The organism is Limosilactobacillus oris, from assembly GCF_025311495.1.
GTDB lineage: Bacteria > Bacillota > Bacilli > Lactobacillales > Lactobacillaceae > Limosilactobacillus > Limosilactobacillus oris_A.
In genome coordinates, this window is record NZ_CP104398.1 from 1607901 (window position 1) to 1838586 (window position 230686).

Sequence of the window (230686 nt, forward strand, 5' to 3'; positions counted from 1 at the left end):
AGTTGTGAATTCGCCATCCCCAAAATGGCGAACAGAAACAGCAGGCGGCGGTTAGCTTTGTTGGCAACTAATTGCCGGCTTTCCCCAGGAAACTTAATGGCGCTCCAAAGGGTTAGCAGGACCCCTGCCGCCAGCAAACGCAGGGCCACCAGCCAGGTGTTGGAAATATTCGTGGTTGAAAAGAGGTATTGGGCCGCGGCACCGGAAATTCCCCACAGTGAGGCTCCCCCAGCCGCGAGCAGGATACCCTTGCTTTGCTTTTTCATCTGATCCTCCCTAAAAATAACATTGCAACTAATATAACATGGATATTTAGGGGCTTGCACCCCTGCTGGTGAGGCGGTGTTTTCTTTAAGCAGGGCGGGCCTTGAAGTATAATTAAGAAAGAATTTGTTACCCCAAAGTTGATTTTATTAAGGAGAAGAAAATGCAAACGGTCAAAATTGGCAACACGAACTGGCAGACGTCGAACATTGCACTGGGGATCATGCGGATGGGAACCTTATCCGTGCCGCAATCGGTAGCGGCCCTCCAGGCGGCCCACGAGGCCGGAATTAACCTGATTGATTCCGCTGATATTTACGGCAACGACCCCGAACTCGGGCGGGGGTCGTCAGAAATTCACTTTGGGCAGGTACTCAAGCAGAGCGGCCTCTCCCGGGATGATTTCTATATTCAATCGAAGGGCGGCTTATATGCCAACGCCGCCAACCAGATTACCCGCTATGACTCGTCGAAGGAGCACCTGATTGCCGCGGTCGATGGTATCTTGCGCCGGACCGGAATCGACTACCTGGATTCGTTCTTGATTCACCGGCCGGACCCGCTAATGGAGCCGGAAGAAATTGCCGCCGCGTTTGATGAACTGCAGGCGAGTGGCAAGGTCCGTCATTTCGGAGTTTCCAACTTCAACCCCCAGCAGCTGGAATTGCTGCAATCGGCGGTCAGCCAACGCCTATTAGTAGACCAGCTGCAATTTGGCCTCGGCCACACGGGGATGGTTGATTTTGGCCTCCACACCAACATGACCGATAAGGGTTCGGTCGACCATGACGGCGGCCTGCTCGAATATTGCCGCCTCCACCAGCTGACGATTCAGACCTGGTCGCCGTTCCAATACGGCACCTTTGCAGGGACCTTCATTGGCAATCCGCAGTTCCCTGAACTAAATCGTGAGCTGGCAAAACTGGCGGAGAAGTACCAGGTCAGCAAAAATGCGATTGCGGTGGCCTGGATCCTCCGTTACCCGGCCCACATGCAGGTCCTGATCGGCACCATGACCCCGGCCCATATTCTGGACAGTGCCGCCGGCAGTGACGTCACCCTGACCAAGCAGGAGTGGTACGACCTGTACCTGGCGGCCGGAAATGAGTTGCCCTAGTGATGATGGATTCAAAGTTTAACTACTACCAGTTTTATACCGCCCTGAGTAACTGGCTGAGCCGCTATCCACGCTTGATTACCATCTTGCGCTGGACCAACCGGGCGGTAGTGGTGACGATGTACGTGGCCTACCTGTTAATCCTCGCTGGTGTTTGCTGGCGGTTGCGGGCAGTCCCGCTGGTCGGCTTGCGCACGGTAGCCCCGCTAGTGGTCATCCCAGGGCTCGGCTTTTTCCTGGTGAGCTTTTTCCGCCACCGCCTCAATGCCCCCCGGCCCTACGATGAGTGGGCGATTGACCCCTTGATTAGCCGGGAGAAGCACGGGGATTCGCTGCCGAGCCGGCACGCCTTTTCCGCGACGGTAATTAGCCTGGTGGCCTGGCGGGTGGCCTGGCCGCTTGGGGTGGTCCTCTTAGTGTTGACCGTAATTTTAGGTTTGGTGCGGATAATCGGGGGAGTCCACTATCCCCGGGATATTATCGCGGGTGTGCTTTGCGGAGTGATTTGTGGGGCGTGCCTGTGGCTATGTTAGTGAAAGGAAGACGGTATGGATAAGAAGACGGTAATGCAGGAGGCCATTCTCAATGGTTTATACAGCCAGGACTATCCGGGGCATAACCTTCTGACGCCCCAGCTGGTGACTAACCAGGCGGACGGCACGATTTGGCAGACCCTTCAAGACGAATTGCAGCACTGCCAGCGCTTTACCTGGGCGGTTGCCTTTATCACCACCGATATGCTGGTGCCGCTAAAGGCGCTCTTGGCTGACTTAGCAGACCGGGGAGTTAGTGGCACCCTGCTGACCGGTGACTACTTAGGCTTTAATTCACCGCGGGCCTTTGCTGAGCTAATGAAAATTCCCAACCTCAACGTCAAAATCGTGGACCAACAGGGTTTTCATGCCAAGGGTTACGTGTTTGACCATGGTGACTACCAGACGGCAGTAATCGGCAGTGCTAACTTTACCCGGGCGGCCCTGCTTCAGAATACGGAATGGGCACTGCGGGTCAGTTCCCGCCAGGATGCCAGTTTGACTAGGCAGCTTAGCGCCCGCTTGGCAAACTTGGCCCGGACCAGCCATTCCCTGACGGCTGACTGGCTGGCGGAGTACCAGGCTGCTTGGCGACCACTTCCCACCGTTCGGCAAAGGCTACGGACTTCGGCCGCCCCAATCACCCCTAACCAAATGCAACGTCCTGCTCTCCTGGCGTTACAGCAGCTGCGTACTTCCGGTGCGCACCGGGGCTTAGTCGTGTCGGCGACCGGGACGGGGAAGACCTACCTGGGAGCATTCGCGGTCAAGGACTTTCATCCCCGCCGCTTCCTGTATGTGGTTCACCGGGAACAGATTGCTAAGAAATCATTGGCAAGTTTTCGCCGGGTCATCGGCGGGCCTGCCAGTGACTATGGCTTATTGACCGGTAACCGGCACGACTGGGATGCCAAGTACCTCTTTGCGACCGTTCAAACCCTGGCTCAGCCCGGAACATTGGCGAAGCTGGCACCGGAGACATTTGACTATATCTTAGTTGACGAAGCACACCGCGCCGCAGCGCCAAGCTACCAGCGACTGTTTGACCACTTTCAACCACAGTTTTGGCTGGGAATGACGGCGACGCCAGAACGGATGGATAAGCAGGATGTTTACGCCCTGTTTGACTACCACCTGGCCTACGAAGTCCGTTTGAAGGCCGCCCTGGACGCGGGGATGCTGGCGCCCTTTCACTACGTCGGCGTGCAGGACTATGAGCAGGATGGTGAGCTTATCACTGAAACAACGGGCCTGCGCTACCTGGTGAGCGACCAGCGGGTAAAGTACGTTTTGGAACAGATGAACTACTACGGCTACTGTGGTGACCAGCCACGAGGGTTAATCTTTTGCTCCCGGCAGGAAGAGGCCCGGGAGCTGGCTAGCAAGTTTAGTGCGGCGGGGCACCCAGCAGTCGCGCTGACGAATGAAGACTCCCCCCGTCGCCGGCAGCAGGCGGTGGAGCAGCTGGAGGCAGGAAAGCTGGAATATATCGTGACGGTTGACCTCTTTAACGAGGGGGTCGATATTCCATCCTTAAACCAGGTCATCATGCTCCGGAACACCCAGTCGGCGGTGGTATTTACCCAGCAGCTGGGGCGGGGCCTGCGGAAATTTCCCGGGAAGGACTACGTGACCGTCCTGGACTTTATTGGCAACTACCAGAATAACTTTCTGATTCCACTGGCCTTGAACCAGGATACCAGCCGGCAGGTTGACCGGGCCTGCCAAGAGGTGCAGTTGCCGCCGACCATCGGGGTGTCGACGATTAGCTTCCGGCGGGTGGCGGCTGAACGGATCTTGCAGTCGTTGGCCGCCGTCAAACTGGACTCGCTGCGGGAACTGCGGACGGCCTACCAGGACCTCCACCAGCGTCTGGGGCGGCCACCCCTCCTGCTGGACTTTTACCGCTATGGCGAGGTATCACCGCTAGTTTTCGCCGAGAACGGCCGGCTAGCTAACTACGGGCAGTTCCTGGCGAAGATGGGAGAACCGGTTCAGCTATCCGACCACGAAAACGCGGTCCTCTCCTTCGTTACTAAGGAACTGGTTAACGGCAAGCGGCCCCATGAGCTGGTCCTCCTCAAGCTATTGTTGGCGAATGCTGGGCACCGGTGCAGTCAGGAAGAGCTAATTGCGGCTTTACGGGACCGGGGAGCCTATGTTAGCCCGGCCGTGCTCCAGTCAATTGACGACATTTTGTCCCTGAGCTTCTTTGCGGTCAAGGCGGGTAAGCAAACCCGTCGTGAACAGTATGGCGGGGCCCCGTTGGTCGTCCATGACGGTCTGGTAGATTACCGACTTGCCCCTGAACTGGCGGCAGCACTTAAAGCGGACCCGCAATTCAGCACGTTGCTGACGGACGCGGTGGACACTGGCTTGGCGTTGAGCAAGGACTATGATGCCAGCCACCAGTTTACCCTGTATCAACAGTATGATCGTAAGGACGTCTGCCGGCTTTTGAACTGGCCGTTGGACGTCAGCGCGCCCATGTATGGCTACCGGGTGGGTGACCAGGAGTGCCCAATTTTTATCACCTACCGCAAGGAGGACGACCAGCGCCGCAACGCGATTTACGATAACCAATTGGAGAACGGGCGGTCACTTCGCTGGTACACTCGAAGTCCCCGTCACCGGTCCTCGCCGGAAGTGCAGCGGCTATTGGCAACGAACGCGGATGGTCGCCCGCGGGTTCAAATCCACCTCTTTGTCAAACGCAGCGATGCGGTGGGCAAGCAGTTTTACTACCTGGGCCCAGCAACCATTCAGCCGGGGTCAGTTCAGGAGGAACGGCTGGGGGCCAAACAAAAGGCCGCCGTTGGAATGAACCTGGAACTCGTGCGACCCCTGTCGGTTCGGCTGCGGCGGCTGTTATTTGAAGAAAATTAACAAGCAGGCAAAATTATGCTTGCTTTTTTTATTAGCTACCCATATACTTAGTCACATAAGTAATTAACCGAATAACTAAGGAGGTGCGCTCTTGCAGTTTCATTTTGACGAATCGGCGCCGTTATACCAGCAGATTGCCGCTCAACTAGAAGAAATGATTTTTACCGGTGTCTTTCCGGAAGGCAGTCAGGTCCCATCAACGACGCAGCTGTCGACCGAGTTGCACATCAACCCGGCAACCGTCCTCAAGGGGATGAATATGCTGGTCGAGAAAGACTTGATTGAAAAGCGTCGTGGCCGGGGAATGTTTGTCACTGCCGGCGCCCAGGAGAATATTATGCAGACACGCAAAGAGAGCTTTTACAAAGATTACGTGAAGAGCCTGCTATTAGAAGCCCACAAACTGGGGATTACTAAGCAGCACTTACTAGAACTGATTGAACGGGGGGAGAACGATGGAACAGTTAACAATTAGTCACATCAGCCAAAAATACGGCCGGCAGAAGATTTTAGAAGACCTAAGCTGCCAGTTAGCGCCGGGGAAGATTTATGGCCTGCTCGGCCGAAATGGGGCAGGGAAGTCGACCCTGCTCAATATCATCACGGGCCGGATTTTCCCGACGGCCGGGACTGTCTCTCTTGGTAAACTGGGAACCAACGACCAGGACCAGGTGTTGGGCCAGTTTTACCTGATGAGTGAAAGCAACCTCTATCCGAAGCGGACAACGATTCAACGGATGTTTGACCTGGCGGATGGTTCCTACGGCAATTTCGATTACCAAAATGCTGACCGCCTGCTCAAGGCTTTTGGAATTAATGCCAAGACCCAACTGAGCAAGCTCTCGACCGGGTTGCAGACCGCTGTCAAGCTGGTCGTGGCCCTGAACGTCAATGCTAACTACATTTTCCTGGATGAACCGACGCTGGGGCTGGACGCTAACCACCGGGAGCTGTTTTACAAGGAACTGGTCAAGAGCTACCAGGAGAAGCCGCGGACCTTTGTCCTTTCGACCCACCTGATTGACGAAATCCAGCAACTGGTGGAACACGTGCTGATTTTGGCGGACCACCAGCTGATTGCTGATGCCGACGTCGAGGAAATGTTGGACCGGGCCTACACGGTGACGGGACCGGAAAAGCTGGTCGACCAGTATGTTGCGGGCTTGCGGGTCCTATCCACGGACCAGTTGGGGACGGTTAAGACTGCCTATGTCTATGACCGGCTCGATGACCAGCGGGTAATTCCTGACCAGGTTAAGCTCGGGCACTATGATTTACAGAAACTCTTTATTGAATTAACGAATGGGGGCAGTAAGAATGAGTAAGCAGAAAATGACTTTGGTGATGACGAACGTCTTCTACCGGCTTGGACAGGCAATTTTAATTACGGTCGGCTGGGTCGTCGGCTTTGAGGTAGTCGTTTCCCTGATGGGGCTAGGGTTCAACCACAACCTTGAATCATTCTTGGTTACGCTGCAGGCTATCCCATCTACCCTGGCATCTTTTATCAACCTGATTCTTTTTGCCTACTTTATCGTTAAGCCCTACGATGACTTTAAATGGGCCATTCAGAACGGGATTTCCCGGAAAACGATGTGGCGCGGGCGGGCCCTGGCCCTGTTCTTGGCGACGCTGGTGATCTTTATCCTCGATGAATTGCTGTCACTAGCCAACCAGCCGGTAATGAGCCCGCGGACCCTGCTGGTCAACTTCCTAATCCTGCTGACCGTGGTCGTGACCTGTCAGGCAATTGGTAACGGCTTCGGCCTGCTGAACCGGACCTGGAAGTGGATCGTTGGGATCGGCCTGCCGGTGATGTTTATCATCCTCTGCGTGATGCTGGGTCGGTCGATGCTGACCCTGAACAACCAGATTACAGCATTAGTGGAAAATAAGCAGTTTGTTACCGCAATGGCAGTTGTATTTAATAATCCGGTGATTCCTTACGTGCTCTGGTTAGTCTACTTCGCGATTGTTCTTGGCTTGACCAAATTCTTCAACGACCGCCTGCAGCTGCGGCGGGATTAAAGAAAATAACTCCTAGTCATCTCGAAAATGACTAGGGGTTATTTTTCGTTTCGCCGTTTGTAAAATTAAGTTAGAAAAATAAAAAAGCCATTTGTGATAGACTTTTGAATAACCACAAACAAAAGTAAAGGAACATCACAAATGACTTATAAACATCTTACCACACGTGAACTAACCCTCATAGCTAATTTTTGGCACCAAGGTACGAAGGCTTATCAAGCTGCTAAACTGCTTAAACGAAGCCAAGAAACTATTTACCGCGTCTATCGATTTCTTGATAGCGGTAAGACCATTGCACAGTATCTTAAGGCTTACCAACGGAATAAGCAGCGTTGTGGTCGTAAGCAGGCTCAGCTAGCCAAGGATGAGATCAGCTACATCAATGAGCAGGTTAAAGCGGGCTGGACACCTGATACGATCATTGGTCGAGCAGAACGGACAATTAGCTGTAGTATGCGGACACTTTATCGGATGTTTGCTCGTGGACAGTACAATTTTGCCGTCCAGCAATTACCGATGAAAGGCAAGCGACACCCCAATGGCTATGTCGAACGACGTGGTAAGGCGGGGCATCTCGGTCGGAGTATTTACCAGCGATACCATGATTTTCCTCACTACCAACACGAGTTTGGTCACTTTGAAGCTGATACTGTTCAAGGAAAAGCTCATCGTGGTGCGGTCATGACCTTGGTGGAACGTCAATCTAAGGTGATGATTGTGCTTAACGTTCATCGTAAAACTGATGAAGCAGTTAACTATCACTTGGATAAATGGCTTTCTAAAATGCCTCGTCATTTCGTTAAGTCGATTACCTTTGATAATGGTAAGGAATTCGCGGGCTGGCGTGAGATTGCCAATAAACATGACCTTCATACTTATTTTGCGGAGGTTGGAGCGCCCAATCAACGCGGCCTGAATGAAAACAATAATGGTATCTTACGTCGTGACGGTCTCAGTAAACGATTAGACTTCCGTAATTTACCAGATGAACTAATCACCCAGCTGATGCACAAACGAAATACTATTCCACGGAAGTCACTTCACTACCGCACACCACTTGAAGTATTCCTAAGTCATGTCACAGATGAACAGCTTTCAACATTTTTCTAATTTAAATTGACATTTCGGGTTTTTTAAAACAGGACCGACAAGTTCAGCCCCGTAATCAGGGCAACCAGGGCGTAGCAAACAACCATCTGCCAACGCCGGTTAACGTGGGGCCCCATCAGATCACGGTTGCTGGTGATAGCAACCAATGGGAAGAGGGTAAAGGGCAGGGCGATGCTCAATACTACCTGGGCGTAGATAATCAGCTGTTCGAACTGGTTTTCATTGAAACGGATGATGAAACCGATGATGAGGATCGGAATCAGGGTCACGAACCTGGTCAGCAGGCGCCGTTTCCACAGGGGGAGGCGGATATTGATGTAGCCCTCCATGACGATTTGCCCAGACAGGGTCGAAGTAATCGATGAAATCAGCCCGGTAATCAGGAGCGCAAAGGCAAAGAGCCAGCTCATCAGCGGGCTCGCCAGGTGGCCGACGATTCCCGGATTTTTCAGCGCGTAGAAGACTTCTTGCAGGCTAGTTAAATCGCCGTGGTGGAAGAAGAGCGTTCCTCCCAGGACCAGCAGGAGGGCGTTGACAATCAAGGCCGCAATTAGATGAATGACTGAATCCCAGTTGGCGAACTTCAAAGTCTCGGTCACCTGCTTGGGGTCGTGTTCGTCATAGCGTCGGCTCTGAGCCAGGGCCGAGTGGAGGTAAATGTTATGAGGCATGATGGTGGCCCCGATGATTCCCAGACTGAGAACTAACTCTGCGTGGTCGGTTAGAATCTGGGCGTGCGGGGTAAAGCCCTCCAAAATGGCAACGACGGCGGGATGGGCCCGGCAAACTTCCGCGGCGAAGATGACACCGACGGTTAAAATCGCGAAGAGTACGATAAATTCAATTCTTCGAATCCCGAAGCGGAGGAAGAGCAGGACGACCAGCACGTCGGCGATCGTCAGCAGGACCCCGACCACCAAGGGCAGGCCAAAGAGGAGCTTGAGGGCAACCGCAGTTCCCACGACCCCGGTCAGGTCCGTCGCCATCATCGCGATTTCGTTGAGGAGCCAGAGGGTGAGGCGGACGGGCTTGCTGACCCGGCTGGCAATCGCCTGGGCCAGGTCCGTCCGGGTAACGACGCCCAGCTTGATTGACAGCGACTGCATGACCATTGCAATCAGGATGGAGCAGAAGAGGACAATCAGAAGCTGGTAGCCGTACTGGCCGCCCCCTGAGAGGGAGGTCAGCCAGTTGCCGGGATCCATATAACCGACCGCGACCAGGGCCCCCGGGCCACTGTACGCGAGGAACTTTTGCCAGAAGGCTGATTCATAGACCGTCGGGACTTTTACGCTGCCGTTGATTTCATCGAGACTTTTCTTCTTCATGCTTGAACGCCCCGTTTCTGGGCCAGGTCAGCGATGAAGCGGGCAAAGGCGGGCTGGTCGTTGAGGGCGGGTACGAGATCGAGCTCCTGACCGCCGCTGGACCGGAAGACCTGGTAGTTTTGCACCCCGTCCTCTTCCAAAGTTTCCAGGCAGTCGGTCACAAACGACGGCACCGCAAGCAAAACATTGCGGTTGCCCAGCTGGGCCTCCTGCATCAGGGTATTGCGTAGGTAGGGCTTCAACCAGGGCATCGGGCCAAACTTCGACTGGTAGGCCATCTTAATTTGCTCGTCTGGGATGTCTAGCAGTTGCCGCAGGCGAGCGGTGGTTCGTTCGGTTTCTTCCTGGTAGGGGTCGCCGTGTTTGACCATGGCTGTCGGAATCCCGTGGTAGGTAATCAGGAGCCGGTCGTACTTCTTTTTTTGCCAGGCCGCTTGGATGTGGTCGGCGAGCAGTTGGAGGTATGCCGGCTCGTCAGCAAAACGGTCAATGACCGGAATTGTCGGGTCGACCGCGTGGACTTGGTCAATGATCGATTGGGTGGTGCTCTGCGTAAAGTGGGGGAAGAGGGGCAGGACGAGGACCTCTTCGCCAGCGTTGAGCATGGCCGTCAGGGTTTCCCGAATGGATGGCTGCTCGTAAGTCATTGCCATCCGGACATCCCAATCAGGCAGGAGGTCCTGCACCCGCTTTGTCAGCCGTGCTGTATAGACGATGAGTGGGGACCCCTCTGCCGTCCAAATATCCCGGTAAAAGGTTGCCGACCGCCAGGACCGCATTGGGAGGACGAAGCCCTTTAGGATGGGCTGCCAGAGTGCGGGCGGCATGGTGACCACGTTGCGGTCGCTGAGAAAGACGTTGAGGTAGTGTTTGACGTCGGCCGTAGTTGGTGTGGCGGGCGAACCCAGGTTGACTAATAGTAATCCGTTCTTCTTCATTCTGCGACTCCTCACTTTAGTTGTGTAACTGCCGGGCCTTGAGTGCCCATAAAATGGAAACAGTGTCGATGACTTCTTGCAGCATGGCACCAACAAAGGCGGGGATGACCCCGGTGCTGGCGATGAGCATTAAAACCGTGCAGATTGCGATTCCGATGAGGACCGCCTGCTTGGCGATGCGGAGGGTGTCCTGGGAGATGGTGACCGCTTTGGCAACCTTTGCCAGGTCATCCTTTAAGATGACAACGTCGGCCGTTTCACTCGCCGCGGTCGAACCGTGCGCTCCCATCGCGATTCCAACATCAGCCGTGGCTAGTGAAGGTGCGTCGTTCACCCCATCCCCGACCATGAAGACCGGGTGCTCGCTTTGGGGGATGGACTGGAGAGCCGCAATTTTATCCTGGGGTAGGAGGTCGGCCTTCACCGTGGAAATTCCTACCGCCTTAGCGACTTGCTGGGCAATGGCGCGTTGGTCCCCGGTCAGCATAATCAGGTTGGTTACCCCCGCGGCCTTTAGCTTTGCTATGGTTTGGGCAGCTTCGGGCCGGACGTGGTCGGTAAAGGCGATGGCTCCGTAATAGTTCCCGTCAACACTGACGTAGATGGCAGTGGTGTCGAGGGCGGCCTGTTGGTTTTGGGGAGCGACGAATTGCCGCTTGCCGACTTTGACCTGGTGGTCCTCAATCATTGCCGTAATTCCCTTACCTGTTTCCTCGGTCAAGCCAGAGACCGCTGCTAGAGAAATGTTATGCTGGCTAGCATAGGCGAGCAGCGACCGGGCGAGAATGTGGGAAGAGTCTTGTTCGGCGCTGGCGGCCAGGTGGAGGAGCCGTTCCTTAGTAATTGTCCCGGCAGGGAGGATTTGGGCAACGGTAAGGTGGCCGTTGGTTATGGTCCCAGTTTTATCAAAGGCCCCGGTCCGGGCACCGGCCAGTTTTTCAAGAACACTGCCGGTTTTCACAACGATTCCATTCCGGGAAGCACGGCTCATTCCAGAAACCATCGCGACTGGTGCCGCGAGGATGAGCGGGCAGGGGGAAGCCACGACGAGGACTTCGGCAAAGCGGCGGGGATCCTTAGACAGCCACCAGGCAAGGAGTGAAATCAGGATTGCGACAACCGTGAACGGCACGGCATAGCGGTCGGCCAAACGAACAAAGTGGGCCGGTGTCTGCTCTGCTTCCTGAACGAGTTTGACCAGCTGCTGGTACTGGCTGTCCTTGGCCAGCTTGGTGACCGTCAGCGTAATAGCCTCATCGCCATTGATAGAACCGGACATGACCGTATCACCCACCGTTTTGGCGATTGGCCGGGCTTCACCAGTTAACGAGGACTCGTCGAATTCGCCCGTTCCCTTAATAATCAGGCCATCAATGGGAACGAGCTCGCCGGGCTTAACGATGATTTTGGCGCTCACCGGGACGTCGTTGACCGGGACGTCCTTGCTGCTATCCGGGGTGACGACGTGGGCAAAGCGTGGTGAGTTGTCCAGCAGTGCTTTGAGCTCGGTATTGGCTTTCTTGGCTGCATAGTCTTCCAGTGCATCCCCACCGGTCAGCATAACGAGGATGACCATGGCGGCCCAGTATTCGCTGACCGCGAGGGTAGCGACGACCGCGAGAATTGCCAGGAGGTCGACTCCGTACTTGCCGGACCGCAGGGTTTTAACCATCCCAACCAGCATCGTCAAGGCAACAATTGCCCCGGCGATGGTGACAATGATTTGGGCGAGCAGCGGGTAGTGGAAGCCGTACTGTAAGATGAGGGCGATTCCCGCAATGATAATAGTTAGCCATAGTTTTTGTTTGTTTGATAAGCGTTGCATTATTTTAACTTCCCTTTGATAAACTCCATACGTACCTATTATAGTTTACTTGCATGGAGATATCAGGCGTTCAGAAGAATTCTGTCCGCGATTTTATGATAAAAACGGCCCGGGACCAAGCAAGCGCTAGGTCACGGGCCGTCAATATTTTAGTAGGTTGGTTCAATCTTGAATTCACGTTGGGGTGTCAGGTCGGCATCCGGGTACTTGTTGACCAGGGCGGTGATCAGCATCCGCTTTGCCAGGTCGCCATTACGGTCAAGCACCGTGTGCATATTGGTACAAAAGACATTTTTGTAAATCGCACCCTCGGTATCGTCATCCTGGTTATTCCCGACGCCCTCGATGACCTTGCCCAGAGGCTGTTCGTCCTTTCCCAAGTAGGTGACCAGGTCGTGGTTTTCGTGACCGTGGTAGTTGAGCCCCCACTTGGTCTTGACTACCAGGTCGTCTTGGATTGGCTCCTGGTCAGCCGGTAGTTCGCTACGGTGGGAAAGCAGGCCAGCACCAGCTACCTTGTTGCCGTGCTGGTCAATATAGGATTGGCCGAGCAGCTGGTAGCCTTCACCGACCGCCAGCAGCGGCTGGTTATTTTCGATGTACTTTGCCAGTTCATCGTGCTTGCTTGGAATGTCTTCCAGCGCGATTGACTGCTCAAACTTCTGTCCGGCGCCAATCACCATCAGGTCGTAATCAGCGGCCTTAAAATCGTCTTCCACACTGACAACACGGCTGGCGACGTCGATGTCGAGGAGACTACCGTAATACTTGAGTGCCATGATGTTGCCGAGGTCGCCATAGGTGTTCAGTAGGTTGCCGTAGAGGTGGGCAAGTTGCAGTTGGTATGTCGCCATTATTCCATCCCCCCATCGATTAATTTTTGTTCGGCCAGGGCTTTCCGCAATTGACGCATCGCGGTGTAACAGGTGACCACGTAGAGACGCTTCGTTGGCATCTCTTTAATGCGGTCGATCAGCTTGGCCGGATCGGGTTCCACGTTAACGTCGGTAAAGCCGCCAAACTTGAACCGGGTAGCGGCGTCCTTGTAATTCGACGCGCCGACCAGGTAGTAAGGAATATCGTGTTCTTTTAACGTTTCGAAGTTACAGTCCCAAATCCAGGAGGTATCTTCGCCATCGGCAGGCAAAGCCGTCAGCATAAAGGCAAAGGAGAAGGGATCCTTGTCGGTCTTAATCATATCCAGGACGGTGTCGACCCCGATCTGGTTCTTGACCATGATAATGACCATTTCCTTGTCGCCAATTTGGACCCGTTCCTGCCGACCGAAAATTTCGGGGCTCTTTTCAAAGGCCGTCTTGATTGCTTCCTGGTCAACCCCCATGAAGCGGGACAGGGAGTAAGCGGCGAGGGCATTGTAAATGTTATAGGAGCCCCCTACCGGAATCTTGAATTCGTAATCATCAAACTTGACGGTGGAGTCCGCTGAGGTCATTTCGTCAACGGCCGTAACCCGGTAGTCCAGTGCTGGCCGCTTGTGACCACAATTAGGACAGAAGTAGGCGCCGAGCCCGCCGTAGGTGATGAAGCCGTAGTGGATGATGTGGTGGCACTTCGGACAAACGACCCCGTCAGTATTAGATGGGGCTTCCAAATCACCCATTGGCTGGTCGTCAAAACCGTACCACACGCGGGGGTTTGGCAGGTCGACGGAGTTAAAGATCGGGTCGTCGGCGTTGGCAATAATCGTTGCGTTCGGCGCCATCCGGACACCTTCCAGCATCCGGTCCCAGGTGGCGTACAGTTCGCTGTACCGGTCGAGCTGATCCCGGAAAAGGTTGGTAAAGACGAAGGCTTTCGGCTTAAAGTATTTAACGATCCGGACGATGTTGGCTTCGTCGACTTCCAGGACGGCCAGGCCCTTCTTCTTCGGCTTAGGAGCGGACACGAAGATCGTGGCGATTCCCCGCTTCATGTTTGAACCGGTCGGGTTGTAGAGGACGTCCGAGTACTTTTGCTTGAGGGCCTGGACGGCGAGGGCGGTGGCGGTCGTTTTACCGTTCGTTCCACCAACGATTACAAAGTCGTAACGGTCCTTGTAGTGGTATAAAATATCCGGATCGATTTTCAGAGCGATGAGGCCGGGGAGGGAGCTCCCACGGTTAAAAACGTCGTGGAGGACAGAGTAGGAGAGGTGTCCAACTCCTGCCGCGACAGAGCTTTTGAAAGACATATGGATGTTTCCTTTCTGGTCTAAAATTGCTTCTGAGCTAAGTCAGAAATTCTCTTGAATATTATATGAAGATTTTGTGAATTTGAAAAGGATTAATTTCCCGGAGGTATGGGCAGCTACCTGGGTGGCCGAATGGGGCGGTATGTATTTCTAATCCCACTGATTTCAGTTTGAAATGGGTGGCTTTAGGGCGAAACCGTCAACGGGATTTCCTAAGATTAGCTTTGTGACAAAAAAGTGGTTGGGAGAGTGAAAAAAACACCGAAAATCGGCTGGCAAGCTGATTTCGGTGTCTGTCTTTCAGTGCGCGACAAGGCTCTTTTGGATGGTCAAACGCTGGCTTATCAGTGTTTGAACCTATTGCGCTGCTTTTTGCTTGTTATGGCGGTAACAACAACAGCGGCAGTAATTTGCGCGGTTGCGGTCCCGACTACTGATTTATAACTAGCATCAACTGCCGCTAACGCAGCCGGGGTCGCCATATTTGCACCGGCACAGCTAGAAATTGCGGCACCAGCGACCCCAGAACCACCGGTTAATTTGTCGGCAAGAATCGCGCAGATACCACCGACAAAGGTAACGACAAAGCCTAGGAGGATGCCGGATAAACCACCAGTGAATATTTGCTGGAAGTTCATCGTACACCCTAACGCAGAGCCAACGACAACGATTGAGGCATTCATGCCATCATTCAGGATTTTCTTAATCGCCGGGAAGAGGTTAGCCAGCACCATCCCCACTAGCAGGGGGAGGATGGTGGCGACCAGTGTAATAAGTGAGAACGAAGCCAAGCCCGAGGAGGCTAAAGCAATCATTGTAATATACAGGCCAACGGCTAGAATGGTAATTCCAACGGCAGCCTCATCGATATTATCGCCAAAGTCGTGGACGATTCCGGCATACATGGCGTTATTAGCACAAGACATTGTGCCAATAATTGCTAATGCACTCAGGCCAAGAAAATTATTATTAAGAACTTTGCCGACGAATAAGCCGAGGGCGACCGCAACAATCACCTTGGTTAAAATAATCGTTCCACCGCGTTTGATTGCAGCACCGGTAGACCGGAACGAGATGGAACCACCAATAACGAAAAGGAATGCCCCGACAAGCGCGCCAGACCCTTGCGCTAACGGGGTGGTAAAACCACCTATTTTCAGCCATGAAGGGAAGAGGGAGTTAATACACGCTCCGATAAACATGGGAATAATAATGTTCCCACCGGGGATAGAAAATTTTTTCTTTGCTTTTTAGTAGAACTCATGAAAACCTGTCCCTTCTTTAACCATCCATCACGATGCCCGCCATCGCAGTCACCAATTTCTCCAGTGATAAAGCTGGCCGCGTCACAACCAAAGAAGAGAATCATTTGTGCGATTTCTACTGGCTCCGCTGCACGACCGAGCGGGATCATGCCAATGACTTTAGCATTCTTATCCGGGTCTTCTACTAGTGAGGTCGTCATTGAGGTGTGAGTGAATGAAGGGGCAACTGCGTTTGCAGCAATACCGTCCTTCCCGCCTTCCTTAGCAATAACTTTGGTAAAGCCGTTTAAGCCGGCCTTAGAGGAAGCGTAGGCGACAGTGCCCAACAGGCCGCCACCAATCTTGCCGGCAACAGAGGAGACATTGACGATTCGGCCCCCGCCATTGGCTTTAAAATGCTGCCAGATTGCGTGAACGGTGTTATATGGACCGGTTAAGTTAATTTTGATTGTTCGACCCATTCTTCTGGTGGAAGGCTGTCAAAGGACTTGGCGCTGATGACCCCGGCAACGTTGATCAAGACGTCTATCTTGCCAAAATCATCAATAATTGTGCTGAATTGCTCGTTAACTTCGTGCCGGTTTCCCTGGTCGACATGGTAAGTTTTAACTTTACCGGCAAACTTTGCTGCCACTGCTTGAGCGGCTGCATCATCAATGTCTAATAGGGCAACTTTCCCGCCACCGTTAATAATTCCTTGAACGACTTCTTTCCCAATCCCTTTAGCGCCACCAGTTACGATTGCGGTCTTACCTTGGTAGTCATAAATCATCATAATCACCTCTAATTGAAAATGGTATTGTTTGTTGATTACGTAAGCGCTTACTGAAAAATGATTGTATCGTATATAATATTGACAATCTATTCAATTTTGCAGCAATGTGTTTTAAAAGGTGACTTTTCAGGCCTAAACAGCTACCATTGTATTTTTGCGATGGAAAAACAATCAAATCGCTTCTGGAAGCTAAGATTATTATTTGCTCTGTTTTTTTATTAATCTCATATAAATCTCATATAAAATCTACTTCATTAAAAATTTTGCAAAGTATGAATTAAAAGTTCGGCTATACCGGCTTGCAAGTTAAGAACGACTTATTTTAGTGCAGAAAATCATCACTTCCCGTATTTATTAACTAGGGATACCAAGGATGGATGATATGCAAGTAACTGATTGGCGCCACCGGCTCGGCGATGGTGAAGTGAGTTTATGCTTTGACGTAACCAGCCTATCGCACACCGTTAGTCAGCCACTGCAAAATTTTCTGGACTTGCTAGCCGGCCGTAATGTTGATGAGAGTGATGATTTCATCGTACAATTAAGAAAACGAGTTGCCTTTGTTAAGCAGAACCGGAAATGGAGGAGAGAATATATGTTACGAACGGTTTACGAGATGGAGATTGAGCATGATCGCCGTCAGGCTGTTAAAAAGGGTCATGAACAGGGTGCCAACGATGAACGCCTCAACCTTGTTTGTGACCTTATCAGAAGTGGTCAGTCTGCGGATGAAGTAATTAAGTTCTTGACCACTATTCGCCGGATGCCGACTGCTGAGGCGGAAAAGTATTACCAGCAAGCAGTAGAAAGGCTTAAAAAGCACGGGGAGGGTAAATGACTAAATTCAAGCGAGTCATTTTAGTAGTTGTGGAGGGCCTGGGGTTGGGCGCGGCTCCCGACGCCGCCGCTTTCTCGGACAGCGGTGCGGATACCCTTGGTCACTTAGCGGGACATTTCCGTGCCCGTCTCCAGTTGCCAGTTTTACAGAGCCTGGGCTTGATGGCTCTCCACCCAGGGGCTTTCACTCAGCCGGCCGTTCAGGGTCACAGCTATTACGGCCGGTTAAGGCAGATGGCTTCTGGGAAATCAGCGCTTGAGGACTACTGGGAATTGCTGGGGGCTGTTAGCACGCAGGAACCCACCGCCTATCCCAGCGGTTTTTCAGCCACCTTCGTTCACCAGCTGGAACGGCAATTTCACCGGCCGGTATTAGTCAATGCTCCTTACCAGCTTCAGCACCTGCTCGAAGACTATGGTGACATCCAAGTAGCCACTGACGGCCTGCTGGTCAGCACTAGCGGAGGTTCAGACATGGTAGTCAGCGCGCACGCGGCCACGATTACGGGCGATGAGTTTGCCCGGCTTGGCCGGTTCATTCGTCACTGGTTCGATGAAGAGAGCAGTGGCCTCCTCCAGCAGGTAACCATGCTCCCCTTTGCTGGGGGACCGGGTCGGTATTACTACCGCCCAACAGAGCAACAGATTTTTTATATGCGGCCGCCCCAACCGACAGTGGTTGAACGGATCTGGGCTGCCCACCAGCCAGTAAAAGTTATTGCTGGTATGACGGCGTTTTCTGATTTGCAAACGTCATTGCGGGAAGAGACAGCCACCGGCTTGTACATGGTCCCCGTTCATGAAATTGACCGGGCTGGCTACCAGCGGGATCCGGAGAAAAGTGGTCAGCGTTTGATGGAAGTCGACCGCCACTTGGCAGAAGTACTACCGTTGGTCCGCACTGACGACTTATTATTAATCACGGCTAACCACGGTAATGATCCGGCCTTTGCTGGTGAGGGGAGTACTCGGGAATGGCTGCCATTGCTGGCATACTCGCCATCCCTGCGGGGCGGGCGCTTGGCGGACAGGTCAACGCTGGCCGACATCGCAGCAACGATTCAGGACGTTCTTGGCTTAGCTGACGACCAAGCGCGCGGTTACGGTCACAGCTTCCGCTCCTTGCTGCTTTAGAAAATACAATGGAGAGTGAGAAAGAACGCCCCAAATCGGCTAGCGAGCTGATTTGGGGCGTTTGTCTTTCGACGCGCAGCTAGCCTCTTCGAACCTCCGCAAGGATGGCTACGACGCGCAGCAAGCCTATTTGGGGTTGGTCAAACGCTGATTTATCAGCGCTTGAACTGCCAGCCAGCTACTGCGCTGAGGCATTATTAATCTATAAAATATTTAAGAGGTTGAGTTAATTCCCAGCCTCATTTAGCTTATGGGACAGCTCTTTAGCGACGGGAATTAAAGTAAAAGGCCAGGGCGATGATTAGGATTAAGACGAGAATCGCTACCCGCGGATCCGTTTTAAACAACTCGTTCATCGCGTGGACCTGACCGATTCCAGCTGGTAATTCAAACATTAGCTCCTCCTTAACGCTTTCCTTCTATTATCCTTGAACGGGTCGCTTTGACAACTAATTTGCACTGAGCAGGATAGTGGGGTAGGGGATGGATTTATGGTAAGCTAGGCAGAAGGAGGGATTGCGATGGAGAAAAAGAACCTGCGTGAAAAGTTAACCCCCATCCAGTATGCCGTTACCCAGGAAGCCGCTACGGAACGGCCCTTTACTGGCAAGTACGACCAGTTTGACCAGCCGGGGATCTACGTCGACGTGGTGAGCGGTGAGCCGCTGTTTTCGTCACTGGACAAGTATGATTCTGGCTGCGGTTGGCCGGCCTTTACGAAGCCGCTGGCCCGGCGTGCCGTTAAGGAAAAACGCGACCAGTCGTTTGGGATGGAACGAACGGAGGTGCGCAGTCGGGAGGCGGATTCGCACCTCGGCCATGTCTTTACCGATGGGCCCCAGGAACGTGGGGGCCTGCGTTACTGCATCAATTCCGCGGCACTGCGCTTTATTCCAGCTGACCAGCTCGAAGCTGCCGGTTATGGTGAGTACGTGCGTTTATTTAAACAATGATTTATAAAATGGTCTCCAGAAGTGTGGACATTACCAACTTCTGGAGACCATTCTGGTTTAAAAGGTGTCCAGCCCGGTCAGGGGTTAAACGTGCTTATCTTTTGCCGTCACGGTGCCGACATTCGCATCGGCCATCCGGCGAAGGTAGCGCCAGATTTGGGGTCGGTAGCGGCGGAGGGCTACTAGGAGGACTAGGTAAACCACGATGCAGCTGCCAATCAGGTACGGGTTTTGGGAGATGAACGCGGCGAAAACCAGGGCGTTCAGCGGCCGGGCCATCAGGTTGATGCTGGTAACGAGGACGATCCCCGCGGGAATTACGGCGCCGTAGTGTCTGAGGGCTCCGGTATACATCGCAGCCGACCAGCTGGAACAGTACAAGCCGATGCTGAACCAGACGATTCCGTTAGCGATGACCTTGAGAATATTACCGTTGGTGAGGGCGACAATCGATTCCACCATGAACGGCAGGGAGATAAGGTCGACGACTGGCAGAGTTCGGTTGCCAGGAAGGATAAAGGCCAGGGCAACCATGATTGGAATCAGGATCATCCCCGAAATGATGGTTGCTGACTCACCATAACCTACCCCGTCGTCAACGGCCAAAAACCAGCGCTTGCGATCGTTGACTGAATCAGCGGAAGCAGAACTTCCAGCGTTTCGCTGCCGGTGCTGGTCAATGCTATCTGCCAATGGGGTGAAGGCTTTAGCAAAGACGTTGGTGACCAGGGGGAAAATCGTCATTACGGCGGATAGTTGGACGGCGAACTGTAAAATTTGGGCCCAGGCCTGGTAGCTGCCCAGCCGGTTAAGGTTGCCGAGGATCCCGATAATCAGCCCGAGGATTGCCCCCAGCGCGGTTGGCTCACCTAAAATGCCCAACCGTTGCTGGAGACTCTGCGGGGTGAACTTCACCTTGTTAAAGCCGAGCAGGTTCCAGAGCGGGTCCAGAAGGATGGCTGGGACCGTCTGGACGATGTTGTGGGGCGCACAGACAGTCGCGTTATTGACTTTGTAGTAACGGGACCAGCTATCAGCCTGAATTTCTGCCAGCAGCAGGGAGTAGAGGAGCATGAAAAACGACAGGCCCAGGGCTAGCCAGTAGTTTTTGGTAACGTAGTACGCAACCGTTCCCCAGATCATAAAGCCAAAATTGTTCCAGAGGTTAGAAGGCATAAACACCTTGGTGATGCCCACCGCGAAGAGGATAAACTCAGCAACCAAACCAAAAACGAAAAAGGTCAGCCCAACCGAGGAACCGAAGCTGGCGAGTGAGCCAGCCTGCCAGCCGATATCAACGACGGGTAGATGAATACCGGAATTATCGACCATCTGCCGGATAATCTTGGTGACTACCGGGGTGAATTCGCCGATAATCCAGGAAAAGCCGGTGAGCCCGACCCCAGCGTAAAGGCCGGAACGGACGGCTGTTTTAACCGGCACCCGCAGGCAGAGGGCGATAATGAAGATCATAATTGGGACCACCACGGCGGCACCAAAGGCATTAAAAAAGTGATTAATAAATTCGAGCAAGAAAAGCACGCTCCCTTCTTTAGACTATCCCCATTATAACGTCATTAGCAAAAACACCGGTCAGAAAAGCTAAGAACTTTCCTGGCCGGTGCCGGTATAAAATGAATAATTGCTCTGTAAGTTAATTAATTTTGTGGTTTACCCATAAACATCCCAGCAGCAGAGGCAATCAGAATCCCAAGGAAACTTACAACGGCAATTGCATTACTTAAAGCTGACATCATGGTAAACACCCTTTCTAGTTAATTAATCTTTTGTTTACACTCATATTATAACAATGATAGCGCTTCGCGAAGATAATAATTAGCTAATTTTTTTCTGAGCAATTAGGGTGAAATGCTTATCATTTGCTTAGGGAAAGTTAAGGATTGTGCCAGCAGTACTTTAGAATCGAAAGTAAATCTGCTTAGCTGCTTAATAAACAAAAGCAGGGCGTGGGAAAACGACTAGCCTGGCTAGTGCTGTCCCACGTCCTGATAAAATTTAGAAAAAGTCCCTGATAATCTGCTTGTAGGTCTTCACCGTCGCGAGGTAAGTAGGAATCGTCGTGTACTCGTCAGTCGCGTGCGCTACGTCCCAGGCGTCACTGCCGAGGACGATGACGGGCAGGTCTGGCCGTTGGCGACGGAAAACGCTGGCGTCCGTTGCCCCATTGATGATTCCGGTCGTGACCGGGTGGGGGAAGAAACGCTGAGCAGCCCGGAGCGCTGACTGGACAAAGTCACTATTGGGGTCCGTGCTGATGGGGTGATAGTCCCAGAAAATATTTAGCTTCAAGTGAAAGGGAGTTTGGTGGTTGATCTGGTCAATCACCCGGTTAAGCCGGGCCGCAACTTCCTGGTTATCACAGGCCGGGGTGGGGCGGATGTTCCCCTCCAACTTCGCGGTATCGGGGATGCTGTTGACCTGGTGCCCACCTTCAATCACGGTGACGCTGTGCTGGACCTTGCCGAGGTAGGGGTCAACGGGAGCGTCAGCGAACAGGCTGCTTTCGGCTTCGATGAACTTTACCAGTCCGGTGATGGCGTTGATTCCCTGGGCCGGCATCGAGCTGTGGGCCGTCTTGCCAGTGCTGGTAACCTCGTAGTTGAGGCTGCCGGAGTGGGCGAAGATAACGTTCCCGCCGGTGGGCTCGCCGACAACCAGGGCACTGAGCTCGTTCGCTGCGCCCTGGCTGGCTAAGCGGTTCGCTCCCGGGGTGCCGAGTTCTTCACCAGCAGTGGCAATCAGCTTGACGGTCCCGTTCGGCAGTTCGCCGGCCTCTTGGAGTTCAATCAGTGCTAACACTTCGGCGGCCAGGCCACTCTTCATGTCCGCCGCGCCCCGACCGTAAAGCCGCTCGCCGACAATTTCCCCACCGAAGGGGTCGTGCTGCCAGCTCTTGGGGCTGTTGACGGCAACGGTATCCATGTGGCCGGTCAGGCCGAGGACCCGGTCATCACTGCCCCGGCCGATTTGGGCCGTCAGGTTTGCCCGGCGGTCGCCAAATTCGTCAATTTGAGCGGCAATTCCGTGTTCTGCCAGTAGCTGTTTCAGGTAGGTTGCTACCTCAATTTCGTTGCCATTGGCGGAATGAATCCGAATCAAATCTTGCAGAACCTGCACCTGTTCGCTTGCTTTCATTTTCCTTTCCCCCTCACAATTTTAGCGGTCCTGGTGGTTGAGCTTCTTGGCTAGCAGGTCGCCAATGACTTGGATAATCAGAACGAACAAGAGGACCAGCAGGGTCGCAACCAGGGTAACGTCGTTGTTGAACCGGTCGTAACCGTAGGAGATGGCGGTGTTACCTAAGCCGCCGGCACCGATTGCTCCGGCCATGGCGGTTAGGCTGACCAGACTAATCAGGGAAACGGTGGAGACCCGGACTAGCTCAGAACGTGATTCGCGGAGGTAGACGTCAAAGATAATGTCCTTATTTGTCGACCCAATCGCTTGGGCCGCTTCAATCTTCCCCTGGTCAACGCTCTTGAGCGCCACCTGGACCTGCCGGGCGTAAAAGGCGAAAAAGCCGATCGACAGGGGAACCAGGGCGGCCGTGGTCCCAATCTGGGTCCCCACGATTGCCTGGGTCACTGGGGCAATAAAGGCCAGTAAGATGATGAACGGAATGGCCCGGAAAACTGAAACCACTTTGTCACAGATGTTAAAGAGTAGGCGATTTTCCAGAATGCCCCCGGGTTCGGTGACGACCAGGGCCACCCCAAAGGCAAGCCCGATCAGGCCGCCGATAATTGCTGGCCAGACGGTCATGTAAATGGTTTGGCCGATGGAGGTTCCCCAGCCGTTATCGCCTCCCCAGCCGAGCTGTACGACGTTTGGTAAAAAACTACTCATGCCAAATCCTCCTATCATCAATCTTCGTTACGGTAACCTTACTGTCTTGCAGGAACTTAACCGCGACTTGGCGCTGCTGCTCATCGCCCTTAACGACGACAAACAGGGTACCGACCGGCTCACCACCAAGGATTTCGATGTTCCCGTAAAGCATACTTGCTTCCACGCCGAGCTGCTTGTAGAGCTCGATAATGATTGACTTGGTGACGTTGTTGCCGTTGTAGACCAGCTGGAAGAGGTCCTCGTCAGGGCCGAGCTGGTCGAGGTTGAAGGCCTTGAGGGTGTCGATGGCGGCCAAGGACCCGCCGACGAACTGCCGGGTCAATTCCCGTTGCGGCTGCAAGAAGACCTTTTGCAGGGGACCCCGTTCGATGATTTGCCCGTGTTCCATGACTGAGATCTTGTTTGCAACCCGCTTGACGGCGTCCATCTCGTGGGTGATCAGGACCACCGTTAAGTCTAGTTCGGTGTTGAGCTTCTTGAGCAGGTCCAAAATCTGGTTAGTATTTTGCGGGTCGAGGGCTGACGTCGCTTCGTCCGAAATTAAGATGGCCGGATCGTTGGCCAGTGCCCGGGCGATGGAAACCCGCTGCTGTTCGCCACCGGACAGCTGGACAGGGTAGAATTCTGCCTTGTCTTTTAGGCCGACCAGTTCGAGTAGCTCGTAAGCCTTCTTTTCCTGGGCATCGTCGTCCAGGTCGCTGTGTTTGAGCGCGAAGAGGACGTTTTCAATCACTGAGGTTTCGTTCAAGAGGTTGAAGTGCTGGAAAATCATCCCGATGGACCGCCGTTTTTTCTGCAGTTCCTTGTTGGACAACTGTTGCTGGTGGTCCTTGAAAAAGACGTCGCCGTCGATGGTCACGGTGCCATCAGTCGGCTTTTGCAAGAGGTTGATAGTCCGCACGAGGGTCGATTTCCCGGCCCCGGAGTAGCCGACGATACCGTAAATATCGCCCTTTTCGATTGATAACGACACATCTTTGACCGCGTGGACAACTTCTTTGCCCTGCTTGAAGGTGACGTCAATGTCTTGTAAGTCAATAATTGGGTTCGCCATACGCTGCCTCCTACTTGTTAAAGTTGAGATCCCAGGCTGGAATTTCGGATGAGCCGTAGTACTTCTTGATCAGCTGCTTCGTCTTTTCAGTCTGGTAAGCCTTCACAACGTCCTTGTAAGCCTTGTTGTTCTTGTTCTTCTTCTGAACCGCGATAATGTTGACCCACTGCTTGGAATCCTGGTTGATTGGTTCCACGAAGATCGCCTTCTTGTAGTTCAGGCCGGCTGCCTGAGCGTAGTTGGTGTTCACCACAGCGGCGTCGACATCGTCCAGGGAGCGGGCAGTTTGGTCGGCAGCCAGTTCCTTGATCTTGATGTTCTTCTTGTTATCAGTGATGGAGGAGGCGGTTGCCAGCTTAGTTCCCTTCTTTAAGTTGAAGAGGCCAGCGTTCTTCAGTGCGAAGAGGGCCCGGGATTCGTTGGAAGCATCGTTTGGTACTGCCACGGTTGCGCCGTCTGGCAGGTCCTTAATGTTCTTGTACTTGTTGGAGTAGACCCGGATTGGGGTGATGAACGTGTCACCGAGAGCGACGATGTCGGTGTGGTGAGCCTTGTTCCAGGTTTGCAGGAACAATTTATGCTGGAAAGCGTTCAGGTCAACATCGCCATTTTCCAGAGCCTTGTTTGGCTGGTTGTAATCGGTGAAGCGCCGGAACTTAACCGTTACCCCATACTTGTCCTTGGCGGTTTCGGCAACCGAATTCCAGATGTGATCATCGGCCTTGGAGCTAGCCATGATTCCGACCGTCACGGTCTTAGCGGCCTGTTGCTGTGGCCGGACAAAACTAAAGTAACCCGCGATCAGAACGACCACGACGACCACTGCCCAAATAATTGCATTGCGTTTCTTTCTTCTCTTCATAATCAAAACTCCCTTTCGTTTTTCAAAAAATATAATGTTAATTAACCAACCGTTGCCACAAAAAAAGCACCCGTCCTCTAGTAAAAGGACGAATGCTTCGCGGTACCACCTTTGTTTGTTAGGCCGTCACCAGCCTAACCTTAGTGGGTGACTCTAAGTTAATTCTTAGAATTACCCAGCACTTGTAACGTGTGCTAACCCGTTACCGGCTAACAATCACCGGTACCATTCCAGGCCCATCTTCAACGCTTAGACTCATTGCTTTCCACCAACCAGCAACTCTCTGAACAGCTTGGGCGTTTACTCTGCCTTTCGATATGTTTTAACGTTTGATTAATTTATTGTCACCAATTATAATGTTATTCTCATTTTTGTCAACGGCTTTTTTAATCTTTTTTCAAAAAAAGGTGGGGTTAATCATTTTACCAGTGCGGTATAATAGGCACAAATACTAAAGCGGGTTGGGGTAATATGAAAAAACAAGCAGTAAAGTTAGAAGACGTGGCCGCGGTCGCTGGGGTTTCCAAAACCACGGTTTCCCGGGTGCTTAATCACCGGGGCTACCTGAGCCAGGGGACAATCGATAGGGTCCACCAGGCGATGCAGGAGCTCCACTACCGGCCTAACGTCATCGCCCGGCAGCTCTTCCAGCAGAAGACTAACCTGGTCGGGCTAGTCTTTCCGACGGTCGATAACCCCTTCTTTGCCCAGCTGGAGGCTCAGCTGGACCAGGAACTCTACCGGCAGGGCTACCGGGTCCTGATGGGCAACAGTCAAAATAATCCTGAGCGGGAAGAGGCCTACTTGCGCCAGCTGCTCAATGGACAGGTCGATGGTCTGATCGTTGGGGCCCACAACGAAGGCATTAAGCAGTACCGGGATACCCAGTTGCCGATTGTTTCGATTGAACGCTGGGTGAGCAAGGATATTCCGGTGGTGGCGGCGGATAACTATGCCGGTGGCAGGATGGCTACGCAACGGCTGCTAGATGATGGCTGCCAGCATATTATCCATACTAATTATCCCCACGGCTTGCCGTCACCAAACCTGGAGCGCCGGCGGGCTTATGAAGAATTAATGCAGGCCCGGCACCGCCCGGCGATTACTTATGAGGTCAACTTTGACAGTACCGATGAGGAGAAACAGGCGATTTTTAACCGGCTCTTTACCGAGCATCCGGAAGTTGACGGCGTGTTTGCCGATAACGATACTAACGCGAGCCTGATTATCCAGGTTGCACGGAAACGGGGCCGTCATATTCCCCATGATTTAAAGGTAGTCGGCTTCGATGGGGCCAACATGACCCGGACCCTGCTGCCAGAGTTAACCACAATTCAGCAGCCAATCGACGAGATGGCGAAGCGGGCGGTAGAACTTTTACAGAAACGAATTGCCGGTGAACAGGCCACTGGTTCTGTGCAGCTCCCAGTTAAGCTAATTGACGGGGGAACAGCTTGATAAATAGTGGGGCAAGACAAGAGAGTGGAACAGGATAGTTCGTCATCCCCCCTCCGTCGCCGCGCAGCAAGCCTATTTTGGGTTGGGCAAATGCTGATTGATCAGCGTTTGAACTAACTGCGCTGTTGCATTTTTATCTTTATAATAGTTAAGAACTAGCAAGAGGCTGGTGAGAAAACCATCGTTTTCTCACCAGCCTCGTTTTTTTGCTGCCAAGATCTCCGGGCGGTCGATAAAATTTTTTTATTGAAAAAGCAGCCCCTTCCTAATCACACGTGGAATCTGCATTCCATAGATGGTAACCGGTTAATATATAAAAATGATAAACGTTTTCGCTAGTGTTAACCGGTTGACATATTAAAATGTAAGCCCTATCATAATAACTGTTGAAAGAAATAAACACATTTCAAGGAGGCGTCGTGCAATGGCATTCAATAAGAGCCTTGCCGGGTATTTTGATGATTTAGCACACGTGGGGATTCCGACCGATGACCTGCCAAAGACAATTGCCTTTTGGGAAAAACTGGGTTTTAAGAAGCAGGGGCAGTTTGACACCGATGACCAGGGCCACCAGGTAGTCTTTATGAAGTATGGTCATTTAATGTTAGAAATCTGGGATAGCGATGGCGCCGTTCACCAAACCGGGGCGATTAACCATATTTCCCTGAACGTCGAGGATGCGGATGGCGCGTTCAAGGCGGCTAAGGAAGAGGGCTTCAACGTCAAGGAAGATGAAGTGCAACACCTCGATTTCTGGAAGCACGGCATCAAGTTCTTTAACATCGTTGGGCCAAACGACGAAACGGTTGAATTTTGTGAAGTAGTCAAGGGCTAGTCAGAATTTGGGCCGGCCGTTTAAACTGTGCTGGCGCACCATTTGTTAACAGCAGTGAGGAAGCTGAGCTAATACCCAGCCTCGTAGGAATGATTTGAGGAGGTATATCTCATGAAAGCATTAGTAATGACGGGTAAGAAACAATTAGAAGTCGATGACAACTACCAGAAGCCAACGGTGAAGCCGAATGAGGTGCTGGTTCACACCGCGTGGGCCGGAATCTGTGGGACCGACAAGGCCCTCTACAATGGACTGCCAGGGTCAGCCGATGCCGTTCCACCGATTGTCTTGGGGCACGAAAACTCGGGGGTAGTTGCCGAAGTCGGCAGTAAAGTAGAGGACTTCAAGGTAGGCGACCGGGTCAGCGTTGATCCGAACATCTACTGTCACAAGTGTTTCTACTGCCGGACTTCCCGCCCCGAATTATGTGAACACCTCGACGCTGTTGGTGTTACCCGGGATGGGGGCTTTGCGGAATACTTCACTGCTCCGGAAGAAGTAGTTTACCATGTTCCAGACAACGTTTCGCTTGAAGCAGCGGCCGTAATCGAACCAATTTCCTGTGCTGCCCACGGGGTTGACCTGCTGGAAACGCACCCGTACCAGACAGCGCTGATTATCGGTGATGGTTTTGAAGGTCAATTGATTGCCCAAATCCTGAAGTCCCGGGGTGTCAAGGAAGTCACCCTGGCCGGGACCGTTGATGAAAAACTGGAGAACAACCGGAAGCACTTTGGCTTTAAGACGATCAATAATATTAAGGAACCAGATGCTATCAAGCCGGATTCCTATGACATCGTTGTCGAAGCGGTCGGCCTGCCAAAGACCCAGGAACAAGCCGTTGAAGCAGCGCGGCGTGGCGGCCAGGTTCTGATGTTTGGGGTTGGAAACCCAGACTCAGAGTTCAAGGTCAACACCTACAAGGTTTACCAAAAGCAGCTCCACATCCAGGGCTCCTTCATCAACCCGTACACCTTTGAAGACTCCATTGCCCTGTTGCAATCCGGTGACGTGGACCCGCTGCCGCTGATTTCCAACGTGCTGGACTTTGCCCACGTCGAAGACTTTGTCAGTGGCAAGCTCGGCAACATTTCTAAGGCAATCGTCAAGGTTGCCGGCGAAGACGCTTAATAAATAGAAAAAATAAGATAATTAACCGCTTTTAGCAGGGAAGTCGAGCGTGGTGCTGGGCTTCCCTATTTTTTTGCACCTAGCCAAGCCCTAGCTCATATGTTATATTAGATTTCGATGAGAAATAATCGCATTATCGATTAATGAAAGGGGTCTTCTTAATGACACGGAAAGTAGCAGTTATCGGGATGGGCCATGTCGGTTCCACAGTTGCCCACTACATCGTTGCGAATGGCTTCGCGGATGACCTGGTGTTGATTGACAGCAACGCAGATAAGGTTAACGCCGACGCGTTGGACTTCAAGGATGCGATGGCAAACCTACTTCACCACACCAATATTTACGTTAATGATTACCAACAGCTCCAGGACACCGACGTCATCGTTTCTGCCCTCGGTAACATTAAGCTCCAGGACAACCCAAATGCCGACCGGTTCGCTGAACTGCCATTCACTCGCCAACAGGTTCCGGCGGTTGCCCAAAAGATTAAGGAGAGTGGCTTTCACGGTAAAATCGTGGTCATTACCAACCCCGTCGACGTGATTACCTCGATTTACCAATCCGTGACCGGTCTGCCGAAGGAACACATCATCGGCACCGGGACCCTGCTCGACTCCGCCCGGATGAAGCGGGCCGTGGCTGACCGCCTCCACGTCGATCCCCGCTCCGTCGCTGGGTACAACCTTGGGGAGCACGGGAATTCCCAGTTTACAGCCTGGTCAACCGTCCGCGTCCTTGACCAGCCAATTACGGAGCTGGCAAAGCAAAAGGGCCTCGACCTGGATAAGCTGGATCAGGAGGCCAAGATGGGCGGCTGGACCGTCTTCAAGGGCAAAAAGTACACTAGCTACGGGGTCGCGACCGCCGCGGTGCGCTTAGTCAATACCATCTTGTCCGATGCCTTGACTGAAATGCCGGTATCAAACTACCGCAAGGAATACGACTGCTACCTGTCCTACCCAGCCGTCGTTGGCCGTGACGGGATTGTTGAACAAGCCCAGCTCGACTTGACGGACGAGGAACTAAAGAAACTCCAGACCTCCGCGGACTTCATCAAGGAAAAGTACCAGGAAAGTTTGGCCGCTAACAAGCAAGCATAATGCTGGCCAGAAGGGCTGGTTGGTGATAAACTAAGCCATTAGAACATTAAATAAAAGGGACTGTGACGTAAGTACTTTTACTAAGTTCAAATACGAACAGCGCGGTACGCAAATGGGTTCCAGTGTCCGGTATAACCGAACTCTGGAACCCTATTTACGCTCGCGGGGGCGTGAAAACGAAGTCATAAATGACTTCTGTCACGCTCCCTTTCTTTTGCGATCAAGATAACGGAAAGGAGTATTAATCGTGAGCAAAGAAGTCAAGCGCATTATCGCCGTGGTAATCTTCTGCGAATTCCTGATTTGTCTGGGGATGAGCCTGATTTTCCCAGTGATGCCATTTATCAAAAACGAGTACCACTTTTCCGCCTTTGACATGGGGGTAATGTCGTCCCTCTTTGCCTTTGTCCAGTTTATTGCTTCGCCGATTGTCGGCCGGATCTCGGATAAGACGGGGCGGAAGCCGATGCTGGTCTGGGGATTGCTGGTCTTTTCCATCGCGGAATTTGTCTTTGCCCTGTCCCAGCGGCTCTGGCTCTTCGACCTGTCGCGAGCGGTTGACGGGCTATCCGCCGCCATGTTTGTGCCGACCTCGATGGCCCTGGCCGCGGACCTGACCAGCGTTAAGGACCGCGCCAAGGTTATCGGCTGGCTATCGGCGGCCTTTAGTGGCGGGCTGATTTTGGGCCCTGGCCTGGGCGGAATCTTAGCTAACATCAGCTACAAGTTCCCGTTTTGGGTGGCCGGGATCCTCGGAATTATCAGTACGGTGGTAGCGGTAATCCTTTTGCCGAAGGACAGCGACGAGCGGTTTAAGAGCAGCACGAAGAATCCGGAGGACGCCCTGCTTGAGGGGGGCTGGGCCCAGGTGAAATCACTGCTGACCCCGGTGATGACGATGCTCTTCCTGATGATTTTCATCATGGCGTTTGGACTGGCCGGCTTCGAGAGCATTTACAGCCTGTATGTTAACGAGGTCCACCATTTTGACCTGCAATCCATTGCCTTGGTCTTAACACTGAACGGAATTATCTCCCTAATCCTGCAGGTCTTCCTCTTTGACCGGATGGTGCAATGGTGGGGAGAAGTGCGGGTGATCCGCTACTGCTTCTTTGCCAGCGCCATCGGGACGGCCTTTGTCATCTACGACCACTCCCACTGGCAGCTGATTGTAGCCACCCTGGTCGTTTTTGAGGCCTTTGATATGCTGCGGCCGGCGATTACGACCCTCCTGACCAAGATGAGTAAAAACAACCAGGGCCTGCTCAACGGGGTCAACATGTCGCTGACCAGCGTTGGGAACATTATCGGGCCACTGATTTCCGGGGCTTTACTGGATATTAATTACCAGTACCCCTACTGGATCGTAATTGTATTTTTGGCGATTTCGTTTATCATTACCGTTGGGTTGGAACACTTGAACCGAGTAAACGCATAAGAGGGTAATACTAATGGGAAATCTATTGTTAATGGTTATCGTCGGTTTGGCGGTTGGAATTTTCGTAATCTCCCTGGGTGGTGGCGGTGGTGCCATCTACCTGGGGGTTCTAACCGCCATTTTTCAACTGTCGCCAGGTGCCGCGGCGGCCACGTCGATTGTTACGTCGCTGCCAGCATTGATAATGGGCTCCTGGTCCTACTACCGGCGTGGGCTGATAAATTTTAGGCTTGGCAACCGGATGCTGATTGCGGCGATCCCAAGTATCTTTGTCGGGTTTTTCATCTCGCCCTGGCTGCCAGAGCGGGTCTACAAGCTGGTGATTGGCTTGATCTTGATCTTTCTCGGTGTCCAGTTAATTGTCAAACTCTACCGGCAACCGAAAGCGGGGCACCAGAGCCGTCTTTCACCGGAAGCGGCCAGTGTCCTGTACGGCATCATGGGCGGCCTGATGGTGGGAATCGCCGGCCTGAGTGGTGGCGGCCCGATTACGACAGGCCTGCTGCTCCTTGGCGCGTCAATGGCCGCCGCGTCTGCCACCTCTGCCTACGTCCTGGTCGGGATGTCGGTTGTCGGCGCCCTCTTGCACATCAGTGGCGGCAGTATTGACTGGCACGCGGCAGGCGGCCTGATTGCCGGCTCGCTGGTCGGTGCTTTTCTGGCCCCGCCGATTGTCCTCTGGATGACTGCTAAGCCGGCCCGGGCACGGATTATCAAACTCTTTATGGGGGCCTTCATCATCGTGATGGGTCTCCGGACCGCGTTGTGACATTAGAATATAGCAAAAGCCACCTAGCTTGAGGATGAGCTAGGTGGCTTTTAAGGTTGTTGGTTGAAATCCCCTGAAAAATGGAGTGAAGATTTTTCAGGGGATGAATCTTTGAATTGCAATAATTAGGAGTTAATTACTTAATCCCTTTAACAAAAATAATTAAGATACCACCAATGGCGGCTGTGATTGCAGCTATCGGGAAAATTCCGGCATAGCCGACAATCCCAATAATTGACGCAGAAAAGATTGGACCGAGCACTTGACCACCATTGTTAGCCATGTTTAGGAGCCCAAGATCTTTGGCAGCAGTTTTAGGGTCAGGCAGAACTTCAATGTTTAATGCCTGATCAACGGAGTCATACATTCCTTTACCGAGGGCTGCAACTACTGCGTAAGCAAGCATAATGTATGCCGAATTGGTAAACATAGGCAGGAGAGAACCCACAGCGATAACCATTGAAGCAAAAATAACAGGGGCTTTCCGTTTGCCAATCTTATCTGAAAGAGGACCGGCAAAAAGAACACAAATAATTGAGCATACCATCATAACCATTGAAATTAGGCTAACATATCTTTGAACGTTGCTTCCCGTAAGTTTAATATAGTCAGTAAGAATATAGAGCTGGTAACTAGAAATACAGAAAGTAGCAGTGACGATAAATAGTTTGCCAATAAGGGCAAGATAGAAGTTAAGGGCGTTTTTGGTTGGAAAAGCAAAGTTTTGTGAGAAGTTTTTCCAAGTAACTTTTGTAACAGGCATATCAATAGTTGACTTTTCCTTTAGGAACAAAGCAGCTAGTGGCCCAGAGAAGAGGGTTAGAACAGCCATAACGATGAAACCAGTTTTTGGCACCGGGAGGAAAAATGAAGCAACAACTTGGCCGCCAAATTGACCAATATCATTACCGAGGGCGTAGGCGCTTGAAATGGTTCCGCGATATTTAGGCGAGGTGCGATCGGCGATTACAGCAACTAGTGGTGCGACAATCATGTTTAGAAAGATCATATATACACAGTCCGCAAGAACTTCTTGCCAGACAGTCGTGCACATTCCCCAAAATACAATGGTGATAGCAGTCCCAATAGACCCCCAGACGATCCACGGAGTCCGCCGTCCATGTTTAGAACGGGTTCGATCTGATAGTGCACCCTCAATAATGTTAGCAATTGTTGAAACCACCATTGCGCAACCAGACATTAGAGCAATTGCGGCAGCTTTGTGGTCTGGGGTAATTCTAGCCATTGCTTGTGGAACTAAAACGCCGACCAAACCTAGATAAGGGCCAAGCCAGAGTAAGACGCCAACGACTAATCCAATTGCTGTTCTTACAGGTAATTTATGCTGTTGCTCATCTGTGGGGGTTTCCCAAGGTTTTAATTCATTATCCATTTTACTTCATCTCTCAATATCTAATTTTCTTTTAGAATCACAGTATCCCAGGGTTGAAGGGTAATTGAGTTAACAATTTGATCTTCTCCTAACAACGTACAGCTGGCTGGAAGTTCAAGAGTAGTTTCTTCCCAACTCCAGTTGAAGATAAAGTGAAGGTGTTCGCCATCGGTATTAGTAGCAGATGATTCAGTGACATGATTACTCTTAAAATTCCATTTTGACTTAGGAAGCAAGTTTTCAAAAATTGATTGAGCTAATTGACTATTAGGAACAGCACCAATAACAGTAAGACTGCCCTTACCAATATTTTGATAGGTGGCAACTGGGTAATCTTTGAAAAATGGATCATTATAACAAGCGAGTTTTTGAACATTGGGGTCTGTTTTGAGCATGTCAATCCATTCAATAGCTTGTGAACCTTCAAGTACCTTAAAGTTTTGAGAACCAGTAATGTCAACTTTTTTACGCAAGTTGGAGTATTCTTGATAGTTTGTAGCGGCAATGTCTGAAAGACCAGCAGGTTTTACACTACGACGGACACGTGCGAGGTCGTCAGCAAAGGCAGTCCGGGGACCGATTATTAAATTACCGCCAGATTGTACATAGTTATTCATCCATTCAAGAAATTGATCTGAGGTAATATACGCGCCAACCACAAGCAGGTAGGGGTGCTCTCTAGCAAATTTTTCAGCGCTGATTAGTACCTTGTCGTTATCATCGTCGTAAATTGTTGAATCTTGGATGATTCGAACCTGCTTATTAGCAAGAAAAGCTCCGGCATAGAATCTATCAAACAGGTTGTCGTAAGCCTCAGGGTTCCGTGTCTTATGCGGATCCATCTCGGCATTAGCAGCATGATAGGGTTCGAATTCTAACCCCCAACGTGATTTAACGGAGTACAACATTGCAATATCTTCGTCAGGAACAAGGCTAACAATCTTTTTGCCGTATTGCTCGAAGCTCTTTCCAAGCTCGGCAACCTCATTAAATACCCGGCCTGGTTTTTCGTCTTGCGGAATAATTCCGCCCCAGTACGTTTCCGTTCCGTAATGAAGTTGTTGCCAGTGCCAATATTCAATCATGTTGGCACCTCGTGAAATCATTTGGTAAGCAGCCTGCTTCCATTGGCCAGGAAAGGCAGGATAATTATCACCCGCGCCACCGATTGGCCCGCCGTCTGTTTCGGCGACGTTAAAGGGCTTTTGTTTGATGGAGTAGGTACGGTCAGCATCGCGGGCGATTTGCCATGGGCCGTGTAAGAACCAGGAATGAGGCTCGTCAGGTGTCGGCAGCTTCATTCCATCTTGCATATGGTAATAAATATCAGATGAAGCGATGTCCAAACTTTTACCAGCTTTAGCTTCATCAAGTGCTGACCGTCCCATTGCTAAATTAACGGTGACAAATTGTTTGCTAGGAATTTTGCTTTTAATAAGGTTACTTTGCCATTTTAAAAGGTCGTCGGTTAAGTTAGCCTGATAGCGGCGCCATTCGATATCATATTGTGGTTGTGCGTTTCCCTCAGGTTCCCAAAGGTCATCCCAAGTTGATAATTCGTGTGACCAGTAGACCAGTCCCCATTCCTTATTTAGCTTTTCTACAGTTTTGTACTTGTTACGCAAGTAGTCTTTAAAACCTTCAAAGGCATCGTGGGAATAATTAATGAATAGGCCAGGCTCATTGTGGAGCTGCCAGCCGATAATTGCCGGATGGTCCTGGTAGCGGTCAACAATCTTATTAATTAATCGTGCTGAATAGTATTTAAAAACAGGGTGGCTTAGGCTGTGCTCTTCACGTGAGCCAAAGAAGTGCCTGTTATCGTGTTTGTCGTGTAATGCTACTTCTGGGTACTTTCTAACTAGCCATTGTGGGATTGCAAAGGTAGGAACACCTAAGACTACGTAAATATCATTTGCAAGTGCTTTATCAAGAACAGGTTGAAGCCAGTCTAAATTAAACTTGCCATCCTCGGGTTCCCAATGTGACCAACTACCTTCGCCGACTCGAATGGTGTTCATATGTGCTTGCTTCATTAACTTAATGTCATCAGCAAGTTTTGATACTGGTTCGTATTCGTTATAATAAGCAGCACCAAACAGGATTCTATCTTTAAGCAATGTCATGATTCCCCTTTCTATCTGACGATGTATCAAATATCGTATTGTAAGCGCTTAACTATGATACACTTTTAGTATAGTGAGGATAGCAAAAAGTTGGTATAACCGAATTTAGCTGGTTTAAATCAAATTTTGACATTTATACCAGTTTTAAACCGCGACTAATCATTTTTTGACATTACTATTCGTGATAAGTGAAGTTACTAGAAGGTGGTAAGGGTGAATTTTAACGTATCTACGCAAAATAAGGATCTTCAACATGCAATCTTTTTGCCAATACTCAATTGGAATTTTATTTTGTTAGGAGGACATATTCAGCGGGTAGCCGATTCATGGATATATCCAAAAGAGGAGCATATGGTATATGAATTGATATATGTCATTCACGGTTTAGAAAAGATTGTCTTAAATGATGAAACGATTATTTTACATCAAGGTGAATTTGTTATTATCACGCCTGGTATGCGCCATACGGTCTCTGCAATTAAAGATTTAACTTATTTTTGTTTTCATTTTGACTTAGATGAACCGGATTTGGAAGAACGGCTGCTTGTAACATCACGGTTACTTTTTCAAAACAAAAATGCACGGACTAAAGAATTAACTGCTTATTTTGACAAGATGATTAACACTCTTAAACCCAAGGGCGATTATGATTTTGCAGACAAGATGGGGATGCAGATTACTCTTTCCCATATTCTCCTAGGTTTGTATCGGGAATCAGCCAAGGTAACCTTATCTAATAACCCTTCTGCGTTAGATTATGCAAGGTCTATTAAGGTTAAAATTAAACGAATGTTGAAATACAATATTGGTTGCAACCTTAGAGACAGAGAGCAAGTTGAACCAGTAAAGCTCAACGTCATCTCTGAAGTATGTAGTGACCTAAATCTAAGCGTTGGTTACTGTAATCGGATTTATAAAAAATACTATGGGTCAAGTCCTGGTTACTATATCAATCAGTTGAAATTAACCTATGCTAAGCGCTTATTGACGAAGCCACAATTGAATATTGAACGTGTCTCGTTTATTTTGGGGTATAAGAATCCGCAGAATTTTAGTCGCTTTTTTAGAAAATATGTAGGGACGAGTCCTAAAAAATACCGTTCCTTAAATGTTAATCAAACCTGGGATAAAAAATTATATGAGGCAAACTTTACTAACCTGATTTAGTCCGCCGTTCTGATAATTTTAATAGCAAAAGCCACCTAGCTTGAGGATGAGCTAGGTGGCTTTTAAGGTTGTTGGTTGAAATACCAAGAAGAGAGTATCTGAAAATAGGTGATTAAGAGGAGTACAGTTCGTAAATGGAGCGATACGCAATCAACAGATACTCTCTGGCAGTTTTAAGACGTGCTTGGGTCACTACTATTTAACAAGCGGCCGCAACTGTAAGTTGCTTCTAGGTTTAACTCACGGTCTAAGATGTTAATGTCAGCATCTTTTCCGGCCTTTAGTTCCCCCTTAGATTCAAGGTTGAATTCCTGTGCCTGGTTATACGAGGTCATCTTGACCGCATCGCTAATGCTACAACTAGTAAAGTTGATAATGTTCTTAAACGCTAAATCATACTCGAGGACGGAACCGGCTAAGTGGCCGTTTTCAAGGCGGGCCTGGTGATCCTTGACAATCACCTTTTGACCGCCTAGTTCAGAGACACCCTCTGGCATCCCCTTGGCCCGCAGCGAATCGGTAATTAACTCGATCTTGTCGGCCCCCTTGAGCCGGTAAGCCAAGTCAATCATGTCCGGAGCTACGTGGTAACCATCGGCAATGATTTCGGTGTAGAACTTCTTTTCTAGCAGTGTCTCCCCCGTAACACCCGGTTCGCGGTGGTGCATACCACGTTGCGCGTTGTAAAGGTGAGTGATGTGGGGTGCCTTGGACTGCTCCAGCTGCGCTTGCTTAGCACTGGAGTGACCAACCGAAAGGACAATCTGGTGAGCTTGGCAATAGCTTTCTACGTCAGCGGCCCCGCTTTGTTCTGGAGCATACGTAATGACCTTGATCAGTCCCCCGGAGAGCTCATTCCATTCCTTTAACAGCCCGGCGTCGGGATTGGTAATGTATTGTTCTGGCTGTGCGCCCTTGTACTCGGCTGAAATGAAGGGGCCTTCCAGATGAATTCCCTGCATGACCGGGTTTTCCTGGGCCACCACCTTTAGCACTTTCATTGCCTGACTAATGTTGCTTGCAGACTGGGTAACCGTGTTGGGAAAGATAGACGTGATTCCTTCGTTCTTAGCTTCCTGACAGATCATTTCATTGACCTTCACGGAATCATCGTCCATTGAGTCAATCCCGTAGCCGCCGTGAGTATGAACGTCGATAAAGCCAGGAACGACTATCTTGTCACTACCATCGACAACGTTTTCGTCTGCTTCTTGGGGCGTGTACTCGTCCATTGGCCCGACGCCAAGAACCTTCTTGTCGAAGCGGATGTAACCATTCTGGACTACGCCATCGCCAACATAAATATCAGCATTTTTAATTACTGTTTGCATTCTGGTCACCTTACAGTCTTTAAGCCGCTAGCAGCTTCTTCGTCAACAATCACAGTTACGTTGGAGTGGTTCCGTAGAATACTTGCGGGTAACTCTTCGTTGACCGGACCGTTGATCATCTTGTCAATCGCGTCCGCCTTGTTTTGACCGTACGCAATCAGCAAGATGTGCTTGGCCTTGCAAATTGATTTGAGACCCATGGTCAATGCTTCCTTCGGCACGTCGTTAATGTCGCTGAAGAACCGGGAGTTGGCATTGATTGTCGACTCGGTTAAGGCGACCTTGTGAGTAAGGCTGTCGAAGGAGGTACCTGGTTCGTTAAAACCAATGTGGCCGTTTTGACCAATCCCTAAAATTTGTAAGTCAACGGTATTTTCGTCAATCAGGTGGTTGTACCGACTAATCTCTTCTTCAATGTCTTTAGCCATACCATTAGGAATGAAAGAGTGTGCAAAAGGCTTTGCAGCAAACAAATTTTGGTGCATGAAGTAGGCATAACTCTGCGGATTAGAAGCTGAAATTCCAACGTATTCATCCAGGTTGATTGAAGTACAATCACTAAAATCCATGTCACTATTGCATAATTCTTGGTATGTCGAAAGCGGGGTGCTTCCCGTAGCCAGACCAAAGACCTTTGCACCATTCTGCAATTCTTGGCTGAAAATTTGGGAGGCCGTTTTACCGCCTTCACTTGCATTTGCAACAACAATAATACGCATTATTATAGTTTCCTTTCAAAACGGTAATTTCATTACAGCTGTTTTTTACTAGCTTCTTTAATTCGTAAAACTTCTTCAACTGTTTTATTCATGTTTTTAAGATAAGTAGGGTGTTCCAAGAGGATTTCCGTAAGAAGGTCAATAATGTAATTAATCGTAAATTGAGAATTCATAAAATTATAATTAGGAGACGTTTCGGTATTCTTGATCAAGAGAATGTTATTGCTTCGCTTGGCTAAAACACTATTGCTAAAGGCCGTGATGGAAGTGATAACGATGCCTCTTTCGCGACACTTTTGGACGGCTTCACAAATTTCAATTGTGTTGCCATAAACGGAAAGGGCCAGGATAGTATCCTTCGGCGAAATAATTGTATCAATGATACTCATCATGCTGCTATCACAAATAGCACACGAATTGATTCCCATCCGCATGAGTCGCTGGTTTAATTCCTGGGCATTATAACCAGAACTACCAACGCCCCAAATATAGACCTTGTTAGCCTTCCTAATAATTCTTGTTACTTTTTTCAATTGATTAAGCGAAATTAAGGACTTGGTTTCTTCTAAACTTTGTTTGTAGTAGGTGATAACCTCATCCAAAATTGAACTTTCGGATATCCTTTTGGCCTGGATAAGGTTTGAAGTCGTCAGGTAGGATTTAAAGTCGGCAAAATCTACACAACCAACGTGTTTGGCAAAGCGTGAAATGGTGGCTGTGCCAACCTTAGCTTTCTTTGCCAATTCCAAAATGGTCATTGTTTGCACCTTTTCGGGATCACTCAAAACGACCCGCGCGATTTTCTTTTCTTGCCGCGTGAGGTCTACAGAAATGAGTTTAATGGACTTTAAAAATTCCTCTGACATTCCAATCCATCCTTTGGCTAATCGAGCACGTCAATAAAGGTCCGTGCAATTTGCAACGGTCGGGTGATTGCTCCGCCGACAACGACCGTATGGCAGCCTAATTCAAGACACTAACTTTGCCGGTGTATCGATCTTACCTTCAGCAACCACTGGAGCCTTTACTAGGTCAATAACTTCCTTTAGGTATTCAAAGTCGTTGTCAGCAACATTTAGGCCCTCGGTAGCTGGAGTGTAGCCATGCATTGTTGTTCCAATCATATCAAAACCGAGCTCATTAGCAATCTCTACGCTCTCAAGACGGTCAGTATCTGCCATTAATAACGTATCCGGGAATTCAGCCCGCATCTGTTTAACAATGTCCGCTAATTCTTCATGGTGTGGGCGTGGCCGACCGGTAACATCACAGGCAACAACCTGACAACCGGTACTAGCAACAGCCCGCATTTCCTTCATGGTTGGTGTGATGAAGACTTCGGAATCATCATAGTCAACCTTCGCAATCCCAATAATTGGAAGCGCGGTTTCGCCTTGAATAGCCTGAATGTCCACTACCGAATTAGCGCGAAGACCTGCTGCTCCCGCCATGGAAGCCGCACGGGCCATCCGTGACATGATAAAAGAACTGTGTAAGTGTTCTCCCGGGAGTGCCTGGCAAGAAATAATCAGTTTCTTTTTAGTCTGCGGCGAATTGTCAAACTAAGTGCAACGGTTTATCAAAAAATACTTCATATGGGGTTTCATAATTTAACACTTTGCGCGGACGTTAATTTAACTGCTTTTGGCAGTGTTCAACGTCCTGTTCTGTATAATTATCAATATCTGTTCGCTTGGGAAAATATTCCCGGATTAATCCATTTGTATTCTCATTTGTTCCACGCTGTTCAGGGGAATATGGATCGGGCCAATAGACAGTAACACCTAATCTTTCGCTGATTTCATCAAGATGAAGAAATTCGGTCCCATGATCTGGTGTAATAGAATGAACAAATTCTTTAGGAATGGCCCCTAACAGTTCAACTAAGCCTTTATTTATCTCCTGCGAGTCCTTTCGCGCAACCTTTTTGATAAGAGTAAGCCGACTAAGCCGATCGACAACCGTTAAAAGGATGGAATGACCCGTTCGCCCAATCACAGTATCGATTTCCCAGTCACCAATACGTTGACGCTGGTTGATAAAACCAGGGCGCTCATGAATTGAGATGTAGTCCGTCTGTACTTCTCGATGTCGTCTAGTATTCTTTGAATGCCGCGGCCGATGTTTATGTCTGAGATGGCGCTGAATACCGGTATCGCCATGTGAGGAGTACTTCTCACCTAAATTGTGTTGATAGATATGACGGTAGATTGTGTTGTAGCTAACACACCATTGATGTTCCTTATTAAAGCGAGCGGTAATCTGCTCTGGTGACCAGTGCAGATCTAAGATGTAATGAACAATTTGACGGCGTAGTTGTGGATGGCTGTCTAATAGCCGCTTCTTGTGACAATTCTTTCGCTTTTGATGATAGTCATTTTCTGCTTTACTTGGGGAATAATGACCTGCACAACGTTTTAATTCTCGTGAAATAGTGCTTGGATTTCGCCCTAGCCGTAACGCAACAGCCCGGATAGATAACCCCTTAGCTTGTAAAAACATAAACATTTCACGTTCTTTTATAGTAAGATGTTTATAGCTCATACCGGATACCTCGAATTGTTTGATTTGGTCGTTAAACATATTCTACCCGGTATGGGTTTATTTTTTTACTTTGTGTTGCATTTCAATTGTAAATTCGCCGCATTAAAAAAATAAGAGGCTGAGTTAATTTCCAGCCTCTTTATAGTGTCGTTAGTTTTCCTTATTCGTGTTCGCCTGCCGCTCCCTTCTCGTCAGCAGGAAGAGGATGGCCGGCAGAATGATGAAGCCGAAAGCCATGCCGAAGATGGCGTACCAGTTGGCAACCATGTGACCGCCCTGGTGAATACTGAATTCGCTGACCCAGTCGTAGCGGGACAGGAGGACGATGGTGACAAGCACTGCCAGCACCGGCATTACCACGTCGGTGAAGGGGTTCTTCTTCGCCGGCAGGATGGCTTCCCGGTTCTTGCCCCGGTAGAAGCGGATCACACCCAGCGGGATCACGATAAATTCAAAGAATCGCACTGTGGCGCTGATGACGATAATGGTCGGCAGACTGTACTGGAAGGCCATCGGGATTCCCACCGCCAACAGGAGGGTAATCGCAAAGGAAACCAGCGGGAAGTTGAGCTTGGTCCGCCGGGCAATGAACTGGGGAACCTGGTTTTCGTTCGCCATGGCCTCCAGCACCCGGGGAGTGTGGAACGATGCCGCCACGTTGATGCCAAACATCGAAATGATAGCACCGACCAGGATGACGTCTTGGAGGAACTGGTTGTGGAAAATAGCGACGAGGGCAACGACCTGCTTGGTTTTAACCAGGGCGACCGGGTTGACCATCATGGCAATCGCAATCGTCCCGATGTAGATAATGGCAATGATGAGGATGGCTAGTGGGATCGCCCGCGGTAAGTTCTTTTCCGGTTCCTGCATGTCTTCGGACCCAGTGGCAACCGCCTCAAAGCCGGTAAAGGCGTAGAAGGCCGAAATCACCGCCATAACGAAGCCGGAGGTGGTGAAGGCCGGAATGAGGGGCTTCCCGCCGGTGGTCAGCTGGTCTAATTCGGCGAAGTGGTTGTCTCCCGTCTCGAGGAGGACCACGGTCCCCGCGATGATCAGCAGGATGAGCGCGCCGAGCTTGCCGATTGTTGACAGGTCATTAATGATCGTGAAGACCCGGCGGCCGAGCAAGTTGACTACCATAATAATCAGCATGAGGACGACGAAGCCGAGGGTGATGTTACCAAAGGACTGATTCCAGCCGAAGATGGAGTAGGTTGACCGGATTACCCCAACGGCCATCACGCCCCAGGCGACGGAGGCGGAGAAAAACCGGACGACCCCCATGTAGAAGCCCATGTTTTCCCCATAGGCTGCCTTGGCGTAGGAGTAAGCCGCTCCACTCTTGTTGACGTACTTGGCCGCGGCCGCGAAGGTAATTGCCAGGGTGGCAGCAAAGAGCGCCGCCAGGAAGTAGGCCAGGGGAGCCTTGCTGCCGACCATCGAGACGACGGAGCCGGGGGTCAGAAAAATCCCGGAGCCGATGATAGAGTTGATAGCTAAGAGGACGATTGACCAGAAGCCCAGTTTAGTTTTTGTCATTTAGAATCCTTCTTTCTTTGCCCGACGGATGAGGTCGGTAAATAAGTTATTCATCGCTTGAACACTGCGGTGGAGCATTTCGGGATGCCACTGGACGCCGATGACGGAAGCGTCCGCGTTTTCAAAGGCCTCAATGACACCATCGAGCGCCTTGGCGTCCGCCGTTAAGCCCTGACCGAGGTCCTTAATCAACTGGTGGTGGAAACTGTTAACGTGAATTGTCTGACTGTCAAAGAGCGCTGCTAGGTGACTGCCCTGGCGCAGGTTAATAGTTTGTGTCGGCAGGTTGGGGGTGTGGCCCTGGTTGTGTTTGAGGGTCGGTGCTTCCCGGTAACTAATGTCCTGGTAGAGGGAGCCACCGTGGGCGACGTTGATCAGCTGAGCACCGCGGCAGATTCCAAGGACCGGGATATGATTCTGTTCAGCTTGCCGAAGCAGGCGCATGTCAAAGCGGTCCCGGGCCGGCCAAATCATGCCGATTTTTTGCTGGGACTCTTCACCGTAGTTCCAAGGAGTGACGTCATGACCACCCGAAAGAATCAGGGCGTCGAGCTGGGCTACCTGAGCCACCGTCACGTCTTCGTTATCATTAAAGGGAATAATGTAAGGAATCCCGCCGTTTTGGATGACTGAGTCAACGTAATCCTCGTTGACGTAGCTCCGGTAGTAGCCCGGTAGCGCCCCGCCGTTATTAATAATCCGCGAGCCGGATATGCCAATGATTGGTTTGTGCATGAACATTCTCCTCCGTTAAATAGTCGGCCCTTATTATAACAACTAACTATTTACAAGCAAAATTTTTATTTTGACTATCAAATCAGAGGACATTTTGCTGGCCGGTAATGCACATTGGGAGGAGGGGACAGTCACTGCAGCGGGGGGTGCGGGCCATACAACGGTAGCGGCCCCAGAAAATCATCGAGTGGTGAGCGTCGAGCCACTTGTCTTCCGGCACGGCTGCCATCAATTTCTTTTCAATTGCCAGGAGTGAAGCCTTAGGCGGGACCATTGCTAACCGGCGCGCGACCCGGCTGACGTGGGTGTCGACTGGAAAGGCGGGGATGGTGAAGCATTCCGCGAGGACGACGTCGGCCACCTTCCGCCCAACACCGGGCAGGGAGGTCAGCTCTTTGAGGGTCTTGGGGACCACCCCATTAAAGTCGGTGACCAGTTTGCGGGCACAGTTGACCAGGTACTTGGCCTTGTTGTGGTAAAGGCCGAGCCGCTTGATGTAGGGTTCAACGTCTTCCGGCTCCGCGGCCGCCAGGTCCTTGGGCAGGGGGAAACGTTCAAAGAGGGCGGGAGTCAGCTGGTTGACGGACTGGTCGGTTGACTGGGCGCTGAGAATGACTGCTAGCAGGAAATGGAAGTGGGTGTCGGCAGTGAGGGTCGTGCCCGCGTCAGGATATTCCCGGCGCATGACCTGAATCGCTTGGTAAATTTCGGCATTGCTTAACATATTGATCACCTCAGAATGAAAAATCCTAGTCCTAGTGTACTCCTCTTATCTAATGATTAGAATAAGCGGGGGACTTAATAAAATTAAGTTGGAGGAGAAAATGATAAGAAAGGGCTTCCATTGCAAATTAACATTTGACCAATTGATAAACGGTTGGTAGAATAAATTAAAGTTTTCTTACGATTCTAATGGTTATCTAATTAAAGGGAGGAAAAAGTATGAGTTTTTGGAAAACAATCACCCGAAAAGAAGACCCACGCGTGTATGAAAATAAGGACGGCCACCTGGTGCGGTCTTTAAAGGTGCGGGACTTCTTAGCACTCGGGGTCGGAACGATTGTGTCCGCGTCCATCTTTACCCTTCCTGGTGAAGTGGCGGCGATGCATACCGGACCGGCGGTTGCCATCTCCTTCGTCGTGGCGGCGGTCGTGGCTGGCCTGGTGGCCTTTGCCTACGCTGAAATGGCGGCAGCGATGCCGTTTGCCGGGTCTGCCTATTCTTGGATCAACGTGGTTTTCGGTGAATTCTTTGGCTGGATTGCCGGTTGGGCCCTGCTGGCGGAGTACTTTATCGCCCTGGCCTTTGTCGGTGCCGGGCTGTCGGCCAACCTGCGGGCGCTCTTAGCTCCGGCGGGAATCAAGCTGCCGGCTGCCTTGTCCAACGCCTTTGGTACTGAGGGCGGGGTCGTCGATATTATCTCCGTGGTCGTGATTGCCATCGTGGCGATTTTGATTGCCAATGGGGCGTCGAAAGCGGCCCGGGTGGAAAACCTGCTGGTGGTCTTGAAGGTCTTCGCAATCCTGCTGTTTGTCGTTGTCGGCCTGACCGCTATCAAGTCCAGCAACTACGTCCCGTTTATTCCGAAATACCACGAAACTGCTAATGGTGCGTTCGGGGGCTGGCAGGGAATCTACGCCGGGGTCTCAATGATCTTCCTGTCCTACATCGGTTTTGACTCGATTGCGGCCAACTCGGCGGAGGCCATTAATCCGCAAAAGACGATGCCGCGGGGGATTCTTGGTTCCCTGTTGGTTGCTGTGGTCCTCTTCGTTTCGGTGGCGATGGTCCTGATGGGGGTCCTTCCTTATACTAAGTACGCTAATAGTGCGGAACCGGTTGGGTTGGCACTGCGGGCGGCTGGTCACGGTGGCGTGGCTGTTGTTGTTCAGTCGATCGCGGTTGTCGGGATGTTCACCGCCCTGATTGGGATGAGTTTAGCCGGGTCCCGGTTGATTTACTCATTCGGTCGTGACGGAATGTTGCCGAAGTGGCTGGGGAAGGTTGACAAGGATGGTCGACCGAACCGGGCACTGTGGACGCTGACGATTGTGGCGATTGTAATTGCGGCCTTCTTCCCATTTGCCTTCCTGTCCCAGTTAGTTTCTGCGGGGACGCTGATTGCCTTCATGTTCGTTTCGCTGGGAATCTATGCTCTGCGTAAGCGTGAAGGAAAGGACATTGCGGACCCATCATTCAAGATGCCGTTCTATCCGGTCATGCCGGCACTGGCCTTCTTGGCTTCCCTGCTGGTGTTCATGGGGTTAGACTACCAAGCAAAGCTCTACGCGGGAATTTGGTTCGTCCTTGGCCTGGTCATCTACTTTACTTACGGGATCCGCCACTCCTTCCTAGCCAAAAAGAAAGATAAATAATTGCTTAAAAGCCAGCTCGGATGGAGCTGGCTTTTATAGTGTTGCCGGTTGTTGTGCAGATCAATCTCAGTTATAATTTAAGTGCCGTCTTAGCTCAGATAGGTAGAGCACATCCATGGTAAGGGTGGTACGGCAGTTCAACTCTGCCAGACGGCTCTTAATTATTCGGTCAAACGTTGGTATATCGGCGTTTGGCTTTTTCTTTTGCATGATTTTCGCTGGGTAATAAACGCAACTTGCCACAGGGATGCGACATGGCAATTTTCACGTGTTGCAGATTTGAATCGCTGGAAGTCTAAATAAAATCCCACAGTAAGTTTTTCAGGTTTGCTGTGGGATTTCTTTTTAAGGAAAGCTATTTACCGGCCGCAGAATATTATCTCTGTTACAATGAAAGTTAACCGGGCGTGGCGCTAGTCTGTCTAAGCTCGCTAATGCTAATTTAACGGGCTTTTATACGGCAGCCACCCACCTAACATAAAATGCTGTTGAAAGGAGCGAGCTTGATGAAAGAAATTTTTACTGACCAGGAAAAGGTTCAAATTTTAGCCGACCTGGTTGCCATTAAATCGGTCAATGACCATGAACTGCAGGTTGCCAAATACTTGCAGCGCTTATTTGCTAAGTATGGGATAACGGCCAAGTTGCTACCGCTTGCTGCTAACCGGGCAGACCTGGTTGCGGAAATTGGAAGCGGGGCCCCAGTCCTGGGCGTGTCCGGTCACATGGACGTGGTGACCGCTGGCGAGTTGACCCAGTGGCATAGTGACCCGTTTACGCTCAAGGAACGGGATGGTCACCTTTACGGCCGCGGGGCAACAGATATGAAGTCGGGGCTAACGGCATTAGTGATTGCGATGATTACCATCCAGCAAAATCACCTGCTGAAGCGGGGGACCATCCGCTTGATGGCGACCGCGGGTGAAGAAGTTGGCGAGCAGGGTTCCCGCTATCTAAAGGACCAGGGCTACATGGATGATGTTGCGGCCCTGCTGATTGCCGAACCGACAGGCTACCGGATTGCAACGGCGCACAAGGGCTCGATGGACATCGAACTAACTTCGCATGGCATCGCGGCCCATAGCTCAATGCCGGAGCAGGGGTATAATGCCATCGACCCGTTGATGAAGCTGCTCGTCCAGGCTAACCAAACTTTCCGGAACACCGATAAGGTTAACACCGAGCTGGGCCGCCTGACCTTTAATACCACCGTCTTTAACGGTGGCGACCAGGTTAATTCCATTCCGGCTCAAGCAAGCGCTAAGGTCAACGTGCGTACGATCCCGGAATTCAATAATGACCTCGTAGCGGGCCGCTTGGAGAAAATGGTGGCTGTTGCTAACCGGGCGGGAGCAAAACTCAAGCTGGATATTTACATGTCCCAGCCGTCAATTCAGACAACCGGTGATTCGCGTTTTGTCCACCTGGCCCAACAAATTGGTAGTCAGTATGCCGGTCAAGCTGTGCCGACCTTTGCCCTCAACCCGGTAACGGACGCTTCTAACCTGGTAGTTGACAAGGGTCCCCAGTTTCCACTAGCGGTATTTGGGCCGGGCAATGACACGCCCCACCAAGTCAACGAGTACGCTGACCGCCAAATGTACCTGAACTTTATCAACTTGTACACTAAACTGTTTACTACTTACTTGGATTTCTCGGCTCAAGGCTAGGCTGGCTGTTTTTTCAGGCAAGGCAAATCAGTTGGGGAATCAGCTTGCTCGCCGTATTATAGTAATAGCTTATAAGGAGGCGGGCTTCTATGAAAAATTACGATTATATCATCCTGGGGACGGGCCCCGCGGGGTACAAACTGACCCAATTACTTGCTAAGACCGGGAAGTCGCTCTTAGCAGTCGAGGGTGGCCTATTTGGTGGTACCTGTCCCAACGTCGGCTGTGAACCAAAGATTTTCTTATCTGGCGCCGTTCATACAGCGTTGGCAAGCCAGCAACTTGTGGGTCGTGGAATTGCTCAGCCAGCACAGGTGGATTGGGACCAACTAATGACAGTTAAGAAGGCGCGCTTTGACTCCTGGCCAGCTGAGACGAAGGCGATTTACGAAAAAATGTGTGACGTGGCGGTCGGCTACGGGGAATTCGTGGACGCCCACACCATCCAGGTCAACGGCCACCAGTATCATGGTACCCACATTATTATTGCAACGGGCCACCGTCCGCATAGGTTGGACATTCCCGGTAAGGAATACCTTCATGATAGTACGGACGTCCTTTCATTGTCCCACCGGCCAGACCATGCCGTCTTCATCGGTGGTGGTTATGTTGCCATCGAGCTGGCTACTTTCCTAGCCGCGGCGGGGACCAAAGTTGACCTCCTCATTCGGTCCGACCGGATTCTGCGGGGCTTTTACGGCAAGTATGTCCAGGAGATGGTTGACCAGCTGACGGCCCGGGGGCTTACATTTCACTTCCAAACGACGGCTAGCGCGGTTGCCAAGACTGGCGAGCGGGTTACCGTCACCACTAACCACGGCGAACAGTTAACCACTGATTACGTGGTCGACGCCAGCGGCCGGGTACCAAATGTCGAAAAGCTACAGCTGGCGGCTGCCGGAATCAAGTATTCCCGGCGCGGGATTGATGTCGACGACCACCTGCAGACGAGCGTGGCGGGAGTTTATGCAATTGGTGATATTACCAGCCAACCCGTGCCAAAACTGACTACGGTCGCGGAGCTGGAAGCCGATTACCTGTACCGCCAGCTAGTAAAGGGCGACCAGGAGCCGCTCCGTTACCCGACAATTGGAACCGCGGCCTTTGCCTTTCCAGAAATTGCCCAGGCTGGTGTGAATCCGGAAGAAGCAGCGGATGATTCCCGTTATCAGGTGGTGGAACATGACTTGTCGTTCGGCAGTTTTTATGCCGGTTTGAATGAACAAGGTGCCAAGTTAACGGTGGTGTATGACCGGGACCAGCAACTGGTCGGCGCCAGCGAGATTGGCGCTACGGCAGCAGATGATATCAACAATTTAGTGCCAGTCATTGGCCTCCAACCAAGCAGCCGTGAGTGGCAACGGAAGGTACTGCCGGCTTATCCGGCCTTGGCGGATAAGGTTTTCGGATTATTGAAGCAATAGGGAATGGGACAGGTCATTCCAGCTCCGTCTTATCATTTTAAAAGTAGCTAAGAGGCTGGCGAGAAAACTTTGTTTTTTCACCAGCCTCTTGCTAGTTCTTATCTATTACAAAGATAAGGTGGTGGCGTAACCACAAGGCTATTTGCCCATGAACGCCAGCCAGCCTGGACCATGTCAACGAGCGTTTTAGGTTATATCCCTCATCGTTATGGCCGTTGCCCCAACCCACCTTCGAGGGTGAGGGTTTCACCCGTCATGTACTTAAAATCAGGGGACGCCAGCTGGACGCAGACCCGTCCGATTTCTTTTTCAGCATCACCGAAGTGACCGATTGGTGGAACGTGGACGTTGGCTTTGAAGGCGTCCGGGAAGGCTTCTTTGAATTGCTCCAACTTCGCGGTCCAAGCGAGCGGACAAACGACGTTCACGTTGACGTTATCCTTAGCCCATTCGGTGGCAGCGACCCGGCTCAAGCCCCGAATCCCTTCCTTTGCTGCCGCGTAAGCACTTTGCCCGTAGTTGCCGAAAAGCCCGGCACCAGAGGCAAAGTTGATTACGGAACCCTGGCTTTCCTTGAGCAGCGGATAACAGGCCTGCATGTAGTAGAAGGCAGCGTAGAGGCCGGAATAAATGGCGAGGTCGAATTGGTCGCTGGTGTGGTCAGCCAGGGTGACGCCGGAAGCCGAAGCCTGAGCATTGTTAATCAAGACATCCAGCTGACCAAATTCCTGTTTAATTTGGTCGACAACGTTTTGGACGACGGCCCGGTTATCGGCCTGGCGGTTAATGTCCGCTTGGATGGTGAGGACCTGAATGCCATATTGCTCTTCGAGTTCCTCCTTTGCCGCGGCTAGTTTGCTGGTATTACGCCCGGTAATTACCAGGTTCGCCCCTTCTTTGGCATAGGCAGTTGCAATCCCGTAACCGATTGAACCGCTTTTCCCGTTAGCGAGAACGGCGCGGCCCGCCCCGGTAATTAAAGCGACTTTTCCTTTTAAGAAGCTCATGTAAATCCCTCCTGCTAATTATTAATTCTTCAATAATGTTATTTTAGCATTTACGGAGACAAAGGTGGTAATTAACACTGCTGGTTTAATATTAAATTAATATGGGAGGAGATGGGAAATAGCGACAGTATTAAAATTACGTTGACTTTAAATTAAAATAAGATTAGAATCCTCTTAACATTAACAAGGAGGTCCTCTTCAATGGCATTAAAGTATACGGTTCTAGGTGCTGGCGCGATGGGCCTGCGTTTTGGGGTCTTATTACAGGAACTGGCTCACGCGCAGGTCGACTTTGTGGATAACTGGCAGCCGCAGGTGGATACGATCAAGCAGCAGGGCGGTGTTTACGTTTCCCGGGATCACGAGGGACGGCACCTGGTTCCCGTCAATATCTATTCCCCCGAAGAATACGCGGGTGATCCGGACGTTTTTATCGTTTTTGCTAAGCAGATGACGTTGCAGGACCTGCTGGAGCGGAGTGCCCACTTCTTCCATCCCGACCACCAGTACGTCTTCTCGGGGATGAACGGGATGGGACACATTGAAAAAATCAACCAGTACTTCCCTCAGGAACGCGTAGTAGCGGGGACCTGCTTGATCGGGACCGTTTTGAATAAGGCGGGGGACGTGGACTTTATCGGTAAGTCCGGCGCCGGTTCAATTAACATGGCGGCCCAGACAGGGGTTGCCGATGACCGGGTCAAGGAAATCGTGGCCGACTTTACCGCGGCAAACATCAATCCTCACTTAACCGATAACTTCTACGGGACGTTACTGACGAAAGTCGTCTTTAACTCCGTCATCAACACCATCTGTACTCTGTTTGAAATTCAAATGGGCCAGTTCATCGACTACGATGGCGCGGAAAAACTAGGAAAGCAGCTAATCAATGAAGCCTTTGACGTGGTTGAACGGGCCGGGATTCAGCTGCTCAGCACCCGGGAAGAGGAGTGGCAGACCATCAAGTACGTCAGCGAGGTCACGAACCCCCTCCACTATCCATCGATGTACCAGGATATGAGCAAGAATCGGCCGACCGAGGTCGACTATATTAACGGTTACATTTATGATTTGGGGAAGAAGTATAACTATGAGGCGACGACCCATGACTTCTTGCGTAACCTGGTTCACCTAGCAGAAAACACCCGTAAATTTAGAAACTGACAAAACAAGGCTCCAGTGCCCGGTCAAGCCGAACTCTGGAGCCTTGTTTACGTTGCAATTTAATTAGTTTTCAAACACCATTTCTTCACGCAGTCCATCATAAATTGACGTCCGCGCCCCGAGCAGCATACTGGTGTAGTAGGCAACGAAGGTTAGCAGGACCATCGGAAAAATCTGACTGATACTGCCAACCATTTCGGTGACGAGCAGGATGGCGGAAAATGGCGCCCCTTCCGCCGCGCCAAAGCAGGCTGCCATTCCAATAGCGACCATGTTCAAGCAGCAGGAGGCGGGCAGGACCCCGGCGTGAATCATTAACACGCCGGCCAGGGCGCCAAGAATGCTGCCCAAGACAAAGATCGGCATGAAAATCCCGCTGGGGACGATGGAGCCGTAAGCAATCATGGTTCCCGCAAAGCGCAGCACCAGGAAGATTCCCAGCAGCCCGGCGATGGAAAGCCAGTTTCCCCGACTGAACATTTGCGTGACGTACATGATCAAGTCATGACTACCGCCGAGGAGGTGAGGGTTCCACAAGCCAACCGGAATTACCAGCATAAGTGGTGCTTATCCAAGAGGATGGCCTTGATCTGGGGAACACCGGAGCCGACAAGATCTAGCGGGTCGACTTTGATGATTTGCCCGATCAGAAAGACAATCATGAGACTGCCGAGGACGTAGGGGATTAACCACACGGTGTGGCAACCCGGCTGCTTGGAGGCAGGGGGCTGCGAGTTTAATCTTCCCGGTAGGGGTGGTGAGTCTTTGAAAATGGGGCTGCTTGGGCTTGGATAAAAAAGCAAGCGCTTGCCGTGTGCCTGGACGGAGAATGATCAGCTTTAATGTTAAAGAGTTTGCACTGGTCACAAGGCCTCCATTTCCCCATTATTTATTATAACGTTAATTATCAAGAGTGTCGCCGTTAATTCGGAATCCAAGGTATGATATGATAGGACATGGTAATTTCAATACACAAGTGGAGGATTAGATATGGAGTTTATTGCCACCCTAGCAGGGTTGCTGTTGCTAACCCAAATTGTGGCGCACTACTGCCGGCGGATCGAGATTCCCGAGGTAATTGGGCAGATTATCGTAGGGATTCTCGTTGGCCCGGCGGTACTCAATTGGGTGCACCTGAATGCCATGATGAATGAGTTTCAGGAAATTGGGGTAATTATTTTAATGTTTATTGCGGGGCTCGAAAGTGACCTGTCCCAGCTGCGGAAGTATCTCAAACCGGCCTTCTTCGTGGCGGCGGCCGGAGCGTTGATCCCGGTCTTGGTTATGGCCCCGGCCAGCTATTTCTTTGGTTTTACCAAAACGGAGTCGGTCTTTATCGGGGTCATCTTCGCGGCCACGTCCGTCAGCATTTCCGTGGCGGTCCTGCGGGAGTTTAACCAGTTGAGCAGCCGGGAGGGGGCGACCATCCTTGGTGCTGCGGTAGCGGATGACATTATCGGCGTGATGATGCTGTCGATCATGATCAGTGTTATTAACAGCGAGGGTGGCAATGCCCACAGTAGTCTGCCCCTCTGGCTGGCACTGTGCCTGCAAGTCCTGTTCTTTGGGGGCACCTACCTCCTGGTTCGCTGGTTGGCACCATACCTGATGCGGGTTAGTGAACATATGCTGACCGAGGCGGCCCCGTCTGTCATGGCGATGATTATTTGTCTGGGGATGGCCGCAATTGCCCATTACGTCGGCCTGAGTGGGGCGGTCGGCTCCTTCTTTGCCGGAATTGCGGTCGCTAATACCCACCGGAAAGAAACAATTGACCGGAGCTTTGAACCGATCGGTTACGCCCTGTTCATTCCTCTGTTCTTCGTCAGCGTTGGTTTGAACATGCGCTTTGACAATATTGAGCGGTCACTGCTATTCGTGATTGTGATGACTGTTTTGGCCTGTCTGACGAAGCTCGTCGGTTGTGGGGCCGGCGCCCGGCTGGCCGGCTTTAATATGACCAGTTCCTACGTTGTCGGCAGTGGGATGGTCGCCCGGGGAGAAATGGCCCTGATTACGGCCCAGATTGGTTATGAGGCCCACTTGCTGTCGTCGATGTACTATTCTGATGTCATCACCGTGATTATTCTGGCGACGGTCTTAGCACCATTTATTTTGAAGCATTCATTAAAAAAGCTACCCACGGCGCCAGCTGCGGATTAGTTTAGGGGTGAGGCGAAAACGCCGCCTCTTTTTTATTTATGCGAAACGTTATGGTTAGGGACAATAAAATGCTAAAATGGATAGTCATAAAAAATTAAGAAAAGAGGGGCTTGAATGGAAGCAGGAGAACAACGGGCGGAGCAAGCGCGGGTGGACCAGGTCGAGCGGGAGATCAAGCGCCAGGTCGCCACGGCTGAACAGGCGGTTGACGAAGCCCACCAGGAAACCCGGGCGGTAGAAAAGAATTATAGCGAAAACGCCTCGATTAACCGCTACGAAGTCGATGATATTGCCGAATCGCGGTCGGAGCTGGAACAGCAACGGCGGCTGGTCTCTCAAGCGGCGGAAAATGAAAACATCATCAAACACCAGTTGCGGACCCTGCAAAATCTTCAGGGGTCCCCATACTTTGGGCGGATCGACATCCTTGATCCAGGTGAAGACGAACCGGAACGCTTGTATATCGGGACTGCCTCCCTCATGAACAGCGACCGGACGGACTTTTTGATCTATGATTGGCGGGCGCCCATCTCCGGAGTTTACTATAACGGTACCCTGGGCAAGGTGCAGTACGAAACACCAGCTGGTACCCAGTCGACCGAGCTGGTTAAAAAGCGGCAGTTCACCATCAAAGACGGGCGGATCACTAACATGTTCGATACCAATGAAACGGTAGGGGACGAGCTCCTTCAGGCAGCGCTGGGAGCCCAAAATGACCAGTACATGCGCAACATCGTGGCAACGATTCAGCAGGAGCAGAATGACATTATCCGCAACACGAGCAGTGACCTCTTGCTGGTGCAAGGGGTGGCCGGTTCTGGGAAAACCTCGGCGATTTTACAGCGGATTGCCTACCTGCTTTACCACAGCCGGGCTGACCTGAACGCCGACCAAATCGTTTTATTCAGTCCCAACAACCTCTTTAGCCACTATATCTCAGAGGTCCTGCCGAGTCTGGGAGAGCGGAACATGCGGCAGGTAACGTTGGCGGGCTTTTTGCGGCGCCGCTTTGAGGGGCTGCAAGTAGAAACCCTCTTTGACCGCTATGAAGAGCGGCAAAGCGAAGCAACGGCTGCGCACGCGGCAGCTAACTTTCTCGAAAGTGCCACGGTGATGACGGCGGTGCGCCAGTACGTTCACCAGTTGCCGGTTGACCAGGTACAGTTTGCCAACCTGACTTTTAACAGCCAGGTCTTCTTCAGTGCGGACCACATTCGGGAGTTGTACCAGCGTTTGCCGGCCTCTTTGTCGGCAGCTGACCGGCTGGTCCAGCTGAAAAACAAGCTGATTCGTGAACTTCAGCACCGGGTTCGGGAGGAGGCCAAGAAGGATTGGGTTGCCAAAGCTCTTGACGAATTAGATGTTCAGCAGTTGCATAGCCTCTACGGTCAACGGTCTGTCGACGATTTCAAGGACGAAGAGGCCCAATATGCCTACCTGGCCCGTAAACTGGCGAAGCGCCGCCTGCGGGTAGTTGCGGATGCCATCTACAATAACTATTTCATCGACTTTTACAACCAGTATGAACGGTTCCTGCGGCAGGTGGACCTACCACAAACGATTAGCAACCGGGACTGGATTGGGGTGCTTACTGACTACCAAAATGAAATCGAGTACCACCGGATTAAGTTGATGCACACCGCGCCCTTATTGTACTTGCGGGATTTAATGACTGGCAGCGGTCAGAACCGCTCCTTCCAATACGTATTTATTGATGAAATGCAAGACTACCCCCTGGCAACCCTGGTCTACCTCCGCCACGCCTTTCCCCGGGCCAAGTTTACCGTGCTCGGCGACAGTGAGCAGGCCCTGTTTAAGCCTCTCCAGCTCCCTGGGGCCATGTTGAAGGAACTGCGGACGGTGCTGGATGCCAAGCACCCGCAGTTGATTTCTCTTAACCGCAGCTACCGGTCAACCGCGGAAATTACCGATTTTGCCAAGGCACTGCTGCCGGACGGCGAACAAATCGTTTCCTTTACTCGGCATGGTGAAAAGCCCCGTTTGCTGGTGCGGTATGACGAGGCCAGCTTTAATCAGGCCCTAGTGGAAACCATCATCCAACAGCGAGCGGACTACGAAACGGTCGCGGTCCTGACTAAGAACCGGGAGCAGGCCCAGGCAATCTACCGTTTCCTGCACCAGCGCCAACTGGGCGATTTGCACCTGCTAACCGCCCGGGATAGTGACCTGCCAGCGGGAATCCTGGTTTTACCGGTGTACCTCGCTAAGGGGCTGGAGTTCGACGCGGTCATCGCTGCAGATGTTTCCACCGCCAACCTGCAGAACGTGGATGCTGTCGGGATGGTTTACACGATGGCGACCCGGGCAATGCACCATTTGACTTTGTTGAGCAAAGGAGCGGTAACGCGAGCGATTAATTCTGCCGCAAGTCAGCAACTGGTGATCGAACATGAATTTACAGATAAATAATAAAACGCTTTCATGATAATGGGCGATATGTTACGCTATCATTAGTGACTTATAAGGAGATGTTCCCGATGGTAAAAGATGAATATACGTTAGTGTTAGTCAAACCAGATGGTGTTAAGACCCGCCATATTGGTGATATTATTACCCGAATCGAGCGGAAAGGCTACACGATTGAGGCACTTAAGATGATTATTCCAACCGAAGAAAAGCTGCGCCAGCACTATGCTGACAAGGTTGATAAGCCTTTCTTCCCAGAGCTGTTGGAATATATGACGGAAGGCCCAATCGTTGGGATTGTTGTTTCCGGGACTAATGTTATTCAAGCCATTCACAACATGGCGGGGGCAACTAACCCTGGTGAGGCTGAATGGGGAACGATCCGTGGTGACTACGGCCGGGAATGGCCGGATGGCAACCTGCGGAACATCATTCACACGTCAGATACGGTGGAGAGTGCTAACCATGAAATCGGCATCTGGTTCCCAGAATTTGACATTGAACAGGCGCGTAAGGCCCATTTGAGCGACTAACATCTAATAGTGAGATGGTAATAAAATAAAAGCGAATAACAAGGCCTCCAAAGCTCGGTAAAAGCGAGCTCTGAAGGCCTGTTTTCGCTTGCAGGAGCAGGAAAAGTCATAAAGGAGTGAGTGAATTGAATAAGAATACGCAGCGGTGGGCAGCTGCCTTGGTGATTGCGGCGCTGGTCGTGATCGGTGCCTTCGCCTGGTATAGCCAGCGGCGAACCAGTCGCTTTATTCAGTCGACGACGCCAACCCTCTTCTTTCATGGTGGCGGCTCCTCTTACCATGCCGAGGAACACATGGTTAACGCCGCTAAGAAGGCGGGGGTTACCAAAACGGTTCTCCGGGCCGACGTTAGCAAGAGCGGCCAGGTAACCCTGCACGGGACAATGCAGCGGCATGCCATTAACCCGATTGTTGAGGTTAACTACCAAAACAACCGCCAACTTGACTTTCAAAAACATGGAGAGTGGGCTGGAAACGTGGTCCGTGTCCTGCAGCAACGGTACGGGATTAAGAAGGTTAACATGGTAGGTCATTCCCTGGGAAATATTTCGATTATCTATTATGAGTTGCAAAACGGGCGAAATCCCCGGGTGCCCCAGTTGCAAAAGCAGGTTGATATTGCGGGGCACTTTGCGGGCTTAAACTTTGCTGGGCTTCCTGCCGCGATTCGCCAACCCCAAAGACTAAAGTTAGCCAAGGATGGCAAGCCCAATAAGATGAACGCAACTTACCGGGGAATGACTAAGGTCCGGCAGGTTTATCCGCAGGGCCAGGTTGCCGTACTGGATATTGTTGGTGATACTGGGCATGGCACTGATGGGACGGTTCCCAATGTGTCATCGCTTAGCCTCAAGTACCTGGTGGCTAGCCGGGCTAAATCATACCAAGTTAAGGTGTTCCACGGTAAGAACGCCCAGCACTCCAAGCTCCACAGCAATCCAGCCGTTGACCGGGCACTGATTAAGTTTCTTTAGGAAAAATAATAAAACCCGAATCGCCAGCGAGCAATCCGGGTTTTATTATTTAATATCTTGTCTGCCGGTAGGCGCTGGGACTAAAGCCGGTGTACCGTTTGAAGGCCTTGGAAAAGGTGAATTCATCATGGTAGCCAACCTCACCGGCAATTTGGCGGACCGGTTCGGTCGAACCCCGCAATCGCTGCCGGGCTTCTTCCATCCGTAACCGGATAAGGTAGTCTTGCGGGGAAATGGTCAGCCCCTTTTTAAAAATGGTGTAGAGGTAGCTGCGGGAGAGTCCCAGGTGGTCACAGAGACTGGCGACTGTGCACGTGCTATGCCGGTAGTTTTGCTCTAAATAACTTTGGGCCAGCTGGAGGTGCTTCTGGGCCTTGCTACCCGTCTGAGAAGATTTCCCGGGAAATTCCGTGACTAGCTGGTAAAACATTTGGTAGGTCAGCGCCTCGGTGAGAATGTCGTTTGCCAGGGAATTATCATGCTTGAGGGTCGTGTAGAGGAGTTTTAAGTAGTGGCTGAACTGACTATCCTGTACTTGGCGTAAGTAGCGTTGACTGCTGAGTTTCGACCCGTCGAGCATTGCTTTGATTTTGGCCCCGGCAAAGCCAATCCAGAGGTAGGTCCAGGGGTGTTCGCCGTCCGCCTGGTAAAAGCAGGGAACGTCTTTAGGCAGGAGGAAAACGTCCCCTTGCTTGAGACTAACGGCGGGGCGGTTAGCGGATGAAAAGGTACCTTGGCCGTCGAGAATGTAGTGCAGGACGTAATTGCTGCGGACGTTATTACCCCGGAAAAAGTAATTCGGCGGACAACTATCCTGGCCGATAAAGAGGATGTTGCTTTCCAGACGGTTGTTATCCAGATTCTTAAAATCATTATCCATAATAATTGCGGCCTCCTGTTAATATGATTTATAAAAATAACGAGGAAAATTGAATACACCAATAATGATGATTGGTACATGGCAAAATGTTCTTACAATCATTTTGCCATGAATGAGGCCAAATTGCTATGGATTGACCGTGGCTGTTTTAATATAATATTCACTGTAAGCGGATTCAAAAAACTGAATAAAAAGGGGTTATTCAAAATGAGTATCCACGTCAATGAGGAACAAAAACTATTTCACTTGCAAACGGCCAAGACCAGTTATATTTTCAAAATTCTGGAAAATGGGGACGCAGGTCAACTATACTATGGTCCCCGTATTCCGGTGAAGCGGGCTTATGAAAACCTGGCGAGCCGCGAAGAACATGATTGTACCAACACCCTGACTGTTGACCAGCCCGATTTCCAACTCGAACTGATCAAGCAGGAGTATGCGGGCCTCGGCAAGGGCGACTACCGCTACCCGGCCTACCAGATTACCTACCATGACGGTTCCCGGACGTCAGAATTCAAGTACGCTGGCTTCAAGATTACGAATGGCAAACAGCGACTAGCCGACCTGCCATCCAGCTTTGATGACCAGGGGGACGACGCCCAGACCCTAGACATCGAATTCCGGGATAGCTACGCCGACGTTATGCTGACCCTGCACTACACGGCTTTTGACAAGGAAGACGTGATTGTCCGGAGCGCTACCTTTACCAACCACGGCGACGCAATCGTCCTTAACCGGGCCCTGAGTGCTCAGCTAGACCTGCCGGACAGCAATTATGACATGGTGCAATTCGATGGGAGCTGGGCGCGGGAACGGCACCTAAGCCGGACACCATTACGCTCCGGCGTGCAGAGCATCAGCAGCTTGCGGACTGCTTCCAGCCACCAGCACAACCCGTTCTTTATGCTGGCTCGGCCGCACACCGACAACAACCAGGGTGGTGTCTTCGGCTTCAACTTTATTTACTCCGGCAACTTCATCGACTCCGTGGAAGTGGACCAGTTTGACACGACCCGGGTGCTGGTTGGAATCAACCCGGATGAATTCGGCTGGCACTTAGCGGACGGCGAAAGTTTCCAGACACCGGAAGCGGTCATGACATACACCAGCGCTGGTTTTAACCAACTGAGTCACCAACTGGCGGACTTCTACCAGGACCACCTGATCAACCCGCACTTTGCTCGCCAGGAGCGGCCAATCCTGATTAACAACTGGGAAGCCACTTTCATGGACTTCACTGAGGAGAAGCTGATGCCAATTGTCGACGAGGCACACAAGCTCGGCATTGAAATGTTCGTGTTGGATGACGGGTGGTTTGGTCACCGGGACGATGACAAGTCTAGTCTGGGTGACTGGTTCGTTGATGAGAAGAAGTTCGCCCACGGAATCGACGGCTTTGCCCAGAAGGTGCACGACCGGGGGATGAAGTTCGGCCTCTGGTTTGAACCGGAAATGATTTCAATTGATAGCAAGCTCTATGAGGACCATCCAGACTGGATGATTGCCACGCCGGGCCGGCAGAGTACGCCAGCACGGAACCAGTATGTCCTTGACATGACGCGGACCGAGGTAGTTGATTACCTGGTTGACCACATCAGCGCGATTATCAAGAAGACCCAGCTGGACTATATCAAGTGGGACATGAACCGGAACATTACCGAAATGTACGGGGCTCAGCTGCCAGCCGACCGGCAATTGGAGTTTGCCCACCGCTACATCCTTGGTGTTTACCAGCTCTACTCCCGGTTGACGCGGGCTTTCCCAAAGGTTCTCTTTGAATCCTGTGCCTCCGGTGGTGGCCGTTTTGACCTTGGTATGATGTACTACGCACCGCAAGCCTGGTGCAGTGACGATACTGATGCGGTGGAACGGATCAAAATCCAGGGCGGGACTTCTTATGGTTATCAGCAGTCGATGTGGGGCGCCCACGTTTCGGCCGTGCCGAATGACCAGGTGGGCCGCTTGACTTCCTTGGCCACCCGGGCCGCAGTAGCTTACTTCGGGGACTTTGGTTACGAACTGGATATCACGAAACTGCCGGCCGACCAGTTGGCGGAAATCAAAGACCAGGTGGCCTTTTACAAGCAATACCGGCGCCTCTTCCAGTTTGGGCGGTTTTACCGGCTGGAAAATCCGGACACGGTTAGCGATAACGTTTACGGTTGGGAAGTGGTCAATGACGACCGTACTATGGCGATCGCGGCCCGTTTCCAGATCCTCAATGGAGCCAACCCAGCCTATATCCGGGTTTACTTTGCCGGCTTGGATCCAGAAAAGCAGTACATGGTCAATGACAGCCAGGAGAAGTTCTCCGGTGCTGAGTTAATGACCGCCGGCTACTTTGTCCCGCGGATTATGGACCGGACGAAGCCAGAGAAGGACCCGTCCGACTTTAGCAGCCGCCTCTTCGTGGTCAAGGAAGCATAAGAAGCTGGTTTCACAAAGAAATTGAGAAAAATCAACGATGGGGCCCGCAAAGAAGACATTGCTGCTAGTATTTTCCAAGCTGTGGTCAACCAAACCATTTCCGGTCTGGCGGCAGGGCATAAGATCAGCGGGAATGTTGCCTTTCTGGGTGGCCCCCTCTACTTCATGGACCAGCTTCGCCAGCGCTTCATTAAAACCCTCCACCTGACGGACGAAGAAGTGATCTTCCCGGCAAGCCCGCAACTCTTCGTGGCCCAGGGGGCGGCCCTGTATGCGGCCGATCAGCCGGAGTTGACCCTGATCATCCTGCTGGACCGGCTGGAGAATGGCGACGCGTCCGCCTTGGCCCCGTCCCACTCGTTGGCGCCGCTCTTTGAAAATGAAGACCAACTGGCCGCCTTTCGCCAGCGGCACGCCCAAGACCGGGTCGAAGCCGGCAACCTGGCTGACTACCACGGGACGGCCTTTCTGGGGATTGACGCGGGGTCCACGACTACCAAAATCGTCCTGATGTCAGCCGACCACAAGCTGTTGTTTACCGAATATGATAACAACGACGGCGACCCCCTGGCGAAGGTCAAGCAGATGCTCAGCGATTTGCAGGAGAAGATGCCAGCAGACGTCCGGATTGGCAAAGCCTGCGTAACCGGCTACGGGGAGCACCTGATCAAAAACGCCCTCAATGTTGACCTAGGCGAAGTGGAGACGGTGGCCCACTACCAGGCGGCGCACTACTTCCAGCCGGACGTTGACTCTATCCTGGATATTGGTGGTCAGGATATGAAGGCGATGACGGTCAAGAACGGCGCCCTGGCGGACATCAAGCTGAATGAGGCCTGTTCATCCGGCTGTGGGTCCTTCCTGGAAACCTTCGCGACGGGCCTGAAGTACGACATCCGCGAATTCGCCCAGGCGGCTCTCCTGGCAAGGCACCCGGCTGACCTTGGCTCCCGTTGCACGGTCTTTATGAACTCGAAGGTCAAGCAGGTGTAAAAGGAGGGGGCCACGATTGGCGACATTTCCGCCGGCCTGTCCTTCTCCATTATCAAGAACGCCCTCTTTAAGGTCATTAAGATGCGGAGTGCCGACGAATTGGGTGACCACATTGTGTGCCAGGGTGGAACCTTCTACAACGATGCCGTCTTGCGGGCCTTCGAAAAGATTGCGGGCGTCAACGTGGTCCGGCCGAACATCGCTGGCCTGATGGGGGCGTACGGCGCGGCCCTGATTGCGGAAAAGAACTACCAGGCCGGTGACCGGACCAGCTTGCTGTCGGTAAAGGAAATGGCCAACCTGTCCTTTGACAAGGAGTACATGCATTGCGGCGGCTGTGCCAATAACTGTGAACTGACCCTGACGATCTTTAACGACGGGCGCAAGTTCGTGACGGGGAACCGGTGCGAACGGGGAGAAGCCCGGGCCCTACACCTGCACGGGCAGCACCCGCGGAATAACGGCAAGGTCAACCTGGTCGAGCGCAAGTACAAGGAGCTCTTTAAGTACCGCCCGCTCCGCGGCAAACCGGCCAAACACGGGACGATTGGCCTGCCCCGGGTCCTCAATATGTATGAAGACTACCCGCTGTGGGCGACCTTCTTTAAGGAGTTGGGCTTCCGGACCATCCTGTCGCCGAAGGGCAGCAAGGAGCAGTATGACAAGGGGATGGAAACGATTCCGTCCGACACGGTCTGCTACCCGGCCAAAAACGTTCACGGTCACATTGCGGCCTTAATTGCCAACCGCCACGTCGACTGGATTTTCTACCCGGCGGTGGTTTACGAGCTGCAGGAGAAGAAGGCGGCCAATAACCACTTCAACTGCCCGATTGTTCAGTCCTACCCCGAAGTCATCCGCAATAACGTCGACGAAATCCGGAACGGCCAGGTTGATTTCCGCGACCCCTTCCTCAACCTGGCGGACCACCAGTCGACGGCGGCGAACCTTTACGAGTGTTTCAAGGACCTGGGCGTCACCAAGCAGGAAGTCTGGACGGCGCTGGAAGCTGGCTACCAGGAACTAGCGGCTTTCCACCAGAAAGTCCGCAACTGGGGTGAGGATACCCTAGTGATGCTCAAGCAGAAGGGGGAACACGGGATTGTCCTTGCGGGGCGGCCTTACCACCTCGACCCGATGATTAATCACGGGATTTCCCAGATGATCGCCGCGGCTGGTTTCCACGTCCTGACGGAAGATTCGATTGCCCACTTGGGGGACGTTCGCGGCCTGCGGGTGGTCAACCAGTGGTCTTACCACTCCCGCCTGTACGCTGCGGCCCGGATTGCGGCCAAGACGCCGGAACTGGAATTCGTCCAGCTGAACTCCTTTGGCTGTGGGCTTGACGCAATCGATACCGACCAGGTCGAAGAAATTATGAACCAATACAACCGCCTCTACACCTGTCTTAAAATTGACGAGGGTGACAACCTGGGGGCAATCCGAATTCGGATTCGGTTCCTCAAAGCGGCCATCAAAGAACGAACTGAGAAGCAAGTCCGGCCGGAAAAGCTCTACGATAATCCGGCACCGGTCAAATTTACGAAAGAAATGAAGAGGCAAAAGTACACCCTGCTTCTGCCGATGCTGTCGCCAATCCACCAGCACAAGCTAGTGGACGTAGCACTGCGGGCTTCCGGCTACAACGTGGTCAACTTGCCAATCCAGGACCGGCGCTCGGTCGACGTGGGCACCCGCTTCGTCAACAACGATGCCTGTTACCCGGCAATTATTTCGATTGGGCAAATGGTTGAGGCCCTGCAAAGCGGGAAGTACGACCTCGACCATACCGCGGTGATGATGAGCCAAACCGGGGGCGGCTGCCGGGCAACCAACTATGTGCCGCTGATTCGAAAGGCCTTGAAGGACGCCGGCTTTGGTCAGGTTCCGGTAGTTTCAATCTCGCTCGGCAACCAGGGGGTCGAGACAACACCGGGCTTTACCTTTACCCTGCCACTGGTTAAGCGGGTCTCAATTGCCTTCCTGTACGAAGACCTCTTTGAAAGACTGGTTTACCATACCCGGCCCTACGAGGTGGAGAAGGGCCAGGTCAACGCCCTGTATGAGGACTGGCTTAAACGGGTCCGGCCCAACGTTGAGAATGGCAGTTTCAAGGAGTTTAAACGCAACGTGGCGGCAATTGTCCATGACTTTGACACGGTTCCGCAACGTGCCGTGGTCAAGCCAAAGGTCGGCGTTGTCGGTGAAATTCTCGTTAAATATTCGCCGATTACCAATAACGACATTGTCGGGACCATCGAAGCCGAGGGGGCCGAAACGGTGGTTCCCGACATCGTGGGCTTCATGAACTACTCCCTCTATAACCAGGTCTACCGTCACCGCCACCTGGGCGCCAAAAAGAGCTCGGAAATCTTTGCGGAGGTCCTGCTGAAGCTGATTCGGCAGGCCGAGAAGCCAATGGATGAGGCGCTGCGGGCTTCAGACCGGTTCGAAGGGATTACGCCGTGGGAAGATGTCGTCGCCGGGGCCGAGCCGGTACTGTCGCTCGGTAACATGACCGGGGAGGGCTGGTTCCTGCCGGCAGAAATGGTGGAACTCCTCCGCTCCGGTGTTAACAACATCGTCTGCATGCAGCCGTTTGGTTGTCTGCCGAACCACATCGTCGGCAAGGGGATGCTCAAGGAGCTGCGCCGTGAGTATAAGGGCGCCAACCTGATGCCGATTGACTACGATCCCGGTGCGTCGGTGGTTAACCAGCTGAACCGGATTCGCTTGATGATGGCAACTGCCAAGAAAGGGCTGGCTCAGGAGAGTGTCAAGCAAAGCTGAATGGTTGTAGGGTAGCGAAAACGCCGAAAAACGGTCTTAGTCATCGTTTTTTCGGCGTTTTGCTTTTCCTAATTTCCTTCAAATTGCGGATGACCACGGACTTGCCATCGCGAAAACGAAGCCGCTGCCGGCGCCAGTCAACGGCAACCAGCTGGCCGGTGTAGCTTTCATAGTAGCCGCTGGCACCGTTAAAGTAGGTCAGCTTTACTTGCGGCCAGGGACGTTGGGCTGCCAGGGCTTGGATTTTCTTGGTGAGGGCCGCTAGTTGGGAACGACTCAGGTAATCCTTGTTAGCGTAGCGTTTTGCCGTCTTATCAAGGAGCTCCTTATAGCCGGTCAGGGCGGCGAAGGGGGCGAACTGACCGGCCCGGTCGACCTGGGGCATTGGCAGGTGGGCCCGGGAGACGTGGCGGGGAACGTCCATAATATCCTGGTAGCGGCTCGTATCGTTAAATTGCTTTTGTTCTGCTTCCCATTGCTGCTGGTCCATTATGCCTGGTGGCCTCCAATCTCCTTGTTGCGTTTCCTGGCGACAGCACCGTCCTTCAAGTCGGCCGCCCGAATGATTGAGTTCTTCCCGAACTGGTCTTGCAAGCGCAGGATCATCTTCTGCACCTGCTGATCCCGCTGCCGCTGTTCCTGTTTGGCGACTGCCTCGGCAACGTGCTGATGGGGATTAGTGAAGAGGTCGAGCTGTTCGCTGTGGGTCATTTGCGCTGCCACCGCCTGTTTAACGAGGTTGTTGGCCGTCACGGTCACGCGGCGGATGAGGAGGTCCGGGTTGACCTTGCCTTGGAAGGAAGTTAGAAAGTGGCTGGTTAGTTCACGAGGGGAAGCAGTCGGTAAGGGAAGACTAAAGGCGTCGTGTGCCGGGTGCGGAACCTCCCGACCATAAAAGTCGGTGACGGTGGCCCCGTGGAAACTGCGGCCCTGGTGGAGGCTCTGGACGTCGTAGTTGATGGTGAGCGAAAAACGGTCCGCGACCAGGTCCCGCTTGACCATCTGGAGGCTGAGCATGTCAACCATTTCCCGGACAACCAGCCGTCCTTCCTGGTACTGGTAAGGCTTGGGGAGGACGATGCTGGAGTAGATGCCATGGTGGTCGGAACGGTAGTTTTTGATGTCAGCCATTGTGGCGGACTCATAACCCCAGGCGTGGTCGATGATTAGTTCGGCATTCTTGCCGAACTCCCGGTAGAGGACCTCCTCGTTTAAGGGGTCTGAGAGTTTGCCAAGCGAGCACCGGGCAACATCACCCATCGTGTGCAGGCCGAGCTTATTCAACCGCTTGGCGTAACCCCGGCCGATCCGCCAGAAGTCGGTCAGCGGTTCGTGGGCCCAGAGGTAACGGCGGTATGATGATTCGTCCATTTGCGCAATCCGGACGCCGTCTTCATCAGCCGGGATCCGCTTGGCGACGATGTCCATCGCTACTTTAGCCAGGTAGAGGTTAGTACCGATCCCGGCCGTGGCGGTGATTTTGGTCTCGAGCTGGATTGTCTGGATGATTTCCTTAGCGAGGGCGTGGGCGGAAACATGGTGCTCCTGCAAGTAGTCCGTGACGTCCATCAAGACCTCATCGATCGAGTAGGGATGAATCATCTCCGGCGGCAGGTAGCGCAGGTAAATTTCGTAAATCTCAGCGCTCTTTTGCAGGTAGAAGGTCATCCGGGGTGGAACAATCTTAAAGCCGATCTGCAAGCGGGGGTTGCGAAGCAGCTGGGGCCGGTAGACCGACTTAAACTTGGTCAGACGGTGGTCGGGCGCCTGCTTAGCCCGCTCCCGGTTCAACCGTTCGACGATTTGCTCGACCTCAAAAAGCCGGGGCCGGCCGGGGACCCCGAAGCGTTTGAGGGCTGGGGAAACGGCCAGGCAGATGGTTTTGCTCGTGCGGGATTCATCTGCTACTACTAGGTTGGTAGTCAGGGGGTTCAGATGGTGCGCCGCGCACTCGGCGGAGGCGTAAAATGATTTGAGATCAATCGCTAAGTATGTCCGGGCCACGATAGGACTCCTCCTTTCATGATTTCACCTATACATTATACGAAAAACCACCGACGGGAACAAGTGTTTGTGCCGCTGACTTGCCTTTTTGCCGAGAAGCGGCTAAAATATAAGCATTAAGTAGCACGAGTTTTAGCGAGGGACGGCAGGTGAAAAGGTCCCCGGGGTGCGAACTGGGTTTTATCTTTTGAATAGTAATTAAAGCGGCAAGCAATTGCAATTTAGGTGGCACCGCGCGTAAGCGTCCTATTAGTTTCACGGCTAATGGGGCGCTTTTAGTTAAGGAGGAAATGACGATGACGGAAAAGAAACACGTAATTTTAACAGGCGATCGGCCAACGGGGAAGCTGCATATCGGTCACTATGTTGGTTCCTTAAAGAACCGGGTGGCTTTGCAGAACACCGGTAAGTATGATACCTATATCATGATTGCCGACCAGCAGGCCCTAACTGATAACGCTCGTGATCCGGAGAAAATCCGCCGCTCCCTGCATGAAGTGGCTTTGGATTACCTGGCGGTGGGAATTGACCCACAGCAGTCGACCATTTTCGTCCAATCCCAGATTCCAGCCCTCAGTGAGCTGACGATGCACTACCTGAACCTGGTGACCGTTTCCCGGCTGAAGCGGAACCCGACTGTCAAGACGGAAATCCAGCAGAAAAAGTTTGGCGAAAGTGTCCCGGCGGGTTTCTTAATCTACCCGGTCAGCCAAGCGGCCGATATCACGGCCTTTAAAGCTGACACGGTCCCGGTCGGCGATGACCAGGAGCCGATGCTGGAACAGACCCGGGAAATCGTTCGGACCTTTAACCGGATTTACCAGCAGGATATCCTGGTAGAGCCCGAGGGTGTCTTCCCGCCAAAGGGTGAAGGGCGGATTCCGGGCCTCGATGGCAACGCCAAGATGAGCAAGTCGTTGGGGAACGCCATCTACTTGTCGGACGATGAAGACATCATCCAGAAGAAGGTCATGTCAATGTACACCGACCCGACCCACATTAAGGTTTCCGACCCGGGTCACGTGGAAGGCAACACGGTCTTCACCTACCTGGACATCTTCGACCCGGATAAGGAACAGGTGGCTAAGCTCAAGGAACAGTACCAGGCAGGTGGCCTTGGCGACGTGAAGATCAAGCGCTACTTAAATGATGTCCTCCAGGCGGAATTAAAGCCAATCCGGGAACGGCGGGAACAGTACGCCGCTAACATTGACTACGTGGATCAAATCCTTCAGGAAGGCTCTGCCCGGGCCAATGAGGTCGCTAACCAGACACTGAAAGAAGTCCGCGACGCCATCGGCATCAACTACTTCGGTTAATTTCAAATTAAAGTTGCCGGCTCCCGTTGTCCACGGGAGTCGGTTTTTAGGTCAAATAAAATTTCGTGATGCCGGGAACAATTAGTGTTTCACGGAACGGAACATGGTAACATAAAGGGGATAGTTTTTTAGAATTAAATTGAAGTAGCGGAGGTGAAAATAGTGGAAAACCTCGCAATTGTTGACCTCGGCTCTAACTCGGCGCGCATGGCAATCACAGAAGTGGCTCCGGATGGCCGGTTTCGGGAAATTAAGCGGGTAAAGGAAAATACCCGGTTATCAGAGGGCATGGGCCGTGAGAAAATGCTCCAGGAGCCCGCAATGCAGCGGACAATCGAAGCCCTCAAACGCTTTAAGCAGCTCTACCAAAGTGTTCCCGGTGTCAAGGTCCGGGCAATTACTACGGCGGCGGTTCGCCAGGCCCGTAACCGTCAGGAGTTCCTTGAGCGGGTTGAACGGGAAGTTGGCATCCAGCTCCAGGTCCTGTCGGGTAAAAAAGAGGCCTATTACGATTACTTAGGGGTAGTGCGGACCCTGAAGCTAAACCACTGTTTGATTTTAGATGTTGGTGGCGCGAGTTGCGAACTGGTCCTGGTGCAACAGCGCCGGGCTCGGAACATGATTTCAATCCCGGTAGGGGCAGTCAACCTATCCGAACAGTTTCACTTAAATGGCTACGTACGGTCAGCGGACCTTTTCCGGGCCCAGGTAGCAATGAGTGACCGGTTAAAGAAGATTCCCTGGCTGCGGTACGCGACTCGGTGCCCGATTGTTCTCTTGGGCGGGGCTAACCGGACCCTGGCCCGGATGGCCTGGTCCTACCACCACCGTCACCATCGACGGTCGATTCACGGTTACCAGTTGAGTTCGCGCGCGGTTTACGCGACCTACCGGGAATTGCTGAACCGTAACCTGGCCCAGCGCAAGAAGATGCCCGGCTTAGAACCGGAGCGGGCCGACATTATCGTTGGGGGGATGCTCCCGTTGATCAGCCTCCTCGAACGGAACAGTGATGGCCGGGTGATCTTCTCTGAGAGTGGTGTTCGGGAAGGGATCATTACCGAATATGTCAACCAAAGGAAGCAGCATCATGAATGATTGGCAGCACGGCTTTTATAAATTGACCGCGGCCGAGCGGCGGGAGCGGTTAGCCCAAGCGCTCCGCCTGCCTTCGTCGGTCACGGCGCTTTTGACTACTAACGCCTCAGCGCTCGGCAACCAGCTGGTGGAAAACTACCTGACAGATTATCCGGTCCCAGAGGGATTAGCACTTAACCTCCTGGTGAATGGTCGCCATTACCAGGTACCAATGGCAATCGAGGAGCCCTCGGTAATCGCGGCGGCCAGCAATGGTGCCCAGCGTGTGGCCCGGAGTGGGGGCTTTACCGCTCCCCGACAACGGCGGCTGTTGGTCGGGCAGGTGGTCCTCCAGGCGCCGGTAAATGAACGGGCAACGCTCTTGGACTGGCTACACGCCCACCAGGACGAGCTGTTGGCGGTGGCTAACGCAGCCCACCCGTCGATGCAGCGGCGTGGTGGCGGAGCAAAGGAGCTTCGTTTGCGGACGCCGGGCGGTTTCATCAGCGTGGATTTACTGGTTGATGTCTGCCAAGCAATGGGGGCTAACAGTGTTAATACGATGGCAGAAGCGGTCGGCCACTATTTGCGTCAGCAGGGCTTTAACGTGTTGACGGCCATCTTGAGCAACTACGCCACGGAGAGCTTGCAAGCGGTCGACTGCCGGATTGATTTTGCCAACCTAGCGACCAAGACGATGGCGGGTCAGAAGGTGGCGGAACGAATCGCGGCCCTTAGTGACCTGGCCCAGGCCGACCCCTACCGTGCGGCAACCCATAATAAGGGCATTATGAACGGAATTGACGCGGTAATGCTTGCCAGCGGCAACGACTGGCGGGCTATCGAAGCGGGCGCCCATGCCTATGCTAGCCGTGACGGCCAGTACCATGGACTGAGTACCTGGCAGCTGGCTGAAGGTCAACTGGTGGGCCACCTGACGCTCCCGTTGCCGGTCGGCGTGGTAGGGGGCTCAATTGGCCTGAACCCGCTGACCAAGGCCAACTACCAGATCAGCGGTATTCAAACGGCCGAAGAACTAGCGGCGGTAACTGCCAGTGTTGGTTTGGCCCAGAACCTGGCTGCGCTCCGGGCGCTGGCAAGTTCTGGCATTCAGGCCGGGCACATGAAGTTACAGTACCGGTCCCTAGCCATCAGTGTCGGTGCTAGTTCCGCTGAAGTTCCCGTGCTAGTAAAAATGCTGACCCAGCGAAAGCACGTGGATCAGTCACTTGCTAAACAATTATTAGACGAGATTAGAAAGGATTAATGGCATGAGCGAAGAAATCAAGTTAAACGCGGCCAACCAGGAGCTACTAAAGCAGGTTAACGACCTTTATCCTGAAGGCAGCGTGTTTGTTCAGTTTCATGGTGAAAAGTCCGGCTACGTTCGGCACGACCAGGCAACCCAAAAGACTTTGCCCGGCGGCTTGTTTATTATCGTCACCGATCTGACAGAACCAAACTACACGGCTTCCCATGAGCTGCTCCACCTCCTGATGCTGCTGCGGGGCTTCCCACAGATTTTCTTCCAGCTTTCGTTGGGGGATCAGCAGTTGGATGAGCAGATGATGATTATGTCGACTGACCTCTATAACGTTGCTATTCACCGGGTGGTAGTGGCTGAGCAGCGGAAGCACGGCCTGATCAATGACCAGGTGGAGGCAGAATACCTCAGGGGGATTGAGCACACGCTGACGCCCGAGGGCGGTGCGGACGACGAGGAAAAGACTCTTCGCTTACTGACCCTCCTGGATGCGTTAGTCTTTTATGGCGACCACTTCTCTCAATACGAGGCGGCACTGCAAGAGAAGTACCCCACGGCCCTGGCGGCGGCCCAGAAAATTTATCGGGAAATTGCGGCCAAGCCGATTCAATCGCCGTTTGACATGCGCCGGTCAATCGTGAAAATCTATTCCCTCTTTGACCAGCAGATGCAGGACTGGGGACTGCCGGCCCTCCATAACAACGAGTACACGACCCTGTCACCAGTTCTGAGCGACCGGCAGTTGCGGTTGAGCCTGCGCCAGGTCTTTGAAATCTACCACTCCGACATGAAGGAACGGGGAACCAGCAAGCGGGCTTACGTTGGCATTCGGCGGAGTGATGGGCAGAACTCCTTCACGATGCCGGCGCCCAACCCGGAATCACCGGAAGAATTCAAACGCATTTATGCCCAGCCAGTCAAGAAGTTTTTGGAAGAGCACAGTATTCCGTACATCGTAAGGAAGTGATTTGATGGAAACGACGATTCAAACGGCCTTTGATGATGCCAAACACATTGTCTTCCTAACCGGAGCTGGGGTGTCGACTGCCTCAGGAATTCCGGACTTTCGTTCAGCGAACGGCCTATACACCCAAAACCGGAACGCGGAGTATTACCTCAGCCACCGCTACTTTGCCAGTGATCCGGACGGCTTCTATGAATTTTGCAAAAAGAATTTGTACTTTCCGGATGCCAAACCCAACGTTATTCACGAAAAGCAGGCGGCACTGACCCAGCAGGATCGGGCAACAGTAATTACCCAGAATATTGACAACCTCTACGAAGAGACGGGGACCAAGCACTTGATTGACTTTCATGGTAATCTTTACCACGTTTACTGTGAGAAGTGCGGGGAGACCGTTCCGGTAGCAGACTACCTCAAGAGCCGGATTCACGCTAAGGATGGCGGTCCCTTGCGTCCTGACATTGTCCTCTACGACGAGGGGATCAAGCAGCAAAACATCATTAACGCGGTCAAGGCCATGCAAGCGGCAGACCTGGTGGTAATTGTCGGCACCTCGATGAAGGTTTACCCTTTTGCCGGCCTGCTCGAATACCGGAATCCAAACGCAAAGGTGGTCGCAATTAACCGTCAAGAGCTACACTTCTCTTTTGACTTTGAGATGGTGCAGGAGGACGCGACGAAGTTCTTTGCGGAATTAAAAGTTAAATAGAAGCGATTACTTTCGCTAAAAATAAAGGGGCTGTGACATAAGCCCAATTACTTTAATAAAAAGCGAACAGCGCAGTACACAAAGGGGCTTCAGTGCTCGGCAAAGCCGAACTCTGAAGCCCTCTTTGTGCTTGCGGGGGCGTGAAGACGAAGTCATAAATGACTTCTGTCACGCTCCCTTTATTTTTTATTAAATTAATCCTTGCTGCTTCTCAGCGTGGTCAGTTCACGCTATAATTACACCATGAAATGAAAACGTTTTCTAGTTAAGGAGGTACTAATATGGTAAAGGCAGTACAATTCGGCAAGTCGGCCGTGGTGGCGAACCCGCTTGGCTTAGGAACGAATGCGGTCGGGGGCTACAACCTTTTCCCTGGCCTGGATGATGGGGCGGGGCGCAAGCTCGTTGACGCCGCTATCGCTAACGGAATCAACCTCTTGGACACGGCCTATGTCTACGGCCTGGGGCACTCGGAACAGCTCGTGGGACAGGTAGTCAAGGACCACCGGCGGGAAGAGCTGGTGATTGCAACGAAGGGGGCCCATGACTTTTCGACCGGACGGGAAGTTATCCGCAACGACCCTGACTTCATAACCCAGCAGGTCGACCAGAGCTTGAAACGCCTTGGGGTGGACTATATTGACATTTACTATCTCCATTTCCCTGACCATGATACGCCGAAGGCTGAAGCGGTTGGTGCCTTGCAACGTCTGCGTGAAGCCGGCAAGATTCGTGCGATCGGGATCTCGAACTTTAACCTGGACCAAATCAAGGAGGCCAATGCGGATGGCTACGTGGACGTAGTAGAAGATGAATTCAGTCTGCTCCACCAGGATCATTTGACGGAGGGAATGCTGGACTACCTTCGGGACCACCAGATTAGCTTTGTTCCTTACTTCCCGTTAGCTTCAGGACTATTAACCGGGAAGTATGTTCAGGACGTCAGTTTCCCGGCGGACGATATCCGGAGTCAGATTGCCGACTTCAAGCAGCCCCGCTATGGTAAAATTCTTGCGGCAGTTGACCAGGTCCGGCCGATTGCTGACCGGCACGGAGCAACGGTTGCCCAGACGATTTTGGCTTGGTACCTGCAGAATCAGCTGATTACTGCCGTTATCCCGGGCGCCAAGCGGGCTGACCAGGTAATCAGCAATGCCCAGGCAATGAACATTCAGCTAACAGCCGAAGAGTATCAGACGATTGAGACGGCCTTTGCGGATTTTAAGGCCAACAAGAGTGGTAAGTCGTTAAAGGACCCTGATTAGGATAACGTAAAAAGACACCGGATAAATCTGCGGATTTATCCGGTGTCTTTGCTAATGCTGCAATAAATGGCGGTCATGTTGGTCTTTGAGCTTCTTGACCGCGCAGTCGTAGTCACAGGCAGCGCACTTGCCGCCGACCTTCACTTTGCGAAAAGTCCGGATGATGATAACGACGGCCCAGCTGATAATTGCGAGGATGATTAATAGGTTTAATAATAATTGCATTGAGGCAAGCCTCCTAAAAGATGAGTAAGCCAATTTGGAAAATTAGAAACGATGTGCAGTAGGCGATTGCTAACCCTGAAACAACGGCGAAAAGGACCCACTTGAACGAACCCGTTTCTTCTTTAATCGTTGCCAATGTCGCAAAACATGGGATATAGAGAAGGATAAAGGCCAGGAGGGAGTACGCCGCGACCGGGGTCATGAACTGTCCCAGCACCGCGATGAGGACGGCCTTGCTGCTGGTGTGGAACATAACCATCATGCTGGACGTAATGACCTCCTTTGCAAGGACCCCGGTAAAGAGGGCGCTAATTGCCTGCCACTGGACGATTCCCAGTGGACGGAAGAATGGAACAAGGCCGTGACCGAGCGCCGCCGCAAAGCTCCGGGTAGAATCCGTGACGAAACCGGTCGGGCCGAAGCTGGACAGCAGCCAGATGAGAACCGTGCCGGCGAAGATAATGGTCCCGGCTTTCTTGATAAAGCCCTTGCCCTTGTCCCAGGTTCCGTGCCAGATCACGTCGAAGCGGGGCAGGTGGTATTCGGGCAGCTCGATGATAAACACCGACCGCTCCTTAACGCGGAACAGCAGCTGGTACAATTTCGCGACCAGGAGGGCCACCACGATCCCCAAGAAGTAAATGGACAGGGCAACCAGGGCCTGGTGGTGCGGGAAGAAGGCCGCCACCACCAGGCCGTAAATCGGCAACCGGGCCGAGCAGCTCATGAATGGCATGATTAGCGTTGTCACCAGCCGCTCCTTTGGCTGTTCAATCGTCCGGGCCGCCATAATGCCGGTCACGTTACAACCGAAGCCGATAATCAGCGGGATGAAGGACTTGCCGTTTAGCCCGATCATCTGCATCAAGCGGTCGGTTACCAAGGCTGCCCGGGCCATATACCCTGAGTCTTCCAGCAGCGAGATACAGGCGAAGAGGGTGAAAATTTGGGGAATAAAGGCGAGGACCCCGCCGACTCCGGCGATCAGCCCGTTCACAATCAGCGAACGCAGGGGCGCCATGGCGCCCAATTGGAGCAGCCAGTGGTCGACGGTGTTGGAAACCGGGACGGACAGGAACCAGTCGAGGGCGTCTGATAAGGGGGTCCCCACCCACTCGAACGAGAGTTTAAACATTAGGTAGAAAATTCCTGCAAAGATTGGGAGCCCCAGAACCGGGTTGGTAACAACCTGATCGATTTTCGCGGTTAACTGACCACTGTCCGTTTTGGCGGCCTGCTGCTGGGCGTCGTGGAGCAGACTTTCGATAAAGGCTAACCGGGTGTTGTAGATCTGGTCGGCAAACTTTTGGGCATCATAGTACTTTGCCTGACTGGTCAGCGGGGTCAACTGGTGGTTGCTTGCATACTCCTGAATGGCCTTGTTCTGGTCGATAAATTGGATTGCTAGCCAGCGGGCCACGGTGGCGGGGTAGTCGAAGTCGGCTTCAAGGGCTTCTGCCGCTTGCCGAATGGCCTACTGAAGCATCGGCGGGTAATCCAGTCGGAGCTTGGGTGCAGGCACTTCCTGGTAGTCAGTGATTTGCTGGTGCAGCTCCTTGATCCCCTGGTGGCCGCGGGCGTTAGTCGTGAGAACTTTGCAGCCGAGCCGCTGACTAATTAGAGCAAGGTCGTAGGACTGGCCGCTGCGGCGGAGATCATCGATCATGTTAAGAATTAAAACGAGCGGCAGTCCCCGTTCTAGGACCTCGATGGTGAGGAGGAGGTTGCGTTTGAGCTGGCTCGCGTTGGTGATGTTTAAAATCAAGTCTGGGCGGTTGGTTAGCAGGTACTTGGCAACGACCGCCTCATCCTTGGTTAAGGGGTTGAGGGAATAGGCCCCGGGAAGGTCAACCACCTCGATGTTCGAGTGCTTGAGTGTTCCCACCTTTTTATCGACGGTTACCCCGGTCCAGTTACCCACAACGGCGTACTTATCGGTAAGGGAATTAAAGAGGGTCGTTTTACCAGTATTCGGGTTGCCAATCAGGGCAATGCTTGTCATTACGCCTCAACCTCCGTTAGGGCGGCAAAATCACGATAACGAATCCCGATTCGCTGGTGGTTATTCTCAATGATGACCGGACCATGGAAGGGGTACCGCTGGATAACTTTGATAGAGCAGCCCTCACACAGGCCCATATTATGAAGGCGACTCGCAGTTGGCCGGCTCAAACAACTAAATGATTGCAATACATATTGGTGATTGATCATATTACTTCCTCACAATCCATTATTCCAATACTATATAAAAAAGCCAATTATTACATCTCCATTATACTACCGTGTAAGCGGTTGAAAAATAATCGAATGTTAAGTTTTAATCTAAAAATATTCGGTTTATAATAGAATTGTATTATTTTTAAACTGATATTTTTGGAATATTGAATTAAGGGGATGCTTTACAGATGGCCACACTCGAAGTGCGTGATTTGCATGTTTCAGTAAAAGATGAGGAAAGTAAGAAGGAAAAGGAAATCCTCAAGGGAGTCAACCTCAAGATGCAGACCGGCGAGATCCACGCCATTATGGGACCAAACGGGACGGGGAAGTCGACCCTTTCCCAGACCATCATGGGCCAGCCCGGCTACCACGTGACCCAGGGTGACATTCTCTTAAACGGTGAAAGCATTGTCAACATGCCAGTCGATGAACGGGCACGCAAGGGGCTCTTCTTGGCTATGCAGTACCCGGCAGAAATCCAGGGGGTCACTAACGCCGAATTCCTCCGGGCTGCCATCAATGCCCGCCGGCCAGAAGACGACCAGATTTCCGTCATGGACTTCATTAAGAAGCTCGACAAGAACCTTGATCTGCTGGACATGAGCCAGAAGATGACGGAACGGTACCTCAACGAAGGCTTCTCGGGTGGGGAAAAGAAGCGGAACGAAATTTTGCAGCTGCTGATGATTGAACCAACTTTTGCCATTCTCGACGAAATTGACTCTGGCTTGGACATTGACGCCTTAAAGGTCGTTGCCAAGGGGGTCAACTCCATGCGGGGCGACAACTTCGGTTCCCTGATCATCACCCACTACCAGCGCCTGCTGAATTACATTGTTCCGGACACCGTCCACGTCATGATGGATGGTCAAATCGTTAAGACCGGGGGCCCAGAACTGGCTAAAAAGTTGGAAGACGAAGGTTACGCTGGCCTGCGTGACGAATTGGGCCTGGACATCAAACTGGTCGATGATGAGGACTAGGGGGTGCTGGCATGACTGATTTAGCAGAAGCAAAGCAGCAGCTGACCGTGGCGAGCCAGCAAAATGAGGAGCCGGCCAGCCTCTTAGACCGGCGGCTTGCAGCGCGGGACCTGATGGCGCAACTCCGCCTGCCCCGGATGCAGCGGTTTAACTTCCGTGACTGGCCGCTAATTGCTGACCAGCCCCTGGAATGGGTATCATCGGATACGGATTTAGAGAAAATAGCTCCGGACGATGAAGTAATCCGGGTGACCCAGGTCGGGCAGACGACGGTCAAGGTTCACATTCCGGAACGTCTGCGGGCGGCTGGCGTGGTGCTGACCGATATTTTCACCGCAGCCCGGCAGTACCCCGAGATGTTTGAAAAGTACTTTATGTCGGCAATCAAAACCGACGAAAACCTGCTGACTGCTTACCACGTGGCCTACTTAAACGCCGGCTTATTCCTCTACGTCCCTAAGAACGTCGAGATTGAAAAGCCGATTGAAGCAGAACTGGTCCAGGACAATACCCAAGGCCAGCCCTTGATTTCTCATATCCTGGTCGTGGCGGACCGGGGCAGCAAGGTCAAGTTCATCCAGCACCTAACCACGGTCGGTGACCAAGCTAATCCGGCAAACATGATGATTGAACTGATTGCCCGGGATAACAGTGAAATTGACTTCTCGTCCCTGGATGAGCTTGGGGCCCAGACCCACACTTACTTCAAACGGCGGGCCGATATTGGTCGGGATGCCCACGTTGAATGGGCGGTTGGCCTGATGAACGATGGCAACACGGTCGGTGACATGGATTCTGAGCTGCTGGGTGAAGGCGGCTATGCTAACTCCAAAATGATCGCGGTCACGACCCGGAAGCAAGAGGTCGGGGTCAACAACCGGGTGACTAACCATGGTAAACACACGACTGGCCTGATTAACCAACGGGGGGTAATCCTGGAAAATTCCGAACTGATTTTTAACGGAATCGGTCAGATTATCCACGGCGCTCACGGTTCCAAGGCTGACCAGCAGAACCGGGTCCTGATTATGTCTGACCAGGCCCGCGGTGATGCTAACCCAATCCTGCTGATTGATGAAAACGACGTGGAGGCCGGGCACGCAGCCAGTGTGGGCCCCGTTGACCCCCACCAGATGTACTACTTGATGAGCCGGGGAATTCCCCGTAAGCAGGCGGAACGGATGGTTATCCGGGGCTTCTTAGGCGCCGTTCTTAGTGCCATTCCGGCCGCAGATGTACGGAACAAACTGGTGGAAATTCTAGAAAGGAAGCTTGCCGATGGTCAACAATATCAATGATTTGTCCGCTGATTTTCCCATCCTGGACCAGCAGGTAAACGGTGAACGGCTGGCCTACCTGGATAACGCGGCGACGGCTCAGAAGCCCAAGCAGGTCGTTGACTCCCTGGTTCACTTTTACGAACACGACAACGCGAACGTTCACCGAGGCGTCCATACCCTGGCGGAACGGGCGACGACCCAGTACGAAGAGGCCCGCAAGAAGGTTCAGCACTTCATCAATGCTGCCGACAACCGGGAAATTATTTTTACCAAGGGCTGCACTGATGGCTTGAACCTGGTAGCGTCGACATATGGCGAACAGAATATCCATGACGGTGACGAAATTGTGATTTCAATCATGGAACACCACAGCAACCTGATTCCCTGGCAGCAGTTGGCAATTAAGAAGCACGCCAAGCTCAAGTACATTGAATTGACCACGGATGGGACGCTGGACATGGCCGATGCCCGGCAAAAAATTACTGACAAGACGAAGATCGTTGCCGTGGCCCATGTCAGCAACGTGCTCGGAACCGTTAACCCGCTCAAAGAGCTGGCCCGGCTGGCCCACCAGCACGGCGCAATTATCGTTGGTGATGGTGCCCAGTCGGTTCCCCATATGCCGGTCGATGTCCAGGACCTGGACGTTGATTTCTACGCCTTTTCCGGCCACAAGATGATGGGGCCGACTGGGATTGGGGTCCTCTATGGCAAGGCGGACTTGCTGCGGGAGATGCCCCCGTACCAGTACGGCGGGGAAATGATTAGTGCCGTTTACCGCGACCGGACCGAGTTTGCCGACATCCCGTTTAAATTTGAAGCGGGGACGCAAAACATTGCTGGAGCAATTGCCCTGGGGACCGCGGTTGACTACCTCGAAAAGGTCGGGATGGACCAGGTGGCTGCGAAGGAACAGGAACTGGTTGATTACGTCCTGCCGCAGCTGGAGGCGATCCCGTACGTAACGGTTTACGGGCCCCAGGACCCTCAGCAGCACACTGGCGTGATTGCCTTTAACATGGCGGGACTCCACCCGCATGACGTCGCAACCGCCCTGGATGCGGAAGGAGTCGCGGTTCGAGCCGGCCATCACTGTGCACAGCCGCTGATGGCCGCACTGGGGGTAGCGGCAACGACCCGGGCCAGCTTCTACTTTTACAATACAAAAAAAGACGCAGATCAACTGATTAATGCCATCAAGGCAACAAAGGAGTTCTTTAACGGTGGGACTATCTAAGTTAAACGGCTTATACCGTGAGGTGATTTTGGACCACGCCAATCACCCGCATAACAAGCACGACATTCCGCAGGCTACGAGCAAGATGACGGTCCACAACCCGACTTGTGGCGATACCATTAACGTGGCCGTCGATGTGGAAGACGGCCGGATTAAGGATATCGGCTATTCTGGTTCTGGCTGCACCATCAGTCAGGCCTCAGCCAGCATGATGACTGAAGCAGTAAAGGGGAAAACAACTGATGAGGCCCTGGCGATGGCGAAGACCTTTTCTGACATGGCAATCGGCAAGCAGCACTCCCAGGCGGATCTTGACCAGCTGGGGGATGCGCAGATTTTGACCAGTATTATGGAATTCCCTGCCCGGATCAAATGCGCCACGATTTCCTGGTGGGCACTGCAACGGGCCTTACTGAAGAAAGATGATGAGGAGGAAGAGCAATGAGCGAGGATGCAGCAAGCATCGTAAACGGCGATGAAAAGTACGAATATGGCTTTCACGATGACGTGAAGCCAGTTTACTCGACGGGACGGGGCCTGACGGAAGAGGTTGTTCGCCAGATCTCGGCGGCAAAGCATGAACCACAATGGATGCTGGATTACCGGCTCAAGGCCTACCACATCTATAAGAAGCTGCCAATGCCAAAGTTCGGGCCGGACCTATCCGAGCTGGACCTCAAGAACATGCTTTACTACCAGAAGATGACGGACAAGAAGTTCCGGGACTGGAAGGACGTGCCGGAAGATCTCAAGAAGACCTTCGACCGCTTAGGAGTTCCTGAGGCCGAGCGGAAGTACCTGGCCGGGTCCTCAGCCCAGTACGAATCGGAAGTGGTTTACCACAACATGAAGAATGAATTTGCCAAACTTGGCATCATTTTCACCGATACTGATACCGCCCTCCGGGAATACCCGGACCTCTTCAAGAAGTGGTTTGGCAAGCTGGTTCAGCCAACCGATAACAAGTTTGCGGCCCTAAATGCGGCGGTCTGGTCTGGTGGTTCCTTTATCTACGTGCCAAAGGGCGTCAAGACCAAGACGCCAATCCAGTCCTACTTCCGGCTGAACGCGGAAAATACCGGTCAGTTTGAACGGACCCTGATTATTGTCGACGAGGGGGCCAGCGTGGACTACGTTGAAGGATGTACCGCTCCGAACTACTCTTCTGACAGCCTCCACGCGGCGGTCGTTGAAGTTAACGTCTGCAAGGATGCTTACTGTCGTTACACGACCATTCAAAACTGGTCTGATAATGTTTACAGTCTGGAAACCAAGCGGGCAGCCGCGGCCGAAAACGCCACGATGGAATGGGTCGATGGTAACCTAGGCTCGAAGGTAACGATGAAGTACCCGAGTGTTTACCTGAACGGTGAGGGAGCCCGGGGAACGATGCTCTCAATCGCGGTTGCCAGCAACGGGATTCACCAGGACTCCGGTGCCCGGATGATCCACAATGCCAAGAACACGTCCAGCTCGATTGTCTCCAAGTCGATCGCCAAGACTGGTGGTTCAACGGATTACCGGGGGACGGTCCGCTTTGGCAAGCACTCTGACGGCTCGAAGGCCCACGTTGAGTGTGACACGATCATCATGGATGACCAGTCCTCGTCAGATACGATTCCGTACAATGAAATTGACAACGCCCACGTGGCGATGGAACACGAGGCCAAGGTTTCTAAGATTTCGGAAGAACAACTCTACTACTTGATGAGCCGGGGAATTTCCGAAGCCAAAGCCACCGAAATGATTATCATGGGCTTCGTGGAGCCATTCACCAAGCAGCTGCCGATGGAATACGCGGTTGAGCTCAACCGGCTGATTAGCTTCGAGATGGAAGGCTCAATCGGTTAAAAGGAGGAAGTAACATGGCAGATGAACAAGAGCGCCAGTATTCACCGACGGAAGACGCAGTCATGGGAGCCCTGGAACAGGTCATTGACCCGGAACTGGGGATTGACCTGGTTAACCTCGGACTGATTTACGATGTCCAGGTAGATGAAGAGGGGCACTGTATTATCACGATGACCCTAACCACCATGGGCTGTCCGCTGGGTGATTTCCTGAACGAAGCGATTACCAAGGCTGCCACTTCGGTTGATGGTGTCAACGACTGTAAAATCAACCTGGTCTGGGAACCAGCCTGGGGGATTGACCGGATGAGCCGGTTTGCCAAGATTGCACTGGGACTGCATGGTTAAAGGGGTTGAATAGTGATGGATATCCGCAAATTTGTCCAGCAACGCAAACGAATGGGCTTCTCCCAGGCCGAGCTGTGCGCTGGTATCTGTACGCAGTCGACCCTTAGCAAGTTTGAAAATAAGGGCCGGGTCCCCTCGGTCAAAATTCTGGAGCAGCTTTGCCAACGGCTGGAAATGTCCCTGGGAGAACTCAGTGAACAAAACGTGGCCCCGCAGCCGCACCGCCGGACAGTCCTAGACCAGGCCGAACATTATTTGCTAGGGGAACAGTTTCCCTTGGCAATCAAGACCCTGAACCAGGTTCGGGAACGCCAGCTGACGACTGCCAAGGCCCGGATGCAGTATTACTATCTCAAAGGGATGATTGATACACTGACGAGCAACCAGACGGCGACAACGATGTTTAACTTTACCCAGATTCTTGATAAGCTGGATGAGGAACACCAGACAGTCTTTTCACGGCTAGCCTACCTGGGTTGTGGAATTTTGTACGCGCGGAAGAACCGGCTGGGCAACGCCGAATTCTTTTTCACCAAGGTGGTCAACTACCTGGAGCGGACAATTACTGCCCCGCTAAACCTGGCCGACCTAACAAATACCCAGTATGCCCGGCTCGTAATGATGTGCTACTATGTGGCGGAGTACCAAGCGCTTCGCAAGCGGCTGCCGGATAGCAACCGGACCCTCGCCCGGGTCAGCCGCCTGTGTGCGGCCCGCTACCTGACCGTTTTCATGCCCCGAGTCAAGCTGCTAGCGGCGAATAACGCAATGCGCGCGGGGGCAACGTCGGAGACCGTGGGAAACTTACTATCAGCAGCGCTGGTCTTTGCCCGTTTCAACAGGAATAGCGTTGTCGAACTGCAGGCCGCGGCCCTTAAAAAGCAGCTAACGGATTTGTGATAAATAAAACGCGGAGTTGAGGTTTGCTCAATTCCGCGTTTTACTGGTAAATAATCGTTTAATTGTTACGCAAAGAGGACGACCTTGCCATCAACCTTGATGGGTAATGAACCAGATTTACGGCTCTTTTTTGCCCGGTTGCCTTTTTTGCTGAAAGTAAAGAACTTTGAATTTAGTAACATTATGATCGCTCCCTTCATTTCTTTTCACCATTAAGATACCATGTTGGAAGAGCGAAGCAAAGGCGGTGCATCCGGGTCCTAATTTACACGCTGCATAATTTATCACGGCTCTTTCTACCCATGTGCATATTGCGCGACAATGGTGCATAAACTTTGCTGGAATCGTAAAAGCAGCGCTGAATAATGAATATAAATTCTTTTTCTAATTATAAGAAATTGCTGAGCATTTTTCTCAGATATGGGGACTTGCTGGGGCATAATGGTGGGAAAGGCAGTTTGATAGGAGGGTACAATGACAGCAAAGATTACGATGGGGATGACGACCTGGACGGAACACCCTGTACTCATTCACGGTGAGCAACGGCCGGTCACCCTGAACGAGTACGCGCAACACTTTCCAACGGTGGAGGTGGATACGTTCTTTTATGCGCTTCCTCAGATGAAGACCATTCAAAACTGGCTGACAATGGTTCCAGAAGACTTCCAATTTATTGTTAAGGCCAACCAGGGGATGACCCTGCACAAGCGCAACCAGGAAAAGGGGGAGGTCGAGCAGTTATTTGCTCAGTACCGGCGAACTGTGGCACCACTGGTTGCGAGTGGTCAGTTGAAAACAATCCTATTTCAGTTTCCACCTTACTTTGATGCCAGTGTTGCCGATATTGACTACCTAAAAATGGTGCGCACCTGGCTCGGTGACCTCCCCGTCGCGGTAGAATTGCGCAATAGCAGCTGGTATCAGCCGGGGGTGGTTGACGCGCTGGTCAGCTATTGCCAAGACCTCAAGTTTACCCTGGTAGCGGCAGATGAGCCGCATGACCAGGTCACAGCGGTTCCCTTCAAGCTGGTGACGACCAATCCTGACCTGGTCATGCTGCGTTTGCACGGCCGCAATAAAAAGGGATGGGCTAACCAAGGGCAGAGCTGGCGCAAGACCCGCACGCTGTACAAGTATTCGGACCAGGAATTGGCGACGTTTGCCCAGCAGGTTCAGCAGCTGACGCCCCAGCCGCGGGAAGTCTGCATTATCTTTAACAACAACTCCGGCAAGGATGCCGCACCAAACGCCCTGGCTCTGCAAAAGATGATGGGCGTTCACTTCGCCGGCTTGGCACCCCGGTCACCGGAACAGCTCGACCTGTTTTAAGGCCGCACCGACCGGTTAACTATGCTATACTAAACGTCAATACTATTCTTTAATTTTAATGAGAAAGAGGGGCCTCATATGGCTACACAAAAACCAACTTATTACATTACGACACCCATTTACTATCCATCTGGTAAGCTGCACATTGGGAACTCCTACACGACGGTTGCCTGTGACGCAGAAGCACGTTTCAAACGACTGAGTGGGTATGACGTGTTCTTCCTGACGGGAACCGATGAACACGGTTTGAAAATTGAACAGAAGGCTGACAAGCTCGGAATGCAGCCTCAAGAATATGTAGATCAAATGGCCGACGGGATCAAGAAACTCTGGAAGACCTTAAAGATTACCAACGACAAGTTTATCCGGACGACTGACGACTACCACGAGCAAGCCGTCCAGAAGATTTTCCAAAAGTTCCTCGACCAGGGTGATATTTACAAGGGCGAGTACACGGGCTGGTATTCGGTCGATGATGAAGAATACTTCACTGAAAGCCAACTGGCAGAAGTGTACCGCGATGACAATGGCAAGGTCATCGGTGGGAAGGCCCCGTCTGGTCACGAAGTTCAGCTGGTTAAGGAAGAATCCTACTTCTTCAAGATGAGCAAGTACGCTGACTGGCTGATGAAGTACTACGAAGAGCATCCGGACTTTATTGAACCCCACACCCGGATGAACGAGATGGTCAACAACTTCTTGAAACCGGGACTGGAAGATTTGGCCGTCACCCGGACTTCCTTTAACTGGGGAGTCAAGGTGCCGAACGACCCGAAGCACGTGGTTTATGTGTGGATTGACGCCCTGTCCAACTATATCACTGCACTGGGTTACGGTTCCGCCGATGACAGTCTCTTCAAGAAGTACTGGCCCGCTGACGTCCACATGGTGGGGAAAGAAATCGTCCGTTTCCACACAATTTACTGGCCAATCATGCTCCATGCCCTTGGTTTGCCGCTGCCCAAGCACGTTATCGGCCACGGCTGGCTGACGATGAAGGATGGCAAGATGTCCAAGTCCAAGGGGAACGTGATCTACCCAGAAACCTTAGTGGATCGCTACGGCCTCGACGCTACCCGCTACTACCTCTTGCGGGCAATGCCATTCGGCAACGACGGGGTCTTCAGTCCCGAAGACTTTGTCGACAAGGTTAACTTCGACTTGGCAAACGACCTGGGGAACCTCTTAAACCGGACCGTTGCCATGATTAACAAGTACCAGGGCGGCCAGGTTCAAGGAACCAACGATGCCCAGACGGCTTTTGATGCTGACCTGGAGGAAACGGCTGCCCAGGCAATTGCTGAATACAAGGAAGAGATGGATAAGACCCACTTTGCGGACGCTCTGGCGGCAGTCTGGAAGCTGGTCTCCCGTGCCAACAAGTACATTGACGAGACTGAACCCTGGGTACTTGCCAAGGATGACAGCAAGAAAGCTGAACTCTCCGACGTGATGACTCACCTGGCGAAGAGCCTGCGGGTAATCGCGGCGCTGCTCCAACCGGTAATGCCGGACGCACCAAAGGAGATTTGCCGGCAGCTGGGCTTGCCTGAAGAGACCATCAGCTTGACCGACTTGGCCTTTAACGATTTCCCAGCAAGCAGCCAAGTTGTTGCTAAGGGAACGCCAATCTTCCCCCGGCTGGACGTCAAGGAAGAAGTTGAGTTCATCAAGAGCAAGATGAGCGTAAACCAAAAGAAGAAGGGACGCAAAGCAATGGAAGAAGCCAAGAAGGCCGCGGAAAAGCAACCAGAAGTAGCTACCGACGGCAAGAAGCTGATCCGGATCGAAGCCTTTGACAAGGTTGATTTGAAGGTTGCCAAGATTACCGCTGCTGACCATGTCGAAGGGGCTGACAAGCTCTTGAAGTTCCACATGGATGATGGAACGGCAGAAGGGCGGCAGATCCTGTCTGGGATTGCCAAGTGGTACCCAGAGCCAGCTGTATTGGTAGGCAAGAAGGTCGTCATCGTCGCCAACTTGAAGCCGCGGAAGATGCGGGGTGAACTGAGCCAGGGGATGCTCCTTTCGGTTGAAAAGGATGGTCAGGTTCAAGTAGTCACGGTTGACGACAGCCTGGAACCAGGATTGGAGCTCGGCTAAGCGATGGGAAAGCGGCAACAAGAATGGCGCCAGGTTTATGATTCCCACACCCACCTCAACGACGACCCCTTTTACGACGATGTGCCGGCGTTTGAAAACCGGGCGGCTCACTACGGGGTCACTCAGATGAACATTGTGGGCTCTAATGCCACCCTTAACCAGCGGGCCCTGGCCCTTGGTCAACAGTACCCGAACTTGCACCCGATCATCGGCTGGCATCCCGAGGACATTCGGGCATTCGATGAAGACGCGAAGGCAACACTTTGGGAGCAGGTCCACGATCCACGGGTCGTGGCAATTGGCGAAATCGGGCTGGACTACTATAATGACCAGCAGTCTCCCCATGACCGCCAGCAGGAAGTTTTTGCCGAGCAGTTGGACTGGGCACGGCAGCTGAACCTGCCGGTGTCGATTCACTGCCGGGAAGCACTGGCTGACACCTATGAACTGCTAAAGGACGCCCACGTCGATGAATTCGGCGGGGTCATGCACAGCTTTAACGGGTCGCCGGAATGGGCCGAGAAGTTTCTGGACCTGGGGATGGCGATTTCCTTCAGCGGGGTCGCCAGCTTTGGCAGTGCCGAAGAGGTTCATGCGGCAGTGCGGGCTGTACCGCTGTCACGGATGATGGTGGAAACCGACGCCCCGTATTTGACACCCGCGCCGTATCGGGGAAAGCAAAACGAACCGGCCTTTACCAAGTTTGTCGTCGAAGCAATTGCAGAATTGAAGCAGGTGGCCCCATCCCGGGTTGCCCGGCAAACCTACCAGAATGCTAGCCGGTTATTCCTAAAGGATCAAAAAGATGACGAAGATTAAAGAAGTAATTGTAGTGGAAGGCAAAGACGATACCAAGCAGATTAAAAAGGCCGTCGACGCTGATACTTATGAAACCAACGGGTCTGCGCTCAATGCTGCCGACCTGGCCCGGCTGCGCAAATTGCAGGCGAGCCGGGGCTTAATTGTGTTTACGGATCCCGACTTTAACGGGGAACGGTTACGCAAGATAATCAGCGCCGCGGTTCCCGGAGTTAAACACGCCTTCATTGAGCGGCGGCAAGGGGTCCCTCACTTGGCCCACGGCAGCTTGGGGGTAGAGCACGCGGCCCCAGCGGTAATCAAAGCCGCTCTGGCCCACCTGTACACCCAGGCAGTGACGGAACCAGACGTCTACACCCAGCGGGACTTGCAGGCGGCGGGACTGGTTGGCAGTTCTCAGGCCCGGAAGCGGCGGGAACGGTTGGGGCAGCTGCTTGGCATTGGTTATGGCAACGGCAAACAGCTAGTCCACCGCCTGAACATGTTTCAAATCAGTCCCAACCAATTTGCGGCCGCTGTTGAGCAGATAAAGCGGGAGGAAAATGATGAGTAATACACCGGAAATCGGTAGTCGGACCCGGACGCGGGCGATTATGGAAAAGTATGGCATTCACACCAAGAAGGGCTTCGGCCAGAATTTTCTGACCGACCTCAACGTCTTAAAAAACATCGTGAGTGCCGCCGAAATTACCAGGGACGATAACGTGATTGAAATCGGCCCGGGGATTGGGGCATTAACGGAACAACTAGCCCAGGCCGCGGGGGAGGTCCTCGCCCTCGAAATCGACCAGGATCTGATTCCCGTATTGGCTGAGGTCCTTGCCCCGTACGATAACGTGACGGTCCTAAACCAGGACGTTTTACAAGCCAACCTGCCAGAGCTCATCAAGCAGCAGTTTACGGACCCCAGCAGGCCCATCAAGGTAGTTGCCAACCTGCCCTACTACATCACTAGTCCGATTTTGATGAACCTGCTTGCCGCACCGGTAGACTGGGCGGCTATTTGCGTTATGATGCAAAAGGAAGTTGCCCAGCGGTTGACTGCCCAGCCAGGGACGAAGCAGTATGGGGCATTGACCCTGGCAATCGAGTACCAGATGACCGCGGAGATTGCCTTCAATGTTTCCCGGCGGGTCTTTGTGCCAGCGCCGAATGTCGATTCCGCCATCGTGGTATTGAAACCACGGACAACCCCGCTACCGGTACAGCCCTTCAACAAGCAAAAGCTGTTTGGCTTCATTCGGGGGTGCTTTGCTCACCGCCGCAAAAGCCTGTGGAATAACTTACAGGCCACGATTGGCAAGCAGCCGGCGGTCAAGGAGAAGATGCAGGCAATTTTGACGGCCCTGGCAATTTCTCCCCAAACCCGGCCTGAACGGCTCACACTGGAACAGTTCATTGAACTTGCTAACGCCCTGCACGCTGCCCAGCTTCTCTAATGGTGAATATTATTGACTTTGTTATAATAAAATGATAATATTAATTGTTTCATGTTGAGCACAGGTACTGTTGTAACGCAGTGAGGTGAAGTTTTAGTGCCAGAATCAATTGTTGAGATCAAGAAAGAATTAGATGATCGTATTGGGGAACCAGTCCTCATTAAAGCACAGGCTGGTCGTAAGCGGGTGGCAACCCACCACGGTGTTTTGAGCAAGACCTATCCAGCCATCTTTGTTGTCCACCTAAACGATGGTAACGGAGCACCCGACCGGATTTCTTACAGTTACACTGACTTATTGACTCATAATATTTCGCTAGCCTTTGGCGAAGAAGAAGACTAGCGGGAGAGAGGGGCAGGACTAGTTTGGCTAGTTCGTCGTCCCACCGCCGTCGCCGCGCAGCAAGCCTGTTTGGGGTTGTTCAAGTACTGATTTGTCAGCGGTTGAACTGCCAGCCGGCTACTGCGCTGTTATCCTTAAAACAGCAAAGAGACTGAGTTAACTTCCGGTCCGATTAACATCAGCTGGTTTTTAAAACGAAATGGGCTCCAGCGTTCGGCCTTGCCGAGCACTGGGCCCATTTTGCGTCCTGCGTCAATGTGGGGCCATTCTCCCGGCTCAGGGGGGAACGCCGCCCACTTCCATTCAACTTGCCGATTAATTGGCTCATTAGTATAATCAAAATAAGAATAACTTGAGATAGGGAGGGATGGCAATGCGTGTAAATGAAAAAGCACCGGCAAAACTCAACCTGAGCTTAGACACGCCGATGCGGTACTTCGATGGTTCACCCCGGTGGGACATGGTAATGACTTCGGCAGACTTGGCAGATTATGTGACCGTAGAAACCCACCGGCGACCGACGACGATTAAAGTTTATACTGACAGCGGCTTTTTGCCCAACGACCAGCGAAACCTTGCTTACCAGGCAGCCCATATTCTCAAGAGCCGGTTTCACTGTCGCGAGGGTGTGACGATTCACATTCGCAAGAATATTCCCGTGGCGGCCGGGCTGGGGGGCGGTTCTTCGGATGCCGCTGCCGTTTTACGGGCACTGAACAGGATCTGGCGCCTGGGCCTCTCACTGGATGAGCTGGCCAAGATTGCACTGACGATTGACTCCGATGTGCCTTACTGTGTATATAGTCGGCTGGCCCACGTGACGGGGCACGGGGAAAAAATAGAGCTGCTGCCCGCCCAGCCGCACTATTGGGCAGTAATTGCCAAGCAGCAGATTAGTGTGTCAACGCCGCAGATTTTACGTCAGATTAACTACGAGCAGCTAGAGCACCTTGATAATGAACGCTTGATTGCTAGTCTGAAGGCTCAAAATTGGCAGGAAGCAGTTAAGTACATGGGCAACGTCTTGGAACCCGTGACGATGAGCTTTTATCCGGAAATCAAGCAGCTCAAGGATAAGATGGTTAGCCTGGGAGCCGATGTGGCACAGATGAGCGGGACGGGGCCAACCGTGTTTGCTGTTTGTCACACCGAATCCCGGGCAAAGCGGATTCAAAACAGCATTAGCGGCTTCTGCCGGGATGTTCACGTGGTTACTCTGTTGTGAAAAGTTAATATGCGTGCAAACGAGGGTGTGGAAAACGTCTAAAATTGGCTGATTGCTGATTTTAGACGTTTTTGCTTTCTAAAGGAAGTGTGTCAACGGGAATATAACAAGCCGTGGGAGCCATAGCTGGATTTTGAACCGCCCTAAATTTTCACGGCAGCTTGCATTTCGGTGTGCTTTCCGGTAAGATAGTTTTTGTTGCAAATAGTAATCATTACGATTAAATAAAGGGAGTTCGAGTTGATGTGTAAATACTGGATCGGAGTCAGTGGCTTAATCGGCCTGTTAGCAATTGTTTTCCTGCTGGCATTAATTCCCCGGCAAAATTTTGGCCGGCAGCAAAAACCAATCCGGGTGGTCGCTAGCCTAGATTTCTATGGCGAAGTGGCACAAGAGGTCGCTGGAAAGTATGGTCAGGTGACGACAATTATCAACAGCGCCGCGGTAGACCCGCACGATTACCAGCCGGGAACCCAGCAGGCGCGCGAGATGGGCACCGCTAACCTGGTAATCCAAAATGGGCTGGGCTATGACCACTGGCTGACGAAACTGGTCCAGGGGAGCAGCAACAACCGGGTTACTACTATCGATGTTGCCCGCCAGGTCGCTGGCATGAAGGCTGGCGACAACGAGCATGTCTGGTATCAGCCGACGACGATTAAGCGGCTTACCCAGCAGCTAGCTGACCAATACAGCAAGCTGGACCCCGCACACGCGACCTACTACCACCGCCGGGCACGGGCCTACCTGCAGAGCTTGCAGCCGCTTGACCAAACAATTGCGCAGGCCAAACGTGGTGTCGGGACAAAGCGGGCAGTAGCGGTGAGTGAACCGGTCTTTGACTACGCCTTGACAAACCTTGGCTACCAGGTGGTTGACAGCCACTTTGCTAAGGCCGTGGAGGACGGTAGCGATCCTTCGCCGCAGGACATTGCTGCCCTCCAGGCGGCAATTAAAAACCACCAGATCGCTTTCTTTGTAGAGAATGCCCAGGCTGACGATCGCGTTGTTAATAACCTGGTTCAACTAGCGCGCCAGCATGGTGTGCCGGTTTTGAAGGTAACGGAATCCAAACCTAATGGGTTGAGCTACGAGCAGTGGATGACCAAGCAGTACCAGCAGCTAATCAGGATTCAGGAAAAGGAGGACTAAGGCAATGGCAGTGCTCTCAGTAGAGGACTTAACGGTCGCGTATGGCGATCATACCGTTTTTAAGGATTTAAGTTTTACCGTCAACGATGGTGACTTTCTCGTGGTCGTTGGTGAAAATGGGGTGGGGAAGACTACCCTGGTGCGGGCCCTGCTCGGCCTCATCAAGCCCAAGGCAGGAACCGTTAATATTCCCACGGGAACCCGGATTGGTTACGTTCCCCAGTTTCGGAATATTGATGAGGAATACCCATTGTCAATCCGTGATTTTGTCGCGTTGAACAGCCGTCAATCCTGGTTGCCCTGGTTGACCGGCAAGGAGCGGCACGCGCTTGACCGGATGATTAGAATTACCGACTTAGCGCCGATTGCTGGGCGGCCGTTGGGACTGGCATCAGGTGGAGAGAAGCAACGGGCTTACCTGGCACAAGCCTTATTACCGGCCCCGCGCCTGTTGATTTTAGATGAGTCAACGGCCAGTCTGGATAATGAAATGAAGTATAACCTGCTCGACCTAGTCGCCCGGTTTCAAGAGGACGGTTTGAGCGTGATGTTTATCACCCACGATTGGGACCTGGCGGAACACTACGGTACCAGGTATCTCCACATGACGAAGAACGGCTACTCGACCGGTTCGATTGATGAACTGGCAGAATTGAGAAAGGAGACGGTGGAATGTTAACTTTGACGTTTATGCGGCACGCGTTCATTGCGAGCACCTTTATCGCGGTTGTGAGCGGAATTATCGGGGTGTTCGTTGTGGCCCGCCAGCTCTCCTTCCTGACCCATACCCTCTCGGAAATTGGTTTTGCTGGAGCGTCATTTGCCGTTTTTGCCGGCTGGCTGCCGTTAAATGGGATGATCCTCTTTACGATGCTCAGTTCAGTCCTGGTCGGTCAGATGAGTATTAAGGAGTCGCGCCGGGAAGCGGTGATTAGTGCCGTTTCCGGACTTTTTATCGGTCTGGGGATCCTCTTCCTCTCTTTGAGCAACCAGAGTGCTAGTTCGGCGACCAGCATCCTCTTCGGGAGTGTCGTGGGGATTAGCACGGCGGAGGTTCACCAGTTGATTCTCCTTTCGGTCGTCGTCCTGGTGGTGACACTGCTGATGTACCGGCCCTTGAAGTTTTCATCCTTTGACATCGTTGGTGCCCGGGTCAGTGGGGCCAACCAAACGCTGATTTCAGTGGCCTTCCTGGTCTTGCTGGCGTTGAGTGTGAGTGTCGCCGCCCAGATCGTCGGTTCTCTGTTGATCTTTATTCTGCTGACGATTCCCGCGGCAAGTGCGAAATACTTTACCCATGGGGTAGCGAAGATGGTGGGCCTGGCAATTTTATTTGCCTTGCTAGGAACGTGGACGGGCCTGCTCTTGGGGTACCTGACCAATTGGCCGGTCAGCTTTTTTATCGCGGTCATCGAAGTGGTAATTTACGTTATCGCCTTACTGTACCAAAACTTTGTTGAAGCAAGTTAGTGAGAACGGGGCTGGATTGTTTTCCGGCCCCGTTACTAGTTTAAACTGGGGGCGCTTGTCATTCGGCTATTAGGGGCCTCTTTCTCTTTTCAGCATTCTTTGCTAACTGCACTGATTTATTCAGAAAAGACGAACATTTTATGGTAAAATCAATGTTGTATTATTCCTTTTGGAAAGGCGGAAAAGAACGAAGATGAAAGTACGAAGAAGTAATCGACTGGTTGACATGACCAGATACTTATTGGAACACCCCCGAACATTAGTCTCGCTTAAATTTTTTAGTGAGCGCTATGGTTCGGCTAAATCCTCAATCAGTGAGGACCTCAGTATTGTTAAGCATACCTTTGAAACCTGGGGTGAGGGTCAGTTAAAGACCATTCCGGGTGCCAGTGGTGGGGCCGTTCTGACTCCATTTTACTCAAGGGAGAATGCGGAACGGGCGATTGCCAACCTGGTTCGCGAGGTGAATGATGATTCCCGCTTCTTGCCGGGCGGCTACGTTTACCTTTCGGACCTGATTGGCCGGCCGGATGTCCTTCACCAGGTCGGGCAGTTAATCGCCACCCAGTACGTTGACCAGGACGTTGACGTTGTGATGACGGTTGAAACTAAGGGAATTCCGATTGCGCAGGCGGCGGCGATGTACATGAACAAGCCCTTTGTGATTGTCCGTAATAGCTCTCACATAACGGAAGGCCCAACCGTCAGCGTGAACTATGTATCGGGCTCAGTTAAGCGGATTAAGAAAATGGAACTATCCCGGCGGACGCTTTCGGCCGGCGCTAACGTGGTAATTGTCGATGACTTCCTCAAGGGGGGCGGAACGCTGAACGGTATGCACTCCCTAATCAAGGAATTTGACGCTAACCTAGTGGGGATGACCGTCCTTGCTGAGGGGACCGCAAATGGTAAGCGGCTAGTGGATAACTGCACGTCACTGGTCAAGGTCGATGCCGAGGATGGCGACCAAAAGACGATTAATGCCCGGCCAGGGAACTTTATAGAAACGGTATTTGGAAAGGAAAATTAGGATGGTAAAGAGAAACGCGATTATCTTAGCAGCCGGTAAGGGAACCCGGATGCGGTCAAAGCTCTACAAGGTTTTACACCAAGTCTGTGGGAAAACGATGGTTGACCACGTGCTGACCCAGCTGGAAAAGGCCCACATTGATACGATTATTACGGTAGTGGGCTTTGGCGCGAAAACGGTCGAACAAACCCTGGCCCACCGAACCCGGTACGCTCTGCAAAAGCAGCAGTTAGGGACTGGCCACGCGGTAATGCAAACCGAAGACCTGCTGGGCAGCGAAGACGGTGAAACGATCATTGTCAGTGGTGATACACCACTCTTTACTGCGGAAACCTTTGAAAAGCTCTTTAAGTACCACGAGCAGCGCCACGCTGCGGCGACAATCCTGACTTCCATTGCCCCAGACCCGACTGGCTATGGCCGGATTGTCCGTGACAACGTGGGAATCGTTGAACGGATTGTGGAACAAAAGGATGCCGACCTCCAGGAACAAGCAATCAAGGAAATCAACACTGGGGTCTACTGCTTTGACAACCAGAAGCTCTTTGCCGCCCTCAAGAAGATTAATAATGATAATGCCCAGGGGGAATACTACCTGACCGATGTTATTGGCATTCTGAAGCAGGAAGGTGAGATCGTGACTGCCTACAAGATGGATGACTTTAGCGAATCGATGGGAGTTAACGACCGGATTGCCCTGGCTAAGGCTAACCAGGTAATGCGGGACCGGATTAACAAGCACTGGATGCAAGAAGGCGTTTCGATGGTCGACCCGGCAACGACTTACATTGACGCGGGAGTCAAATTGGGCCGCGATACCGTCCTCGAAGGCAACGTTGTCATTAAGGGCGATACCGTGATTGGAAATGACTGCTACATTAGTGCTGGGTCACGGATCACCGATTCCACAATCCACGACGGCGTTAAGATTACTTCATCGACGCTGGAAGAGGCAGAAATGCACAACGGCAGCGATATTGGTCCAAATAGCCACTTACGGCCAGAGACTGAAATCGGTGAAAACGTTCATATCGGTAATTTCTGTGAGGTCAAGAAAGCCTACATTGGGGCGGGCACTAAGGTCGGCCACCTGACCTACATTGGCAACGCCACACTGGGGAAGAACATTAACGTTGGCTGTGGAGTAGTCTTCGTCAACTACGATGGTACCAACAAGCACCATACCAATGTCGGCGACCACGCCTTTATTGGTAGCAACAGCAACCTTGTAGCACCGGTTAATATCGCGGCAGATTCCTTTATTGCGGCTGGTTCGACGATTACTGACAGTACTGAACAGTACGACATGGCAATTGCCCGGGCTCGGCAAACCAATAAGAAAGATTACGCGAAGAAGTTGCCCTGGTAAGCCGACTTTTGCTTGCTTTTTAACAGACCGCTCTATATCATAGATAAGGATAGACAAAAGACTTACTTATACTTCCGGAGGCTCTAATGACACAGTCGAATACTGATTCCAACTTAAAACTGTTTGCGCTCAACTCGAACCGCCCCTTGGCAGAAAAAATCGCTCAACACCTGGGAATCGAGCTGGGAAAACTTTCAGTGGACCGTTTTAGTGACGGTGAAATTCAAATTAACATTGAGGAAAGCGTCCGTGGTGACAACGTCTACGTTATTCAGTCAACGTCAGCGCCCGTTAATGATAACTTAATGGAACTGCTGATCATGGTCGATGCCTTGCGGCGGGCAAGTGCAAAGACAATTAACGTTGTCTTGCCATATTATGGCTATGCACGGCAAGACCGGAAGGCCCGGAGCCGGGAACCAATTACGGCTAAGCTGGTTGCCAACATGCTGCAAAACTCTGGGGTAGACCGGGTGATTGCCCTCGACCTTCACGCGGCCCAGATTCAAGGCTTCTTCGACATTCCGGTAGACCACTTAATGGGCGCGCCATTACTAGCCGAGTACTTTATCAAGGAAGGGGTTGCCGACAACGCGGTCGTAATTTCACCCGACCACGGTGGGGTAACCCGGGCCCGGGCATTGGCGGAATTTTTGAAGTCGCCGATTGCGATTATCGATAAGCGGCGCCCCAAGGCCAACGTTGCTCAGGTGATGAACATCATCGGGGATGTTAAGGGCAAGACCTGCATCATGATTGATGACATGATTGATACCGCCGGGACGATTACCTTAGGCTCGCAGGCGCTGATTGACGCGGGGGCCAAGGAAGTCTACGCTTCATGTACCCATGCGGTCTTGTCTGGCCCGGCAATTGAGCGGCTGGCGAAGTCACCGTTGAAGGAAGTCGTTGTGACCGACTCCATCCAACTGCCAAAAGAAAAGCAAATTGATAAGATCAAGCAGGTTTCCGTAGCGCCGTTGATTGCGGCCGCTATTAAGCGGATTAATGAAAACCGCCCAGTGAGTCCCCTGTTTAAGCAGGTCTTTCAGAGTGCTAAGAAAATCGACTAAGATCTGCTAAAGGTTATTGCGAGAGAGGCTGGGAATTAGCTCAGCCTCTTTGCTATTTTAAAGCTGGAAGTGTTGCAGCCCTACTCCCCCCTTTTCTACCAGCTGGTTCTAGCCATGTCCATTATTCGTGGTCAGCAGCCCCTGACTTTGCTGGGGGGGGAGCAGAGCTTGCGTTTTCTTTAAGATTTTGGGTTCACTTGACCTTCCATGATATAATAAAGGCGCAGTAGCTAAGGAGGTTAACATGCAAACAAAACCATTATTTAATAAGGTGCTTACCGGTTCTGCTGCCATTGCCATTGCTTTGACATTGGCAGGGTGCGGTCACCATGAGACTACGACTACGGCAGCTAGCAGTTCATCCGTTCGCTCGGCGAAGACTGCTTCGAGCAGTAAGCAGAGTGATGCTTATCGGTCAGCTAACAAGCTGATTCAAAAGGAGGACTACCAAGGCGCTTACGATCGGCTAAACAGCGCTAATAATCGTTCAACGCAGGAAGATTATCTTGCTACTGACTTACAAAACTACATGAGCGCGCGGAATGCTTACCGGAGTGGCAACTACGCCACCGCGGCCGCCACTTTGAAGGAGCAAAAGTCTGCTAGTCCAGAGATGCGGAAAGCTAACAATAAGTTGCAAAAGCAGATTAATAAGGCGCAAAACAGCAGCAGTTCCTCAAGCAGCGTTGCGGACAGCAAGGCAAGTACTAGTCAGAGCAGCACTGACCAGACGAATGATGATGTAGTAGTAGCGTTCGCTAACAAGATGGGCTTTAGCGGCGATAAGGGCTACCAAATCGTTCAGACGGGCAAGTCTGGCAATACCTATAAGTTTGAAGTGCGGCGGAGCAACAGCGACAATACTGTTGCCAACCTGGTGGGAATTTACCAGTATAATAACGAGACCGGGGCCGTTACCAAACTAAGCTAATTGGTTATACTGAGAAGATAATTTGGTCAGAGGAAATTAATTTTTCCGCTGGCCTTTTTACTAGGGAGGCGGTTAAAGTGTGCACGGTAATAACGAGCAACGACCTCATCGCGCGAACGATGGATTTCCCACCCCGTACACCGTGGCAGCTAACTTATTTACCGGCGGCTTTTCAGTGGCAGCCAGCGGTTGGCGGCCAGGTTTTGACCAACCGCTACCGGATTCTCGGCGGGATGCGGCACTTTGACGGCCACTACCTGCTCGGCGACGGGCTGAACAGTGCGGGCTTGTTTTGCGCGGAACTCTTTTTTCCGGTTGCGGCAAGCTATGAGGAGACCGTCCGCCCCGGCACTCGGGGGCTGACACCCCAGGACTTTATTCTCTGGGTGCTGGGCAAACACGCAACGGTCGCCGAGTTAGCGGCGGACCTGGAGCGGGTCTCGGTGGTGGGACGGCGCTGGTTCGACGGCAACTACTATCCTTTCCACTGGCTATTGGCAGATGATAGTGGAACGTACGTGATTGAGCCACTGGGTGGGCGGCTGAAGCTCATGCGCAACCCCTGCGGAGGATTAACAAACACGCCGGCATTAGCCGACCAGGTGGAACGCTTGAATCATAGGCTGGGAATCGCGGACCGCCAGTTTGTCCTGCGGGCAGTGGTCAATTATCAGGGAGCGTGGCCAGCTGGTGGAAATTCGGTGGCGCGGTTTCAACAGGCAGTGTTGACGAGCTGGCAGAAGAAGCCCCAGACAGTTGCGGCAATGGCGACTTTCCTACAAACCGTCACCGTCCCCCATACTAAGAAGCACGAGCATAACTATACTCACTACTGGGCGGTAGTTGACCGTCAGCGCCTTCGGTATTACTTTACGGATTGCCGAACCCAGCGAAGGGTCAGCTATGATTTGAATTCGGCGGTGGGTCAACAGCCCGTGGCCTTTAAACTATAAGGATGGTGGGCCACTGCCAGTTTGCCTAGCTTATTGCTCCACCCTCCATTTAAAGCGTGATTATTTCTTGAAGAAAGCTAATAAGTAAGGCTCCAGGGTTCGGTTTGCCGAGCACTGGAGCCTTATTGGGTTCTTATTTTGCAGGAAAAAGATTTTTCTCCTGGCCGGGATGTTAGTTGTTAAACACATACTTATCAATCGCGGCGGCGACCCCGTCGTGATTATTGTCGGCGGTAACGTCATCGGCAACCGCCAGGGTCTCTGGAATGGAATTGCCCATGGCGACCCCGTGACCGGCAAATTCCAGCATTGAGTTATCATTCTGGGCGTTCCCCAGGGCCATTACTTCACTGGCGGCAACCCCCAGTTCCTTGCACAGCATATCCAGTGCCTGCCCCTTGCTGACACCCTTGCGCATAAACTCTAGGTAGAAGTCCTCGCTGCGGACGATGGAAAAGCGGCTTGCCAGCTCCTCTGGCAGGTTGGCGAGGGCCCGGTCGATGACGTCCTTTTCGTCGACCATCATTGCCTTGGCGATGACGTACTGGTCCCGAATCCGGGCCATTTCATCAAGGGACCGGTAGCGGATCGGCATATCGACCAGGTCGGATTCATAAACGGTGTATTTGCTAATATCCTGGTTAGTGGTGTAGATGTAGTCCCGGGTTTCCAACTGTGAGTGGACGTTTTCTTTAAGACAGTAGTTCTCCCAGTCTGCGTAATCATCAAAGGCCATGCTTTCGTCGACCATTACTTGACCGCTAGTGGTTTGGGCGAGGCCACCGTTAAAGCTGACTACGTATTCGTCGTCCCGGTCGTTCAAGCCGAGCTGTTTCAGGTAGGCGGTGACACCCGTCATCGGCCGGCCAGTACACAGGACGATTTTGACGCCCTGCTGGCTGGCCTTTTTAATTGCTGCGACCGTCCGGGGGGTGATTTCCCGCTTGTCGTTGATGAGGGTACCGTCAATGTCGATTGCGACCATCTTAATTGCCATTATTATTGTTCCTCCTTGGGGTTAACGATGTGGTTGTTTTTAATGTAGTGCTGGAATTGCTCATAAATGGGTTCGAACACCTCAATGTCCTGGTGCTTTTCGAGCATTTCCTTAGGGAAAAAGAAGCGCTGGTCACCGGCTTCGCGCCCGGAAACACTGGCAACCAGGGTTGAGACCTGGGACAGTTCAACGAATTCACCGTTGGGTTGAACCAGCTCGATTTGGGTTTGGGGGTTCGAATCCTGGGGATTGTAAGTGTCATAGGGGAGCTTAAAACTATCATTGACCGCGGTGTAGGAGTCACTGTTGAAACCGGCCGTTTGAATTAACTCACGCAGCTTCGGCAGGCAGGCGGCCGAGTGCTGGTCATAAATCGCTGACTTGAAGGGCCGCCGGTAGAGAAACCGCCGTGCCAAGTCACTGAGAATGTGGTCCCGGGAATGGGTCCAGTGGTTGAAATAGGTGGTCAGGACCCCATCGTCTAAGGCGAGGTAGTCGTCCAAACTAAATTTGTGGTTAAAGAAGGGCATCAGCATGTGCGGGGTAAACTCTGGCTCGAAGTCATTGGGGTGCTCGTAGATGTACTTGGCCCGCATCAGCAGGTGGTCCAAAATTACTTCCATTGCCCGGGAAACGGGGTGAAAGTAAATCTGCAAATACATTTGCAAGCGGCTAATGATGTAGTCTTCCACCGCGTGCATTCCGGAAATCTCAAAGGCGATTCCACCCTCGACCGGTCGCATTACATGGAGGACCCGGTCAAGGTCAAACTTACCATAGTTAGTACCGGTGTAGTAGGAATCCCGCTGGAGGTAGTCCATCCGGTCGGCGTCGACCTGGCTAGAAATCATTTGAACGACTTGCTGGTTTTCGTAGGTGTGGTCGATGACACTAGCGACCTGGTGGGGGAAGTCTGGGGAAACCCGCCGGAGGATCCGGTTAATGTTGGTCCCGGGACTGGTAATCAGCTGGCGGGTGATCTGTTCGTGGTCTGTATTAAAAATATGTTCAAAGGTATGGGAATATGGTCCGTGCCCCAGGTCATGCAAGAGGGCTGCACAGAGGGAGACGGGCCGCTCACGGTCGTCCCAACGGCCGTCACCGGCTTGCTGATGGGGATAGTTTCGCTGGAAATAGTTGCACATTTCCCGGGTAATTTCGTAAACCCCAAGGCAGTGTCCAAAGCGGGAGTGTTCGGCCCCGTGAAAGGTAAAGGAAGAGGTTCCCAGCTGCTTAATCCGCCGGAGACGCTGAAATTCAGGGGTGTTAATCAAGTCTAAAATAATCTGGTTATCCACGATGATCTGACCGTGGATGGGGTCCCGGAAAACTTTCTCCCGGGATAACTGTTCGTCACTGAAACGCACTCTTAAACCTCCTTCGGTAGCCGTTCTTGCAGCTTACTGATTGCTAGTCGTTCGTCATTTAAATACTTGATAAACTGGGGCTGCCAGGTGAGCTGCTTGAAGGCCTGGTTGTCCGTCAAACTGAAAACGCCGCGCAGCCGGTCCTGGGCTTCGGCAATTGTAATGGAGTGACCAAGGAGGTCAGAGATATTCGTCATTGCCGCCGGCCACACGTCGGGAAAATGCCACTTGTTTGGCGTGGATTGGAGACCAGCCGTATAAAAATCACGAATCAATTCACCCCGGGAAAGCTGGTTGCCGTTAATGCTGAGGTAGAGCATGACGACGACACCCGCCATGTTTCGTCGTTGGGAAATCCCGCCGATTTTTTGACCATTGACCTGAACATCAAAGCTGCCGGGACAGTAAGAGTGGGTAACTTCGCCGGTTTCAATCGCCAGTTCAGGGAAGGCAGCCTGGATGACGGTGACCATCCGCTGATAGGCTTCGTCAATCGTTAACTGCTGCTTTTCCAGGTGCCAAGGGAAGAACAGCGAACAATTCAGGATGCCATTATCGCTGACCACTGCCAAGCCGCCAGAATTACGGATAAAGTAGTGGTGATGCCGGTGCCGCAAGAGGTCCAGTGCGGTTGCCAAGTGGGGCAGCCGTTGGTCTTTGAGGCCAAGAATGACGGTCTCCTCTAATGTCCAAAAGTGAAGCAGGGGAGTCGGCAAGGCTTCGCTGCTGCGCAGGATGGCGTTGGTGTAGATAAATGAGCTGATATTATTAGGGGGCAGCAACGGCTGGCGAAATTCGCTGACCGGCTGGCTTAAAAATTGTTCCATAGGTTTGACTCTTCTTTAATTTTGGTTTCTATATAGCATTATACAAGAAAGCTGGGGAAATTAATCCTAAACGGTCACCTTTTTCAGCAGTTTCAAGTATAATTGTGACGAAAGAAGCGAAAGGGGATGTGAAGAATCAAGAAAATTACACCCGTCCATGTCCAACTGACCACGGTCATTGAACAGGATGGCCAGCAGGAGCGGTTTAGTTTTAACGAAACGGGCAACTTTGTCGAACTTAACGGTAAGTACTATCTGCGTTATCTAGAACACCAGCAGGGGCACAGTACACCCGTCCAATTTCGCCTGGATGACCAGGTGCACCTGCACCGGAGTGGGGAACTGACGACCCTCCTTAACTTTGACTTGGCAGCACCAACGGCGACCCGTTACCGGACCCAGTATGGAATCATCAGTCTAGAAGTCCAAACCAGCCGGCTGGAGAAGGAGATTGACCCCACGATTCCGGCCGGCCAGCTGAAGGTGGATTACTCCCTGGTGACGGCGGGGCAGACTGTGGGAAGTTATCAGCTTCGATTGCAATTTCAACCCTAGTATTGTATGATGTAGTTTAGACTTTTTGAAGGGATGTGCACCAATTTGGAATTAAAGGTTTTTGACGGCCAAGACAAATCAGAGCTTTCAATGGTTGAGGTGGCGCACGCTATTTTAGCTCATCATGGTGAGGCGATGGCGTTCGTTGACCTGACTAACGAAATTCAACAGTACCTGGGCAAGAGTGATGAGGAAATCCGGGAACGCCTCGCTCAATTCTACACTGATTTGAATGTCGACGGCAGTTTTATTTCCCTTGGTGACAATACCTGGGGCCTGCGGGCTTGGTACCCATTCGAATCTATCGACGAAGCAACGGTTGGTGAAACCGAGGATGAGGAAGACCGGCCGAAGAAGAAGCGGCGGAAGGTTAACGCCTTCTTGGCCGATTCTGATGATGACGACGATGTGATCGATTACGACAACGATGATCCAGAAGATGAAGACTTGGATGATCGTGACGAAGACGATAGCAGCGACGATGATTACGACGAAGAAAATGACGACTTCAGTGATGATGACGATGACCTCGATGACAATATCGAAGACCAGCTGTCTGAATTACATGATGAAGACGAGGACGAAGAAGACGACGATGAATAAATCTCGTCAGGAGCCTTGACTATTTTGCGGCGAGCTTGTATTATCTTTCTTGGGCGCCTGTAAAATATGCAGGCTATGAAGTTCTTAAATAAAAGAAGCTCCCTGTTTCAGTTGAAATGGGGAGCTTTTCTTTATTTTGGTTAGCACCTGAAATTAATTAAAGGAGTAGTAAAGCAATGACGAAGTACATTTTTGTAACCGGTGGGGTTGTTTCATCACTAGGAAAGGGAATCGTTGCCGCTTCCCTCGGCCGTCTGTTGAAGAACCGGGGCTTGAAGGTTGCCATTCAAAAATTCGACCCATACATTAACGTGGATCCCGGTACGATGAGTCCATACCAGCACGGTGAAGTGTTTGTTACCGATGATGGGACCGAAACAGACCTTGACCTTGGTCACTACGAGCGGTTTATTGATAACGATCTGAATAAGTATTCTAACGTCACTACTGGTAAGATCTACTCCGAAGTTTTGCACAAGGAACGGCGGGGAGACTATCTCGGGCGGACTGTCCAGGTTATTCCTCATATTACCAATGCGATTAAGGACAAGATTAAGCGGGCTGGCGAAAGCAAGGACGCCGAAGTGGTAATTACCGAAATCGGTGGTACCGTGGGGGACATCGAATCCCAGCCATTCATGGAGGCCATCCGGCAAATGCGGGAAGAAGTAGGCCCCGAAAACGTCCTCTACATCCACACGACCTTAGTCCCGTACCTGCGGGCGGCAGGCGAAATGAAAACCAAGCCGACCCAGCACAGTGTTCGTGAACTGCGGGGCTTGGGAATCCAGCCGAACATCTTAGTGGTTCGGACTGAACGGCCAATCACCGATGAAATGCGGAAGAAGATTGCCCTCTTCTGTGACGTTGATCCCAAGGCGGTTATCGAGTCGATGGACGTTAACACCCTGTACGAGATTCCACTGAACTTGCAAAAGCAGGGGATGGACCAGCTGGTTGTCGACCACTTCGGCCTGGATGTTCCAGTGGCTGATATGCGGGAATGGACCAACATGGTCAACCACATCGAAAACGAGCTGACCAAGACGATTAAGATTGCGATGGTTGGGAAATACACCGACCTGCAGGACGCCTACATTTCCGTTAACGAAGCCCTGCGGCACGCGGGCTACCCGGTTAATGCCAAGGTTAAGATTGACCACTTTAACGCGGAAAACATTACGCCCGCAAACGTCAAGGAAACCCTGCAGGATTACGATGGTATTCTGGTTCCAGGCGGCTTTGGCAACCGGGGGGTAGAAGGAATGATCACCGCTATCAAGTATGCTCGGGAAAACGATGTTCCGTACCTGGGAATCTGCCTGGGGATGCAGACTGCCTGCATCGAGTTCGCCCGGGATGTACTGGGTTACCAGGATGCCAACTCAACTGAATTTGACCCGAATACGGAACACAACATCATTGACCTGATGGCCGACCAGGAAGACGTTGAGGACATGGGAGGAACACAACGTTTGGGTGCTTACCCGTGCAAGCTGAAGCCGGACACGGTTGCGGCAGCCGCATACGACAACCAGGCGATGATTAGTGAACGGCACCGGCACCGTTACGAATTCAACAACGCCTACCGGCAAGAAATGGAAGACCACGGCTTGGTCGTTTCGGGGGTTAATCCGGATCGGAACCTGGTTGAAGTTGTAGAACTGCCAGAGAAGAAGTTCTTTGTGGCGGCCCAGTACCACCCAGAATTCCTGTCACGGCCAAACCGCCCAGAGGGATTGTTTGCGGCCTTTGTCAAAGCGGCAGCAGCTGATAAGTAAATAGTTAAAATAGGTAGCGGCGGGCACGTTGTAGTTGCCTGGCTACATAAGTGGGGGAGTTAGATTGCGAACCAGTTTAGCTGGTTCCGGCTAATGCCCCTTTTAATTTCTTTAAGATTGCTGATAAAAGGTTGTAATTTAATAAACAATTAATTATCATTACTATTGATTGTTTATTAACAATAACTAAAAAAATAAAGCAAATAGTAACTAACTATTTTTAAGTGAGGAAACACGGAAATGAAACGAATGATCATTCAAGGAGGAAACCGGCTTTCGGGCGAAGTAACGATCGGTGGCGCGAAAAATAGTACTGTTGCGTTAATTCCGGCCGCGATTCTAGCGGATACACCTGTACAATTTGATACAGTACCGGATATCTTGGATGTTCACAATCTGATGATCATTTTGAAGTCGATGAACGTCAAGTCTGAGTTTAGTCATGGCGTCCTAGACATTGATCCAACGCAAATCATCGAAGCTGAACTTCCAAGTAAAGCGATCAAGAGCTTACGGGCTTCTTATTACTTTATGGGCTCGCTGTTAGGTCGTTTCCACCGTGCTACGTTAACTTTTCCTGGTGGTGACAATATTGGTCCCCGGCCAATTGACCAGCACCTCAAGGCGTTTAAAGCCCTTGGTGCAACGGTCAGTGAAAATGGGGGGACCGTTCATTTAGAGGCTCAAAATGGTCTTCATGGTGCCCGTATTTTTATGGATATGGTTTCCGTCGGGGCGACGATTAACGCGATTCTTGCGGCGGTTCGCGCTGAGGGAACGACGGTAATTGAAAATGCTGCCCGGGAGCCTGAAATTATTGACTTAGCGACATTTTTAAATAACATGGGTGCCAAAATTCGGGGAGTCGGAACTGACACCATCCGGATTACGGGGGTTAATACTCTCCAGTCGATGAATACCCATACGATTATTGCCGACCGGATTGAATCGGGGACTTACCTTTCACTGGCGGCAGCACTTGGTGATGGGGTCATGATCCACAATGTGATTCCGGAACACCTGGAATCATTCACCAGTAAGATGATTGAAATGGGTGTTGACCTTCAGATTGACAGTGACCGCATTTATGTGCCTAAAACCACTAAGTTCAAGCCAATTCATGTCAAGACGATGCCGTACCCCGGCTTCGCGACGGACCTCCAGCAGCCGTTGACCCCGCTAATGTCACTGGCGGAGGGGGACAGCGTAATCGTTGATACGATTTACCCGAAGCGGGTCAAGCACGTCCCTGAACTGCAAAAGATGGGGATGCAGATTGAGGCCCATGATGGGACGATTGTTGTCAAGCATACGGCTGCCCTGCACGGGGCAAACGTGAGCGCCGGTGAAATTCGTGCCGGGGCCGCGTTGACGATTGCCGGTTTAATGGCGGACGGGACGACTGTGATCAATAATGCGGGGAATATCCTGCGGGGGTATGACCGGATTGTTTGGAAACTAAACCGCCTGCACGCGAATGTTTCAATCGAAGACGATACATCAGTAAAAATTAGCTAGGCTGTTGCGTTACTAACTGATTCATGATATTCTATTAGGGTTGATTATCTATGTTTCAGGCAATGATTCATGGCAAAAGGAGCGTATAAAGTTATGAAACAAGGAATTCATCCAGATTACCACCCAGTAGTATTCGAAGATTCATCTACTGGTTACAAGTTTATCTCTGGTTCTACTGCTACTTCCAAGGAAACCATCAAGTGGGAAGACGGTAATGAATACCCATTGATCAGGGTTGAAGTTACTTCTGATTCACACCCATTCTACACTGGTAAGCAAAAGTTTACCCAGGCCGATGGTGCGGTGGACAAGTTCAACAAGAAGTACGGCCTCAAGTAGGACGGCTAGCTTGTGTCAGGGGGACGATGGACAAGGTTGCTTGTTCATCGCCCTTCTTTTTTATTTGTGGTAGACTAAACGCGGAAGTCTAGTAGAGGAGGATGAAATGTGGAGAAAAAGAAAAAACGCGGCCTGCCAAATTGGCTCCGCTGGACATTAGTAGTAATCTTGCTGGTAATTTCGCTGTGCCTGATTTTTAACCAGCAGATTAAAGAGCAGCTGGTGGGCAATTACCGCCCGACAATCACCCAGCAGACAATTAAGCGGGATGCGGCCAAGAAGGCAACCTATAATTATAGCGATGTTCAGGATCTTAACCTGCAAACGGTAGCGAAGGTTCGGGCGCAAAAACAGCCGATTAACATCATCGGGGAAATTACCGTTCCGGCGGCTGACATGACGATTCCAATTGCGAACGGTGTTAACAATACCACCCTGGCCTTGGCAGCAGGGACGATGCGGCCAGATATGAAAATGGGGCAGGGTAACTATGCGTTGGCTGGTCACAACATGGCCCACGGGAGTAAAATCCTGTTCTCCCCACTCTACTACCATGCCAAGGTTGGTCAGATGGTGTACATTACCGACCTTAAACGGGTGTATGAGTATAAACTCTACCAACGGACGTTTATTGAACCAACCCAGGTGGAAGTCGTCAATGATACACCACAGAAGATTATTACGCTGATCACTTGTAACGCTAATGGTGAGCGGCGGCTAATGCTGCGGGGGCGGTTTATCAAGTCCGAGCCATTCAAGCAGGCGCCACAAAATGTGCAGAAGAACTTTAGCAACAAGTACACGACCGGCCGGAATTCATAGTAAATAAAGCGGAGGAGTAGGGCTAGCGGGCCTAGTTCGTTGGCTACTGCACCGTGGCATTATTACCCTTAAATTAGTTAAGGGGATGGGCCAATTTCCTCCCGTTATCAGCATTTAAAGCAACAGCAGGCCTCTAGAACTCGGTTTTACCGGGTACTGGAGGCCTGCTTTGTACTACGCTGTCTAAGGAATCGGGCTACTTTCCCAGCCTTAAAGTTCCCTTTCGATTTTAGTTAACCACAGTGGCAACGCCCGGTAGAGGCTTTGATAAGTTTCCTCAAACCGGTGGGTGTACCACGGATCCGGGATTTCCTCGTTTTCTTGACCAGGAACTAGCTCGTTTGCCAGGTGAATTTTAGGCAGGTCACCGGCAGGCGCCATGCGCTGGAGAGCGGCGAGGTTCATGTTATCCATGCAGATGATGTAGTCTGCCCACGCAAAGTCACGTTGGGAAATTGGGCGGGCAACGAGGCCCGCGGTGGGGAGTCCGTGCTGTTCCATCGTTTGTCGCGCGCCGGGATAGGGCGGCTTGCCCTCTTCATAATCCGTAGTCCCGGCAGAGTCGACCTGGATTTGATGGCTAAGGTTGGCCTTGGCGACTAGTTGGCGGAACATGCTTTCGGCCATTGGTGACCGGCAGATATTGCCTAGGCAAACAAATAAGACGTTCATTTTTGACACCTCGCTGATTGTTTTCTTTTAGTTTATCATACAAGAAATTCTAAAGTTTTGCTAAGGGGAGAACTGAGCCTTTCCCCCTGAGAATTAAATCTGGTAAAATGTTAACAATAATTTAAAGGAGGAGAGCAGAATGGCTATTTTGATTGTCATCCTGGTATTAGTTGTCATCATCGGTATCTACGTTGTGATGTACAACGGCTTGGTACAGTTACGGGTTCACGCCCAGGAGTCCTGGAGTCAGATTGATGTCCAGCTCCAACGGCGGAATGATTTAATTCCAAACTTAGTTTCCACGGTGAAGGGGTACAGTAAGTTTGAAGCCTCTACCCTAGCAAAGGTGACTGAGTTACGGACCGCGTTGAATAATGTGCCTGACGATGATCATGCTAAGAAAATGGAAGTTTCTAATCAATTGACTGGAACGTTGCGGACCTTATTCGCGGTTTCGGAAAATTATCCGGACTTGAAGGCGAGCGCTGAATACCAACAGTTGATGGAGGAACTAAGCAATACTGAAAATAAGATTGCATATTCCCGGCAACTGTACAACAGTACGGTGGCAGCGTTGAACGCAAAGATTCAATCGTTCCCTAGCAATATTGTTGCGAAGCTGCACCACTTTACACAGATTGATTACTTGCAGGTACCGGAAAGTGCGAAGGCAGCACCTAAGGTTTCGTTCGACGATTAGGGTGAGCTAGATGTTATACCAGCAAATTGCACAAAATAAGCGGAAAACCGTCCTCGTGATGGCCGGCTTTTTTCTGCTGGTGGCCCTAATCGGGGCGGCAATCGGCTACTTGTTTGCGCGCTCAGCGGTTGGTGGAGTTATCATTGCTGGGGTGATTGCCCTAGTATATATGGCGGTGATTATCGGCCAGTCGACGGACGTGGTGATGAATATGAACAATGCCCGCGAAATCCACTCTGCCCAGGAGGCACCAGCATTGTGGCACGTGGTCGAAGACATGGCGATAGTAGCACAGGTGCCGATGCCGCGGGTCTTTATTATTGATGATCCGAGTCCTAATGCCTTTGCCACCGGGAATAATCCAGAACACGCTGCGGTGGCTGCGACAACTGGTTTGATGGAGATTATGAACCGTGAAGAGCTGGAGGCAGTAATGGGCCACGAGATGAGTCACGTCCGTAATTATGATATTCGTCTTCAAACGATTGCGCTGGCATTGTCAGCGGCAATCAGCATGTTGGTTAACTTTGCCGGCAACTTTTGGTGGTTTGGCGGAAGCAGAAGCGATGACGACGATGATAATAGTTGGGGTGTCTTTGCGATTTTGGGGTCGGTGCTGTTGATTATTCTGGCACCACTTGCAGCTACAATTGCTCAGATGGCCTTGTCGCGTAACCGTGAGTATTTAGCAGATGCCGGTTCAGTTGAACTGACACGGAACCCCCACGGGATGATCAGCGCATTAGAAAAGCTCAAAGAGGCCCAACCGATGAAACACGTTGCGCCTAGCAGCAGTGGCCTCTATATTAGCGATCCAGAGGAGAATGGTCGTCACCGCCGGTTTAGCGACTTGTTTGCGACTCACCCGCCATTGGATGCTCGCATCAAACGGCTAGAACAAATGTAAATTTTAGGCAGGGAACGCGGAAGGCGGGACCTGCTTTTTTCGTTCTTTTAGCAAGATAGTTTTTCCTTAAAGAATGCCTTTATTTCCCGACGGTGGTATAATTAAAAAGCTAGACCAAAGTATCAAAAGAAGAGGTAGCTTTTCAATGAAGATGAAGTTAGCGGAGATTGCGAAGGCAATTAACGCGCAAAATGAGATTGAACAATGGAAGGACATTGAGGTAACCAGTGTTTCTTTCGATAGCCGCCATTTGGAAAAAGGAGCTTTATTTGTTCCCCTCCAAGGGGCGCATGACGGTCACCAATACGTTGAAACCGCCTTTACCAATGGTGCGGCCGCCACTTTATGGGCTAGTGATCACGAATTAACTAACAGCGACCATCCCGTTTTAGTGGTAACTGATCCCCTTAAAGCCCTTCAAGAGTTGGGAAAATACTACCTGCGCAAAATCAACCCAATCGTTGTTGCTGTTACGGGGAGCAATGGGAAAACCACCACTAAGGACATGATTGCTTCCATTTTGAGCACCCAACTTAACGTTACTAAGACCTATGCCAACTTTAACAATGAAATTGGGGTGCCGGTCACTCTTCTAAACATGGAAGCCAACACCGAGGTGGTAGTCGTTGAAATGGGGATGGACCGGTTCGGTCAGCTCGACTTCCTGAGCAAGCTGGTTAGCCCGGACATCGCGGTTATTACCATGATTGGGGAGGCCCATATCGAATTCTTCGGTACTCGGGACCGGATTGCGGATGCCAAAATGGAAATCGTAAACGGCTTAAAAGAGGATGGCCTCTTTGTGTACGATGGTGATGAACCGCTGCTCAATGAGCGGGCAGCAAACATCACTCAACAGACAACCCGTTTTGGCCGCCAGTTAACTGATGTCTTATACGCAACGAGTGTTAACGCCGGCTCCCGCTCCATTGAATTTAAGGTTAACGAGTGGCCTGACGAGCAATTCACGATCCCAATGGTGGGTGAATATAACGTTAACAATGCCCTTGCCGCCATGGCAGTTGCCAAGCGCCTGCACATCAGTCCAAACCATATTAAGACGGCACTGGCAAACGTCGAACTAACGGAGAATCGGGCGGAATGGTTCAAGAGCAAGAACGGTGCTCAAATTCTCAGTGATGTTTATAATTCCAACCCGACGGCGGCAAAGCAGGTTTTAAAGACTCTCGCTGAAATGCCGGTCCAGGGACGGCGAATTGCGGTCCTTGGTGACATGCTTGAACTAGGGGAAGCCGCACCACGGCTGCACGCTAGCCTAGCAGAGCAAATTAACCCTGCTCAGATTCAAGAAGTATACCTGGTGGGAGCCGAAATGGCGCACCTACAGGCTAAGCTCCAGGAGCAGGGCTATCCTGCGGCAGATATTCACTATTACCAGGCCGACCAGCTCGACCAGTTAACCGCCGCTTTGGAAGCCGACCTGCAGCCGGCCGACATGGTCCTATTGAAAGCCAGTCATGGTCTGCATTTAGAGCAGGTTCTAGCAGCAATTAAAGAACAATAGTAACTGATTACCAGCCGATTGGTGATGTTTTCACCCGTCGACTGGTCATTTTTAGGAGGAAATTTTTTGAAGTTTAGCGAATTAGGTTTATCGCAAAGTTTATTAAAAGCAATTAAGCGGAGCGGCTACGAAGAGGCCACCCCAATTCAGGAACAGACGATTCCAATGGTCTTGAAGGGACAGGACGTCATTGGCCAGGCCCAGACAGGGACAGGGAAAACCGCCGCGTTTGGTTTACCGATTATTGAGCACGTCGATACGGACAACCCAAATATCCAAGCGCTGATTATCTCCCCGACTCGTGAACTGGCAATCCAAACTCAGGAGGAACTTTACCGCCTGGGCAAGGATAAGCATGTCCGGGTTCAAGTAGTATATGGGGGTGCGGATATTCGCCGGCAGATCAAGAGTCTCAAGCACCATCCCCAAATCCTCGTCGGAACTCCTGGCCGGCTGCGTGACCACATTAACCGTCATACCGTCAAACTGGGTCACATCCAAACCCTTGTATTAGACGAAGCCGACGAAATGCTGAACATGGGCTTCTTAGAAGACATTGAAGCGATCATCAAGGAAACGCCAGCTGAGCGGCAAACCCTCCTTTTCTCGGCGACAATGCCGCCAGAAATCAAGCGGATTGGCGAGCAGTTCATGACTAACCCGGAAACTGTCCGGATTAAGGCTAAGGAACTGACGACCGACCTGGTTGACCAGTACTACGTCCGGGCCCGGGATTACGAAAAGTTTGACATCATGACCCGGCTGATCGACGTCCAAGATCCGGACTTGACGATTGTCTTCGGACGTACCAAACGGCGGGTTGATGAGCTGTCAAAGGGACTGATTGCCCGGGGGTACAACGCCGCCGGAATTCATGGTGACCTCACCCAGGACCGACGCACGAAGATCATGAAGAAATTCAAGAACGGGGACCTGGATATCCTGGTTGCAACCGACGTGGCCGCACGGGGCCTCGATATTTCCGGTGTGACCCACGTTTATAATTACGATATCCCATCCGATCCGGATAGCTATGTCCACCGAATTGGACGGACAGGTCGGGCCGGACACCACGGAACGTCACTGACCTTTGTAACGCCAAATGAAATGGAATATTTGCATGAGATTGAAAAACTGACCCGGGTGCGGATGTTACCACTGAAGCCCCCATCTGCCGAAGAGGCCTTCAAGGGACAGGTTGCCAGCGCCTTTAACGACATTGACGAGTTAATTGCACAAGATTCCACCGATCGGTATAAAGAGGCCGCAGAGGAGCTCCTGGAGAGCCATGACGCAATGGACCTGGTTGCAGCCCTTCTCAATGATATGACGAAGGAGGCGGCTAGCGAGGTTCCGGTTAAGATTACTCCAGAGCGCCCGTTGCCACGTCGTCACCACGGTAGTAAGCGTACTGATTACCATGGTGGCAACCACCGGCACTACAATGGTAATCGACGGGGAAATGGCCGTTACCGTTCACGGGGTCACCGCGGTGATAATCACGGTCGCAGCCACTCCAGCCGCCACGCCTTTAATATCCGCCACCGTAAGGATAAGGAATAAAGCAAGTGCCAGGGCTGTGCCACTGAACAGCATAAGCAATATGGGACTGGAAATTAACTCAACCGCGTAGCTACTTAGTAGATGATGAGGCCTCAGCGCAATCGCTGGCTGCCGGGTTAAGTGCTGATCCACCAGTGTTTGACCTACTCCAAGTCGGCTAACTGCGCGGTAAAAGACACCAAAAATCAGTTTGCCAACCGATTCTTGGTGTCTTTTCTCACTCTTATAAAGTCCTGACCTAGCAAAGAAGATAGGATAATTTTGAATCCTAAACGAATAAAACCACTGATGACCAGCACGGCCATCAGTGGTTTTTTACGTTTACTTCAATTGTTCTTTGAAATGCTCTAAGTTAGCTGGGGTTGGATTAAGGTTTGCCCACCTTTGAGTCAAAAATTGGTCACTCAACCGATAATGCGGTGCCGGCTGTTTGCTGGTAATGAAGCTATTGGAAGCTCGATCAAATTTGACCCAGCCAGCCCAGCCGATGTGAATAGTGTCTTCCATAAAGGAAGTCTTGCCGCCATCATGGGAAAGGTCGAGCACGTTGTTGAAACCTTGTTCGCGGAGCTGGAACTTAATCTTGTTCACCGAACGGTAGTACATCTGCATATCCAGGCCAGTGAACTTTTCCCACTTGGCATTAACCGGTGGAATTACGAACAGCACGTTGGTGTTCGTGTTCTTAAACTGGTTTAAGACAACTTGCAGGTCACCATATTCCGGTGATTGAGTATAGTTCAGGTGCCGCTGACTACCCGCCAGCCGTTTTTCGTGCGGCTTGATCTTCTTAGTGTAGAAACTATTTTTAACCCGGAAACGGTTGTTAGTGGTATCCCGTTCACCGGTTGCCTCAGCGTCCTTATACAGCTGGTCGTAGTTATACTTTTTCGGCAGTTTGTTAACGTTTGGCAGGATGTGTTTCTGGTAGTTCTTGTTAATTTGGAACTCTGAGAAGAGGGCGTCTTCGTGCTTGAGCATCGCCACCCGTGTGTTGATTACCAACCGGTCCCAGCCGCTAAGGGCATGACCAGCCGCAATCTTACGGGCTGCAGCCCCAATCGTCCCGTCCGTTCCTAGGAGGGTCAGCAACCGGCGTGCGGTATACCGGTCGTATGGTGACCGTGGATTGGCTTTTTGCAGCCAGCTCAGGTCGGCATACGCCCCGTTATAAAACTTGAATGCTGGGGTTTTGACGCCCTGCTTGGTAAACCATTGGGGAGAAATAATGTAGACTGCCTTTTGGTCCGTTAACTGGTTTTCCATCGAATTAATGTTGAAAAACTGGGGCAGTGACTGGGTTCCCCGGGAACCAAATAGGAAGGGCGTGTAATTATGGTACCGCGCGGCCATTACGGATGGGTGATACTTATCCATCCGCCGCAGCTCGCTGGAACCAAAAAAGGGTACAAATTTGGTCTGGTGATTGCTCATGGCCTGCTGCTTAATTGATTGGTTTTTAAAGACAACTGGGCTGAGCGAAACGGCCGCTTGTTTCTCCATGGCGGTGCTGTGTTTATTTTTAATTGGTAACGAGAACAGCACCACAATCAGGACAAACGCCAGGATAACAGGGCCAAAGATGGACCACAGTTTCCGGCGGTTATGCATTTTGAAGCTCCTTTACCCGTTGTTCAATCTTTTCAATTGTGTTCCACTGGCTCCGGTCAAATTCAGAAACCGGAACTTGAACATCAAAGGCATCTTGCAAGCCTAACAGCAGGCTAACCGTTGCCATGGAGTCCAAGAGGCCACTGGTAAACAGGTCTTGGGAAGCATCGCTAAAATCAGCCGCGTCCCGGCCAGTTGCGTCAGCTAAAATGTTAATAATTTGTTCTTGCATAATCGTAAATCCTCCTAAAATCGATGTGGTTAGCTAAATAAAAAGGTATCCAAGAAACCACTAAAAATCAAAAATGTAAACATAACAAAGTTAAAGGTAACAAAAATGGCAATTCCCGTGGTCAGCTTATTGTGGGGCAGGTTTGGCAGCCGTTTTCGCTTGAACCGTAACCACCAGTCATTCGCCACTAGGGCAAAACCGTGCAGGAAACCATACAAAATATAGTACCAGGTGATGCCGTGCCAAAAGCCCATCAAAACCATGTTAAGCATATAAGCGGTCGATGACAAGGCATTCCGGTTCTTAAACCAGCGTTTTTTGGTTGCCATGAAGACAAAGCGCATGAAAATGTAGTCACGGAACCAGAACGACAGGCTGATGTGCCAACGGTTCCAGAACTCTTTGATGTTCTTGGACTTAAATGGCTGCTTGAAGTTCATCGGGGTCTGGACACCCATAAAATAGGAAATCGCGACCGCAAAGAGCGAGTAGCCGGCAAAGTCGAAGAAGAGGTAGAAACCGTACGTGTACATTACCCCCAGCATGCTCCAGGAGAACAGACTGTGGTTAATCATGGCCTGCTGTTCAAAGAACGGGTAAAAGTTTTGTCCGAAGAAGTAACCAATCACGAACTTGTACAAGAAACCGAGGAAGAGGTAGAAAATCCCCTTGCTGACCAGGTTCAGGTAGTCTTCCCGTGACGGGACTTTCCGGTAGTCCTTTTCGAAACGCCGGTAGCGATCGATTGGTCCGGAGGTAATCGTCGGCATAAACAGGATAAAGCGGACAAACTTCCAGGGAGAAATTTCCTTAATCATTCCGTCCCGGGTTTCGATAATGGTTCCAACGGCCCGGAAAGTCAGGTAAGAAATCCCCAAAAAGCCGAGTAGGGAGTTATGGCCCACCATTGCTGGCGAGAGCTTTACGATTACCAGCGGCAGGATGGATAAGCCAGACAGCAGGTAAAAGACACCGGTGCTGTTCTGCCGTTGCCGGTAGCGGGCGTAAAACATCACGAGCAGGGTTTCGTATATTACGTAGACGATCAGTGAAATCCCCTGCTGCCAGCTGCTGCCGTCAAACATTAAGAAAATGAAGACGAAGCTGATCAGTGCTTCGTACCAGCTAAACCGTTTGCCAAAGTAAAGGCCGATCCCCAGCGGTAAAAGGGCAAGAATTAAGTAGACAAAGTAGACTGGGGTTCCGTAGGCGCTAAAGTTTGGCAGACTTGAGATCCAATTAATCATTATTGATTGACCTCTTTAATCATTTGCTTAACTGCAATCTTGCCATTTGCAGACATCGGGAAGCTGTCTCGGTAAATGAATTGGGTCGGCATCATGTATGGCATGATGAGTTCCTTGAGGCTTTCCCGGATTTGAGCGGTCAGTTTGGCTGGCTCCTCGTCAGCATAGTCCTTCTTGGGGATGACCGCGGCGATCAGGTGGGTAACCTTGCCGTCCCGGTTGTATTTCGGCAGCGCCACTGTCTGCTTGATATACGGGCTCTTTTCTAGGCTGGCCCGTACTTCATCCAATTCAATCCGGAAGCCGTGGAGTTTAATTTGAAAGTCCATCCGCCCCTTGTGGTGGAGAAGACCATCTTCGTCAAGCACTCCCGCGTCCCCGGTCCGGTATGCTGGCTGGCCGTTCAGCTCGAAAAAGGCTTGAGCGGTCTTTTCAGGGTTGTTCATGTAGCCGTGGGCAACGCTGTCCCCAGCAATGATGATTTCTCCTTGTTCTCCCGGGGTAGTTACCTGCTGGTCGCCCTGCCAAATTGACAATTCTACTCCCGGCTTGGCATAGCCAACGGGGAGGCGGTCATTGTTCGCCGCAATTTCAGGAGTGATTTCAATTCCGGAAACAGCGACCGTGGCCTCCGTGGGCCCGTAAGTGTTGAAAATATGGGCGTGGGGGAAGCGCTTGTGCAGGTTTTGAGCGGTCTTGACCGTCAGCTCTTCACCGCAGAACAGGAAGTCGGTGATTCCCGGCATCTGCTGTTCACTAAAGGCCGGGCTTAACATCAGCATATCCGCAAACGAAGGGGTCCCGACAAAGACGTTGAGGTCTAGTTTAGGCAAGGCCGTAAAGAGCTGCCCGAAGTTTTCAACCACGTCATGCGGCAGGGCCTTGATCGTGCTCCCGCTCATCAGGGCCGGGTATAAGAACATATTTGAAAGGTCAAACGAATATGGCGGTTGTCCCAGGTAGTTGGCATGGGCCGGTAGGTCAAATTCGTCACTCAGCATCCAGTTGGTGAAGGTTACCAGGTTGTCGTGGCTGACTTCCACCCCTTTAGGAGAACCGGTTGTCCCTGAGGTAAACAGGATGTAGGCGAGGTCGTCCCCCGTGACGGGGTTCGGGTCATCAAACGCTTCGTGCGCATTGATGGCCTGGTTGATGGCGTCCCGGTCAATTACCGGTGCGCTCACCACGAGCTGGTCACCAGGGAAAGCGTCAATTGCCAACACCAGACTAGGCTTTCCGGTGTCAAGGATCGATTGAATCCGTGGTAGCGCTGAGTCAGCGGCTACCGGGATGTAGGAATGCCCCGTTTTTAAAGCGGCCCAGAAACTGGCTAACATCTCATACTGGTGGTCGCCAAAGACTAAAATTGGGCTGTGGTCCGGTAGTGACTGCTGGTCGAGCCAAGCAGCCAAACTGTCCGCAGCCGCCTTTAATTCACCATAAGTAGTGCTCCTGCCCATTTCGTCGTAGGCCAGCCGGTCCTGGTTGGCCATGGCGATCTGGTCAAAAGCATTAACAAGATTTGTAATCAATTTATTCTCCTCCACGTTAGAATTCATTATAAATAAACGGTTCTTGTCCTGCACCATAGTACCCGTATAGGTAAACCAGCAGGAGAATTACGATAAAGTAAAAGACCGTTTTTAAGATGAACTTTAGTGTGGGATGATTCTTAATACTTTTGGAAAAGATTATGAATCACTCCTTTCGCTTATAAGAAAATACCACGTTTTACTAAAATAGTGAATTTACTATGGTAATTTTAATGATTTTGTAAGCAATTCACCAGTAAAACGTGACAATAGAATTATATATCAATTCCGTCGCATGGTGAATTAATCTTTATGATTTATAACTTGACCTGTGCGTCTCGCTATGATTTTTGATAAAATTGAAGTCAATGTAAAATTTTTAATCGGGAAAGTGAGTAATAATGATAAGTGGACGTCTCCGCAATACGGAATATGTAATTAACCTGCGGGCACTCGGTGAAAATATCCAGGCCCAGAAAGCCGCCTTGCCAGCCGACAGCAAAATCTTAGCGGTTGTCAAAGCCAATGCTTACGGTCACGGTCTGGTACCGGTCGCTCAGGCGGCCCTCCGTGCTGGTGCCACTGGGATGTGCGTGGCAATCCTTGATGAAGCATTAGAACTGCGGGATAGCGGCTTAGACGTTATTACGCTGGTTTTAGGAATTACACCGGTCGAAGAGGCGAACGTCGCTGCTGAGGCAGGAGTTTCCCTGACCGTGGGTTCGCTAGATTGGCTGACCAAGTACCACCAGTTTGCCCGCCAGTTTAACTGGAAGAAGCCCCTCAAGATTCACCTGGCTGTCGATACCGGGATGGGGCGGATTGGCTTTACAAATGTCGCCGAGTTTAACCAGGCCGTTAAGATCCTGCGGCGGTATCCTGAATTTGAATTCGAGGGGATGTTTACCCACTTTGCAACGGCGGACAGTGCTGACCACACCTACTTTGATCGGCAATACGCGCGCTGGCAGAAATTTATTGAAAGCCTGGACGAGCTACCACAGTACACGCACATGGCGAATTCGGCGACCGGTTTGTGGCACCGCGACCAGATTACGGCCAACACGATCCGGATGGGGCTGTCGATGTACGGCTATAACCCGTCCGGAACTGACCTGCCGGAGGACTTGCACCTCCAACCGGTCGGGACGCTCCGTTCATCGATCAGCTTCGTAAAGAAACTGGCTGCCGGTGAGTCGGTTAGCTACGGGGCCACTTATACTGCGGAACACGATGAATGGTTGGCGACAGTGCCGATTGGCTACGCGGACGGCTATCCACGCTGCATGACCGGCTTCAAGGTACTGGTCGACGGGCAGTACTGTCCAATTGCCGGCCGGGTCTGCATGGACCAGATGATGGTTCGGCTACCGAAATACTACCCGGTAGATACTCCGGTCATCCTGATGGGCCGGTCCGGCGACTTGACAATCACTGCTGAGGAAATGGCCGACCAGGCTCAGACGATCAATTATGAGATCCTGACCAACTTTAATAACCGGATCCACCGAACTTATCACTATTAATAAAGGAGCGGGAAGATGACGAGTAAGCGGGTAAAACGGGGCGAAATCTTTTATGCGGACCTCTCCCCGGTAATCGGGTCAGAACAGGGGGGCGTCCGGCCCGTACTGATCTTACAAAATGACGTTGGTAACCATTACAGTCCGACGGTGATTGTGGCGGCAATTACCACTCAACTCCAAAAAAGCCGGTTGCCGACTCATGTATTCTTGCCCCACAAGGAAAGCTCCCTTGCACATAACTCGGTTATTCTCTTAGAGCAGGTGCGAACGATTGACAAGCAACGGCTGCAAGACCGGATTGCTAAGATCAGTCCGGCTAGGATGACCGCGGTGGACCACGCGCTCCAGATTAGTTTTGGACTGGTGAACAAGGAAAAGTAAAACAAAACGTCCTAAATCAGCTGAAAAGCTGATTTGGGACGTTTGTCGTTCAATGTGTGGCAGCTCATAGTGCCGCAAGACTCAGACTTTAATATTGGTGGTGGAGGTCTTCGACTTCGGCGACCTCAAAGCCCTTTTTTTGTAACCGGTGGACAATTTTTTCCATCTTATCGTGGTCCACGTCCGCTGGCAGGGTAAACAGAACCTGCTTCATCGCCGAGTGTTCTGGGTCAAATGACAGCACGTTGACGATTTGACAGTAGCGGGTGATTTCCTTACTGGCAGTCATCAGCGAGCCCCGTTCATCAGGAGTCGTGACCGTTAGTACATAGCTGCCGTTGTTGACATTCCAGCCTGCCGCTAACATTCGGAGCATGCTGTGGTGAGTCAGGATGCCATAGAATTGGTTATTTTCATTCAGAACGGCAATGTAGGGCAGGTCCCGCATGGCGAAGAAGACGGAAAAAAATGCTGAATTGATGGAAACAAACTTAGTGGCGTTTTTTAACAGGGCGGTCACGGGTTGGTGCATATCACCGCCGCGAGACTTGTGCCGGTATAGGTGCATCTTGTAAATGTTCCCCCGGAAAATCCGTCCGGACTTATCAAGGACGGGGACACAGCGGTAACCGCTAGTCTCAAGAACTGTCAGTGCTTCTTCCAGGGTGGCCGTTTCCGGCAGGGTGGTCAGCTGGTCTTTGGTTTTAATCAGTGAGCTAAAAATCATTATACGAACTTCTCCTGCTTTGTATTAAGTGCATTAATCATCATACCATATCTTGGTAAAATATGAGAGAAAAATGAGAAAGAATTAAAGCGCTATGGGGTGAATTATTTTAGTTTGGCCTGCAGCTAGGGTATAATAAAGGAACCAATGCTGGACGGGGAACGCTCCCGTGCGGCCTTTTTGTATTCTTGACTGCGAAGGGATGAATAATACGATGAAAATGATTGTGGGTTTAGGAAACATTGGTAGCCGCTACGATGAAACACGTCACAACACGGGCTTTATGGTGGTTGACCAACTAGCGCGCGACTACCAGCTCGGCGCGTTTAGCCACCTCAAACAGGAGGCGGTTGCGGCGAGTGGAATCATTAACGGCGAAAAGGTGATGCTGGTTAAGCCAACGACCTTTATGAACGATTCTGGTCGGGCAGTGGGCCCGCTGGTGGATTATTACGGTCTGGACCTTGCCGACCTGGTAGTCGTTAATGATGACCTGGACATGCCAGTTGGCCGGGTGCGGCTGAAAACCCATGGCGCTTCCGGTGGCCACAACGGCCTGAAGAGCATAATCAACGCACTGGGGACCAAGGACTTCAACCGGGTTAAACTTGGAATTGACCACCCCCAGCACGGGACGGTAGTCAGCCACGTTTTAGGCAAGTTCACGCCTGAAGAACGGCCACGGTTTGATGACGCGGTTGAACGGGCTGAACACGCTTTGGAAGATTGGATTAAGGGCGAGGACTTCGCCCAGCTGATGAACGACTACAATTAATTTAAAAGGGGGACAAGCGAGCGGTGCGGTTAACAAACTTTATTGAAAAATCACCCGAGTTTAAACGACTGCTCCAGCAACGGCAAGCGGCTAAACGGCAACTGGTGACTGGTATTTCGGGCTCGGCACGGACGATGCTTTTGGCAGGGATGATTGAGCAGAGCCAGCAACCCGTATTGGCAGTGGTTGATAGTTTGACCCAGCTGGAAGAACTAGCTGATGACCTTAGCAACCTGTTGGGGGCCAACCAGGTTTACCAGTTTCCGGTTGAAGAGGTCCTTGCGGCCGAAGTGGCTACCAGTTCACCGAATTACCGCCTGCAACGGGTGCAAGCGTTGAACGCCCTAAACAGTCAGCGACCCGTCATAGTGGTGGCCTCGGTGGCCGGCCTGCGGCGGAATGTCGTTGCTCCCGCGTTCTTTGCCCAGGCAACCCTGAAAGTAACCGTTGGTGGAGAATTAGACCCGGAACGGGCCCGGCAGCAGTTGAGCGCAATGGGCTACCAGCTGCAAAAGATGGTTTTGCGTCCCGGCGACTTTGCCATCCGGGGCTCGATTATCGATGTTTACGCCCTGAACACTGATAACCCAGTCCGGATTGACCTGTTTGATACTGAGGTGGACTCCCTCCGCTACTTCGACGCCAGCACCCAGAAGAGTGTTGGCAACGTCGAGGAGGTAGAAATCCTCCCGGCGACCGACTTGATTCTGCCCCCGGCGGAATTCCCCCGGGTACAGGCGGCGGTGGACCAGCAGTTCAGCCAGCTCAATGCCAGTCTCCAAGCAGGGGATGAAGACCTTCTCCAGCAGGTTAACAACCGCTTTGTCCCATTGCTTACGGCACTAAACGAACACCGGCTTCCTAATGAAATGTTGGAATTCAGCGACCTTGTCTACCCAACTCGGCACTCGTTGCTTGACTACTTAGGGACGGAAGGCACGCTCTACCTGGATGACTATTCTCACTTGAAAGACCGCGCAGCAAAATTAGCTGACGAAGACCAGGGATGGCTGGAAGAGAAGGTGAAGTACCGCCAGCTAGCCAGCGTTCCGGCTCTAAGCAATGATTTGGCAGACTTAATCAAGGCAGACCGCCATGCCCAGCTTTTTGGAGCCCTGTTCAAGAAAGGGATGGGGGGCTTGCGTTTCAACCAGCTGGTTGAGCTGACTAGTCGGCCGATGCAGCGGTTCTTTGGACAAATGTCGTTGCTCAAAACGGAGCTGCAGCGGTGGACTGAGCAGGGACAAACGGTAGTTATTCTGGCGGATGGTAATAAACGTCGCCAGCAGATTGCCCGCACACTGGTTGATTTCGGTATCCCAGCGGTCGAAACGGGGACTGACCGGCTCCAGGTCAACACCGTCCAGCTGGTCGCTGCGAGCCTGAATAACGGCTTTGAGATGCCCGCGGCCGGCCTGGTTGTCATTACGGAGGGGGAACTGTTCAAGCAGGTCAAGAAGCGGCGGCACCGGGCTCAAAAGCTGGCCAATGCGGAACGAATCAAGAGCTATACCGACCTCAAGCCGGGTGACTACGTGGTTCATGTCAATCACGGGATTGGTATCTTCAGCGGTATCAAGACGATGGAAGTTGATGGTGTTCACCAGGACTACATGATTATCAACTACCGGAACAACGCGCAGATTTTTGTACCGGTGACCCAGCTTAACCTGGTCCAGAAGTATGTTTCTTCTGAATCCCGGCCTCCGCGAATTAACCGTCTTGGCGGCAACGAGTGGGCGAAGACGAAGCGGCGGGTAGAGTCAAAGGTGGAGGATATTGCCGACGAGCTCGTCGACTTGTACGCCAAGCGGGAGGCCGCCAAGGGCTATGCCTTCCCCGCGGATGACTACCTGCAAGCACAGTTTGATGCTAACTTCCCCTATAACGAAACCCGCGACCAGTTGCGGAGCATCAAAGAGGTCAAGCGGGACATGGAAAAGCCGCGGCCGATGGATCGCCTCCTGGTAGGGGACGTCGGCTACGGTAAAACGGAAGTGGCGATGCGGGCGATTTTTAAGGCCGTCACGGGTGGCAAACAAGTCGCCTTTTTAGTGCCAACGACGGTGCTGGCCCAGCAGCACTTTGACACCCTGAGCAAGCGCTTTGCCGGGTTCCCGATAAAGATTGCCTTGATGTCGCGGTTTAAAACCAACCAGGAATTAAAGGAAACCGACGCGGGGTTAGCGGACGGTAGTGTTGACATTGTCGTTGGTACTCACCGGATCCTTTCCAAGGACGTTCAGTTTAAGGACCTAGGACTCGTAATCGTTGATGAAGAACAGCGCTTTGGGGTCAAGCACAAGGAACGGTTAAAGGAATTGAAGAATAACGTCGATGTCTTAACGCTGACGGCGACCCCGATTCCCCGGACGCTAAACATGTCGATGCTTGGTGTCCGGGACCTATCCGTCCTTGAGACGCCGCCAGCAGGCCGGTTCCCGATTCAAACCTACGTGATGGAGCAAAATGACGGAGCAATTCGGGACGGTATTACCCGGGAAATGAACCGGGGCGGCCAGGTCTACTACCTGCACAACCGGGTCAACGACATTGAAGAAACGGTGCTGAAGTTGCAAAGCCTGGTTCCGGAGGCCCGGATCGGTTATATCCATGGCAAAATGAGCGAAAATGAGCTGGAGACGGTCCTGTATGACTTTATTCAGGGCAATTATGACGTCCTGGTGACCACCTCGATTATCGAAACCGGGGTCGATATTCCGAACGTCAACACCCTTTTCGTTGAAAATGCCGACCACCTGGGATTAGCCCAGCTCTACCAGATTCGGGGGCGGATCGGCCGGAGCAACCGGGTCGCGTACGCCTACTTTATGTACCAGCCGAATAAGGTCCTAACGGAACAGGGAGAAAAACGGCTGGCCGCCATCCGGGACTTTACCGAGCTGGGGTCCGGTTTTAAGATTGCGATGCGGGACCTGGCAATTCGCGGGGCCGGGAACATTCTTGGTAAGCAACAGCACGGGTTCATCGACTCTGTCGGCTATGATCTCTATTCTTCGATGCTGAACGAGGCGGTTGCCCGCAAGCAGGGGAAGAAGCGGACGGCCCGGGCCAACACGGAGGTCGAACTCGGTGTGGAAGCCTACTTGCCGGATAGCTACGTTAACGACCAGCGGCAAAAGATCGAACTCTATAAGGCAATTCGCCAGGCTCAGACGGCTGACGAACTACTTGAAATCCAGGGGGACCTGCTGGACCGCTTTGGCGATTACCCGGCCGCGGTTGGCAACCTCCTGCTGATTAGCAAATTGAAGCAGCACGCCGACGAAGCGATGATCGAGCAGGTTAAGCGGCAGCGGGACAACATCCTGATTACCTTTACTCCTGCTGGTAGCCACTTAGTCAAGGCTCCCCAGATTATCAAGCTCCTGGCAAGGACAAAGTTTAAAGCGACCCTCGGGGAACAGGATGGCCAGTTGACGGTTCGGCTGGTGATTCAGCCGAAGATGACGCAAACGGACTGGCTAAACCAGTTACTGACTTTTCTCAGTGGCCTTAGTCAGGTCGTGGCGGAAGAAAACACACAGACGAGCAAGTAAATGGAGGAAATAAGATGCGGTTAGATAAGTTTTTAAAGGTGTCACGGATCATCAAGCGGCGCTCGGTCGCTAAGGAAATCGCGGATCAGGGACGGATCCTCGTCAATGACCTGCCAGCGAAGTCCTCGACCAAGGTGAAGGCTGGGGACACGCTGACGATTAAATTTGGCAACAAGACGGAGACGGTTAAAATCAACCAGATTGTTGAGACAACTAAGAAAAGTGAAGCAGAGGATATGTACGAAATTGTCGATGAAACCTATGCAGAAGACTTTTAATGGATTTTTATAAAAAAATTGATAATTTTCCGGCTTGATATAGACAGTTGACGGGTAATCTTGCTATACTTAAATTATTATCAGTAAATAAAGCGGGGGAAAGTTATGTCAAGCCAGGGCGACAATAAGGTTTCACAGTTGGAAACACCATATGTGCACAAGTTTTCGGTTGATCAGCAAAAACGTCAGGTTCATATTAGGCGTTGTCAGCGAATTATGCTGGTCTTTTTGGTGATTTTTATCATTTTGGGAATCCAGATTTTCCAAAGCAAACGGACACTGGCTAAGGTCAACGGGAACATTGCCCAGTACCAGGCTAGTTTGCAAAGCCAGCGGAAAACCAGCCGGCAGCTCAAACAGCAAATTCAGCAGCTGCATGATCCGGAATATGCGCAGCAGGTTGCCCGGGCTAAGTACAACTACTCGAAGAAGGGCGAAACTATCTATAATTTAGATAATTAGTTCCTTTTTCGGAAGTGGGTATGGTATACTCAACTACAATTAATCACAAATTCTGGATGACTTGAGGAGGAACTATTAGTTTCATGGCAATTGAAGTGGGAGCAAAGGTTTCCGGCAAGGTTTCGGGAATCACGAATTTCGGGGCGTTTGTCGATTTAGATGATAACCAAACGGGATTGGTGCATATCAGCCAAATCTCTGATAAGTATATTAAGGATGTTCATGATGTCTTGGCTGTCGGCGATACCGTTACGGCTAAGGTAACCCGGGTTGGTGATGATGGGAAGATTGCCCTATCAATGAAAGCAGCCGCGCCACACGAACAAGAGGAAGAGCATGGCAGCCACCATCCTGAAAACAAGCACCACTTCCACCATGAAAACCGCCAGCATGATTTCCGCGGTCACCAAAGCAACTACCGGGGTGGCTTCGGCAATGGCGGCCACCATGGACATGGTCACCAGCACGAAGACTTTAATGACATGCTGGCTGGCTACCTCAAGGAAAGTGAGTCCCGCCTCTCAACGCTCAAGCGGCAAACCGACGGTAAACGTGGTGGCCGTGGCGGCCGGCGGAGCTAACACGATGGTAAAACTTGAAGAACAGTTTAAGCGGCACCTGCAAAGGGGTCGCTTTTTTGATAAGAATGACCGGGTAGTGATTGCCGTTTCGACGGGGGTCGACTCAATGGCCCTCCTATCCCTGGTGACCTCCCTCCCCGCTTCGCTGCGGCCGGCAATCACCGTTGCCCACGTTAACCATGAGTTACGACGCCAAAGCCAGGAGGAGGAGGCATACCTTCGCCGCTATTGTCAGAAACACCAGCTCGCTTTGCTAGTAAAGCACTGGCCCCGGGCAACCCACCCCCAAACCGGCATTGAGGCGGCGGCCCGGCGCTTTCGTTACCAGTTTTTCGCGGAGGTGATGGCGGCGCGGCAAAGCCCCATTCTTCTAACGGCCCACCACCAGAATGACCTGGCGGAGACAATGCTGATGAAGCTGGTGCGGGGCGGCCAGCTCAACCAGCTAGTCGGTATTGAGGCGGTGCGTTCCTTTGCTGGCGGCCGCCTAGTCCGTCCCTTGCTGCCCTTTAGCAAGCAGCAACTGCGTGCCTATGCGGTGGCAAAGGGGATCCGCTGGTACGAGGATGCGACCAACCAGGATTTAACGATTAGTCGGAACCGTTATCGCTACCAGCTGCTCCCGGCACTGGAAAAGGAAAACCCGCGGCTCTTGCAACATCTGGCCAGCTACCACCAGCAGTTGGCTGCGCTGCTTGCCTGGCAGAACCAGGAAGTACAGGCACAGCTCGCTCAGGTTGCTGAGGGCAACCAGCTCCACTTGACCAGCTGGGAAGAGCTGCCGGAAGTTGCCCAGCGCTTGGTCCTTCAGCATTGGCTTGAACAGCGGCTGCCCGCTATCAAGCAGCAGTTAGTGGCCGAATTGATGGCCGGATTGAAAAATCACGTTGCCCCCCAGCAGTTCTGGGCCCTGCCAAATGGCTACCAACTGGTTAAGGATTACCAATCTTGCCAACTTGTCCCTACTCAGAAAAATCACGGAAAAGGGCAAAATGGATTATCGACTGTGGTAGAATTGGGCCAATGGTACCGCGTCAGCGATCAGCGGGCCATCCGGGTCATAGCTGCCAAGGATGATACGGTTGGACAATCGTCGGGGCAGGAGATGTGGCTGGCCCCAGATCAGCTCCCCTTACGGTTGCGTTTGTGGCGGGCAGGGGATGCCCTGCGTTTGAAACAGGGAGGCCACCAGCTGGTCCGCCGGATTTTGATTGACCAAAAGGTTTCTAATTCTGCCCGCCAGGCGCAAGTGGTTCTTGTGGATGCCCATGACGAGCCGGTCTGGCTGGTTGGCCGCAAGTGGGCTTGGTTTACCCGCCCTGCCGATTACCGGCAGCGCTGGCGCCACGTTTTAATTAGTATGAAAGAAGTGTAAAGGAGACTTACCATGAACAACGACATTGAAAAAGTGCTGTACAGTGAGGAAGATATTCAGGCCACAATTGCCCGCTTAGCAAAGCAGGTCGCGGCCGATTACCAGGATAAGGACCCGCTGATTGTTTCGGTTCTGTCTGGGGCGGTCCTGTTTACCGTCGACCTGATCAAAAAAATGGACATTATGGCCCAGCTCGACTTCATCGACGTTTCGACCTACTTTGGGGGAACCGCGACGACGGGGCACCTCAAGCTGATCCATGATTTGACGACCGACGTCAAGGGCCGGAACGTGCTGATTACCGAAGATATCGTTGACAGTGGCCGGACACTGGAATATTTGGTAAAGCTCTTCAAAGACCGTGGTGCCAAGAGCGTCAAAACGGTCTCACTGCTTAATAAGCCGGAGGGACGGGAGTTTGACGTTGCGGTTGAATACTATGGCTTTAAGGTTCCTAACGAATTCCTGGTGGGATACGGCTTGGACTACAAGGGCTATTACCGGAACCTGCCGTACGTCGGTGTCTTAAAACCATCTGTATACAGTGAAAACTAATGCTGGCAATTTAATGGTCAATGATTGTCAAGTATGCTATGATAATGGGTACAATTTAAATTAAGTTGCTGGTAGATAGGAGGTTGTTATGAACAACAATCGGCGTAACAATAATTTTACTCATAACGTTCTCTTCTACGCAGTGATGTTCTTGTGTATTATGGGCATTGCCTACTTTTTCTTCGGGGGTAACCAATCCACCGGACAGAGTAAGACGGTTACCCAGAGCGAGTTTATCTCTGAACTGAAGAGCAACAAGATTAAGAGTGTCCAGCTTCAGCCAAATGGCGGGGTTTACAAGGTGACCGGGAGCTACCGGAAACCACAGACGAACAACAGTAACTCCAACAATGGCTTTGCTTTAGCTACGCAACGCAACAATAAGGTTTCACAATTCCAGAGCTCAGTTCTCGAAAGTGACGTTACGGTTAGCCAGCTGCAAAACTATGCTAACAAGCACAACGTCAAGCTGAGTACTAAGGCCGAAGAATCCAATAGTATCTGGATGAACCTATTGTTGACGGTCTTGCCACTAGTCATCATGATTTTCTTCTTCTACATGATGATGGGCCAAGCTGGCCAAGGTGGTGGCGGCCGTGGGGTAATGAGCTTTGGGAAGACCAAGGCGAAACCAGCGGATGCCAAGAAGAATAAGGTTCGTTTCTCAGACGTTGCCGGTGAAGAAGAGGAAAAGCAAGAGCTGGTTGAAGTGGTTGAATTCTTAAAGAATCCAAAGAAATTCACCAAGCTGGGTGCCAAAATTCCATCCGGGGTCTTGCTGGAGGGGCCTCCGGGTACTGGTAAGACCCTGCTAGCCAAGGCGGTTGCCGGTGAATCTGGCGTGCCGTTCTTCTCCATCTCCGGTTCAGACTTCGTTGAAATGTTTGTTGGGGTTGGGGCGTCCCGTGTCCGGGATCTCTTTGACCAAGCGAAGAAGGCTGCACCAGCGATCATCTTCATTGACGAAATTGATGCGGTTGGTCGTCGTCGGGGCAACGGCATGGGCGGCGGTCACGATGAACGTGAACAAACCCTGAATCAGCTCCTGGTTGAGATGGACGGTTTCCAAGGTGACGAAGGGGTCATCGTAATGGCTGCTACCAACCGGTCTGACGTCCTTGACCCAGCCCTTCTGCGGCCGGGCCGGTTTGACCGGAAGATCTTGGTTGGTCGCCCAGACGTCAAGGGCCGTGAAGCTATTTTACGGGTTCATGCTAAGAACAAGCCGTTGTCACCAGACGTGGACCTCAAGGAAATTGCCAAGCAGACCCCTGGTTTTGTGGGGGCCGACCTGGCAAACTTGCTGAACGAAGCGGCCCTGCTTGCCGCACGTCGGAACAAGACTGAAATTGACGCGGCTGACCTGGACGAAGCCGAGGACCGGGTAATTGCTGGTCCGGCTAAGCACGACCGGGTTCAGTCTGCCCAAGAACGGAAAACGGTGGCCTACCACGAGGCCGGACACACGATTGTTGGTCTGGTCCTGAATGATGCCCGCGTGGTTCACAAGGTTACGATTGTGCCACGGGGCCGGGCCGGTGGTTACGCAATTATGCTGCCACGGGAAGACCAAATGCTAATGTCGAAGAAGAACGCCGAAGAGCAGATCGCTGGTTTGATGGGTGGTCGAGCTGCGGAAGAATTAATCTTCAAGTCCCAGTCTTCGGGTGCTTCAAATGACTTTGAGCAGGCGACCCAAATTGCCCGGGCCATGGTAACCCAGTATGGGATGAGCGATAAGATCGGACCAGTTGAGCTGCAGAGCTCTGGTCAGGTCTTCACTGGTCAGGGTTATGACCAGTCGCCATACTCTGAAAAGACTGCGGCACTGGTAGATGAAGAAGTTCGCCGGATCCTGAACGAAGGGCATGAACAAGCCCTCCACATTCTGGAAACGCACCGTGAACAACATAAGGTAATTGCTGAAGCGCTGCTGAAGTATGAAACGCTGGATGAAAAGGAAATTCTGAGTCTTTACAAGACCGGTAAGATTCCGAACAAGGACCACGCAGAGGCTGACGAAAAGGCCTACGCGCAGACCTTTGAAGAATCTAAGCGGGCCCTGGAACGCTTGGAAGACGAGAAGCGGACTGACAAGGCTAACGAACACAAAGAGTTGGCTAACAATCAGGACGCAGATCAAGCGGATAAGTCAGCTGATAATTCAACAACGCCAACTGATCACCAGTCAGACGATGACGATGATCACCAAGCTTAATCAATGTTAGAATAGGAGTGACACGCCTTACTGGCGGGGCTCCTATTTTTATTTTATAAGGAGGAACAATCATGACGAAAACGACAGACTACTTAGTCAAGAGCATAACTAAAGATGGCAAGTTCCGAGCATACGCGGTTAACGCGACTCAACTGGTTGAAAAGGCCCACGAGATTCACGACACCTGGTCGGCATCATCGGCGGCACTCGGCCGGACGCTGATTGGAACCGTTCTGCTGGCAACGGCCGGTCTGGAAGGCGAGGCCGGGATGACGGTCAAGATTCAGGGGAACGGCCCGATCGGCTACATCATTGCTGACGGAACTGCGAACGGAACGGTTAAGGGGTACATGGGCAACCCGCACGTTAACCTGCCGGCAAACAGCAAGGGAAAAATCGATGTGGCTGGCGCCGTGGGAACGAAGGGCACCCTCTCCGTAACCAAAATGGCGCCTGGTGATAAGACGCCTTACACGGGTGAGGTCAACCTGGTGTCCGGTGAGCTAGGGGATGACTTCACCTACTACCTCGCCCAATCCGAGCAGATCCCGTCCGCGGTCGGCCTCTCCGTGTTCGTCAACCCCGACGAGAGTATCCAGGTCGCTGGTGGCTTTATGATCCAGGTGCTGCCGGGGGCTAGCGATGAGGAAATCAGCAAGCTGGAAGAGAAACTCAAGGGCCTGCCATTAGTTTCTGAGATGCTTCGTGATGGCGATACGCCTGAGGATATTTTAGGCAAGCTCTTCGGTGACCAGCTCAAAGTCCTGGATAAAATGCCGGTCCGTTATGAGTGCAACTGTAATAAGCAACGCTTTGCCCATGCTTTGGAAAGTATCAGTGCGGACGATTTGAAGAAATTGATTGACGAAGATCACCATGCGGAAACGGTTTGTCAATTCTGCGGGAAAAAGTATGAATTTACCGAAGATGAATTACAGCTGATCTATGATAAAAAGTTAGCTGACGCGGCGGCTGATCAAGAAACGGCTGCTAAGGAAGGAACGAAGACTCCAAACACCGACCAAAAGTAGTTACTTGGCCCGCACCACCGGGTTGTGCTATGATGGTTGGGTTATCGAACCACAAATCAAATGCACAATTGAAGCCAGCTCACTTGTGCCGGATTACAGTAATGAGGTGAAAGTATGAAGTGGAAGATTGGCGATGTTGAAATTCCTAACCAGGTGGTGGTTGCGCCAATGGCCGGGGTGACTAACTCGGCTTTCCGGGTGATTTGTAAGGAATTTGGCGCGGGCTACGTGGTTTGTGAGATGATTTCCGACCGGGGAATTATGTACCACAACCAGAAGACACTGAACATGATGGATGTCGACCCAACCGAACACCCCATGGGGATCCAGATTTTCGGTGGAACCAAGGAAACACTGGTGGAAGCGGCAAAGTACGTTGACGAGCACACCGCCGCGGACGTCATCGATATCAATATGGGCTGCCCCGTTAACAAGGTGGTCAAGACTGACGCTGGGGCCCGCTGGCTCCTGGATCCGCAGAAGGTCTATGAGATGGTCTCCTATGTCACTGACGCGGTAAAAAAGCCGGTGACAGTTAAGATGCGGACCGGCTGGGATGATAAGCACATTTACGCCGTTGAAAATGCGCTAGCCGCTGAACGAGCCGGGGCAGCCGCGATTGCAATGCACGGTCGGACCCGAAAACAGATGTATACGGGCCACGCCGATTGGAATATACTAAAGGAAGTGGCTAGTCAGCTAACAATCCCGTTCATGGCGAATGGTGATATTCGGACACCGGAAGATGCCAAGAAGGTGCTTGAGATGACCGGGGCCACTGCTGTGATGATCGGTCGGGCCGCAATGGGCAATCCGTGGATGCTGACGCGGACGGAGCACTACCTGGAAACCGGGGAATTGCTCCCAGAAGCGAGTGCGGAAAAGAAGATTAAGATGGCTAAGGAACACCTAAACCGTCTAATCGACCTGAAAGGGGAATATATCGGTGTCCGGGAATTCCGGGGCCTGTCGACATACTACCTCAAGGGGATTCCACGGTCAGCACGGGCTAAAGCGGCATTAGTGGAAGCAGAGACGCGTCAAGAGATGAATGATATTTTTGACCGCTTTGCCGAAAAGACCGCCGAACGGGAACAACGAAGTGTAAACTAAACACAACAGAGGAGGAGAAATCTGTGTCTCAAGAACTAGATCAAATGCGCGTTCGTCGGGAAAAAATGGAAGAACTCAAGGAGGCCGGGATCGAACCGTTTGGCCGCCGCTTTAAGCGCGACCACCTGGCCCAGGACCTGCATGACGAATACGATCAATATGACAAGGACGAACTGAACGAAAAGGGTGAAATGGTCACGATTGCCGGCCGGATGACCCGGAAGCGGAGCAGTGGTAAGGCGGGCTTCGCAGACTTTGTAGACCGGACTGGTAAAATTCAGGTTTACGCTCGGAAAGACATGGTGGGTGACGAACCTTACCATATCTTTAAGCGGGCTGATATTGGTGACTTCCTTGGAATTGAAGGGGATGTGATCAAGACTAATACCGGTGAATTGACCGTCCGGGCCCACAAGATTACCTTCTTGTCCAAGGCGTTGCGGCCACTGCCAAATAAGTGGGAAGGGGTTACTGACCCGGAGACCATCTACCGGCAGCGGTACCTGGACTTGATTTCTAATCCGGAAAGCTTCAAGCGTTTCCACCAGCGGACTGCGATCATCAAGGCCGTACGGAAGTACATGGACGACCACGGCTTTACTGAAGTGGAAACGCCTATTCTGAACACCCAGGCCGGTGGGGCCAATGCACGGCCGTTCGTGACCCACCACAATGCCCTGGATATTGATATGTACCTGCGGATCGCGACTGAGCTATACCTGAAGCGGTTAATTGTCGGTGGCTTTGAGCGGGTATACGAACTCGGCCGGATTTTCCGGAATGAGGGGATGGACCCGCACCACAACCCTGAATTTACAACGATGGAAACCTACGCGGCCTACTTCGACTTCCAGGACGTAATGGACGAAACGGAAGGAATCGTTAAGGCGGCAGCCAAGGTCGTTTCTGATGACGGGAAGATTACTTACCAGGGGCGTGAAATCGACCTCGGTGGCGACTTTAAGCGGATTACGATGGTCGACGCGGTGAAGGAAAAGACTGGGATCGACTTTGGCGATGAATCAATGACTGATGACGATGCCAAGAAGCTGGCGGAAGACCATAAGATTGATTTTAAGCCATACTGGACGAAGGGCCACATCCTGAACGCCTTCTTTGAAGAATACGTCGAAGATACTTTGATTCAACCGACCTTCGTTTACGAATACCCAGTTGAAGTTTCTCCACTGGCTAAGCGGAACAAGGAGAACCCGGCAATGACTGACCGGTTCGAACTGTATGTTGATGGTAGTGAGTTAGGAAACGCCTTTAGTGAGCTGAACGACCCAATCGACCAGAAGGAACGGTTCGAGATGCAGGCGAAGGAAAAGGCCAACGGTAACGATGAGGCCGAACCAGTGGACCTCGATTATGTGCAGGCCCTGGAATACGGGATGCCGCCAACGGGTGGTCTTGGAATCGGAATTGACCGTTTGGTAATGCTGCTGACTGACGCCAAGTCAATTCGTGATGTTATCTTGTTCCCAACAATGCGTCCCGAAAAGGAAAATAAATAGTAACGACGACAAACGCAAGCCGGACAATTATTGCCTGACTTGCGTTTTTTTGTCCTTATTTGCAAAAAAAGTGAATAAAATCAGTAGCTTGTGATGGTTCGTTCATGTTTTAAAAATAATTCAACTTTATGAATGAAAGCTGTTGACACTAGGGACAAATATCGGTATAGTAAATAGCGTTGTTTGAGACGACGCAACGGCTTCGAAAAAGGTCATTGACATTATTTTGACAACATGATATATTATTTAAGCTGCTTGTTTGAGAGCTAACAAATAATTGCTTAAAATTAGTTGTTGACTTGATGGTGGTAGCTGTGATAAAATATAAAAGCTGTCTGATGACAGTTTGGTAGACCTTTGAAAACTGAACAAAGTTTCGACGAATCAAATGTGTAGGGTCTTCGGTCACTTCGGTGATTGAAGCAAAAACATTTGCGAAGTCAATTCGCTTAATTAATTTGAAATAGAGCTATTCAAGTTCTTATATTTTATATGAGAGTTTGATCCTGGCTCAGGATGAACGCCGGCGGTGTGCCTAATACATGCAAGTCGAGCGCACTGGCCCAACAGAAATGACGTGCTTGCACTGATTTGACGTTGGATTCCCAGTGAGCGGCGGACGGGTGAGTAACACGTGGGCAACCTGCCCTAAAGCGGGGGATAACATTTGGAAACAGGTGCTAATACCGCATAACTTGGAAAACCACATGGTTTTCCAATAAAAGATGGTTTCGGCTATCACTTTGGGATGGGCCCGCGGTGCATTAGCTAGTTGGTAAGGTAACGGCTTACCAAGGCGATGATGCATAGCCGAGTTGAGAGACTGATCGGCCACAATGGAACTGAGACACGGTCCATACTCCTACGGGAGGCAGCAGTAGGGAATCTTCCACAATGGGCGCAAGCCTGATGGAGCAACACCGCGTGAGTGAAGAAGGGTTTCGGCTCGTAAAACTCTGTTGTTGGAGAAGAACGTGCGTAAGAGTAACTGTTTACGCAGTGACGGTATCCAACCAGAAAGTCACGGCTAACTACGTGCCAGCAGCCGCGGTAATACGTAGGTGGCAAGCGTTATCCGGATTTATTGGGCGTAAAGCGAGCGCAGGCGGTTGTTTAGGTCTGATGTGAAAGCCTTCGGCTTAACCGAAGAAGTGCATCGGAAACCGGGCGACTTGAGTGCAGAAGAGGACAGTGGAACTCCATGTGTAGCGGTGGAATGCGTAGATATATGGAAGAACACCAGTGGCGAAGGCGGCTGTCTGGTCTGCAACTGACGCTGAGGCTCGAAAGCATGGGTAGCGAACAGGATTAGATACCCTGGTAGTCCATGCCGTAAACGATGAGTGCTAGGTGTTGGAGGGTTTCCGCCCTTCAGTGCCGAAGCTAACGCATTAAGCACTCCGCCTGGGGAGTACGACCGCAAGGTTGAAACTCAAAGGAATTGACGGGGGCCCGCACAAGCGGTGGAGCATGTGGTTTAATTCGAAGCTACGCGAAGAACCTTACCAGGTCTTGACATCTTGCGCCAACCTCAGAGATGAGGCGTTCCCTTCGGGGACGCAAAGACAGGTGGTGCATGGTCGTCGTCAGCTCGTGTCGTGAGATGTTGGGTTAAGTCCCGCAACGAGCGCAACCCTTGTTACTAGTTGCCAGCATTCAGTTGGGCACTCTAGTGAGACTGCCGGTGACAAACCGGAGGAAGGTGGGGACGACGTCAGATCATCATGCCCCTTATGACCTGGGCTACACACGTGCTACAATGGCCGGTACAACGAGCAGCTAACCCGCGAGGGTGTGCAAATCTCTTAAAGCCGGTCTCAGTTCGGACTGCAGTCTGCAACTCGACTGCACGAAGTCGGAATCGCTAGTAATCGCGGATCAGCATGCCGCGGTGAATACGTTCCCGGGCCTTGTACACACCGCCCGTCACACCATGGAAGTTTGTAACGCCCAAAGTCGGTGGCCTAACCATTTGGAGGGAGCCGCCTAAGGCGGGACAGATGACTGGGGTGAAGTCGTAACAAGGTAGCCGTAGGAGAACCTGCGGCTGGATCACCTCCTTTCTAAGGAATAAAACGGAACCTGCACATAGTTGAAACTTTGTTTAGTTTTGAGAGGTTTACCTTTCAAAACGAAGACGCTTATTTGGGCCTATAGCTCAGTTGGTTTAGAGCGCACGCCTGATAAGCGTGAGGTCGATGGTTCAAGTCCATTTAGGCCCATTTAATGGGGAATTAGCTCAGCTGGGAGAGCACCTGCTTTGCAAGCAGGAGGTCATCGGTTCGATCCCGATATTCTCCATCGCCAATCATAAGATTGGCCGAGCTTGTACTTTGAAAACTAAATAATATCTAATTTCTTTTTATTGAAAACAATAAACCGAGAACACCGCGTTATTTGAGTTTAATTAACGAAATAATCGCTAACTCAATTAATCAAGGTGATCACGAAGTGATCATCAAGGTTAAGTTATGAAGGGCGCATGGTGAATGCCTTGGTACTAGGAGCCGATGAAGGACGGGACAAACACCGATATGCTTCGGGGAGTGGTAAGTACACTTTGATCCGGAGATTTCCGAATGGGGAAACCCAACCAGCTTAGTCGTTGGTTACCTGACTAGTGAATCTATAGCTAGCAGGGGGAAGACGCAGTGAACTGAAACATCTCAGTAGCTGCAGGAAGAGAAAGAAACATCGATTCCCTGAGTAGCGGCGAGCGAAAGGGGAAGAGCCCAAACCAGTGAGCTTGCTTACTGGGGTTGTAGGACTGAACAATGGAGTTACCAAGATGCGACGTAGTCGCAACAGCTGGGAAGCTGTGCCAGAGAGGGTGATAGCCCCGTAGACGAAACGTCACATTCTCCGTTCAGGATCCTGAGTACGGCGGGACACGTGAAACCCCGTCGGAAGCAGCGAGGACCATCTCGCAAGGCTAAATACTACCTAGTGACCGATAGTGAACCAGTACCGTGAGGGAAAGGTGAAAAGCACCCCGGAAGGGGAGTGAAAAAGTTCCTGAAACCATGTGCCTACAAGCAGTCGGAGCCCGTTAAAGGGTGACGGCGTGCCTCTTGCAGAATGAACCGGCGAGTTATGATTGCATGCAAGGTTAAGACGGAAAAGTCGGAGCCGTAGCGAAAGCGAGTCTTAAATGGGCGAATGAAGTATGTAGTTATAGACCCGAAACCAGGTGACCTACCCATGTCCAGGTTGAAGGTGCGGTAAAGCGCACTGGAGGACCGAACCCGTGTCAGTTGAAAATGGCTGGGATGAGGTGTGGGTAGCGGTGAAATTCCAAACGAACTTGGAGATAGCTGGTTCTCTCCGAAATCTCTTTAGGGGGAGCCTTGAGGAAAAGAATCATGGAGGTAGAGCTACTGTTTGGACAAGGGGCCCGTCATGGGTTACCAACTTCAGATAAACTCCGAATGCCATCGATTTATACTCAGGAGTCAGACGATGAGTGATAAGATCCACCGTCGAAAGGGGAACAGCCCAGATCACCAGTTAAGGTCCCTAAATATATGCTAAGTGGAAAAGGATGTGGAGTTGCATAGACAACTAGGATGTTGGCTCAGAAGCAGCCACCATTTAAAGAGTGCGTAATAGCTCACTAGTCGAGTGATCCTGCGCCGAAAATGTACCGGGGCTAAGCATATTACCGAAACTGTGGATGTGCACTACGTGCACGTGATAGGAGAGCGTTCTAAGGGCGGCGAAGTCAGACCGTGAGGACTGGTGGAGCGCTTAGAAGTGAGAATGCCGGTATGAGTAGCGAAAGACAGGTGAGAATCCTGTCCACCGAATGACTAAGGTTTCCTGGGGAAGGCTCGTCCTCCCAGGGTAAGTCGGGACCTAAGCCGAGGCCGAAAGGCGTAAGCGATGGCTAACAGGTTGAGATTCCTGTACCAGTTGAATGCGTTTGAATGATGGAGGGACGCAGGAGGCTAAGCGAACCGCACGATTGGAAGAGTGCGGCCAAGCAGTAAGTCAGTAACTGAGTCAAATGCTTAGTTGCGAGTTGACAAGCTGTGATGGGGAGTGAAATTAAAGTAACGAAGTCGCCGATGTCACACTGCCGAGAAAAGCTTCTAGTGAGTATTCAACTGCCCGTACCGCAAACCGACACAGGTAGTCGAGGAGAGAATCCTAAGGTGAGCGAGAGAACTCTCGTTAAGGAACTCGGCAAAATGACCCCGTAACTTCGGAAGAAGGGGTGCTGGTCGCAAGGCCAGCCGCAGTGAAAAGGCCCAGGCGACTGTTTATCAAAAACACAGGTTTCTGCAAAATCGTAAGATGAAGTATAGGGGCTGACGCCTGCCCGGTGCTGGAAGGTTAAAAGGATGGGTTAGCTTCGGCGAAGCTCAGAATTGAAGCCCCAGTAAACGGCGGCCGTAACTATAACGGTCCTAAGGTAGCGAAATTCCTTGTCGGGTAAGTTCCGACCCGCACGAAAGGCGTAACGATCTGGGCACTGTCTCAACGAGAGACTCGGTGAAATTGAAATCCCTGTGAAGATGCAGGGTACCCGCGACAGGACGGAAAGACCCCATGGAGCTTTACTGTAGCTTGATATTGAGTGTTTGTACTGCTTGTACAGGATAGGTAGGAGCCGTAGAAAGCGGAACGCTAGTTTCGCTGGAGGCGCTGGTGGGATACTACCCTTGCATTATGACCACTCTAACCCGCAGCACTGAACGTGCTGGGAGACAGTGTCAGGTGGGCAGTTTGACTGGGGCGGTCGCCTCCCAAAAGGTAACGGAGGCGCCCAAAGGTTCGCTCAGAATGGTTGGAAATCATTCGGAGAGTGTAAAGGCACAAGCGAGCTTGACTGCGAGACAGACAGGTCGAGCAGGGACGAAAGTCGGGCTTAGTGATCCGGTGGTTCCGTATGGAAGGGCCATCGCTCAACGGATAAAAGCTACCCTGGGGATAACAGGCTTATCTCCCCCAAGAGTCCACATCGACGGGGAGGTTTGGCACCTCGATGTCGGCTCATCGCATCCTGGGGCTGTAGTCGGTCCCAAGGGTTGGGCTGTTCGCCCATTAAAGCGGTACGCGAGCTGGGTTCAGAACGTCGTGAGACAGTTCGGTCCCTATCCGTCGCGGGCGTAGGAAATTTGAGAGGACCTGTCCTTAGTACGAGAGGACCGGGATGGACATACCGCTGGTGTACCAGTTGTTCCGCCAGGAGCATCGCTGGGTAGCTATGTATGGACGAGATAAACGCTGAAAGCATCTAAGTGTGAAACTCGCCTCGAGATGAGATTTCCCATTCCCTTCGGGGAAATAAGACCCCACAAAGATGATGTGGTAGATAGGATGGAAGTGGAAGTGCAGTGATGCATGGAGCGGACCATTACTAATCGGTCGAGGACTTAACCAAGGCAAAGCGGAAAGGTTTGTTGGAAAGGGATAGATATTGTTTAGTTTTGAGAGCGCAAGCTCTCATCTCGGAAGAGATGAAGTGTGGTGATGATGGCTTGAAGGATACACCTGTTCCCATGCCGAACACAGAAGTTAAGCTTCAACACGCCGAAAGTAGTTGGGGGATCGCTCCCTGCGAGGATAGGACGTTGCCACGCGATTATTCCGGCATAGCTCAGTTGGTAGAGCACCTGACTGTTAATCAGGTTGTCGTCAGTTCGAGTCTGACTGCCGGAGTTATTACTGAAGAGTCGCCAGCTGCTTGTTGGCGGCTCTTTTCGTATACTATGAACTTTGATTTGTTTCGTAAGCAGTCAATAACAACACGTCTATGAATTATTCAATGTGCCTTCTATACTGAGACTATCCCAGTGTAGGAGGCATTTTTGATGGAAGAAAAATCTGAAATTATTACCCCAGTTTTTAAAAGTAAGGATACCTTTAATAAAAGCAAACGCATGGCCTCGCGGCCCGCAGTAAAAATGGAAGTTAATGATATAAGATTAACTGCTTTCCGCGGAGCTAATCCTAATTTGGTAAGTGAAATAGCTAAGGTGATTGTTCGTTATGCTCATTGATTGGACGGTCCCGGATTATGTCTATCTGGTATGCGGTAAAACGGATTTAAGAAAAGGCATTGATGGTTTAGCAATGGTTATCGCTGAGAACTATGGACTTGAGCTATACAATAATTCTTTATTTCTTTTCTGTGGAAGTAGAAATGATCGGTTCAAAGGATTATTTTGGGATGGTGAAGGATTTATCCTTTTGTACAAACGCTTTGAAAATGGCCGACTTAAGTGGCCCAGGTACAGTCAGGAGGCAAAACAACTATCCAGCAGACAAGTTAAGTGGTTATTAGCAGGACTTAATCCGCTTCCGGTAAAGCAAATTAAGCCTGCCAAACCCGGTAGTTTTTATTAGATCACTCCTTTTTAAAATGATGGTTCTTTGGTATAATATCAAGGACATCAAAGGAGGTGACGCACGATGACTGATTCAGCCGAGAAGAGAATTAAACAGTTAGAAGAACAGTTGGCAGAAGCAAATAAGAAAATTGCCCAATTAATGGCAATTATTAAGCTTCAACAGAATCAAATGTTTGGGAAAAAAACTGAAGTTATTGATAAAGTAGCTGAGGGCCAACAATCACTTTTTAATGACCAAATCTTAAATCAGCTACAAGACAGCGATGTATCAATCACTGAAGTGATTGAACAAATACCAAGGAAAGTAGTGCGTCACCGCAAGCCCAAGGCAAGTGGTCAACGGACTACTTTTTTGAATAATTTGCCTCAAATTAATCATGTTATTCACCTTGAAAGTAACCTTTGTCCAGATTGTCATCAAGAAATGAAACTAATTGGAAAACATCTGTATAGTCGTGAACCAAAACTAAAGCCAGCAGAACTTTTATGTGTAAACTACTATCAGGAAAGTTATCGCTGTAAAACGTGCCACCGTCGTGGTGGCGATAAAATTGTTAGTAGTAAGATGCCACAGAGTCTCTTACCGCATAGTTATTTTTCCAGCTCAATTTTAGCGAAAGTGGCGGAATATAAGTTTAACTTGGCGTTACCATTTCATCGCCAAATTAAGCTCTGGCAAGCCTTAGGTTTGCCAGTCAAAGGGCGCCAATTAGCAACTAATATTATCAAAGTAAGTCAAACTTATTTAGAGCCCCTATATCAACGGCTACTTAATCTAACTAAGCAAGAGGCGGTTATTCATATGGATGAAACACCGTTTAAAGTAATCGATGAGCGTAATGAAACCAGCTACTTCTGGGTAACTAGAACTACCGAAGAGTTTAGTAAGCATCAAATTGCGTTGTTTCATTATTTTAATACTCGTTCGGGTAAAATAATCGGTAAGCTTATGGGGCACAATTACAATGGAGTTATTATGTGCGACGGCTATGGTGGTTATAGTAATCGACTATATCCTAGGGCAAAGTTTGGTTCATGCCTGGTTCACATTCGTCGTGAGTTTTACCGAATAACACGGCTACTGAAAAAGGAGCAGTTGAAGCATTCCAAGGCTTATCAAGTGCTAAAATTGATGCGTCCGATTTTTTATTACGAAAATCGGTTAAAGTATCATAATCAAATTGAAAAGCTTCAACAACGAAAGTTGTTGGTTAAGCCTTTAGTAGACCAACTGTATGATTATCTGGAAGAAATTAACTTTCCCCAGGGTCAATTAAAAGCAGCCATTAATAATGCCTTGAAACTTAAAAAGCGAGTATATCGAATCTTTGAAAATGGACAAATTCCATTGACCAATAATCCGGTGGAACAAACAATCAGACCATCAACTCTGATTCGTAAAAATAGTTTATTCGCTAAAAGTATTGATGGTGCACAAGCCAGTGCAGTTTACTACAGCTTAACTGCCACTGCAAAATTAAATCATTTGAATATCTATAAGTATTTTAAATACTTATTTGATCACCTACCAAACCGCGAGGACGAAGGCCTCGAGGCTTATTTGCCATGGGCAAAACAAGTACAAAGAAATTGTCATGAATAAACAAGAAGGCGTCCAAGACTAGATCAAAAAGATTCGGCCTTGGACGCCTTTTTGTCAATACGTATCAATAACGACTGCTTACTTTGTTTCTAGCTGAAAGGGAGGAAAAATTAAAATGCGGGCCCTGCTGGTGATTGATATGCAAAATGGTGTTTGTCGAACAAAGGGACAGACTCTCTTTCGATTAAAGGATTTAGTTACCTTAGTCAATTGTCGAATCAGGTGGTTTCGTGAACAAGGGCTGCAGATTATCTTTATTCAACATCAGAATATGAATTTAACTAGGGGGACGATTGCTTGGCAATTACTCTCAGAACTAGATGTCCGTGAAGAGGATCTCTATGTCAATAAGACGCAGCTCAATGCTTTTTATCAGACCGACCTCCAGAGTCTCCTCATACAGCGGCAGGGGGACGAGTTAGAGATTTGCGGTGCGCAAACTGAATACTGTGTTGATACTACGATTAAGATGGCGCATGGCCTTGGCTACCGGTTGGAGATGGTGCCCGGGGCAAGCAGTACGGTCGATAACAAGTTTTTAACAGTAAGACAGACGATTCAGTATTTTGAAGAGATTTGGGGGCAGAATTTCCTAAAATTTATTTCTAAAATAAAAACAAAATAGGTATTTTCAAGGCGAAGTCATCATGATATAATAACTAACGTTGACTTGTGGTAAGTCATGCCAACTTAGCTCAGCTGGTAGAGCATCTCCCTCGTAAAGAGAAGGTCGGAGGTTCGACTCCTCTAGTTGGCACTACTTTGTGTGGACTGGATAATTCCTAATAAGGGAAATTATCCAGTCTTTTTTAATTTATTACTGCTTTCTAGGTGGAGTTTGTTATACTGAATATAATTCAATTGAGAAAGGAAGCTGATACGGATGGAAATCACAATCAATGGTGAACAGCGGCAGTTAGTCGGCAACCCGCCCGCGGTTGGCGATGATTTTCCTCATTTTAAGGTTTTTGACAAGAATGGGAATAAGGTTAAATTGAAGGAGCTGCTGGGTAAGGTAACCCTTTTGAGTGTCGTACCGGACATTAACACCCCAGTTTGCAGTCTCCAGACCAAGCAATTTAATTCGACCATGGACCAGTTTCCAGACGTCAACTTTTTGACGATTTCGACTAATACCACGGCCGACCAGCAAAAGTGGTGCGCGGCTGAAGGCGTGAAAACCATGCAACTCGTTTCTGACAGTGAAGAATCGTTTGGCTACGAATCCAAGCTGCTGATCCCGGACGAGGGTTTCCTGGCCCGGTCAGTCTGGATCCTCGATGCTACGGGGAAGGTTGTCTACCGGGAAATCGTTGCTGAACTGACTGACGAGCCGGATTACGACCAGGCACTGGCGTCCTTAAAGGAAACACTGGCGAAGTAGGAGCTCTATGGTTACAACATGAAGTTAGCCTGTAGGGTTCGCACATTATCTTTTCAATAATTAAAGAACTAGCATCTTTAAAGATTAAGGGGAGCGTGAACTACCAAGTTTTGGTGGTTCGCGCTCCCTTTTTTATTCGTCTTCACCAATAATTGGGAAGCCGTAATCGCGAATGTGGTTCTTTAGCAATTGGATGTATTCCTGCCCCAGCTGGCTGGTGATTGTGTGTTGGTGCTGGACAATTCCAAGCGTGATTGGATCATCAAGCTCCAAAGGAATCGCGACAATCTTGTCGTCGTTAAGTTTGCTGCTGATAATTCCCGAACTAATGGTGTAACCGTTCAAGCCGACCATCAGGTTAAAGATGGTTGCCCGGTCGCTAACCTTAATTTCCTTTTTATGGCTGAGGGTCGACTGGATTTCTTCAGAGAAGTAAAAGGAGTTGTTTTCGCCCTGCTCAAAGGACAGGTAGGGCAGTTCGGTTAAGTCGGCAAGACTGATTGAGTGACGCTTGGCAAGGGGGTTATAGCGGCTCAAAAAGACGTGCGGCTGGGCCGTAAAAAGCGGTGTGAATTCTAAACCGTTTTCTGTTAACAGTTTGCTGATGATCCGGCGGTTAAAGTTATTGATATAGAGCACGCCGAGCTCACTTTTAAACGTACGCAGGTCGTTAAAGATATTTTCCGTTTCAGTTTCCCGCAAGATGAACTTATAGCTTGGTGAGTTGATCTCCTTGATTAGTTCCACGAAGGCGTTGACTACAAAGGCGTAGTGCTGGGCGGAAACGGCAAATGATTGGTGGAGGGGCTGCTGTTTTTTGAACCGGTCATCGAGCAGGCGGACCTGGTCTAAAATCTGCTTGGCGTAATTCATGAATTCATGACCGTCGGCGGTTAAACGAGCGCCAGAATTGCTTCTTTGAAAGATTATAATGCCCATTTCTTTTTCTAAGTCTTTAATCGCACTCGAGAGGCTGGGCTGGGTGAGGTAGAGCCGTTTCGCCGCCTCATTAATTGAGCCGGTCTCAATCACCGCTTCGAGGTATTCCAGTTGTTTAATTCGCATCGATGGCCATCCTTTTTTTATTAGCATTATAGTCTTTCCCTATATCGGGTTCAAATATTTAACAGTTATTCAATAACAGACATTCATGGTAGATTATTAGACAAATAAAAAACGAAAGAGATGACTGAATGATGACAACCACCACAATTATTGGCTTCCCGCGAATCGGCGAGAAGCGTGAACTGAAATTTGCTACCGAGAAATACTTTAAAAACGCGATTGACCAGGAAGAGTTACGGGCGACGGCAAAACAACTGCGGCGCCACAACTGGGAGCTGCTCCGCCAGGCGGGCATTGGCGAAATCCCCAGCAATGACTTTTCATACTATGACCAAACCCTAGACGCTGCCTTTTTATTTAACCTGGTTCCCCAGAATGTCCAGGACCTGCCATTCTCCGAATTAGATAAGTATTTCGCCCTGGCACGGGGCTACCAGGGGCAAGCGGGTAATGTGTTGGCCTGGCCAATGAAGAAATGGTTCAACACCAACTACCACTACCTGGTTCCCCAGCTTAACCAGGATACCCGCTTCAAGCTGACTGGAAACAAGATTTTTACCGAGTTTGCGGAGGCCAAGGAATTAGGAATCATTACCCGGCCGGTCCTGCTTGGTCCCTTCACCCTGTTAAAACTGAGTGAGTACCAGAATACGACTGCCAGCGATTTTGTCAAGGACGCCGTGACGGCCTACCAGGCGGTTTTCACCAAGCTCATCACGCAGGGCGCCCATTGGATCCAGCTTGACGAACCAGCGCTGGTTAAGGACCTGACTGCTGAAGACCAGCAGCTATTTAACGACCTCTACCGTCCGCTATTGGCTGCCAAGGGGAAGTTAAAGGTCCTCTTACAGACCTACTTCGGCGACGTCCGGGATGTCTATGACGATCTAATCAGTCTGCCGTTCGATGGGCTCGGCCTGGACTTTGTGGAAGGAAAACAAACCCAGCAATTAGTCAGTCACGGTTTCCCGGATGATAAGATTCTTTTTGCCGGGGTAGTTAACGGGAAAAACATCTGGCGCAACCACTACGACCGGAGTTTAGCCCAGCTTAAAGCAGTCGGGGCCAAGCAGGTCGTGGTGAATACTTCTTGTTCCCTGCTCCACGTCCCAATTACGGTGGCTAACGAGGACTTTGCACCGGACGTCAAGGAGCACTTCGCTTTTGCAGAGGAAAAGCTGGCGGAGCTCCAAGACCTCGCGGCGATTTACGATGGTCAGGGAGCAGGGAAGCTGCACGCCAACCAAGCGTTATTTGCCCACCCACGGGTACAGGAAGATGCCGAACTCCACGCCCGGATTGCCAGCCTGAAAGATGCGGACTTTACCCGCCAGCCAGCTCGACCAGTTCGTGAACAGCTCCAGAAGGCGGCGTTTCAGCTGCCACTGTTGCCAACCACGACAATTGGCTCCTTCCCCCAAACTAAGGAAGTCCGGCAGGTCCGGCGCCAGTTCCGTCGGCACGAAATTAGCCAGGAACAATACGATGCCTTCATTAAGGAAAAGATTGACGAGTGGCTAAAGTGGCAAGAGGAGGTGGGCTTGGACGTCCTGGTACACGGGGAGTTTGAGCGCAACGACATGGTCGAATACTTCGGCCAGCACCTCTCCGGCTACCTCTTCTCCAAGAACGCCTGGGTTCAATCATACGGGACCCGGTGTGTGAAGCCGCCAATCATCTGGGGTGACGTTAAACGCCAGCAACCAATTACCATCAAGTGGTCCAAATACGCCCAGAGTCAAACCAAGAAGCTGGTCAAGGGGATGCTGACGGGGCCGGTGACGATCCTGAACTGGTCCTTCCCCCGGGAAGACATCAGCCTGAAAGAAGCCACCCTCCAGTTAGCCCTGGCAATCCAGGAAGAGGTCCTCGACCTGGAAGCCAACGGAATTAAGATCATCCAGATTGATGAGGCGGCCCTACGCGAGAAGCTGCCCCTGCGAAAGTCCGACTGGTACTCAGAATACCTCGACTGGGCCATCCCGGCCTTCCGCTTGGTCCACAGCAAGGTCCAGCCGGAAACACAGATTCACACCCATATGTGTTACAGTGAATTTACCGACATTATCCCGGCAATTGATGCCATGGATGCCGACGTGATCTCCTTTGAAGCATCGCGTTCCAACCTAGAAATCCTCGATGCGCTAAAGAAGCAGCACTTTGAAACCGAAGTCGGTCCGGGCGTTTACGACGTCCACTCACCGCGGATTCCGTCAGTTGATGAGGTACAGACGACGATTAACCGGATCCTGGCGAAAATTACCGCGCCGAAGGTTTGGATTAATCCCGATTGTGGGCTCAAGACCCGGGGGATGGAAGAAACCAAGGCTAGTTTAACCAACGTACTCGCGGCGACGCGAGCAGTCCGCAAGCAGCTCGGGGAGGGTGATTAGATGACCAGTTTATCGTACGAAGTCTTTCCACCCAACTCCACGGTCGGCATCAACCATCTGAACCAGGTGCTCGCCGCCCTGCAGGACCTTGCCCCGTCATTCATCAGTGTCACTTGCAGCAGTCAAACGGCCCGCCTGGCTCAGGAGACAGTCAAGGTTGCCGATTACGTCGAAAATTGCTGTCACGTGCCGGCGATGGCTCACCTCCCAGCTTGGTACCTTAGCCGATCTGATGTTGATCGAATCATGGCGCAATTACGGGAACGCCACGTTGGCCGGGTCCTGGTGCTGCGCGGGGACGAACGGCCGGGGTTAGCCAAAAAGAATGATTTTCCCCACGCCAGTGACCTAATTGACTACATTCGGCAAAATTATCCTGATTTTCAAATTACGGGCGCCTGCTACCCGGAAAAGCACCCAGAGTCGCTGGATATGGTGGCCGAACTGCAGCATTTAAAGCTGAAGGTGGAGGCGGGGTGTGACCAGATTATTACCCAGCTCTTCTTAGATAACCGCTGCTACTACCGGTTTCGTGAACTATGTGCCATTGCCGGGATTGACGTGCCGATTATTGCCGGAATTATGCCAATCATTAACGAACGGCAGGCTAACCGGATTTTGCGGACTAGCGCGGTGGCGGTCCCAGAGAAGTTTAAGGACATCCTGGCCAAGTATCATGACCATCCCGAGGCCCTGAAACAGGCAGGGATTAGCTACGCGATTGACCAAATTGTCGACCTGGCGACCAACGACGTTTCCGGGATCCACCTGTACACGATGAACCAGGCGGACACCGCCCGCCAGGTTGAGCAAAACATTGGGGCGCTCCTCCAGGTCAGCTGTTAGGGGGGGCGATGTAATGATTATTGATGGTAAAAAAATTGCCCGGGAAATAAATGCAAAAACCCGCCAGCAGGTTGCAGCATTAAAAGCGCACCAGCTTACGCCGGGGATTGCGGTAATTGTAGTCGGCGATGACCCGGCCAGTCAAATTTATACCCGCACTAAGCACCGTTTGGCACAGAAGCTGGGCATCGCTTCGACCCTGTACCATTTCCCAGCTGACGTTGACCAGGCGACTGTTTTACAGCAGGTTCGGAAATTAAATCGTGATGACAGTGTAGACGCAATCCTGGTACAGGCGCCCCTCCCGGCCCAGCTCAATGGTGAGGAGATTGTTAATACAATCGACCCGGCGAAGGACGCCGATGGCCTTCATCCGCTCAACCTGGGACGGTTATATGCCCAACAAGGTGGTCATTACCCGGTCGCCTGTACGCCCCGGGGGATTATGACGCTATTAAATCTGTATCAGGTGCCGCTAGAGGGGGCCAACGTGGTCATTGTTGGGCGGAGCCTCCTGGTAGGCAAACCGCTCCTGGCGCTGTTGAATAACCGGAACGCGACCGTGACCTTTGTTGGCCGGCATACTAAAAAGCGGGCCGCATTGACCCGACAGGCGGACATCCTAATTGTTGCCGCCGGGGCCCCTGGCCTGATTACAGCGGGGGACGTCAAGGCGGGGGCAGTGGTAATTGATGTGGGGATCAACCGTCTGCCATCTGGCAAGCTGGTGGGCGACGTTGATTTCGCCAGCGCTGCCTCCCTGGCGCGGTTGATTACTCCAGTTCCCGGGGGCGTAGGTCCGCTGACGGTCGCCATGCTGATGCGCCAAACGGTTGAGCTGGCCGAATGGCGGCGGGAGCTCAGTTCATTTTTAGTGGGATAACTCTGTTCAAATTCCTCGTAACATAAATCAACCGGCTTGACCGCGGTAAATTTTCGTAGTTAAGCCGGTTTGCAGTTATTTGATTTTCCAACAGCTTAAAGTGCTTGGGGCTGTGACGTAAGTACTATTACTTAGATAAAAGACGAACAACGAAGTACACAAAGGGGCTTCAGTGCTCGGCAAAGCCGAACTCTGAAGCCCTCTTTGTGCTTTCTAAAGACTAGCTGCGCATCGACGGGGGCGTGAAGGCGAGGTTATAAATGACTTCGCCTTCACGCTTCCATTTTATTTGGTGGGCATTTTTATCCTGGCGTAGCTTAGTTGATTTTAGTGTTAGTTACCGTGGCGAGCTGATTGAGCAGGGCCGCGGTTTTGAGCCGTGAAAGGGGACAAATGTGGGGGCAAGCCCCAGCACTACTGTATGGTTATGGGTGTTAATCTGACTCACCTTGGTAATATTAATCAGGCAGTTCCGGTGACTGCGGAAAAAGAATTGGCTGCCGCGTTCCAAACTCGTCAATGAACCGTGTACCGTGACTTGCTGGCCATTCGTCAAGTAGAGAAATGACTGGTGCGAGTTGCGGGGATTCGGGGCAAAGCAGAGGGTGTCGGCCAAAGCAATCCGGGTATAGCCAGTCCCAATTTTCAACAGGATGGTAGGCTGGTTGAGCTATTTTATCTGCTTGATTTTCTGGTTGACGAGCACAATATCTTGCCGGAGGCGTTCAGTGATATTGGCCGTGCCTTTGGAAATAAAGTCCAGGGCGGCTGCTTGGTAGCGATAAGTGTCCGGTAATAATTCGTCGTGCACCGTGATAAAGATAATGGTGGCGTACGGGTCGTATTGGCGGACCAACCGGCTAACTTTTAGCCCGGCCTTGGTGTCACCGGCGACTTCGAGGCCGAGCAGGTAGACGTTGTCCATGCTCGGCGCTGGCAAGTGGGCGGTTAATTCGCCGACCGTTGCGTAAGCCTTGATGGTGGCAACGGCAATTTGCTGCTCCTTAGCGATTGAGTTGAGTGCCTTTTCCAAATTAATTTGCTCGATCCATTGATCTTCTAGGATAAAAAAGTTCATTGCGAAAAATACCCCATGATTAACAATTGAATTTGGGATGAAAGGGAAGATTTTCCAGAGACATATTTTAACAAAAAAGCAATTAGCTTAATAATCCGTTCGTTGACAGACTAACGATTAGAAAAAGGGGGAGGAGGTTCGTGAAAGCGCTTTTTGTTTAGCAGATATTATTCCTTAATAATTTTAATCGGAACATAGTGTTTTGTGGTACGTAGACAGGAAATGGTGGTGCAGACTTGCAGTCGGGAGCTTCGTACTGTAATCATATTAATTTCTCCAATTACCCGCTAGTATCTTATACTTTAGCGTAAATAAAAACGGCCCCTCGTTGCGCACGAAAGGTCGTAAAATGGTTATTTGCCCTCCCCCTTAGGAAGGATGATTCGTTGCTCAAACCAGTAGTTATTTGAGCTCCGATCATTGATCGCCTGAGGGTACTTTGCAAGAACAATTCTGAGGTTACGGAGACCAATGTGATGACTCGCGTTAAGATTAAAGGTAGTCGAACCGGCATCTAACTCTGCTAGGTCAAGCTGCTCCTGCTTAGTCGAATTGCCAATGACGATAAACTGGGCGTGCTCATTTTCATAAAGGGCGAGATCAATCTTCTTATCTTGCGATTCCTTAGCTGCATGAATCGCGTTATCAAGTAATATTGAAAGAACTCTCAGGGCATCGACCTGGTTCAAAGTAGCAGTTAGGTCGATGGGCTGTGCAACTTCCAAGGTTACGTTTAACTTATCCGAAATTGCCTGGTTGACCTTTCCATACACTACGGATTTGATTCCAGGATTGGTAATGTTTTGAAGGTTTCCTAATGCTTTGGTTGGTGTGTTAATAATGGAAGCAGTGGAGTTGGTTAGCCGGGCCAGTTCCCGTTTCGCATAGTCTAAATTATCCGTATCAAGTGCGCTCTTGAGACTATAGAGAACGTTCTTGTAATCATGCTTAAAACGGCGCATATCATCATACATCACTTCAAGTTCTGAAGTGTAATCTTCAAGGTTTGATAGCTGGGCATTAGCAAACATCAAGCGTTCGTTCTTCATCAAGACCTTACCGACAACGTAGAATAACAAGACAATGACGATATAATAGCTAAGGGCGATGAAAATCTCCAGTCCAACTAAATTACTGGCGTGGAGAATACCACGTAGAACCGTTGGTAGATACTCAATCATGTAGAAAAAGTAGGATAATGGAATAAAAAGCAGACTGAAGAGGTACTTTAATCCAGAATAGTGGTAAGCTGTTACCTTGAAATAGTCAACGAGTAGCGGTCTGGTCACTTGAATTAGGATTAAGCCAAACGCATAACTAATCAGGGTCGCCAGGAAGTTGACAATCCCCAGCAAGCTTCCCAGCCGTTCTTGAACCACCGGCATTCGGACGCAAATAAAGGTAAAGATGTTTGCCAGGTAGTAAATCAGCATGCTAATTCCGAATTGGGAAATAATAGTCGAAAATCTTTTTCGGTTGGATTAGCGAAATAAAAAACGGCGAGTGCACCGCAGAGGGTTATAATTAAGTCATTTAGAAACAAGTTCGGCTGAAGAAAAGGACAGACGATGAAAAAGCCGACGTAAAACGAGAAAGGAATTTTGGCCCTCGTCAGATGGCGGTATATCCCCCAAAAAGAAATTCCATAAAAAATCTCCGCTTTAATAAACCAGCTCAACATATATAATGGTGAAGGAGAATTAAGAATGGAAATTGCAAAAGCAACAACGACGGCATTGGTAGGAGTAAGTCTTTTTCTACTGGCTGGCTGTGGCAATCAGCAATCGAGTGCTACTAGCAAGCGCTCGTCGGTTACGACAACGCAAACGAAGACTAAGACAACCCATCAGCAAGACCAGATTGTTGGTAGCTTCGTTGATAGTGAAGACGGAGCTGCTATCCAGTTAAAGAGTGATGGTACTGGTCAGTACGTTTATGCTGACTCAGGGGAGCCAGATACTAATGACCAGCTGACTTGGAAGAAGGATGGCGATCATTACACGGTAACTCTCCAGGATAGCAACGTTTCTAGTCCGTTGACCGCGACGCTTGATGGCAACCAATTGACCCTGTCCGGGGATAGTAACTGGAATACGGAACACTTCAAGAAAACTACTAAGAAGCTTGACCTGAACAAGTTCCTGGCTGATCAGCATAAGCAAAATGGGGATGCTAATAATGGGCAAAACCAAACAGCAGACACCCAGGGTAGTAATAATGCTGCTAACGCCGGGACGGCACAAGGTAATGATGGCAGCCAAGACGGGAATGTAAAGGACTTTACTGATTCTATGGGTGGACACCACCACGTTGTGATGTCAGGTGCAACCGATAGTGATGGTCACCAGATGGGGGTTGACCAAGAAACGGACCCTGATGGTAGTAGCCATACCTTCCAATATATTGATGGAATGATGCCGTATTAGTGGGAAGCTAAAATAGAATACCCTTCAGCAGCTCGTGCCAAAACCATGGCCCGGGCTGCTTTTATAGTTGCATAGGATTGCAAAATTATTTTAACTGTAATTTTACGGAGAAACTGGCTTACTCCCTAACACTACTCCTTGCTCTAGCCAAGCCTGGCAGGTATAATCAACGAAAATTCCTTGACGGCTACGGCGGTAATTCGCTATAATTAATTCGTTAAGTTATTATTCCGGCATAGCTCAGTTGGTAGAGCACCTGACTGTTAATCAGGTTGTCGTCAGTTCGAGTCTGACTGCCGGAGCTAATTCAAAGGGACTGGTGATGATTCGCCAGCCCTTTTTTAGTACCTGCGTCGTCAAAATAGTGGCATTTTGATCTTTTTCCTCATATAATAAATTTTGTAAGGATAAGATAAATATTCGGGGAGAAATATTTAAATGAAAGAACGTAAGAAATTATATAAAGCCGGTAAACTCTGAGTTACCGCGACTTTGGTAGCCTTTGCCGGTATCGTTGTTACAACGACTTCTGCATCCGCTGACGATAATACTGTCGTTGCCACGCCACAGACGAGTCAAGTTAACAGTAACGAACCAGCGCCGTCAACCAGCACCGCTACGCCTGCCGACGCGACTTCAGCCACACAAAACACGCTTGCTCAGCCGGCCAACACGGCAGTTAGCTATGCTGCTGCGAATACTACGAGTTAGGAAACTACTACCAGCACGTTGAACGGCCCTACCAAGCTGCCGTCGAACCAGGTGCAAAACCCACGGAACTACACGATCGGTGTTTACCGCAACGAAACGTTGATTTACACCTACCATCTCCAGCTTTCCCAGCAGGGGTTGAGTAACATGCGGCGGGTGCCGGATTTGCAGGGGTATACTCTGCAGTCCAACGTAACGACCACGATTCAGCTTTACCAACCGTACACCCCTAATACCCAGGACTACCAGCAAAATTATGGGAGCCTGGATGGCTATTCAATCCGCCAGACTTCCGCAACTGAGGCGGCCATCCACGTTGCTGGTTGGCACGCCAGCGGTGCTTCGTCACTGATGCCGTATGGCTGGCTGATTGTGTTCGACAACACCCGTGGGCGTGAAATCAAGCGGGTAGCGATTGACCCGGTCAACCGGCCTGATGTCCAAGCGGCCTACCGGAACGTCTACGGCAGCCTGCAGTCCGGCTTCAACCAGGATATTATCATTCCGCTGTCCGCCGCTGGGGATGATTTAACGATTATTGCCCGTTATTCCAGCGATTTTATTAATGGTGAGGGCCAGCGGATTGACCACTGGTTTAACCGTATCAACGCTGACCACGGTAACCATGCCTGGATCGACAGTGTTCAGTACGTCAATGGTCACTTCCAGGTTAACGGCTGGCACGCCACGAACCAGGCCCTCGGCAAGAACCACCATACGCTGATTATTTGGGACGCCAGCCAGGGCCGGGAGCTAACCCGGATCCCGGACGTTGCCGCCGTGGCCCGTTCTGACCTGGCTAAGGTCTACCCGACAATTCTTGGGGCGGACCACGCTGGCTTTAGTGTGGAAGTCCCGCTCTTGCCAGCGATGGTTACGGATAACATCCAGTTCATCAGCCGCTACTCCAGCACGGCAGATTCAAACCGCGATTACGTGGACTACTGGTTTGCGCCCCAACAGCTGTTGAGTGACCACCGCAACCAGGGGTACCTGGATAGTGTCAATGTGCAAAATAGCAAACTCCATATTGATGGTTGGCACGCCACTAACCAGTCGATTGGGCGCCCTTACCACACCTTGATTATTCTGAACGCCCAAACCGGGCACGAGCTCCTGCGGTATACAACTAAACAGTATGCTAGCCGTCCTGACCTAGCCCGGGCCTTTCCGGGAATCGTTACGGCCGGGCAGTCCGGCTTCAATGTGGACCTCCAGCTAGTACTGGGAATGGGGAACCAGCCCCTCCAAATTGTTAGCCGGTGGAGTGCAACCCAGGATGCCAACAGCAACTATGTCGATTACTGGTTCGCACCGGTAACACTTTATCGTGACACCGCGAACCGCGCGAACCTGGACCGCATCGCCATCCAGGGCAACGTGGTTTATGCTAGCGGTTGGCACGCGACGAGCCAGTCGCTGGGCCGGCTGTACCACTACCTGCTGCTTTTTGACCGGACGACTAACCGGGAAGTCCAGCGGGTCAAGGTAACGGCTGCCAATAGCGCCCGCCCGGATGTTGCCCGGGCCTTTCCGGGTACTTACAACGCCGGCCAGTCTGGTTTCAACACGCAATTCACGGTTCAGCCAGCGCTTAACGGTCACGACCTGGTAGTGCTGAGTCGGTGGACTGATGACCCGGCAGGAAATGGGAACGCCGTCGACTACTGGTTTGATCAGACCGTGACGCCAAACGTCCCGGTTGATAAGGCCAAGCAGCTGGGCTAGGCTTCAGTTGATTCGAAATGTTTATTATCAAGCGTTGTCACGCCTTAGTGGGCGGCAGCGCTTTTTTCGTTCAATTAGGTGTGCCTTCCGTATTTATTAAGTGGGAGGCGAGTAAATGAACCGTGAACACGAACTAACAAGACTGGCTCAACAATGGGAAGAGCTGACGATTGCCAACGACAGGATGTTTTCGATGGTGATGGAGAATAATGCGATTTGCCGGGAACTGCTCCGGCGGATTTTCCCAGAGTTGGCGATCGACCGGGTCCAACGGGTGACGGTGCAAAAGCAGGTTAATACGCCCTTAGACGCGCGGACGGTCCGCTTTGACGTCTACATTCGTGATGACCAGCAACGCACGTACATCATGGAGATGCAGGTTGCCAACCGGCAAAATCTTCCGTACCGGCTGCGCTACTATCTTGAGCAGGTTGACCACAGTATTTTAGGACCGGGTGACAACTACGAAAAATTGGCAGGGTACCCGACCTACGTAGTCTTCTTCTGTGATTTTGACTATTACGGTCAGGACCGGTCAGAATACCGCTTTGAGTGGCGGAACATTGACGAACCGGACTTGGTTGCAGGAACGGGCCAGCAGTTGGTGGTTTTTAATGCCCAGGCCAGCACCTTTCATGATAGTATAGGGGTAGCAGGTTTCCTCAAACTAATGCATAATCAGATTGCGGTGGGAGACCCACTCGTGGAACAGGTCATTCAGGAAATGGAACGGATTAAGCAGGACCCGGAAAGGCGGCGTGATTATATGAAATACGAACTAGACCTAATGGACGCCCGCAGTGATGGGATGGCAATCGGCCTGGCGGAGGGAAAGAAGCAAGGGTTAGAACAAGGCAAGCAAGAGTCGATCGTTGCGGCGGCTAAGATGCTGCTTGGCCTTGAATTAAGTCGGACTGTTATTGTTAAGCAGTTGATGTCGGCCTATGACTTGAGTTCCGCTGAGGCTGAACGCTACCTAAAACGGGCACAAGAGTAGTTTACAAAGAGGAGTCTTTTTGTTACTTTAGAAATGATAATGTTACAGGAGTGGAACAAGGTCTGTCCCACTCTTTTTTACGGAAGGAATGTTTTATTTATGGAAACCTCGGCGTTATTGCTCTGCATTGTCTTCATGCTGGTGGGACTACAATTTCTCCGCGGCAAGTGGCTCAATTTGTTAACCTGGCTCCAGCAGTTTTCTGGCAACACGGTGTCGGCGAACCAGTTGAACCGGGCCGGAATGGTCCTGGCCCCCGGATTGATTGCCCTGGGCTTTAGTATGTTCTGCTGGGGCTTCTTTGGCCCCGGAGCCTGGCAGACTGCTGGGAATGCTATTTTCGCTTTAAGCCTGATTTACTTGCTGGCAGCCCTGGTTGGTGTTTACGTTAACTTTACCCGTAAAGGAAAGGATTAAGCTCACTAAATTTTTCAAAAGAATGGTTGTAATCGTTTGCTAGGCACTCTTTACTTAATTTAAATAATAATTAACGGGCTGTTTGTTTAAAAATTAAAGCTAAAAGTTAATTTACCCCTGCGCAACCGCGTTTTTTCTCATTGAAATCTTATTTTTTAATTGACTGACCAAAATGAGGTGTATATAATTAATATATTCTGAAATTTTAAAAGATATTTTTAATTTTGGAAATGAGTATGTATTAACGATTCAATTCATTTCAAATTATTGTTTGGAGGAATTATATGAGTAAAGAGAGAAACGTGGATACAGCCTTCTTTGGCCAGCCACGTGGCCTATCAACTCTGTTCTTCACAGAAATGTGGGAACGGTTTAGTTACTACGGGATGCGTGCCATCCTGCTGTTCTACATGTACTATGCGGTAACTAAGGGTGGTTTAGGAATGAACCAAACCACCGCAGCTTCCATCATGTCAATCTACGGATCACTGGTTTACCTGTCCGGGGTTGTTGGTGGTTGGCTGTCTGACCGTGTTTGGGGTTCCCGGCGGACCGTCTTTATCGGTGGTGTCCTCATTATGTTCGGGCACATTGCCTTATCACTGCCGTTCGGGGTTTCCGCCCTCTACGTGTCAATCGCGTTGATTGTTGTCGGGACCGGGTTACTGAAGCCTAACGTTTCCGAAATGGTGGGGGGCTTATACAGCCCTGAAGACCAACGGCGGGATTCCGGTTTCAGTATGTTCGTCTTCGGGATTAACCTGGGGGCCGCGGTTGCTCCTTGGGCAGTTCCGTGGGCTGCAAACGGCTTTGGCCTGAACCTCTTCCACGGGGAAATGAACTTCCACGCCGGCTTCTTACTTGCCGCAATCGGGATGTTCTTTGGCCTGGTTCAATACGTAATTGGCGGACGTAAGTACCTTTCTAAGGACAGCCTATACCCAGAAGACCCGATTGAAAAGGACGACTTACGGCCGGTAATTATCTGGTCCATTGTTGGTGTGGTAGCAGTAGTTATCATTTTAGCCCTGCTGGCAGCGATGGGACAGTTGAACATTACCAACATCATCACGCTGATTACCATCATCGCGATTGCGTTGCCAATTTGGTACTTCGTTATGATGCTGAACTCCAAGAAGGTTACGAAGACAGAAAAGTCCCGGGTTGTAGCCTACATCCCACTGTTCATTGCAGCCGTTATCTTCTGGGCGATTGAAGAATCTGGTTCCGTTGTCCTGGCCCTCTTCGCCGAACAGCGGACGGTTCTGCACATCGGAAGCTGGCACTTTGCAGCGGCTAACTTCCAGACGCTGAACCCACTGTTTATCATGATCTTGACGCCAGTGTTCGTTTCCCTCTGGGACCACTGGAAGAACCAGCCAAGTGCTCCTGGTAAGTTTGCGGCCGGGCTGGTCTTTGCCGGGCTGTCATATGCCTTCATGGCACTGCCAGCACTGATCCACGGGACGACCGCCGGACGGGTATCGCCATTCTGGCTGGTTGGTTCCTGGTTCATCGTGGAAATTGGTGAAATGCTGATTTCGCCAATTGGCCTGGCGGTAACGACCCGGTTGGCACCAAACGCCTTCAAGTCCCAAATGATGAGTATGTGGTTCTTAGCTGATGCGGCTGGTCAAGCCGTGAACGCGCAGATTGTTAAGTACTACTCATCATCAACGGAAGTACCATACTTCCTGACAATCGGTCTGGTAAGTATCGTCTTCGGGATTATCTTAATGTTCTTCGTTAAGAAGATCCACGGTCTAATGGGCGGCGTTGATTAATAATTGAAATTTCTAAAGTGAGTGGGAAATAACCTCCTCGACAGGGCGTATGGTTAACCTAGAACGATAGTTGGCACGGCACGGGCCGGCTAGCGTTCGTAGTTAGACACTAGCCCTGTGGTTATTTTGCACGTTATCGATGTAATAGTGAAGAACTAGCAAAAGGCTGGTGAGAAAAGTAACGTTTTCTCCCAGCCTCTTTTTTATTGTTAAAAATAGGGTGGTTGCAGTGTAATAGCTGGATTTTCACTGCCTAGCCGCCCTTGTAAGCGTGAAGCGGCGAAGCAGACGAGCTTTTTTGCGTCACTGATTAAAAAAGGCTTGCATTTAGGTCGGAGATTCGGTATTATAATAAACGTTGATTGATTACTGATCAATTTAACCATATGGAGGAGTAGCGAAGTCTGGTTAAACGCGACGGTCTGTAAAACCGTTCCTTCGGGTTCGGCGGTTCGAATCCACCCTCCTCCATTTTTTATTATTGGGCTATAGCCAAGCGGTAAGGCAACGGTTTTTGGTACCGTCATGCGCTGGTTCGAATCCAGCTAGCCCAACTGACTGAGAAGCTGGGTGTTTAATCCAGCTTCTTTTTTGTTTTTAAAACTCACGTGCCCTAGGGTAACGGCTTGATTTACCACACTAGGGGATAGCTGGGCGGTATTCATAGAATATAACCCGGGAAATAATTGCTAACTTACGAGGAGGGATTAAGATGCCGAAGCAGGGACAGTTTGCCAAGTCGACTCGGACTAAACAGCTAAATAGTTTTAAGGTCAAGCGCCGCGGCGGGGACAACACGATCCCAACTGACCAGCTGACTGACTTCCTCGTGGTCCGCTTTGCTTTAACCGCAAAGAAGCGGGTGGCCCCCACGGCTCAGGAGACAGTCCAGCGGTTTTTAATTGAGCTGGCTGATCGCCTGGTGGAGGACAATGGCAACCTGGTGCAACTTGTGCCGCCGTTGCTAACTAAGCTGAATTCTCAGGTCCCCTGGCAGTTTTACGCCCAGTTGACGGCTAATTGGGACCTCCTCCAGCGCTTCCTGGTCAAAGAACTGCCGGCTGTGCCCCTGGCTCAGCGCCTCCGGGTGACCACCCAGCTCAGCACTGGCCAGCTGAACCAGTTGGTAGCCGAGCAGCTGGCACAAAAGGGAGCCGCGGCGACCCTGCTTGGCCGGGGACCGTTACCACCGGCGCAAACCCAGCTAGTGGCGAAGCAACTGCTGGCGGCCCTGTATCGGGATGGACAGGTTGATTGGCAACAGGTGCGGGCCTTGCTTGCGCCGTTGCCGTACCAGCCGGCGCCGGACCTAGATTTGCCAACCAGACAGTGGTTGACCGCCCTAGCCCAGAAACCAGGTTTGACAGGGGAAAATTAAATTTGGTATAACAATAACTGTTAATTAGGCTGTGGTGGAGCGTATCACTACGGCTATTTTTTATTTAAACTTTTCAAGGAGGCGTTAGTGTGGCAAGTACCAAACAAAATCATATCTACCTAGCAATTATTTCCCTCGCGCTGTTAACCTTTATCGGGATTTTGAATGAAACGTCAATGAACGTTACCTATCCGGAATTATCCCGTGAATTCGGTGTTTCTCTGGATATGGTCCAGTGGATCACGACCGGCTACCTCTTGATGGTGACCATCACGATGGGGACGACGGCCTACCTCTTACGTCAGTTTGCGGCCCGTAAACTTCAGTTGGTGGCGGTCTCGGCCTTTATCATCGGCGACTTGATGTGTGCCCTGACCGGCAACTTTGCGCTTTTACTGGTGGGACGGTTAATTCAGGCCGTCGCCACTGGTCTATCGACGCCGATCCTCTTCCACATCATTTTTACCGAAATCCCCCGGGAGCGGCTTGGGGCGATGACCGGTTTTGCGGGGATGGTAATTTCCTTCGCACCGGCGCTTGGGCCGACCTATGGCGGGTGGATTTCCGCCGTCAGCTCCTGGCGGATGATTTTCTGGCTTCTCTTGCCATTCGTCCTGGTCAGCCTGGTGCTGGGGCAACTATATATCCGCAATCAGCCGATTGGCAACGAGAAACCCTTTAGCTATGGGAGCCTCATTAGTCTAGCCGTGGCACTCTTCACCGTTGTCTATGGCCTAGCACTAATTGGTCGGTCCGGCCTGAGTTGGACGGTTCTCGCCTGGCTGGTGGCTGGCGCGGTCTTCTTTGCCGGCTTTGTTTATGTCAACAACCACGGACAGTCGCGCTTGTTCGACCTGAGCGTTTTCCGGAGCAAGCCGCTGCGCTTATCGACCCTGACCTACTTTAATTTGCAATTCATCAACATCGGAATTTCCCTAGTGATTCCACTGTACGCTCAGTACGTGCTCGGCTCGACGTCGACCGTCGCTGGTCTGATTCTGCTCCCGGGGTCGGTTTGCGGAGCCTTGCTGGCGCCATTTGCCGGTCGGCTCGCGGATAGTCAGGGCTTTGCGATCCCGGTTACCTTTGGTGGAATCCTGCTGCTGGCGGGGACGGCTTACTTTGCCCTGTTCCAACCGAGCCTGACGCCAATGTTAATTATGACCTTCTTCATCATCCTCCGGGTCGGCTTTAACTTTGCCTTTGGAAACACGATTTCCAACGCGACGGTCCTGGTAGCGGCAAAGAACAGTGCCGACGTCAATTCAATTTTTAATATGGTCCAGCAATTTGCCGGCTCCCTGGGGACGGCCTTTTTGGCGGCGGTCCTGGCGATTTACCAAAACAGCGGCACGGGCAGCCTGCGGACACGCTCCTATGCTGGAGGCCGCTTTGACTATCTCTTCCTGGCGGTAATGGCTGTCATTGCCTTAGCAGCCATTGTAATCAACTACCGCCTGCAAAAGCGGACTAGCCATCAGTAAGTACCGAAAGTATGGTAGAATAGGAGCTTGGAATACTGAAAATAACGTTTAATTTTAGCGAGGGAGTGAGAAAATGAGCGAACAACCATTTGTTCCGCTGATTTTAGGAAGTGACTTTAACGCCTACGGGATGGCCCGGTCAATGTATGAAAAGTACGGTGTGAAGTCCCACCTGTACGCACGGGCTGAACTGGCACCGACCCGGTTTTCGAAGATTGTTGACCTGCACATTGACGCTAACCTGCAGAAGCCGGAAGTCTTCACCAAGACCTTGATAAAGGCGGCCCAGCAGTATATCGACCAGGGGAAAAAGGTCGTCCTGATTAGCTGTGGGGATGACTACACGGAATTGGTCAGCAAGAACCGGAGCGAACTGGCAAAGTACATGGCGATTCCATACGCCGACTACGAGTCCGTTGCCAAGCTGACTAATAAGGAAGAGTTCTACGAAGTCTGTGAGCAGTACTGCCTGCCGTACCCCAAGACCGACATCCTCAAACCGGATACTGACTACAAGCACTACCAGTCACCATTCGAATTCCCGGTAGCTTTAAAGGCGGCCGACGCGGTCGAATGGCACAAGGGGAACTTCGAAGGCTACGAGAAGGCCTACATTATCAACGATGCGCACCGGCTGACAGAAGTGCTGACGACCATTTACGAGCACAGTCCCTACAATGGCGACCTGATCCTCCAAGAGTTCATCCCGGGTGACGATAGTAACATGCGGACGATTAACTGCTACGTCGGCAAGGACGGCCAGGTCAAGCTGATGAGCCTGGGCCACCCGTTGCTGGAAGAGTGTGAGCCGTCCAACGTTGGGAACTACGTGGCAATTATGCCGGCTTACGACAAGCAGATTTACCAAAACATCAAGCACTTCCTGGAGAGCGTCAAGTTCACCGGCTTTGTCAACTTTGATCTGAAGTACGACCGCCGTGACGGCCAGTTCAAGGTTTTTGATCTGAACCCGCGGCAGGGGCGGAGCAGCTTCTTCGTTTCCCTTAACGGCCACCAGCTGGCGACCTTCCCCGTGGAAGACTACATTTTTGATCGCCTGGACGGGCAGGAGACAATTTACGCCAACCAAGATCCGGCTAAGTACCAGCTCTGGCTAGGCGTTTCCAAGCAGACCTTCCTAAAGTACGCCAAGGATAATGAAATCAAGCAGCAGGCGGAACAACTGATTAAGGACGGTCGGTGGGGGACAACCTACCACTACGCCAAGGACATGAACCTGATGCGCTGGCTCTTGGAAAAGCGAATCAACATGGTTTCACAAAAGAACTTTGCCAAGTACTTTGTGGAAAAGAAATAAGAAACGAAAAGAGTGTGCAGGCAATCTAGTGGACCTAGCTTGCCCGCACACTCTTTTACTTTGATTACCAGCACATTAACATTCAATGATAAGTTGACGGAGACTGTTGAATTGCGGTGGTGGCAATGTAATAATGTTGCTGGATTAAAATTATGAAAGTGACAAAGAATCGTTAATGTTAGATACAATTATCCATTTCATGGTCAATAACCAGACCTTCACCCTGTTTATCTGTGTCGCTTTGGGCTTTGCCATCGGCAACTATAAAATTGCCGGGCGGTTCAACATTGGGGCAACGGTGGGAACGCTAATCGTGACTTTGATTGTTGGTCAAATCGGGGCCTTTCCCCGGAACGAGATGCTGGGTACCATCTTCTTCGGGGCCTTCATGTTTTCTGTTGGCTACCGAATTGGTCCCCAGCTTTTGGTGAGCCTCAAGCTCTTTGGAATCCGCATCGTTATTGCCAGTCTCTTTTGGATGCTGGTAGCCTTCTTCGTTTCCTGGGGCCTGTTCGTGGCCTTCAAGATTGGGCCGGGGATTGCCGCCGGGGTTATCTCCGGTTCGCTGACCCAGTCCGCGACCGTCGCCAGCTCCTTGCAGACGATTGGGTCGCTCCCGGTCAGCAACGCCGTTAAGTCAACCTATGAGGCCCAGCTCCCGGTTGCCTACGCCCTGACCTACGTCTTCGGGACGCTAGGGGTGATTGTTTTCCTCCGGGACATCGCGCCGAAAATCTGCGGGATTACCATTGAGGAACAGGGACCACTGATGGCATGGAAGTATCACTTTCATGCTAAAAATCCTAACCCCACCTGGCGCCGGACCTACCGGGTAGCCGCGGATTCGCCGCTGGTCGGCAAAACAATCGTGCAGTTTAACCGCTGGACTAACTACCACCTGATTGCGTTAGCCGTCTTTCACCGGGGGACGATGACTGACCACCTGGAGTACGAAATCAAGCCGGGCGACCTGGTGACGGTCATCGGTTACGCGATTCACTTTGACCGTCTTCACGGCCTTCAGGGAATCAAGGAAGTGTTGACGCCGACGAACGCGCCCAAGGAACGAAAATTCGTCCTTGGTAAGAACTTTAAGCCGGTTCAATTGGCAATCTTGCGTCAGCACGGTGTGTTCATTAACATCCAGGACCCCAATACCGGGAACGAACAGTTGATTAACCAGCTTCGCCCCGGCAATGTGATTTCACTGACCGGGAACACCTCGCGAACCGCGAACATCCTGCATAAGATGGGGCGGTGGCACACCAGCGCGGAGGCCATCAATTACAGCCTCTTCGCCCTCGGAATCGGTGGTGCTTCCCTTTTAGGAATTCTTGGGCTAAAATTAAATGGTATCCCACTTCAATTGGGTAACGGGACCGCGGCCCTGATTATGGGACTGGTCCTGAGCTCCTGGATCAACCGCCACCACGACTACAAGTCGATTCCAGAAACGGTCACGACTTTCTGCCAGAGTGTTGGGCTGACGATTTTCGTGGGGACGGTTGGTCTCCAGTCGGCCCAAGCCTTTACGTCCGCGGTTAAGTCTTTGGGAGTTGGCGTGTTGGTGGTTGGTGCAATTATCACAATTGCACCGCACCTGCTGACTCTGCTCTTTGGCCGCTACGTGTTGCGGATGGAGCCGTTGGCGCTATTGGGAGCCTTGACGGGTTCCGGGACGAGTGCCGCCTCAATGAGCGAAATCGTTCAAAAGGCGGGGCCAGAAGGGGGCGCCTACTTTGCGGCGGCCTTTACTCCCGCGTTCGTGGTCGGCAATATCGGCATTACCCTGCTTGGCCCAATTTTTGTGGCGCTCTTAGCATGAGAAAAGGAAGGCAAACTAATAATGAAAAAGTTCTTTACCGTTTTAGGGGGAATGGGCACGCTGGCAACCGAGAGTTACGTTCGCCTGCTCGACCAACGGACCCCGATTCACCGCGACCAGGATTACCTGGACTACATTGTTGTCAACCATGCTAGTATCCCGGATCGGACAGCCTGGATTCTCGACCACAGCCAGCCCGACTATAACAAGGCACTGATTGAGGATATCGAGCAGCAGAGCCTGCTTAACCCAGCGTTTTTCGTGTTGATTTGCAATACTGCCCACTATGCCTTTGACCAGTTGCAAGCGGCGACGACGATTCCGATTCTCAATATGTTGGAAGAAACGGTTGCCGAAATCAAGCGGATTAAGCCGGATGCTAAGAAGGTCGGTCTGTTAGCAACCCGGGGAACCGTGGAAGCCGGTTTGTATGACGGCTACATCACTAAGGCGGGTTATGAAGAAATCAAGCCGACGCCGGAAATCCTTGATATGACCGAGGACTTAATTTACCACGACATCAAGGAAGCTGGCCACTCCGACGGCCAAAAGTACCACGAGCTGGTCCGCAAAATGGTCGAGGAAGAGGGCGCCGACGTTGTTATTCTGGGATGTACCGAGTTGTCCTATGCCCAGGAGATGAACCCCGAGACAGAGTTTCCGGTGGCCGATTCCCAGTCGATTATCGTCGACCGTTCCCTGGAACGCGGAATGAAGCTGGAAGGACGGGCAACTAAATAGTTTTTTGCAGAGGATGAACAAACACCCCAACCGGCTGGCAGGTTGGGGTGTTTGTCTTTCGACGTGAAATTAGCCGCTGGGAACACCCGCTGATGGTGCTTTAATGCCAGGTAGCCGTTTGCGGATGGGAAAGCTGGCTCGTTTGATTGCCAACGGTCGGTTAGATCCATCACTAATGATTGCCCACAAGTTCGACGGCTTTAAAAAGATTCTGGACGCGCTGGAACGAATGCATAATAAGCCAGCAAACCTAATCAAGCCAGTGGTTTACTGTGATGACATTGATTAAATAATAACTGAATTTATACAAACCGCCTGGAGCGAAGCAAATTCGTTAACGGGCGGTTTGTATTTGGCCAGATAAGCAAGTTAGTATTGGTCTAGATAACTGGAAAAGTGGTAGAATAAGACGAAGCATGACAGAGAACTGTATTGGCACGAGGAGGAATACGATGGGTTCACCGGTTTACATTCAAATACACAACCAGCTGCGAGAGAACATCGAAAACGATAAGTGGCGGGTCGGTCAAAAAATCCCGGCAGAACGGGAACTAGCTAGCCAGTTTAACGTTAGCCGAATGACCTTGCGCCAGGCAATCCAAGCCCTGGTCGACGAGGGAATCCTGGAACGCCGAGTCGGGTCAGGAACTTTCGTGGCTAACCGCAAGGTCCAGGAAAAAATGGCCGGGGTGACCAGCTTTACCGAATTAATGCTGGCAGCCGGGAAGACGCCGTCTAGCAAGACCATTTCCTACCACTTGACGGTCCCCTCCCAGACTGAAATCGAAAAATTAAAGTTGCCGGCAGGGGAGCAGGTCCTGCGGATGGAGCGGGTTCGGTCTGGAAATGATGTCCCGATTTGCTATGAAATTGCCACAGTGCCCGCTGCCTTGGTCAAAGATTTTAGCCGGGATGAGATTACCAGCTCTTTTTACCGGACGTTGGAGCAAAAGGCCCACCTCTACCCGGGCCACGCGACCCAGCATATTTCCGCAACCAAGGCGACGGAACGGATTGCTACTTACTTAGATGTTAAACGGGGGGACCCGCTCCTGCGGATGACCCAGCTCTCCTATTTGCAGGATGGCCGCCCGTTTGAGTACGTTCACACCCAGTACGTTGGCTCCCGCTTTGAGTTTGTCCTCGAAAAATAAGGGGGGCAGGACGAGCCCGCCGTTTTAACGCGGGTGCCGTGTCGGTGACCGCTGAAAGGGGGTAGGAATTAATACCCCGCTCTGCTATATTAAAAATAATTTTTACTACCGCTTTGTTAACCATATTGAAGGGAATGTAGGACAATGAAATTTGATTATCCAGATGATAGCCTTGCTTTGCACACCGATGCCTACGAGCTTAGCATGATGCAGACCTACTGGAAACAGGGGATGGGCAACCGTCGGGCAGTGTTTGAGGCTTTCTTCCGGAAAATGCCGTTTAACAATGGCTATGCCGTGTACGTTGGACTGGATCACATTATCCGTTACATCAAGAATCTGCACTTTACGGCTAGCGACATCGACTATCTCAAGTCGACTGGTCAGTTTGACAATGACTTCCTGGAATACCTCCGTGACTTCCGTTTTACGGGCTCGCTCCGCAGTTTTGAGGAAGGGGACTTTGTCTTTAACCACGAACCAATTTTGCAGGTGGACGCGCCGATGATTGAGGCCCAGCTGGTGGAGACCGCAATTTTAAACATCCTCAACTACCAGATTATGATTGCGACGAAGGCGTCCCGGATCCGTTCCGTGGTTGGAGACCAGAGTGTCATGGAATTCGGGACCCGGCGTGCCCAGGAACTTGATGCGTCGATTTGGGGAACACGGGCGGCCTACATCGGTGGGTTTAACGCCACCAGTAATGTCCGGGCCGGTAAACTCTTTGGAATCCCGATTTCTGGAACCCACGCCCACGCACTTGTCCAGGCCTACATGAACGACTACGATGCCTTTAAGGCCTATGCCCAGACCCACCACGACTGCGTCTTCCTGGTGGATACCTTTGACACGCTCAAGAGCGGGGTACCAAACGCCATCAAGGTCGCGAAGGAATTCGGTGATAAGATTAACTTCCAGGGGGTCCGGATCGACAGTGGTGACATGGCCTACCTATCTAAGCGGGTGCGGACCATGCTGGACGAGGCCGGCTTCCCGGACGCCAAGATTTTTGCCTCCAACGGCCTGGATGAAAAGACGATTCAGAACTTAAAGATGCAGGGGGCCAAGATTGACGTCTGGGGAATCGGGACCAAGCTGATTACCGCCTACGACCAGCCAACCCTGGGGGCGGTTTACAAGCTGGTTGCCTTTGAAAACGAGTATGGCGAGATGGTCGACACCATCAAGATTTCTAACAACGTCGGCAAGATGTCGACACCAGGCAAGAAGCAGGTTTGGCGGATCAACGACCGCTTAGATGGTAAGAGCGAGGGTGACTACATTACCCTCGCTGACGAGGACCCGCGCAAACTCAGTCAGATCAACATGTTCAACCCGCAGTTCCCACTCCAGCAAAAGGACGTCAGTGACTTTACCGCGCGGCCAATGCTCAAGGACATCTGGCGGGATGGCGAGTTTGTCTATACTGAACCAAGCCTGGAGGAAATCAGGGACCACCGAATTGAGAGTCTGGCAGCGCTTTGGGACGAGTACAAGCGGGACCTTAACCCTGAGGTCTACCCGGTCGACTTGTCACGGCGTTGCTACGACAACAAGATGAAGCTGATTCACCAGGTCAACGAGTATGTTAAGGGACTCGATAATTAAGGAGAAGGAAAATGCGGCAGTTACAAAAATCAATTATTAATACGTTGAAGGTGAAGCCCCAAATTGACCCGCAAGAGGAAGTGGACAAGCGGGTTCAATTTATCAGTGAGTTTTTGCAGAAGACGGGGATGACGACCCTAGTTCTGGGGATTTCCGGGGGGCAGGACTCGTCCTTGGCAGGGCGGTTATGTCAATTGGCCGTGGAAAAGCTGCGGCAAGAAGCACCGGACAAGCACTACCAATTCATCGCGGTCCGGCTGCCATATGGCGAACAGGCGGATGAATCTGACGCCATGAAAGCAATTAATGATTTCATCAAGCCTGACCAGACACTGCGGGTCAATATTAAGCCGGCGACCGACGCCATGGTTGCGGCTGTCGAAGCGGCGGGGGCCCAGATCAGTGATTTCAACAAGGGGAACATCAAGGCCCGGGAACGGATGATCGTCCAGTACGCGATTGCTAGCGCTAACCACGGTGCCGTTGTGGGAACCGACCACGCGGCCGAGGCGGTCACCGGTTTCTACACCAAATTCGGTGATGGCGGTGCCGACATTACCCCCTTGTCCGGGTTGGACAAGCGTCAAGGGAAGGCCCTGCTGGAATACCTTCAGGCGCCCAAGTCGCTCTACGAAAAGGTGCCGACCGCGGACCTGGAAGACGACCAGCCAATGCGCCCCGACGAAGAAGCGCTGGGCGTTTGCTATGAGGATATTGATAACTATCTTGAGGGCCACCAGATTGCCGATAAGGTTGCTGAAAAAATCGAGGACTGGTACAAGAAGACGCGGCATAAGCGCCACCAGCCGATTAGTCCGCTCGATTCCTGGTGGAAGTAGTTTTTAGACGGAGGACTTAATGGATCAACAAATTGTTCAATTAGTAAGTCAGCAGCTGCCCAAGCTGCGGCAAAAACAGGTCAGCGCGGCCCTGCAGCTGATGGACGAAGGGAATACGATTCCCTTTATCGCGCGGTACCGGAAGGAAATGACGGGAACCCTGGATGAAGTCCAGCTGCAAGAAATCCGCGACCAGTACCACCACGTTACCAGCCTGCGCGAACGTCAGGAAACGGTGGTTAACAAGATTAAGGAGCAGGGGAAGCTGACTCCTGCCCTAGAAAAGCAGATCCGTGTTGCCACCGACCTCCAAACGGTGGAGGATCTCTACCTGCCCTACAAACAAAAACGGCAGACCAAGGCCCAGAAGGCCAAGGCAGCGGGACTGGCACCGCTGGCAAACTGGCTGCTGACCTACCCTGATGGCGAGCTGACGACTAAGGCAGCCGAATTTGTCAACGATGACGTTGAGAGTCCGGAGGCAGCCCTTGCCGGGGCCCACGAAATTCTGGCCGAGGCCATCTCCGAGATGGTAACCGTCCGGGCTTGGTTGCGGAACTTTACCCACAACCACGGCCAGCTGGTCACCAGCCTGAAGAAGGATGGCGAGGAAAAGGACGAGCTGAAGACCTATAAGCAGTACTACGATTTTACCGGTGCGGTAAAGGACCTGAATTCCTACCAGGTGCTCGCCATTAACCGGGGCGAGAAGGAAGACGTTTTGTCCGTTAAGCTGGCGGTCGATGAGAAAGCCGTCCTGAACTACCTCAAGTTCCGCCTGATCCGGACAAAGAAGGAGAACCAGGCGACAAACTTTATTGAGGAGGCTGCGGCCGACGCCTACAAGCGTTTCTTGGGCCCAGCCATCGAGCGGGAACTGCGGCGGCAACTAACGGATGACGCTGACCAGCAGGCCATCAAGGTCTTTGGTGAAAACCTTTACCACCTGCTGATGCAGGCGCCAATCAAGGGCAAGGTCGTGCTCGGCTTCGACCCCGCCTACCGGACTGGTTGTAAACTTGCGGTCCTGGATGAGAACGGTAAATTTCTGACTAAAGCGGTCATCTACCCCCACAAGCCGGCACCGGAGAAGCAACGGGCCGCTGCGGAGGGCGAGTTCATTGACCTGCTGGAGAAGTACCACGTCGAGATGATTGCGATTGGCAACGGGACTGCCAGCCGGGAGTCCGAACAGTTCGTGGCGGCGGCGCTCAAGAAGATTGACCGCCCGGTTTACTACGTAATTGTCAATGAAGCGGGGGCCTCTGTTTACTCCGCAAGCCAGGAAGCCCGGGATGAGTTCCCAGACCTGCATGTCGAGCAGCGGAGTGCAATCTCCATTGGTCGCCGGCTCCAGGATCCGCTGGCGGAATTGGTCAAGATTGACCCGCAGTCGATCGGGGTTGGACAGTACCAGCACGACTTGCCGAAGAAGGAGCTGAGCGGTGAACTGGACGCTATCGTGGAACGGGCGGTCAATCGGGTCGGGGTCAACCTGAATACTGCCAGCTACCAGCTGCTTAGCCAGATTTCCGGCCTGAACAAGACGATTGCCAAAAACATCGTTAAGTACCGGGATGACAACGGCCGCTACACCAACCGTCAACAGCTCAAGGATGTGCCACGGCTAGGCCCGAAAGCCTTCCAACAGTCGGTTGGTTTCTTGCGAATCGTCAACGGGGAGAACCCGCTCGATAACACCGATGTCCACCCGGAGAGCTACCCAATCGCGGCGGCAATGATGGAAAAGGCGGACGTGGCGGTTGCTGACCTGGGAACGCCGGCAGCGACTAAGCGGATCCGGCAGTTGGATCCGGCGGAATTTACGACCGCTAAGGCTGGAACGGCGACCGTTAACGATATCGTGGCTTCACTGCAAAAGCCGGGCCGTGACCTGCGTGATTCGATGCCGGCACCATTGCTGCGCCACGATGTAATGACGATTGAGGATTTGAAACCGGGGATGCAGCTCCAGGGAACTGTCCGGAACGTGGTCGATTTCGGCGCCTTTGTGGATATTGGGGTCAAGCATGACGGCCTGGTTCACATTTCGAAGATGACCAAGAAGTTTACCCGTGATCCACGGTCCGTTGTTTCCGTCGGCGATATCGTCGACGTGTGGATTGACAGCGTTGATTTGAAACGGCAGCGAATCCAGCTGACCATGCTGAAGCCGGCGACCGTGGATGAATAACGCGGACCTGCAACGCCTGACTGAGGAGTGGTCACTGGCGGCGTTTCACCGGCCGTTTACCCACCGGATTTTCTTTAACGCCCGTCTCAAGACGACCGGGGGCCGCTACCATTTGGATGACGGTCATATTGATATCAACCCGCTGATGTATACGGAGTTTGACCTGGCAAACCTGAAGCGGGTGGTGCTTCATGAATTATGTCACTACCACCTCCACCAGACTGGCCAGGACTACCGCCACCGGAGCGCCGCCTTTCGAACCCTGCTGGCCCAGGTTGGTGGTTCCCGCTACGCACCGCCGACCAGCAAGACCCGGCCACGCAAGGTAAAGTGGCTCTACCAGTGCTCAGGCTGCGGGATTACGATTAGCCGCCAGCGCCGCTTTAATACCCGGCGTTATGTCTGCCGGCGCTGCGGTCACCACTTTTACCTAAAAAAATAAAAAAGGGGCTTGTCAACAAGTAGCCAGCTTGCTATAATACTATTTGTTGACGCGGCCATGGCGGAATTGGCAGACGCGTAAGATTAAGGATCTTATGGTCGTTTAGACCGTGGAGGTTCAAGTCCTCTTGGCCGCACTACTAAGAACACCCGACTGATTTAATTATCGGTTGGGTGTTTTTTTGCGTTAACTTTAAAATACGTACGTTTTTTGTGGGTAGATGAAATTTTGAAGGGTTATCAGAGGCCGGTATGATGGTTGTTGGCCTTCCTTGTTTGCATAGGATTAATTTTAAGGAGTGAGTGAGCTAAAGCAGGCATAGTAAGGTAGCCGGTTTCTGCTGTATAATTACTTACAGAGAATTTAAAAAGAAGGTAGCCTAAGAAGGAAATGAAAATGATGGAAACTAATTTTGATAATTACCCTTCTAAATACGCAGAAATTGGTAAATCAGGACAGCAGGCGGAAAGTATACTGTATCAAGCACCAAGAAATGCAGTCCAAGGATTACGTGTACAGGTGGAAATATTCCTTGGCTAAAGACTGGTGATTTTAATGATGGGGTTATTGAAAATATAACTGAAACAATTACGGAATTAGGTGTTAAGAATTCATCTGTAAAAGTTAATAAATCTGGTAATGTTTTAATAGTAATGTACAGTGCTGCTATCGGAAAACTTGGAATTGTAAGTCAAAAAGAATTAGTAACCAACCAAGCTGGTTGTGGATGTACTCCTTACGAGGGAATTTATAATTGGGTTTTGTTTTATTATCTTTTAGCCTCTAGAAATTGATTAATTGGTTTAGAAACTGGTGGTGCGCAGCCTAATATCTCTAAGAAAAAATTGAAGATTTCTGCTTCCCGTTACCATCGTTAGCTGGGCAAAGACGAATTGTTTCAAAAGTGGAACAATTATTTAATTTAATAAGCTAAAATTGAATTTACAAATGTATAAAAAATTAGCCTCAAGTATAACAAAGGCATATATTTAGGCTGAGCAGAGGAGATGATTATTATGGATAAAGCAACTGAATTTTACGATTGGTTCCACAATTTAACGCCTGCGGAGATTAAACGGATGGCTGATAACGAACCGAACGAAGATAAAAGGTTGTTCCTCTATGATTTATTAAATTCTAGGCTGCGAGAAGTCCAAAAACCAATCATTGAAGGGAAGTTTGTCCTCTAATGCCTGAGTATATAATTTTAGCTGGAGTAAATGGCGCAGGTAAAAGTACTCTATATAGGTCTCTATTAAACAGTGATAAGAATTATGCGTTGATTAATTGCGGATGAGATTTTGCAGTCAATGCATGGAGATTGGCATTCGAATCTGGATAATTTAAAAGCAATGCGGGTTGCTGTTGCTAAATTAAAGCAAGAGTTGTTGTCGGGACATAATGTTATCCAGGAGACGACGCCTGCTTCAAGCCGGAAGGGAATTTTAAAATTTATTAACTTTGCCAAGAAACAAGGGTATACAGTGCGCTTGGAATATGTAGGTTTGGCAAGCGCCGAATTAGCTGTTAGTCGAGTTCAATCACGAGTTTCTAAAGGCAGACATGGTGTAAGCTCGGACTTAGTTACTCGAAGATATACTAGGAGCCTCCAGCGATTGGCTGAGCTCTATGATGAATTTGATGCAGTAGAACTTTGGGATGATAGTCTGAGTGACACGGAGTTAATATACTCGGCGGATCACGGCAAAGTGCTCATCAATAAAAGTAAGGACTATAATTGGGTTCTTGATAGCATCAAGGAAAAACATAGTTAAATTTTGAAAAGCAGTTTGTACCTTGAATGGGCACCGGCTGCTTTTTTTTTTTAGCTAATTGTGATTATTTACCTTTTAGTAAAATCCATCAATGTTTACTATCTTCGCCTAAATGAAAGCGCTATACTGAAACTGGATAGTTTTAGTGAGGAGGTTTTTCATTCATGGATGCAGATATTAAATGGTTGGACGATCCGGAGACCTTCCGGGTCAACCAGTTGCCCGCCCATAGCGATCACTATTACTATGGCAACTATGCGGAGTGGGCGCACCACCGCAGCCGCTTCGTTCAATCCCTCGATGGGCAGTGGCAGTTTCAGTTTGCCCCGAACCCGCAGGAACGGCCGGCGGACTTCTCTGCCGTTGACTACGACACAGCCAACTTTGGCACGATTGAGGTGCCGAGTGAAATTGAGCTCAGTGACTACGCCCAGAACAATTACATTAACACCCTGATTCCGTGGGAAGGAAAGATTTACCGGCGGCCAGCTTATGCCGTGGATGGCCAGAATAAAGAGGCGGGCTCCTTTAGCACCGGGGCTGACAATACCGTTGGCCTCTACCGGAAGCAGTTTGACCTTGACCCGGCACTGCGCGGTCGGCAAATCCGGGTCCGCTTTGCCGGGGTCGAGCGGGCGATGTATCTCTGGCTCAACGGCCACTTTATTGGCTATGCCGAGGACAGTTTTACCCCATCCGAATTTGACCTGACCCCGTACATTCAGGACGAGGGCAACGTCATGGCGGTCGAAGTCTTTAAGCACAGCACCGCTTCCTGGCTGGAAGACCAGGATATGTTCCGCTTCTCCGGGATTTTCCGTTCCGTTGACCTCTTAGCCCAACCGACAATCCATGTGGAGGACATGACCATCCGGCCAACCGTTGATGATGACTACCAAAACGGCCACTTTAACCTGGAGCTGCAATTGGCTGGCGAACAGGCCGGGACCGTGCACGTGGTTGCCAAGGATGCCGATGGTCAGGTAATTGTCGACCAGACGAAACCAGTCGCTGCCAGCATCCGCTTGGCTGAAACGGCAGTCAAGAATGTCCACCTCTGGGATAACCACCAGCCCTCCCTCTATCAGCTGCTGGTTGAGGTCAAGGACGGAGCGGGGCGCCTGGTCGAACTGGTCCCATACCGGTTTGGCTTCCGGCGGATTGAAATCAGCCCAGACCACATCGTCCTGCTGAACGGTAAACGGCTAATTATCAACGGGGTCAACCGCCACGAATGGGACGATCAGCGGGGCCGTTCCGTCACGCTAGCTGACATGAAAAAGGACATTCAGACCTTTAAAGAAAATAACATCAACGCCGTCCGGACCTGCCACTACCCGGACCAGCTACCGTGGTACAGCATGTGTGATGACAATGGCATCTACATGATGGCCGAAAACAACTTGGAGTCGCACGCCACCTGGCAAAAGATGGGCAGTGTCGCCCCGTCATACAACGTGCCGGGCTCCGTTCCTCAATGGAAGGAAGCGGTGGTGGACCGTGCCCGGACTAACTACGAGACCTTTAAGAACCACCCGGCCATCCTCTTCTGGTCGCTGGGGAACGAGTCCTTCGTCGGTGATGACATGGTAGCCATGCAGCAATTCTACAAGGAGCATGACGACAGCCGCCTGGTCCACTACGAAGGGGTCTGTCATACTCACGATTATAGTGACCAGATTCCAAGCATGGATAAGGCCAACTACCTGCCAGCCGGTGGGACCAAGGACTACCGCGACCAGGTTTCCGACGTCGAGAGCTGGATGTACCTGCCGCCAAAGCAGGTGGAGGAATACCTGCAAAATAACCCGGACAAGCCGTTTATGGAGTGTGAATACATGCATGACATGGGAAACTCCTGCGGGGGAATGGGCTCCTACATCGCCCTGCTCGACAAGTACCCGCAATACTTCGGCGGCTTCATCTGGGACTTTATCGACCAGGCCCTTCAGGTCAAGGATCCAGTTAGCGGCAAGCTGGTAATGCGCTACGGTGGCGACTTTGACGACCACCACTCCGATTATGAATTTTCTGGCGATGGCTTGATGTTTGCGGATCGGACACCAAAGCCGGCAATGCAGGAGGTACGGTACTACTATGGATTACACAAATAAATTACACGTTGTTTATGGTGACGGTTCGCTCGGCGTTGGCGGTGCTGGCTTTCACTACATCTTCTCCTACGAGCGGGGCGGCCTGGAATCGTTAAAACTGAACGGGAAGGAGTGGCTCTACCGGACGCCAGTGCCGACTTTCTGGCGGGCCACAACGGATAACGACCGGGGGAGCGGCTTCAATATCAAGTCGGCCCAGTGGCTGAGTGCGGACTACTTCCAGAAGTGTACCGCCATTGACGTTACGGTGGATGACCACGACTTTGGCGGCCTGCCACTGGACAACGACCACTACTCGAATGAAGAAACGGCTGAAAAAGTGACGGTTGCCTACACCTTTGAGACACTGACGGTCCCGGCAACCACGGTCACAATGACCTATACAGTGGAAGTGGGCGGGCCAATTACTGTCCACGTTCACTATACGGGCAAGGAAGGGTTGCCAGAGTTACCCGTGATGGGCGTCCGGCTGGTAATGCCGACCCTGGCAGAGGGCTTTGAATACCAAGGCCTATCTGGTGAAACCTACCCGGACCGGATGGCTGGCGCTGAACACGGCGTCTACCAAATCAATGGTCTGCCGGTCGCCAAATACCTAGTTCCCCAGGAAAACGGGATGCATATGGCGACCGACTGGGTCGAAGTGACCCGGACGACGACCCAGAACAATGCTGATTACGACGGGCAGCCGTTCAGCCTGAAGGTGGCAAAGGTGGACCACCCATTTGCCTTTAGCTGCCTGCCATACACGGCGGAGGAGCTGGAAAACGCGACCCACATCGAAGAACTGCCCCTGGAGCGGCGGACGGTGATGGTAATTGCCGGTGCGGTTCGGGGTGTCGGTGGAATCGACAGCTGGGGGGCTGATGTCGAGCAGCGCTACCACATTCCGGCCACTAAAGACATTGATTTTAGCTTTGTCCTAAACGCTAAGTAATAGGTCAACAATGGGGAAGGCGAGGTCTAACTTGCCTAATTGCCCTGGCTGCTGCTTGAGGAGGGAAAATTGCTGATTTACCAGTGTTTGCCCTGCCAGCTAGCCACTCTGCTGTTGCATTTTTAGCGCTAAATTAGCAACGAGGCTGAGGTTATTCTCAGCCTCGTTTTTGCTTTTCTCGGTTGCTTCTTATATCATGGAGAACAACGAATGATACGGAAAGGAGTGCTGTGAAAATGCAGATTAAGCAAGCGACGGCCGCTGACCTAGCGGCGGTTTGCCGGTTTTACCAAGAAGTCTGTGCCCAGCAGCAGGACGACGAATACGGAGCTGATTGGCACTGGGGCGTTTATCCCAACCGGGAGCTCTTAGCCGACCGGATTGATAACGGGATGGTAGTCGAGGGGCTGGTAAATGGTCAAGTTGCCACTGTCGGAATCTTGACGACCGGGGAGGACCCCAATTACCGTCAGGTTGACTGGGCAATAGCAGCACCAGAGCAGCAGATAACCGTCCTCCACCTATTTGCCGTCAGCAAGAATTTTCGGGGCCAGGGCCTGGCTAAGCAAATGCTCCAGAAATTATTTGAATTTGCCAAGAACAAGGGGTACGCGGTAATGCACCTCGACGTGATGAAGGGCAATGTCCCGGCCGAACGGGCATACGTTAAGAGCGGTTTTCGCTTTGCCGGCGAAGTAGTCCTCCATTACGAAGACATTGGCGACACCAGTGCCCACATGTATGAACGAAAGTTGTAAAGCAAACGCCCGCGCGAGCGACTTGATGTCGGAAGCGTGAGCGTTTTTAACTATTGCGGCTTTTTGAGGAGGTCATTAAAGGCCTCGCTGATGGTTGGATGGGTGTAAATCTGGTCACGGAGCATGGTGTAGGGGAGTTTAGCCCGCATTGCCAGGGCAACCATGTTGATGATTTCATGGGCTTCCGGTGCGTAGAGGGTGGCACCGAGGATGAGCTTGGTCTGCGGATCAACTAGTATTTTGAGGATCCCGCGCTGATCCTTTAGCACCTTAGCCTTTGGGATGGCAGCGACGGGGAGCTTAAACAGTAGGTAATCCTGTCCTTGAGCGTGGGCCTGCTTTTCGGTTAAGCCAACTTGGGCGAGCGGTGGCTCAATAAAGACGCTGGTTGGGACGACCCCACGGTTACTGATACGGCGGGTGCCGTCGCCGAAAAGCTCATCCTTGATGATTCGGAAGTCGTCCAGGGAAATATAAGTAAACTGGGGACCGCCCTTAACATCGCCAATGGCCCATACACCGGGCACCGTGGTGTGGAGCTGGTCATCGACCTTGATGGCGCCCCGATCGTCAACGGCAATCCCGGTATTTTCCAGTCCGAGCTTTGCCGTTGCTGGCCGGCGTCCGGTGGCAGCGAGAATTTTATCGGCGGCCAGTTGGGTAGCATGACCATCGCGGCTGATTTCCACTTGGACTTGCCCATTGGCCGTGCTGACCTGGTCGATGTTGACCCCGAGGTGGAAGGTAATGCCGAGCTGTTCTAAGTTGGCTTTGACCATCGCCACGACGTCCGTGTCTTCACGGGGGAGGAATTCCTGGTGGTGGTCAACCACGGTCACCTGGGCGCCGAATTCGGCAAACATGCTGGCAAACTCCAGGCCGATGTAGCCAGCACCGATGATTACCAATTTCTGCGGCAGACTGTCCAGTTCCATTGCGCTCGTGGATGTCAGCAGGGCCGGACTCTCCCGCAGGCCGGGGATGGGCGGGACGGTTGGCTGGGCCCCGGTGTTGATGAAGATTCGCTTACCGGTGAATTTCTGGGGACCAGTTGCGGTATCGACGGTAATTGTATGGTCACTGGTAAAGTGGGCGGTCCCGTCCAGGACGGTGATGGTGTCCTCGTCGGCGAGCATGTGGTAGTTCTTGTCCCGCAGCTGGGCAACCATTTCCCGCTTGCCCCGGATGGCGGTCGCAAAGTCAGTACCGCGGGCGGCCTCGGTAATCAGCCGTTTAGAGGGGAGGCAGGCAATGTTGATGCAGGTGCCCCCGTACATTTCCCGTGACTTTTCTACGACGAGCACCTCTTCGCCTTGTTGGGCGAGAAATTTGGCGAGTGTTTTTCCACCCTTGCCAAAACCAATAATGATGTTTTGCACTGTCTTCATTGCTTCTTCCTCCTTAAAGTTGGGTTTCAGCTTGAATTATACCGGGAAAGTGGGGGGTGTCACGCAATCTGCCTGGGGCGATAGTTACGTATATGTGATTACGAGGAACCTTAAAATAAATGTTTTTTTGAATACGGTTACATTTCGACGAATCCTCCTGTATAATAGTTTGTGAAATTATCAAATTAAAACTAAGGAGGATGCCATTATGTCAAGAAAAGATAATAATCACAAACCAGCACCGGTCCTGTTTCAGTGTGCGATTTTCGCCGGTATTTTATGGGTCGCTAGCATTATTTCGGCGCTCTGTCCGCCATCGTTCACGGTACCGACTCCAGTGATTGGGCTGATTTTGCTCTATCTTCTATTAATCCTTGGGGTGGTCAAATTGGAATGGGTTGAGAATCTAGGGATGTTCTTGATTAGTCTGATTGGCTTCCTCTTTGTGCCATCAGGAATTCAGATTGCTAATGATTTAGGAATTTTACAACGGGAAGGCTGGCAAATTCTCCTGGTAATCCTGGTAGCAACAGTGTCTTTGCTGGTAGTAACCGCTTATGTTGCCCGGTTGGTCATTGCTATTCACAAGCGAATCGCGGGAGGTCAAGATCATGACAGCATTAACCAATAACTTAGCCCTGCCATTTACCGGGATTTTTATATCGCTGTTTGTCTTCCTGCTTGGACAGTGGCTCTTTAAGAAAAGCAAGGGCTTCTTTCTCTTTCAGCCGCTCTTTTTTGGAATGGTGGCTGGAATTATCATTCTAATTATCTGGGGTAAAATTCAGGGGACGTCAACTGCTTACGTCTACCGGCACTTTTATAAGCCGGGTGGGGATATTATCTTCTGGTTTTTGAACCCGGCGACGATTGCCTTTGCGATTCCGCTTTTTAAGCGTAATGATGTCCTCAAAAAATACTGGCTTGATATTCTGATTTCCCTGGTGATCTCCACAATTCTCTGCCTCTTCATTATTCTTGGCGCTAGTAAGCTGGTGGGATTGTCACACTCCTCGGCTGCTGCCATGCTACCACAGGCGGCGACTACAGCGATTGCGATGCCGGTCGCCGAAGCAATTGGTGGTAACCCTGCGGTGACTGCCATTGCCTGCATCATCAAGGCCGTGATTGTTTATGCCCTAGCGGATGTCTTTATCAAGGCTTTTCGACTCCAACGCTCACAGATTGGGTTAGGATTGGGCCTTGGTACTGGAGCAACGATTGGTTCTGCCAAGGCACTTGAATTTGGGGTCCTCGAAGGTGCGATGGCTTCAGTCTGCGTCGTTGTCTCTGGAATTATTATTGACCTGGTAGTGATTCCTTTTGCCCGCTTGTTCATGTAAATTAGTTTTTTGGTCGGCCATGATGCCGGCTTTTTTGTTATGTTATAATCGAAAGAAAATGGAGGCGGTAATGGTGGTAACAATGGACGAACAATTTATCCAAGCTGTCCTTGACACTGTTGACCTGATTCCCTACGGTCGGGTTGCCACGTATGGTCAAATTGCCCGCATCATTTGCCGCCCCCATAATGCCCGCTTGGTTGGTAAGACCTTAGGGAAGTACGGTGGCCGGGGTAAACACCCCTGTCACCGGGTGGTTACTGCTAATGGTCGGCTTGCACCAGGCTGGTTGGACCAGCGACCAATGCTGCTGGCTGAAGGAGTCCCATTTAAGGATGAATGCCACGTTGATATTAGCCACTGTCACTGGCAGGGGATTTGATTCTGGGGACAAATAAACAGGATAAAAAAGATTGCCTATTATGTTTTAAAAGTGGTAGAGTGAGAAACGAGATATTATGATAGGGAGAATGCTAGATGGCTGATAAATATGACCAAATCAGGTCAGCGCTGAAGGAACCTAAGCTGCATGCCAAGATGTTTGCTTGCCGATTTGGCTTGGAAGCTAAAAAGCATCGTGTATTGACGAATGGTCGGGCAAGTCGTTACCCGTACCCGGTTAGCTTGCGTTCGCGACAGCACAACATATACCTGAACTCTGGCTTTACAGATGACATGATTGACTTTGAAACGCCGCCGGTAGTAGGAAGTATGCAGGCGGTACGTCACTTGAAGATGCTGGAACAGATCATGATCCAGCATCTCCACAATGACGAGCGGCTCTGGCCGTTGAGTATGGCACCGGCGCCACTGTACCAAAATGACCTGGAGTTCCTGCGTGATGATTATAGTAAGCCGTGGGACCAGGAAAATCATGATTACCTGGGAAATAAATATGGTATTGTGAAGGAAATTATGGGGGACGTTCACATCAATTTTGGACTGGACGAACAGTTGATTGCTGAACTCTACCATCGTTTCTATCAAGATGAGTATGCTAGTGAGGTTGACTTCCGTAACCACCTCTACTTTAAGCTTGCCCAGGTCTATTACCTTTACCAATGGCTCTTTACATACTTATATGGGGCCAGTCCGGTTACTGAAGACATGCCGGAGAGCTTCCCTGACAACTTAGAATTGCCGGTGCGAAGTATCCGGGCGAGTGAATTTGGTGATGATAATATTACTAGCGAACGGGTTACTTATAATTCGTTGGAGGAACATGTGGGCCAGCTCCAGGAGTTTATGGATAACGGAACCTTTTATAGTTTAAAAGAGTTTTTTGGACCAGTTCGCTTGCGGGGCCACAACCAGGACGTTACCGACCTTAAGGGTTCACTGGCAAAAGGGGTTGATTATCTTGAATTTCGTAATTTCGACCTCGACCCCTTGTCCAGGACCGGAATAAGTGACGATACGATTAACTTTTTAGAGTTGCTTTTGCTGAACGCTTTGGTAACCCCATTGCCGGATAATTTGATTGACCGGCTGGCGAAGGCGCGGCAACTTAATAATGAAGTAGCCTTGCAAAAGCCTAAGGATCAGACGGACTGGATGAAAGAGACGGCGAGTGCGTTAATTGCGGATTTGCAAACCTTTGTAGAAGAGTTTAACGCGCCGCGGGAGTACCGGCTTGCGCTGACTTTTGCTAAGCGGCGGGTGGAAGATCCATCATTAACAATCAGCGGCCAGTTAGCTGACCAGATCGAAAATGGCAACTTGCTGTCGTTTGGGTTAAAAATTGCCAATGACCGGTATACGAATAACATTAACTACCAGCACCCGTTGCAGGCCATCAGCAAGGACTATTCCGACGATGTGCAGCAGCTGATTCGGGCGGCGATTGAACTTGGTGTTGAATTTAACCTGGCTCCCGACCAGGTAACCCTGGCGGTGGGCGACCACCGGGAAAGCTACCGGGCGCAAGAGGCCTTTGACTTTAGCAAGGGGGCCCGGGACTTTATTCTGAACATTTTCCCAGAAGCAGCCGCTTTTAAGGAAGAGGTAAGTTAACTTACAGACAAGTGGGTGGGCCGAAGCTAGGCTGATTAGTACCTAGTCCCAGCCTTGTCTACCGCGCTGTGACATTATGAGCTTTAAAATAGCAAAGAGGCTGGGAGATTTTCCCGGCCTCTTGCTAGTTCTTAACTATTATAAAGATAACGTGGAAAATAACCACAAGGCTAGTGTCTAGCGCCGCGAAGCAAGGCTATTTGCCTACGAACGATAGCCGACCCGTGCCGTGTCAACTATCGTCCTAGGCTAGTCATACGCCTTGTCAAGGAGGTTATTTCCCACTCACTCTTTAAAAAAGGAGATAGAGAGATGCGCACAATTGGCATTATTGGTTTGGGCCACGTGGGACGGCTCCTGGCAAACGAGCTGGTAGCGACAGCCGCGGTCGACAAGCTGGTGTTAATCGACCAGGATGGTGACCTGGCACTGGCCGTGCAGACCGACCTGCTGGACGCACTGCCAGCCATGCGGACCCAGCCGCAGATTATCATTCAGGACTATGCTGCCCTTGCCGCGGCACAAGTCCTAGTAGTCGCGGTCGGTGACAGCGCCCTCACGAAGGATGACCCGATGGCAGAGCTAACGGTAGCGGGGCGGGCCGTCATGCAAATTGCTCCGCAGGTTAAAGGGAGCGGCTTCCACGGCCTGGTAGTCAACTTAACTGACCCTAACGAGGCGGTGACCGCCTTCCTCCAACAACAATTGCAGCTACCGACGAAGCAGGTACTGGGGATCGGAACGGTGCTTGATACCGCACGCCTCTACCGGGCAATTGCCCACGCCGCCCACGTAGCACCGGCCAACGTCAGCGGCTTTATCTATGGACAGCACGCTGGCCGGCAGGCGTTTGCCTGGTCGACCGTCCGGGTGAATGGTCAGGCACTGGATGAATCCATCAATGGTCACCACCTGGATGAAAGCCAGCTCAAGATTCAGGCCGACCTCTCAAGCTGGTATACCCTCAAGGGACTCGGTTATAATAATAGTGCGGTAGCTGCCTGGACCTGCCGCCTGCTTAGCGCCCTGTTAAATGACGAGCAGCTGGTCCTACCCGTGGCAATCTACCAACCCCAATATTCGGGTTACGTAAGTTTTCCCGCAGTGTTAGGTCGGCAGGGGGTCGGCAACTTAATTCTCTTAAAGCTATACCCCGTTGAAGAAATGGCGGTCCGAACCGCGGCAACGGCAATTAGCGGGCAGCTAGCCGCTTTGAATGAGTTAGTAAAGGAATGAATGACAGATGACAATTAAAAGATTAGCAATTTATTGTGGTGCCCTTCAGGGAAAGGACCCGGACTACATGGTCGAAGCTGAGAAGGTCGGCGAATGGCTGGCCGCCCACCAGATTGAATTAGTTTACGGTGGCGGTCAGCATGGCCTAATGGGGGCTGTGGCCCGCGGCGTTCTCGCAAATGGCGGAGTGGTTCACAGTATCTTAACCCAGGAATTATACGACCGGGGCGTGGCGCTTCCCGGGGTAACTGACCGGCAGATTGTCGCCAACATGGACCTGCGCAAGGAAAAGATGATGACTCTGGCGGATGGGATGATTGCCTTTCCGGGGGGCTTGGGGACCCTTGAGGAAATTAGCCAAGCCGCTTCCTGGGTAACGATCGGCGATAATGCCAAGCCGGTGGCGGTGTACAATTACCGCGGCTATTACGACAACCTCAAAAAGCAGCTGGTGACGATGAATCAGGCTGGCTTCTTGGAAGACCAATACTTACGTGAAATCTGCTTCAGCAGTAATTTGGATGAAATCCTGCGGTTTATGGAGGGTTACCAGGCACCGGCTCACCGAACGTACGATAAGTAGTTTAAAATAAAAAAACGCTGGTTAGCAGCGCTCGAAAATTTATTGAACTGGTTGAATTGTGTAGACCTGGTCGTCCGCCTCGTCAGTTAAGGAAACTGGCCGTTGTTCGTTGGCCCGGATAGTAATGTGGTAGCCGAATTTATCGAGGAAGACCAGCTTATCAGTTTCGATTTGCTGGACGGTGGCCGGAATAGCTTGATTATCGATCCCTAATTTTAATTCAGGAGAAATGGTGATTCGATGGGACCGATTGCGTTCTTTATCGTAATATTGCCAAGTACCAGTATAAAAAATCGGTAACGCAGTTGTCGTGCTACTTTTCTTACGGCTGAAGCCCAATGTACTGCTGAGCCCAGCCATTAATCCCGCGCCGAAAAGTAACATTCCCTTTTTCTTCATATTTCATCAGTCTCCTCAATTAAGTATGCGATAAGTCATTAACTTCATGGTCAATTATACACACATTTGTATTAGGAGAAGATTTCATTTCTGTTAAAAAGCAGCAATAATTGGTAAAATTAGTTGTAACAAACGTATTTGTTAATAAAGGAGAGAGAAAAGCGATGCTCAAGCTAGGAATTATTGGAACTCATATCATTACTGATCAGATGTTAGACGCCGCGAAGACGACGGGCAAGTACCAACTGACGGCGGTCTATTCGCGGACCCTGGACCGGGCACGAGAATTCGGTGAACCCTACGGCGCAACGGAATTTTACGATGACCTGGAGAAGTTCTTCAGCGAGGGCGACTTTGACGTGGTTTATGTAGCTTCACCAAATAGTTTGCACTATCAACAGGTGCGGCTGGCAATCGAAAATGATAAGTTTATCATCGTGGAAAAGCCAGCGTTTGTTAACCCGGCCGAATTCAGTGCGATCGAATCACTGCTGGCTGCACACCCGCAGGCCCGGCTGGTAGAAGCAGCTCGGCACATCCACACGCCGCTCTATGAAAAGGCTGTGGAAAAGGTTGATGAGATGAAGCAGCACCACTGCCAGGGGGGAACAATCACTGTGATGAAGTACTCCTCACGGTATGATAAGGTTCTGGCTGGCGACCAACCCTACCCGAATATCTTTACCCTGGACTTTGCGGGTGGTGCCCTGATGGACTTAGGGGTTTACGCCGTTTACGGTGCGGTGACCCTGTTTGGCGAACCATCAACGGTCGTCTACTACCCAACTTTGGCGAAGACGGGCGTGGATGCGAAGGGAGTTGCCATCCTCAATTATGACCACTTCACGGTGACTCTGAACTTCGGTAAAACCGCTAATTCCTACCTGCCATCAGAGGTGTACGGCTTAAAGGATACCCTGGTCTTTGATAGTATTTTTGAAACCCAGAAGGTAACTTATTACGATGCTGATAAGCAGGCCCACCCGTTGGAAGCACCGGTTTCGAAAAATTCGATGACCGATGAAATGAACGACTTTGCTGACCTCTTCAACAACCCTGATGACCCAGTGCAAGTCAAGAAGTACCAGCACTGGATGAACCTGGCGCGGACGGTCAATTCCGTGATGTACTCGCTGCGCCAGTCCGCTAATTTGACTTTCCCCGCAGATAATGATCAAGAATAGGATGATGCTATTTGATCGAACAGTTTAAAGAACATTTTGAGAAGCTCTACCAGCAGCCGACTGCGATTCAGACGGCCGTTGACCAAGCGCTGCAGACGGATCAATCCGTGCTCGGAATTGCGCCGACGGGGTCTGGGAAGACCCTCGCCTTTACCCTCCCGTTGCTGCCGAAGGTGATGCCGGGTGCGGGAACCCAGATTTTGGTGCTGGCCCCGTCCCAGGAACTCGCCTTGCAGACTGCCCGGGTAATGCGCGAGTGGGGGACAATTCTCGGCGTGAAGGTCCAGTCACTGACCGGGGGCGCAAACCTGCGCCGGCAGGTCATGCAGCTGCACAAGCACCCGGATGTCGTGGTCGGCACGCCGGGGCGGGTACTTCACATGCTGGATAACCACCACATCAAGCTGGGCCACCTCCAGACCCTGGTGGTCGACGAGGCCGATGACCTGCTCCAGGATGACACCCTGGCGGTGGTGGAGGATATTGAACGGGCAACCCCGCTCAGTACCCAGTTGGCGTTTTTCTCCGCCACGATGTCGCCCATTTTGGACCAGCTCAGCGTGATGTTTGGCCGGGATATCGTAACCTTCGATGTTCGAGATACTGACCATTCCCGGGGCCCAGTCCAGCACGTTTACCTAGCGGCCCGGACCAATGCCCAAAAGACGGCGACCTTGCGGCGGCTGGCAAGTATCAAAGACTTCCGGGCACTAGTCTTTTTCAACAGCACCCGAACCCTTCACTACGCGGCGAGCCGCTTGCGCCATGAACACGTGGCAGTGGGGACACTCGGTGGTCGTCAACGGCAGGTGGAACGGGAAAAGGCGATGCGGATGTTCCGCAAACGGCAGATCAAGCTGCTGTTGACCACTGATTTAGCGGCGCGGGGATTAGATATCCCGAAGCTCCCTGGGGTGGTCAACTTTGACCTGCCAACGAGCACTAATACCTATGTTCACCGCGCGGGGCGGACAGGCCGGCAGGGAGAACGGGGAATGGTAATCAACCTCGGGGACGATCATGATATCCGTGACCTGCGCAAGCTGACGGCGGACTTAGACTTAAATATCCAACGTTTTTACATTAGCCAGGACCAGCTGACGGATCAGAAGCCGGTGGCTGGCAAACAGGTTGAGCCATTTGTCAAGAAGGCCGACCGTCACCTGCAAAAGGCCCAGCTTGATAGCGAAGCTGGACCACGGAAGTCGGTTGCCAAAACCCTGAGCGGCTTTTCCAAGCCGAAGAAGCACCGTCATAAGAAGAACCGGAAAAATAAGGGGATCCGCCTGAAACACCGGCGGCAAAATTCCTAATAAAAAAGAATATTATCGCTTTACCTCCGAAATGGATAATGCGATAATATTCTTTGCTTGGTCCCATAGCATAATTGGATAGTGCATCCGCCTCCTAAGCGGTCGATTCCGGTTCAAGCCCGGATGGGATCATTAACAACCTTGAGTGGGACTGTGACATAGGTCTTTTGCTCACTCAACATCTGAATAATGCGGTACGCATATGAGCTTCAGAGATCGGCTTTGCCGAACTCTGAAGCCCTATTTGTACTCTCTAAAGCCTAGCTGCGCGTCGACGGAGGTGGGACAACGAACTAGCCGAGCTAGTTCTGCCCCACTCTCCCATTTCTCTACCGCCAGGGTAGCTTGGCTTGCTGGGGATAAAAATATGAGCTGATTTGGTGTACAATAATGTTAACAATTGCTTAAAAAGAGGTGAGAACTGTGCAGGCGCCGTATCGAATCATGTTGCTGTTTGGGACCCGGGCGGAAGCATTGAAGCTGGCTCCGCTGATTAGGGCAATGCGGAATGACCCCGCGAACTGGCAACCAGTAATTGCCGTTGCCCCGCAACAATCCCAACAGGAAGTATTAAGCCAGACGCTGGCGTATCTTCAAGTTGTTCCTGACTTTGACTTGGCCCAGACCAGCGGCCGGAAAGGGGCGGCGGTCGAAGAACTCAGCGGCTTGCTCCATAACTTGAACAACGTTATCAATGCCGGGCAGCCGGATATGCTGCTGGTGGTTGGGGATGCGGTTACCAGTTTGGCGGCGAGTCTGGTCGGTTTCTACCACCACCTGCCCATTGGCCACGTTGAGGCGGGCTTGCGAACCTATGATAAGTACTCGCCATTCCCCGATGAAATACACCGGCGGCTGACCGATGACCTGGCCGACCTGTACTTTGCGCCAACGACCCGGGCCCGGGATAATCTCCTGGCTGAGCACCATCCGGCCAAACAGATTTACGTGACCGGGAATACGGCGATTGACATGGTAAAGGATTCGCTGAAGGAAGACTTCCACAGTCCGATCCTCCAGCAAATCCCGGCTGACCAGCGGTTGATCCTTTTAACGATGGCACGCCCCGAAAGCATTGGTGAACCGATGCGGCAGGTTTTCCACACGATGAAGGACATTGTCGAGACCAATCCTGACGTGGACCTGATATATCCGGTGATGCCCCACCCCGACGTCCTGGCAATGGCGGAGAAGATTCTGGGGAATAATGACCGGATTCACCTGACTAAGCCCCTTGACCACCGCAGTTTCCTCAACTTGGCGGCGCGCAGCAGCTTGATCATTACCGACTCCGGTAGTGTGCAGGAAGAGGCTCCGGCCCTGCACAAACCAGTTCTCTTATTGCGGGAAAAGACGGAACGGCAGGAAGCGGTTGACGTTGGTGCCGTTAAAATCGTAGGTAAGGACCCGACGAGTATCCAGCAGGCAGTGTTTGAACTATTAAACAATCACCGTGCTTACCGGCAGATGGCCGAGGCAGAAAACCCGTTTGGGGACGGGCAGGCGAGCCAACGCATACTGCGAATCATTAAAAAGTACCTAAGCCAAAAGTAGCAGCGGCTGATTGATGATGTTAGCAATTGACCATTGCTATGAACAAAAATAAGCACGAACCATTCAACCTCGCTGGAGGATGGTTCGTGCTTATTTCTTCTTATTGATCCTCAATTTGCTTATTATCCTTGAAAATCAACCACTTCGAGAAGACGTAGTTGGCGATGATTACGATTACGTTATCAATGACTTTGACGATAAACTGGCCCATTGGATCCTTGAAGCCGAGGACGGAAATCCCGATGAAGGTGATGACAATATCGATCACCAGGGTTAGTGCCCGGTAGAAGAAGAAACGCAGCATTTCAACGAGAAAGTCGCTGACCGTGGTGTAGTGGGAGCCGAAGACCCACACCTTATTGGTGAAGTAGGCGACTAGCACGGAGACGAACCAGGCGATTACGTTCGCCAACTGGTAATTCCAGTGAATCCCGGAACTCAGAATTTGGAAGACGGCCAGGTTGATAACAGTTGTCACAACGCCCCAGAAGAGGTAAGCGATGATGTGCTTATACTTTTCCCAGAGTTGCTTAATCATTGAGCGCCTGCGCTTTCTTGACTAGCTCCGCGGCAAATTGGTCCAGCTTCTTAACGTCGTCTTCAGCGGGGGCAAGGTTGACGTGGACATTTTCGCTGCCCTTAGTAGCGCCGGTGTCCGCCAGCACCTTGCTGAATTCATCGACGGCCTTGCAGAAGTCATCGCCGTAGAAGGTGTCGCCAGAACCGGCAACGCCGTAGACCTTACCGGTTAGCTCCTCTTCCTGCAGGTCCTCATAAAAGTCCATTCCTTCGTCCGGCAGGGCGCCTTCGTCGTAGGTGTATGGGCAGACTACACAGATATCGACGTCTTCGAAGTCTGCGGGGTCCGCGAGGGAGATTTCGGTCATTTCAACGTCGACGTCGCGGTCTTCCAGTGATTCGGTGACCAGGTCGGCAACGTCTTCGTTGTTTCCAGTGATGGTTGCGTAAACTACGAGTGCTTTCATTACGTGTGCCTCCAATTTATTAATCCCTACAAGTATAGCATGGTTTGGGGCAATGATGGGGACAAGTGGTATACTATTAGAGGTAGAATGTCAAAAAGGAGATCCGAGAATGATTACATTAAAGTCACCACGCGAAATTGACGCGATGGAAAAAGCCGGGGCCGCTTTAGCAGCGATGCACCTGGGAATTCGGGAATTTATCAAGCCGGGCATCTCAAGTTGGAAGATCGAAGAATTTGCCCGGAAATACTTCAAAGCTGCTGGGGCTAAGGCTGAGCAGATCGGCTTTGAGGGTTACAAGTACGCGACCTGTGTCAGTGTCAACGATGAGATTTGTCATGGTTTTCCCCGTAAGAACCTGGTATTGAAGAAGGGGGACCTGGTGAAGGTCGACACGGTGGTTAGCGTCGACGGCTTTTTCAGTGATTCCTGCTGGTCGTATGCGGTCGGTGAGGTTAAACCGGAAATTCAACGGTTAATGGACGTGACCAAGAAGTCACTCTTCATGGGAATTGACCAGTGTGTCCCTGGCAACCGGATTGGGGACATTGGTGCGGTCATCCAGCACTACACGGAAGACGAAAATGGCTACGGTGACGTCCGCGAGTTCGTCGGTCACGGAATCCAGCCGACAATGCACGAAGACCCAATGGTACCGCACTATGGTGAGCATGGTCAGGGCCTGCGTCTCAAGAAGGGGATGACCATCACGGTTGAACCGATGATCAACACCGGAACGTGGGAAGCCGACACGAGTGACCCGAGTGGCTGGCTGGCGAAGACTGCTGATGGCGGCTGGTCCTGCCAGTACGAACACACCCTGGTGGTAACTGATGATGGGCCAAAGATTTTGACCTCCCAGGATCCGGAAGCCGATGCCAAGTACATGTACAATGATAATTACGCCAAGTACCTGGAACACTACGCCAAAATTTCTCGGGAAATTGCGGAAGAATTTAAATAACTCGCTGTAATTAAGCGGCAGTTCACTATTAATTTAGTGGGTTGCCGCTTTTTTGATGAAAAAATTACGCTGAATGCACGCTGGAGCAGTTCAATGCAACTTGGGGACGGGGGATTTTAGTAAACTAGGGGGCGTGTTTATTAAATCGATTGGGGGAATTAAGATGTTTTGCCCGAACTGTGGCAAGAAGGTTTCAGCAACGGCGGACTTTTGCCCGTACTGCGGGAGCAAACTAGATCATTCTGCGAATGAAGAAGAACGGGTGGTACCAGAAAAGCAAGTCAAAGCGACGGGCCAACCGGACGCTAACCACCAGCCAGCACCGTCATCATCGAACGGGAATGGTAAGAAGCCGGGGAAGAAGGTCCCGCTAATCTTAGTCGGCGTGATCGTCGTCCTTCTGGCCGCCATTGCCTTTATGTTAGGAATGCGGGGAAGTAGCAAAGATTCGGCATCGACGAGTAGTGCGCAGACAACTAGGACTATCAGTAAGAAAAACAGCAGCACGAGCCGTTCGGCGAGCCGGCCGACCTTTAACGATCAGCAGAAAGCGGCCGCCATTCTATACTATGCCAAGGAAAATGAATCCAATCGCTTCTGGGGTGAACTCTACCGTGATGCGTTGGCTAAGTCTACTAAGGTGACCGCTAATAGTTTGCCGGACGAGGCTACTGAGCAGGGCGACGGGACCATGCACGCTTATTATCCTACGGGAGCATTTTTCGGTGGGGCAACCGGGTACGTCATGGGCACCGATAGGCAGACGGTCTATTACTACCGGCTGGGTCCCGGTGCCGACAGCATTGACCCCGACGACACCGTTACGCTAAACGAGATTGAACAATATGTTATTGATCACCACGCTATGGACCAGGTCAACCAGCTTGCTGGAAACATCAAACTTGACTAGGAGGAGCTATGAAAACTAAGAACGTTGTTATTACAGTTGTCGCTGTCGTATTGGTGCTGGTTGGAGCCTATTTTGCTGGGCGCACCTTTAGCAAACCGTCCGTCGACAGCAGTCAAGAGACGAGTACAAAAGCGGCGGCGCAGCAGAGCAGTGCATCATCCTCGTCGGCAACCGGCACGAGTTCGTCGTCGACCAGCGCTGACGCTGACCAGTTGGACTATAACACGATCACCCCGATGCAGACGGCGGCCGCCATTATGTACTACGCCAAGGACAAACTCAGCGACCAGAATGACTGGCATAGTATCTACACTGCCAATGGGATTGACCTCTTTCAAAGCAACAATACCGAGCACCTGTCTGACCCGGGGCGGGGCGTCTGCTGGAGCCTGCATCCTTCTAATATGGCCGGGGGCGACACTCCGACCTATACCGTTGGTGCCGATGGGACGGTAAGCTACTACCACGTCACCACCGTTAACCAGAACAAGGATAAGGATCCCCTCCTGACCGTTAACCTGCATGACATTATCAACTACGTTAACAGCCACCACGCGGTTAGCGATATTAAGGCTAAGGCGCAGGATATTCACGCAACAATCGATAACCAGTAAGCGACTGACAGAAAGAGAGAGTTAGATGAATTTTTGTGAAAAGTGCGGGGCCAAGTTACGGCCCAAGCAGAAGTTTTGTGAACGGTGTGGGGCACCGGTAGCCAGTGCGCCGGCTTCAGATGAAAAACGGGCGTCAGGTGAGCCAAAGCCAGCACGGCAGGAGCAGGAGACCGCCAAGAAAGCGCCGGATCAACCGGCAACGGTTTCTTCAGCGGAGCATGAGCGCCTGCAAAAACAGTACGCTGCCTTGGAGAGCCGCCTGAAGGATGAGCGGCGGAATAGCAAGGTGAACGTTCTCGCTCGGTTAGCCTTTACCCGGGCGCATTTTAACCAGGTTTTACAGTTCGTGAAGGATAACGCCCTGACGATGTTCCTCTTTTACCTCCTGGCTGTTCTCCTGCCGGCCCTCCGCTGGTACCTGCTGATTATTTTTATCTTGATGGTCTATCTCTTTCCGCTGCTTTCAAACGAGCAGCGGTTCAAGTGGGACGAAGCCGTAGACAATTACCTGCGGGATGAGGAACAGCTCAACAAGATTCGTAACTCAGCGGCGGGGATGTACCGGTCACTTCGTAATGGCCAGCCCGCCCAGGAACCGGCTGAGGAGGAAGCGCCTGCTCAGCCGCAGGGGACACCAGATCCAGCGCCGCAGAAGGCAAGTGCGACTGCGCAAGCAGCGAATGCCGCTCTTTCCCCAGCCGCAGGCTTTTCATGGAACGGGGAAGCAATTTTCGGCATCATTGCGACGGTTCTCGGCGCAATCATGTACTTTATGACTAGGGATGAGGCAGGGAGTTTCCTTAACCAGGGTCTTTCCGTCCTGCAAAGCGGGGGCTTAAACAGCGCAGCCTACCTGAATCTTTGGGGGTTCGTTATGCTGCTGGTCGGGGTTCCCGCGATTATCGGTGGGATTATTAAGGGGGCCACGCACCATCTTGGCGGCGGAGTCCTGAAAACTTTGGGGGTCCTCCTGGCAGGAGGCTACGGGCTTGCCTATTCATACGTTTTTGCGAATGCGGCCGAAGTTGCGGGCCGGACAGCCGTCGCAACCCTTTCCGGTGATACCTCCCTGAGCGACCTGGAGAACCTGGCCCACCTGGTGCAAATTATTCCGTGGCTGGTCATCGGACTATACGTTATCGGGATTTTGGTTAATGCCGTTTCAAGCCGGCAAAAATAGGAAGGAAGAAAAATGAAATTTTGTAGTAATTGCGGTACCGAGCTCAACCCTGGCGCCGCTTTTTGTCCGCACTGCGGCGCTAAGGTCGAGCAGGCAAAGCCAGCTAAGGCGTTTGAAATTACCCGGCAGTTTTGGCTGGGCTTTTATCTAACCTTGGTTGGGGGAGTGGCAGCCGGAATCGCAGTCAACATTGATACTTTGACCACGTTGGTTCCGTCTGCAATCATTGATCCGGTAATGACGCTGCTGATAATCATTGCCTGTGCTGCTATTCCGGGAGTTTTCACGTTAATTACGGGAATCGTACGTGGCTTCAACCACCAGCGAACGGGGATCGGACAGACGGTTGTCGGGCTGGCGCTGCTGTTGGTGGCCGGCTCACTGGCCAGTGTAATGTTTGCTGGGGAATACAGTATCAGTAGCACGATCATAGTTATTAGCCTGTTTTGCTATTTCATTGCCAGCGTAATTTTCGTATTAGCCTATTTCACGGCAATTTTTGTCACTAGCAAACCAGCGGCAGGAGAGCAGGTCCGGCAATTACGCTGGGCAGTGGCCGGTATGACCGTGGTCGCCGTCCTGCTTTTAGCTGCCCTGCTTCTGGGAATTGTTGGCTTCCTAATCGTCGTAATTGTTTTGGCTGGTGCACCGTTTTTAGGTCGGCGCCTTAGTTTAAGCGGCGGAAGCGCTTGGTGCCTTTTAACTCATGAACATAGCCGCAGGCTGAGCTGGCGCTTTTATTTGGCCCTCCTTGTCCTCGTTGCTGGCGTCGGCCTGCGCATGGCAAATATCTACCAGGCGGCGGGAGTGATCCTGACGATGGTCCTGATTATGGCTGCGGAATGGTGGAGCAACCCGCAACGGCTGGGAAAGCAGCCCCGTGAGATGGCCGGCTGTCTGCTAGTGGTTGCCATTCTGCTCCAAGTGATTTACCTCTCATTGGGGAGCCGGATGAATAACGCGTGGCCAATTGTGATTGCAATCTTTATCTTAATGGCTGCGTCATTTTTTACCTACTTCTACGTCATATTACGGACGCGGTTTGTGGTTAAGAAAGGGGAGGCTGGTACCGAATGAAAAAATGTTCCCACTGTGGTCACCCGCTAAAAGCGGACCAGAGTTTCTGTCCCCAATGTGGCACGAAGTACGTTGCTCCGCAGGCTCAATTCGTCAAACCGGTTAGCTATCAGGGGCATCGGCAACGATTCTGGCGGCAAATTGGAATTGCCCTTATTCTCGGGGCAATCGTCGTCGCCATTAGCTGGCTGGCCTGTTCCAGTTATAATCGGCATCGGCTAAGCGTGACGAAGGAAGATAGTGACCTTGTTTGGTTAGTCACCCCGGATAACCAGACCGTTGACCGGCTTGACGGCAACACGAAAGTGGCCTATGCCTACCGCTTCTTCTACAAGAATAATGAATTTTATGCAACAATCTATAACTTAGGCGATACGGAATTAGGGGATCTTAAATTAGATAATGGTCGGCTAACCTACCGCAGTATTGCAAAGTACGTGGGGATGAAAGAAGGTACGTATAAACCTAGTTATCATGAGCCTTCTGTGATTGAAGGCAAGCAGAAACTAACTAAAGAAGATCCTGTCCATTTAGGCTTTAAGCACTATGCACTTGATGATGACGATCCAGGACAGTATCAATACGACTCGCAACTGAATTTAATCCAGGCAAAGATTAGCCAGCGGTTAAACAACGGTAATTATGCAGTTGGCTACCGGACGAACCAGACTGATGATGATTTGGACCCTAGTCACTCTCACAAGGGCTACCTAGTGACAATTACCGGGCACGCCAACCAGCAGGCCGTTTTTCAATACGGAAAAGTGTACTAGTAATAATATTAAGGAGAACCAATGAAATTAGGAAAGTGTCCCCATTGTGGGGGAAGTTATAAACCGGGGGCCCGCTTTTGTCCCCACTGTGGGCAGGAGTTACCGGCAACCCGGCCGCGCCGGCGTCAGGAAATGACGAAGCATTTTGACCTGCGGGGGCTGGGCCTTCACCCATTTAAAAAGCAGGATTGGAAATGGTACGCGGGGCTCGTTCTCGCGGTGATCGTAGCACTAACCAGTGCAATTTTTATTGTGATTGTTAACCAGGACTACTACGCAATTTTAAACCAGCAGGAACCATCACTGGTTGATGCCTACAATAAGGTGGGGCGCAGTTTAACTAACCAGGTTACGGGCATTGTTATCCCCAGCTACCTTATTTTAGGAGTGGCGTTGGCGGGGCTGGCCTGGCTGCTGGTTAAGGGCAAGAAGCAACAGCGGATTATGGTTGTTGAGATCGCAGAAGTACTGTTATTGGTAATTGGGGGAGTTAATTTTGCTAGTGCCCACGGCTTCTCCTTCTCTGGCGGCCAGCTTGGCCAGGCCTTTGTAAAAAGCCATCTAAACGGCAAAATTTACCGTTATTCCTACTTCAAGAACCGGCCGGGTGACGACACGAGTGATACGGATGATAACTTCTGCAACCAAATTCCGGACCATGATAAGGGTTACCCGCAGGAATACTCGAACGTTTACCTGAAATTCAATTCGGATGGCACGCTTGGCGTTAACGTCAACCCCTACTGGCGGGATGATAATGAGACGGCTTACAATAATAGCAAGACCGGGAACTACCGAACCGTGGGGATGTGGCACGTTAATAAGAATGGTAAACTGCACATTAACTGGGACCAGGCCGATACCCGCGCCTACGACTACGAAGCTGTTCAGGTGAAGGTGAAAAAGAAACACCATAAGAAGCACCACCGCAAGTACCGTTATAAGACCGAGTACAAGTGGGTTGCCCAGTATACGGATCCAGAAACCGGGGATGATGATACTAGTCTGCCGATTTATTTCCCGGGTGATGACATCGACGGTTCAGTGGCCTTTGGCTATGACACCCTCAAGGTCGCCGGGGTCAAACTGCAAAAGCCCAATGCGGCAGGTGAAGTAGATCAATAAGCGGCTATTGAAAGACCGGTCAGGAGGAATTTTCCGCACCGGCTTTTTTTATACACGGGACTAATGTATCTTTATGCGGTTGATTGCCGCTGCAAGGGCCATAGATCATTGTTAATATGTATAAAGCTTCCTCCTAATATGAATATTTATATTAAAATTAGGTTAGAATATCGTCGAAAATGTTTTATTATACAAAAAGACGATTATACTAAGAATATTCATTATATCTGCACTTATTATTGGAGGCATTAGAATTGGAAGAGCAAAGTAGTAATAAAAAAGTCATTACTACCTTTGGCCTGGTAACGATGATCATTACCGCAATCTTTGGTTTTGGGAATGTTTCGAACGCTTATCTGCAAATGGGCTACGGTAGTATTATCTGGTACGCACTGGCTGGGATCTGTTTCTTCTTCCCGTGCGGCTTGATGATGGCGGAATATGGTTCCACCTTCAAAGAAGCTAAGGGGGGTATTTACTCCTGGTTGGCCGGTTCCGTTGGTGAACGGGTTGCCTTTGTTGGGACCTTCGTGTGGCTGGCATCCTGGATTGTCTGGATGGTTTCGACCGCTTCCCGGATTTGGATCACCCTGTCCGCGTTGATTTTTGGCAAGGACACCACCCAGCAGTGGCACGCCTTTGGCCTTGATTCCACCCAATTCATCGGGGTACTGGGAATCTTGATGATCCTTTTCATCACCTACCTGAGTTCCCGGGGGATCAACTCGATTGCCAAAGTTGGCTCACTTGGTGGGATTTTCACCATTGCCGTTAACATCATCTTCGTGATTGTCAGCGTGATCGTCCTGATTGCTAAGAAGGGGGTCCTGGCCCAGCCAATTCATGGTGCCAGCACCTTTATCACGTCACCAAACCCACAGTTCCAAACGCCGATTGCCATTATTTCCTTCGTGGTCTACGCGATCTTCGCGTACGGGGGGATGGAGTCACTGGGGTCCGTTACGGATAGCATGAAGAACCCTGAAAAGACTTTCCCGAAAGGCCTGATTATTGCCAGCATCTTCACGATTGGGACCTATGTATTGATGATTTTTATGCTCGGTTGGTCCATCAACTACCAGCAGGACTTGACGAAGAGCAGCGTTAACCTAGGGAACGTTACCTACGTCGTCTTCAACTACCTGGGAATTGCCCTGGGGAACGCCCTCGGCTGGTCCCACGCCGCCGCGTTGACCTGCGGGGTTGTTATGACCCGGATCGTCGCTTTAGCGCAGACCCTGGGATTCTTAGGGGCACTATTTATCCTGCTCTACTCGCCAATCAAGGCCTTTATCCTCGGTTCCAACCCGAACCTGTGGCCGAAGAAGCTGACTAAGCTGAACAAGGCTAATATGCCGGCTAACGCCATGTGGCTGCAAGCCATCGTTGTTTGTGTCATCATCTTCCTGGTCGCTTTTGGTGGCTCGGCTGCCCAGAAGTTCTACCTGATTTTGACCGACATGGCCAACGTGTCCGCGACCTTCCCGTACATTTTCCTGATTGGGGCCTTCCCATTCTTTAAGGCCAAGAAGGACCTTGACCGGCCGTTCGTTGCCTTCAAGAACCGCTTCTGGACGGATGTTTTGGTAATCTTTGTGGAACTGATTCTGATTATCGGGATCCTGTTTACCTTTATCCAGCCATTGACGGAAAAGGATTACCAGACCGCCTTCTGGACACTGGCGGGGCCAATCTTCTTCGCCATCGTTGCCCTCGTCTTCTACCAAATTGCGGTAAAGAAGGGTAAGGTTGAAAAATAAATAGTTTTTAAAATGAAGACCGTGCAAGGGAAATTCCTCTTACACGGTCTTTTTAATCCGGCTTAGATTCCGGCCTGCTCTTTTGGTCGTCTTTTTGCTATAATAGCCCTATGTTATTCAAGGGAGGACGGCATGAAAAACGAACCAGGAAAATTGAAGAACTTTGTCCTGCTGTTAATGCGGCACTTTACCATGGCCCAGATTTCCAGCTCGGCGGCAATGTTAGCTTACTATACCCTGTTGTCGATTTTTCCGGCGGTGCTGGTGATTGGAAACCTGCTGCCGATGGTCGGCCTGGACGCCGATACGGTCCTCAGCTACCTCCAGACAGCCGTCCCGTCCTCAGTCTATGTTTTTATCAAACCGCTGATTTATGACTTCCTGCGGCAGGGGAGTGGGGGCCTGCTGACAACTGGGGCCCTGATTGCCCTCTGGTCGACTAGCCAGGGAATCGCGGCCTTTCAGCGGTCGGTTAACCTGACCTATGACGTGGCCCGCAACCAAAATCCAGTCATTAACCGGGTGGTCTCCTTTATCTGGATGATTGTCGTGATCATCCTGATCTACGCGATTGTCCTACTCTATGGTTTTGGGGAGCAGGTGCTCAATAGCATCCAACCGCTGCTGCAGTTTAACCGGCGCTACATTTCGCTCTTCAACTCGCTCCGGTGGCCGGTTGCCCTGGCGGTCCTCTTTATTGCCCTGACCCTGCTGTACTACTTCGTGCCTAATGCGAAGGTCCGCTTACGCTACGCGGCGACGGGGGCCCTCCTGGCGGCGCTCCTGTGGATGGGCCTTTCCCGGCTCTTCTCCTACTACACGGTCTTCTTCCGGCACAGCGTGGTTTCCTACAAGACGATTGGGGCTTTCATCGCGATGATGATTTGGCTGGACCTCTCCGGCTACGTGATTATGTTGGGGGCGGTCCTCAACGCCACCCTCCAGGAAGCGCACGAGGGTGTCCTGGAGGAGCGGGAACACTTCTGGCAGGTGATTGACCGGGAACACTGGCATAAAGAAAAGGGAGCGGGAAAGAACTAGCTTGTCTAGTTCTTTCCCGCTCCCCCCACACACAAGGATGGCTATGCCGCCGGCCGTTCGTCGTTAAAGAGAACGGTAGAAACCGTGTCGACGTACTTGGCGGAAACTGGCGTTGCGTAAATGTTTTCGCCCTCCTTGTTGGTGAAGGCATTGATGGTGGACAACTGGTCCATTGCCTGCCGGACTGTTTCGGCAGAGAGGTTTTCGCTGGCGTAGCTAAGTTTTAAGAGGTGCTTCTTACCGCGGTTGCTCTTGAAAGTTAAGTTGAGAGTCTTCATAGTAGGCGGACTTCCTTTCTATTATTCGGATTACTGTGCGATTGCGAATTGTTCGGTTGTAACGATGTTAGCGCCCGTGCACTGTTCGCCGGTCAGACTTTCCAGAGCAGCGGTGACGGAAGCAACTTGTGCGGCGGTCAAGTCCTGCTTGACGTTATTCAGAATGTGGGTAGCGCCCTTGGGATGCTTGGCCCCGGCGAGGGTTACTTGCAGTTTAGCTGATTTGAATTGACGTTCGTTACTCATGGTGAGCACTCCTTTTGGTTTGATTTTGTAAGTGGTGATCACTGCTTACACTTACATAAACGGCTGAGCGCGGTAAAAGTGAAGGGGGAATTTTAAGAAATGGCGAAGATTTCAAAAATCGAAGCACAGAAGCGGCAGGGCCGCTATAATGTGTACTTGGACGGCCACTATGCCTTTCCAGTGGCAGAGAGTGTCCTGGTCAAGTTCCGCCTGATGAGGGGCGTGGAGCTGGATAAGGACCAGGTTGCGGCAATCACGACCGCTGACCAGCAGGCGCGGGCCTATGGCAAAATCTTGGACTACCTATCCTACCAAATGCGCAGTGAGAGTGAGGTCCTCAAAAAGCTCCGTGACTTGGAGACGCCGGCGGAGTTCGTTGAACCGATCATGGCGAAGCTCCGGGACCAGCACCTGGTTGATGACCAGCAGTACGCCCGGTCCTATGTCCGGACAATGATGACGACGACGCTTAAAGGCCCGGGGGTCATCCGCCAGCAGCTTCGCTTGAAAAAGGTTGGCGAAAACGAGATTGAGACCGCTCTGCAGGAATTTCCACCAGCTGACCGCCTGGCGAACGCCAGTAAACTGGCCCGGAAGCTCTTCAAACGTTACCATAACCAGCCGGAATTCCGGCGGGAACAGAAGGTCCGGCAGGGGCTAATGATGAAGGGGTATTCCGGGGAGGTCTATGACCAGATCAAAGCGGCAGTCACTCCAGAAGCTGATCCGGACCAGGAGGCCGACCTGCTGGCTGCTCAGGCGGAGAAAGTTTGGCGCCGGTACCGGCGTTATACGGGGATGGACCGGGAACGCCGCTTCAAACAGGCGATGTTTCGTAAGGGCTTCGACCTCGACGCCGTTCAAGGCTGGCTAGATGATAACCAGGAAAGTCTTTCCTAAGCGTGGGAATACTGGTATTATTAATAGGATACCTAACTTTAAGAAGAGAAAAAGATAATGAAGAATAAAAAAATTCACATTAATGAACAAAAATTGAATCACCAGTATGGCTACCGGACGGTGAAGCGCTTATTTGATGTTGTTGCTTCAACGATTGCGGTAGTTTTGTTGAGCCCCGTTTTTTTGATTATTGCAATCTGTATTAAGGTCAATGATCCGAAGGGACCGGTCTTTTATTCCCAAATCCGGGTCGGCAAGGACGGCAAGCAATTCAAGATGTTTAAGTTCCGGTCGATGGTGACCAATGCAGATGAATTGTTAGCTAAACTGCAAGCCCAGAACGAGATTGACGGGGCCATGTTTAAGATGAAGAACGATCCCCGAGTGACTAAAGTTGGACGAGTAATTCGTAAGTACAGCCTGGACGAACTGCCACAATTAATCAACGTGATTGGCGGTTCGATGAGCATTGTCGGGCCCCGACCACCGCTGGTTAGTGAAGTCGAACAGTATACCGCTTACGATCGTCAACGGCTGATGGTCAAGCCGGGGGCCACTGGGATGTGGCAGGTTGGCGGCCGGAACGACGTCGACTTCGCGGAGATGGTGGAACTGGACTTAACCTATATTCAAGAACGGTCGATTTGGCTGGACCTGAAAATTATGTTTGAAACCGTAAAAGTAATGATTTTGCCGAACGGGGCATACTAATAGAGATAGGAGTACGATTGTGGACGTTAAAGTATTAGTGGCTGCGCATAAGAACTACGCGATGCCAAAGGATGACTTGTATTTACCGGTTTTTGTCGGCAAGGAGCTTCACCCGGACGTTAACCAAACTTTTCAAGGGGACAACACGGGGGATAACATCTCCGCTAAAAACCCGACCTATAATGAGCTGACCGCTATTTACTGGGGCTGGAAGAACCTGGATGTGGATGCAATGGGTCTGGTTCACTATCGCCGCTACTTGAGTATGAACCACCGCAAGAGTTTGGACAGTGTACTTAGCAAGGAACAGGCAGTAAGTTTACTGTCCAACCATGATATTATTTTACCGCCCAAGCGTCGTTACTTTATTGAAAGCAACGAGTCTCATTACCTGCATGCCCACCACCACGAACCTTTTGAAGTGATGCGGCGGGTGATTGCGGACAAGTATCCAGACTACTTGCCTTCCTTTGAAAAGGTCATGAAGCGGACTTGGGCGCATATGTTTAATATGTTCGTGATGAAAAAACAACCGTTAGATGAATACTGCACATGGATGTTTGACATACTATCTGAGGTAGAAGCGCAGACGGACATTAGTGATTACTCAGTTTACGAAAAGCGGGTCTACGGTTTCTTGAGTGAACTCTTACTCGACGTTTGGCTAGATCAGCATCCACAATATTCGACTGTTGAAGTCAAGTACGTCTTCATGGAGCATACCAACTGGTTTAAGAAGGGTGGCAAGTTCATCCTGCGTAAAATTACGGGACATGCTTAGTTTTTCGGGGAGGTTTTAGTGTGGCGAAACTATCGATTGTGGTTCCCTGCTATAATGAGCAGGAGACCATTCCATTATTCTATCCGGCAGTCGAAAAAGTAGTTCGGCAAATGCCGGTGGAAACTGAGTACTGGTTTGTCAATGATGGTTCGTCTGACCAGACCTTGGCAGAGTTGCGGAAGCTGCATGACCAGGATCCAGAACGAGTTCATTATGTATCATTCTCCCGAAACTTCGGTAAGGAGGCCGGCCTATATGCTGGTCTTGAAGCGACAACCGGGGATTACGTGGTCGTCATGGATGCCGACTTACAGGATCCGCCGGAATACCTGCCTGAGATGTATCAGGAAATTTCATCAGGCGAGTATGACTGCGTGGGGATGCGGCGGACGGACCGTAAGGGAGAGGCAAGGTTTAAGTCCTTCCTCAGTAACCAGTTCTATAATGTTATCAATAAAATTTCGGATACCAAGATTGTTCCCGGCGCCCGGGACTATCGAATGATGACCCGGCAGATGGTTGACGCGGTGCTTTCCTTAAAGGAGTATAACCGTTTTTCAAAGGGCATTTTCAACTGGGTCGGTTTCAAGACTAAGTACCTACCCTACAAGAATGTCGAGCGGGTGGCCGGGACGACGGACTGGTCGATGTGGAAACTGTTTAAGTATGCCATCGATGGGATTACCGATTTTTCCGAGGCGCCGCTATCAATTGCCACTTGGATTGGTGGTTTCTCTGCTTTTATCGCCGTAATCGGTATTATCGTGGTAATTATTCGCCATTTTGTGGCACCGGATGGCAGTGCCTTTGGCTGGGCATCGCTGGTTTGTATCATGCTTTTTATTGGCGGCGTCCAGCTCTTCTGTCTAGGAATTGTAGGCCGTTATATCGGTAAAATCTATATGCAGACGAAGAAACGACCGATTTATATTGTCAAAGAGAAAAAGTAGAATTTAATGATTTAAAAAGTGGGTTTTAACAGGTTTGCTAAAACATATTGTGAGAAATACCTGCTTAATTAAAGTAAACCAGCCTAACAGTGAAAATATCACTATTTTCAATAGCCAAGTATACAGTTGTTGGAAATGAATTGGGTTATTTGGCAGAAATTTTGTTTCTCTTGCCAGCATAAAAAAGTAATAATTAGGTGAATGAAAAATGACAATGTATGTAATAACACATAAGCATTTTGATTATCAAAAACTTGGTGATGGATATACTCCTTTACTGGTTGGAGCAAATAAGAACGCCAATCCTGATAATTTCCTGCAAGATAATGACGGAGAAAATATTTCTAATAAAAATTCTTCATTTTGTGAACTAACTGGACTTTACTGGATGTGGCAAAATAGAAAAGATCAAGCAATTGGGTTATCACACTATCGCCGTTACTTTTCAAACTATACTACTTTTAATCAATTGTTTTTTAACGTTTTGGTAAAAGGGGAAGTTAATCCAATTTCAGTTTCGCAATTGGATAATTTGCTTGAAAAGTATGATTGGATAGTTGCTAAGCCGCAATTGTGTGGTGTTGGAACTCTTTGGGAACAATTTGCCCGGTTTCATCATGAGAATGATATGGTGACAGTGCAGAAAGTAATAGCTGAATTGTCTCCTGAGTATCTTCCAGCATTTAAACATGTAATGAGTCAGAAACGGGCTTCGTTTTATAATATGTTTTACACGAGCAAAGTAGAACTTGATAGTTATGCTAGTTGGGTATTTTCAATTTTATTTGAAGTAGAAAAAAGAGTAGATATTTCTACTTATGACACCTATCAGCAACGGTTATTTGGTTTCTTAGCAGAACGACTTTTTAATGTTTGGCTATATCATCGTAAGCCTAAGTTAAAGTACTTGGTTGAGTATAATAATGAGTTGACAAATCGTGGTTGGGCGGCACGGCAGATTAGGCACGAAACTTTGGGAAAATTGAAACCTAGGAATGAATAATTCTAATGATTATCTTTGCTAATAATAGTGATTTCTAAATATTATTTAGCTTACAAAATTATCAACTAAAATTTTTTATACTAAATCACATATGTTCTTTACCTATGGGAATGTATGTGATTTTATTTGAAGAATTTGTGGTGTCGAGGATACTATTTAGTAGTATTAAGACTATTCTTTAGTAAAGAATAAATTGTAATTAACATTTACAAGAATTTTGAGTAAAAAATAATTATACATTTTATTGCCCTGGAACCAACATTGCTGAAATAGTATTTTGTATTTCTTAATGAAACAGCCAATCCTTGGGAGGATAATATGCGAAAAAGACTTTCAATTGGACTAGTATATTTGTTTGTTTTTTGTATAATAGCAACATTTTTGTATAAGGCACCACTATTCGGAGACGATCTTGCAAACACAAGAACATTTACTGGAGGAATTAATCTAGGCAAGGATTTTAATCTTGTTTATAACCAATATTACAATTGGTCCTCAAGAACATTGGTTAATTTCGTAATGTTTTTCTTTGAAAGCACTCCGAAAATTGTTTTCTGTATCGTAACTGGAATTTTGGTATGCTTAACAATATATGTCATTAATTATTTTGTCAATACACCACATGCCAGGTTTGTTGACTTTATGATTGTCGTGTTAGCAATTTTGACTTTTCCAATTATTTATATGTATACGGCTGGCTGGATTGCAACAACAACGACTTATTTTTACCCAATTGCATTCTCTCTTATAGCATTATATTTAACGTGTCAAAATGTTCAGTCTAGAGTAAAAAATACATTAGTAAAAATTGTTGCTTTTGTATTATGGTTATACTCATTTAATAATGAACAATTAGCAGTTACTGCCTTGCCACTGGTTTGTATAGCTGTGGTATGTGAATTTAAGAAAAAAAGAGAAGTTTCTAATGCTGGAATAGCGTTTCTGGCCATAACGCTGAATTTAATCTGGATGATTTTTAGTCCGGGGAATAAACTAAGAACAATCAGTGATTATCATTATTTCCCTGGCTTCAGGCAATTATCGGTTATCAATAAGCTTGATATGGGAATTCTTAGTACAGTTCAGCATTATTTTTTTGGAATGAATTTACCTATATTGATTTTCGCAATTTCAATGGTTTTCGTTACATTGAGTTTGAAGAAGGAAAAAGGTGATTTACTTCTTGGACTCATCCCCTTTGCAATTTTAGTATTTAGTAATGGTTGCCGTTTTTTGTCGTCGATGGTTAATCGTGGAGCTTCATTTTTTGTGATGAATCAAACCGGTTTTCTGACCAATTTTTGCTACTTTTTGAAAGCAGCTATTTTTCAATATTTTATTAGTATAATTTGGTTAGTTATTACAATTATTTGGTTGAATAGAAATTTGAAACAGGCTCAAGAAAAAGTGGTTATATTTAGCTTGTTATTTGGAGGATTATTATCTCGTTTAATGATGGGATTTACCCCAACGATTTACGTTTCGGCAAGTAGGACTTGTACTTTTCTAACTTTTATTTTTATACTTTTATCTGTATACCTATTGTGTGAATATTGTACGCAGACGTTTAAACAATTTTCTATTGGAGTATTATCAATTTGTATTGCTTTTAATGCTTTTGTGACATTTTTGCTTCTTTCAAGAGGAAGGCAGTTAATTGAATTATGGACTGCTTGGAGTTTTCTTAAAAATCCTTAACTTCTCAAATGCGATTTGTTAATAGCACAACTAGTTAATTAATTGCTACTGTTATCGATAGGTTGGTAGAATAATCAAAAAGAGTGCTGAAACTGATCTTCCTGTTAAATATTAATGCAAACTATTAGCTTTGTAAGCATTACTTAGTAGTTTCTTTGAATGAGGGCATGAATATTAGCTTCAATTAAGTTAAAGGGGAAAAAATGAAAAAGAGGATTTTAGTTATTGGAGATTTTATTAGTGGTAGCGGATTAACTCAGGTTGTTTTCAACGTATTTGGCCGCTTTCCGACTAGTAAGTATGAAATATCAGCAGTTGGCTATGGTAGTGATCCCGAGAAATTAACAGACAAAAAATGTAAGAAATTGGGATGGAAACTTTATAGGGTCGTCCCGGTTACTAAAAAACCTATTAACCACTGGCGATGGTGGAAAGAGTTCTTTAAAGAACATTCATATGATGCTGTCTATTTTAACTATTCTTCTTCTTGGAACTATCTTCCGGTGGTTTATGCTCGACGGTACGGTAAGGTAAAAAAAATTATATGCCATTCCCATAACTCGTATTTTAGTCATGAATTTTCCAGTAAAATTTTGATGAAGATTTTGACAACAATCAATAACCACGGAAGAAAGATTTTTCAAAAGTATGCGGATGCTAAGATTGCTACCTCAAAAGAAGCGGCTATGTGGATGTTTGGTGAAACTAAGGATGTTATCATAAGTATTAATGGTATTGATATTCCTAAATTTGCTTTTTCTGCAACGAATAGAGACAGCATTCGCGAGCAACTGGGGATCTCGAAAGACACCCAATTGGTTGGCTTTGTGGGAGTCCTTCAGCAACGAAAAAATCCAATATTTGCCTTAGAAGTATTTGCAACTTACCATAAGGATAATCCAAATAGCAAGTTTCTAATGCTTGGCAAGGGACCGTTAAAAGGGCAAGTTAGTGAGAAAATTAAAGAATTGGAATTACAGGATAGCGTGATTCAATATGATTTTGCTGCTGACGTTAACAGATGGTATTCTGCAATGGATGCACTACTTTTTCCAAGTATGTACGAGGGTCTTTCTTTAGTGGCTTTGGAGGCACAAGTTAGCAACTTGCCAATTCTAGCTTCTAATACAAATGTTGACGATGTTTTCGCTACTAGCTGTATCAAAAAAATGCACGATATGAATGGTGAGACATGGACTGTTGCGTTAGAAGAAGCGTTAAAGAGTAAGAAAAATAGAAATTACCTAGATGATAACATTATGAAATTTAGTGTCGATAATCAGTCAAAGGAAATAGAAAAGTTAGTATAACTTAGTATTTGAAAGGAGTAATAATAGTGAAAAGATAGGTAAAATCAAGTGGGGGGGGCTCAGTGCATACCTCCTCGCCTTATTTGGAATAATGTTTGCTTGGAGCTATAAGACTCCATACATGAATGATGATTTGTATTTTGCAAATGCAAAATGGGGCGCCTTATTTAGTTTAGGTGTTAATGACTACCTTGGCAGCAATGGACGAATCTTTGGACAAACCTTTACAAGATTTATTTTGTCTAAAGGGGTGTGTTTCTCTAGTTTATGTACAGCGGCCTTGTTTATCGCTCTGTTAATTATTCTATTTTATTTATCGCGGTCGATAACCAAGAACGTAATTTGTTCTCCTCGGATTATTGCTATTACTGTAATGGTATTTCTATTTACGCCTTCATTTGGAAGTGTATTTCTTTGGCGCGCCGGGGTTGGTAATTATTTAGCGATGGCAGTGATGGAACTGTTATTCCTTTTGCTGATTTATCATCCCATTTCAAATCAGATCTTGAGCTATATTTTGGTAATCGGCTTAGGCTTTATAGCAGGCTGGGGGAATGAGAATACTTCAGGTGCGATAATTCTTATTTGCACGTTACTGTTAGCTAAAACTTATATGCAAAATCATAAAGTTCCATTAGCGCCATTATTAGGAACGCTTAGCGCAATTAGCGGATTTGTCTTCTTATTACTTTCTCCCGGTAGTCAAATTCGATTAAAGGTGTCTGTTTCGGGTTATTCGCAACTTAGCACATTCGCCAAGTTACGGCGAGGGATTGCAATGTTTATTGATTACTTTACAAGTACGTTTCCGCTTTCACTGGTATTTATTTCAATGGTAGTAGTTGTTCTTGTTGTTTCTATGATGTTTTGGAAACAAAATAGCTCATTTTGGGATGGCTTGATTTTTATTATTGGTGGAGTTGCTTCTGCGATGGTAATGATTATTTCACCCTCAGGAACTGATGCCGGAAGAACGTATTTAGGTTCTTTTCTTTTACTATTAACAGGAATGATGCTTCTAGTACCACAGAATTTAGAAGGTCAAAGGGGACTAAAGTGTCTATATCTTTGCACCGTTTCTGTGATGACTATCATGTGCTTCTTTAGTGTTGCCAAGGGTATTCAGGAATCAGATGTGCTAAACAATCAATTAAGGGCCAGGTATTCTTACATTATGCGATCTAAATCCAAGGAAATTAGGGTAGAACCTGTACACTATATAAATAATAACTACTCACTCTCAACTGCGTATGCAGAATTGACTTCTCCTAGGGATTCTCAAGCATTTCCAAATAATTGCTATCAGGTTTATTTCAACCGAAGCGTCTATTTAAAATAAAAATAGTAATCCTATACATTAGATAATGACTGGTATTACAGATACTTAAGAAAAGGTCAACCAATCTATATCATAAGTTTGATATAAGTTGGTTGACCTTTTTAGTTACAGACATAGACTGTAAGCAGTCAATAACAACACGTCTATGAATTATTCAATGTGCCTTCTATACTGAGACTATCCCAGTGTAGGAGGCATTTTTGATGGAAGAAAAATCTGAAATTATTACCCCAGTTTTTAAAAGTAAGGATACCTTTAATAAAAGCAAACGCATGGCCTCGCGGCCCGCAGTAAAAATGGAAGTTAATGATATAAGATTAACTGCTTTCCGCGGAGCTAATCCTAATTTGGTAAGTGAAATAGCTAAGGTGATTGTTCGTTATGCTCATTGATTGGACGGTCCCGGATTATGTCTATCTGGTATGCGGTAAAACGGATTTAAGAAAAGGCATTGATGGTTTAGCAATGGTTATCGCTGAGAACTATGGACTTGAGCTATACAATAATTCTTTATTTCTTTTCTGTGGAAGTAGAAATGATCGGTTCAAAGGATTATTTTGGGATGGTGAAGGATTTATCCTTTTGTACAAACGCTTTGAAAATGGCCGACTTAAGTGGCCCAGGTACAGTCAGGAGGCAAAACAACTATCCAGCAGACAAGTTAAGTGGTTATTAGCAGGACTTAATCCGCTTCCGGTAAAGCAAATTAAGCCTGCCAAACCCGGTAGTTTTTATTAGATCACTCCTTTTTAAAATGATGGTTCTTTGGTATAATATCAAGGACATCAAAGGAGGTGACGCACGATGACTGATTCAGCCGAGAAGAGAATTAAACAGTTAGAAGAACAGTTGGCAGAAGCAAATAAGAAAATTGCCCAATTAATGGCAATTATTAAGCTTCAACAGAATCAAATGTTTGGGAAAAAAACTGAAGTTATTGATAAAGTAGCTGAGGGCCAACAATCACTTTTTAATGACCAAATCTTAAATCAGCTACAAGACAGCGATGTATCAATCACTGAAGTGATTGAACAAATACCAAGGAAAGTAGTGCGTCACCGCAAGCCCAAGGCAAGTGGTCAACGGACTACTTTTTTGAATAATTTGCCTCAAATTAATCATGTTATTCACCTTGAAAGTAACCTTTGTCCAGATTGTCATCAAGAAATGAAACTAATTGGAAAACATCTGTATAGTCGTGAACCAAAACTAAAGCCAGCAGAACTTTTATGTGTAAACTACTATCAGGAAAGTTATCGCTGTAAAACGTGCCACCGTCGTGGTGGCGATAAAATTGTTAGTAGTAAGATGCCACAGAGTCTCTTACCGCATAGTTATTTTTCCAGCTCAATTTTAGCGAAAGTGGCGGAATATAAGTTTAACTTGGCGTTACCATTTCATCGCCAAATTAAGCTCTGGCAAGCCTTAGGTTTGCCAGTCAAAGGGCGCCAATTAGCAACTAATATTATCAAAGTAAGTCAAACTTATTTAGAGCCCCTATATCAACGGCTACTTAATCTAACTAAGCAAGAGGCGGTTATTCATATGGATGAAACACCGTTTAAAGTAATCGATGAGCGTAATGAAACCAGCTACTTCTGGGTAACTAGAACTACCGAAGAGTTTAGTAAGCATCAAATTGCGTTGTTTCATTATTTTAATACTCGTTCGGGTAAAATAATCGGTAAGCTTATGGGGCACAATTACAATGGAGTTATTATGTGCGACGGCTATGGTGGTTATAGTAATCGACTATATCCTAGGGCAAAGTTTGGTTCATGCCTGGTTCACATTCGTCGTGAGTTTTACCGAATAACACGGCTACTGAAAAAGGAGCAGTTGAAGCATTCCAAGGCTTATCAAGTGCTAAAATTGATGCGTCCGATTTTTTATTACGAAAATCGGTTAAAGTATCATAATCAAATTGAAAAGCTTCAACAACGAAAGTTGTTGGTTAAGCCTTTAGTAGACCAACTGTATGATTATCTGGAAGAAATTAACTTTCCCCAGGGTCAATTAAAAGCAGCCATTAATAATGCCTTGAAACTTAAAAAGCGAGTATATCGAATCTTTGAAAATGGACAAATTCCATTGACCAATAATCCGGTGGAACAAACAATCAGACCATCAACTCTGATTCGTAAAAATAGTTTATTCGCTAAAAGTATTGATGGTGCACAAGCCAGTGCAGTTTACTACAGCTTAACTGCCACTGCAAAATTAAATCATTTGAATATCTATAAGTATTTTAAATACTTATTTGATCACCTACCAAACCGCGAGGACGAAGGCCTCGAGGCTTATTTGCCATGGGCAAAACAAGTACAAAGAAATTGTCATGAATAAACAAGAAGGCGTCCAAGACTAGATCAAAAAGATTCGGCCTTGGACGCCTTTTTGTCAATACGTATCAATAACGACTGCTTACCATAGACTTGAATTAGAATTAAGTTAAATCATCTTTCAGTAGCTATTTGAGACTGCTTATAGGGGCCGTAGCTTTTAAAAAATAGGTCTGTAGATTACGGCAAAATTGTACGAATCATTTTTAATTTTCGCATTTCGTAAATAAACAATGTGCCAAATAAATAGATAAATATTGGCATAATAATAATATGAATATAGCTTGTATTATTGATGTGTAACAATGAGTCGAACGCTCTATAGAACATAATATGTAATACATACATACTGAGACTGCAGCTAGACGCCTTGAATAAAAAAGTATGGATAATGGGTTTATTCAAAAATCTCCAATCAGCTAGTTTTTTAAGCAAGAGATACATTGCCGTAGAATATAACATTGGTGCAGTATTATTTAGTGATGTACGTGTTCCTAGCCAAAGGATTTCAACACAAGATATTCCCAATGTTAGTAATCCCACAATGATAAGAACATTTTCCTGGAATTTTGTGAAGTAGCTTTCTTTGATTAAATAGCCTAACAAACAATATGGAAGGAATATCATTAATGTAAAGTTGAAAAATTGATTCTGTAAGTTGACGTGTAAAATGGTACCTAAGTACTTAGAAGTATCATTAAATAGGAAAGATAAAATTACCAAGAAAAATAAGTAATTTTTGTGCTTTTTGGCGGCTAAAGAAATAACAGGCAATGCAAGGTAAATGGCCATGATTGCATAAAAAAACCAAAAGATATTATTAATGTTGTTAGTAATTAACTTTAACAAGAAATCTTGAATGCTGGGATGAGAGACCAAAAGCGGGCCTGGTTCAAGTGGCCCAATCGCAAACTTTTGATCATAAAAGTAATAAATAATGCTCCAGATTAGAAATGGAACGAGTACTCTTTTGACTCGTCTAAGCATAAATGTTCTTGTTGTTTGTCGCTCACGGTAATTAACTAACATGGCACCCGAATTCATAAAGAAAATGTATACCGCAGGAATAAAGATGGCTTGAATAACCTTGCAAACAATAGTACGTGTTGAACTAGGATCCCCGCTGAATGATAATTGCGATGAGTGAAGCATTAGGACGCTAAAAATGGCAAAACAATTGAGTAAATCAATATATAGGTATCTTTTTTTCATAAATTACCTTTCTTCAGTTGCTGAATAGATAGAACGCAGGTGGAGATTCAATTACAGAAAGTCAATATTACTTTTAATTTACATGTGGTTGAGCTGTAAATGACTAAAACCCCGGTACTTGCACAGAATCATGTAACTAAATAATAACCTACCTTTTAAATGGAGCCTTTTTGGTGGTAGCGTTATTATTAATTTCAATCGATTTATAAAGGAACAGTTGCCAAGGAGTTTAACATAACCATCGAGGTACTGTTTGTTAACTCCAGTTACCTGCTTAGCAAACAATTTTTGGAATTCTTGATCCATTAAAAACATTTTTAACATAGCTTTTTCTTCACTTTGCAAGTGAAGCGCGCGGGAGGAGAGAGTGAAGAGGTTATTTTTCTTACTTCCCTCGACATTATCACCATGTTGACGATACAGGATGGTAGGTTCTTTGATATAAATGAGCTTGCCGATTGCAGAAGTTATTAAGGCAATCCACCAATCATGAAGATAAATCTTATCAATATTAGTTAAATCTAATTTAAGTTTAGTTTTTAGCTGCTGGTTAATCATCATCGTACAGCCAGTAACACAATTTCCAAATAAGAAATGAGGAAAGTCGAACCAGATATTGCCGTTATTCATCAATCTAAGGGGGATAAGTTCTTTGTCCACTACTTGAAGTTCGGTGAAAACACATGCCGGTTGATTGGCATTATTCTTTTCCTTCATTGCTTTAACGGAAAGTGATACTTTATTTTTTTGCCAAACATCATCCTGATCGCTGAACATATATAAATCAGCCGAAGTTTCACTTAGTAATTGTAAAAAAGACCTATTAATACCAATATTCTTAATGTTATCTTGATTAAAGAATGTTATCCTTGTATCTTTTTCAGCATATTTATTAATGATTTTAGGGGTGTCATCTGTAGACCCATCGTCCCGAATATATAAGTGCCAATCGGGATAAGATTGGTTAATGATCGATTGGATTTGCTCTTCCAAATACTTTGCACCATTATATGTTGACATTAAAATAGCAACCGTCACTGAGTAACACCTCATTAATATTATACTTGTTTTGTTTTGTAGAGAATAAGTCTAGTATAATGGATAACGATTGAATTTTTCAATTTAGAATAGAAAATAATATTAGCTATGACTTGATATGAATATGTCAAAAGTAAAAAGGAGTATGTTAATGAAACTATCAGTAGTAATATCTTCTTATAATGGCGAAAAATATATTGAGGATCAGTTGAAATCAATTTTAAGCCAAGAGCGGCCTGCGGATGAGGTCTTGATACGGGATGATGGTTCAACTGATAACACTGTTGAAATTGTGCATCAATTTATTAGAACTCATCATTTAAAGAATTGGCGAATTGAAGTTAACCAAAAAAATCTAGGCTGGCGAGAAAATTTTGTGAAAGGGATGCTTGAAGCTCAAGGTGAGCTGATATTTTTCTGCGACCAGGATGACGTGTGGCACAGTGATAAACTGAAGATTATGGAAAATGTGATGCAAGCTAATCAACAGATTAATGTTCTGGCTTCTAATTATCAGAAATTGTTGGAAAATGAGCTGGGTGATGTAGGACCATATCCGGCCGGACATCAGGTCAAGAAAATTGAGCTCTATGATAATTATATGTTTGTTAAAGCACCTGGGTGCACTTATTGTGTTAGAAAAGAATTTGGACAAGCAGCAGCTACGGTTTGGAAGGCAGAGTATCCACATGACGAGTTGGTATGGAGCTTAGCATTATTTACGGATTCCTTATACTTATATACCAAACCCTTGATTAACTGGCGTCAACATACTACAAGTGCCTTTTCAAAAGAAAGTAAATCACTCAAGTCAAAAAGTAAAAAATATCAATGGCTTGAAACTTCAAAAAAGTTTAATGATTCAGTGAAAGAATTCTTAGCTGAGTATAGTGAACATATAGCTAATGAGAAAATCAAGCTGCTAGAATCTACTGACAAGTACCTGAAATTGCGTGAAAAATTCTATGATAGTAAGAATCCAATCTATGGATTGCGATTGTTAAAGTATTGGGGCCTGTACCCACGTTATCGTCAATACCTTGCTGACTGGTATTTGGTGTACTTTAATCATAACTAAAAAGATGAGGCTGAATTATCAGCCCCATCTTTTTTGTCACCGATATATTTAGTTTTGCTTAACGATCTGCGCATTGCTTGGCAAGCTTCCGGACCAGTCCTTGTAGGTTACACCGGATTGGTTAGGAGAAGTCTGCCGGTCCATTCCATCACTGTCAACGTGGTGGGTAATCCCGTTTTCGTCGGTCCAGACAGCGACGTCATTCAGTCCTAATTGCTTTTGACTAGAAGATGATTGGCTGCTGGAAGAAGTCGAGCTCTCGCTATCATTAGTTGTGGCGTTGCTGTTAGCAGAGTTGGAATTTTCGTCAGATTCGCTCTGGCTGCTCTTCTTGTGTGAAGACTTATCTTTATTACTGCTCTTCTTGACCACCTTAGTGACCTTGTCTTTAGAAGTGGATGACTTTGAAGAATCATGGTTAGAACCACAACCGGCTAACCCGAACGCTAAAGTCAACACTAATAGTCCAGAGAAAACGAGGCGTTGTAATTTCTTCATATGATGATGTCTCTCCTATAAAAAAATTTAATTTTACCGTAACTATACTAATCGGCTTGTTGATAGTATAATTATAGCATTTGCAAGAAATATTCGTCCACCGCCAGCCTTTGCAACTGAACGGTGACATGAATCATAAAGCATTGTAACATTAACGGCAATCAGCATTCAATCGAAAACCAGGGTGGTTGCCGAGATTTAAAACAATAGTAAAATATTTGTAGTAAAAGAAATTAGAACGGATAAGGAGAACGGTTATGAAGAAGTACGATTATTTAGTTGTCGGTGCCGGCCTATTTGGTGCCACCTTTGCTTACGAGGCGGCCAAGCGGGGCAAGCACGTCAGGGTAATTGAAAAGCGCCCCCACATTGCCGGAAACATCTATACGAAGGAGGTTGACGGCATCCAAGTCCACCAGTACGGCGCCCACATTTTCCATACTTCTAATCAAAAGATTTGGGACTATGTCAACCAGTTCGCTGATTTTAACCGCTACACCAACAGTCCCGTTGCCAACTACAAGGGCGAAATGTACAACCTGCCTTTTAACATGAACACCTTTAATGAGATGTGGGGCGTGCGGACCCCGGCCGAGGCGCTTACCAAAATTGACGAACAGCGGCAAGAGATGGCGGGGAAGAAACCGCAAAACCTGGAGGAGCAGGCGATTTCGCTAATTGGCCGGGATATCTATGAAAAGCTGATCAAGGGTTATACTGAGAAGCAGTGGGGGCAGAAGGCCACTGAGCTACCGGCCTTTATCATCCGCCGCTTGCCGGTTCGGCTGACCTACGATAATAACTACTTCAATGACAGTTACCAGGGGATCCCAATGGGCGGGTACACTCAGATTGTCGAACGAATGCTGGATAGTGACCTGATTGATGTGGCAGTCAACACCGACTTCTACGACCACCGGGATGACTTCTTAGCTTCTGCCGACAAGGTCGTCTTTACCGGCCCAATTGACCAGTTCTTTGACTACCGGCTGGGTGAGCTGCAATACCGGAGCCTCCGCTTTGAAACTGAGGAAAAACCGGTGGGCAACTACCAAGGAAACGCGGTGATCAACTACACCGATGCCGAAACGCCTTACACGCGGGTAATCGAGCACAAGCACTTTGAATTCGGCAAGGGTGACAAGGACAAGACGATTGTGACCCGTGAATATCCAGCTGACTGGCACCGGGGCGACGAGCCATATTACCCGGTCAACAACCAGGAAAATAATCAGCTCTACGCGAAGTACCAAGAACTGGCTAAGGAGCAACCAAACGTTATCTTTGGTGGCCGGCTTGGTCAGTACCGTTACTACAACATGGATCAAGTCATCGCGGCAGCGTTAAAGACCGTCGCAAAGGAGTTCGACGAGTAAACAATGAAGGTAATTAAAAATTATCTCTATAATGCCAGCTACCAAATCCTGAATCTCTTAATTCCGCTAATCACGGTCCCGTACATTTCACGGGTACTGGGGGCGCATGATGTCGGAATTAATGAATACACTAACAGTTGGGTAACCTTCTTTTACCTGATGGGACAGATGGGGATTACCCTCTACGGTAACCGGGAAGTTGCCTACCATCGGGACGATCTTTATGAACGTTCGCGGACTTTCTGGGGAGTCGAATCTCTCCAGCTGTTGACGGTATCGGCCTCGTTAATTGCTTATTTGACAGCGGTCTTCTTGTTCAGTACAACATTCAAACAGTACTTCCTGCTTCAGGGAATCTGGATTGTTGCGACCGGGCTGGATGTATCCTGGTATTTCATGGGCTTAGAAAACTTTAAGGTGACGGTCGTCCGGAATACTTTCGTCCGGTTGATTTCAATCGTGCTGATTTTTACGATTGTCAAGGATGTTAACGACCTTGGCAAGTACATTGCGATTTTAGGGGGAACCCAGTTAGTGGGGAATTTGACCCTCTGGCCCTACCTTAAAGATAACCTGGTGTGGGTCAAAATTAGCGAATGGCACCCCTTTAAGCACTTTTATCCAGCCCTCCTTCTATTTATCCCGACGATTACTACCCAGGTGTACCTAGTGTTAAACCGGTTAATGCTCGGAAGAATGTCGACTCAGGTCGCTTTAGGGAATTTTGGTCAGGCAGACAAAATTGTTAAGTTTGTTTTAGCTGTTGTTACAGCGACTGGGACAGTAATGCTACCGCACGTGGCGAACAAGTTTGCCAAGGGGGATATTAAGGGAGTCCGTGATAGTCTTTACTCTTCTTTTGACTTTGTCTCCTCAATATCTGTCCCGATGATGTTTGGCTTAATGGCAATTTCCACTAGGTTTGCTCCGTGGTTTTTGGGAGCTGACTTCGAGCTGGCGGGACGGATTATGTTTCTGGAATCACCAATCATTGTTTTAATTGCCTGGAGTAACGTTACCGGGACTCAATACCTGATGCCGGTAAACCGGGTGAAGGAGTATACAACTTCGGTTACAATCGGTGCTGTTAGCAACGTCATTTTCAACCTCTTCTTGATTGAAGGCTGGGGAGCTAATGGGGCAGCTGTAGCAACTGTGCTTTCTGAATTATTAGTAACAGCTAGTCAGATTGCGATGATTCGTGGCACAATTAAGCGGCGCAAGTTGTTCCGAGAACAATGGAAGTATTTCTTATGTGGTTTTCTAATGTACCTGGTGGTTAACCGGATTTGTCTTGTAATCAACATGACTGTTGCTAATCTTTGCCTGGAGATATTAATTGGTATGGTTGTCTATTTCTTAGGCTTATTAGTCACAAGGGCTTCAATTATTGTTACAGCCCAAAAGTTACTTAAAAACCGCACAAATCGTGAATAATATTTCCCCTGTGTTACAGGATTTTTAAAAAAACTTAACTGATTTAGGTATATAAAAGCGTTCAATTCCTTTTACAGTAAGGGATTGAACGCTTTTTAACGAATTAATAGGGAGTTGCATTCTGGGGCAAGGACAGTTATCTTTATTATTAGCGTAATTCTAGTTTGACATTTTGGAGGAAAACATTATTTTTAACCTTAAGAACATTACAAGCAAGATTTTACCAACCATCACCGTTTGTGGTAGTGCGCTCTTTTTAATGCACGGTAAGGTTTCTGCTGATCAGATTGATAATACTAACCAAAACCAAAATAATGCTCAAACAGCAACTATCAATACTGAAGGAAGCACTAACTCAGCTTCTAATGATGACAGTAAGACGGCTACTCTGGTAAGCAACAACAATACTTTGACCACTGCGCAAAGTGACCAGAACACTACCGCAACTGTTAATAATCAGACTCAAACTACTCAAAATAATACAGCAGCTGTTGCTACGAAAGAAGCTAAGCAACAACCAAGCTATGACACCAATGACCATGGCAACTATGCCTGGATGGATTCCGTTAAGCTAAATGATAATGGTCAAGTTCAGGTTATTGGCTGGCATGCTACTAATGATTCAGCTGACAAGCCATATCATTACATTATTGCTTTTGACAATACAACCAACTCTGAAATTGGCCGAGTATTGGTTAATGACCCAGTTACTCGGAATGATGTTCAGCAGGCCCATAACGTTTATGGTGCAGATAAATCAGGGTTTAACGTTACTTTTAATATTAATCCTGATGTATTGGCAAATGCAGATTCAATTCAATTTATTAGTCGCTATAGTGCTAGTGGAACTGGTAATAGTAATTATACTGACTTTTGGTATGCGCCAATTACTTTTGATAAACAGAACCATGCTTTCTTAGACGTTGTTACGGTTAAGAATGGGCAATTGCAGGTAGCCGGCTGGAATGCTACTAACCAAGCGGCTAATAAAAAGTACCACACGATTATTGTTTACGATCGGACTGATAACAAGGTCGTTGGTAGTCAAATTGTCGAAAGCGTGGCTCGCCCGGATGTTGCAAAAGTTTATCCGAACGTGGTCAATGCGGATAAATCCGGGTTCGTTGCTAATTTTGACTTAAGTCAATTAAACTTAAATCACCAGTTACAGATTATCAGTCGTTATGGCACTAATGTTGCTGGCAATGGAACTAATGTTGACTACTACTTTACCCCAATTACTAATGGTAACTACACTAACCAGGGAAACTTAGATAACTTTAATATTAGTGATGGACAACACTTAAATGTTGCTGGTTGGCATGCTGATGATATCTCCAAATTGGAGAGTAATCACTTCCTAATCCTGTTTGATAACACAACAAATAAGCAGGTGGCGATGGTTAAGCCTGCTCAAATTAACCGTCCAGACGTTGCTAAAGTATACCAATCGGTAGCAACTGCTGGTCAATCTGGTTTTAATGTTTCGTTTGACTTAAGTAGCCTAAACTTAACGCCAGGTCATTCTTATTCCGTAGTTAGCCGGTATTCAACCAGTAACAATGGTAATGGTGGTGACGGCCAGTACACTGATTACTGGTTCAGTCCTGTTACTCTCGATCAGCAAGACTACTTCCTGGATCAGCTAAGTATGACTAATGACGGCTTGCACGTTGCTGGTTGGATGGCGAGTGATTACTCTAAGGGGCGTGACAATGCTTACCTTATCGTGTTAAACGATGGGAAAGAAATTGCTCGGCAAAAGCTAGACTTGTTTAACCGTGCTGACGTGGCAAAGGCTAAGAGTTCCATTTACAATAGTCTTAAGAGTGGTTTTAACACAACTGTTAAGTTTAACCCAGCTTTAGCCACTGGCAATCTGCAAGTACTGATGCGGTTCTCCAGTGCTGCTAACGGTGATAGCGACTACACTGATCAATGCACCCCAAGCTACGCGTCTAATGCCAGCTTTTTTGACAGCATTCAGGTGTCTGATAACGGTATCTACGTCAGTGGTTGGCATGCTAGTGACCAGTCTGCTAATAAGCCGTACCAATACTTAATTTTCTTGGATGCTAATACAGGTCAGGAATTATACCGGCAACGAGTTCTGGACATTAACCGTTCTCGTTCTGATATAGCTGCTGCTTATCCAACAATCATTAACGCTGACAAGTCTGGTTATCAGCTTGGCTTTGCAATTCCTTCACAGTTGGATCACCATACCGTAAGAATCATTCACCGGATTACTGATGATATTAACGGTAATGGTAACTACGTTGATGTTACGTCAGATCCGGTTTCCATCCACAACAACCGCTGGGCATGGCCATTCCCATCCGTTGGTGAAGGTCACTTCATGGGCGCTCAACTGTTCGGGGTTAATGCTGGTGGTGAATTCCGGCAAAACGGCTTCCACGACGGTCTGGACTTTGGTGCTTATGATCACCCTGGTACTCAAGTTCACGCTATCCACAGCGGGACGATTGTTGGTGTTGGCTACACAGCTGGCTTGGACTGGTACGTCTTGGAAGACACTGGTGAATACCTGATTGTTTACCAAGAAGCCTTCTCTAACCGTGGGAACATCAACGTTACTCCGGGTCAAAAAATTGAAGTCGGGGACGTTATCGGTAACCGTGATACCTCCCACGTTCACATCGGAATTACCCGTGAACATAACTTTAACCGGGCCCTGGCAAAGTCATTTACCAACGATGGTACTTGGCTGAACCCACTGGAAATCATCCGGAACGGTCTGAATGGTTAATAATTTAACTTTGGATTATAAAGAACCACAAACTGGTGGCTCTTTTATTTTGCAGTTAATGCAAAATAAGGCCGTTCAATGCTTTGGGATTAGGCCGGGATTTGGTATGATGTTAAGCAATATAGGTGTTTAAACGTAAAATTGGGGGATAATATGGAAAATAAACGACGCGTGAAATTATATAAAGCAGGTAAACTTTGGTGTGCGATGGCATTGACCACGGTGGCCCTAGGAGCCGGGCTAGCTTTGAATGGAACGCAAGCAAGCGCGGATAGCAATGTAATGGAAAGCAGTGCGGTTATAGCCAATACCGCATCAGCGGAGAAACAGTTGCCTGTTGTGGAAAATAGTGAAGTTAAGCCAGCGACTGAGCCCACCACGACGCAAGCACAAGCAGCTAGTGTGGATCCGAACGATCACGGTAATTACGCTTGGTTAGACCAGCAGCAGATTAATAGCCAGGGCCAATTAGTTGCGAGTGGTTGGCACGCGACTAATGAGGCGGCTGGCAGGGACTATCACTACATCATTGCTTATGATCTGACTAACCATGCTGAAATCGGTCGGCAACTGGTAGGGGATACTGCTCAACAGGTTGACCGGTCGGATGTTGCGAAGGTGCACCACGTTGCGGGAGCTGGTCAATCGGGCTTCAGGGTGACTTTTGACTTGGGGAAAGTATTAGCTAATACCCAATCAATCCAGCTGATCAGTCGTTACAGCAGTGATAAAAGTGGCAATCAGGACTATATTGATTATTGGTTTGCACCGATTACTGTTAACCGGGACAACAACGCGAGCCTTGATAGTGCCGCTGTGGTTGATGGTAAATTGCAACTAGCGGGCTGGCATGCCTCTAACTTGGCAGCAGATAAGGCCAATCACTTTATTATTATTTACGATCAAACCCTTGGGCATGAGCTTATGCGACAAAGGGTTGATAGCGTTAGCCGGCCTGATGTTGCTAAAGTATACTCTGACGTGGAAAATGCCGGGCATTCGGGCTTTAACGTTAGCTTTAATCTAGCTGGCCTGGACTTTAACCACCGGCTTCAGGTAATCAGCCGTTATAGCTCATCGGCTGATGGGAATAGTGATTATCTTGACTACTGGTTTGCACCGCTTACCACTGGCAATTACGCTAACCAGGGTTGCCTTGACGTTCTTAATTTGAGTAATGCCAAGCAGGTTACAGTAAGCGGTTGGCACGCTAATGATATTTCCCGGTTTGCTACGAACCACTTCTTGATTTTGTACGATAATACTGCTAACTGGCAAGTAGCTGCAACAGCAGTGGTAAATGGTCAACGCCCGGATGTTGCCCGAGCATTCTCGGTAATTACGACTGCTGGGAAATCTGGTTTTACAGGGAACTTTGATCTTTCAAGTACCCAACTGGTTGGCGGACATACCTACTCCATCGTTAGCCGCTATTCGACTAGTGATCAGGGGAACGGCGGAACTGGCAGCTACGCTGATTACTGGTTTGCGCCGTTTACTCTTAACCAGCATGCCTTTTCCTTAGACAGCGTTAAGATGACTGACCAGGGCTTACGGGTTACCGGCTGGGTGGCGAGTGACTATTCAGGTAATTACCCGTATGCTTATGCCATTGTCATGAACGATGGCAAGGAAGTAGCTCGCCAGTATTTGTCCTTAACCGCCCGTCCAGATGTGGCTCGTGCATATAGCAACATTTACAACAGTCAAAATAGCGGTTTTTCTGAGCTGATTAAGCTGAATCCTGCCGATATCAATGGAAGTATGCAGGTTATCCTCCGCTTCAGCAATGACCAGGGGGGCAACGGTAACTATGATGACCAGTGGTCCCAGAGTTATGCTTCCAATCAGGGGTGGTTCGACCAGACGAACTTTGATGGTCAACAGGTTCATGTTGCCGGTTGGCACGCTAGCAACCAGTCTGCTAAATATCAATATCACTGGTTAATTGCGGTGGACCAGGAGGGTCACGAACTTGGGCGCTGGCAAGTACAAAACAAGCAGTTAGAGCGGGCTGACGTTGGTAAAAAACTAAGCTATGTTTTAAACAGTGATCATTCTGGCTTTAACCTTAGCTTTGCCGTAAACGACCAGATGCAGCACAAGGTAATTCGTCTGATTGACCGCTTGACTGATGATCCGAACGGGAACGGCAATTACGTGGACTATTATTCCAATGGCGTTTCCATTAATTCTGGTGCTCAAACGACCGGTGCAAAGACCCTGTATTACGATGCGATGGGGAATATCGTCGGCGCCTTTAACAACGCCGAGGTCATCTGCCAGAACCCTGAGCTGCCGACGGGGTGTGAAATGACCGCGGTCACGATGATGCTCCGTTACGCCGGGGTCAACATCAATAAGTTCCAAGTGGCAAATGAAACGCCACGAAGTTCGAATGGTGACTACGGCTTTGTTGGCAACCCATACAGCGTTACTGGCTGGTGGGTCTTCCCAACCGGGATTGCGCCGGTGGTTCAGCGCCACTTGGGCACCAGCCAGGTGATGACTGGGGCTTCTCTAGCTGCTATCCAGGACAAGCTCAACATCGGCCACCTGGTCGTAGTGTGGATGGCGAACATGAACGGCTTTGTCAACCACGCCATCACCCTGACTGGTTACAACGCTAATGGTTTCTTCTATAACAACCCGTGGACCGGCCGCAAGGAAGCGATGTCCTATGGTGAATTCTATGGTCACTGGAACGCAGACGCGCAACGGGCTTTAAGTTATTAAATAAACTGAGATGGTGCTCGCACATTTGCGGGTACCGCTTTTTATTTTAAAGTTTTTTATGCGGCAACTAGGAAAATATGGGTGTAGACTTTGAGATTTTAAAAGGGAGGGGTAGAATAAAAGTGCTTATCTTTAGGTGGGAGGAAAACAAAATGACTGAGCATAAGAAAATGTATAAAGCTGGCAAGCGCTGGGTAGTCGCCACATTGACGGTTGCCAGCATTGCAGTCGCAGGGACGACAGTGAACAGCCAGGTTGCCCATGCCGACACGGTTAGTGGGACTGAAACTCAACAGGTAAGCAACAACGGCAACTTCAGTGCCCCGGGTACCGGGACCGCCACTCAACAGGCAGAGAACACTAGTGCAAGCAACGCTAGTGATGATGACAATGATCCGCGGATTAAAGTAATTAGTGGGGACATGAACAAGGCCGCGCGGGCCTCTTACGAAAAACAGGCGCAGGAAGCGCAACAGCAAATAAATGAATATAATAACGGAATTGAGCAACTAAAAGAACAACAAACCAAGAATGAACAAGCAGTCACTTATGACCAAGAGCAAATCAATCAAGGAAACCAGCAACTAAACCAATTAAGATCAGCTAAGCTTAGTAAGCAAAAAGAGCTTCACGCGCAGTTAGAAGAAAACATCGAGCAAAGGAAAGAGTGGTCTGCACACATTGCTGAGCTCAGAAGCGAGTGGCATAAATTATACGACGTTTATCAGAAGGCTCATGTTCAGAGTGAAAAATTATATGACTTGTATTTCCACCAAGGTCATACTGAGCTCAGAGAGGAGTACAATAAAGCGAATAAGGTAGATCAGGATGCCTATAAGGCATTTCAGGAAAAGCAAGACGCAGTCATACATGAAACCAAAACGGTTGAGCTTACCCAAAAGGGCACACAGCTTTCTAATCAGATGATGGCACTTGCTAATGACCACAATCCATATCTACCGGAGGATAAGGATAAGTACGAGCAAGCACAAAAGCAGGTTGAAACATATACGACGCAACTCAAAAATGAGCAAGCGACTAAAGTCAATCTAGCTAGTAAAATAAGTACCCTCCAGGCTAAACTTAATAATGCAGAGCTTCAACTCTCTAATGCAAATGGAATGATTGACGTCTATACGCCATGGTATAAGGTCGAGAAAAAGGTTACTCAGACGATAATCTTCAATCTACCGGATGGTACCCAAAGGCCTGTTTTACGAGTGGGGACACTTGATGGGATTAAGCGGGTTCCAACAAATGGACCAGTTAGCTATGAATGGCCCACATCAAAATGGCCTGCTTTTACTGCTCCTTGGAACTTTGGCGACGAGTACATTGTTCCATCGGTTCCAGCTCAAACGGTATATAGCAATACGCCCGACCAAACCATTACCCTCAGCTACACCGTCGCTAAGGATTTTGCAAAAGAAAATTATGGTAAGCTCACTTCCGTAATCATTACCCCTTCAATGGGTGGAGATTTGGTTCGGCTTGGCCTTGAAGGCTGGCACGTTGCCGACGCTAGCCGAGTATTAAAGTATGCTTACATTATCATCAAAGATCAAAAAACTGGGGAGATAGTTGCCGAAACAAGCTACGCGCCATTAGCCAGCCAGGATGCTCAACAAGCCTACCCGAAGATTGCTAATAGTAATCAAGCTAAATTTAGCGTTGTTTTAAACATTCCCCTCAAGAATTTAAATGATCCTCTGGGGGTCATCGCCCGTTATACAAACGGCGATAGTTATGATACCGGGAGTTTGAATGCTGATTACTCGTTTGGACCGATTAAGGCCGATATGGGTAACCACGCCTGGCTGGACCAGTGTGCTTTTGTGAACGGGAAATTACATGTTGCTGGTTGGCACGCTACCAACCAGGCTCCAGGCGCTACCCATACGATTATTCTGTTTGATGCGATCCGCCATTGTGAAATTGGCCGAACTACCGTGGGTAATGATTTAAGGAATGATGTTCAAGCCGTTTACCCGACAATCTATAATGCTGGCTATTCAGGCTTTTCCGCCGACTTTGATGTTACCCCGGGCGTGGTTGGTGACCAGTTGCAAATCGTTTCCCGTTGGAGTGGCAATGATACCAATACCAACTACGTAGACTATTGGTTCCCTGCCAAAGTAATGATGAGTGGCGAAGACAATAATGCCTACCTTGACCAAGCCAAGGTTATCAACAACCACTTCACCGTTGCCGGCTGGCACGCCACTAACCAAGCAGCTGGACGCCAGTATCACACGATTATCCTCTTCGATGTTAGTCAGAATCGCGAGTTAACCCGGATTAGCGTTACCCCAGCCGAACGAGCTGACGTCGCCAGAGCCTTCCCGCAAATTTTCAACGCCGGTGAGTCCGGTTTCAACGTCAGCTTTGACCTTCTGCCCGAAATGGCAACCGATAATATCCAGATTATTTCGCGCTGGAGCAAGTCCCAGGACGCCAATACCGACTATGTTGACTACTGGTTCGCCCCGCTCCGGCTCTTAACTGATGATAACGAGGCCGCCCTTGATGGGGTTAGTTTCGCCAACAACCAGCTGCAAGTCATCGGTTGGCACGCTGCTAATCAAGCGGTTGGGCGTCCATACCATACAATCATTATTTTTGACGCTAGCCAGCACCGTGAGTTAGGGCGCAAAACGGTTAGTTTAACGGAACGGAATGACGTTGCCCGTGCATTTCCCCAAATCATAACTGCCGGAAAGTCTGGCTTTAATGCCAGCTTTGACCTCCTGCCCGAAATGGCAACCGACAACATCCAAATCATTTCACGCTGGAGCAAGTCCCAGGATGCCAATACCGACTATGTTGACTACTGGTTTGCTCCCCAGCGGTTGTTAATGGACCAGTCCAACCGGGCCGCCCTTGATGGCGTCAGCAGTTATAACGGTAAGTTAGTGGTTGCAGGCTGGCACGCCACTAACCAGGCCCTAGGCAAACAATACCATTATATTATTATCATCAATCCAGCTACTGGCAAAGAAATCGCCCGCCAGCTGGTCAACTCCGGAATGGCTCGTCCTGATGTTCGCAAGGCATTCCCGGGGGTCGCTAATGCTGACCAGAGCGGCTTCAAGGTGGCCTTTGCACCAAATACCGCCCTTACTCAGGCTCGGCAGCTAACCATTATTAGCCGGTGGACCGATGATCAGGTTGGCAATGGTAACTACGTTGATTACTGGTTTGCCCCAGTGACGCGACCTGCTATTCAGGATAATGCGGGAGCACTTGAGAGCGAGCGGTATGCGTGGGGTACACTGGGAGTCACCGGCTGGCACGCCACCGATAGTTCCCTGAATGAACCCTATCGGACGTTGATTCTCATTGACAATACCCTCCACAAGGTAGTGGCCCGCCAGTCGATTAGCAGCGTTGCGCGGCCGGATATTGCCAAGAAGTATCCAAACATTGCGGGAGCCGGTAATTCTGGCTTTGACACCCACTTTAAGGTTAACGGGGCTGACCCGACTCACGACTTTACCTTGATTTCACGGTATTCTGCCACGCGCGATGCCAACGAAAATTGTACTGACTACGACTTCCATATCGGTCAGTTATGGTAATCGGTAAATCCAAACCGGAAATCAAAATAGCTTAGGTGGCTAATCAAGCATTACTTTCGACTCTTGATTAGCCACCTGAACAGGAGAATTACAGAATGAAAAAACTAAAAATGATGTCTGTATTCTTAACAGTAATTGTGCTGGGACTGGTTATAACTGCTTGCGGTAAAGAAACAAGCAAACTGAAAGACAATGGTCAGCCGCTAACCGGTGCTTATGAAACTAGGGGTACGACTAATGATGGTACTAAGCAGCCCAGTTATTGGTATTTCAAGAAGGATGGTACCTTCCTGTATTGCACGCCGCAGGTCAATTCAACTAACCCCAAGAGTGATACCGAATACTGGTATGGTGACGCTAAGCGCGGAACCTGGGAATTGCGGGGAAACGATGAGTACGAGCTTAAAATGCACGATCTTTATGATGATGACTACTATCACCTTGACGCTGAGATTGATGGCAGTGGTGATCTTTCCGTTTCAGACAGTGCAAAAAAGCCGAAATATGAATATGGCACTGATGTTGGCTGCTATAAGCGGAAAGAGATGACTTATTCCCAGTTCATGGACTTGTTTAACCAGGCCAAGGCATCAGATCAGCGGGGTATTCAGGCTACTGGCTATACAAAAGCAGACAACGGCGATAGCAATTCAAGTAGTGAAAGTAGTAGTTCCGCTACCTTCAGTAGCAGTGCGGATCCAGACGAAATTGGCCGGGCGGTCTACAAGCTAGTTTTCCCAAGTGAAGAAGTCAACTCGGTTGAGCAAGACGGTGATTCCTACTACGTCAGCAATGAATATCATTCCGCCGACAGCACAATCCGCTTCCAAATCAATGGTGATAAGGTTACCTACTGGACACAAGCGGCGGGCGATACGATCGCGGATGGTCACAACGAAGAGCACACCGTCAGCATTAGCAGCCTGTTAGGTGGATAAAGGTTGCTTTATGGGAGTCTGGCTAATTAGTTCCAAACGGAAGAGAAGCAATTTTTTCATTCAATGCAGAAATTGTTAGTTAAATGTAAAATTCAAAAAAGCAAGAGAGTATAATAAGCCTTGTTAATTTAATCAAGAAGTTGGGGGGAAACACAATGGAAGAGAAAAAATACTTCAAGCTGTTCAAAGCCGGCAAAAAGTGGTGTACGATGGCGATTGCCACTTTGGCAGTGGCAGCCGGCACGGCCGTGATGGCGGGTGCCGCTTCGGCTGATGAGGCAGTCCCAGCAACCGCAAGTCAGCCGTTACAAACGGCGCAGGTGGTTAACGGCCAAAGTGCGACCGGTATGGCTGACCAAGCAGCCAGCCAGTCCGACCAGCCGGCCAACCCGGTAACGGGGAACGATAAGCAGACTAACCAACAGCCGCAACGGCAGGTTGACTACCGGACCCCGGTCAACGCCGGGAACCTAGATGGGGCTAATATGGATAAAAATGGCAACGTCATCTTCGGTGGTTGGCACGCGACCAACCAGTACCAGGAGGGGATGCACCACTTTGTCATCATCCTTGATGGCGGCAACAACCACGACGAGCTATACCGGCATGAGGTGACGACCGTTGAACGGCCCGACATTGACAAGGCCTATCCCAAGGCACCAATTGCCGGCCAGGGCGGTTTTACCATTGCGGTACCAGTGGACCGGCTGAATGGTGCTAATTCCCTGCGGTTGGTTTCGCGCTACACAAGCGATGCAGCTGGAAATCCCGCTGGCGGCAGTGACTACTGGTTCCCGGTCGTAACTACCAAGGCCGGCTGGCTGGATCAGTTTAAAGTTGATGGCAATCAAATCACCGTTTCCGGCTGGCACGTTGATGACCAGGCCGCTAGCAAGACAGAACACACGGTTATCCTCTGGGACAAGACGAAGGGCCGGGAAGTTGCTCGAACGATAGTGAATAACGTTGCTAGTGCAGATTTGCCTAAGGCCGGCTATGCTATGGTAGCTAACAGTACGCTGGCGCGCTTTACTGCTAACTTCACCATTACACCAGCCATGATGGGTGATGAGTTTACCATTGTTAGTCGGTACAGCAAGCCAGACCAGCAGGATAGTGATACTTCTGATTTGTGGCTGGGCGGCTTAAAGATTAACAAGACTGGAAATGCTGGCTATCTGGATAATTTCTCCGTCGATAAGGCTAGCAAGAAGATTAATATTTCCGGCTGGCACGCGGATGATATGTCGGCGGCTGAACCAGAACATATTGTGATCCTTTTTGATACAACGACCGGCCGGGAAGTGGAACGGCAAACGGTTGCGACTACTAACAGTTCGGACGTGGCCCGGGCTTATGGCAATATTAATAATGCCGGGAAGAGTCGTTTTAACGTCCAGTTTGCTTTAACACCGGCGCTTCTCAATCACCAGTTGGAAGTCATTAGTCGCTATAGTGTTGCTGGCAAGGAAAATAATGACTACTCTGATTATTGGTTCACTAATAATCAACTGAATCTTGCTACTAATAAACAGGGGTGGCTGGACAATTTTGTCTTGGATAAGCCTAACAATAAGGTCGTTGTCAGTGGTTGGAATGCCGATGATGCGAGTGCTTTGATGCCGAACCACTTTATTATTCTGTTTGATAAGACCACAAATAAGGAATTAGGGCATAAAATTGTGACTAACGCGGCTAGTCCGGACGTTGCTGCTAGTTACGCTGGTGGAATCGTTAACAGTAACCGAGCTCGCTTTAGTACTAGTTTTAAGATTACTCCAGAGATGGTCGGCCACCAGTTGATGGTAATCAGTCGTTATAGTGACTCTGCTAAAGAAGATGATTACGGTCACTACTCAGATTACTGGTTTAACAATAATATTATCAATTTTAGTGTTAACCAGGCAGCTTGTTTGGATAATTTTAAGATTGATCGGGCTGCTGGTAAGGTCTATGTCAGCGGTTGGCATGCGGATGACGCCGCGATTTATTATAAACTTGCCGATGATAAGCCTGCTGGTCACTACGTTATCCTTTTTGATAAGACGACCGGCCATGAGTTAGTGCACCAACGAGTTGAGACCACTGCAAGTGGTGATGTTGCTCGAGCAGGTTACGGGAACATTGCTAATGCTAACCAAGCCCGCTTCAGTACCAGTTTTAACATTATGCCGGAAATGGTGGGGCACGACCTAATAGTTATTAGTCGTTATAGTAATTCGGCTACTAATGATTATGGATCAGCCACCTCGGATTATTGGTTTAATAACAACGTGGTTAACTTTCCAGTTAAGCAACAGGCATTTTTAGATAACTTCAGCCTAAACGTTGCTAAAAAGAAGATTAGCGTTGCTGGCTGGCATGCAGATGATGCTTCGGTTTATATGCGGGGCCACTACATCATCTTATTTGATAAGACCGCTAACCGTGAAATTGGGCATCAATACGTGCCAACGACGGCAAGTCCAGATGTAATGAATGCTACCCACATCACTAATGCCGATAAAGCCCGGTTTAAAGTCGACTTCGACATTACACCAGAGACACTGAACCATACCCTAATCGTAATTAGTCGTTATAGTAACTCCACGACTAAGGACTATGGAACGGCGATGTCAGACTACTGGTTCACTAACCAGATTGACTTGAACCAGCAGGAAGGCTGGCTTGATAATCTTAGTCAGAGCGGGACAACAATCAACGTTGCTGGTTGGCACGTGGCTGATTCAACGGTTGGCTTACCACACCACATGATTTTACTCTGGGACTATTCTCGGAACCGGGAAGTGGCCCGGCACGAAGTTACTAATACGGCAAGCGGTGATCTTCAGGCTGGTTACGGTCACTACTTGAATAATGCGCAGGCCCGTTTTAGCACTAGCTTTACAGTGGATCCAAGCATGGTCCACGACTGCTTTGGGATCATCAGTCGGTACAGCAACCAGGCTAGTGGGGAAGGAACTTATAGTCAGTTGTGGTTGGACAACCGCTACTTGAATGCCTACCAGAATCCTTCCTGGATGTACCAGATTAATTACAAGCAGATCCAGGCTAATCCGGCTGAAGTGGGTCACAGCATTGGTCCCGGCTATGAAGGGGTTAAGACCTGGTTCATCAAGAGCCGGTTAGGGACCGCTAATATCCACAACCAGTACACGTATGGGGATGCCTATGCCATCATGAATATCCAACGGAGCCATGGCCTGCCAGTAACCGGCTGGGTTGACCTGCCGACTTGGCGGGCGCTAGGCTACTCTGATGACCTCTGGTACGGGATTGACAGTTACGTTCAACCGCTCCAGGTGACGAACCCAGGAGCTGGTCGGCAGGCCCACATTGAAGCAATGATTAACGCGGCTTACCAGTACCTGGGCAAACCGTGGTGGGCTGGTTGCTCTTCTGCCCCGGCCTGGGGTGTTGACTGCTCCGGCTTAGTCATGCAGGCGCTATACGCGGCGGGAATCAACCCGACTTCCGCAAGCTCAACCCACCACGGCTACCCGGGCAACGAGTGGAACTCACGGAACCTCTTTGCCGATCCGCACTTCGCTAATATTAGCTGGAATGACCGTCAACGGGGCGACCTAGTCTTCTACTATGAACCAGGGACGCGGACGATTTGGCACGTTGCCATCCTGCTGGATCCAAACACGGTAATCGAAAGCTGGCCGCCGTCGGTAATGGTTCAGCCGATCTTGAACGGTCAACGGAATGTAATTGCTGGAATCCGGCGAGTCTTTGCCTAGCTCATTAGGGACTTAAGTTTACAAATTGGGAGATTATGAAACGGTAATCATTGACTATTAAACATAGTTGATGATTACCGTTTTTATTTCACCCTTTTGTCCTTTTATAAACTTACTGTAACTTCGCTGTAATTTTGCAATGGTACCATAGTCAATGGTGTTTAAGTTAGATTATTAGTTTTTAAGATTTGAGGGAAAAGTTTTAAACAATGAAAAACAAGAAACAATCACGAGTAAAAATCGTATTACCTGTTTTATTTACCTTTGGTGCGTCCCTGCTGTTCTTTCAGGCTGACGCCCAAGCCGATAGCAGCCAGTCTGCCGATGCAAATGCCCAGGTGGTGGCTACTACTGACGCAAATACGCAAAACAATAATTACCAGAGCTTAAATCTAAGTACGAGCCAAAATCAAAGTGTAGCGTCCGCCCAGGTCTACACGCAAAGTGCGGTAGCTGCGAACCAGAATAATAACAGCAGCACTAATAAGGACGGTGCTGTTAGCCTCAGCGACAGTACCATTCAAGCGGCCGCAAACAAGCCGGTCGTGGAAACCAACCCCGGTTACTCTACTAATCAATACAACGTTACGGCTCAGCCGGTAAACGCTGCTAATGGTGGTAGCGGTGCAGCCAGCCTTAACACGGCAGGGTTGACCGCCGCCCAAAAGGCCTTTTTGGATTCGATTCATGATGGTGCCATCTCTACTTGGAAACAGTACGGAGTCTTGCCTTCCCTGACTGCTGCCCAAGCAATCATCGAAAGTGGCTGGGGACAGTCCAGTTTGGCTTCCCAATACCACAACCTGTTTGGAATCAAGGGTTCCTACAATGGTCATAGTGTCACCCTGCCAACGCGGGAAGTTTACGGTGGGCAGAGCGTCATCATCAACGACTCTTTCCGGGCCTATGACAACAACTCTCAGTCCGTTCAGGACCACGGTTACTTCCTGGTTGCCAATAGCCGGTACCACAACTTGCTGTGGAAGACTAACTACCGCGATGTGACCTACTTAATTCGGGCCGATGGTTATGCAACCGACCCGAGTTACACGACCACGCTGAACTCCGTGATTGAACGCTACGGCTTGACTGCTTGGGACCAGGAAGCCTTTGATGTCAATACCGGGTACATTGACGACCTTTCAGTTCGCGGCAACCAGCTCCACATTGCTGGTTGGCACGCAGCAAACTCTTACAATTCTAATATGCACCATTTCATTATTTTATTGGATGGCAATGGCCATGAATTGTACCGGACTGAGGTTGCTGGTGTTTACCGGCCGGATGTTCAAAATCTTTACTCCAATGCAGATATTGCCGGTTGGGGTGGTTTTGATATTACGATTCCGTACACGAATAATTTTGCAGGGCAAAATATTCAGGTAGTTTCCCGTTATACTTATGATGGAAACGGTGAGATTAATGGTGGAAAAGACTTGTACTTTAACCCAGTGTCGTTGAATGCTAATGCTGGGTTCTTAGATAATATGAGTTTGGATGCTAAGACTGGCAACCTTAATATTTCAGGCTGGCATGCGGCTGATGCAAGTCTGAACAAGAATTACCACTACATCATTATCTATGACGGCTCAAAACAGACTGAGCTGGGTCGTTACCTAGTAAAAAATTCAACGCGGAACGATGTTGCCAATGTTTATCCCGGCATTTACAATGCGGCTGAGTCAGGCTTTAGCTTAAAACTAAAATTTAATCAGGCTCTTGCTGGAGATCAAATTCAAATCATTTCGCGGTATAGCAGCTCGAAAGATGGCAATAGTGATTACGTAGATTACTGGTTTGCACCCAAGACGTTTACGGCTAACGAGGCTTGTTTAGATAATTACAGTATCCAAGGTGATAGTTTGAACGTTAGTGGCTGGCACGCCGCTGATCAGAGTGTGGGTAAAAAATACCATTACGTCATTGTCTATGACGCAACGAAGCATCAAGAAATCACTCGTCGGTTAGTGCCATCTTCTAGCCGGGGTGATGTTGAACGGGCATACTCAAACGTTTATGGTTCTGACAACTCAGGTTTTAGTATAAATATTCCATTAACGTCTGCTATGACCAATGGTGACCAAATTCAAATTATTTCGCGATACAGCGATAGTCAAAATGGAGAAGGCAATTACGTAGATTACTGGTTTGCTCCCAAGACGTTTACGGCTAACAAGGCATATTTGGACAATTTTGCAATTAAGGGGCAACAAGTCCAAATCGCCGGCTGGCACGCGGCTGACCAAAGTGTGGGCAGGCCATACCACTACGTCATCCTTTTCGACGCAACTACTGGTCGGGAAGTAAAGCGACAACTTGTTCAGGCGATTGCGCGGCCGGATGTTGCCAAGGTTAATGGTGATGTTTACAATGCCGGACAGTCGGGCTTTAACCTGACAATGACGGTTGATTCATCCCTCAGTGGTCATAATCTGCAGGCAATTTCCCGTTACAGTGACTCTAAGTCTGGTGAAGGCCACTACATTGATTACTGGTTTAAACCAGTCAACGTTACAATCAAATAGCTAAACTTGGCCGGGAGTGATCCTGGCCTTTTGTTTTTCCATGGCTAGATTTGAGTAAACGTCATGGCGCCTTTCGTGTTTTTTAGCTAGTTTTAATCATTTCAAGTGCCTAAGTGTGCTAAAATTAAACATGGATTTTGGCATTTTAAGGAGGCCATTATGAAAGGAATTATTTTAGCTGGTGGATCGGGTACCCGTTTGTACCCGATTACCCGGGGAATTTCAAAGCAGCTGATTCCAGTTTATGATAAACCAATGGTGTACTACCCCTTGTCAACCCTGATGTTGGCGGGGATTCGTGACATCCTGGTGATTTCTACTCCGGAATTTATGCCACTGTTCAAGAACCTACTGGGCGATGGCTCAGAGTTGGGATTGAACTTCTCCTACAAGGTTCAAGAAAAACCAAACGGACTAGCTGAGGCCTTCATCCTTGGTGAAGATTTCATTGGTGACGACAGCGTCTGCCTGATCTTAGGCGATAACATCTACTACGGGGCCGGATTATCCGACCTGGTTCAGTCGGCCGCAAAGAAGACTGACGGGGCAACCGTCTTTGGCTACCACGTCAACGACCCGGAACGGTTTGGTGTCGTAGACTTTGATGATCAGATGCACGCGTTATCGATCGAGGAAAAGCCAGCCCACC

199 protein-coding genes, 10 tRNA genes, 3 rRNA genes, 5 pseudogenes and 1 other annotated feature (2 of these 218 only partly in view) are annotated in these 230686 nt (G+C 50.2%); of the genes and pseudogenes, 161 read left to right on the plus strand and 56 right to left on the minus strand.

All coding sequences use genetic code 11. From position 1 onward, the window contains the following. A protein-coding gene (locus N4599_RS08000) for a DMT family transporter (protein ID WP_191363567.1) crosses the window boundary here: on the minus strand, window positions 1-266 show its 5' portion. The gene continues 655 nt to the left of window position 1, outside the view; only the first 266 of its 921 coding nucleotides appear in the window; it begins with the start codon at window positions 264-266; the stop codon falls past the left edge of the window. Between the two features lie 161 nt (window positions 267-427). Here N4599_RS08000 and N4599_RS08005 point away from each other — a divergent pair, with 161 nt between their 5' ends. The 7 genes from N4599_RS08005 to N4599_RS08035 all read left to right on the plus strand — a co-directional run bounded on the left by N4599_RS08005 (window position 428) and on the right by N4599_RS08035 (window position 7938). After that, the gene (locus N4599_RS08005) at window positions 428-1381 is read left to right on the plus strand and encodes an aldo/keto reductase (protein WP_260898958.1); all 954 of its coding nucleotides are present in this window, start codon (window positions 428-430) and stop codon (window positions 1379-1381) included. Window positions 1382-1383: 2 nt separating this feature from the next. Then, window positions 1384-1914 (plus strand): phosphatase PAP2 family protein, encoded by a 531-nt coding sequence (locus tag N4599_RS08010; protein WP_191363569.1) that lies wholly within the window; start codon window positions 1384-1386, stop codon window positions 1912-1914. 15 nt (window positions 1915-1929) lie between these two features. Then, window positions 1930-4800, plus strand: coding sequence for a DUF3427 domain-containing protein (locus N4599_RS08015; RefSeq protein ID WP_260898960.1), 2871 nt, complete (start codon window positions 1930-1932; stop codon window positions 4798-4800). A gap of 91 nt (window positions 4801-4891) precedes the next feature. Continuing rightward, on the plus strand, window positions 4892-5275 hold the full coding sequence (locus N4599_RS08020; protein WP_191363571.1) for a GntR family transcriptional regulator: 384 nt from the start codon (window positions 4892-4894) through the stop codon (window positions 5273-5275). Further along, complete coding sequence (locus tag N4599_RS08025; protein ID WP_191363572.1) at window positions 5256-6125, plus strand: ATP-binding cassette domain-containing protein; 870 nt, start codon at window positions 5256-5258, stop codon at window positions 6123-6125. Before N4599_RS08020 ends, N4599_RS08025 begins: the two co-directional genes overlap by 20 nt. Further along, entirely contained in the window at window positions 6118-6828 is a 711-nt protein-coding gene (locus tag N4599_RS08030; RefSeq protein ID WP_260898964.1) for a hypothetical protein, read from the plus strand. The genes N4599_RS08025 and N4599_RS08030 overlap by 8 nt, the downstream gene beginning before the upstream one ends. A 141-nt stretch (window positions 6829-6969) precedes the next feature. Then, a complete protein-coding gene (locus N4599_RS08035) occupies window positions 6970-7938 on the plus strand; it encodes an IS30 family transposase (protein WP_006499680.1) in 969 nt (322 codons plus the stop codon). Between the two features lie 23 nt (window positions 7939-7961). On the opposite strand, the gene N4599_RS08040 is transcribed toward N4599_RS08035, so the two are convergent. The 7 genes and pseudogenes from N4599_RS08040 to N4599_RS08070 form a co-directional block, all read right to left on the minus strand. After that, the gene (locus N4599_RS08040) at window positions 7962-9266 is read right to left on the minus strand and encodes an Nramp family divalent metal transporter (protein WP_260898972.1); all 1305 of its coding nucleotides are present in this window, start codon (window positions 9264-9266) and stop codon (window positions 7962-7964) included. Continuing rightward, window positions 9263-10204 carry a ferrochelatase gene (gene hemH, locus N4599_RS08045; protein ID WP_260898974.1) on the minus strand — a complete coding sequence of 314 codons (942 nt, stop codon included), beginning with the start codon at window positions 10202-10204 and terminating at the stop codon, window positions 9263-9265. Before hemH ends, N4599_RS08040 begins: the two co-directional genes overlap by 4 nt. A gap of 16 nt (window positions 10205-10220) precedes the next feature. Further along, a complete protein-coding gene (locus N4599_RS08050; RefSeq protein WP_260898978.1) occupies window positions 10221-12029 on the minus strand; it encodes a heavy metal translocating P-type ATPase in 1809 nt (602 codons plus the stop codon). A gap of 149 nt (window positions 12030-12178) precedes the next feature. Beyond that, window positions 12179-12883 carry a type 1 glutamine amidotransferase gene (locus N4599_RS08055; protein ID WP_191363576.1) on the minus strand — a complete coding sequence of 235 codons (705 nt, stop codon included), beginning with the start codon at window positions 12881-12883 and terminating at the stop codon, window positions 12179-12181. Further along, complete coding sequence (locus N4599_RS08060; protein WP_260898982.1) at window positions 12883-14220, minus strand: Mur ligase family protein; 1338 nt, start codon at window positions 14218-14220, stop codon at window positions 12883-12885. The genes N4599_RS08055 and N4599_RS08060 overlap by 1 nt, the downstream gene beginning before the upstream one ends. 344 nt (window positions 14221-14564) lie before the next feature. Continuing rightward, window positions 14565-15422: a 2-keto-3-deoxygluconate permease gene (locus N4599_RS08065; RefSeq protein ID WP_260898984.1), complete on the minus strand. Its 858-nt coding sequence runs from the start codon at window positions 15420-15422 to the stop codon at window positions 14565-14567. Next, a pseudogene (locus N4599_RS08070) lies at window positions 15377-16260 on the minus strand (SDR family NAD(P)-dependent oxidoreductase). Before N4599_RS08070 ends, N4599_RS08065 begins: the two are co-directional and overlap by 46 nt. 382 nt (window positions 16261-16642) lie before the next feature. Between N4599_RS08070 and N4599_RS08075 the strand changes: the two are divergent. Next, window positions 16643-17098, plus strand: coding sequence for a hypothetical protein (locus N4599_RS08075; protein WP_224757977.1), 456 nt, complete (start codon window positions 16643-16645; stop codon window positions 17096-17098). Then, window positions 17095-18231: an alkaline phosphatase family protein gene (locus N4599_RS08080; protein ID WP_260898987.1), complete on the plus strand. Its 1137-nt coding sequence runs from the start codon at window positions 17095-17097 to the stop codon at window positions 18229-18231. Before N4599_RS08075 ends, N4599_RS08080 begins: the two co-directional genes overlap by 4 nt. A gap of 263 nt (window positions 18232-18494) precedes the next feature. Here the strand turns inward: N4599_RS08080 and N4599_RS08085 are convergent, their stop codons facing one another. Then, complete coding sequence (locus N4599_RS08085; RefSeq protein ID WP_260898989.1) at window positions 18495-18626, minus strand: hypothetical protein; 132 nt, start codon at window positions 18624-18626, stop codon at window positions 18495-18497. Window positions 18627-18752: 126 nt separating this feature from the next. On the opposite strand from N4599_RS08085, the gene msrB reads away from it, so the two are divergent. Next, the gene (gene msrB, locus N4599_RS08090) at window positions 18753-19184 is read left to right on the plus strand and encodes a peptide-methionine (R)-S-oxide reductase MsrB (RefSeq protein WP_062812550.1); all 432 of its coding nucleotides are present in this window, start codon (window positions 18753-18755) and stop codon (window positions 19182-19184) included. An 84-nt stretch (window positions 19185-19268) separates the two neighbouring features. Here the strand turns inward: msrB and N4599_RS08095 are convergent, their stop codons facing one another. The 5 genes from N4599_RS08095 to N4599_RS08115 form a co-directional block, all read right to left on the minus strand. Further along, window positions 19269-20657 (minus strand): PTS transporter subunit IIC, encoded by a 1389-nt coding sequence (locus N4599_RS08095; RefSeq protein WP_419719957.1) that lies wholly within the window; start codon window positions 20655-20657, stop codon window positions 19269-19271. A 543-nt stretch (window positions 20658-21200) separates the two neighbouring features. Further along, a complete protein-coding gene (locus N4599_RS08100; protein ID WP_260898992.1) occupies window positions 21201-22340 on the minus strand; it encodes an ArgE/DapE family deacylase in 1140 nt (379 codons plus the stop codon). 21 nt (window positions 22341-22361) lie between these two features. Then, window positions 22362-23051: a methionine ABC transporter permease gene (locus N4599_RS08105; RefSeq protein WP_007124787.1), complete on the minus strand. Its 690-nt coding sequence runs from the start codon at window positions 23049-23051 to the stop codon at window positions 22362-22364. Continuing rightward, window positions 23044-24108 (minus strand): methionine ABC transporter ATP-binding protein, encoded by a 1065-nt coding sequence (locus N4599_RS08110; RefSeq protein WP_260898997.1) that lies wholly within the window; start codon window positions 24106-24108, stop codon window positions 23044-23046. The genes N4599_RS08105 and N4599_RS08110 overlap by 8 nt, the downstream gene beginning before the upstream one ends. Before the next feature lie 10 nt (window positions 24109-24118). Next, window positions 24119-24970 (minus strand): MetQ/NlpA family ABC transporter substrate-binding protein, encoded by an 852-nt coding sequence (locus N4599_RS08115; protein WP_003713637.1) that lies wholly within the window; start codon window positions 24968-24970, stop codon window positions 24119-24121. An 81-nt stretch (window positions 24971-25051) separates the two neighbouring features. Continuing rightward, window positions 25052-25295 (minus strand) — a binding site (T-box leader). A 146-nt stretch (window positions 25296-25441) separates the two neighbouring features. On the opposite strand from N4599_RS08115, the gene N4599_RS08120 reads away from it, so the two are divergent. The 6 genes from N4599_RS08120 (at window position 25442) to N4599_RS08145 (ending at window position 31701) form a co-directional block, all read left to right on the plus strand. Continuing rightward, window positions 25442-26428: a LacI family DNA-binding transcriptional regulator gene (locus N4599_RS08120; protein WP_260899004.1), complete on the plus strand. Its 987-nt coding sequence runs from the start codon at window positions 25442-25444 to the stop codon at window positions 26426-26428. Between the two features lie 424 nt (window positions 26429-26852). Then, window positions 26853-27263 (plus strand): VOC family protein, encoded by a 411-nt coding sequence (locus N4599_RS08125; RefSeq protein ID WP_003713558.1) that lies wholly within the window; start codon window positions 26853-26855, stop codon window positions 27261-27263. 111 nt (window positions 27264-27374) lie between these two features. Then, window positions 27375-28394, plus strand: coding sequence for a zinc-dependent alcohol dehydrogenase family protein (locus N4599_RS08130; RefSeq protein WP_260899006.1), 1020 nt, complete (start codon window positions 27375-27377; stop codon window positions 28392-28394). 161 nt (window positions 28395-28555) lie between these two features. Then, complete coding sequence (locus N4599_RS08135; RefSeq protein WP_194176587.1) at window positions 28556-29494, plus strand: L-lactate dehydrogenase; 939 nt, start codon at window positions 28556-28558, stop codon at window positions 29492-29494. Window positions 29495-29741: 247 nt separating this feature from the next. After that, complete coding sequence (locus N4599_RS08140; protein ID WP_191363586.1) at window positions 29742-30932, plus strand: MFS transporter; 1191 nt, start codon at window positions 29742-29744, stop codon at window positions 30930-30932. Window positions 30933-30945: 13 nt separating this feature from the next. Next, window positions 30946-31701 carry a sulfite exporter TauE/SafE family protein gene (locus tag N4599_RS08145; protein WP_191363587.1) on the plus strand — a complete coding sequence of 252 codons (756 nt, stop codon included), beginning with the start codon at window positions 30946-30948 and terminating at the stop codon, window positions 31699-31701. 136 nt (window positions 31702-31837) lie between these two features. Here the strand turns inward: N4599_RS08145 and N4599_RS08150 are convergent, their stop codons facing one another. Together N4599_RS08150 and N4599_RS08155 are read right to left on the minus strand one after the other, a co-directional pair. Next, the gene (locus N4599_RS08150) at window positions 31838-33094 is read right to left on the minus strand and encodes an MFS transporter (protein ID WP_260899009.1); all 1257 of its coding nucleotides are present in this window, start codon (window positions 33092-33094) and stop codon (window positions 31838-31840) included. 20 nt (window positions 33095-33114) lie between these two features. Next, complete coding sequence (locus tag N4599_RS08155) at window positions 33115-35220, minus strand: beta-galactosidase (protein WP_260899010.1); 2106 nt, start codon at window positions 35218-35220, stop codon at window positions 33115-33117. Between the two features lie 213 nt (window positions 35221-35433). On the opposite strand from N4599_RS08155, the gene N4599_RS08160 reads away from it, so the two are divergent. Next, on the plus strand, window positions 35434-36387 hold the full coding sequence (locus N4599_RS08160) for an AraC family transcriptional regulator (RefSeq protein WP_062812560.1): 954 nt from the start codon (window positions 35434-35436) through the stop codon (window positions 36385-36387). A 173-nt stretch (window positions 36388-36560) separates the two neighbouring features. Here N4599_RS08160 and nagA read toward each other — a convergent pair whose 3' ends face one another. The 8 genes and pseudogenes from nagA to nth form a co-directional block, all read right to left on the minus strand. Further along, window positions 36561-37718, minus strand: coding sequence for an N-acetylglucosamine-6-phosphate deacetylase (nagA, locus tag N4599_RS08165; protein WP_191363591.1), 1158 nt, complete (start codon window positions 37716-37718; stop codon window positions 36561-36563). A gap of 5 nt (window positions 37719-37723) precedes the next feature. Next, entirely contained in the window at window positions 37724-38437 is a 714-nt protein-coding gene (nagB, locus tag N4599_RS08170; RefSeq protein ID WP_191363592.1) for a glucosamine-6-phosphate deaminase, read from the minus strand. 32 nt (window positions 38438-38469) lie between these two features. Further along, a complete protein-coding gene (locus tag N4599_RS08175; protein WP_191363593.1) occupies window positions 38470-39303 on the minus strand; it encodes a MurR/RpiR family transcriptional regulator in 834 nt (277 codons plus the stop codon). 17 nt (window positions 39304-39320) lie between these two features. Continuing rightward, window positions 39321-39969 (minus strand): annotated as a pseudogene (locus N4599_RS08180) (N-acetylmannosamine-6-phosphate 2-epimerase). 25 nt (window positions 39970-39994) lie between these two features. After that, window positions 39995-40981 (minus strand): annotated as a pseudogene (locus N4599_RS08185) (IS30 family transposase). A gap of 150 nt (window positions 40982-41131) precedes the next feature. Beyond that, window positions 41132-42523, minus strand: coding sequence for an APC family permease (locus tag N4599_RS08190; protein ID WP_260899015.1), 1392 nt, complete (start codon window positions 42521-42523; stop codon window positions 41132-41134). Then, window positions 42524-43258, minus strand: coding sequence for a gamma-glutamyl-gamma-aminobutyrate hydrolase family protein (locus N4599_RS08195; RefSeq protein WP_260899017.1), 735 nt, complete (start codon window positions 43256-43258; stop codon window positions 42524-42526). Between the two features lie 82 nt (window positions 43259-43340). Beyond that, complete coding sequence (gene nth, locus N4599_RS08200) at window positions 43341-43982, minus strand: endonuclease III (RefSeq protein ID WP_062812563.1); 642 nt, start codon at window positions 43980-43982, stop codon at window positions 43341-43343. Window positions 43983-44200: 218 nt separating this feature from the next. Between nth and N4599_RS08205 the strand changes: the two genes are divergently transcribed. The 4 genes from N4599_RS08205 to N4599_RS08220 all read left to right on the plus strand — a co-directional run bounded on the left by N4599_RS08205 (window position 44201) and on the right by N4599_RS08220 (window position 48728). Continuing rightward, a complete protein-coding gene (locus N4599_RS08205; protein ID WP_194176594.1) occupies window positions 44201-45634 on the plus strand; it encodes an APC family permease in 1434 nt (477 codons plus the stop codon). A gap of 83 nt (window positions 45635-45717) precedes the next feature. Then, window positions 45718-45790, plus strand: a tRNA-Thr gene (locus tag N4599_RS08210). Window positions 45791-46140: 350 nt separating this feature from the next. Then, on the plus strand, window positions 46141-47304 hold the full coding sequence (locus N4599_RS08215; protein WP_191363597.1) for an ArgE/DapE family deacylase: 1164 nt from the start codon (window positions 46141-46143) through the stop codon (window positions 47302-47304). Between the two features lie 89 nt (window positions 47305-47393). Then, complete coding sequence (locus tag N4599_RS08220; RefSeq protein WP_260899024.1) at window positions 47394-48728, plus strand: dihydrolipoyl dehydrogenase family protein; 1335 nt, start codon at window positions 47394-47396, stop codon at window positions 48726-48728. Window positions 48729-48934: 206 nt separating this feature from the next. Here N4599_RS08220 and N4599_RS08225 read toward each other — a convergent pair whose 3' ends face one another. Further along, window positions 48935-49735: an SDR family NAD(P)-dependent oxidoreductase gene (locus N4599_RS08225; RefSeq protein WP_191363599.1), complete on the minus strand. Its 801-nt coding sequence runs from the start codon at window positions 49733-49735 to the stop codon at window positions 48935-48937. A gap of 201 nt (window positions 49736-49936) precedes the next feature. Between N4599_RS08225 and N4599_RS08230 the strand changes: the two genes are divergently transcribed. Next, the gene (locus N4599_RS08230) at window positions 49937-50899 is read left to right on the plus strand and encodes a ketopantoate reductase family protein (protein WP_062812568.1); all 963 of its coding nucleotides are present in this window, start codon (window positions 49937-49939) and stop codon (window positions 50897-50899) included. A gap of 63 nt (window positions 50900-50962) precedes the next feature. Here the strand turns inward: N4599_RS08230 and N4599_RS08235 are convergent, their stop codons facing one another. Together N4599_RS08235 and N4599_RS08240 are read right to left on the minus strand one after the other, a co-directional pair. Next, a complete protein-coding gene (locus N4599_RS08235) occupies window positions 50963-51457 on the minus strand; it encodes a chloride channel protein (RefSeq protein ID WP_062812569.1) in 495 nt (164 codons plus the stop codon). Continuing rightward, entirely contained in the window at window positions 51448-51594 is a 147-nt protein-coding gene (locus N4599_RS08240; RefSeq protein ID WP_260899028.1) for a hypothetical protein, read from the minus strand. The genes N4599_RS08235 and N4599_RS08240 overlap by 10 nt, the downstream gene beginning before the upstream one ends. A gap of 295 nt (window positions 51595-51889) precedes the next feature. On the opposite strand from N4599_RS08240, the gene N4599_RS08245 reads away from it, so the two are divergent. From N4599_RS08245 to N4599_RS08260, 4 genes are all read left to right on the plus strand, one after another. Next, entirely contained in the window at window positions 51890-53062 is a 1173-nt protein-coding gene (locus N4599_RS08245) for a cation:proton antiporter (RefSeq protein ID WP_260899030.1), read from the plus strand. Between the two features lie 114 nt (window positions 53063-53176). After that, the gene (helD, locus tag N4599_RS08250; protein WP_260899033.1) at window positions 53177-55492 is read left to right on the plus strand and encodes an RNA polymerase recycling motor HelD; all 2316 of its coding nucleotides are present in this window, start codon (window positions 53177-53179) and stop codon (window positions 55490-55492) included. Window positions 55493-55560: 68 nt separating this feature from the next. Then, entirely contained in the window at window positions 55561-56022 is a 462-nt protein-coding gene (gene ndk, locus N4599_RS08255; RefSeq protein WP_260899034.1) for a nucleoside-diphosphate kinase, read from the plus strand. 125 nt (window positions 56023-56147) lie between these two features. Continuing rightward, window positions 56148-56996: an alpha/beta hydrolase gene (locus tag N4599_RS08260; protein WP_419719945.1), complete on the plus strand. Its 849-nt coding sequence runs from the start codon at window positions 56148-56150 to the stop codon at window positions 56994-56996. A gap of 49 nt (window positions 56997-57045) precedes the next feature. On the opposite strand, the gene N4599_RS08265 is transcribed toward N4599_RS08260, so the two are convergent. After that, window positions 57046-57876, minus strand: a complete 831-nt coding sequence (locus tag N4599_RS08265) for an AraC family transcriptional regulator (protein WP_191363604.1) — start codon at window positions 57874-57876, stop codon at window positions 57046-57048. 207 nt (window positions 57877-58083) lie between these two features. Between N4599_RS08265 and N4599_RS08270 the strand changes: the two genes are divergently transcribed. Both N4599_RS08270 and N4599_RS08275 read left to right on the plus strand, forming a co-directional pair. Next, entirely contained in the window at window positions 58084-60303 is a 2220-nt protein-coding gene (locus tag N4599_RS08270) for an alpha-galactosidase (protein ID WP_062812575.1), read from the plus strand. Window positions 60304-60333: 30 nt separating this feature from the next. Further along, window positions 60334-64086 (plus strand): annotated as a pseudogene (locus N4599_RS08275) (acyl-CoA dehydratase activase-related protein); the annotation flags it as partial. Between the two features lie 40 nt (window positions 64087-64126). Here the strand turns inward: N4599_RS08275 and N4599_RS08280 are convergent. Next, window positions 64127-64576 carry a YolD-like family protein gene (locus N4599_RS08280; RefSeq protein ID WP_260899036.1) on the minus strand — a complete coding sequence of 150 codons (450 nt, stop codon included), beginning with the start codon at window positions 64574-64576 and terminating at the stop codon, window positions 64127-64129. Beyond that, a complete protein-coding gene (locus N4599_RS08285) occupies window positions 64576-66093 on the minus strand; it encodes a Y-family DNA polymerase (protein ID WP_191363647.1) in 1518 nt (505 codons plus the stop codon). The genes N4599_RS08280 and N4599_RS08285 overlap by 1 nt, the downstream gene beginning before the upstream one ends. 293 nt (window positions 66094-66386) lie before the next feature. On the opposite strand from N4599_RS08285, the gene trpS reads away from it, so the two are divergent. The 6 genes from trpS (at window position 66387) to N4599_RS08315 (ending at window position 72688) form a co-directional block, all read left to right on the plus strand. Beyond that, window positions 66387-67409, plus strand: coding sequence for a tryptophan--tRNA ligase (gene trpS / locus N4599_RS08290; protein WP_260899038.1), 1023 nt, complete (start codon window positions 66387-66389; stop codon window positions 67407-67409). A 162-nt stretch (window positions 67410-67571) separates the two neighbouring features. Next, the gene (locus N4599_RS08295) at window positions 67572-68507 is read left to right on the plus strand and encodes a Ppx/GppA family phosphatase (RefSeq protein WP_003712004.1); all 936 of its coding nucleotides are present in this window, start codon (window positions 67572-67574) and stop codon (window positions 68505-68507) included. Then, window positions 68500-69753: a hydroxymethylglutaryl-CoA reductase, degradative gene (locus N4599_RS08300; protein ID WP_062812579.1), complete on the plus strand. Its 1254-nt coding sequence runs from the start codon at window positions 68500-68502 to the stop codon at window positions 69751-69753. The genes N4599_RS08295 and N4599_RS08300 overlap by 8 nt, the downstream gene beginning before the upstream one ends. Window positions 69754-69757: 4 nt before the next feature. Beyond that, the gene (locus N4599_RS08305) at window positions 69758-70717 is read left to right on the plus strand and encodes an IpaB/EvcA family protein (protein ID WP_260899042.1); all 960 of its coding nucleotides are present in this window, start codon (window positions 69758-69760) and stop codon (window positions 70715-70717) included. Window positions 70718-70721: 4 nt separating this feature from the next. Further along, on the plus strand, window positions 70722-71423 hold the full coding sequence (locus N4599_RS08310; RefSeq protein WP_260899043.1) for an NAD-dependent protein deacylase: 702 nt from the start codon (window positions 70722-70724) through the stop codon (window positions 71421-71423). A gap of 281 nt (window positions 71424-71704) precedes the next feature. Continuing rightward, window positions 71705-72688 (plus strand): aldo/keto reductase, encoded by a 984-nt coding sequence (locus tag N4599_RS08315; protein ID WP_191363609.1) that lies wholly within the window; start codon window positions 71705-71707, stop codon window positions 72686-72688. Between the two features lie 51 nt (window positions 72689-72739). On the opposite strand, the gene N4599_RS08320 is transcribed toward N4599_RS08315, so the two are convergent. The 3 genes and pseudogenes from N4599_RS08320 to N4599_RS08330 all read right to left on the minus strand — a co-directional run bounded on the left by N4599_RS08320 (window position 72740) and on the right by N4599_RS08330 (window position 75124). Continuing rightward, the gene (locus N4599_RS08320) at window positions 72740-72913 is read right to left on the minus strand and encodes a hypothetical protein (protein ID WP_003713940.1); all 174 of its coding nucleotides are present in this window, start codon (window positions 72911-72913) and stop codon (window positions 72740-72742) included. Between the two features lie 13 nt (window positions 72914-72926). Beyond that, window positions 72927-74915, minus strand: a pseudogene (gene feoB / locus N4599_RS08325) (ferrous iron transport protein B). After that, entirely contained in the window at window positions 74915-75124 is a 210-nt protein-coding gene (locus tag N4599_RS08330; RefSeq protein ID WP_062813110.1) for a FeoA family protein, read from the minus strand. The pseudogene feoB and the gene N4599_RS08330 overlap by 1 nt, the downstream one beginning before the upstream one ends. Before the next feature lie 194 nt (window positions 75125-75318). Between N4599_RS08330 and sufC the strand changes: the two genes are divergently transcribed. The 22 genes from sufC to N4599_RS08440 all read left to right on the plus strand — a co-directional run bounded on the left by sufC (window position 75319) and on the right by N4599_RS08440 (window position 96966). Then, the gene (sufC, locus tag N4599_RS08335; RefSeq protein ID WP_062813109.1) at window positions 75319-76116 is read left to right on the plus strand and encodes a Fe-S cluster assembly ATPase SufC; all 798 of its coding nucleotides are present in this window, start codon (window positions 75319-75321) and stop codon (window positions 76114-76116) included. An 11-nt stretch (window positions 76117-76127) separates the two neighbouring features. After that, a complete protein-coding gene (sufD, locus tag N4599_RS08340) occupies window positions 76128-77414 on the plus strand; it encodes a Fe-S cluster assembly protein SufD (protein ID WP_062813108.1) in 1287 nt (428 codons plus the stop codon). Next, entirely contained in the window at window positions 77395-78633 is a 1239-nt protein-coding gene (locus N4599_RS08345) for a cysteine desulfurase (protein WP_062813107.1), read from the plus strand. Before sufD ends, N4599_RS08345 begins: the two co-directional genes overlap by 20 nt. Next, the gene (gene sufU, locus N4599_RS08350) at window positions 78620-79078 is read left to right on the plus strand and encodes a Fe-S cluster assembly sulfur transfer protein SufU (RefSeq protein WP_003714008.1); all 459 of its coding nucleotides are present in this window, start codon (window positions 78620-78622) and stop codon (window positions 79076-79078) included. Before N4599_RS08345 ends, sufU begins: the two co-directional genes overlap by 14 nt. Then, the gene (sufB, locus tag N4599_RS08355) at window positions 79075-80484 is read left to right on the plus strand and encodes a Fe-S cluster assembly protein SufB (protein ID WP_003715112.1); all 1410 of its coding nucleotides are present in this window, start codon (window positions 79075-79077) and stop codon (window positions 80482-80484) included. Before sufU ends, sufB begins: the two co-directional genes overlap by 4 nt. 14 nt (window positions 80485-80498) lie before the next feature. Then, window positions 80499-80831: a metal-sulfur cluster assembly factor gene (locus tag N4599_RS08360; RefSeq protein ID WP_003713935.1), complete on the plus strand. Its 333-nt coding sequence runs from the start codon at window positions 80499-80501 to the stop codon at window positions 80829-80831. A 15-nt stretch (window positions 80832-80846) separates the two neighbouring features. Next, complete coding sequence (locus tag N4599_RS08365; protein WP_260899047.1) at window positions 80847-81731, plus strand: helix-turn-helix domain-containing protein; 885 nt, start codon at window positions 80847-80849, stop codon at window positions 81729-81731. A gap of 474 nt (window positions 81732-82205) precedes the next feature. Beyond that, window positions 82206-83060, plus strand: a complete 855-nt coding sequence (locus N4599_RS08370; protein ID WP_191363614.1) for a DUF72 domain-containing protein — start codon at window positions 82206-82208, stop codon at window positions 83058-83060. Between the two features lie 78 nt (window positions 83061-83138). Then, the gene (gene metG / locus N4599_RS08375) at window positions 83139-85163 is read left to right on the plus strand and encodes a methionine--tRNA ligase (protein ID WP_191363615.1); all 2025 of its coding nucleotides are present in this window, start codon (window positions 83139-83141) and stop codon (window positions 85161-85163) included. Between the two features lie 3 nt (window positions 85164-85166). Then, entirely contained in the window at window positions 85167-85982 is an 816-nt protein-coding gene (locus N4599_RS08380; protein ID WP_191363616.1) for a TatD family hydrolase, read from the plus strand. Further along, window positions 85969-86535: a ribonuclease M5 gene (gene rnmV / locus N4599_RS08385; protein ID WP_191363617.1), complete on the plus strand. Its 567-nt coding sequence runs from the start codon at window positions 85969-85971 to the stop codon at window positions 86533-86535. Before N4599_RS08380 ends, rnmV begins: the two co-directional genes overlap by 14 nt. Further along, window positions 86528-87421 carry a 16S rRNA (adenine(1518)-N(6)/adenine(1519)-N(6))-dimethyltransferase RsmA gene (rsmA, locus tag N4599_RS08390; RefSeq protein ID WP_260902526.1) on the plus strand — a complete coding sequence of 298 codons (894 nt, stop codon included), beginning with the start codon at window positions 86528-86530 and terminating at the stop codon, window positions 87419-87421. The genes rnmV and rsmA overlap by 8 nt, the downstream gene beginning before the upstream one ends. A gap of 96 nt (window positions 87422-87517) precedes the next feature. Further along, a complete protein-coding gene (locus N4599_RS08395; RefSeq protein ID WP_003713960.1) occupies window positions 87518-87763 on the plus strand; it encodes a Veg family protein in 246 nt (81 codons plus the stop codon). Between the two features lie 373 nt (window positions 87764-88136). Continuing rightward, window positions 88137-88988 (plus strand): 4-(cytidine 5'-diphospho)-2-C-methyl-D-erythritol kinase, encoded by an 852-nt coding sequence (ispE, locus tag N4599_RS08400; RefSeq protein WP_194176617.1) that lies wholly within the window; start codon window positions 88137-88139, stop codon window positions 88986-88988. A 243-nt stretch (window positions 88989-89231) separates the two neighbouring features. Beyond that, window positions 89232-90140: a metal ABC transporter solute-binding protein, Zn/Mn family gene (locus tag N4599_RS08405; RefSeq protein WP_260899050.1), complete on the plus strand. Its 909-nt coding sequence runs from the start codon at window positions 89232-89234 to the stop codon at window positions 90138-90140. 4 nt (window positions 90141-90144) lie between these two features. Continuing rightward, window positions 90145-90819 carry a metal ABC transporter ATP-binding protein gene (locus N4599_RS08410; RefSeq protein ID WP_194176618.1) on the plus strand — a complete coding sequence of 225 codons (675 nt, stop codon included), beginning with the start codon at window positions 90145-90147 and terminating at the stop codon, window positions 90817-90819. Further along, entirely contained in the window at window positions 90813-91610 is a 798-nt protein-coding gene (locus N4599_RS08415; protein ID WP_260899052.1) for a metal ABC transporter permease, read from the plus strand. The genes N4599_RS08410 and N4599_RS08415 overlap by 7 nt, the downstream gene beginning before the upstream one ends. Window positions 91611-91803: 193 nt before the next feature. Further along, window positions 91804-92640, plus strand: a complete 837-nt coding sequence (gene purR, locus N4599_RS08420; protein WP_260899054.1) for a pur operon repressor — start codon at window positions 91804-91806, stop codon at window positions 92638-92640. 1 nt (window position 92641) lies between these two features. Beyond that, window positions 92642-94009 (plus strand): bifunctional UDP-N-acetylglucosamine diphosphorylase/glucosamine-1-phosphate N-acetyltransferase GlmU, encoded by a 1368-nt coding sequence (gene glmU, locus N4599_RS08425; RefSeq protein ID WP_260899058.1) that lies wholly within the window; start codon window positions 92642-92644, stop codon window positions 94007-94009. Between the two features lie 86 nt (window positions 94010-94095). Then, window positions 94096-95082, plus strand: a complete 987-nt coding sequence (locus N4599_RS08430; protein WP_003713929.1) for a ribose-phosphate diphosphokinase — start codon at window positions 94096-94098, stop codon at window positions 95080-95082. Window positions 95083-95326: 244 nt separating this feature from the next. Continuing rightward, window positions 95327-96013: a hypothetical protein gene (locus N4599_RS08435; RefSeq protein WP_260899061.1), complete on the plus strand. Its 687-nt coding sequence runs from the start codon at window positions 95327-95329 to the stop codon at window positions 96011-96013. A gap of 77 nt (window positions 96014-96090) precedes the next feature. Further along, entirely contained in the window at window positions 96091-96966 is an 876-nt protein-coding gene (locus N4599_RS08440; RefSeq protein ID WP_260899063.1) for a linear amide C-N hydrolase, read from the plus strand. Window positions 96967-97138: 172 nt separating this feature from the next. On the opposite strand, the gene yidA is transcribed toward N4599_RS08440, so the two are convergent. Genes yidA through N4599_RS08455 form a run of 3 tightly spaced genes read right to left on the minus strand, consistent with a single transcriptional unit; the run spans window position 97139 to window position 100157 of the window. Next, window positions 97139-97963, minus strand: coding sequence for a sugar-phosphatase (gene yidA, locus N4599_RS08445; protein ID WP_062813220.1), 825 nt, complete (start codon window positions 97961-97963; stop codon window positions 97139-97141). A gap of 2 nt (window positions 97964-97965) precedes the next feature. Further along, window positions 97966-99330: an HD domain-containing protein gene (locus tag N4599_RS08450; RefSeq protein WP_062813219.1), complete on the minus strand. Its 1365-nt coding sequence runs from the start codon at window positions 99328-99330 to the stop codon at window positions 97966-97968. 2 nt (window positions 99331-99332) lie between these two features. After that, the gene (locus N4599_RS08455) at window positions 99333-100157 is read right to left on the minus strand and encodes a lipoate--protein ligase family protein (protein ID WP_191363627.1); all 825 of its coding nucleotides are present in this window, start codon (window positions 100155-100157) and stop codon (window positions 99333-99335) included. 177 nt (window positions 100158-100334) lie between these two features. Here N4599_RS08455 and N4599_RS08460 point away from each other — a divergent pair, with 177 nt between their 5' ends. From N4599_RS08460 to N4599_RS08485, 6 genes are all read left to right on the plus strand, one after another. Continuing rightward, complete coding sequence (locus tag N4599_RS08460; RefSeq protein WP_260902528.1) at window positions 100335-100712, plus strand: YwiB family protein; 378 nt, start codon at window positions 100335-100337, stop codon at window positions 100710-100712. Window positions 100713-100757: 45 nt separating this feature from the next. Continuing rightward, window positions 100758-101315 (plus strand): DNA-directed RNA polymerase subunit delta, encoded by a 558-nt coding sequence (gene rpoE / locus N4599_RS08465; RefSeq protein WP_191363628.1) that lies wholly within the window; start codon window positions 100758-100760, stop codon window positions 101313-101315. Window positions 101316-101491: 176 nt separating this feature from the next. Next, the gene (locus tag N4599_RS08470) at window positions 101492-103096 is read left to right on the plus strand and encodes a CTP synthase (RefSeq protein ID WP_191363629.1); all 1605 of its coding nucleotides are present in this window, start codon (window positions 101492-101494) and stop codon (window positions 103094-103096) included. Between the two features lie 240 nt (window positions 103097-103336). Further along, the gene (locus N4599_RS08475; RefSeq protein ID WP_003713992.1) at window positions 103337-104614 is read left to right on the plus strand and encodes a UDP-N-acetylglucosamine 1-carboxyvinyltransferase; all 1278 of its coding nucleotides are present in this window, start codon (window positions 103337-103339) and stop codon (window positions 104612-104614) included. 93 nt (window positions 104615-104707) lie between these two features. After that, on the plus strand, window positions 104708-104953 hold the full coding sequence (locus N4599_RS08480) for a type B 50S ribosomal protein L31 (RefSeq protein ID WP_003714015.1): 246 nt from the start codon (window positions 104708-104710) through the stop codon (window positions 104951-104953). A 108-nt stretch (window positions 104954-105061) separates the two neighbouring features. Further along, window positions 105062-105775 (plus strand): class A sortase, encoded by a 714-nt coding sequence (locus N4599_RS08485; protein ID WP_003713987.1) that lies wholly within the window; start codon window positions 105062-105064, stop codon window positions 105773-105775. Between the two features lie 210 nt (window positions 105776-105985). On the opposite strand, the gene N4599_RS08490 is transcribed toward N4599_RS08485, so the two are convergent. Next, a complete protein-coding gene (locus N4599_RS08490) occupies window positions 105986-106447 on the minus strand; it encodes a low molecular weight protein-tyrosine-phosphatase (RefSeq protein ID WP_260899077.1) in 462 nt (153 codons plus the stop codon). A gap of 139 nt (window positions 106448-106586) precedes the next feature. Between N4599_RS08490 and N4599_RS08495 the strand changes: the two genes are divergently transcribed. The 4 genes from N4599_RS08495 (at window position 106587) to cshA (ending at window position 111142) form a co-directional block, all read left to right on the plus strand. After that, window positions 106587-107147 carry a LemA family protein gene (locus N4599_RS08495; RefSeq protein ID WP_062814165.1) on the plus strand — a complete coding sequence of 187 codons (561 nt, stop codon included), beginning with the start codon at window positions 106587-106589 and terminating at the stop codon, window positions 107145-107147. Between the two features lie 10 nt (window positions 107148-107157). Then, on the plus strand, window positions 107158-108054 hold the full coding sequence (gene htpX / locus N4599_RS08500; RefSeq protein ID WP_260899080.1) for a zinc metalloprotease HtpX: 897 nt from the start codon (window positions 107158-107160) through the stop codon (window positions 108052-108054). Between the two features lie 145 nt (window positions 108055-108199). Continuing rightward, window positions 108200-109579, plus strand: coding sequence for a UDP-N-acetylmuramoyl-tripeptide--D-alanyl-D-alanine ligase (locus tag N4599_RS08505; protein ID WP_260899082.1), 1380 nt, complete (start codon window positions 108200-108202; stop codon window positions 109577-109579). Between the two features lie 66 nt (window positions 109580-109645). After that, window positions 109646-111142, plus strand: coding sequence for a degradosome RNA helicase CshA (gene cshA / locus N4599_RS08510; protein WP_272882444.1), 1497 nt, complete (start codon window positions 109646-109648; stop codon window positions 111140-111142). 321 nt (window positions 111143-111463) lie between these two features. Here cshA and dltD read toward each other — a convergent pair whose 3' ends face one another. Genes dltD through N4599_RS08535 form a run of 5 tightly spaced genes read right to left on the minus strand, consistent with a single transcriptional unit; the run spans window position 111464 to window position 115924 of the window. Next, window positions 111464-112753 (minus strand): D-alanyl-lipoteichoic acid biosynthesis protein DltD, encoded by a 1290-nt coding sequence (dltD, locus tag N4599_RS08515; protein WP_191363633.1) that lies wholly within the window; start codon window positions 112751-112753, stop codon window positions 111464-111466. After that, complete coding sequence (gene dltC, locus N4599_RS08520) at window positions 112746-112985, minus strand: D-alanine--poly(phosphoribitol) ligase subunit DltC (protein ID WP_003714041.1); 240 nt, start codon at window positions 112983-112985, stop codon at window positions 112746-112748. The genes dltD and dltC overlap by 8 nt, the downstream gene beginning before the upstream one ends. 29 nt (window positions 112986-113014) lie before the next feature. After that, the gene (dltB, locus tag N4599_RS08525; RefSeq protein ID WP_191363634.1) at window positions 113015-114232 is read right to left on the minus strand and encodes a D-alanyl-lipoteichoic acid biosynthesis protein DltB; all 1218 of its coding nucleotides are present in this window, start codon (window positions 114230-114232) and stop codon (window positions 113015-113017) included. After that, complete coding sequence (dltA, locus tag N4599_RS08530) at window positions 114232-115791, minus strand: D-alanine--poly(phosphoribitol) ligase subunit DltA (RefSeq protein ID WP_419719947.1); 1560 nt, start codon at window positions 115789-115791, stop codon at window positions 114232-114234. Before dltA ends, dltB begins: the two co-directional genes overlap by 1 nt. Beyond that, on the minus strand, window positions 115781-115924 hold the full coding sequence (locus N4599_RS08535) for a teichoic acid D-Ala incorporation-associated protein DltX (protein WP_194176643.1): 144 nt from the start codon (window positions 115922-115924) through the stop codon (window positions 115781-115783). The genes dltA and N4599_RS08535 overlap by 11 nt, the downstream gene beginning before the upstream one ends. Window positions 115925-116165: 241 nt before the next feature. On the opposite strand from N4599_RS08535, the gene alr reads away from it, so the two are divergent. Next, on the plus strand, window positions 116166-117290 hold the full coding sequence (gene alr, locus N4599_RS08540; RefSeq protein ID WP_062814159.1) for an alanine racemase: 1125 nt from the start codon (window positions 116166-116168) through the stop codon (window positions 117288-117290). Between the two features lie 15 nt (window positions 117291-117305). Next, entirely contained in the window at window positions 117306-117671 is a 366-nt protein-coding gene (locus N4599_RS08545; RefSeq protein WP_003714039.1) for a type II toxin-antitoxin system PemK/MazF family toxin, read from the plus strand. Between the two features lie 88 nt (window positions 117672-117759). Here the strand turns inward: N4599_RS08545 and cbpA are convergent, their stop codons facing one another. Next, window positions 117760-118398, minus strand: coding sequence for a cyclic di-AMP binding protein CbpA (cbpA, locus tag N4599_RS08550; RefSeq protein WP_191363636.1), 639 nt, complete (start codon window positions 118396-118398; stop codon window positions 117760-117762). Window positions 118399-118612: 214 nt separating this feature from the next. Here cbpA and pth point away from each other — a divergent pair, with 214 nt between their 5' ends. From pth to tpx, 23 genes are all read left to right on the plus strand, one after another. After that, on the plus strand, window positions 118613-119173 hold the full coding sequence (pth, locus tag N4599_RS08555) for an aminoacyl-tRNA hydrolase (protein ID WP_003713198.1): 561 nt from the start codon (window positions 118613-118615) through the stop codon (window positions 119171-119173). A 23-nt stretch (window positions 119174-119196) separates the two neighbouring features. Further along, a complete protein-coding gene (gene mfd, locus N4599_RS08560; protein WP_260899090.1) occupies window positions 119197-122733 on the plus strand; it encodes a transcription-repair coupling factor in 3537 nt (1178 codons plus the stop codon). Between the two features lie 14 nt (window positions 122734-122747). Next, entirely contained in the window at window positions 122748-123011 is a 264-nt protein-coding gene (locus tag N4599_RS08565) for an RNA-binding S4 domain-containing protein (protein WP_003713208.1), read from the plus strand. Window positions 123012-123116: 105 nt separating this feature from the next. Then, window positions 123117-123473, plus strand: a complete 357-nt coding sequence (locus N4599_RS08570; RefSeq protein ID WP_062812445.1) for an FtsB family cell division protein — start codon at window positions 123117-123119, stop codon at window positions 123471-123473. A gap of 83 nt (window positions 123474-123556) precedes the next feature. Next, the gene (locus N4599_RS08575) at window positions 123557-124054 is read left to right on the plus strand and encodes a S1 domain-containing RNA-binding protein (RefSeq protein ID WP_062812444.1); all 498 of its coding nucleotides are present in this window, start codon (window positions 123557-123559) and stop codon (window positions 124052-124054) included. Window positions 124055-124058: 4 nt separating this feature from the next. Continuing rightward, the gene (tilS, locus tag N4599_RS08580) at window positions 124059-125429 is read left to right on the plus strand and encodes a tRNA lysidine(34) synthetase TilS (protein WP_260899095.1); all 1371 of its coding nucleotides are present in this window, start codon (window positions 124059-124061) and stop codon (window positions 125427-125429) included. Between the two features lie 12 nt (window positions 125430-125441). Continuing rightward, window positions 125442-125984, plus strand: a complete 543-nt coding sequence (gene hpt / locus N4599_RS08585; protein ID WP_191363640.1) for a hypoxanthine phosphoribosyltransferase — start codon at window positions 125442-125444, stop codon at window positions 125982-125984. Window positions 125985-126072: 88 nt separating this feature from the next. Beyond that, a complete protein-coding gene (gene ftsH, locus N4599_RS08590) occupies window positions 126073-128202 on the plus strand; it encodes an ATP-dependent zinc metalloprotease FtsH (RefSeq protein ID WP_062812441.1) in 2130 nt (709 codons plus the stop codon). Between the two features lie 71 nt (window positions 128203-128273). Then, the gene (gene hslO, locus N4599_RS08595) at window positions 128274-129233 is read left to right on the plus strand and encodes an Hsp33 family molecular chaperone HslO (protein WP_260899097.1); all 960 of its coding nucleotides are present in this window, start codon (window positions 128274-128276) and stop codon (window positions 129231-129233) included. A 114-nt stretch (window positions 129234-129347) separates the two neighbouring features. Next, complete coding sequence (gene dusB, locus N4599_RS08600; protein WP_191363642.1) at window positions 129348-130346, plus strand: tRNA dihydrouridine synthase DusB; 999 nt, start codon at window positions 129348-129350, stop codon at window positions 130344-130346. 23 nt (window positions 130347-130369) lie between these two features. Continuing rightward, complete coding sequence (gene lysS, locus N4599_RS08605) at window positions 130370-131863, plus strand: lysine--tRNA ligase (RefSeq protein ID WP_260899101.1); 1494 nt, start codon at window positions 130370-130372, stop codon at window positions 131861-131863. 488 nt (window positions 131864-132351) lie between these two features. Then, window positions 132352-133926: ribosomal RNA gene (locus N4599_RS08610) — 16S ribosomal RNA — on the plus strand. Window positions 133927-134010: 84 nt separating this feature from the next. Then, window positions 134011-134085: transfer RNA gene (locus N4599_RS08615), tRNA-Ile, on the plus strand. A 6-nt stretch (window positions 134086-134091) separates the two neighbouring features. Then, window positions 134092-134164: transfer RNA gene (locus N4599_RS08620), tRNA-Ala, on the plus strand. A gap of 161 nt (window positions 134165-134325) precedes the next feature. Further along, a 23S ribosomal RNA gene (locus N4599_RS08625) occupies window positions 134326-137249 on the plus strand. Window positions 137250-137331: 82 nt separating this feature from the next. Continuing rightward, window positions 137332-137448 (plus strand): 5S ribosomal RNA (rrf, locus tag N4599_RS08630). Together the 16S, 23S and 5S rRNA genes with 3 tRNA genes alongside form the textbook arrangement of a ribosomal RNA operon. A gap of 6 nt (window positions 137449-137454) precedes the next feature. Next, window positions 137455-137527, plus strand: a tRNA-Asn gene (locus N4599_RS08635). Between the two features lie 152 nt (window positions 137528-137679). Beyond that, window positions 137680-137868 carry a hypothetical protein gene (locus tag N4599_RS08640; protein WP_260898847.1) on the plus strand — a complete coding sequence of 63 codons (189 nt, stop codon included), beginning with the start codon at window positions 137680-137682 and terminating at the stop codon, window positions 137866-137868. Continuing rightward, entirely contained in the window at window positions 137858-138214 is a 357-nt protein-coding gene (gene tnpB / locus N4599_RS08645) for an IS66 family insertion sequence element accessory protein TnpB (protein ID WP_260898845.1), read from the plus strand. Before N4599_RS08640 ends, tnpB (N4599_RS08645) begins: the two co-directional genes overlap by 11 nt. 66 nt (window positions 138215-138280) lie before the next feature. Further along, a complete protein-coding gene (gene tnpC / locus N4599_RS08650) occupies window positions 138281-139822 on the plus strand; it encodes an IS66 family transposase (protein WP_260898843.1) in 1542 nt (513 codons plus the stop codon). Window positions 139823-139937: 115 nt separating this feature from the next. Continuing rightward, window positions 139938-140447, plus strand: coding sequence for a cysteine hydrolase family protein (locus tag N4599_RS08655; RefSeq protein WP_260899103.1), 510 nt, complete (start codon window positions 139938-139940; stop codon window positions 140445-140447). A gap of 59 nt (window positions 140448-140506) precedes the next feature. Next, window positions 140507-140579, plus strand: a tRNA-Thr gene (locus N4599_RS08660). A 126-nt stretch (window positions 140580-140705) separates the two neighbouring features. Continuing rightward, window positions 140706-141206 (plus strand): thiol peroxidase, encoded by a 501-nt coding sequence (gene tpx, locus N4599_RS08665; RefSeq protein ID WP_260899104.1) that lies wholly within the window; start codon window positions 140706-140708, stop codon window positions 141204-141206. A gap of 132 nt (window positions 141207-141338) precedes the next feature. Here tpx and N4599_RS08670 read toward each other — a convergent pair whose 3' ends face one another. Next, a complete protein-coding gene (locus N4599_RS08670; RefSeq protein WP_260899107.1) occupies window positions 141339-142271 on the minus strand; it encodes a LysR family transcriptional regulator in 933 nt (310 codons plus the stop codon). A 128-nt stretch (window positions 142272-142399) separates the two neighbouring features. On the opposite strand from N4599_RS08670, the gene metE reads away from it, so the two are divergent. From metE to N4599_RS08685, 3 genes are read left to right on the plus strand one after another with little or no spacing between them, the layout of a single operon-like run. After that, complete coding sequence (metE, locus tag N4599_RS08675) at window positions 142400-144664, plus strand: 5-methyltetrahydropteroyltriglutamate--homocysteine S-methyltransferase (protein ID WP_260899109.1); 2265 nt, start codon at window positions 142400-142402, stop codon at window positions 144662-144664. Further along, window positions 144665-145510: a methylenetetrahydrofolate reductase [NAD(P)H] gene (gene metF / locus N4599_RS08680; RefSeq protein WP_260899111.1), complete on the plus strand. Its 846-nt coding sequence runs from the start codon at window positions 144665-144667 to the stop codon at window positions 145508-145510. A 13-nt stretch (window positions 145511-145523) separates the two neighbouring features. Continuing rightward, complete coding sequence (locus N4599_RS08685) at window positions 145524-146393, plus strand: bifunctional 5,10-methylenetetrahydrofolate dehydrogenase/5,10-methenyltetrahydrofolate cyclohydrolase (RefSeq protein WP_260899112.1); 870 nt, start codon at window positions 145524-145526, stop codon at window positions 146391-146393. Window positions 146394-146730: 337 nt separating this feature from the next. Here N4599_RS08685 and N4599_RS08690 read toward each other — a convergent pair whose 3' ends face one another. The 3 genes from N4599_RS08690 to N4599_RS08700 all read right to left on the minus strand — a co-directional run bounded on the left by N4599_RS08690 (window position 146731) and on the right by N4599_RS08700 (window position 148904). Further along, window positions 146731-147042, minus strand: a complete 312-nt coding sequence (locus N4599_RS08690; protein WP_260899114.1) for a LytTR family DNA-binding domain-containing protein — start codon at window positions 147040-147042, stop codon at window positions 146731-146733. A 21-nt stretch (window positions 147043-147063) separates the two neighbouring features. Then, window positions 147064-147471 carry a response regulator gene (locus N4599_RS08695; RefSeq protein ID WP_260899116.1) on the minus strand — a complete coding sequence of 136 codons (408 nt, stop codon included), beginning with the start codon at window positions 147469-147471 and terminating at the stop codon, window positions 147064-147066. 353 nt (window positions 147472-147824) lie between these two features. Further along, entirely contained in the window at window positions 147825-148904 is a 1080-nt protein-coding gene (locus tag N4599_RS08700; RefSeq protein WP_260899118.1) for a GHKL domain-containing protein, read from the minus strand. Between the two features lie 273 nt (window positions 148905-149177). Here N4599_RS08700 and N4599_RS08705 point away from each other — a divergent pair, with 273 nt between their 5' ends. The 27 genes from N4599_RS08705 to N4599_RS08835 all read left to right on the plus strand — a co-directional run bounded on the left by N4599_RS08705 (window position 149178) and on the right by N4599_RS08835 (window position 174104). After that, entirely contained in the window at window positions 149178-149897 is a 720-nt protein-coding gene (locus N4599_RS08705; protein ID WP_260899119.1) for a lipocalin/fatty acid-binding family protein, read from the plus strand. Window positions 149898-150126: 229 nt separating this feature from the next. Continuing rightward, window positions 150127-150199, plus strand: a tRNA-Asn gene (locus tag N4599_RS08710). A 190-nt stretch (window positions 150200-150389) separates the two neighbouring features. After that, complete coding sequence (locus N4599_RS08715; RefSeq protein ID WP_260899121.1) at window positions 150390-150608, plus strand: hypothetical protein; 219 nt, start codon at window positions 150390-150392, stop codon at window positions 150606-150608. Window positions 150609-150626: 18 nt separating this feature from the next. Beyond that, on the plus strand, window positions 150627-152336 hold the full coding sequence (locus N4599_RS08720; protein ID WP_260899123.1) for a hypothetical protein: 1710 nt from the start codon (window positions 150627-150629) through the stop codon (window positions 152334-152336). Between the two features lie 115 nt (window positions 152337-152451). Then, window positions 152452-153333, plus strand: a complete 882-nt coding sequence (locus tag N4599_RS08725; protein ID WP_260899125.1) for an Rpn family recombination-promoting nuclease/putative transposase — start codon at window positions 152452-152454, stop codon at window positions 153331-153333. 99 nt (window positions 153334-153432) lie between these two features. Beyond that, window positions 153433-153750, plus strand: a complete 318-nt coding sequence (locus N4599_RS08730) for a hypothetical protein (RefSeq protein ID WP_260899127.1) — start codon at window positions 153433-153435, stop codon at window positions 153748-153750. A gap of 284 nt (window positions 153751-154034) precedes the next feature. Next, window positions 154035-155534: a peptide MFS transporter gene (locus N4599_RS08735; protein ID WP_260899129.1), complete on the plus strand. Its 1500-nt coding sequence runs from the start codon at window positions 154035-154037 to the stop codon at window positions 155532-155534. 388 nt (window positions 155535-155922) lie between these two features. Next, window positions 155923-156005: transfer RNA gene (locus N4599_RS08740), tRNA-Tyr, on the plus strand. A gap of 11 nt (window positions 156006-156016) precedes the next feature. After that, window positions 156017-156088 (plus strand) — tRNA-Gln (locus N4599_RS08745). A 158-nt stretch (window positions 156089-156246) separates the two neighbouring features. After that, window positions 156247-156912: a hypothetical protein gene (locus tag N4599_RS08750; RefSeq protein ID WP_260899131.1), complete on the plus strand. Its 666-nt coding sequence runs from the start codon at window positions 156247-156249 to the stop codon at window positions 156910-156912. An 89-nt stretch (window positions 156913-157001) separates the two neighbouring features. Beyond that, entirely contained in the window at window positions 157002-158396 is a 1395-nt protein-coding gene (locus N4599_RS08755; protein WP_260899133.1) for an MFS transporter, read from the plus strand. A gap of 73 nt (window positions 158397-158469) precedes the next feature. Next, the gene (locus N4599_RS08760) at window positions 158470-159714 is read left to right on the plus strand and encodes a carboxylate--amine ligase (RefSeq protein WP_260899135.1); all 1245 of its coding nucleotides are present in this window, start codon (window positions 158470-158472) and stop codon (window positions 159712-159714) included. A gap of 175 nt (window positions 159715-159889) precedes the next feature. After that, window positions 159890-161539: an aspartate-alanine antiporter-like transporter gene (locus N4599_RS08765; protein ID WP_260899136.1), complete on the plus strand. Its 1650-nt coding sequence runs from the start codon at window positions 159890-159892 to the stop codon at window positions 161537-161539. Window positions 161540-161560: 21 nt separating this feature from the next. Next, a complete protein-coding gene (locus tag N4599_RS08770) occupies window positions 161561-162280 on the plus strand; it encodes an aspartate/glutamate racemase family protein (RefSeq protein ID WP_062812768.1) in 720 nt (239 codons plus the stop codon). A 103-nt stretch (window positions 162281-162383) separates the two neighbouring features. Then, window positions 162384-162569: a hypothetical protein gene (locus N4599_RS08775; protein ID WP_260899139.1), complete on the plus strand. Its 186-nt coding sequence runs from the start codon at window positions 162384-162386 to the stop codon at window positions 162567-162569. Between the two features lie 163 nt (window positions 162570-162732). Further along, window positions 162733-163434: a GntR family transcriptional regulator gene (locus N4599_RS08780; protein ID WP_062812766.1), complete on the plus strand. Its 702-nt coding sequence runs from the start codon at window positions 162733-162735 to the stop codon at window positions 163432-163434. 144 nt (window positions 163435-163578) lie between these two features. Further along, window positions 163579-165045 carry a nicotinate phosphoribosyltransferase gene (locus N4599_RS08785; RefSeq protein ID WP_191363797.1) on the plus strand — a complete coding sequence of 489 codons (1467 nt, stop codon included), beginning with the start codon at window positions 163579-163581 and terminating at the stop codon, window positions 165043-165045. A gap of 11 nt (window positions 165046-165056) precedes the next feature. After that, entirely contained in the window at window positions 165057-165884 is an 828-nt protein-coding gene (nadE, locus tag N4599_RS08790) for an ammonia-dependent NAD(+) synthetase (RefSeq protein ID WP_260899142.1), read from the plus strand. 19 nt (window positions 165885-165903) lie between these two features. Further along, window positions 165904-168078, plus strand: a complete 2175-nt coding sequence (locus N4599_RS08795; protein ID WP_260899144.1) for a Tex family protein — start codon at window positions 165904-165906, stop codon at window positions 168076-168078. Beyond that, window positions 168071-168520: a SprT family protein gene (locus N4599_RS08800; RefSeq protein WP_260899147.1), complete on the plus strand. Its 450-nt coding sequence runs from the start codon at window positions 168071-168073 to the stop codon at window positions 168518-168520. The genes N4599_RS08795 and N4599_RS08800 overlap by 8 nt, the downstream gene beginning before the upstream one ends. Window positions 168521-168571: 51 nt before the next feature. Beyond that, window positions 168572-168656, plus strand: a tRNA-Leu gene (locus tag N4599_RS08805). Window positions 168657-168916: 260 nt separating this feature from the next. Then, complete coding sequence (locus N4599_RS08810) at window positions 168917-169060, plus strand: hypothetical protein (protein ID WP_224757998.1); 144 nt, start codon at window positions 168917-168919, stop codon at window positions 169058-169060. Between the two features lie 476 nt (window positions 169061-169536). Continuing rightward, on the plus strand, window positions 169537-169710 hold the full coding sequence (locus N4599_RS08815; protein WP_003713131.1) for a hypothetical protein: 174 nt from the start codon (window positions 169537-169539) through the stop codon (window positions 169708-169710). Between the two features lie 120 nt (window positions 169711-169830). Then, a complete protein-coding gene (locus N4599_RS08820; protein ID WP_260899152.1) occupies window positions 169831-170295 on the plus strand; it encodes a zeta toxin family protein in 465 nt (154 codons plus the stop codon). A 164-nt stretch (window positions 170296-170459) separates the two neighbouring features. Continuing rightward, window positions 170460-172409 carry a glycoside hydrolase family 2 TIM barrel-domain containing protein gene (locus N4599_RS08825; RefSeq protein WP_260899154.1) on the plus strand — a complete coding sequence of 650 codons (1950 nt, stop codon included), beginning with the start codon at window positions 170460-170462 and terminating at the stop codon, window positions 172407-172409. Beyond that, on the plus strand, window positions 172393-173346 hold the full coding sequence (locus N4599_RS08830; protein WP_260899156.1) for a beta-galactosidase small subunit: 954 nt from the start codon (window positions 172393-172395) through the stop codon (window positions 173344-173346). Before N4599_RS08825 ends, N4599_RS08830 begins: the two co-directional genes overlap by 17 nt. A 236-nt stretch (window positions 173347-173582) precedes the next feature. Further along, window positions 173583-174104 carry a GNAT family N-acetyltransferase gene (locus N4599_RS08835; RefSeq protein ID WP_194176565.1) on the plus strand — a complete coding sequence of 174 codons (522 nt, stop codon included), beginning with the start codon at window positions 173583-173585 and terminating at the stop codon, window positions 174102-174104. A gap of 50 nt (window positions 174105-174154) precedes the next feature. Here the strand turns inward: N4599_RS08835 and N4599_RS08840 are convergent, their stop codons facing one another. Next, a complete protein-coding gene (locus N4599_RS08840; RefSeq protein ID WP_260899158.1) occupies window positions 174155-175492 on the minus strand; it encodes an FAD-dependent oxidoreductase in 1338 nt (445 codons plus the stop codon). Between the two features lie 208 nt (window positions 175493-175700). On the opposite strand from N4599_RS08840, the gene N4599_RS08845 reads away from it, so the two are divergent. From N4599_RS08845 to N4599_RS08870, 6 genes are all read left to right on the plus strand, one after another. Next, window positions 175701-176123 carry a CidA/LrgA family protein gene (locus tag N4599_RS08845; RefSeq protein WP_260899160.1) on the plus strand — a complete coding sequence of 141 codons (423 nt, stop codon included), beginning with the start codon at window positions 175701-175703 and terminating at the stop codon, window positions 176121-176123. Continuing rightward, window positions 176104-176835, plus strand: a complete 732-nt coding sequence (locus N4599_RS08850) for an LrgB family protein (protein ID WP_062812835.1) — start codon at window positions 176104-176106, stop codon at window positions 176833-176835. The genes N4599_RS08845 and N4599_RS08850 overlap by 20 nt, the downstream gene beginning before the upstream one ends. A gap of 82 nt (window positions 176836-176917) precedes the next feature. Further along, window positions 176918-177217 carry an MGMT family protein gene (locus N4599_RS08855; RefSeq protein ID WP_260902531.1) on the plus strand — a complete coding sequence of 100 codons (300 nt, stop codon included), beginning with the start codon at window positions 176918-176920 and terminating at the stop codon, window positions 177215-177217. 95 nt (window positions 177218-177312) lie between these two features. Further along, window positions 177313-178848, plus strand: coding sequence for a glutamate--cysteine ligase (locus N4599_RS08860; protein WP_260899164.1), 1536 nt, complete (start codon window positions 177313-177315; stop codon window positions 178846-178848). Window positions 178849-179160: 312 nt separating this feature from the next. Continuing rightward, window positions 179161-180084: a lactate/malate family dehydrogenase gene (locus N4599_RS08865; RefSeq protein ID WP_260899166.1), complete on the plus strand. Its 924-nt coding sequence runs from the start codon at window positions 179161-179163 to the stop codon at window positions 180082-180084. A gap of 7 nt (window positions 180085-180091) precedes the next feature. Then, a complete protein-coding gene (locus N4599_RS08870) occupies window positions 180092-180667 on the plus strand; it encodes an LOG family protein (RefSeq protein ID WP_062812831.1) in 576 nt (191 codons plus the stop codon). 39 nt (window positions 180668-180706) lie between these two features. Here the strand turns inward: N4599_RS08870 and N4599_RS08875 are convergent, their stop codons facing one another. Next, window positions 180707-181066 (minus strand): DUF4828 domain-containing protein, encoded by a 360-nt coding sequence (locus tag N4599_RS08875; RefSeq protein WP_003713184.1) that lies wholly within the window; start codon window positions 181064-181066, stop codon window positions 180707-180709. Window positions 181067-181230: 164 nt separating this feature from the next. On the opposite strand from N4599_RS08875, the gene N4599_RS08880 reads away from it, so the two are divergent. The 4 genes from N4599_RS08880 to wecB all read left to right on the plus strand — a co-directional run bounded on the left by N4599_RS08880 (window position 181231) and on the right by wecB (window position 185117). Beyond that, window positions 181231-182250: a Gfo/Idh/MocA family protein gene (locus tag N4599_RS08880; RefSeq protein ID WP_260899174.1), complete on the plus strand. Its 1020-nt coding sequence runs from the start codon at window positions 181231-181233 to the stop codon at window positions 182248-182250. Between the two features lie 11 nt (window positions 182251-182261). Then, window positions 182262-183563, plus strand: coding sequence for a DEAD/DEAH box helicase (locus N4599_RS08885; RefSeq protein WP_062812829.1), 1302 nt, complete (start codon window positions 182262-182264; stop codon window positions 183561-183563). Between the two features lie 59 nt (window positions 183564-183622). Then, window positions 183623-183695 (plus strand) — tRNA-Arg (locus N4599_RS08890). Window positions 183696-183986: 291 nt separating this feature from the next. After that, a complete protein-coding gene (gene wecB, locus N4599_RS08895; RefSeq protein WP_260899177.1) occupies window positions 183987-185117 on the plus strand; it encodes a non-hydrolyzing UDP-N-acetylglucosamine 2-epimerase in 1131 nt (376 codons plus the stop codon). Between the two features lie 100 nt (window positions 185118-185217). Here the strand turns inward: wecB and N4599_RS08900 are convergent, their stop codons facing one another. After that, window positions 185218-185655 (minus strand): GtrA family protein, encoded by a 438-nt coding sequence (locus tag N4599_RS08900; protein ID WP_003713181.1) that lies wholly within the window; start codon window positions 185653-185655, stop codon window positions 185218-185220. Continuing rightward, the gene (locus N4599_RS08905) at window positions 185648-186103 is read right to left on the minus strand and encodes a flavodoxin (RefSeq protein ID WP_260899179.1); all 456 of its coding nucleotides are present in this window, start codon (window positions 186101-186103) and stop codon (window positions 185648-185650) included. The genes N4599_RS08900 and N4599_RS08905 overlap by 8 nt, the downstream gene beginning before the upstream one ends. A gap of 109 nt (window positions 186104-186212) precedes the next feature. Between N4599_RS08905 and map the strand changes: the two genes are divergently transcribed. The 9 genes from map (at window position 186213) to N4599_RS08950 (ending at window position 195547) form a co-directional block, all read left to right on the plus strand. After that, on the plus strand, window positions 186213-187067 hold the full coding sequence (gene map / locus N4599_RS08910) for a type I methionyl aminopeptidase (protein ID WP_194176555.1): 855 nt from the start codon (window positions 186213-186215) through the stop codon (window positions 187065-187067). Window positions 187068-187200: 133 nt separating this feature from the next. Next, window positions 187201-187977, plus strand: a complete 777-nt coding sequence (locus N4599_RS08915; protein ID WP_260899182.1) for a zinc ribbon domain-containing protein — start codon at window positions 187201-187203, stop codon at window positions 187975-187977. A gap of 8 nt (window positions 187978-187985) precedes the next feature. Then, complete coding sequence (locus tag N4599_RS08920; protein ID WP_260899184.1) at window positions 187986-188591, plus strand: hypothetical protein; 606 nt, start codon at window positions 187986-187988, stop codon at window positions 188589-188591. A 25-nt stretch (window positions 188592-188616) separates the two neighbouring features. Continuing rightward, a complete protein-coding gene (locus tag N4599_RS08925) occupies window positions 188617-189771 on the plus strand; it encodes a zinc ribbon domain-containing protein (protein ID WP_260899186.1) in 1155 nt (384 codons plus the stop codon). Window positions 189772-189783: 12 nt separating this feature from the next. Then, complete coding sequence (locus N4599_RS08930; protein ID WP_260899187.1) at window positions 189784-190848, plus strand: zinc ribbon domain-containing protein; 1065 nt, start codon at window positions 189784-189786, stop codon at window positions 190846-190848. Continuing rightward, window positions 190845-191621 (plus strand): zinc ribbon domain-containing protein, encoded by a 777-nt coding sequence (locus N4599_RS08935; protein WP_062812824.1) that lies wholly within the window; start codon window positions 190845-190847, stop codon window positions 191619-191621. The genes N4599_RS08930 and N4599_RS08935 overlap by 4 nt, the downstream gene beginning before the upstream one ends. Window positions 191622-191642: 21 nt before the next feature. Next, a complete protein-coding gene (locus tag N4599_RS08940; protein WP_260899190.1) occupies window positions 191643-192746 on the plus strand; it encodes a zinc ribbon domain-containing protein in 1104 nt (367 codons plus the stop codon). 254 nt (window positions 192747-193000) lie between these two features. After that, a complete protein-coding gene (gene yjeM / locus N4599_RS08945) occupies window positions 193001-194506 on the plus strand; it encodes a glutamate/gamma-aminobutyrate family transporter YjeM (protein WP_003713156.1) in 1506 nt (501 codons plus the stop codon). A 132-nt stretch (window positions 194507-194638) separates the two neighbouring features. Next, window positions 194639-195547 carry a YihY/virulence factor BrkB family protein gene (locus tag N4599_RS08950; protein ID WP_003713120.1) on the plus strand — a complete coding sequence of 303 codons (909 nt, stop codon included), beginning with the start codon at window positions 194639-194641 and terminating at the stop codon, window positions 195545-195547. A 41-nt stretch (window positions 195548-195588) separates the two neighbouring features. Here the strand turns inward: N4599_RS08950 and N4599_RS08955 are convergent, their stop codons facing one another. Continuing rightward, on the minus strand, window positions 195589-195825 hold the full coding sequence (locus N4599_RS08955; protein WP_003713183.1) for a DUF2922 domain-containing protein: 237 nt from the start codon (window positions 195823-195825) through the stop codon (window positions 195589-195591). Between the two features lie 30 nt (window positions 195826-195855). After that, entirely contained in the window at window positions 195856-196071 is a 216-nt protein-coding gene (locus N4599_RS08960; RefSeq protein WP_003713118.1) for a DUF1659 domain-containing protein, read from the minus strand. A 99-nt stretch (window positions 196072-196170) separates the two neighbouring features. Between N4599_RS08960 and recX the strand changes: the two genes are divergently transcribed. The 11 genes from recX (at window position 196171) to tnpC (N4599_RS09015) (ending at window position 207109) form a co-directional block, all read left to right on the plus strand. After that, window positions 196171-196971, plus strand: coding sequence for a recombination regulator RecX (gene recX, locus N4599_RS08965; protein WP_260899194.1), 801 nt, complete (start codon window positions 196171-196173; stop codon window positions 196969-196971). Window positions 196972-197028: 57 nt separating this feature from the next. Beyond that, window positions 197029-197682, plus strand: a complete 654-nt coding sequence (locus N4599_RS08970; RefSeq protein WP_260899196.1) for a sugar transferase — start codon at window positions 197029-197031, stop codon at window positions 197680-197682. A 19-nt stretch (window positions 197683-197701) separates the two neighbouring features. Further along, window positions 197702-198463, plus strand: coding sequence for a DUF4422 domain-containing protein (locus tag N4599_RS08975; RefSeq protein WP_260899198.1), 762 nt, complete (start codon window positions 197702-197704; stop codon window positions 198461-198463). Between the two features lie 20 nt (window positions 198464-198483). Next, window positions 198484-199413 carry a glycosyltransferase family 2 protein gene (locus tag N4599_RS08980; RefSeq protein ID WP_260899200.1) on the plus strand — a complete coding sequence of 310 codons (930 nt, stop codon included), beginning with the start codon at window positions 198484-198486 and terminating at the stop codon, window positions 199411-199413. Between the two features lie 208 nt (window positions 199414-199621). After that, on the plus strand, window positions 199622-200416 hold the full coding sequence (locus N4599_RS08985) for a DUF4422 domain-containing protein (RefSeq protein WP_260899202.1): 795 nt from the start codon (window positions 199622-199624) through the stop codon (window positions 200414-200416). 318 nt (window positions 200417-200734) lie between these two features. Beyond that, window positions 200735-202114 (plus strand): DUF6056 family protein, encoded by a 1380-nt coding sequence (locus tag N4599_RS08990; RefSeq protein ID WP_260899204.1) that lies wholly within the window; start codon window positions 200735-200737, stop codon window positions 202112-202114. A 203-nt stretch (window positions 202115-202317) separates the two neighbouring features. Continuing rightward, the gene (locus N4599_RS08995; protein WP_260899206.1) at window positions 202318-203424 is read left to right on the plus strand and encodes a glycosyltransferase; all 1107 of its coding nucleotides are present in this window, start codon (window positions 202318-202320) and stop codon (window positions 203422-203424) included. A 91-nt stretch (window positions 203425-203515) separates the two neighbouring features. Further along, the gene (locus tag N4599_RS09000; RefSeq protein ID WP_260899208.1) at window positions 203516-204763 is read left to right on the plus strand and encodes a DUF6056 family protein; all 1248 of its coding nucleotides are present in this window, start codon (window positions 203516-203518) and stop codon (window positions 204761-204763) included. Between the two features lie 203 nt (window positions 204764-204966). Next, a complete protein-coding gene (locus N4599_RS09005) occupies window positions 204967-205155 on the plus strand; it encodes a hypothetical protein (protein ID WP_260898847.1) in 189 nt (62 codons plus the stop codon). Beyond that, window positions 205145-205501 carry an IS66 family insertion sequence element accessory protein TnpB gene (gene tnpB, locus N4599_RS09010; RefSeq protein ID WP_260898845.1) on the plus strand — a complete coding sequence of 119 codons (357 nt, stop codon included), beginning with the start codon at window positions 205145-205147 and terminating at the stop codon, window positions 205499-205501. Before N4599_RS09005 ends, tnpB (N4599_RS09010) begins: the two co-directional genes overlap by 11 nt. Window positions 205502-205567: 66 nt before the next feature. Then, window positions 205568-207109: an IS66 family transposase gene (gene tnpC / locus N4599_RS09015; protein WP_260898843.1), complete on the plus strand. Its 1542-nt coding sequence runs from the start codon at window positions 205568-205570 to the stop codon at window positions 207107-207109. A 176-nt stretch (window positions 207110-207285) separates the two neighbouring features. Here tnpC (N4599_RS09015) and N4599_RS09020 read toward each other — a convergent pair whose 3' ends face one another. Continuing rightward, window positions 207286-208317 carry an acyltransferase gene (locus N4599_RS09020; protein ID WP_260899210.1) on the minus strand — a complete coding sequence of 344 codons (1032 nt, stop codon included), beginning with the start codon at window positions 208315-208317 and terminating at the stop codon, window positions 207286-207288. A 78-nt stretch (window positions 208318-208395) separates the two neighbouring features. Then, on the minus strand, window positions 208396-209355 hold the full coding sequence (locus N4599_RS09025; RefSeq protein ID WP_260899212.1) for a glycosyltransferase family 2 protein: 960 nt from the start codon (window positions 209353-209355) through the stop codon (window positions 208396-208398). 151 nt (window positions 209356-209506) lie between these two features. Here N4599_RS09025 and N4599_RS09030 point away from each other — a divergent pair, with 151 nt between their 5' ends. Next, window positions 209507-210433: a glycosyltransferase gene (locus N4599_RS09030; protein ID WP_260899213.1), complete on the plus strand. Its 927-nt coding sequence runs from the start codon at window positions 209507-209509 to the stop codon at window positions 210431-210433. Between the two features lie 48 nt (window positions 210434-210481). Here the strand turns inward: N4599_RS09030 and N4599_RS09035 are convergent, their stop codons facing one another. Continuing rightward, complete coding sequence (locus N4599_RS09035) at window positions 210482-210931, minus strand: hypothetical protein (RefSeq protein WP_260899215.1); 450 nt, start codon at window positions 210929-210931, stop codon at window positions 210482-210484. Between the two features lie 257 nt (window positions 210932-211188). On the opposite strand from N4599_RS09035, the gene glf reads away from it, so the two are divergent. From glf to rfbA, 9 genes are all read left to right on the plus strand, one after another. After that, window positions 211189-212307, plus strand: coding sequence for a UDP-galactopyranose mutase (gene glf, locus N4599_RS09040; protein WP_260899217.1), 1119 nt, complete (start codon window positions 211189-211191; stop codon window positions 212305-212307). A 3-nt stretch (window positions 212308-212310) separates the two neighbouring features. After that, window positions 212311-213744 carry an oligosaccharide flippase family protein gene (locus tag N4599_RS09045; protein WP_260899219.1) on the plus strand — a complete coding sequence of 478 codons (1434 nt, stop codon included), beginning with the start codon at window positions 212311-212313 and terminating at the stop codon, window positions 213742-213744. 172 nt (window positions 213745-213916) lie between these two features. Further along, window positions 213917-216514: a M23 family metallopeptidase gene (locus N4599_RS09050; protein WP_260899221.1), complete on the plus strand. Its 2598-nt coding sequence runs from the start codon at window positions 213917-213919 to the stop codon at window positions 216512-216514. Between the two features lie 153 nt (window positions 216515-216667). Beyond that, a complete protein-coding gene (locus N4599_RS09055; RefSeq protein ID WP_260899223.1) occupies window positions 216668-219250 on the plus strand; it encodes a C39 family peptidase in 2583 nt (860 codons plus the stop codon). 152 nt (window positions 219251-219402) lie between these two features. Then, a complete protein-coding gene (locus tag N4599_RS09060; RefSeq protein ID WP_260899225.1) occupies window positions 219403-222828 on the plus strand; it encodes a KxYKxGKxW signal peptide domain-containing protein in 3426 nt (1141 codons plus the stop codon). A gap of 95 nt (window positions 222829-222923) precedes the next feature. Further along, entirely contained in the window at window positions 222924-223766 is an 843-nt protein-coding gene (locus tag N4599_RS09065; RefSeq protein ID WP_260899227.1) for a hypothetical protein, read from the plus strand. A gap of 155 nt (window positions 223767-223921) precedes the next feature. Further along, window positions 223922-227512 (plus strand): NlpC/P60 family protein, encoded by a 3591-nt coding sequence (locus N4599_RS09070; RefSeq protein WP_260899229.1) that lies wholly within the window; start codon window positions 223922-223924, stop codon window positions 227510-227512. A gap of 209 nt (window positions 227513-227721) precedes the next feature. After that, window positions 227722-230037 (plus strand): glycoside hydrolase family 73 protein, encoded by a 2316-nt coding sequence (locus N4599_RS09075; RefSeq protein ID WP_260899231.1) that lies wholly within the window; start codon window positions 227722-227724, stop codon window positions 230035-230037. Window positions 230038-230196: 159 nt separating this feature from the next. Continuing rightward, window positions 230197-230686: the 5' portion of a glucose-1-phosphate thymidylyltransferase RfbA gene (gene rfbA / locus N4599_RS09080; RefSeq protein ID WP_260899233.1), read on the plus strand. 380 nt of this gene lie beyond the right edge of the window; the window shows 490 of its 870 coding nt (coding positions 1-490); its start codon is at window positions 230197-230199; its stop codon lies off the right edge, out of view.

Excerpts from the sequence above, each read along its gene's own strand:
- N4599_RS08815 (WP_003713131.1), top strand. The coding sequence starts at position 169,537 with ATGGATAAAGCAACTGAATTTTACGATTGGTTCCACAATTTAACGCCT.
- N4599_RS08810 (WP_224757998.1), top strand. The coding sequence starts at position 168,917 with ATGATGGAAACTAATTTTGATAATTACCCTTCTAAATACGCAGAAATT.
- N4599_RS08830 (WP_260899156.1), top strand. The coding sequence starts at position 172,393 with ATGGATTACACAAATAAATTACACGTTGTTTATGGTGACGGTTCGCTC.
- N4599_RS08640 (WP_260898847.1), top strand. The coding sequence starts at position 137,680 with ATGGAAGAAAAATCTGAAATTATTACCCCAGTTTTTAAAAGTAAGGAT.
- N4599_RS08995 (WP_260899206.1), top strand. The coding sequence starts at position 202,318 with ATGAAAAAGAGGATTTTAGTTATTGGAGATTTTATTAGTGGTAGCGGA.
- N4599_RS08505 (WP_260899082.1), top strand. The coding sequence starts at position 108,200 with ATGAAGATGAAGTTAGCGGAGATTGCGAAGGCAATTAACGCGCAAAAT.
- glf (WP_260899217.1), top strand. The coding sequence starts at position 211,189 with ATGAAGAAGTACGATTATTTAGTTGTCGGTGCCGGCCTATTTGGTGCC.
- N4599_RS08730 (WP_260899127.1), top strand. The coding sequence starts at position 153,433 with ATGGAAACCTCGGCGTTATTGCTCTGCATTGTCTTCATGCTGGTGGGA.
- N4599_RS08085 (WP_260898989.1), bottom strand. The coding sequence starts at position 18,626 with ATGTTTGAATTACCAGCTGGAATCGGTCAGGTCCACGCGATGAACGAG.
- recX (WP_260899194.1), top strand. The coding sequence starts at position 196,171 with ATGGCGAAGATTTCAAAAATCGAAGCACAGAAGCGGCAGGGCCGCTAT.
- N4599_RS08230 (WP_062812568.1), top strand. The coding sequence starts at position 49,937 with ATGGCATTAAAGTATACGGTTCTAGGTGCTGGCGCGATGGGCCTGCGT.
- N4599_RS09005 (WP_260898847.1), top strand. The coding sequence starts at position 204,967 with ATGGAAGAAAAATCTGAAATTATTACCCCAGTTTTTAAAAGTAAGGAT.
- N4599_RS08015 (WP_260898960.1), top strand. The coding sequence starts at position 1,930 with ATGGATAAGAAGACGGTAATGCAGGAGGCCATTCTCAATGGTTTATAC.
- nagA (WP_191363591.1), bottom strand. The coding sequence starts at position 37,718 with ATGCAAACAGTAATTAAAAATGCTGATATTTATGTTGGCGATGGCGTA.
- N4599_RS08405 (WP_260899050.1), top strand. The coding sequence starts at position 89,232 with ATGTGTAAATACTGGATCGGAGTCAGTGGCTTAATCGGCCTGTTAGCA.
- N4599_RS08065 (WP_260898984.1), bottom strand. The coding sequence starts at position 15,422 with ATGTTTATCGGAGCGTGTATTAACTCCCTCTTCCCTTCATGGCTGAAA.
- N4599_RS08060 (WP_260898982.1), bottom strand. The coding sequence starts at position 14,220 with ATGTCTTTCAAAAGCTCTGTCGCGGCAGGAGTTGGACACCTCTCCTAC.
- alr (WP_062814159.1), top strand. The coding sequence starts at position 116,166 with ATGATAAGTGGACGTCTCCGCAATACGGAATATGTAATTAACCTGCGG.
- N4599_RS08270 (WP_062812575.1), top strand. The coding sequence starts at position 58,084 with ATGAGTATCCACGTCAATGAGGAACAAAAACTATTTCACTTGCAAACG.
- N4599_RS08130 (WP_260899006.1), top strand. The coding sequence starts at position 27,375 with ATGAAAGCATTAGTAATGACGGGTAAGAAACAATTAGAAGTCGATGAC.
- N4599_RS09060 (WP_260899225.1), top strand. The coding sequence starts at position 219,403 with ATGACTGAGCATAAGAAAATGTATAAAGCTGGCAAGCGCTGGGTAGTC.
- N4599_RS08205 (WP_194176594.1), top strand. The coding sequence starts at position 44,201 with ATGAGTTTTTGGAAAACAATCACCCGAAAAGAAGACCCACGCGTGTAT.
- N4599_RS08310 (WP_260899043.1), top strand. The coding sequence starts at position 70,722 with ATGGAAACGACGATTCAAACGGCCTTTGATGATGCCAAACACATTGTC.
- N4599_RS08370 (WP_191363614.1), top strand. The coding sequence starts at position 82,206 with ATGACAGCAAAGATTACGATGGGGATGACGACCTGGACGGAACACCCT.
- N4599_RS08545 (WP_003714039.1), top strand. The coding sequence starts at position 117,306 with ATGACGAGTAAGCGGGTAAAACGGGGCGAAATCTTTTATGCGGACCTC.
- N4599_RS08435 (WP_260899061.1), top strand. The coding sequence starts at position 95,327 with ATGCAAACAAAACCATTATTTAATAAGGTGCTTACCGGTTCTGCTGCC.
- N4599_RS08840 (WP_260899158.1), bottom strand. The coding sequence starts at position 175,492 with ATGAAGACAGTGCAAAACATCATTATTGGTTTTGGCAAGGGTGGAAAA.
- dltA (WP_419719947.1), bottom strand. The coding sequence starts at position 115,791 with ATGAATTCTAACGTGGAGGAGAATAAATTGATTACAAATCTTGTTAAT.
- N4599_RS08360 (WP_003713935.1), top strand. The coding sequence starts at position 80,499 with ATGGCAGATGAACAAGAGCGCCAGTATTCACCGACGGAAGACGCAGTC.
- nagB (WP_191363592.1), bottom strand. The coding sequence starts at position 38,437 with ATGCGTATTATTGTTGTTGCAAATGCAAGTGAAGGCGGTAAAACGGCC.
- N4599_RS08875 (WP_003713184.1), bottom strand. The coding sequence starts at position 181,066 with ATGAAGAAAAAGGGAATGTTACTTTTCGGCGCGGGATTAATGGCTGGG.
- N4599_RS08430 (WP_003713929.1), top strand. The coding sequence starts at position 94,096 with ATGACACAGTCGAATACTGATTCCAACTTAAAACTGTTTGCGCTCAAC.
- N4599_RS08785 (WP_191363797.1), top strand. The coding sequence starts at position 163,579 with ATGAAATTTGATTATCCAGATGATAGCCTTGCTTTGCACACCGATGCC.
- N4599_RS08970 (WP_260899196.1), top strand. The coding sequence starts at position 197,029 with ATGAAGAATAAAAAAATTCACATTAATGAACAAAAATTGAATCACCAG.
- N4599_RS08480 (WP_003714015.1), top strand. The coding sequence starts at position 104,708 with ATGAAACAAGGAATTCATCCAGATTACCACCCAGTAGTATTCGAAGAT.
- purR (WP_260899054.1), top strand. The coding sequence starts at position 91,804 with ATGAAAGTACGAAGAAGTAATCGACTGGTTGACATGACCAGATACTTA.
- N4599_RS08115 (WP_003713637.1), bottom strand. The coding sequence starts at position 24,970 with ATGAAGAGAAGAAAGAAACGCAATGCAATTATTTGGGCAGTGGTCGTC.
- N4599_RS08365 (WP_260899047.1), top strand. The coding sequence starts at position 80,847 with ATGGATATCCGCAAATTTGTCCAGCAACGCAAACGAATGGGCTTCTCC.
- N4599_RS08765 (WP_260899136.1), top strand. The coding sequence starts at position 159,890 with ATGTTAGATACAATTATCCATTTCATGGTCAATAACCAGACCTTCACC.
- N4599_RS08865 (WP_260899166.1), top strand. The coding sequence starts at position 179,161 with ATGCGCACAATTGGCATTATTGGTTTGGGCCACGTGGGACGGCTCCTG.
- N4599_RS08490 (WP_260899077.1), bottom strand. The coding sequence starts at position 106,447 with ATGAACGTCTTATTTGTTTGCCTAGGCAATATCTGCCGGTCACCAATG.
- tnpB (WP_260898845.1), top strand. The coding sequence starts at position 137,858 with ATGCTCATTGATTGGACGGTCCCGGATTATGTCTATCTGGTATGCGGT.
- N4599_RS08940 (WP_260899190.1), top strand. The coding sequence starts at position 191,643 with ATGAAATTAGGAAAGTGTCCCCATTGTGGGGGAAGTTATAAACCGGGG.
- N4599_RS08300 (WP_062812579.1), top strand. The coding sequence starts at position 68,500 with ATGAATGATTGGCAGCACGGCTTTTATAAATTGACCGCGGCCGAGCGG.
- N4599_RS08345 (WP_062813107.1), top strand. The coding sequence starts at position 77,395 with ATGGTCAACAATATCAATGATTTGTCCGCTGATTTTCCCATCCTGGAC.
- sufD (WP_062813108.1), top strand. The coding sequence starts at position 76,128 with ATGACTGATTTAGCAGAAGCAAAGCAGCAGCTGACCGTGGCGAGCCAG.
- N4599_RS08315 (WP_191363609.1), top strand. The coding sequence starts at position 71,705 with ATGGTAAAGGCAGTACAATTCGGCAAGTCGGCCGTGGTGGCGAACCCG.
- N4599_RS08565 (WP_003713208.1), top strand. The coding sequence starts at position 122,748 with ATGCGGTTAGATAAGTTTTTAAAGGTGTCACGGATCATCAAGCGGCGC.
- N4599_RS08705 (WP_260899119.1), top strand. The coding sequence starts at position 149,178 with ATGGAAATTGCAAAAGCAACAACGACGGCATTGGTAGGAGTAAGTCTT.
- N4599_RS08220 (WP_260899024.1), top strand. The coding sequence starts at position 47,394 with ATGAAAAATTACGATTATATCATCCTGGGGACGGGCCCCGCGGGGTAC.
- N4599_RS09035 (WP_260899215.1), bottom strand. The coding sequence starts at position 210,931 with ATGAAGAAATTACAACGCCTCGTTTTCTCTGGACTATTAGTGTTGACT.
- N4599_RS08795 (WP_260899144.1), top strand. The coding sequence starts at position 165,904 with ATGGATCAACAAATTGTTCAATTAGTAAGTCAGCAGCTGCCCAAGCTG.
- N4599_RS08655 (WP_260899103.1), top strand. The coding sequence starts at position 139,938 with ATGCGGGCCCTGCTGGTGATTGATATGCAAAATGGTGTTTGTCGAACA.
- N4599_RS08245 (WP_260899030.1), top strand. The coding sequence starts at position 51,890 with ATGGAGTTTATTGCCACCCTAGCAGGGTTGCTGTTGCTAACCCAAATT.
- N4599_RS08225 (WP_191363599.1), bottom strand. The coding sequence starts at position 49,735 with ATGAGCTTCTTAAAAGGAAAAGTCGCTTTAATTACCGGGGCGGGCCGC.
- N4599_RS08050 (WP_260898978.1), bottom strand. The coding sequence starts at position 12,029 with ATGCAACGCTTATCAAACAAACAAAAACTATGGCTAACTATTATCATT.
- ndk (WP_260899034.1), top strand. The coding sequence starts at position 55,561 with ATGGTAAAAGATGAATATACGTTAGTGTTAGTCAAACCAGATGGTGTT.
- N4599_RS08700 (WP_260899118.1), bottom strand. The coding sequence starts at position 148,904 with ATGCTGATTTACTACCTGGCAAACATCTTTACCTTTATTTGCGTCCGA.
- metG (WP_191363615.1), top strand. The coding sequence starts at position 83,139 with ATGGCTACACAAAAACCAACTTATTACATTACGACACCCATTTACTAT.
- N4599_RS08820 (WP_260899152.1), top strand. The coding sequence starts at position 169,831 with ATGCATGGAGATTGGCATTCGAATCTGGATAATTTAAAAGCAATGCGG.
- N4599_RS08025 (WP_191363572.1), top strand. The coding sequence starts at position 5,256 with ATGGAACAGTTAACAATTAGTCACATCAGCCAAAAATACGGCCGGCAG.
- N4599_RS08330 (WP_062813110.1), bottom strand. The coding sequence starts at position 75,124 with ATGATCAATCACCAATATGTATTGCAATCATTTAGTTGTTTGAGCCGG.
- sufC (WP_062813109.1), top strand. The coding sequence starts at position 75,319 with ATGGCCACACTCGAAGTGCGTGATTTGCATGTTTCAGTAAAAGATGAG.
- tnpB (WP_260898845.1), top strand. The coding sequence starts at position 205,145 with ATGCTCATTGATTGGACGGTCCCGGATTATGTCTATCTGGTATGCGGT.
- N4599_RS08870 (WP_062812831.1), top strand. The coding sequence starts at position 180,092 with ATGACAATTAAAAGATTAGCAATTTATTGTGGTGCCCTTCAGGGAAAG.
- hpt (WP_191363640.1), top strand. The coding sequence starts at position 125,442 with ATGAACAACGACATTGAAAAAGTGCTGTACAGTGAGGAAGATATTCAG.
- dltC (WP_003714041.1), bottom strand. The coding sequence starts at position 112,985 with ATGCAAGAACAAATTATTAACATTTTAGCTGACGCAACTGGCCGGGAC.
- N4599_RS08920 (WP_260899184.1), top strand. The coding sequence starts at position 187,986 with ATGAAAACTAAGAACGTTGTTATTACAGTTGTCGCTGTCGTATTGGTG.
- N4599_RS08380 (WP_191363616.1), top strand. The coding sequence starts at position 85,167 with ATGGGAAAGCGGCAACAAGAATGGCGCCAGGTTTATGATTCCCACACC.
- N4599_RS08845 (WP_260899160.1), top strand. The coding sequence starts at position 175,701 with ATGTCAAGAAAAGATAATAATCACAAACCAGCACCGGTCCTGTTTCAG.
- glmU (WP_260899058.1), top strand. The coding sequence starts at position 92,642 with ATGGTAAAGAGAAACGCGATTATCTTAGCAGCCGGTAAGGGAACCCGG.
- sufB (WP_003715112.1), top strand. The coding sequence starts at position 79,075 with ATGAGCGAGGATGCAGCAAGCATCGTAAACGGCGATGAAAAGTACGAA.
- trpS (WP_260899038.1), top strand. The coding sequence starts at position 66,387 with ATGACGGAAAAGAAACACGTAATTTTAACAGGCGATCGGCCAACGGGG.
- dltB (WP_191363634.1), bottom strand. The coding sequence starts at position 114,232 with ATGATTAATTGGATCTCAAGTCTGCCAAACTTTAGCGCCTACGGAACC.
- N4599_RS08985 (WP_260899202.1), top strand. The coding sequence starts at position 199,622 with ATGACAATGTATGTAATAACACATAAGCATTTTGATTATCAAAAACTT.
- map (WP_194176555.1), top strand. The coding sequence starts at position 186,213 with ATGATTACATTAAAGTCACCACGCGAAATTGACGCGATGGAAAAAGCC.
- N4599_RS08320 (WP_003713940.1), bottom strand. The coding sequence starts at position 72,913 with ATGCAATTATTATTAAACCTATTAATCATCCTCGCAATTATCAGCTGG.
- msrB (WP_062812550.1), top strand. The coding sequence starts at position 18,753 with ATGGAGAAAAAGAACCTGCGTGAAAAGTTAACCCCCATCCAGTATGCC.
- N4599_RS08960 (WP_003713118.1), bottom strand. The coding sequence starts at position 196,071 with ATGAGTAACGAACGTCAATTCAAATCAGCTAAACTGCAAGTAACCCTC.
- N4599_RS08880 (WP_260899174.1), top strand. The coding sequence starts at position 181,231 with ATGCTCAAGCTAGGAATTATTGGAACTCATATCATTACTGATCAGATG.
- tpx (WP_260899104.1), top strand. The coding sequence starts at position 140,706 with ATGGAAATCACAATCAATGGTGAACAGCGGCAGTTAGTCGGCAACCCG.
- N4599_RS09055 (WP_260899223.1), top strand. The coding sequence starts at position 216,668 with ATGGAAAATAAACGACGCGTGAAATTATATAAAGCAGGTAAACTTTGG.
- N4599_RS08075 (WP_224757977.1), top strand. The coding sequence starts at position 16,643 with ATGCAAGTAACTGATTGGCGCCACCGGCTCGGCGATGGTGAAGTGAGT.
- N4599_RS08860 (WP_260899164.1), top strand. The coding sequence starts at position 177,313 with ATGGCTGATAAATATGACCAAATCAGGTCAGCGCTGAAGGAACCTAAG.
- N4599_RS08280 (WP_260899036.1), bottom strand. The coding sequence starts at position 64,576 with ATGGACCAGCAGCAATGGGAAGCAGAACAAAAGCAATTTAACGATACG.
- hslO (WP_260899097.1), top strand. The coding sequence starts at position 128,274 with ATGACGAAAACGACAGACTACTTAGTCAAGAGCATAACTAAAGATGGC.
- N4599_RS08150 (WP_260899009.1), bottom strand. The coding sequence starts at position 33,094 with ATGGATAATGAATTAAAACCTTGGGAAACCCCCACAGATGAGCAACAG.
- N4599_RS08695 (WP_260899116.1), bottom strand. The coding sequence starts at position 147,471 with ATGAACTTTTTTATCCTAGAAGATCAATGGATCGAGCAAATTAATTTG.
- N4599_RS08470 (WP_191363629.1), top strand. The coding sequence starts at position 101,492 with ATGACGAAGTACATTTTTGTAACCGGTGGGGTTGTTTCATCACTAGGA.
- yidA (WP_062813220.1), bottom strand. The coding sequence starts at position 97,963 with ATGGCAATTAAGATGGTCGCAATCGACATTGACGGTACCCTCATCAAC.
- N4599_RS08235 (WP_062812569.1), bottom strand. The coding sequence starts at position 51,457 with ATGCTGGTAATTCCGGTTGGCTTGTGGAACCCTCACCTCCTCGGCGGT.
- ispE (WP_194176617.1), top strand. The coding sequence starts at position 88,137 with ATGCGTGTAAATGAAAAAGCACCGGCAAAACTCAACCTGAGCTTAGAC.
- ftsH (WP_062812441.1), top strand. The coding sequence starts at position 126,073 with ATGAACAACAATCGGCGTAACAATAATTTTACTCATAACGTTCTCTTC.
- rnmV (WP_191363617.1), top strand. The coding sequence starts at position 85,969 with ATGACGAAGATTAAAGAAGTAATTGTAGTGGAAGGCAAAGACGATACC.
- rsmA (WP_260902526.1), top strand. The coding sequence starts at position 86,528 with ATGAGTAATACACCGGAAATCGGTAGTCGGACCCGGACGCGGGCGATT.
- N4599_RS08900 (WP_003713181.1), bottom strand. The coding sequence starts at position 185,655 with ATGATTAAGCAACTCTGGGAAAAGTATAAGCACATCATCGCTTACCTC.
- N4599_RS08135 (WP_194176587.1), top strand. The coding sequence starts at position 28,556 with ATGACACGGAAAGTAGCAGTTATCGGGATGGGCCATGTCGGTTCCACA.
- N4599_RS08475 (WP_003713992.1), top strand. The coding sequence starts at position 103,337 with ATGAAACGAATGATCATTCAAGGAGGAAACCGGCTTTCGGGCGAAGTA.
- N4599_RS08495 (WP_062814165.1), top strand. The coding sequence starts at position 106,587 with ATGGCTATTTTGATTGTCATCCTGGTATTAGTTGTCATCATCGGTATC.
- metF (WP_260899111.1), top strand. The coding sequence starts at position 144,665 with ATGACCAGTTTATCGTACGAAGTCTTTCCACCCAACTCCACGGTCGGC.
- N4599_RS08265 (WP_191363604.1), bottom strand. The coding sequence starts at position 57,876 with ATGGATAATGATTTTAAGAATCTGGATAACAACCGTCTGGAAAGCAAC.
- N4599_RS08145 (WP_191363587.1), top strand. The coding sequence starts at position 30,946 with ATGGGAAATCTATTGTTAATGGTTATCGTCGGTTTGGCGGTTGGAATT.
- hemH (WP_260898974.1), bottom strand. The coding sequence starts at position 10,204 with ATGAAGAAGAACGGATTACTATTAGTCAACCTGGGTTCGCCCGCCACA.
- N4599_RS08005 (WP_260898958.1), top strand. The coding sequence starts at position 428 with ATGCAAACGGTCAAAATTGGCAACACGAACTGGCAGACGTCGAACATT.
- N4599_RS08760 (WP_260899135.1), top strand. The coding sequence starts at position 158,470 with ATGAGCGAACAACCATTTGTTCCGCTGATTTTAGGAAGTGACTTTAAC.
- N4599_RS09030 (WP_260899213.1), top strand. The coding sequence starts at position 209,507 with ATGAAACTATCAGTAGTAATATCTTCTTATAATGGCGAAAAATATATT.
- N4599_RS08775 (WP_260899139.1), top strand. The coding sequence starts at position 162,384 with ATGCCAGGTAGCCGTTTGCGGATGGGAAAGCTGGCTCGTTTGATTGCC.
- N4599_RS08935 (WP_062812824.1), top strand. The coding sequence starts at position 190,845 with ATGAAAAAATGTTCCCACTGTGGTCACCCGCTAAAAGCGGACCAGAGT.
- N4599_RS08780 (WP_062812766.1), top strand. The coding sequence starts at position 162,733 with ATGGGTTCACCGGTTTACATTCAAATACACAACCAGCTGCGAGAGAAC.
- N4599_RS08120 (WP_260899004.1), top strand. The coding sequence starts at position 25,442 with ATGAAAAAACAAGCAGTAAAGTTAGAAGACGTGGCCGCGGTCGCTGGG.
- N4599_RS08455 (WP_191363627.1), bottom strand. The coding sequence starts at position 100,157 with ATGGAACAATTTTTAAGCCAGCCGGTCAGCGAATTTCGCCAGCCGTTG.
- N4599_RS08105 (WP_007124787.1), bottom strand. The coding sequence starts at position 23,051 with ATGAGTAGTTTTTTACCAAACGTCGTACAGCTCGGCTGGGGAGGCGAT.
- N4599_RS08750 (WP_260899131.1), top strand. The coding sequence starts at position 156,247 with ATGCCGAAGCAGGGACAGTTTGCCAAGTCGACTCGGACTAAACAGCTA.
- N4599_RS08125 (WP_003713558.1), top strand. The coding sequence starts at position 26,853 with ATGGCATTCAATAAGAGCCTTGCCGGGTATTTTGATGATTTAGCACAC.
- N4599_RS08855 (WP_260902531.1), top strand. The coding sequence starts at position 176,918 with ATGGACGAACAATTTATCCAAGCTGTCCTTGACACTGTTGACCTGATT.
- N4599_RS08010 (WP_191363569.1), top strand. The coding sequence starts at position 1,384 with ATGATGGATTCAAAGTTTAACTACTACCAGTTTTATACCGCCCTGAGT.
- N4599_RS08215 (WP_191363597.1), top strand. The coding sequence starts at position 46,141 with ATGAAAGAAATTTTTACTGACCAGGAAAAGGTTCAAATTTTAGCCGAC.
- pth (WP_003713198.1), top strand. The coding sequence starts at position 118,613 with ATGAAAATGATTGTGGGTTTAGGAAACATTGGTAGCCGCTACGATGAA.
- N4599_RS08685 (WP_260899112.1), top strand. The coding sequence starts at position 145,524 with ATGATTATTGATGGTAAAAAAATTGCCCGGGAAATAAATGCAAAAACC.
- tnpC (WP_260898843.1), top strand. The coding sequence starts at position 205,568 with ATGACTGATTCAGCCGAGAAGAGAATTAAACAGTTAGAAGAACAGTTG.
- N4599_RS09020 (WP_260899210.1), bottom strand. The coding sequence starts at position 208,317 with ATGAAAAAAAGATACCTATATATTGATTTACTCAATTGTTTTGCCATT.
- N4599_RS08195 (WP_260899017.1), bottom strand. The coding sequence starts at position 43,258 with ATGCACAAACCAATCATTGGCATATCCGGCTCGCGGATTATTAATAAC.
- helD (WP_260899033.1), top strand. The coding sequence starts at position 53,177 with ATGGAAGCAGGAGAACAACGGGCGGAGCAAGCGCGGGTGGACCAGGTC.
- N4599_RS08095 (WP_419719957.1), bottom strand. The coding sequence starts at position 20,657 with ATGATCTTCATTATCGCCCTCTGCCTGCGGGTGCCGGTTAAAACAGCC.
- N4599_RS08035 (WP_006499680.1), top strand. The coding sequence starts at position 6,970 with ATGACTTATAAACATCTTACCACACGTGAACTAACCCTCATAGCTAAT.
- nth (WP_062812563.1), bottom strand. The coding sequence starts at position 43,982 with ATGTTAAGCAATGCCGAAATTTACCAAGCGATTCAGGTCATGCGCCGG.
- N4599_RS09065 (WP_260899227.1), top strand. The coding sequence starts at position 222,924 with ATGAAAAAACTAAAAATGATGTCTGTATTCTTAACAGTAATTGTGCTG.
- N4599_RS08410 (WP_194176618.1), top strand. The coding sequence starts at position 90,145 with ATGGCAGTGCTCTCAGTAGAGGACTTAACGGTCGCGTATGGCGATCAT.
- N4599_RS08735 (WP_260899129.1), top strand. The coding sequence starts at position 154,035 with ATGAGTAAAGAGAGAAACGTGGATACAGCCTTCTTTGGCCAGCCACGT.
- N4599_RS08190 (WP_260899015.1), bottom strand. The coding sequence starts at position 42,523 with ATGACAAAAACTAAACTGGGCTTCTGGTCAATCGTCCTCTTAGCTATC.
- N4599_RS08055 (WP_191363576.1), bottom strand. The coding sequence starts at position 12,883 with ATGGCGACATACCAACTGCAACTTGCCCACCTCTACGGCAACCTACTG.
- metE (WP_260899109.1), top strand. The coding sequence starts at position 142,400 with ATGATGACAACCACCACAATTATTGGCTTCCCGCGAATCGGCGAGAAG.
- N4599_RS08850 (WP_062812835.1), top strand. The coding sequence starts at position 176,104 with ATGACAGCATTAACCAATAACTTAGCCCTGCCATTTACCGGGATTTTT.
- N4599_RS09000 (WP_260899208.1), top strand. The coding sequence starts at position 203,516 with ATGTTTGCTTGGAGCTATAAGACTCCATACATGAATGATGATTTGTAT.
- tilS (WP_260899095.1), top strand. The coding sequence starts at position 124,059 with ATGGTAAAACTTGAAGAACAGTTTAAGCGGCACCTGCAAAGGGGTCGC.
- N4599_RS08100 (WP_260898992.1), bottom strand. The coding sequence starts at position 22,340 with ATGAAAGCAAGCGAACAGGTGCAGGTTCTGCAAGATTTGATTCGGATT.
- htpX (WP_260899080.1), top strand. The coding sequence starts at position 107,158 with ATGTTATACCAGCAAATTGCACAAAATAAGCGGAAAACCGTCCTCGTG.
- nadE (WP_260899142.1), top strand. The coding sequence starts at position 165,057 with ATGCGGCAGTTACAAAAATCAATTATTAATACGTTGAAGGTGAAGCCC.
- cbpA (WP_191363636.1), bottom strand. The coding sequence starts at position 118,398 with ATGATTTTTAGCTCACTGATTAAAACCAAAGACCAGCTGACCACCCTG.
- N4599_RS09045 (WP_260899219.1), top strand. The coding sequence starts at position 212,311 with ATGAAGGTAATTAAAAATTATCTCTATAATGCCAGCTACCAAATCCTG.
- tnpC (WP_260898843.1), top strand. The coding sequence starts at position 138,281 with ATGACTGATTCAGCCGAGAAGAGAATTAAACAGTTAGAAGAACAGTTG.
- N4599_RS08110 (WP_260898997.1), bottom strand. The coding sequence starts at position 24,108 with ATGGCGAACCCAATTATTGACTTACAAGACATTGACGTCACCTTCAAG.
- N4599_RS08670 (WP_260899107.1), bottom strand. The coding sequence starts at position 142,271 with ATGCGAATTAAACAACTGGAATACCTCGAAGCGGTGATTGAGACCGGC.
- N4599_RS08570 (WP_062812445.1), top strand. The coding sequence starts at position 123,117 with ATGTCAAGCCAGGGCGACAATAAGGTTTCACAGTTGGAAACACCATAT.
- N4599_RS08305 (WP_260899042.1), top strand. The coding sequence starts at position 69,758 with ATGAGCGAAGAAATCAAGTTAAACGCGGCCAACCAGGAGCTACTAAAG.
- N4599_RS08825 (WP_260899154.1), top strand. The coding sequence starts at position 170,460 with ATGGATGCAGATATTAAATGGTTGGACGATCCGGAGACCTTCCGGGTC.
- N4599_RS08835 (WP_194176565.1), top strand. The coding sequence starts at position 173,583 with ATGCAGATTAAGCAAGCGACGGCCGCTGACCTAGCGGCGGTTTGCCGG.
- N4599_RS08175 (WP_191363593.1), bottom strand. The coding sequence starts at position 39,303 with ATGTCAGAGGAATTTTTAAAGTCCATTAAACTCATTTCTGTAGACCTC.
- N4599_RS08040 (WP_260898972.1), bottom strand. The coding sequence starts at position 9,266 with ATGAAGAAGAAAAGTCTCGATGAAATCAACGGCAGCGTAAAAGTCCCG.
- N4599_RS08080 (WP_260898987.1), top strand. The coding sequence starts at position 17,095 with ATGACTAAATTCAAGCGAGTCATTTTAGTAGTTGTGGAGGGCCTGGGG.
- N4599_RS08930 (WP_260899187.1), top strand. The coding sequence starts at position 189,784 with ATGAAATTTTGTAGTAATTGCGGTACCGAGCTCAACCCTGGCGCCGCT.
- N4599_RS08415 (WP_260899052.1), top strand. The coding sequence starts at position 90,813 with ATGTTAACTTTGACGTTTATGCGGCACGCGTTCATTGCGAGCACCTTT.
- dltD (WP_191363633.1), bottom strand. The coding sequence starts at position 112,753 with ATGCATAACCGCCGGAAACTGTGGTCCATCTTTGGCCCTGTTATCCTG.
- N4599_RS08575 (WP_062812444.1), top strand. The coding sequence starts at position 123,557 with ATGGCAATTGAAGTGGGAGCAAAGGTTTCCGGCAAGGTTTCGGGAATC.
- dusB (WP_191363642.1), top strand. The coding sequence starts at position 129,348 with ATGAAGTGGAAGATTGGCGATGTTGAAATTCCTAACCAGGTGGTGGTT.
- N4599_RS08990 (WP_260899204.1), top strand. The coding sequence starts at position 200,735 with ATGCGAAAAAGACTTTCAATTGGACTAGTATATTTGTTTGTTTTTTGT.
- N4599_RS09070 (WP_260899229.1), top strand. The coding sequence starts at position 223,922 with ATGGAAGAGAAAAAATACTTCAAGCTGTTCAAAGCCGGCAAAAAGTGG.
- N4599_RS08725 (WP_260899125.1), top strand. The coding sequence starts at position 152,452 with ATGAACCGTGAACACGAACTAACAAGACTGGCTCAACAATGGGAAGAG.
- N4599_RS08955 (WP_003713183.1), bottom strand. The coding sequence starts at position 195,825 with ATGAAGACTCTCAACTTAACTTTCAAGAGCAACCGCGGTAAGAAGCAC.
- N4599_RS08155 (WP_260899010.1), bottom strand. The coding sequence starts at position 35,220 with ATGACATTGCTTAAAGATAGAATCCTGTTTGGTGCTGCTTATTATAAC.
- N4599_RS08905 (WP_260899179.1), bottom strand. The coding sequence starts at position 186,103 with ATGAAAGCACTCGTAGTTTACGCAACCATCACTGGAAACAACGAAGAC.
- N4599_RS08800 (WP_260899147.1), top strand. The coding sequence starts at position 168,071 with ATGAATAACGCGGACCTGCAACGCCTGACTGAGGAGTGGTCACTGGCG.
- N4599_RS08950 (WP_003713120.1), top strand. The coding sequence starts at position 194,639 with ATGAAAAACGAACCAGGAAAATTGAAGAACTTTGTCCTGCTGTTAATG.
- N4599_RS08925 (WP_260899186.1), top strand. The coding sequence starts at position 188,617 with ATGAATTTTTGTGAAAAGTGCGGGGCCAAGTTACGGCCCAAGCAGAAG.
- N4599_RS09075 (WP_260899231.1), top strand. The coding sequence starts at position 227,722 with ATGAAAAACAAGAAACAATCACGAGTAAAAATCGTATTACCTGTTTTA.
- N4599_RS08030 (WP_260898964.1), top strand. The coding sequence starts at position 6,118 with ATGAGTAAGCAGAAAATGACTTTGGTGATGACGAACGTCTTCTACCGG.
- N4599_RS08770 (WP_062812768.1), top strand. The coding sequence starts at position 161,561 with ATGAAAAAGTTCTTTACCGTTTTAGGGGGAATGGGCACGCTGGCAACC.